The 230,686-nt window shown below is 28.9% G+C and carries 232 protein-coding genes, 2 other RNA genes, 1 pseudogene, 4 riboswitches and 1 other annotated feature (1 of these 240 running past the window's edge); of the genes and pseudogenes, 22 read left to right on the forward strand and 213 right to left on the reverse strand.

The annotated features are described in order from the left end of the window. The 3 genes in view from mutL to miaB are tightly spaced (at most 23 nt apart) and all read right to left on the reverse strand, a layout consistent with a single transcriptional unit that may run on beyond the window. Window positions 1-1,872 carry the 5' portion of a DNA mismatch repair endonuclease MutL gene (gene mutL, locus J2Z76_RS05820; RefSeq protein ID WP_209511081.1) on the reverse strand. It extends 150 nt beyond the left edge of the window, so only the first 1,872 of its 2,022 coding nucleotides appear in the window; it begins with the start codon at window positions 1,870-1,872; the stop codon falls past the left edge of the window. Window positions 1,873-1,887: 15 nt separating this feature from the next. Then, window positions 1,888-4,551, reverse strand: coding sequence for a DNA mismatch repair protein MutS (mutS, locus tag J2Z76_RS05825; protein WP_209511082.1), 2,664 nt, complete (start codon window positions 4,549-4,551; stop codon window positions 1,888-1,890). Window positions 4,552-4,574: 23 nt separating this feature from the next. Further along, the gene (miaB, locus tag J2Z76_RS05830; RefSeq protein ID WP_209511083.1) at window positions 4,575-6,011 is read right to left on the reverse strand and encodes a tRNA (N6-isopentenyl adenosine(37)-C2)-methylthiotransferase MiaB; all 1,437 of its coding nucleotides are present in this window, start codon (window positions 6,009-6,011) and stop codon (window positions 4,575-4,577) included. A gap of 212 nt (window positions 6,012-6,223) precedes the next feature. On the opposite strand from miaB, the gene J2Z76_RS05835 reads away from it, so the two are divergent. Continuing rightward, window positions 6,224-7,804 carry a peptide chain release factor 3 gene (locus tag J2Z76_RS05835; protein WP_209511084.1) on the forward strand — a complete coding sequence of 527 codons (1,581 nt, stop codon included), beginning with the start codon at window positions 6,224-6,226 and terminating at the stop codon, window positions 7,802-7,804. 169 nt (window positions 7,805-7,973) lie between these two features. Here the strand turns inward: J2Z76_RS05835 and J2Z76_RS05840 are convergent, their stop codons facing one another. Further along, window positions 7,974-9,017, reverse strand: a complete 1,044-nt coding sequence (locus J2Z76_RS05840) for a zinc-dependent alcohol dehydrogenase (protein WP_209511085.1) — start codon at window positions 9,015-9,017, stop codon at window positions 7,974-7,976. Window positions 9,018-9,294: 277 nt separating this feature from the next. Here J2Z76_RS05840 and J2Z76_RS05845 point away from each other — a divergent pair, with 277 nt between their 5' ends. Beyond that, window positions 9,295-9,744 (forward strand): staygreen family protein, encoded by a 450-nt coding sequence (locus tag J2Z76_RS05845; protein ID WP_209511086.1) that lies wholly within the window; start codon window positions 9,295-9,297, stop codon window positions 9,742-9,744. A 98-nt stretch (window positions 9,745-9,842) separates the two neighbouring features. Here the strand turns inward: J2Z76_RS05845 and J2Z76_RS05850 are convergent, their stop codons facing one another. The 4 genes and pseudogenes from J2Z76_RS05850 to J2Z76_RS05865 all read right to left on the reverse strand — a co-directional run bounded on the left by J2Z76_RS05850 (window position 9,843) and on the right by J2Z76_RS05865 (window position 12,299). Next, window positions 9,843-10,376 (reverse strand): GNAT family N-acetyltransferase, encoded by a 534-nt coding sequence (locus J2Z76_RS05850; RefSeq protein ID WP_209511087.1) that lies wholly within the window; start codon window positions 10,374-10,376, stop codon window positions 9,843-9,845. A gap of 56 nt (window positions 10,377-10,432) precedes the next feature. Then, window positions 10,433-10,600, reverse strand: a pseudogene (locus tag J2Z76_RS05855) (peptide transporter); the annotation flags it as partial. A 12-nt stretch (window positions 10,601-10,612) separates the two neighbouring features. Beyond that, window positions 10,613-11,131, reverse strand: a complete 519-nt coding sequence (locus J2Z76_RS05860; protein ID WP_209511089.1) for a P-loop NTPase family protein — start codon at window positions 11,129-11,131, stop codon at window positions 10,613-10,615. Between the two features lie 232 nt (window positions 11,132-11,363). Beyond that, on the reverse strand, window positions 11,364-12,299 hold the full coding sequence (locus tag J2Z76_RS05865) for a TDT family transporter (protein WP_209511090.1): 936 nt from the start codon (window positions 12,297-12,299) through the stop codon (window positions 11,364-11,366). A 181-nt stretch (window positions 12,300-12,480) separates the two neighbouring features. Here J2Z76_RS05865 and J2Z76_RS05870 point away from each other — a divergent pair, with 181 nt between their 5' ends. Continuing rightward, window positions 12,481-12,972 carry a C-GCAxxG-C-C family protein gene (locus tag J2Z76_RS05870; RefSeq protein WP_209511091.1) on the forward strand — a complete coding sequence of 164 codons (492 nt, stop codon included), beginning with the start codon at window positions 12,481-12,483 and terminating at the stop codon, window positions 12,970-12,972. 328 nt (window positions 12,973-13,300) lie between these two features. Beyond that, complete coding sequence (locus tag J2Z76_RS16810; RefSeq protein WP_280922373.1) at window positions 13,301-13,426, forward strand: LDCC motif putative metal-binding protein; 126 nt, start codon at window positions 13,301-13,303, stop codon at window positions 13,424-13,426. Between the two features lie 98 nt (window positions 13,427-13,524). On the opposite strand, the gene J2Z76_RS05875 is transcribed toward J2Z76_RS16810, so the two are convergent. The 10 genes from J2Z76_RS05875 to J2Z76_RS05920 all read right to left on the reverse strand — a co-directional run bounded on the left by J2Z76_RS05875 (window position 13,525) and on the right by J2Z76_RS05920 (window position 23,072). Further along, complete coding sequence (locus J2Z76_RS05875; protein WP_209511092.1) at window positions 13,525-14,907, reverse strand: sensor histidine kinase; 1,383 nt, start codon at window positions 14,905-14,907, stop codon at window positions 13,525-13,527. 26 nt (window positions 14,908-14,933) lie between these two features. Then, window positions 14,934-15,632: a response regulator transcription factor gene (locus J2Z76_RS05880; protein WP_209511379.1), complete on the reverse strand. Its 699-nt coding sequence runs from the start codon at window positions 15,630-15,632 to the stop codon at window positions 14,934-14,936. Window positions 15,633-15,872: 240 nt separating this feature from the next. Next, complete coding sequence (locus J2Z76_RS05885) at window positions 15,873-16,850, reverse strand: acyl-CoA dehydratase activase (RefSeq protein WP_209511093.1); 978 nt, start codon at window positions 16,848-16,850, stop codon at window positions 15,873-15,875. Beyond that, window positions 16,831-17,928, reverse strand: a complete 1,098-nt coding sequence (locus J2Z76_RS05890) for an acyl-CoA dehydratase activase-related protein (RefSeq protein WP_209511094.1) — start codon at window positions 17,926-17,928, stop codon at window positions 16,831-16,833. The genes J2Z76_RS05885 and J2Z76_RS05890 overlap by 20 nt, the downstream gene beginning before the upstream one ends. Further along, the gene (locus tag J2Z76_RS05895) at window positions 17,900-18,820 is read right to left on the reverse strand and encodes an acyl-CoA dehydratase activase-related protein (protein WP_209511095.1); all 921 of its coding nucleotides are present in this window, start codon (window positions 18,818-18,820) and stop codon (window positions 17,900-17,902) included. Before J2Z76_RS05895 ends, J2Z76_RS05890 begins: the two co-directional genes overlap by 29 nt. 175 nt (window positions 18,821-18,995) lie before the next feature. After that, complete coding sequence (locus J2Z76_RS05900; protein ID WP_245210356.1) at window positions 18,996-19,679, reverse strand: HesA/MoeB/ThiF family protein; 684 nt, start codon at window positions 19,677-19,679, stop codon at window positions 18,996-18,998. Window positions 19,680-19,718: 39 nt separating this feature from the next. After that, entirely contained in the window at window positions 19,719-20,735 is a 1,017-nt protein-coding gene (gene hutG / locus J2Z76_RS05905) for a formimidoylglutamase (protein ID WP_209511096.1), read from the reverse strand. Window positions 20,736-20,931: 196 nt separating this feature from the next. Further along, window positions 20,932-21,663, reverse strand: a complete 732-nt coding sequence (locus J2Z76_RS05910; protein WP_209511097.1) for a nitroreductase family protein — start codon at window positions 21,661-21,663, stop codon at window positions 20,932-20,934. A gap of 89 nt (window positions 21,664-21,752) precedes the next feature. Further along, window positions 21,753-22,652, reverse strand: coding sequence for a cyclic di-GMP-binding domain-containing protein, MshE-related (locus J2Z76_RS05915; RefSeq protein WP_209511098.1), 900 nt, complete (start codon window positions 22,650-22,652; stop codon window positions 21,753-21,755). Between the two features lie 33 nt (window positions 22,653-22,685). Beyond that, window positions 22,686-23,072 carry a response regulator gene (locus J2Z76_RS05920; RefSeq protein WP_209511099.1) on the reverse strand — a complete coding sequence of 129 codons (387 nt, stop codon included), beginning with the start codon at window positions 23,070-23,072 and terminating at the stop codon, window positions 22,686-22,688. A 366-nt stretch (window positions 23,073-23,438) separates the two neighbouring features. On the opposite strand from J2Z76_RS05920, the gene J2Z76_RS05925 reads away from it, so the two are divergent. The 3 genes from J2Z76_RS05925 to J2Z76_RS05935 are packed head-to-tail and all read left to right on the forward strand — an operon-like array spanning window position 23,439 to window position 27,191. Beyond that, complete coding sequence (locus tag J2Z76_RS05925) at window positions 23,439-24,881, forward strand: aminoacyl-histidine dipeptidase (protein WP_209511100.1); 1,443 nt, start codon at window positions 23,439-23,441, stop codon at window positions 24,879-24,881. 16 nt (window positions 24,882-24,897) lie between these two features. Next, complete coding sequence (locus tag J2Z76_RS05930; protein ID WP_209511101.1) at window positions 24,898-26,832, forward strand: OPT family oligopeptide transporter; 1,935 nt, start codon at window positions 24,898-24,900, stop codon at window positions 26,830-26,832. Beyond that, on the forward strand, window positions 26,829-27,191 hold the full coding sequence (locus J2Z76_RS05935) for a PqqD family protein (RefSeq protein ID WP_209511102.1): 363 nt from the start codon (window positions 26,829-26,831) through the stop codon (window positions 27,189-27,191). Before J2Z76_RS05930 ends, J2Z76_RS05935 begins: the two co-directional genes overlap by 4 nt. Window positions 27,192-27,241: 50 nt before the next feature. On the opposite strand, the gene J2Z76_RS05940 is transcribed toward J2Z76_RS05935, so the two are convergent. From J2Z76_RS05940 to J2Z76_RS05955, 4 genes are all read right to left on the reverse strand, one after another. Then, window positions 27,242-27,892 carry a DUF4397 domain-containing protein gene (locus tag J2Z76_RS05940; protein ID WP_245210357.1) on the reverse strand — a complete coding sequence of 217 codons (651 nt, stop codon included), beginning with the start codon at window positions 27,890-27,892 and terminating at the stop codon, window positions 27,242-27,244. A 126-nt stretch (window positions 27,893-28,018) separates the two neighbouring features. Then, window positions 28,019-28,333 (reverse strand): cupin domain-containing protein, encoded by a 315-nt coding sequence (locus J2Z76_RS05945; RefSeq protein ID WP_209511103.1) that lies wholly within the window; start codon window positions 28,331-28,333, stop codon window positions 28,019-28,021. 80 nt (window positions 28,334-28,413) lie between these two features. After that, window positions 28,414-29,139 carry a permease gene (locus tag J2Z76_RS05950; RefSeq protein WP_209511104.1) on the reverse strand — a complete coding sequence of 242 codons (726 nt, stop codon included), beginning with the start codon at window positions 29,137-29,139 and terminating at the stop codon, window positions 28,414-28,416. Beyond that, window positions 29,136-29,618, reverse strand: a complete 483-nt coding sequence (locus J2Z76_RS05955) for a permease (protein ID WP_209511105.1) — start codon at window positions 29,616-29,618, stop codon at window positions 29,136-29,138. Before J2Z76_RS05955 ends, J2Z76_RS05950 begins: the two co-directional genes overlap by 4 nt. Window positions 29,619-29,714: 96 nt before the next feature. On the opposite strand from J2Z76_RS05955, the gene J2Z76_RS05960 reads away from it, so the two are divergent. Beyond that, the gene (locus J2Z76_RS05960) at window positions 29,715-30,374 is read left to right on the forward strand and encodes a Crp/Fnr family transcriptional regulator (protein ID WP_209511106.1); all 660 of its coding nucleotides are present in this window, start codon (window positions 29,715-29,717) and stop codon (window positions 30,372-30,374) included. Window positions 30,375-30,486: 112 nt separating this feature from the next. On the opposite strand, the gene J2Z76_RS05965 is transcribed toward J2Z76_RS05960, so the two are convergent. The 3 genes from J2Z76_RS05965 to J2Z76_RS05975 all read right to left on the reverse strand — a co-directional run bounded on the left by J2Z76_RS05965 (window position 30,487) and on the right by J2Z76_RS05975 (window position 33,377). Further along, window positions 30,487-31,356 carry an SDR family oxidoreductase gene (locus tag J2Z76_RS05965; RefSeq protein WP_209511107.1) on the reverse strand — a complete coding sequence of 290 codons (870 nt, stop codon included), beginning with the start codon at window positions 31,354-31,356 and terminating at the stop codon, window positions 30,487-30,489. A 218-nt stretch (window positions 31,357-31,574) separates the two neighbouring features. Next, on the reverse strand, window positions 31,575-32,960 hold the full coding sequence (amrA, locus tag J2Z76_RS05970; RefSeq protein WP_209511108.1) for an AmmeMemoRadiSam system protein A: 1,386 nt from the start codon (window positions 32,958-32,960) through the stop codon (window positions 31,575-31,577). A gap of 225 nt (window positions 32,961-33,185) precedes the next feature. Continuing rightward, on the reverse strand, window positions 33,186-33,377 hold the full coding sequence (locus J2Z76_RS05975) for a YwbE family protein (protein WP_209511109.1): 192 nt from the start codon (window positions 33,375-33,377) through the stop codon (window positions 33,186-33,188). 545 nt (window positions 33,378-33,922) lie between these two features. Between J2Z76_RS05975 and J2Z76_RS05980 the strand changes: the two genes are divergently transcribed. The 3 genes from J2Z76_RS05980 (at window position 33,923) to J2Z76_RS05990 (ending at window position 35,020) form a co-directional block, all read left to right on the forward strand. Then, on the forward strand, window positions 33,923-34,285 hold the full coding sequence (locus tag J2Z76_RS05980) for a NifB/NifX family molybdenum-iron cluster-binding protein (protein WP_209511110.1): 363 nt from the start codon (window positions 33,923-33,925) through the stop codon (window positions 34,283-34,285). 215 nt (window positions 34,286-34,500) lie between these two features. Next, window positions 34,501-34,728 carry a hypothetical protein gene (locus J2Z76_RS05985; RefSeq protein WP_209511111.1) on the forward strand — a complete coding sequence of 76 codons (228 nt, stop codon included), beginning with the start codon at window positions 34,501-34,503 and terminating at the stop codon, window positions 34,726-34,728. Next, a complete protein-coding gene (locus J2Z76_RS05990; protein ID WP_209511112.1) occupies window positions 34,709-35,020 on the forward strand; it encodes a YbjQ family protein in 312 nt (103 codons plus the stop codon). Before J2Z76_RS05985 ends, J2Z76_RS05990 begins: the two co-directional genes overlap by 20 nt. A gap of 65 nt (window positions 35,021-35,085) precedes the next feature. Here J2Z76_RS05990 and J2Z76_RS05995 read toward each other — a convergent pair whose 3' ends face one another. The 8 genes from J2Z76_RS05995 to J2Z76_RS06030 all read right to left on the reverse strand — a co-directional run bounded on the left by J2Z76_RS05995 (window position 35,086) and on the right by J2Z76_RS06030 (window position 42,772). After that, on the reverse strand, window positions 35,086-36,300 hold the full coding sequence (locus J2Z76_RS05995; RefSeq protein WP_209511113.1) for an MFS transporter: 1,215 nt from the start codon (window positions 36,298-36,300) through the stop codon (window positions 35,086-35,088). A 522-nt stretch (window positions 36,301-36,822) separates the two neighbouring features. Next, on the reverse strand, window positions 36,823-37,686 hold the full coding sequence (locus J2Z76_RS06000) for a damage-control phosphatase ARMT1 family protein (RefSeq protein ID WP_209511114.1): 864 nt from the start codon (window positions 37,684-37,686) through the stop codon (window positions 36,823-36,825). A 79-nt stretch (window positions 37,687-37,765) separates the two neighbouring features. Next, window positions 37,766-37,987 carry a hypothetical protein gene (locus J2Z76_RS06005; protein ID WP_209511115.1) on the reverse strand — a complete coding sequence of 74 codons (222 nt, stop codon included), beginning with the start codon at window positions 37,985-37,987 and terminating at the stop codon, window positions 37,766-37,768. A gap of 58 nt (window positions 37,988-38,045) precedes the next feature. Next, window positions 38,046-38,546, reverse strand: coding sequence for a GNAT family N-acetyltransferase (locus J2Z76_RS06010; RefSeq protein ID WP_209511116.1), 501 nt, complete (start codon window positions 38,544-38,546; stop codon window positions 38,046-38,048). Between the two features lie 40 nt (window positions 38,547-38,586). Beyond that, the gene (locus tag J2Z76_RS06015) at window positions 38,587-39,723 is read right to left on the reverse strand and encodes a M20/M25/M40 family metallo-hydrolase (protein WP_209511117.1); all 1,137 of its coding nucleotides are present in this window, start codon (window positions 39,721-39,723) and stop codon (window positions 38,587-38,589) included. Between the two features lie 113 nt (window positions 39,724-39,836). After that, entirely contained in the window at window positions 39,837-40,010 is a 174-nt protein-coding gene (locus J2Z76_RS06020) for a hypothetical protein (RefSeq protein ID WP_209511118.1), read from the reverse strand. Between the two features lie 250 nt (window positions 40,011-40,260). Next, on the reverse strand, window positions 40,261-42,069 hold the full coding sequence (locus J2Z76_RS06025) for a sensor domain-containing diguanylate cyclase (RefSeq protein WP_209511119.1): 1,809 nt from the start codon (window positions 42,067-42,069) through the stop codon (window positions 40,261-40,263). A gap of 133 nt (window positions 42,070-42,202) precedes the next feature. Next, window positions 42,203-42,772 (reverse strand): histidine phosphatase family protein, encoded by a 570-nt coding sequence (locus J2Z76_RS06030; RefSeq protein WP_209511120.1) that lies wholly within the window; start codon window positions 42,770-42,772, stop codon window positions 42,203-42,205. A 225-nt stretch (window positions 42,773-42,997) separates the two neighbouring features. Between J2Z76_RS06030 and J2Z76_RS06035 the strand changes: the two genes are divergently transcribed. Next, the gene (locus tag J2Z76_RS06035) at window positions 42,998-43,180 is read left to right on the forward strand and encodes a hypothetical protein (protein ID WP_209511400.1); all 183 of its coding nucleotides are present in this window, start codon (window positions 42,998-43,000) and stop codon (window positions 43,178-43,180) included. 168 nt (window positions 43,181-43,348) lie between these two features. Continuing rightward, window positions 43,349-43,439, forward strand: a riboswitch (NiCo riboswitch). Window positions 43,440-43,496: 57 nt separating this feature from the next. Further along, entirely contained in the window at window positions 43,497-44,408 is a 912-nt protein-coding gene (locus tag J2Z76_RS06040; RefSeq protein ID WP_209511121.1) for a cation diffusion facilitator family transporter, read from the forward strand. Between the two features lie 116 nt (window positions 44,409-44,524). Here J2Z76_RS06040 and J2Z76_RS06045 read toward each other — a convergent pair whose 3' ends face one another. The 55 genes from J2Z76_RS06045 to spoIIIAA all read right to left on the reverse strand — a co-directional run bounded on the left by J2Z76_RS06045 (window position 44,525) and on the right by spoIIIAA (window position 93,412). After that, the gene (locus J2Z76_RS06045; protein WP_342455018.1) at window positions 44,525-45,238 is read right to left on the reverse strand and encodes a DNA-formamidopyrimidine glycosylase family protein; all 714 of its coding nucleotides are present in this window, start codon (window positions 45,236-45,238) and stop codon (window positions 44,525-44,527) included. A gap of 184 nt (window positions 45,239-45,422) precedes the next feature. Further along, the gene (locus J2Z76_RS06050; RefSeq protein WP_209511122.1) at window positions 45,423-45,890 is read right to left on the reverse strand and encodes a GNAT family N-acetyltransferase; all 468 of its coding nucleotides are present in this window, start codon (window positions 45,888-45,890) and stop codon (window positions 45,423-45,425) included. Between the two features lie 134 nt (window positions 45,891-46,024). Then, a complete protein-coding gene (locus J2Z76_RS06055; protein WP_209511123.1) occupies window positions 46,025-46,837 on the reverse strand; it encodes a phosphorylase family protein in 813 nt (270 codons plus the stop codon). A gap of 220 nt (window positions 46,838-47,057) precedes the next feature. Continuing rightward, a complete protein-coding gene (locus J2Z76_RS06060) occupies window positions 47,058-47,735 on the reverse strand; it encodes a class I SAM-dependent methyltransferase (protein ID WP_209511124.1) in 678 nt (225 codons plus the stop codon). Window positions 47,736-47,953: 218 nt separating this feature from the next. Then, the gene (gene helD / locus J2Z76_RS06065; RefSeq protein ID WP_209511125.1) at window positions 47,954-50,269 is read right to left on the reverse strand and encodes an RNA polymerase recycling motor HelD; all 2,316 of its coding nucleotides are present in this window, start codon (window positions 50,267-50,269) and stop codon (window positions 47,954-47,956) included. Between the two features lie 200 nt (window positions 50,270-50,469). Beyond that, the gene (locus tag J2Z76_RS06070) at window positions 50,470-51,699 is read right to left on the reverse strand and encodes a flavodoxin family protein (RefSeq protein ID WP_209511126.1); all 1,230 of its coding nucleotides are present in this window, start codon (window positions 51,697-51,699) and stop codon (window positions 50,470-50,472) included. Window positions 51,700-52,067: 368 nt separating this feature from the next. Continuing rightward, on the reverse strand, window positions 52,068-52,499 hold the full coding sequence (locus J2Z76_RS06075) for a GNAT family N-acetyltransferase (protein ID WP_209511127.1): 432 nt from the start codon (window positions 52,497-52,499) through the stop codon (window positions 52,068-52,070). 169 nt (window positions 52,500-52,668) lie between these two features. Next, the gene (locus tag J2Z76_RS06080; RefSeq protein ID WP_209511128.1) at window positions 52,669-53,421 is read right to left on the reverse strand and encodes a hypothetical protein; all 753 of its coding nucleotides are present in this window, start codon (window positions 53,419-53,421) and stop codon (window positions 52,669-52,671) included. A gap of 216 nt (window positions 53,422-53,637) precedes the next feature. Further along, a complete protein-coding gene (locus tag J2Z76_RS06085) occupies window positions 53,638-54,735 on the reverse strand; it encodes a DHHW family protein (protein ID WP_209511129.1) in 1,098 nt (365 codons plus the stop codon). 18 nt (window positions 54,736-54,753) lie between these two features. After that, window positions 54,754-56,013, reverse strand: coding sequence for an MBOAT family O-acyltransferase (locus tag J2Z76_RS06090; RefSeq protein ID WP_342455019.1), 1,260 nt, complete (start codon window positions 56,011-56,013; stop codon window positions 54,754-54,756). Between the two features lie 241 nt (window positions 56,014-56,254). Then, complete coding sequence (locus tag J2Z76_RS06095) at window positions 56,255-56,779, reverse strand: DUF4358 domain-containing protein (protein WP_209511131.1); 525 nt, start codon at window positions 56,777-56,779, stop codon at window positions 56,255-56,257. Between the two features lie 162 nt (window positions 56,780-56,941). Next, window positions 56,942-57,838: an anti-sigma-V factor RsiV gene (gene rsiV, locus J2Z76_RS06100; RefSeq protein ID WP_209511132.1), complete on the reverse strand. Its 897-nt coding sequence runs from the start codon at window positions 57,836-57,838 to the stop codon at window positions 56,942-56,944. A 17-nt stretch (window positions 57,839-57,855) separates the two neighbouring features. Further along, window positions 57,856-58,338, reverse strand: coding sequence for an RNA polymerase sigma factor SigV (locus J2Z76_RS06105; protein ID WP_209511382.1), 483 nt, complete (start codon window positions 58,336-58,338; stop codon window positions 57,856-57,858). A gap of 409 nt (window positions 58,339-58,747) precedes the next feature. After that, on the reverse strand, window positions 58,748-59,209 hold the full coding sequence (locus J2Z76_RS16815) for a stalk domain-containing protein (protein WP_209511133.1): 462 nt from the start codon (window positions 59,207-59,209) through the stop codon (window positions 58,748-58,750). Continuing rightward, entirely contained in the window at window positions 59,136-59,324 is a 189-nt protein-coding gene (locus J2Z76_RS06115) for an amidohydrolase family protein (RefSeq protein ID WP_209511383.1), read from the reverse strand. Before J2Z76_RS06115 ends, J2Z76_RS16815 begins: the two co-directional genes overlap by 74 nt. 150 nt (window positions 59,325-59,474) lie before the next feature. Beyond that, window positions 59,475-60,461, reverse strand: a complete 987-nt coding sequence (locus tag J2Z76_RS06120) for a M42 family metallopeptidase (protein ID WP_209511134.1) — start codon at window positions 60,459-60,461, stop codon at window positions 59,475-59,477. Between the two features lie 30 nt (window positions 60,462-60,491). Further along, on the reverse strand, window positions 60,492-61,505 hold the full coding sequence (locus J2Z76_RS06125; RefSeq protein ID WP_209511135.1) for a M42 family metallopeptidase: 1,014 nt from the start codon (window positions 61,503-61,505) through the stop codon (window positions 60,492-60,494). After that, window positions 61,496-62,536 carry a M42 family metallopeptidase gene (locus tag J2Z76_RS06130; protein ID WP_209511136.1) on the reverse strand — a complete coding sequence of 347 codons (1,041 nt, stop codon included), beginning with the start codon at window positions 62,534-62,536 and terminating at the stop codon, window positions 61,496-61,498. The genes J2Z76_RS06125 and J2Z76_RS06130 overlap by 10 nt, the downstream gene beginning before the upstream one ends. A 200-nt stretch (window positions 62,537-62,736) precedes the next feature. Further along, window positions 62,737-65,055: a 4-hydroxy-3-methylbut-2-enyl diphosphate reductase gene (gene ispH, locus J2Z76_RS06135; protein ID WP_209511137.1), complete on the reverse strand. Its 2,319-nt coding sequence runs from the start codon at window positions 65,053-65,055 to the stop codon at window positions 62,737-62,739. Window positions 65,056-65,061: 6 nt separating this feature from the next. Beyond that, window positions 65,062-65,649 (reverse strand): lysophospholipid acyltransferase family protein, encoded by a 588-nt coding sequence (locus J2Z76_RS06140; RefSeq protein ID WP_209511138.1) that lies wholly within the window; start codon window positions 65,647-65,649, stop codon window positions 65,062-65,064. After that, complete coding sequence (gene cmk, locus J2Z76_RS06145) at window positions 65,639-66,292, reverse strand: (d)CMP kinase (RefSeq protein ID WP_209511139.1); 654 nt, start codon at window positions 66,290-66,292, stop codon at window positions 65,639-65,641. Before cmk ends, J2Z76_RS06140 begins: the two co-directional genes overlap by 11 nt. Before the next feature lie 205 nt (window positions 66,293-66,497). Continuing rightward, entirely contained in the window at window positions 66,498-67,370 is an 873-nt protein-coding gene (locus tag J2Z76_RS06150) for a MurR/RpiR family transcriptional regulator (RefSeq protein ID WP_209511140.1), read from the reverse strand. 7 nt (window positions 67,371-67,377) lie between these two features. After that, window positions 67,378-67,917, reverse strand: coding sequence for a 2-oxoacid:acceptor oxidoreductase family protein (locus J2Z76_RS06155; RefSeq protein ID WP_209511141.1), 540 nt, complete (start codon window positions 67,915-67,917; stop codon window positions 67,378-67,380). A gap of 13 nt (window positions 67,918-67,930) precedes the next feature. Further along, window positions 67,931-68,746: a 2-oxoacid:ferredoxin oxidoreductase subunit beta gene (locus J2Z76_RS06160; protein WP_209511142.1), complete on the reverse strand. Its 816-nt coding sequence runs from the start codon at window positions 68,744-68,746 to the stop codon at window positions 67,931-67,933. Window positions 68,747-68,748: 2 nt separating this feature from the next. Continuing rightward, window positions 68,749-69,888, reverse strand: coding sequence for a 2-oxoacid:acceptor oxidoreductase subunit alpha (locus tag J2Z76_RS06165; protein WP_209511143.1), 1,140 nt, complete (start codon window positions 69,886-69,888; stop codon window positions 68,749-68,751). After that, window positions 69,881-70,090 (reverse strand): 4Fe-4S dicluster domain-containing protein, encoded by a 210-nt coding sequence (locus J2Z76_RS06170; RefSeq protein WP_209511144.1) that lies wholly within the window; start codon window positions 70,088-70,090, stop codon window positions 69,881-69,883. Before J2Z76_RS06170 ends, J2Z76_RS06165 begins: the two co-directional genes overlap by 8 nt. 231 nt (window positions 70,091-70,321) lie before the next feature. Then, window positions 70,322-70,903: a tRNA 5-(aminomethyl)-2-thiouridylate-methyltransferase MnmM gene (gene mnmM / locus J2Z76_RS06175; RefSeq protein ID WP_209511145.1), complete on the reverse strand. Its 582-nt coding sequence runs from the start codon at window positions 70,901-70,903 to the stop codon at window positions 70,322-70,324. Then, window positions 70,896-71,624: a pseudouridine synthase gene (locus J2Z76_RS06180; RefSeq protein WP_209511146.1), complete on the reverse strand. Its 729-nt coding sequence runs from the start codon at window positions 71,622-71,624 to the stop codon at window positions 70,896-70,898. Before J2Z76_RS06180 ends, mnmM begins: the two co-directional genes overlap by 8 nt. A 160-nt stretch (window positions 71,625-71,784) precedes the next feature. Next, entirely contained in the window at window positions 71,785-72,828 is a 1,044-nt protein-coding gene (locus J2Z76_RS06185) for a D-alanyl-D-alanine carboxypeptidase family protein (protein ID WP_342455020.1), read from the reverse strand. Then, on the reverse strand, window positions 72,809-73,195 hold the full coding sequence (locus J2Z76_RS06190; protein WP_209511147.1) for a Clp protease/crotonase-like domain-containing protein: 387 nt from the start codon (window positions 73,193-73,195) through the stop codon (window positions 72,809-72,811). The genes J2Z76_RS06185 and J2Z76_RS06190 overlap by 20 nt, the downstream gene beginning before the upstream one ends. Window positions 73,196-73,750: 555 nt before the next feature. Continuing rightward, window positions 73,751-74,290, reverse strand: a complete 540-nt coding sequence (gene scpB, locus J2Z76_RS06195) for an SMC-Scp complex subunit ScpB (protein ID WP_209511148.1) — start codon at window positions 74,288-74,290, stop codon at window positions 73,751-73,753. A 13-nt stretch (window positions 74,291-74,303) separates the two neighbouring features. Further along, a complete protein-coding gene (locus J2Z76_RS06200) occupies window positions 74,304-75,023 on the reverse strand; it encodes a segregation and condensation protein A (RefSeq protein ID WP_209511149.1) in 720 nt (239 codons plus the stop codon). 15 nt (window positions 75,024-75,038) lie between these two features. Further along, complete coding sequence (locus J2Z76_RS06205) at window positions 75,039-76,199, reverse strand: D-alanyl-D-alanine carboxypeptidase family protein (RefSeq protein WP_209511150.1); 1,161 nt, start codon at window positions 76,197-76,199, stop codon at window positions 75,039-75,041. 124 nt (window positions 76,200-76,323) lie between these two features. Then, window positions 76,324-77,496: a phosphopentomutase gene (locus tag J2Z76_RS06210; RefSeq protein ID WP_209511151.1), complete on the reverse strand. Its 1,173-nt coding sequence runs from the start codon at window positions 77,494-77,496 to the stop codon at window positions 76,324-76,326. A gap of 17 nt (window positions 77,497-77,513) precedes the next feature. Next, a complete protein-coding gene (locus tag J2Z76_RS06215; RefSeq protein WP_209511152.1) occupies window positions 77,514-78,392 on the reverse strand; it encodes a tyrosine-type recombinase/integrase in 879 nt (292 codons plus the stop codon). Then, on the reverse strand, window positions 78,392-78,973 hold the full coding sequence (locus J2Z76_RS06220; RefSeq protein ID WP_209511153.1) for a hypothetical protein: 582 nt from the start codon (window positions 78,971-78,973) through the stop codon (window positions 78,392-78,394). The genes J2Z76_RS06215 and J2Z76_RS06220 overlap by 1 nt, the downstream gene beginning before the upstream one ends. 91 nt (window positions 78,974-79,064) lie before the next feature. After that, window positions 79,065-79,592 carry an NUDIX hydrolase gene (locus J2Z76_RS06225; protein ID WP_209511385.1) on the reverse strand — a complete coding sequence of 176 codons (528 nt, stop codon included), beginning with the start codon at window positions 79,590-79,592 and terminating at the stop codon, window positions 79,065-79,067. A 261-nt stretch (window positions 79,593-79,853) separates the two neighbouring features. Then, on the reverse strand, window positions 79,854-80,648 hold the full coding sequence (spo0A, locus tag J2Z76_RS06230; RefSeq protein ID WP_209511154.1) for a sporulation transcription factor Spo0A: 795 nt from the start codon (window positions 80,646-80,648) through the stop codon (window positions 79,854-79,856). A gap of 122 nt (window positions 80,649-80,770) precedes the next feature. Further along, window positions 80,771-81,868, reverse strand: coding sequence for a SpoIVB peptidase (gene spoIVB, locus J2Z76_RS06235; protein ID WP_209511155.1), 1,098 nt, complete (start codon window positions 81,866-81,868; stop codon window positions 80,771-80,773). A 98-nt stretch (window positions 81,869-81,966) separates the two neighbouring features. After that, on the reverse strand, window positions 81,967-83,652 hold the full coding sequence (recN, locus tag J2Z76_RS06240) for a DNA repair protein RecN (protein WP_209511156.1): 1,686 nt from the start codon (window positions 83,650-83,652) through the stop codon (window positions 81,967-81,969). Window positions 83,653-83,665: 13 nt separating this feature from the next. Next, the gene (locus tag J2Z76_RS06245) at window positions 83,666-84,118 is read right to left on the reverse strand and encodes an arginine repressor (RefSeq protein ID WP_209511157.1); all 453 of its coding nucleotides are present in this window, start codon (window positions 84,116-84,118) and stop codon (window positions 83,666-83,668) included. A 19-nt stretch (window positions 84,119-84,137) separates the two neighbouring features. Beyond that, complete coding sequence (locus J2Z76_RS06250; RefSeq protein WP_209511158.1) at window positions 84,138-84,935, reverse strand: TlyA family RNA methyltransferase; 798 nt, start codon at window positions 84,933-84,935, stop codon at window positions 84,138-84,140. 245 nt (window positions 84,936-85,180) lie between these two features. Beyond that, on the reverse strand, window positions 85,181-85,390 hold the full coding sequence (xseB, locus tag J2Z76_RS06255) for an exodeoxyribonuclease VII small subunit (protein ID WP_209511159.1): 210 nt from the start codon (window positions 85,388-85,390) through the stop codon (window positions 85,181-85,183). After that, on the reverse strand, window positions 85,380-86,579 hold the full coding sequence (xseA, locus tag J2Z76_RS06260) for an exodeoxyribonuclease VII large subunit (RefSeq protein ID WP_209511160.1): 1,200 nt from the start codon (window positions 86,577-86,579) through the stop codon (window positions 85,380-85,382). The genes xseB and xseA overlap by 11 nt, the downstream gene beginning before the upstream one ends. Next, window positions 86,569-87,525 carry a Kae1-like domain-containing protein gene (locus J2Z76_RS06265; RefSeq protein ID WP_209511161.1) on the reverse strand — a complete coding sequence of 319 codons (957 nt, stop codon included), beginning with the start codon at window positions 87,523-87,525 and terminating at the stop codon, window positions 86,569-86,571. The genes xseA and J2Z76_RS06265 overlap by 11 nt, the downstream gene beginning before the upstream one ends. Beyond that, window positions 87,522-87,926 (reverse strand): transcription antitermination factor NusB, encoded by a 405-nt coding sequence (nusB, locus tag J2Z76_RS06270; protein WP_209511162.1) that lies wholly within the window; start codon window positions 87,924-87,926, stop codon window positions 87,522-87,524. The genes J2Z76_RS06265 and nusB overlap by 4 nt, the downstream gene beginning before the upstream one ends. A 119-nt stretch (window positions 87,927-88,045) precedes the next feature. Continuing rightward, on the reverse strand, window positions 88,046-88,435 hold the full coding sequence (locus tag J2Z76_RS06275) for an Asp23/Gls24 family envelope stress response protein (RefSeq protein ID WP_209511163.1): 390 nt from the start codon (window positions 88,433-88,435) through the stop codon (window positions 88,046-88,048). 44 nt (window positions 88,436-88,479) lie between these two features. After that, complete coding sequence (locus J2Z76_RS06280) at window positions 88,480-89,085, reverse strand: SpoIIIAH-like family protein (RefSeq protein WP_209511164.1); 606 nt, start codon at window positions 89,083-89,085, stop codon at window positions 88,480-88,482. A gap of 11 nt (window positions 89,086-89,096) precedes the next feature. Beyond that, window positions 89,097-89,669, reverse strand: coding sequence for a hypothetical protein (locus J2Z76_RS06285; protein WP_245210361.1), 573 nt, complete (start codon window positions 89,667-89,669; stop codon window positions 89,097-89,099). 33 nt (window positions 89,670-89,702) lie between these two features. After that, complete coding sequence (locus tag J2Z76_RS06290; RefSeq protein WP_209511165.1) at window positions 89,703-89,987, reverse strand: hypothetical protein; 285 nt, start codon at window positions 89,985-89,987, stop codon at window positions 89,703-89,705. Window positions 89,988-90,149: 162 nt separating this feature from the next. After that, the gene (locus tag J2Z76_RS06295) at window positions 90,150-91,319 is read right to left on the reverse strand and encodes a stage III sporulation protein AE (protein WP_245210362.1); all 1,170 of its coding nucleotides are present in this window, start codon (window positions 91,317-91,319) and stop codon (window positions 90,150-90,152) included. Window positions 91,320-91,323: 4 nt separating this feature from the next. Then, window positions 91,324-91,713, reverse strand: a complete 390-nt coding sequence (locus J2Z76_RS06300) for a SpoIIIAC/SpoIIIAD family protein (protein ID WP_209511166.1) — start codon at window positions 91,711-91,713, stop codon at window positions 91,324-91,326. Window positions 91,714-91,727: 14 nt separating this feature from the next. After that, entirely contained in the window at window positions 91,728-91,925 is a 198-nt protein-coding gene (gene spoIIIAC, locus J2Z76_RS06305) for a stage III sporulation protein AC (RefSeq protein WP_209511388.1), read from the reverse strand. Between the two features lie 22 nt (window positions 91,926-91,947). Beyond that, a complete protein-coding gene (locus J2Z76_RS06310) occupies window positions 91,948-92,463 on the reverse strand; it encodes a hypothetical protein (RefSeq protein ID WP_209511167.1) in 516 nt (171 codons plus the stop codon). Next, complete coding sequence (gene spoIIIAA, locus J2Z76_RS06315) at window positions 92,450-93,412, reverse strand: stage III sporulation protein AA (RefSeq protein ID WP_209511168.1); 963 nt, start codon at window positions 93,410-93,412, stop codon at window positions 92,450-92,452. Before spoIIIAA ends, J2Z76_RS06310 begins: the two co-directional genes overlap by 14 nt. A 202-nt stretch (window positions 93,413-93,614) precedes the next feature. After that, window positions 93,615-93,729: riboswitch (FMN riboswitch) on the forward strand. A 130-nt stretch (window positions 93,730-93,859) separates the two neighbouring features. Between spoIIIAA and J2Z76_RS06320 the strand changes: the two genes are divergently transcribed. Together J2Z76_RS06320 and rnpB are read left to right on the forward strand one after the other, a co-directional pair. Beyond that, window positions 93,860-94,471 (forward strand): ECF transporter S component, encoded by a 612-nt coding sequence (locus J2Z76_RS06320; RefSeq protein ID WP_209511169.1) that lies wholly within the window; start codon window positions 93,860-93,862, stop codon window positions 94,469-94,471. Between the two features lie 88 nt (window positions 94,472-94,559). Next, window positions 94,560-94,898, forward strand: an RNA gene (rnpB, locus tag J2Z76_RS06325) — RNase P RNA component class A. 58 nt (window positions 94,899-94,956) lie between these two features. On the opposite strand, the gene J2Z76_RS06330 is transcribed toward rnpB, so the two are convergent. From J2Z76_RS06330 to cobU, 51 genes are all read right to left on the reverse strand, one after another. Next, window positions 94,957-96,888 carry an NAD(+) synthase gene (locus tag J2Z76_RS06330; protein WP_209511170.1) on the reverse strand — a complete coding sequence of 644 codons (1,932 nt, stop codon included), beginning with the start codon at window positions 96,886-96,888 and terminating at the stop codon, window positions 94,957-94,959. Between the two features lie 40 nt (window positions 96,889-96,928). Further along, the gene (locus tag J2Z76_RS06335; RefSeq protein ID WP_209511171.1) at window positions 96,929-97,711 is read right to left on the reverse strand and encodes a Nif3-like dinuclear metal center hexameric protein; all 783 of its coding nucleotides are present in this window, start codon (window positions 97,709-97,711) and stop codon (window positions 96,929-96,931) included. After that, the gene (locus tag J2Z76_RS06340) at window positions 97,701-98,534 is read right to left on the reverse strand and encodes a tRNA (adenine(22)-N(1))-methyltransferase (RefSeq protein WP_209511172.1); all 834 of its coding nucleotides are present in this window, start codon (window positions 98,532-98,534) and stop codon (window positions 97,701-97,703) included. Before J2Z76_RS06340 ends, J2Z76_RS06335 begins: the two co-directional genes overlap by 11 nt. A gap of 8 nt (window positions 98,535-98,542) precedes the next feature. Then, window positions 98,543-99,712 (reverse strand): RNA polymerase sigma factor RpoD, encoded by a 1,170-nt coding sequence (gene rpoD, locus J2Z76_RS06345; RefSeq protein WP_209511173.1) that lies wholly within the window; start codon window positions 99,710-99,712, stop codon window positions 98,543-98,545. A 3-nt stretch (window positions 99,713-99,715) separates the two neighbouring features. Next, window positions 99,716-101,482, reverse strand: a complete 1,767-nt coding sequence (gene dnaG, locus J2Z76_RS06350; RefSeq protein WP_209511174.1) for a DNA primase — start codon at window positions 101,480-101,482, stop codon at window positions 99,716-99,718. Window positions 101,483-101,577: 95 nt separating this feature from the next. Continuing rightward, window positions 101,578-102,591 carry a deoxyguanosinetriphosphate triphosphohydrolase gene (locus J2Z76_RS06355; RefSeq protein WP_209511175.1) on the reverse strand — a complete coding sequence of 338 codons (1,014 nt, stop codon included), beginning with the start codon at window positions 102,589-102,591 and terminating at the stop codon, window positions 101,578-101,580. Window positions 102,592-102,636: 45 nt separating this feature from the next. After that, entirely contained in the window at window positions 102,637-103,464 is an 828-nt protein-coding gene (locus J2Z76_RS06360; RefSeq protein WP_209511176.1) for a pyruvate, water dikinase regulatory protein, read from the reverse strand. A gap of 12 nt (window positions 103,465-103,476) precedes the next feature. After that, entirely contained in the window at window positions 103,477-104,112 is a 636-nt protein-coding gene (gene ccpN / locus J2Z76_RS06365; protein WP_209511177.1) for a transcriptional regulator CcpN, read from the reverse strand. 155 nt (window positions 104,113-104,267) lie between these two features. After that, the gene (locus tag J2Z76_RS06370) at window positions 104,268-105,662 is read right to left on the reverse strand and encodes a glycine--tRNA ligase (RefSeq protein WP_209511178.1); all 1,395 of its coding nucleotides are present in this window, start codon (window positions 105,660-105,662) and stop codon (window positions 104,268-104,270) included. 86 nt (window positions 105,663-105,748) lie between these two features. Beyond that, window positions 105,749-105,923: a binding site (T-box leader), on the reverse strand. A gap of 56 nt (window positions 105,924-105,979) precedes the next feature. Next, window positions 105,980-106,555, reverse strand: coding sequence for a DUF4342 domain-containing protein (locus tag J2Z76_RS06375; RefSeq protein WP_245210363.1), 576 nt, complete (start codon window positions 106,553-106,555; stop codon window positions 105,980-105,982). A 41-nt stretch (window positions 106,556-106,596) separates the two neighbouring features. Beyond that, entirely contained in the window at window positions 106,597-107,316 is a 720-nt protein-coding gene (gene recO / locus J2Z76_RS06380; RefSeq protein ID WP_245210364.1) for a DNA repair protein RecO, read from the reverse strand. After that, complete coding sequence (gene era, locus J2Z76_RS06385; protein ID WP_209511179.1) at window positions 107,313-108,203, reverse strand: GTPase Era; 891 nt, start codon at window positions 108,201-108,203, stop codon at window positions 107,313-107,315. The genes recO and era overlap by 4 nt, the downstream gene beginning before the upstream one ends. A 70-nt stretch (window positions 108,204-108,273) precedes the next feature. Then, the gene (gene cdd, locus J2Z76_RS06390) at window positions 108,274-108,666 is read right to left on the reverse strand and encodes a cytidine deaminase (RefSeq protein WP_209511180.1); all 393 of its coding nucleotides are present in this window, start codon (window positions 108,664-108,666) and stop codon (window positions 108,274-108,276) included. Window positions 108,667-108,757: 91 nt separating this feature from the next. Further along, window positions 108,758-110,017, reverse strand: a complete 1,260-nt coding sequence (locus tag J2Z76_RS06395) for a BTAD domain-containing putative transcriptional regulator (protein ID WP_209511181.1) — start codon at window positions 110,015-110,017, stop codon at window positions 108,758-108,760. Continuing rightward, window positions 110,010-111,590 (reverse strand): amidohydrolase, encoded by a 1,581-nt coding sequence (locus J2Z76_RS06400; RefSeq protein ID WP_209511182.1) that lies wholly within the window; start codon window positions 111,588-111,590, stop codon window positions 110,010-110,012. The genes J2Z76_RS06395 and J2Z76_RS06400 overlap by 8 nt, the downstream gene beginning before the upstream one ends. 114 nt (window positions 111,591-111,704) lie before the next feature. Beyond that, on the reverse strand, window positions 111,705-112,799 hold the full coding sequence (locus tag J2Z76_RS06405; protein ID WP_209511183.1) for a DUF3048 domain-containing protein: 1,095 nt from the start codon (window positions 112,797-112,799) through the stop codon (window positions 111,705-111,707). Window positions 112,800-112,823: 24 nt separating this feature from the next. Beyond that, complete coding sequence (gene ybeY, locus J2Z76_RS06410) at window positions 112,824-113,276, reverse strand: rRNA maturation RNase YbeY (protein ID WP_209511184.1); 453 nt, start codon at window positions 113,274-113,276, stop codon at window positions 112,824-112,826. Beyond that, complete coding sequence (locus J2Z76_RS06415; protein WP_209511185.1) at window positions 113,276-114,238, reverse strand: PhoH family protein; 963 nt, start codon at window positions 114,236-114,238, stop codon at window positions 113,276-113,278. The genes ybeY and J2Z76_RS06415 overlap by 1 nt, the downstream gene beginning before the upstream one ends. After that, window positions 114,238-115,461, reverse strand: coding sequence for a sporulation protein YqfD (locus tag J2Z76_RS06420; protein ID WP_209511186.1), 1,224 nt, complete (start codon window positions 115,459-115,461; stop codon window positions 114,238-114,240). Before J2Z76_RS06420 ends, J2Z76_RS06415 begins: the two co-directional genes overlap by 1 nt. Before the next feature lie 2 nt (window positions 115,462-115,463). Further along, entirely contained in the window at window positions 115,464-115,742 is a 279-nt protein-coding gene (locus tag J2Z76_RS06425; RefSeq protein WP_245210365.1) for a YabP/YqfC family sporulation protein, read from the reverse strand. A 157-nt stretch (window positions 115,743-115,899) separates the two neighbouring features. Then, a complete protein-coding gene (locus J2Z76_RS06430; protein ID WP_209511187.1) occupies window positions 115,900-116,343 on the reverse strand; it encodes a GatB/YqeY domain-containing protein in 444 nt (147 codons plus the stop codon). 17 nt (window positions 116,344-116,360) lie between these two features. Beyond that, window positions 116,361-116,546, reverse strand: a complete 186-nt coding sequence (gene rpsU / locus J2Z76_RS06435) for a 30S ribosomal protein S21 (RefSeq protein ID WP_209511188.1) — start codon at window positions 116,544-116,546, stop codon at window positions 116,361-116,363. 103 nt (window positions 116,547-116,649) lie between these two features. Further along, window positions 116,650-116,991 carry a histidine triad nucleotide-binding protein gene (locus J2Z76_RS06440; RefSeq protein ID WP_209511189.1) on the reverse strand — a complete coding sequence of 114 codons (342 nt, stop codon included), beginning with the start codon at window positions 116,989-116,991 and terminating at the stop codon, window positions 116,650-116,652. 46 nt (window positions 116,992-117,037) lie between these two features. Then, window positions 117,038-118,351, reverse strand: coding sequence for a tRNA (N(6)-L-threonylcarbamoyladenosine(37)-C(2))-methylthiotransferase MtaB (gene mtaB, locus J2Z76_RS06445; RefSeq protein WP_209511392.1), 1,314 nt, complete (start codon window positions 118,349-118,351; stop codon window positions 117,038-117,040). 139 nt (window positions 118,352-118,490) lie between these two features. Continuing rightward, complete coding sequence (locus tag J2Z76_RS06450; RefSeq protein ID WP_209511190.1) at window positions 118,491-118,841, reverse strand: YraN family protein; 351 nt, start codon at window positions 118,839-118,841, stop codon at window positions 118,491-118,493. Between the two features lie 121 nt (window positions 118,842-118,962). Beyond that, the gene (locus J2Z76_RS06455; protein ID WP_209511191.1) at window positions 118,963-120,282 is read right to left on the reverse strand and encodes a M18 family aminopeptidase; all 1,320 of its coding nucleotides are present in this window, start codon (window positions 120,280-120,282) and stop codon (window positions 118,963-118,965) included. A 152-nt stretch (window positions 120,283-120,434) separates the two neighbouring features. Continuing rightward, window positions 120,435-121,019 (reverse strand): accessory gene regulator ArgB-like protein, encoded by a 585-nt coding sequence (locus J2Z76_RS06460; RefSeq protein WP_209511192.1) that lies wholly within the window; start codon window positions 121,017-121,019, stop codon window positions 120,435-120,437. After that, window positions 121,016-121,162 (reverse strand): AgrD family cyclic lactone autoinducer peptide, encoded by a 147-nt coding sequence (locus tag J2Z76_RS06465; RefSeq protein ID WP_209511193.1) that lies wholly within the window; start codon window positions 121,160-121,162, stop codon window positions 121,016-121,018. Before J2Z76_RS06465 ends, J2Z76_RS06460 begins: the two co-directional genes overlap by 4 nt. A 148-nt stretch (window positions 121,163-121,310) precedes the next feature. Then, window positions 121,311-122,600 carry a sensor histidine kinase gene (locus tag J2Z76_RS06470; RefSeq protein ID WP_209511194.1) on the reverse strand — a complete coding sequence of 430 codons (1,290 nt, stop codon included), beginning with the start codon at window positions 122,598-122,600 and terminating at the stop codon, window positions 121,311-121,313. Then, a complete protein-coding gene (locus J2Z76_RS06475; protein WP_209511195.1) occupies window positions 122,597-123,322 on the reverse strand; it encodes a LytR/AlgR family response regulator transcription factor in 726 nt (241 codons plus the stop codon). The genes J2Z76_RS06470 and J2Z76_RS06475 overlap by 4 nt, the downstream gene beginning before the upstream one ends. Window positions 123,323-123,774: 452 nt before the next feature. After that, on the reverse strand, window positions 123,775-124,401 hold the full coding sequence (locus J2Z76_RS06480) for a ribonuclease HII (RefSeq protein ID WP_209511196.1): 627 nt from the start codon (window positions 124,399-124,401) through the stop codon (window positions 123,775-123,777). A 23-nt stretch (window positions 124,402-124,424) separates the two neighbouring features. Continuing rightward, complete coding sequence (gene ylqF, locus J2Z76_RS06485; protein WP_209511197.1) at window positions 124,425-125,276, reverse strand: ribosome biogenesis GTPase YlqF; 852 nt, start codon at window positions 125,274-125,276, stop codon at window positions 124,425-124,427. Window positions 125,277-125,774: 498 nt separating this feature from the next. Then, complete coding sequence (rplS, locus tag J2Z76_RS06490; RefSeq protein WP_209511198.1) at window positions 125,775-126,122, reverse strand: 50S ribosomal protein L19; 348 nt, start codon at window positions 126,120-126,122, stop codon at window positions 125,775-125,777. 111 nt (window positions 126,123-126,233) lie between these two features. Then, a complete protein-coding gene (gene trmD / locus J2Z76_RS06495; RefSeq protein WP_209511199.1) occupies window positions 126,234-126,950 on the reverse strand; it encodes a tRNA (guanosine(37)-N1)-methyltransferase TrmD in 717 nt (238 codons plus the stop codon). Then, window positions 126,947-127,447 carry a ribosome maturation factor RimM gene (gene rimM, locus J2Z76_RS06500; RefSeq protein WP_209511200.1) on the reverse strand — a complete coding sequence of 167 codons (501 nt, stop codon included), beginning with the start codon at window positions 127,445-127,447 and terminating at the stop codon, window positions 126,947-126,949. Before rimM ends, trmD begins: the two co-directional genes overlap by 4 nt. A 67-nt stretch (window positions 127,448-127,514) precedes the next feature. After that, window positions 127,515-127,745: a KH domain-containing protein gene (locus J2Z76_RS06505; protein WP_209511201.1), complete on the reverse strand. Its 231-nt coding sequence runs from the start codon at window positions 127,743-127,745 to the stop codon at window positions 127,515-127,517. Window positions 127,746-127,757: 12 nt separating this feature from the next. Continuing rightward, the gene (rpsP, locus tag J2Z76_RS06510; protein WP_209511202.1) at window positions 127,758-128,021 is read right to left on the reverse strand and encodes a 30S ribosomal protein S16; all 264 of its coding nucleotides are present in this window, start codon (window positions 128,019-128,021) and stop codon (window positions 127,758-127,760) included. Window positions 128,022-128,091: 70 nt separating this feature from the next. After that, complete coding sequence (ffh, locus tag J2Z76_RS06515) at window positions 128,092-129,450, reverse strand: signal recognition particle protein (protein ID WP_209511393.1); 1,359 nt, start codon at window positions 129,448-129,450, stop codon at window positions 128,092-128,094. Between the two features lie 8 nt (window positions 129,451-129,458). Next, entirely contained in the window at window positions 129,459-129,806 is a 348-nt protein-coding gene (ylxM, locus tag J2Z76_RS06520) for a YlxM family DNA-binding protein (protein ID WP_209511203.1), read from the reverse strand. 160 nt (window positions 129,807-129,966) lie between these two features. Next, window positions 129,967-130,890 carry a signal recognition particle-docking protein FtsY gene (gene ftsY / locus J2Z76_RS06525; RefSeq protein ID WP_209511204.1) on the reverse strand — a complete coding sequence of 308 codons (924 nt, stop codon included), beginning with the start codon at window positions 130,888-130,890 and terminating at the stop codon, window positions 129,967-129,969. A 70-nt stretch (window positions 130,891-130,960) separates the two neighbouring features. Beyond that, a complete protein-coding gene (smc, locus tag J2Z76_RS06530) occupies window positions 130,961-134,527 on the reverse strand; it encodes a chromosome segregation protein SMC (protein WP_209511205.1) in 3,567 nt (1,188 codons plus the stop codon). Window position 134,528: 1 nt separating this feature from the next. Continuing rightward, complete coding sequence (locus J2Z76_RS06535; RefSeq protein WP_209511206.1) at window positions 134,529-135,617, reverse strand: elongator complex protein 3; 1,089 nt, start codon at window positions 135,615-135,617, stop codon at window positions 134,529-134,531. Further along, window positions 135,610-136,323: a ribonuclease III gene (gene rnc, locus J2Z76_RS06540; protein WP_342455021.1), complete on the reverse strand. Its 714-nt coding sequence runs from the start codon at window positions 136,321-136,323 to the stop codon at window positions 135,610-135,612. The genes J2Z76_RS06535 and rnc overlap by 8 nt, the downstream gene beginning before the upstream one ends. Window positions 136,324-136,483: 160 nt before the next feature. After that, on the reverse strand, window positions 136,484-136,711 hold the full coding sequence (acpP, locus tag J2Z76_RS06545) for an acyl carrier protein (protein WP_209511208.1): 228 nt from the start codon (window positions 136,709-136,711) through the stop codon (window positions 136,484-136,486). Between the two features lie 2 nt (window positions 136,712-136,713). After that, window positions 136,714-137,712: a phosphate acyltransferase PlsX gene (gene plsX / locus J2Z76_RS06550; RefSeq protein ID WP_209511209.1), complete on the reverse strand. Its 999-nt coding sequence runs from the start codon at window positions 137,710-137,712 to the stop codon at window positions 136,714-136,716. Window positions 137,713-137,859: 147 nt separating this feature from the next. Continuing rightward, entirely contained in the window at window positions 137,860-138,039 is a 180-nt protein-coding gene (rpmF, locus tag J2Z76_RS06555; protein ID WP_209511210.1) for a 50S ribosomal protein L32, read from the reverse strand. 12 nt (window positions 138,040-138,051) lie between these two features. After that, complete coding sequence (locus tag J2Z76_RS06560) at window positions 138,052-138,555, reverse strand: YceD family protein (protein ID WP_209511211.1); 504 nt, start codon at window positions 138,553-138,555, stop codon at window positions 138,052-138,054. 83 nt (window positions 138,556-138,638) lie between these two features. Continuing rightward, window positions 138,639-139,832 carry an acetate/propionate family kinase gene (locus tag J2Z76_RS06565; protein WP_209511212.1) on the reverse strand — a complete coding sequence of 398 codons (1,194 nt, stop codon included), beginning with the start codon at window positions 139,830-139,832 and terminating at the stop codon, window positions 138,639-138,641. 65 nt (window positions 139,833-139,897) lie between these two features. Continuing rightward, window positions 139,898-140,479, reverse strand: coding sequence for a histidine phosphatase family protein (locus tag J2Z76_RS06570; RefSeq protein WP_209511213.1), 582 nt, complete (start codon window positions 140,477-140,479; stop codon window positions 139,898-139,900). Further along, window positions 140,479-141,219, reverse strand: a complete 741-nt coding sequence (gene cobS, locus J2Z76_RS06575; protein WP_209511214.1) for an adenosylcobinamide-GDP ribazoletransferase — start codon at window positions 141,217-141,219, stop codon at window positions 140,479-140,481. The genes J2Z76_RS06570 and cobS overlap by 1 nt, the downstream gene beginning before the upstream one ends. Further along, window positions 141,201-141,794 carry a bifunctional adenosylcobinamide kinase/adenosylcobinamide-phosphate guanylyltransferase gene (cobU, locus tag J2Z76_RS06580; RefSeq protein ID WP_209511215.1) on the reverse strand — a complete coding sequence of 198 codons (594 nt, stop codon included), beginning with the start codon at window positions 141,792-141,794 and terminating at the stop codon, window positions 141,201-141,203. Before cobU ends, cobS begins: the two co-directional genes overlap by 19 nt. 283 nt (window positions 141,795-142,077) lie before the next feature. Here cobU and J2Z76_RS06585 point away from each other — a divergent pair, with 283 nt between their 5' ends. The 3 genes from J2Z76_RS06585 to J2Z76_RS06595 all read left to right on the forward strand — a co-directional run bounded on the left by J2Z76_RS06585 (window position 142,078) and on the right by J2Z76_RS06595 (window position 145,373). Then, window positions 142,078-143,316: a nucleotidyltransferase gene (locus J2Z76_RS06585; protein ID WP_209511216.1), complete on the forward strand. Its 1,239-nt coding sequence runs from the start codon at window positions 142,078-142,080 to the stop codon at window positions 143,314-143,316. Window positions 143,317-143,372: 56 nt separating this feature from the next. Next, complete coding sequence (locus tag J2Z76_RS06590; protein WP_209511217.1) at window positions 143,373-144,320, forward strand: hypothetical protein; 948 nt, start codon at window positions 143,373-143,375, stop codon at window positions 144,318-144,320. Between the two features lie 144 nt (window positions 144,321-144,464). Further along, window positions 144,465-145,373 (forward strand): ribonuclease Z, encoded by a 909-nt coding sequence (locus J2Z76_RS06595; RefSeq protein WP_209511218.1) that lies wholly within the window; start codon window positions 144,465-144,467, stop codon window positions 145,371-145,373. Between the two features lie 40 nt (window positions 145,374-145,413). Here J2Z76_RS06595 and J2Z76_RS06600 read toward each other — a convergent pair whose 3' ends face one another. From J2Z76_RS06600 to J2Z76_RS06640, 9 genes are all read right to left on the reverse strand, one after another. Continuing rightward, complete coding sequence (locus J2Z76_RS06600) at window positions 145,414-146,025, reverse strand: V-type ATP synthase subunit D (RefSeq protein WP_209511219.1); 612 nt, start codon at window positions 146,023-146,025, stop codon at window positions 145,414-145,416. 2 nt (window positions 146,026-146,027) lie between these two features. Beyond that, window positions 146,028-147,413, reverse strand: a complete 1,386-nt coding sequence (locus J2Z76_RS06605; RefSeq protein ID WP_209511220.1) for a V-type ATP synthase subunit B — start codon at window positions 147,411-147,413, stop codon at window positions 146,028-146,030. A 12-nt stretch (window positions 147,414-147,425) separates the two neighbouring features. After that, entirely contained in the window at window positions 147,426-149,195 is a 1,770-nt protein-coding gene (locus tag J2Z76_RS06610) for a V-type ATP synthase subunit A (protein ID WP_209511221.1), read from the reverse strand. Continuing rightward, window positions 149,185-149,829: a V-type ATP synthase subunit E family protein gene (locus J2Z76_RS06615; RefSeq protein ID WP_209511222.1), complete on the reverse strand. Its 645-nt coding sequence runs from the start codon at window positions 149,827-149,829 to the stop codon at window positions 149,185-149,187. Before J2Z76_RS06615 ends, J2Z76_RS06610 begins: the two co-directional genes overlap by 11 nt. 10 nt (window positions 149,830-149,839) lie before the next feature. After that, the gene (locus tag J2Z76_RS06620; RefSeq protein ID WP_209511223.1) at window positions 149,840-150,148 is read right to left on the reverse strand and encodes a V-type ATP synthase subunit F; all 309 of its coding nucleotides are present in this window, start codon (window positions 150,146-150,148) and stop codon (window positions 149,840-149,842) included. Window positions 150,149-150,197: 49 nt separating this feature from the next. Next, window positions 150,198-150,635 (reverse strand): ATP synthase subunit C, encoded by a 438-nt coding sequence (locus J2Z76_RS06625; protein WP_209511224.1) that lies wholly within the window; start codon window positions 150,633-150,635, stop codon window positions 150,198-150,200. A 63-nt stretch (window positions 150,636-150,698) separates the two neighbouring features. Next, complete coding sequence (locus tag J2Z76_RS06630) at window positions 150,699-152,687, reverse strand: V-type ATP synthase subunit I (RefSeq protein ID WP_209511225.1); 1,989 nt, start codon at window positions 152,685-152,687, stop codon at window positions 150,699-150,701. A 21-nt stretch (window positions 152,688-152,708) separates the two neighbouring features. Continuing rightward, on the reverse strand, window positions 152,709-153,740 hold the full coding sequence (locus tag J2Z76_RS06635; protein ID WP_209511226.1) for a V-type ATPase subunit: 1,032 nt from the start codon (window positions 153,738-153,740) through the stop codon (window positions 152,709-152,711). A gap of 4 nt (window positions 153,741-153,744) precedes the next feature. Beyond that, window positions 153,745-154,059, reverse strand: a complete 315-nt coding sequence (locus tag J2Z76_RS06640) for a hypothetical protein (protein ID WP_209511227.1) — start codon at window positions 154,057-154,059, stop codon at window positions 153,745-153,747. Between the two features lie 369 nt (window positions 154,060-154,428). On the opposite strand from J2Z76_RS06640, the gene J2Z76_RS06645 reads away from it, so the two are divergent. After that, a complete protein-coding gene (locus tag J2Z76_RS06645) occupies window positions 154,429-155,277 on the forward strand; it encodes a YitT family protein (protein ID WP_209511228.1) in 849 nt (282 codons plus the stop codon). Window positions 155,278-155,335: 58 nt separating this feature from the next. On the opposite strand, the gene J2Z76_RS06650 is transcribed toward J2Z76_RS06645, so the two are convergent. The 17 genes from J2Z76_RS06650 to J2Z76_RS06730 form a co-directional block, all read right to left on the reverse strand. Next, window positions 155,336-156,838, reverse strand: coding sequence for a DUF4153 domain-containing protein (locus J2Z76_RS06650; RefSeq protein ID WP_209511229.1), 1,503 nt, complete (start codon window positions 156,836-156,838; stop codon window positions 155,336-155,338). Beyond that, window positions 156,831-157,049 carry a helix-turn-helix domain-containing protein gene (locus J2Z76_RS06655; protein ID WP_209511230.1) on the reverse strand — a complete coding sequence of 73 codons (219 nt, stop codon included), beginning with the start codon at window positions 157,047-157,049 and terminating at the stop codon, window positions 156,831-156,833. The genes J2Z76_RS06650 and J2Z76_RS06655 overlap by 8 nt, the downstream gene beginning before the upstream one ends. Before the next feature lie 11 nt (window positions 157,050-157,060). Further along, window positions 157,061-157,513, reverse strand: coding sequence for a DUF2975 domain-containing protein (locus J2Z76_RS06660; RefSeq protein ID WP_209511231.1), 453 nt, complete (start codon window positions 157,511-157,513; stop codon window positions 157,061-157,063). 195 nt (window positions 157,514-157,708) lie between these two features. After that, window positions 157,709-159,064 carry a uracil-xanthine permease family protein gene (locus J2Z76_RS06665; RefSeq protein WP_209511232.1) on the reverse strand — a complete coding sequence of 452 codons (1,356 nt, stop codon included), beginning with the start codon at window positions 159,062-159,064 and terminating at the stop codon, window positions 157,709-157,711. Between the two features lie 344 nt (window positions 159,065-159,408). Next, window positions 159,409-160,833, reverse strand: a complete 1,425-nt coding sequence (locus tag J2Z76_RS06670; RefSeq protein ID WP_209511233.1) for a sodium-dependent transporter — start codon at window positions 160,831-160,833, stop codon at window positions 159,409-159,411. Window positions 160,834-161,052: 219 nt separating this feature from the next. Further along, window positions 161,053-164,187, reverse strand: a complete 3,135-nt coding sequence (locus tag J2Z76_RS06675; protein WP_209511234.1) for an AAA family ATPase — start codon at window positions 164,185-164,187, stop codon at window positions 161,053-161,055. Then, complete coding sequence (locus J2Z76_RS06680) at window positions 164,187-165,332, reverse strand: exonuclease SbcCD subunit D (protein WP_209511235.1); 1,146 nt, start codon at window positions 165,330-165,332, stop codon at window positions 164,187-164,189. Before J2Z76_RS06680 ends, J2Z76_RS06675 begins: the two co-directional genes overlap by 1 nt. A gap of 62 nt (window positions 165,333-165,394) precedes the next feature. Further along, window positions 165,395-165,859: a helix-turn-helix domain-containing protein gene (locus J2Z76_RS16620; protein WP_245210367.1), complete on the reverse strand. Its 465-nt coding sequence runs from the start codon at window positions 165,857-165,859 to the stop codon at window positions 165,395-165,397. A gap of 24 nt (window positions 165,860-165,883) precedes the next feature. Next, window positions 165,884-166,795: a DMT family transporter gene (locus tag J2Z76_RS06690; RefSeq protein ID WP_209511236.1), complete on the reverse strand. Its 912-nt coding sequence runs from the start codon at window positions 166,793-166,795 to the stop codon at window positions 165,884-165,886. 110 nt (window positions 166,796-166,905) lie between these two features. Next, window positions 166,906-167,205, reverse strand: coding sequence for a YciI family protein (locus tag J2Z76_RS06695; protein WP_209511237.1), 300 nt, complete (start codon window positions 167,203-167,205; stop codon window positions 166,906-166,908). A gap of 108 nt (window positions 167,206-167,313) precedes the next feature. Further along, on the reverse strand, window positions 167,314-168,564 hold the full coding sequence (locus J2Z76_RS06700) for an MFS transporter (protein WP_209511238.1): 1,251 nt from the start codon (window positions 168,562-168,564) through the stop codon (window positions 167,314-167,316). A 204-nt stretch (window positions 168,565-168,768) separates the two neighbouring features. Beyond that, window positions 168,769-169,782: a dipeptidase gene (locus tag J2Z76_RS06705; RefSeq protein WP_209511239.1), complete on the reverse strand. Its 1,014-nt coding sequence runs from the start codon at window positions 169,780-169,782 to the stop codon at window positions 168,769-168,771. Window positions 169,783-169,855: 73 nt separating this feature from the next. Continuing rightward, window positions 169,856-170,866, reverse strand: a complete 1,011-nt coding sequence (locus tag J2Z76_RS06710) for a proline racemase family protein (RefSeq protein WP_209511240.1) — start codon at window positions 170,864-170,866, stop codon at window positions 169,856-169,858. A 217-nt stretch (window positions 170,867-171,083) separates the two neighbouring features. Continuing rightward, window positions 171,084-172,511 (reverse strand): sigma 54-interacting transcriptional regulator, encoded by a 1,428-nt coding sequence (locus J2Z76_RS06715; protein ID WP_209511241.1) that lies wholly within the window; start codon window positions 172,509-172,511, stop codon window positions 171,084-171,086. 220 nt (window positions 172,512-172,731) lie between these two features. Further along, on the reverse strand, window positions 172,732-173,022 hold the full coding sequence (locus tag J2Z76_RS16820; protein WP_264175363.1) for a CC/Se motif family (seleno)protein: 291 nt from the start codon (window positions 173,020-173,022) through the stop codon (window positions 172,732-172,734). A gap of 82 nt (window positions 173,023-173,104) precedes the next feature. Beyond that, complete coding sequence (locus J2Z76_RS06725; protein WP_209511243.1) at window positions 173,105-174,103, reverse strand: type II TA system antitoxin MqsA family protein; 999 nt, start codon at window positions 174,101-174,103, stop codon at window positions 173,105-173,107. A gap of 26 nt (window positions 174,104-174,129) precedes the next feature. Next, the gene (locus J2Z76_RS06730; protein WP_209511244.1) at window positions 174,130-174,540 is read right to left on the reverse strand and encodes a hypothetical protein; all 411 of its coding nucleotides are present in this window, start codon (window positions 174,538-174,540) and stop codon (window positions 174,130-174,132) included. A gap of 555 nt (window positions 174,541-175,095) precedes the next feature. Between J2Z76_RS06730 and J2Z76_RS06735 the strand changes: the two genes are divergently transcribed. After that, window positions 175,096-175,524 (forward strand): DMT family transporter, encoded by a 429-nt coding sequence (locus J2Z76_RS06735; RefSeq protein WP_209511245.1) that lies wholly within the window; start codon window positions 175,096-175,098, stop codon window positions 175,522-175,524. Window positions 175,525-175,647: 123 nt separating this feature from the next. Here the strand turns inward: J2Z76_RS06735 and ssrA are convergent. The 21 genes from ssrA to rpoN all read right to left on the reverse strand — a co-directional run bounded on the left by ssrA (window position 175,648) and on the right by rpoN (window position 201,322). Continuing rightward, window positions 175,648-176,002: a transfer-messenger RNA gene (gene ssrA / locus J2Z76_RS06740) on the reverse strand. A gap of 24 nt (window positions 176,003-176,026) precedes the next feature. After that, window positions 176,027-176,476, reverse strand: a complete 450-nt coding sequence (gene smpB / locus J2Z76_RS06745; RefSeq protein ID WP_209511246.1) for an SsrA-binding protein SmpB — start codon at window positions 176,474-176,476, stop codon at window positions 176,027-176,029. Window positions 176,477-176,632: 156 nt separating this feature from the next. Continuing rightward, the gene (rnr, locus tag J2Z76_RS06750) at window positions 176,633-178,747 is read right to left on the reverse strand and encodes a ribonuclease R (protein ID WP_209511247.1); all 2,115 of its coding nucleotides are present in this window, start codon (window positions 178,745-178,747) and stop codon (window positions 176,633-176,635) included. Between the two features lie 40 nt (window positions 178,748-178,787). Continuing rightward, on the reverse strand, window positions 178,788-179,954 hold the full coding sequence (locus J2Z76_RS06755; RefSeq protein WP_209511248.1) for a D-alanine--D-alanine ligase family protein: 1,167 nt from the start codon (window positions 179,952-179,954) through the stop codon (window positions 178,788-178,790). 18 nt (window positions 179,955-179,972) lie between these two features. Continuing rightward, window positions 179,973-181,616 (reverse strand): UDP-N-acetylmuramoyl-tripeptide--D-alanyl-D-alanine ligase, encoded by a 1,644-nt coding sequence (locus J2Z76_RS06760; protein ID WP_209511249.1) that lies wholly within the window; start codon window positions 181,614-181,616, stop codon window positions 179,973-179,975. Window positions 181,617-181,631: 15 nt separating this feature from the next. Next, entirely contained in the window at window positions 181,632-182,405 is a 774-nt protein-coding gene (locus J2Z76_RS06765) for an alpha/beta fold hydrolase (RefSeq protein ID WP_209511250.1), read from the reverse strand. A 185-nt stretch (window positions 182,406-182,590) separates the two neighbouring features. Continuing rightward, the gene (locus J2Z76_RS06770) at window positions 182,591-184,618 is read right to left on the reverse strand and encodes a sodium-translocating pyrophosphatase (protein WP_209511251.1); all 2,028 of its coding nucleotides are present in this window, start codon (window positions 184,616-184,618) and stop codon (window positions 182,591-182,593) included. A gap of 109 nt (window positions 184,619-184,727) precedes the next feature. Next, window positions 184,728-184,961, reverse strand: a complete 234-nt coding sequence (secG, locus tag J2Z76_RS06775; protein WP_209511395.1) for a preprotein translocase subunit SecG — start codon at window positions 184,959-184,961, stop codon at window positions 184,728-184,730. 169 nt (window positions 184,962-185,130) lie between these two features. Next, window positions 185,131-186,423, reverse strand: coding sequence for a phosphopyruvate hydratase (gene eno, locus J2Z76_RS06780; protein ID WP_209511252.1), 1,293 nt, complete (start codon window positions 186,421-186,423; stop codon window positions 185,131-185,133). 22 nt (window positions 186,424-186,445) lie between these two features. Continuing rightward, the gene (gene gpmI, locus J2Z76_RS06785) at window positions 186,446-187,990 is read right to left on the reverse strand and encodes a 2,3-bisphosphoglycerate-independent phosphoglycerate mutase (RefSeq protein ID WP_342455028.1); all 1,545 of its coding nucleotides are present in this window, start codon (window positions 187,988-187,990) and stop codon (window positions 186,446-186,448) included. Next, window positions 187,984-188,772 carry a triose-phosphate isomerase gene (gene tpiA / locus J2Z76_RS06790; RefSeq protein WP_209511254.1) on the reverse strand — a complete coding sequence of 263 codons (789 nt, stop codon included), beginning with the start codon at window positions 188,770-188,772 and terminating at the stop codon, window positions 187,984-187,986. The genes gpmI and tpiA overlap by 7 nt, the downstream gene beginning before the upstream one ends. Before the next feature lie 10 nt (window positions 188,773-188,782). Next, window positions 188,783-189,976, reverse strand: coding sequence for a phosphoglycerate kinase (locus J2Z76_RS06795; RefSeq protein ID WP_209511255.1), 1,194 nt, complete (start codon window positions 189,974-189,976; stop codon window positions 188,783-188,785). 114 nt (window positions 189,977-190,090) lie between these two features. Then, window positions 190,091-191,098 carry a type I glyceraldehyde-3-phosphate dehydrogenase gene (gene gap / locus J2Z76_RS06800; RefSeq protein ID WP_209511256.1) on the reverse strand — a complete coding sequence of 336 codons (1,008 nt, stop codon included), beginning with the start codon at window positions 191,096-191,098 and terminating at the stop codon, window positions 190,091-190,093. A 298-nt stretch (window positions 191,099-191,396) separates the two neighbouring features. Next, a complete protein-coding gene (locus J2Z76_RS06805; protein WP_209511257.1) occupies window positions 191,397-192,422 on the reverse strand; it encodes a sugar-binding transcriptional regulator in 1,026 nt (341 codons plus the stop codon). 321 nt (window positions 192,423-192,743) lie between these two features. Continuing rightward, the gene (locus tag J2Z76_RS06810; RefSeq protein WP_209511258.1) at window positions 192,744-193,709 is read right to left on the reverse strand and encodes an ABC transporter ATP-binding protein; all 966 of its coding nucleotides are present in this window, start codon (window positions 193,707-193,709) and stop codon (window positions 192,744-192,746) included. Then, window positions 193,710-194,735 carry an ABC transporter ATP-binding protein gene (locus J2Z76_RS06815; RefSeq protein ID WP_209511259.1) on the reverse strand — a complete coding sequence of 342 codons (1,026 nt, stop codon included), beginning with the start codon at window positions 194,733-194,735 and terminating at the stop codon, window positions 193,710-193,712. Window positions 194,736-194,752: 17 nt separating this feature from the next. Next, entirely contained in the window at window positions 194,753-195,694 is a 942-nt protein-coding gene (locus J2Z76_RS06820; RefSeq protein ID WP_209511260.1) for an ABC transporter permease, read from the reverse strand. Window positions 195,695-195,701: 7 nt separating this feature from the next. Continuing rightward, on the reverse strand, window positions 195,702-196,622 hold the full coding sequence (locus tag J2Z76_RS06825) for an ABC transporter permease (RefSeq protein ID WP_209511261.1): 921 nt from the start codon (window positions 196,620-196,622) through the stop codon (window positions 195,702-195,704). A 26-nt stretch (window positions 196,623-196,648) separates the two neighbouring features. Continuing rightward, a complete protein-coding gene (locus tag J2Z76_RS06830) occupies window positions 196,649-197,713 on the reverse strand; it encodes a M24 family metallopeptidase (RefSeq protein WP_209511262.1) in 1,065 nt (354 codons plus the stop codon). A 107-nt stretch (window positions 197,714-197,820) separates the two neighbouring features. Beyond that, entirely contained in the window at window positions 197,821-199,500 is a 1,680-nt protein-coding gene (locus tag J2Z76_RS06835) for a peptide ABC transporter substrate-binding protein (protein ID WP_209511263.1), read from the reverse strand. Between the two features lie 412 nt (window positions 199,501-199,912). Then, window positions 199,913-201,322, reverse strand: a complete 1,410-nt coding sequence (gene rpoN / locus J2Z76_RS06840; protein ID WP_209511264.1) for an RNA polymerase factor sigma-54 — start codon at window positions 201,320-201,322, stop codon at window positions 199,913-199,915. Window positions 201,323-201,590: 268 nt separating this feature from the next. Then, window positions 201,591-201,680: riboswitch (glycine riboswitch) on the forward strand. 117 nt (window positions 201,681-201,797) lie between these two features. Between rpoN and J2Z76_RS06845 the strand changes: the two genes are divergently transcribed. Together J2Z76_RS06845 and J2Z76_RS06850 are read left to right on the forward strand one after the other, a co-directional pair. After that, entirely contained in the window at window positions 201,798-202,067 is a 270-nt protein-coding gene (locus tag J2Z76_RS06845; RefSeq protein ID WP_209511265.1) for an ACT domain-containing protein, read from the forward strand. Window positions 202,068-202,088: 21 nt separating this feature from the next. Next, window positions 202,089-203,447 (forward strand): PFL family protein, encoded by a 1,359-nt coding sequence (locus J2Z76_RS06850; RefSeq protein ID WP_209511266.1) that lies wholly within the window; start codon window positions 202,089-202,091, stop codon window positions 203,445-203,447. 103 nt (window positions 203,448-203,550) lie between these two features. On the opposite strand, the gene grdD is transcribed toward J2Z76_RS06850, so the two are convergent. The 27 genes from grdD to J2Z76_RS06985 form a co-directional block, all read right to left on the reverse strand. Then, window positions 203,551-204,723, reverse strand: coding sequence for a glycine/sarcosine/betaine reductase complex component C subunit alpha (gene grdD, locus J2Z76_RS06855; protein WP_209511267.1), 1,173 nt, complete (start codon window positions 204,721-204,723; stop codon window positions 203,551-203,553). Window positions 204,724-204,733: 10 nt separating this feature from the next. Continuing rightward, window positions 204,734-206,269 (reverse strand): glycine/sarcosine/betaine reductase complex component C subunit beta, encoded by a 1,536-nt coding sequence (gene grdC / locus J2Z76_RS06860; RefSeq protein WP_209511268.1) that lies wholly within the window; start codon window positions 206,267-206,269, stop codon window positions 204,734-204,736. A 109-nt stretch (window positions 206,270-206,378) separates the two neighbouring features. Next, the gene (gene grdA / locus J2Z76_RS06865; RefSeq protein WP_209511269.1) at window positions 206,379-206,852 is read right to left on the reverse strand and encodes a glycine/sarcosine/betaine reductase complex selenoprotein A; all 474 of its coding nucleotides are present in this window, start codon (window positions 206,850-206,852) and stop codon (window positions 206,379-206,381) included. 67 nt (window positions 206,853-206,919) lie between these two features. Next, window positions 206,920-207,237: a thioredoxin TrxA gene (gene trxA, locus J2Z76_RS06870; protein WP_209511270.1), complete on the reverse strand. Its 318-nt coding sequence runs from the start codon at window positions 207,235-207,237 to the stop codon at window positions 206,920-206,922. A 19-nt stretch (window positions 207,238-207,256) separates the two neighbouring features. Further along, window positions 207,257-208,189: a thioredoxin-disulfide reductase gene (gene trxB, locus J2Z76_RS06875; RefSeq protein ID WP_209511271.1), complete on the reverse strand. Its 933-nt coding sequence runs from the start codon at window positions 208,187-208,189 to the stop codon at window positions 207,257-207,259. A gap of 208 nt (window positions 208,190-208,397) precedes the next feature. Then, complete coding sequence (gene grdB, locus J2Z76_RS06880) at window positions 208,398-209,702, reverse strand: glycine reductase complex selenoprotein B (RefSeq protein WP_209511272.1); 1,305 nt, start codon at window positions 209,700-209,702, stop codon at window positions 208,398-208,400. Window positions 209,703-209,723: 21 nt separating this feature from the next. Continuing rightward, the gene (locus tag J2Z76_RS06885; protein ID WP_209511273.1) at window positions 209,724-211,004 is read right to left on the reverse strand and encodes a glycine/sarcosine/betaine reductase component B subunit; all 1,281 of its coding nucleotides are present in this window, start codon (window positions 211,002-211,004) and stop codon (window positions 209,724-209,726) included. 35 nt (window positions 211,005-211,039) lie between these two features. After that, window positions 211,040-211,402 carry a GrdX family protein gene (locus J2Z76_RS06890; RefSeq protein WP_209511274.1) on the reverse strand — a complete coding sequence of 121 codons (363 nt, stop codon included), beginning with the start codon at window positions 211,400-211,402 and terminating at the stop codon, window positions 211,040-211,042. A 139-nt stretch (window positions 211,403-211,541) separates the two neighbouring features. Beyond that, a riboswitch (glycine riboswitch) is annotated at window positions 211,542-211,650 on the reverse strand. Between the two features lie 57 nt (window positions 211,651-211,707). Further along, window positions 211,708-213,336, reverse strand: a complete 1,629-nt coding sequence (locus tag J2Z76_RS06895) for a Na/Pi cotransporter family protein (RefSeq protein WP_209511275.1) — start codon at window positions 213,334-213,336, stop codon at window positions 211,708-211,710. 27 nt (window positions 213,337-213,363) lie between these two features. Next, window positions 213,364-213,834, reverse strand: coding sequence for a tRNA (uridine(34)/cytosine(34)/5-carboxymethylaminomethyluridine(34)-2'-O)-methyltransferase TrmL (gene trmL, locus J2Z76_RS06900; RefSeq protein WP_209511276.1), 471 nt, complete (start codon window positions 213,832-213,834; stop codon window positions 213,364-213,366). Window positions 213,835-213,982: 148 nt separating this feature from the next. Continuing rightward, window positions 213,983-214,606 carry an endonuclease III gene (gene nth, locus J2Z76_RS06905; protein ID WP_209511277.1) on the reverse strand — a complete coding sequence of 208 codons (624 nt, stop codon included), beginning with the start codon at window positions 214,604-214,606 and terminating at the stop codon, window positions 213,983-213,985. A 2-nt stretch (window positions 214,607-214,608) separates the two neighbouring features. Beyond that, a complete protein-coding gene (locus tag J2Z76_RS06910) occupies window positions 214,609-214,890 on the reverse strand; it encodes a DUF503 domain-containing protein (protein ID WP_209511278.1) in 282 nt (93 codons plus the stop codon). Continuing rightward, a complete protein-coding gene (queG, locus tag J2Z76_RS06915) occupies window positions 214,887-215,975 on the reverse strand; it encodes a tRNA epoxyqueuosine(34) reductase QueG (RefSeq protein ID WP_209511279.1) in 1,089 nt (362 codons plus the stop codon). The genes J2Z76_RS06910 and queG overlap by 4 nt, the downstream gene beginning before the upstream one ends. Before the next feature lie 132 nt (window positions 215,976-216,107). Beyond that, window positions 216,108-216,650 carry a 2-oxoacid:ferredoxin oxidoreductase subunit gamma family protein gene (locus J2Z76_RS06920; RefSeq protein ID WP_209511280.1) on the reverse strand — a complete coding sequence of 181 codons (543 nt, stop codon included), beginning with the start codon at window positions 216,648-216,650 and terminating at the stop codon, window positions 216,108-216,110. Then, the gene (locus J2Z76_RS06925) at window positions 216,651-217,397 is read right to left on the reverse strand and encodes a thiamine pyrophosphate-dependent enzyme (RefSeq protein ID WP_209511281.1); all 747 of its coding nucleotides are present in this window, start codon (window positions 217,395-217,397) and stop codon (window positions 216,651-216,653) included. Further along, a complete protein-coding gene (locus J2Z76_RS06930; protein WP_209511282.1) occupies window positions 217,397-218,458 on the reverse strand; it encodes a 3-methyl-2-oxobutanoate dehydrogenase subunit VorB in 1,062 nt (353 codons plus the stop codon). Before J2Z76_RS06930 ends, J2Z76_RS06925 begins: the two co-directional genes overlap by 1 nt. A gap of 15 nt (window positions 218,459-218,473) precedes the next feature. Then, the gene (locus J2Z76_RS06935; RefSeq protein WP_209511283.1) at window positions 218,474-218,689 is read right to left on the reverse strand and encodes a 4Fe-4S dicluster domain-containing protein; all 216 of its coding nucleotides are present in this window, start codon (window positions 218,687-218,689) and stop codon (window positions 218,474-218,476) included. 16 nt (window positions 218,690-218,705) lie between these two features. Then, window positions 218,706-219,380: an ATP-binding protein gene (locus tag J2Z76_RS06940; protein ID WP_342455022.1), complete on the reverse strand. Its 675-nt coding sequence runs from the start codon at window positions 219,378-219,380 to the stop codon at window positions 218,706-218,708. Between the two features lie 42 nt (window positions 219,381-219,422). Further along, the gene (gene buk, locus J2Z76_RS06945) at window positions 219,423-220,493 is read right to left on the reverse strand and encodes a butyrate kinase (RefSeq protein WP_209511285.1); all 1,071 of its coding nucleotides are present in this window, start codon (window positions 220,491-220,493) and stop codon (window positions 219,423-219,425) included. A 15-nt stretch (window positions 220,494-220,508) separates the two neighbouring features. Continuing rightward, a complete protein-coding gene (locus tag J2Z76_RS06950) occupies window positions 220,509-221,408 on the reverse strand; it encodes a phosphate butyryltransferase (protein ID WP_209511286.1) in 900 nt (299 codons plus the stop codon). A gap of 192 nt (window positions 221,409-221,600) precedes the next feature. Continuing rightward, window positions 221,601-223,001 carry a sigma-54 interaction domain-containing protein gene (locus J2Z76_RS06955; protein ID WP_209511287.1) on the reverse strand — a complete coding sequence of 467 codons (1,401 nt, stop codon included), beginning with the start codon at window positions 222,999-223,001 and terminating at the stop codon, window positions 221,601-221,603. Window positions 223,002-223,105: 104 nt separating this feature from the next. Then, window positions 223,106-224,380: a CdaR family protein gene (locus J2Z76_RS06960; protein WP_209511288.1), complete on the reverse strand. Its 1,275-nt coding sequence runs from the start codon at window positions 224,378-224,380 to the stop codon at window positions 223,106-223,108. After that, window positions 224,364-225,191 carry a diadenylate cyclase CdaA gene (cdaA, locus tag J2Z76_RS06965; protein WP_209511289.1) on the reverse strand — a complete coding sequence of 276 codons (828 nt, stop codon included), beginning with the start codon at window positions 225,189-225,191 and terminating at the stop codon, window positions 224,364-224,366. Before cdaA ends, J2Z76_RS06960 begins: the two co-directional genes overlap by 17 nt. Window positions 225,192-225,215: 24 nt before the next feature. Beyond that, on the reverse strand, window positions 225,216-226,514 hold the full coding sequence (locus tag J2Z76_RS06970) for a CapA family protein (RefSeq protein WP_209511290.1): 1,299 nt from the start codon (window positions 226,512-226,514) through the stop codon (window positions 225,216-225,218). 127 nt (window positions 226,515-226,641) lie between these two features. After that, complete coding sequence (locus tag J2Z76_RS06975; RefSeq protein WP_209511291.1) at window positions 226,642-228,441, reverse strand: YgiQ family radical SAM protein; 1,800 nt, start codon at window positions 228,439-228,441, stop codon at window positions 226,642-226,644. A gap of 201 nt (window positions 228,442-228,642) precedes the next feature. After that, on the reverse strand, window positions 228,643-229,707 hold the full coding sequence (buk, locus tag J2Z76_RS06980; RefSeq protein ID WP_209511292.1) for a butyrate kinase: 1,065 nt from the start codon (window positions 229,705-229,707) through the stop codon (window positions 228,643-228,645). A 17-nt stretch (window positions 229,708-229,724) separates the two neighbouring features. Further along, window positions 229,725-230,645, reverse strand: coding sequence for a phosphate acyltransferase (locus tag J2Z76_RS06985; RefSeq protein WP_342455023.1), 921 nt, complete (start codon window positions 230,643-230,645; stop codon window positions 229,725-229,727). Window positions 230,646-230,686: the final 41 nt, after the last annotated feature.

Consider the following 230,686-nt stretch of genomic DNA (forward strand, 5'->3'; position numbering starts at 1 on the left):
TGCTTTTACAGATTTGACACATGCTTTTTTTATTATCTTATCTATTTCCAAATTTAATTTAGATTTATTTATATTCTTCAATGAATCTAAAACAGTATAAAATAAATCTTTTATATTTGCATTAGAGAAAATGATGGGAATATTATTTATAATTATAGAATTACTACCAAATACTTCTATTGTAAGTCCAATTTGTTCGAAAATTTCTTTGTTTTCTATAGATAAATAATAATCATCATATGAAAGATTTATAACTTCTGGAACTATTAGTTCTTGCTTTAGTATTTCCCTATTATTATATTGATATAAAAACTTTTCATAATTAATTCTTTCATGAGCAGCATGTTGGTCTATCATATACATTTCTAATGTATCTCTGCTTTCGCATATAATGTATGTATCCATCATAATACCTACTATTGATAACTCTGGAATACTATTTTTTGATAAATCATCTTTTTCATAATCATGAATTTCAATAAATGTTTGCTGTTCTTGTTCCTGTTTTGGTAAATATAGCTCATGGGCTATAGGTGTAGTGTATATCTTTTCTGTTGAAACATTATTTTCTTGAATTTCAAAATCTGTTTTTTCTTCCATTAATACAGATTCTTCTATTATATCATCAAAAATATGGTTTAAGTTAGCTTTATCACTCACATTAATTTCTGTATATTTAATATTATCATTATGATTTTCATATGATTTTTTATAATTATTTGTATAATCACTATAATTATTTTTGGAAAATTTATTTGATTGATTTTTTAAATTTGTATCAGAATCAATTACAATATAATCTTCGAAAATTGATTCTTCTTTGTTTTTCTTCTCAATATTATTATGAATTATGGTTTCTTTTTTTACTTCTTTAATTATATTATTTGTTCTTAACGATTTATATATTGCATTTTTAACTTCATTTAATATAAGTTCTTCATTTTGAAATCTTACTTCAGTCTTTGCTGGATGAACATTAACATCAACTAGTGTAGGATTAATTTCTAATTTTAAGAAACATGCAGGATACTTATTTTTAGGTAAAAGTGTGTAATATGCCGCTTCAATATAATAATTTATTCTTTTATGTTTAATATACCTTCCATTTACAAAAACCAACTGATTTTTTCTATTACCTCTGTAGTAGTTTAAATTACTGGTATATCCCTGTATTGAAATTAGATTACTTTGATAATTAACTGATAATAATGAATCATAAAGGTCCTTATCATATAAACTAGAAATAGTATTAATAAAATTATTGGTTTTAGGCGTTTTAAAAGCGATATTGTTATTATTAATATATTTAAATGAAATATTTTTCTTGCTCAAAGCAAGGGATGATACGATTTCATTAATATGACTGCTTTCCGAGGCATCACTTTTTAGAAACTTTTTTCTTGCAGGTACGTTATAAAAAAGCTCAGTTACAGATATTGTAGTACCCACAGGACAACCAATATCTTCCTTTAATGTAACTTCTCCACCTTTTATTACAAGTTTTACTCCGTATTGTTCATCAATAGTTCTGGATATAACCTCTATTTGTGAAACTGCTGCTATACTTGCTAAAGCTTCTCCTCTAAATCCTAATGTAAAAAGAGAATTCAAGTCATCAGAAGTTTGAATTTTACTGGTACAGTGCCTTTTAAAGGCATCTTCTATTTCACCTCTGTCAATTCCTTTTCCATTGTCAGTTATTCTTATTAAGTTTTTACCGCCGTTTTTTATTTCTATAATTATTTCATCCGATCCTGCATCTATTGAGTTTTCAACTAGTTCTTTAACAATTGATTTGGGATTCTCTATAACTTCTCCAGCAGCTATTTTATTAATTGTATCATTATCTAATAGGTGTATTATTTTCGCCATTAAATTACCTTCTTATTAATTATCTAATTTCTTTGCTTTTTCAATTATTTCATTTAATTTAGTCATTGCTTTCATTGGAGTTAAATTATTAATATCAATATTTTTCACCGAAGTTTCTATGAAATTTTTATATATTTTATCATTAGAATTTTCACTTATAAAATTTTGTCTAGATTTTTCTGAATCTTCTTTGCCAAAAAGGGATACCTGGAAATTGTCATTTATTCGGTCTTTTTTCCTTTTAGCAAATGGTTTATTAATATCACTTTCATCTAGTTGAATCAATATTTCATTTGCTCTTTTTACTACCTCATTAGGAAGGCCAGCTAGGTTGGCAACTTGTATACCATAGCTTCTATCAACGCTTCCTTCAGCTATTTTGCGTAAAAATATTATTTTATCATCAGCTTCTTTAATTAAAATTCTATAATTTTTTACACTTTTCAATTTGCTTTCTAACTCTGATAATTCGTGATAGTGCGTTGCAAATAATGTTTTTGCTTTTATTTTTTTAGTAATATACTCAACTACACTCCATGCGATGCTTAAGCCGTCGTATGTGCTTGTTCCTCTACCTATTTCATCAAGTATTAGCAAGCTGTTTTCAGTGGCGTTGTTTAAAATATTTGATACTTCAGACATTTCTACCATAAATGTACTTTGCCCTTGAGATAAATCATCAGAAGCACCAACTCTAGTAAATATTTTATCTAATACACATATTTCAGCAGATTTAGCAGGTACAAAACTTCCGATGTGAGTCATGAGTGCTATAAGTGCGACCTGTCTCATATACGTTGATTTTCCTGCCATATTTGGACCTGTAATAATGGACATCCTATGTTCCTTGTTATCTATATAGGTATCATTAGGTACAAATCTTTCGTTTTTAATAATACGTTCTATTACAGGATGTCTACCATCTACTATATTGATGAACCCCTTACTATTTAGTTTAGGTCTAACATAATCATTTTTAACTGCTGCTATAGATAGAGAATTTAAAGTATCTATAATCGCAATACTATGTGCTGTTTTTTGAATTCTTTTTACTTGTTCTTTTATATACTGTCTAATATTTAAAAATAAATCATATTCTAGTTTCATAACTTGTTCATCTGCATTTAATATTTTTGCTTCCATTTCTTTTAGTTCAGGAGTGACGTATCTTTCGCAGTTAGCAAGGGTTTGTTTTCGAATATAATGTTCAGGTACGCTTTTTAAATAGGATTGAGTAACTTCTATATAATATCCAAAAACTCTTGTATATCCTATTTTTAAGTTCTTAATACCTGTCTTTTCACGTTCTGTGTTTTGAAGTTCTGATATCCATGACTTACCGCTTATAGTTATTTCTTTTATTTCGTCTAAGTCACAATTATAACCAGATTTAATTAGTCCACCTTCCTTTATAGAAACAGGCGGTTCTTCAATAATAGAATTATTAATTAATTCATAAATATCATTTAGTATATCAAAGTCGGTATAAATACTTGATATTAATTTGGAATTCAATTGTGATATTTCCATTTTAAAATCAGGAAGACCAGAAACTGATTGTTTTAAGGCTATTAAATCTCTACCGTTACAGTTGCCATAAACAATTCTACTTATGAGGCGCTCTATATCATATACGTTTTTCAGATAACCTTTTATATTGTTTGATATCATAACATTATTGTATAGCTCATCTACAGAATCAAGCCTATCATTTATAGGATTAATATTTTTTAAAGGTTCTTCAATCCATTTTTTTAATTGTCTCCCACCCATTGCTGTTTGTGTATTATCCAATATATGATAAAGTGTTCCAGAACCTCTTTTTCCTTTTACTGTTTCTATTAATTCAAGATTTTTTCTTGTATTAGAATCAATACTAAGGTATTCGCCTACACTATAAAAAAATATTTTATTTATATGATCTAAAGATATTTTCTGTGTTTGATTTAAATAATTTATTAACATTCCAAGAGATATAATTGCATATTTATTTTCGGTTATTCCAAAAGAATCTAAAGAAACAACATTAAAATGATTAAGAATTATTTCTTTATACTCTACAGCACTTAGTATATTAGTAGTACATGTAATCTTGCTATTTAATAAATCATTGTTAGTATATGAATTAGAAATAATTTCTGACGGATTTACTTTATCTATTTCCTCTTTAAACAAACTATATGAAGGTTCATTTTGTAAATTGAAATTATCATTATCTATATTTTCAGTAACATATAAATCACCAGTTGAAACATCTACATATGACATGCCAAACCCATTTTCTAAATATGTGCAACACAAATAATTGTTTGCTTTTTCATCGAGCATACTTTGGTCTATTACTGTTCCAGGAGTAATAACCCTTACTACATCTCTTTTAACAATTCCTTTTGATGCGGATGGATCTTCTATTTGCTCGCAAATTGCAACTTTATATCCGTTTTCTATTAACTTAGAAATGTAATTATCTACCGCATGATGAGGAACTCCACACATAGGTGCTTTTTCTTCTTGACCGCAGTCTCTTCCTGTTAAAGCAATTTCTAAAACTTTAGAAGCAGTCAGTGCATCATCGAAAAACATTTCATAGAAATCACCTAGTCTATAAAGCAATATGCAGTCTTTATATTGCTCCTTAATGCTGAAATATTGCTGCATCATAGGTGTATATTTTGCCATCTATTAAACCTCCAATTGTTCTTCTATTGTTCTAAAACACCTTCCATGTGGAATGTTTTAACATTTGTTATTTTTACATTTACTATTTGACCTATTAAGTCTTCACTACCCTTAAAATGAACAAGTTTAAAATGCTCAGTCCTACCAGTCAAGAAATTTTCACTACTTTTGCTCACAGACTCAACTAAAATACTATATGTCTTGCCTATGCACAATCTATTTTTCTCATAGGTAATAGGGTACAATACATCTAGAAGTTCATTAAATCTTTTGTGTTTAGTTTCATCTGGTATTTGATCTTCCATTAAAGCGGCTTTTGTTCCTTCTCTAATAGAATACAAGTAAGTGAATGCTGAATCATATTCTACCTTTTTAACAATATCAACTGTTTCTTTAAAGTCTTCCTCTGTTTCACCAGGGAAACCAACTATTATATCAGTAGTTATTGAAGCATCAGGTATTTCTGATTTTATTTTTGACACGATATTAAGGTAATGTTCTTTAGTATATTTACGATTCATTTTATCTAAAATATTGTTACTACCTGATTGTATAGGTAAATGTATGTGATTACATATTTTATCACACTCTTTTATTACTCGAATCAAATCATCTGTTAAATCTTTTGGATGGGATGTCATAAAACGAATTCTTTCTATGCCATCAATTTTATTAAGTTCAAGTAGTAAATTAGCAAAAGTAAATTTGTTTTCTAATGAATTACCATATGAATTAACATTTTGACCTAATAGTGTTATTTCTTTGCAACCATCTTCAGCCAGTTTGGTTACCTCATTTATAATATCTTGTGGTTCTCTTGATTTTTCTCTACCTCTAACATATGGTACTACGCAATATGAACAAAAATTATTGCATCCATATGTTATATTAACTAATGCCTTGTAATTATATTTTCTCGTTTTAGGCATATTTTCATATATTAGTTCAGTGTTATCTATTATTCCAATGCTTCTATGGTTATTAAAATCTACATTATAAATTAAATCAGGCAGTTCATGTATGGTGTTAGTACCAAAAATAATATCAACAAAAGAAAAAGATTTCAATATTTTTTCTCTTATTTCTGGTTTTTGCATCATACATCCACAAATTGCAACAAGCATATCTGGTTTGCTTCTTTTTAATCCTTTTATTTCTCCGAGCTTACCAAAAACCTTAAGTTCTGCATTTTCTCTAATAAGGCATGTATTAAAAATAACCAAATCTGCATTTTTTTCATCTTCTGTTTCTTCATATCCTATAGAGTTTAATATGCCTGATATTTTTTCGGAATCATGTTCATTCATCTGGCATCCATAAGTTAATATATTAAAAGTTTTTCTTTTTCCATTAATCATAAAAAATTGTTCATTATTATTTTTTATTTCAATTATTTTTTTGTTAGTAAGGTTTATATCCTCAATTGAAGTACTTACTACATCTGTTTTTCTTTTGCTCATAAAAAAGCCTCCAAATTTCTATTAAAACATTGTAATATTAATGTATATCTTGACTATTATATCATTTAAATAATATTAGTTCAACTATAAAATTAAAGATGTGACTGTGACTGTACAGTGTAGAATTGAAAAAAATAAAATTAATTATTTCATTTTTTGAATATTTAATGTAAAATACTTAAGAAAGAAAAGAAAGGAAGATAAAATAAATTATGAATATAGATTTAATAAATAAAAGACGAATATTTGGAATCATATCTCACCCGGATGCTGGAAAAACTACTTTAACAGAAAAACTGCTGCTTCATGGGGGAGCAATTCGTGAAGCAGGAACTGTAAGGGCAAGAAAAAATTCAAAGTATGCTAAATCAGACTGGATGGAAATAGAAAAACAGCGTGGTATATCTGTTACATCTTCGGTAATGCAATTTGAATATGATAATAGGGTAATATCCATAATGGATACACCTGGACACAATGATTTTGGTGAAGACACCTACCGTATATTAACATCTGTTGATAGTGCTGTAATGGTTATAGATGCAGCTAAAGGTATAGAAGCTCAAACCAAAAAATTGTTTGAAGTATGTAGTATGAGAGGAATTCCTATTTTTACATTTATAAATAAATTAGACCGTCAATCCATGGACCCTCTTGAATCTATGCAGGAATTAGAAGAAGTTTTGGGAATGCCATCAGTTGCTGTTACATGGCCAATTGGTTGTGGTAAAGAATTTGAAGGAATATATGATAGATTAGAAAATGTAGTACATTTGTTCCGTAAAGATGATAATATTCAGTTAGATGAAGATGGTGTGCATGGAAGCAAGCTGGAAGGTGTACTAAATCCAGCAAACCTAAGTAATCTTAGATATGCAATGGAACTTCTTGATGGTGCAGGAAATGAATTCGATATTGAACTTATAAAATTGGGGAAATTATCACCAGTATTTTTTGGTTCTGCATTAGCTGATTTTGGTATTACACCATTTTTAAAACATTTCCTTGTCATGTCTCCTGCTCCTGGTATTAGAAAAACAACAACAGGTGAAGTTTCTCCATTAGATGAAACATTTAGCGGTTTTATATTTAAGATACAAGCAAATATGAATCCAGCTCATAGAGACCGTCTTGCATTTCTTAGGATATGTTCAGGAACTTTTGAAAGAGGTATGAATGTTACATTAACTAGAACAGGAAAGCAAATGAAATTAAGTCAATCAACACACTTGATGGCTAATGAAAGAGAAACTGTTGATGTTGCATATGCTGGTGACGTAATTGGTATATATGATTCAGGTACATTCCAAATTGGAGATTCTATAACAAATGGTAAAGAAAAAATCTTTTTCGAACCATTACCTACATTTCCACCGGAATTATTTATGCGTGTTAGTGCAAAAAATTCTCTTAAGGGAAAGAATTTTCAAAAAGGTGTAGAACAACTTGCTCAAGAAGGAGCAATACAAGTTTATAGAAATGAATATAATGAAGTTATACTAGGGGCAGTTGGAGTATTGCAGTTTGAAGTATTTGAGTATCGATTAGTTAATGAATATAACACTGATATTCGTATGGAAAATGTAGATTTTACTGTTGCACGCTGGGTTAAAACAGATAATCCTAATAGTTTGAAACAATATCAAAATTCAAGATGTATGGTAGTATATGACCGTTTTGATAGACCAGTACTTCTGTTTACAAATGAATATGCACTAAGAAGTTTCCAGGATCGTTATGAAGATGTTGAGCTTGTAGAGGCATTAGATATCAACCAAGAAATTATAGAATAACTAAGATGTTATTTATAGATGAAATCTATCCGTAATATTTATTAATGTATTTGATAGATTTCATCATAAAAAATATATGTAATATTAGCATGTACTTTAAATATTATTCATTAAAATTTTACTATTTGAATTTTATCTTCTATTAAAAGCTTAATGAAATCTAAGTTCACTAAGGTTTTAATAGAATTTTAATTACAGGTTCGTTTCTATCTGTGAATATATTCATAGCTTTTTCAGCATCATCCAGTGGCATTCTATGGGTAATCAATTTAGAAGTATCTATCTTGCCTAATTCTATCATTTTCATTAATTTATCCATATCTCCAAGATAACCTAAACCCATTCTAATTTGAATATTTTTCATGCAGAGTTCTTGCATTGGCAATTCAGCTGGTTTTGAATATAATGCTGGAAGAGATATTCTTCCACCAACACCTACACATCTAGTTGATTCAGATAGAGTACTACTACTACCAGCAGCATCTATAGCAACATCTGCACCTTTATTTCCAGTTAATTCAGATATTCTTGACAGAACATCTTCCTCAGAAGAGACAATTGTATAATCTGCTCCCATGGATTTCCCTATTTCCAATCTGAATTTATCACGGTTACCAACAAGTATAATTTGACCGGGATTGAACAATTTAGCTCCTACTATTGAGCATAAGCCAACTGGTCCTGCACCAAATACAACAACAGTATCTCCCATTTTAATATCAGCATTTTTTGCTGCACTATAACCAGTCGACAATATGTCTCCAACAAAAATTGCCTGCTCGTCTGTTACTGTATCAGGAATTTTTAATAGATTTACATGTGCATTTGGAACTCTTATGTACTCGCTTAATGCTCCATCAAGATTTCCAAATTCTTTTCCGCTACCATGAACTCCACCATTTAAGCAATGCTCAATGTTTCCATTTTTACAATATTCACATTGTCCGCAATATGGTGCAGCAGGTCCTGCTACACGATCGCCAGGTTTAAGATTATTAACATTTTTTCCTACCGATTCAATAATTCCAACATATTCATGTCCTAATACATAGCCTGGTTTTGTTGGGATATGGCCAGCAATAAGGTGCACATCGCTTCCACAAATTGATGTCAATGATACTTTAACTATTGCATCTGTATCATTTATTATCTCAGGTTTTTTAACTTCCATTAATGATACAATACCTTTTTCTTTAAAAATAAGTCCTTTCATTTTGTAAAATTCCTTTCTTTTAATGTTTGTAAATATCAAGATATGAAATATTTGTCGTCATATTCTGACATATCCAGTTTATAGTAAATTATATAATAAGTCAATGATAAATCACTTTCTGTTATGCTACTCTAGCAGACTTAAGATTCCTTTATTTTATGTTGTTAAAGGACTATTCAACATAAGTTCGTCTATCTCAATATATTATCAATTATTAACACAATTATTCCAAAACCATATAATGTGTATATGAATAATGATATTTAGGAGAGATGAAATGAGTAGATTAGATCCTGAAAAACTTACAGTAGAATATAGAGAAGGAGTTACACCTAAAGAACCAATTATACCTAGGCGTTACACACTTACGCATTCTGATATAACAGCAGAGCTTTTCCTTACAATTGGATTAAACTATGCATATGATAAAATAAATGAAATGAGAGATGAAGTTATTGGAGAATGGATTAAAATAGAAGAAGAATATTTTTTCAATGTGTTTTTATATATTGATGGTCAATTTGGAACAATTCAATCAGAAATACGAAACGCAATATTTAGACGAGAGTTACCACTTGCGTTAGAAGCAATTAGATACGGAGATAAATACTTTTTTAGCGCACATCCTGAGTTAGATAATGCTCCAATAATAGTTTACTTTAATTCAACTACCCCATATTTTAATAGAATAGAAAACTGGGGAAATTTTTCAGACTATAATTTATAATTGCACAAATATAATTATAAATAACAAAATAAGACCTTCTAAAATAAGAAGGCCCTTTTGTATATTCATGTGTAATCGATTTTTTTTTATTTAAATAATTAATCAATAATCAATCCCATAATTAAAGAATCAAAAAATTCACCGTTAATTGCGAAGTCTCTTTTTATTATTCCTTCATCTATAAAACCAAGTTTCTTATATAGTTTAATCCCTCGTACGTTATCAGTTCTAACTCTTAAATTTATTTTTCTAATTATTGATGTAGTCTTACTCCAGTCGATTAGATATTTTATCAGTTCTTCACCTATTCCATTTCCACAATATTCTTTTAAAACACTTACTCCAAATTCACCAATATGAGCAGTTCTTTGTCTTAGACCTCCTGAAAAGTTTAAATTACCAACTATCTTCCCGTCAACTATAGCTATTAGAGCCAAAGCATTTTTTTCTTTTAATACATTTTCTATATAAGCTTCTTCTTGTTCAACATTTTTTCCGAACTCACCTGCTCCAAATGTTAAATAATCAGATTCTCCTCCAATAATATTAAGATAATCGACTAATGCTTTAGCATCCGGCTTATTAGCTTTTCTAATTATGACTTTACCATAATCAATTTTTATATCTCTCATAATATACACTCCTTAATAGTATAATTCATACAACCCAGGTTTCTTTTATATGCAATTTAAATAATAGATTGTTGAACAGATATTAGTGATTCTTTAAATTCATATCCTACAAAGTACGGTGAGTCAATTACATCAGACGAAACTTCCTCTCCTCTGTAGAACGGAGGGCAAGAATTTAACAATGCATTTGGTTTAGCCTTAGACATTAAATTAACAGTAATCTGATAAGGACCGAATTAAAAATCATTGCTACAAATTGTTTTTATTAAGCTGTTGATTTCTCGTCTTCTTTTTATAATAATGAATGGCTTATCCTCATATTGTTTATGTAGATCTAATACTTTATGTTTGCTTCTTTTAGGAAAAGTCCATATCCATTTCAAAAAATCAAAAAACTCTTTATCAAACTTTTCTTTGCAATAATCAGGTAAATCTGTTCGTTTTTTTCCATGTCTTTTTATCGCACTGAGTATGCAGATAAAGCGATTGATATCAAGAAATATTATAACATCACAAGCTTCAAAACGAATATCTAAAGTAGAAGCATAATTGCCGTCTATAATCCATTTATCTGAAGCTATTATATTTTTTTGTTTTTCTATCCATTCATCTCGTGGTGTCTCAACCCACCCTGGTTTCCAAAATTCATTATCTAAATGAATTAATGGATGACCTGTAATTTCAGCAATTTTTTTTGATAAATAACTCTTACCGCTACCGGCACTGCCAATTATTATTATACGATTATATTTCATAACTACCTCTTTAAAAAAATATATTACTAATGAAAATGAAAATCTCTTTTTATTTTCATTAGTACATTCCTCAAAATATTTATATTCTTCATGATTTTCTTCATTTTGAGGTTGGCTATAATTAATATATTATACCATATTGTAGGATATGTCGATAAAATTATATTAAAAAAGGCAATTCAATTTTATCTTAAATTGAATTGCCTTCTAAATACATAGTTGTCAATATAATTTATGCTCGCGCATATGTATTATCCTTTGCAACTAGGAATTTGATATATTTAAATAACACATACAATGTTATAGCTACACCAATTATTTCTTGAAATTTAATTAAGTAAGTTAACATTGGTATAGCTTGATTTGTTTTTATAAAAAATCCATTGGTAAGTTTTACTGCAATACCACTAATTATAAGTGGAAAAGTAAATCCTGAATAACTTGGATAGAATTTTAATTTTAACAATTTAAATAGCAAAACTATTACTATTACATACATGAAAATTGATAAGGCCATTAAAAACCAAACCATTGCTATGTTTTTTGTTACAAATGAATTCATGTAACCTGCCAATAAAAGGCTTGCTGGTGCTGCAAATATTGCAAGGGTTGGAAGTGTTGGTTCTGGCATCTCTTTTATCTTTACTACTCTGTATACGACAATAGGTAAAAGAATCAAATAAGTTATAAATCCAAACCAAAAAGCATATTGACTTATATTTATTATGTTATATGCGGGACCTGTAACACTTGCAACAACTATACCTACATAAACTATAAACCATGATGGAAAAACTTGTTTAATTTTAAAATTGAATACATACTTTTTTGTAAACCATAAAATCAAAAGTATGTGCAATATTATGCCTACAAACCACAATCTAAATGCAAAAGAGATTGAATATGGTTTAATGTAAGTTGACAAAATCATAATTCCCATAGAAAATGTAGGAAAAACACTTGCTATTACAGGATTATCTAAGTTTTCTTTTAGACTATCAGGATATTTTAGTATTTTTATAACCGTTAAAATAAGTAATATTGCAGATATTGCACCAAGAATGTAGCGGCAAATTTCTCCATAAGATTGCATAAGATTACCTGCAGCAGCTAATCCCAACATAAGTCCCACTATAGGAACTGGGTATTTTTTTAAAAATAAGTCCATTAAATTATTCTCCTCATATTAAAATTTAAATTTAAGATTAATTATAACATATATTCAAGATTTTAAATATGCAATAATATTATAATTTGAGTTTTAGGTATAACTTTTATTCATTAGTAATTAATAAAAATATTAATTATAATTACATAGATATATTTTAAAATATTAGGAGGACGAATTAATGTTATTAATAAATACAAAGGAATTTACAAAAGAGGAAATTTTAGATAAAGTTCAAGAAAATGCAGAAGTACTTTTTAAAAGTGGAACATATTTTTGCAGTGAAGCTGTATTGCAAACTATCAACGAATTATTAGGTAAGCCTTATGATGAAAATGTAGTTAAATTGGCGAGCGGATTTCCAATAGGACTAGGCAAAGCAGGATGCTTATGTGGTGCGGTATCAGGTGGTCAAATGGCTCTTGGTATAGTTTATGGTAGAGTTGAAGGTGAACCTATGCAGGACAAGATGTTTGAAGTTGCTCATAAACTTCATGATTTTATTAAAGATGAATATAAATCTACTTGTTGCAGAGTAATTACAAAACAATGGCAGGGTGATGACTTTAAAAGTCAAGGAAGAAAAGAACATTGTTTTACTATTACTGGTAGAGTTGCTAGATGGGTTGCGAACGAACTTATTGATGATGGAAAAATTGAGATATGTAAGTAATTTTATATAATAATATAAATAGATGCGTTGGTTTTATACTCATATATTAGCTCCTAAAATGTATTTGTAAGAAAATTAAAACAAAACTTATACTTTAAGAACTATACATAATAAATATGTAGTTCTTATGAAAAAATTTTTATTAAAAATATTTTAATCACAGTAATTATGGGTATAATGTAGACATGATACAAAAAAATTACAAATTAATTGCATTTTTCTTTAATATATTATAATTTCTACATAAAATCTACATATTAATAATATAGTATCATATTAAGATCATTTTAAAGATGTTAACTTAGAAATATAGGAAGAGGTGTATAAAATGAAAAATTGGTTTAAAAAATTCATTGACAAATTAGCTAAGGCTAATGAAGAAAGTTTTGGAGATAAACCTCTGGATTGTTGCTCTTTAAATAAAGAAAATAATTCTAATAATCAAAAAAAATAATAATATCACTTAATATATTACTTAAATGTCGTATAAATAATTAGTTTCCCTATTGAAAAATAACGCCCCAGTTGTTGATGGAGCGCTATTTTTTTAATTTAATTTGGCAATACAACTGTAAATTTACAACCTATTTCACTTTCTACTGTGATTTTACCTTGATGTGCTTCTACAATTGCCTTAACAACGGCTAAGCCCATACCGCTTCCACCTGTAGCGCTAGCCCTAGACTTATCAGTTCGATAAAGGTGTTCGAAAATGTTAGGCAAATCTTCTTTATTAATACCTATGCCATTATCAAGTACAGAAAATTCAATTGCGTTTTCATGGCACCTAATTGATACTGATATAATACCATTAACTTGTGTATATTTTATAGCATTAGATAATAAATTTATTAAAACCTGTCCAATTTTATCTTTATCCGCATATAAATTACATGAATCCCCTTCAACGTTTATGGTTATATTTTTTTCTTTATAATACGATTCAAAATTTAACACTATTCTATCAGTAAGTTCAAGTAGATTAAAAGTACTTTTGTTTAATTCAATATTGCTGTCTTCAATTTCTGCTATTTTATCTATTCCGGTTAACATCCTTGTAAGTCTTAATATTTCTTCATTACAACTTTCTAAACGTTCCTTATTAGGTTCCCAGATGCCATCGATCATTGCTTCTAAATTGCTTTGCAACGAAGCAAGTGGTGTTCGTAGTTCATGTGCGTAATTTTGCGCTAACCTTTTTCTAATTACATGCTGATGGTTAAGTGTAGAAGCAAGACTGTTTATACTATGAATGAGTTTATCAACTTCCTTTGTATTTGATTTAAGTTTAATTAAACTGTTGTAGTCTCCACCTTCTATTTTTACCGCTTGCTTTATAACTTCTTTAATAGGCCTGCCTATTCTACTTGCCATAAAGATTCCTAGTATAATTGCAAGTAGAAAAGCTAAAATAGCACCAAATGAGAAAATTTGGTTAAACATATTCAGAAAAACTACATCATCACTGTTAAAATAAAATGGCCCATAATATCCTAAAGTTATTGTTCCATAAAAAACTCCGCTTTTATTTATATCATAAGATTTTTCCATGTATTCTCCATTAAAATCAAGATATATGTTGTTCATATTTTGTTCAATATCAATTAACATTCTACTACACAATTGTTGTTCTACCCAGTTCATGCACCAAATCATTTCACCATTTTTATTGTTAATACTCAAAATAAACCCTTTAGCTAATGCTGCTTCACCAATGTTTTTAAGCATTAAATCATTAGGAGGATTGCCTTTATTATCGTAAGCTGAAATAACTTGATTTACAATTTGTATACTGCTTTTGTCTAAGTTGGTTTTAACATAATTTTCAAACTGTGTATTAAACATGTATTTGGTAGTAAAAAAAAGTGAACCTACTAAAATTAATGATATTAAGACGTAGGAAAAAATAAGCTTTATTTTTAAACCAAATTTCATAGTTACCTCCATATCATTATAAATATTTAAATTTCACCACTACCGAACTTGTATCCTGTTCCTCTAACAGTAAGTATATATGTTGGATTAGAACTGTCATCTTCAATTTTACTCCTAAGGTTTTTAATATGAGAATCAATAGTTCGATCAAATCCATCATAATCTATACCGAGGGCAATTTCAATGAGTTCTTCTCTCGTGAATTTTTTTTTGGGATATTTAATCATAGAAGATAGGATTTTAAATTCTGTTGGAGTTAGATTTATTTGAATACCCGATTTCCATACAGTCATCTCATCAATATCAATCTCTAAATTTCCGTTATTCCAGCTCATTTTAGAATAAAGAGGAGATATTCCATCTGAACATCTCCTTAATAGACTTCTTACTCTTACCACAAGTTCACGAGGGCTAAATGGTTTTGTTATATAATCATCAGCACCAATATTAAAGCCGCTAATTTTTTCATCTAGTAGAACTTTAGCCGTTAACATGATAATTGGAATTCTTGATTGTTTTCTTATTCTTTGACAAATTTCCTCACCTGATATCTTAGGAAGCATTAAATCCAATATTACCAAATCTGGATTAACTTTTTCAAATTGATTCAATGCTTCTACTCCATCAAAAGCAGTAAAAACTATATATCCACTGTTTTCTAAATATGCTTTGACGGCATCAACTATTTTGGGTTCATCATCAACAACTAATATTTTATTGCATATTTCTTTCATAAGTTCCTCCTGACACAATACATTTTTACCATAGTATATATTATAACATTAATATAAAAAAACAACTAATACATTTTTAAAATTACTGTCAATAAATTTTACTTCTAGCTTACATTATTATTGTGTAGATTTTATGAATATTTAGTAACTATATTTTAATATAAAATAACAAGTGCTAAGGAATCTGTTTTACCTCAACACTTGCAATTTTAATTATTAATAGGATTTAAATTATGCTAATAATTTTTTTGAAGGGATAATTAATTTATTGCACCATTTTCCACATCTATCTCCAAAATAGCCAATTGTACTATTGTTTTCAGTAATTTTAACAACTTCACATTGGTTTGTACATCCTTCGCAATCAAAACTTTTAGTTATAAATTTACTTTCTGCCAAATTTAATCCCTTAAAATTTGTATTGCCTTTTTTTTCTACAATTTCTTTAGCTATTATAGCAACGCCTATTGCTCCCATCATATTATAGTGCTCTGGAATGAACATTTCAAAACCTAAAGCTTGTTCAAAAGCGTTTTTCATTCCTATATTAGCAGCGACTCCTCCTTGAAAAAAGACTTTTGGTACAATTTCTTTGCCTTTTCCAATATTGTTTATATAATTTCTAACTAAAGCATCACAAAGACCTCTTATAATTTCTGAGTCATTATATCCCAGAGATTGTTTATGTATCATGTCAGATTCTGCAAAAACAGCACATCTTCCAGCTATCCTTACTGAAGTTGAGGCTTTTAAAGCATATTCTCCAAATTCTTCAATTGGTATATCTAGTCTTTCTGCTTGTCTGTCAAGAAATGAACCCGTGCCAGCTGCACATACAGTATTCATTGCGAAATCACATACGATACCATTTCTAATAATAATTATTTTTGAATCCTGTCCACCAATTTCAATAATAGTACGTACATCTTTATTGACTTCCAAAGAAGCTATTGCATGAGCAGTGATTTCGTTTTTTACAGCATCAGCGCCTATTAGTGTTGATGCAATTTGTCTACCACTTCCAGTGGCTCCAACAGCATTTATTTCTATCCCATCATACTTAGATTTTAGAAGTCTAAAACCATCTTGAATTGCATTGATTGGTTTTCCCCTAGTCCTTAAATAAATTTTCTCTATAACATTCATTTTTTTATCCAAAAGGACTAAATCTGTACTAACTGAACCTACATCAACTCCTAAATAATACATTGTTTCGTCTCCTTTCAAGTAAATCTATAAAAGCTTCAATTCTAGTAACATATCCAGCATCGCCTGTCATTTCATCAACTACTAATGACATAATAGGAAAATCTTTGTCTTTTGATATTTTTGGTAAAATTGATTTTGAAACTATTTCAGGCATGCAGCCCATGGGAAAAATTTGTATGGCTCCGTCAAAGTCATCGCTTTCTACTAAAACAGCTTCTCCAATACATTCTCTAGCATGGCCGCCTATATTCAATGATAAGTATTTTTTACTACTTTTCTTAATATTAAGTGAATTTAGCTTTGTAGGAAGAAGAGCAGTATTTTTAACCCACCAACTCGGAGTAAGCATTCTTTTTGTTGATACTCCAAAATCCATTAATTTATCTTCAATATATAAATTAGCAAATGGCTCTATTACAGTATATATTTCGCCTATTATAGCTATTTTTAATGGGTTTCTATTTATGTTTAAAGATATATGATTCGTTTTTTCCTTATAATTCATAAGCAAATCAATCATTTCTTTGGGGCTATTGCAATTTAAAGCATCTTTTTTGCAATTGTTTAAAATACTTTTACATTCGCCACTTATTTTTTCATGACCTGCAAAATTATGTACAGATGCCTCAATTTCATCAATTAAATTCATCACCTTTATTGCATCGAATATAGATTTCATTTTTGTATTTATAGATTTATTGCTTTTTGAAGATATCTTGTTTAATCTTCTGTATAATTCCCTAATACCTATGTCTGTGGGAGCATCAATTACTATAAAATCTAGGTTATATCCTAGTCTTTTTAATAGCATAATTTGCATTTCACAGTACTCTCCAAATCTGCATGGACCGCAGCTGCCAGGTAATATTATAGTATCAGCGCCTTTTTCAATGGCTTGAATATAATTTCCTATCATTATTTTGAAAGGTAAACATATTTCTTCTGGTGAATAAAGTGACCCGATTTCAAGAGCCTTCTTGCTATTTTGAGGTGGAATTATATATTCTACACCAAGTCCATCAAATAGTGCCTTAGCTGCTAAATATATATTACCCATGTGAGGAAATGTTATTTTCAACTAATGACCTCCTTTCAAGCATATCAACAAACGCTTCAATTCGAGTATCAAGACCTGCTTCGCCAGTATGCTCATCCACTTTTAATATTAAAAATGGATAATCTTTCGTTTTATCTTTAATTAATTCTATTGTTACAGAATCTATGCCGCAGTTAAATGAAGATATATATATAATTCCATTTATGTTTAATCTTTTCATTGCATTTACTGTGAATCCATAATTATTTCGTGTAAATGTCCAAAAAGGTTTTTTATAAAGACTCTTGACTTCATTCTCAATCATTTTGTCTTCAACATATTCTTCGGTTACAACTCCTACACCTAATTTGTTTAGTTTCCTGATTACATTCATATTTACATAATTATCGTAAATATTATAAGGGTGACCAGATAAAGCAACATTTAATTCATAGCTTTCGTCTTTAATTCCTGTTTTGTGATTGTGTTGTGCATTCATAGCGTTATTAAAAGCTTTTTTTATTTTGAATTTGTCTTTTGAAATAGTTTTTCCAGCTACTGTAGCCCAATTAAAAAGTTTTATCTTATTTGTTGCATAAATAGGTTCTATAATAGCGTCCGGCATATTTGGAATATTATTTAGAACCATTTCAGGAAGTCCACAAAATTTCGGACATATATATTCCCTTTTTCTAAGTTGTATTATCCTTGGAATTACTACAATATCACATTTATCCTTTATAGAAGAAACATGGCCGTGAAAAATTTTAATTGGTAGGCATGCTTCATCTACACAGTATTTAACACCTTCATCTAGTATTTTTTTATTGGTGTCATCCGAAGTAATTATTTCTGCATCCAATTCACTAAAAAAGGTTTGTAAAAAAGGATAATATTTGCAATACAAAAGTCCCTTTGGAATTCCTATTTTCATTTTTCCCTCCTATAAAAATATCACAAATTATAGTATTACCTATAATTTGTGATATTATTCCAAATAACCCTATTTCTATATTAATGTAATCCCCACATTAATCCATCTTGTGCATTTACATCAGCACAAACTTTCAAGAGTGAGTTTCATTATAAATTCATATAATTGTAATTTTCTAACTCAATTCAATAATTGTATAATCTTGATTTAGCAAATCCACATACAGCATCTTTTTACGGAGCAAATTTCCCTTGTTTAATATATATTTAAGAGACTCAGCAACTTCAATTGAAGCTATAGTAGCCGGAATAAATGCTGGATTCCCTAATTTTTTTTCTATTCCATGAGTTGCTTCTCTCTGATAAATTAGATTTAGCGTATCATCACCTGGGGCAATAAAACTAACTTGACCATACCATCCACCTATAGAACCGTGTACTAATGGAATATTCAATTTTTTGCATACCTTTTGTAATAAAAATCTTGTTGGTATATTATCAACTGCATCTAAAACAATATCAGCACCAGAGATAATTTCAACAGCATTTGTATCGTCTAATAATAGAGAATGACAAATATATTTAGCACTTGAATTTACTAACATTAAGCGTTCCTTTGCCGCTTCTGCTTTATAATGACCTATGTTTTTTTCAGTGGCAAAAAGCTGTCGATTTAGATTGCTTTCATCAATTTTGTCACCATCTATTAATATCAAGCTACCTATACCAAGTCTTGCAAGCTGTTCTGATATATGACCACCAAGACCACCTAAACCAACAACTGCGACAGTACAACTATTAAGCTTTTCTTGCTCAAAATCATTTATAAGTTCTTTATTTCTATCGAATCTATTTGACATAATTCCCCTCCTACTTGGATATAAAGATAGATTTCTTTGTTAATCTATGGACAAATTATATATTTGACATAAAGTATTGACCACTGAAAAAATTAATACCTTTGCTAAGTTAACAGTTGTATTATCTTGATCAAATCTTGGGGTCACCTCCGCTATATCAAAACTCACTATCTTTTTTGTTTTAATTATATATTTTAGAAATTTCAATACCGTTTCAGGGTCTAATCCTAATGGTTGTGGAGCACTAACACCAGGTGCAAATGCTGATGAGAATACATCTGAACAAATAGTCATGTAAATATGATCCTGATTATTTAAAAACGTATCAAATTTTTCAATTAAACTCCAATCATCACTTATTGAAATATCTTTTTCTAAAATATAAGAAACACCAAGATTATTTGCAGTTTTAAACAAATCAACAGTATTACTATACTTTTGTACACCAACACACATATATGAGTATTCTAATTCTTTATCAGAACATACATCAGCTATTTGTCTAAACATTGTCCCTGAACTGCCACCATTAGGATATGGTCTAATATCAAGATGGGCATCAAAGTTTACAATTCCAATTTTAGGCTTTGACTTATTTTGAGACAAATAATTTAATATACCATTATAATGTCCAAATGCAACTTCATGTCCTCCACCCAAAACTATTGGAAAAAGATTTAAATTTAATATTTTTTGTACTGCTAGTGCTAATGCATCTTGACTTTGCTCTAGTGTACAATCCTCTGAAAGTATATCACCTGCATCGAAGAGTTTTACTTCTTCTTTAAACCAGCATGGCAAGTTTGAGAGCTCTTTTCTAATGCTTTGCGGTGCTTTGGCTGCACCAAATCTACCTTTGTTAATTTGTACTCCTACATCACAGCAGAATCCAATAATGCAAAATCCTAATGTACCATTGAACACAGGTATATTATCATTTGATAAATCAATAAACTGTATCCACTGATGCCATCTAAAAGCATCATAATTATCTTCGCTATCTATACGACCTTTCCATACATTTTTATCTGCAATTTTATAATTATTATTAAACATTTTATATCACCTACCTATTAGTTACTTTTATTCTATCAACACAACATCGATTAATTGTCGACGAAACAACTACCTGATTGATTATACTATAGGAATATAAGTGTTTCAATAGAGAAAGTAAGTATAATACATAAGAAGTGCTACGATAGTTTAAGAACTAGAGTAGCACTTCTTATGTATTAATATATAAAAAAAATTATTTTTTTGTCCAATCATTTAAGTATAGTTTAATTGATCTAAGCATTTCTTTGAAAAAAAGTGAATCCTTTTTTCTAACATAAAATTTTTCAGCAAAGTCAGGGTTTCCTTTTTCGCTTGATGTGAACATTTTATTGATAAAATCAGTATTAATTTCTGGATATATATCATCAAAAACAACGAATTGTTTATGGAATCTATCTCGTATTTGAGGACGCGTATCATAATTTCCCATTACTACTAATGTTGCTGGCATAGTATACTTTGGTAAATTAAAGAGTTCTTTATGAAATTCATAATTTTCCATTATATCTCCTATGTAACAAGTACCAATACCTAAACTTTCAGCAGCAATAACAGAATTTTGAGCAGCAATCATTGCATCTTGTATTCCAAGCATGAAATCATTAATTACAGGACCTTTATAATTGGAAAATGTTTCACTTATATGACGTTGCTCAAAATATTTATGCCATTTATAATTGTCAACAACAAATAATAATGCTAAACTTGAATCTTTTATAAATGGTTGATTATCACAGCTTTTTGCTAACTTTGATAATAATTCCTTTGATTGAATTTTAATAATGCTATAATACATCATATTTCCTGCTGTAGCACCACGCATAGCTGATTCAATAATAGAATCAATTTGTTCCTCGGTTATTTTTGTTTCATTAAACTTCCTAATTGAAGTATGTGATTTTATTAACTTTATAACTTCGTTCATTGGATGTCTCCTCGTATAATTAAACTTAATAATTTAGCTAATTCAGTATGACGTCATCTTTCCTCTTGTCCTAAAATTATAATAATTTATTAATTAATCAATGGATTTTTAGAGCTAATAATAAAATCTATTTTTCCAAATGTAAAGCTAACTGGAATAAGGTAAGCATTATTTAGATTATTAAGTTCTATTTTATTATGTATGTGTTGAGGCTCGAGGTCAAGTTCTATACCTTTCTCATTAGATATATTAACACTGAATAAGCCATCTTGCAAATTTAAGAATTCTCCAACTGAAGCATTTACATATTCGTTTAATTTAGTAAAATTTTCATTTGCAAATCTCGAAGCCAAGCTAATAAATGATTTTTCAGTGCAGCTTATTGCAATAAAAGCATTAAAATCTCCTGTTATCTCTTGTGTAACTAACAAATCTGAAAAATAATTTTGAATTATAGAAGCTTTTAATGGAATAAAATCATCTCCAATAAATCTTACAATATTTCTAAAAAGCAAAGATATATATTCACTATAAAATTTAGTATTAGGTGAAGGATTAAAGTTAAAGAAACGATTAAAAATTTCATCTATCTTTTCATTTTGTTCAACATTTTTTGTTATATATTCTATTTTATTTTCATTTTTATAATCATTGATAGATTTCTCAAATTGCGCATTATTCATATAACCTTTATCAACAAGTGCTTGCCCCAATGATAAATACCCTGTTTTTTGTGATGATAATAACTCATTTACTTGTGAAGAAGTAATATACCCCATATCTACTGCAATATCACCTATTTTTTTATCAACAGTAGCTTGAATATCATGTACTTCGTCTATTTGTTCAGCAGTCATATATCCTGCATTAATAGCTAAAACACCTAATTTCACACGAGTTTGTTTGCTTATTTCCAATGCTTCTATCAGTTGTTCGTCAGACACTATTTTATTATTTAATAGATAACTTCCAAAAAATTGTGTAAACATTTTCCCTCCTGCTGCCTACTCTGGCCAAATTTATTATATTTGATTTTCTTTATCGATATAATTCATAATAATTTTTTTTAGCTGTCCTTCATCAATTGGCTTTTGAAAGAAGTCATAAGCTCCTATTTTTATAGCTTCTTTTAACTTGTTATTTGTTCCAATAGATGAAACAATGATAACCTTAGCATTTAAATCGTATGATATTATCTCTGAAAGTGCTTCAATCCCAGTTTTTACTGGCATAACTATATCCATAAAGACCAAAGTTGGTTTTTGTTCTTTATAAATATCAATTGCTTGTTGACCGTCAACGGCTTCAATTATATTGTCACAGCCAAGAGCTACAATAATATCTTTGAATTTTTTTCTAACTAAAATAGAATCATCACAAATTAAAATTTTTAGTTCATTTAATTGCATTGTTAACCTCCCCAAATTAAATAAGATTTCATCAATAAATGCTAGTGATTATTAATTTTCAATCACATAGTAAAACGATTATATATTTATTATTTTACACCAAAAAATGTTAATTTACAATACACTTTGATAAAATTTTGCTAAATTTTTAGATGCTAATCCAACTTTATTATATTTATGAAAATAGATTATTCCTTTATATTAGAGTATCATTTGAAAAAACATAGGAGTATATGTTAAATAAGTTTAGAAGTTTGAAGTATTTTTTATTGTATAATTCCATTAATTATAGAGATATTAAGATTAATATTAAAATTTTTAGTTATTTTTAAAATAAATTACAAATATTGAAGGCAGGTAATATAAATGAATGTTTTAGAAAATTTAGAACCAAAGAAAGTATTTAGTTTTTTTGAAGAAATGACTAAGATACCACATGGTTCAGGTAATGAAAAAGAAATAAGTAATTATTTAGTTAACTTTGCAAAAAAAAGAAATTTAGAGGTAATACAAGATAGTTCATTAAATGTAATTATTAAGAAAAATGCTACATCAGATTATGAAAGTGTCCCACCTGTTATTATTCAAGGTCATATGGATATGGTTTGTGAAAAAAACAAAGATGTAAGTCATGATTTTGAAAATGATGCATTAAAACTTCAAGTTCAAGAGGATTATATATATGCAAGCGGGACAACTTTAGGTGCAGATAATGGGATAGCTGTAGCATTTGGCTTAGCTTTATTAGATTCAAATGATATCCCACATCCAGCTTTAGAGATACTAGTTACTACAGGGGAAGAAACGGGTATGTATGGTGCTATTGGGCTAGACCCAAAACATTTAAATGGAAAAGTACTTTTAAATATTGACTCTGAAGAAGAAGGTGTATTTTTAGTAAGTTGTGCAGGTGGTGCCACTAATTATGTTAATATAAAAAATCAATGGGAAGAAAATGAAAATACAGCTCTTAAATTAGAAATTAAAGGATTAAAGGGCGGACATTCTGGTATGGAAATAATTAAACAAAGAGGAAATGCAAATAAAATCATAGGAAGATTACTTCTTGCAATAAGCAAAGAAATAAACGTAAATATTGCACACATTAGTGGTGGTGCAAAGAATAATGCAATACCAAGAGAATCAGAGGTTGTATTAACTACCAAAAGCACAAATATAGAAAAAATTAAAACTATTGCTAATAATATGTTAGAAATATTTAAAATGGAATTAAAAGTAGAAGATCCAGATATTCAGTTAGAAATCACAGAAACAAAATCACAAAAACATTTAACTTGCGAAGTAACAAACAAAATTATAAGTTTCTTAAACTTAATGCCAAATGGTGTTCAAACAATGAGCAAAGATATTGAAGGATTGGTAGAAAGCAGTTTAAATCTTGGAGTTATAGATTTCAATGAGGAAGAAGTTACATTTATATCAGCAGTTAGAAGTTCAGTTAAATCTTTAAAGTTAGAAATATTGGAAAAAATTGAAGTACTTGCGAAATTGATTAATGCTGAAGTAATAACTGATTCAAGTTATCCCGAATGGCAATTTGAACAAAATTCCAAGATAAGAGAACTTTGCGTAAAAACATATAAAGAAATTAACGGAAAAGAACCTAAAATTGACGCTATTCATGCAGGATTAGAATGTGGGCTTTTAAAAGAAAAAATGCATGACGTTGATATGATTAGCTTTGGACCAAACTTATACGATGTCCATACTCCACAAGAACATATGAGCATTAGTTCAGTGAAAAGAGTTTGGGAATTTATTAAGAAGTTATTAGAAAATACAAAGTAATAGGAGAATCAAAAATATGAGTGAAGATAGAAAAAAATTATCTAATACTGCTTATGGCGATATTAGAGGTGAAGATTACATACCTTTTGTGCCTACTTCGGTTGCGATGCCAGAAACAACAGGATATTCAATTATATTAGGAATTATATTAGCTTGCCTTTTTGCAGCAGCTAATACTTATCTTGGATTGAAAGTAGGTATGACAATATCCGCCGGAATACCAGGGGCTATAATAGCTACTGGGATATTAAAAGGAATGTTTAAGAGAAACAATATTTTAGAAGCAAATGTAGTAGCTTCTTTAGCTGCTATGGGAGAATCATTAGCTGGTGGTGTTATATTTATTTTACCAGCACTAATACTTTGGGGACTAAAACTAAGCGTTTTTACAGTAATAGTTGTTACTATAATAGGTGGTCTTATGGGTGTATTCTTCATTACACCACTTAGAAGATATTTGATAGTTGAAGAACATGGAGAGCTAATTTATCCAGAAGCAATGGCAGCTGCTGAGGTACTTGTAACAGGTAGTTCAGGAGGAGAAGGCTTCAAAACAGTAATGACTGGACTTGGTGTAGGTGGAGGATATAAACTTTTATCAGGAGGATTTGCACTTTGGTCAGAACAAGCAACTTATATTATTAAGAACTATCAAAGTACAATGATAGGAGCTGATACATTAGCTTCGCTTCTTGGTGTTGGATTTATAGTTGGTACCAAGGCATCACTACTTATGTTTGGTGGTTCAGTAATAGCTTGGTTTGCACTTATCCCTTTGATTAAATTTTTAGGCGTGGGATTAACCGTACCACTATTTCCTGCAACTAAAATTATTGCTGAAATGAGTGCAAGCGAAATATGGTCTAACTATATTAAATATATAGGAGCTGGTGCAGTTGCTATGGGTGGATTTGTATCACTTGCTAAATCTATACCAACAATTATAACAAGCTTTAAACAAGCTATGAGCGGAATAGGAGCTGGAGGGAACAAAGAAATTAGCAGGATTGATTTAGAAGCACCACTAACTTGGGTTATATTAGCAGCAGCGTTTGGCTTTGCACTTACATGGCTTCTACCAATTATAAATGGAGGAATTATAGGTGGAATACTGGCAGTAATTTTTAGCTTCTTTTTCGCTGTTGTTTCAGGTCGAATGGTTGGAATAATTGGGGCATCCAATAATCCTGTTTCAGGTATGACAATTGCGACAATGCTATTTGTAACTACTATAATTAAATTAACTGGTGGAGAATCTCAAGAATATATGAATAAATGTATTTTAATTGGCGGAGTTGTATGTGTTGCTATTGCAGTAGCTGGTGGTACTGCACAAAGTCTTAAAACCACATTTATAATAGGTGGTACACCAAGAGATGTTCAGTTAGGAATGTTTATAGCCCTTGCAATAGCTGGCGCCTTTGCTGCATTTGTCATAAATATGCTAGATTCTGCTTATGGAATAGGAAGTGCAGAGGTAGCTGCACCTCAGGCCACATTAATGAAGATGATTGTTGAAGGTATTATGACTGCTAAACTTCCTTGGACTTTGATAATTATTGGTGCAGCTATAGCTCTATTTTGCGAATTGGCAAGTATTTCAATCCTTCCGGTTGCACTTGGAATATACCTTCCAATTACCTTAAATACAGCTATATTGGTTGGAGGTATAATTAGAGAAACTGTTGAAAGAAAAAATAAAAATAATAGACCTAGAAGGGATGAAGTTGTTGAAAGAGGAACGTTACTTGCTTCTGGTTTAGTTGCTGGAGATGCTTTAATGGGTATAGTAGTTGCTGGTTTAGTTGCAGCTAATATAGATATCGCTTTTGGAAGAGGTTTTTTAACAAATATAACTCAAAGTAATGTATTTTCATTTGCAATGTTTATTTTATTAGGCATATGGATTTATATGTTCTCTAATATGAGAAATAGGAGCAGCAAAAGATGACGACTATAAACAAGGATTTTGATACGAAACATAACTTTGTTTTGTTCGTACCAGAAATTAAATATAGAAACTGGACAGAAAAAAACGGAAAAGTTACTTTATGTTTAGATACTAATGACCCAGTAAAAAAGTTCCTAGCATGGATGGTACACAAAAATCATAAGACTAATTTAGACTTGGATGATCGATGCTCAGCAGTATGGAAACATATAGATGGAGAGAAAACTATATACGATATTGCTAAAATAATGTCTGCTATATATAAAGAAGATTTAAATAAAGAACTATATAGATTAGTGACATATTTAAAATACCTATCTAAACGTGGATGGATTAAATTTAAAGAATATGAAACATAAAATATTTAATAACAGACTCTTAAGCTGGTATTAGCTTAAGAGTCCTTGGGTTATATTTTTTTTTCTTCAACTAATAAAACTTTTAATTCAGGCTTACCTTCAGCTAAACCAACAGCATAAATTGTATAGGTATAATTTGGGTCTAATTTAACATTAGGAACCGTTAATACTACATCGTTAGAACCAGTAAGAGTAACTTTAAAATTATATGTTCCTGCTGGAACACAAAAATAATTAGTAACTTCTTTATACGAAACATCTTGGAAAACTATTGAATCATCTGCTAATTTTATATCAACAGCTGGTGCATTTGGTGAAAGATGTACAAATCTTACACAAGGCTCACCGTAGTTAGCAGGAATTATTGATTCTGAAATTTGGAATAAACTTATATCTGGCAAATTCCCTACAGCGGCTAGATTAGTAACTGTACCTTCGGAAATATATATATCTGTATTAATTACTGGATTTGTCGTTTTTCCAGTAGGATATACTTTAATATTGTAGTTCCCAGGTGGTACAGGAAGATATTGTGTAAATTCTGAAAAAGCAAGATTTGATACAATAATATCTCCGTTCGCATATATATCAACCGCTGGTGCATTTGGCGATGCATGCAATACTCTAACAGAAGAATTCATTCGGTTAGGCATCATGCAGCTCGCTATAAAACATGGATACGGGTATGGGTAAAAAAACATTTTAATATTCTCCTTTATATTTAAATTTATATATATACTTACTATATGAATTAAATATATAAAGGTGATATACTAATAAAGTCAATTTTAAATTTCTTTTAATTGTTAACAATTATTTTATAGTTATTATTTAACTGGAGCAGGAGCTTTAACAACTATAAGCTCTAGTGTTTCTTCATGAGTATTAGAAACATTCATTTTAGTTTTGAATGGAATTTTTAATATACTCCCTTTATTGTATTTATGAGTTTCTTGTTTATCTAATCCAATTGACAATGTGCCATTTATTACAGTCATGTATACATTTGAGTTAGAAAAATGTTCAGGCAGTCCTTCCCCTTTATTAAATATCATGTGTATATAATGTACATTTTCATCAGATATAAGCATTTCTACTGTTTTACTATCACTGTAAGTCATGTTATAAACTTTTTCTACCATTGTATGTTCCTCCTGTTTTTATAATTTTTTATAGTATATATTAAACTGACATAATTTACTGTAATATATGTTACGAATATTTACATATATTTAATTGCTTTTGCAGGACATTTTTCTATAGCTGTTTTAATTTTATCATTTTCCTCTGATATTAGTATTATTTTAGCAGTATTTGCTTTTTTACCTTTCATAACAAAATTTTCTGGTGATACACTTACACATAATCCACATCCAACACAAAAATTCTTATCTACATTAAGTACTGCATCATCTCTAGTAATTATATCATCCATGGGTATTTCGACTTTTTTTACTATTTTTGAAGTAATAATTGCCATTGTTGCAATAGATAATGATGTTAAAAACCACCTTACTAACATAAATTGAGGTCCTAAAAATTTAGCTTCATTTGCAAGCATTGGAATTTTAATTACAGCCCAGGCACTTAATATGATTACTATATTGGCTACACTTGCTCCTTTTTTTATAAGCATTTTGCAAATAGGAAATGCTGCATAAATAGGGCCCGCTGAAAAGCTGCCAAATAAAAATGAGAACAAAATCCCCTTAATACCAGAACCTTCACCTAAGGAATTTTGAATTGTTTTTCTTGGAACCCATGCTTCTATTAGAGATGTTAATAAAAGAATTACAGGCATGATTATAAGCATCTCTTTAATATAATATAAACTATTATTTAAAGACTGAATTCCCTTATCAGGCAAGAAAATAAATAAGATAATATAGGTTAATATAACTAATGATAAAAATATATTGCTTTTTATTTTTTTTAATATTAAACTCATATGATTACCCCCATTATCAGCGCTATAATTATTGCAAATCCAAAGCTTAATGAATTTCTAACCAAAGCGAATTTCATACCAAATTCACGTTTTTCAAGAGGAAATGTAACAAATCCTACCATGGTTAAAGTAGTCAAGAAAGCCACTATTGGTACTATACTAGCACCAGCTTTAACTAATGAACCAACTAGTGGGAAAGCAACAAAAGCAGGTATTAATGTTATGCTACCTACAAAAGCTGAAACAATTGTTGACAATACTACATTTGATTGACCGAGATACTGCTTAATTGTTTCTGGTGGGATAAATGTAATTATTAATCCTATAAGAAAAAGAATTCCTACTATTTCACCAATCATATTTCTCATCATACCACTTGACATTTTAATTGAACCAAAAGTTTTCTTCTTATCTTTAATAATTGAACCTATAAACCATATTAGAGTTATAATCCAAAGACATATTGTAAAGATATCCATATATTCTCCTTTCAAAATAGCTTTTCTTGTATTATAATTATTTAAATAATATAAATCAGTTACATAGGTTACTAATTTAAAATAAGGAGGAATTTTATGCTAGAATTTTTAAAAATACTTGAACATACAGATTTATTTAAAGGTATGTCTGCCAATGATATGGAGGATATTTTTTTAGCAGATTATTATTTGATCGATAAATATAATAAGAATTCTGTAATATATTTTCAAAATGAAAAATGTACAACTCTAGATATAGTTTTAAATGGAATTGTCTCTATCCAAGGAATTGATGAAAAAGGAAATTATATTTCAATAAGTGATTTTACTATTGGAGATGTATTAGGGGGCAATTTACTATTCTCCCATAAAAATTTTTATCCTATGACCGTATTATCTAAAACAGATGTTACTGTTCTTCGTTTAAAAAAGGATTTAATTCTAAATCTTTGCCAAAATAACACTTGTTTTTTAACGAATTTCCTTCAATCTCTAGCGGATAAGACACTAATATTAACAGACAAAATAAAAACACTGTCGTTTAAATCTATAAGACAGTGTATAATTGATTTTTTAATATATGAAAGTTATATACAAAAAAGCAAAACAATAAAATTGGAAATGACAAAAAAAGATTTAGCCGAAAAATTTGGAGTTCAACGATCTTCTCTATCACGTGAACTAAATAAAATGAGAAAAGAGGGTTTAATAGAATATGACGCACATTCTATTACATTAATAAATACTCCGATTTAATAACTATTATGTTCATAATTTTATTTATTACAGTTTCATAGTAGTTAAAAATCCTCTTTGATATTTCAAAGAGGATTTGGTTGTTTTATATATGACACTGTTAATAAATATTTTATCCGTTTATTATTTCTCCACCATTTACATGTATTGTTTGACCAGTAATATATGTTGAACCATCTGATGCCAAAAATACATATGTTTCAGCTAATTCAACTGGCTGCCCAGGCCTTTTAAGTGGTGTGTCTTGACCAAACACATCAACCTTCTCTTTATCAAAGGTTGAAGGTATAAGTGGTGTCCAAATAGGGCCTGGGGCAACTTGATTAACTCTTATTTTCTTGTCAGCTAAATTAGCGGATAATGACCTTGTAAAAGAAGTTACAGCTCCTTTCGTAGATGAGTAATCTATCAGATCTTTACTACCTCTAAATGCCGTTACAGAACTCGTGTTTATTACGACACTCCCCTCTTTTAGGTATGGAACAGCAGCTCTTGTCAAATAGAACATTGAGAAAATATTTGTTTTAAATGTATTTTCAAGTTGTTCATCTGTTATATCTTCTAAATTAGTTTGAGGATGTTGCTCAGCAGCATTATTAACTAAAATATCTAATCCTCCAAAATGATTTATAGTGTTCTCGATTATTTGTTTACAAACAGTACCATCTTTTATATTTGCTTTTAACAATAAAACATTACCTTTATACGATTCTATAACTTTCTTTGTTTCATTTGCATCGTCGTCAGCAATGTTATAAACAATAACAACGTTACATCCTTCTTTTGCAAAAGCAACAGATACTGCCCTGCCAATACCACTATCGCCACCAGTTATAATTGCGGTTTTCCCTTTTAATCTTTCAAAACCCTTGAAATCATTATTGTCATATATAGGTTGAGGCTTCATTTTACTCTCTTTACCAGGAATTTTTTGAGTTTGTCCCTTGATTTCATCGGGTGTATACATATCTTTATCTTTCATTTTTTCCTCCTGAAAAAATATTATTATACATAGTATTATCTAAACTTGTGATAGTATTATATATAATTAAAAAATGCATTGGAAATAATCACCAGTGCATCTCTTGAGAATTTTTTAATTGAAAATCCTGTACCAAAATCGTTTTCTGGCACGACATAAACCTATATTACTTTCTTCTAGTTTACAATAGTGAGGACAAATATTACATATTATTCTACTCATTTGTGCCTAACCACCTCAAATCTTTCTAACTGATAACTTTCATTTGAAGAAATACCTGCTTTTTTAAGAGAAATACTAACTTGTTCTTCTACAGAGTTAACACCTTCTAAATTTGGTAAAAGAAGTCCTTTCTTTTTGCCTTTTGTAACAATTACTCCATATTTTTTTACATCTAATTCATTTATTGACTCTATTGCTTCTGCTACACCAAGAACATCTACTGAATATTCTAATTTTCTTAGTTCATTTTTGTTAACAGGATTGAATCGTGGGTCCTCTAAACCTGAACTGATAGCATTTTGAATGATTTCATCTGCAACCGAATTTGTTGTTGGCGAAATTGTACCGATACATCCTCTTAATTGACCGTTTAATTTCAACGATACAAATACACCTGATTTATTAGTTAACATTTCATTTGGTAATTTATCAGTTTTTTCTATTATTTTTTTATCATTTATATAGCTTTCGAGGGAATTTCTTGCAAGTCTAACATATTCATCTTCTTTTTCTATGATTAAATTTAATCGTTCTTCTTCAATCTTATTATAAATTTTATCAAAATGCCTATTATCATCTATTCCAATTACATCAAATGATGCAACAGAATATCCTACTCCATATGGCCCTTCATAAGAAAGCAGTTTAGATTTAACCGATTTTCCATCTAAAGCTCCAGCCATTATTATGAAGGAACGCAATCCACATTCTGCAGCAATTTCGCAAAAATCCTCATCAAATGTTAAGAGACGCATAAAATCACCTCTAGATAAAGCTTCTGTCGTTTCCCTATCAAATATTGGTCCTTCCTCTGTAAATCCATATGGACCCTCTTCTCTTAACATATGAGACAAGTCTCCACTTGCAATTACTATAACTTTTTTATTTAGTTCATCTGCAATTTTTGAGATGCATTTTCCAAAATTATAATGTTCTATAAATGATAATCTTGAAATAGAAATTCTTACAATATTATAATCTTTATAATATTTATCTACAAAAAATAGAGGAACCATCGTTCCGTGGTCTAATGATTTGTTTTTTTCTCCTAAAGTTCCGGCATGTATTTCTTCTTCCTCTGATAATTGAGCTAACTTGTTTGCAAACTCTTCATCATAATTAACTTCTAACTTTATTTCAGTTTCACCAAATTCTCTAAAATTCCCACTTGCTTTTTTTCCAGGCGAAATATGTATGTAGTCTGAATACATTACGGAATGAGGTGAAATTATAACTATTGTTTCAGGTTGAATTTCTGCAATTTTTTTAGCTATATTATCGTAAGATTTAATTGTTTTTTCAATTTTCATCTCTTGTCCCCTACCTATTTTAGGAATAATTAAAGGTGGATGTGGAACGATAAACGTACTTATTATTGACATTTAATAATCTCCTAGTATATAAAATATTTATGTTCTATTTAATTAAACGAGTTACTATTAGTTTGTTCAATTACATTTTTATAGTACATATATATTACTATTGTTATAGTTTTTCCTAAATATGTAAAGTTATTATAAAACAGCATATACACTTGAAGCCAATATAATTTTGATTGGTTCAATCTTATCAAACTTAATGAAAGTGAAAACTTAATAATCCCAAGTTTAAATAAATTCCTGTACTCTACCAACTTGTCCATCAATTAACATTACCTTGATACCATGAGGGTGGAAGCTACTTTTTGTCAGTAGTTTTTCAACAGTTCCCTCTGTAAGCTTTCCAGTTCTTTGGTTAGCTTTCAATACAACTTTCACTTTTGCTCCAATTTTAACATCGGATTTATTCTTTCCGTTCACTTTTTCTCCTCCTCTTAATTTCAATTTACTTAAAACAAATCTTATTACTTTTCAATTCGATTTTCCTTTTACTAGTTATCTATATACTAGTTCAACTACGTTATTCACGACATTAATAAATTTAGTGTTTTTTTAACTGTTTATTATTGTTATAATTAATTAATGCACAAATTAATATGAATAAGATAATTATAAACTCAGTTACTTCAGACTTCAAGAAGAAAGCTAAATAACTCAATTTAAATTAATATTAATTTTACAAAGAAAATTATATCCTCAACAATCTAATATTACTATAATATAATCGACTTTAACTTATTTTTTATTTACATTATATAGCAACAGATAGTAGACTTCAATATTCAAATAGTTAAAGTTATATAATGAAATTTTTTCAACACAAATTAGAAATATTGATTTTCTGAATTATTTTTTAATATCTGAATGTTTAATTATTGATATAAGTTATTAAAATGTTATAATAGCTTATATCAATTACATAAATATTTAAAAAAATTATACTATATTATTGGAGGAATAATTATATGAAAATTGCATTACCATCTCGTCAGAATAACATTGATGATCATTTTGGCCACTGTGAATATTTTACTGTTTTCACAATCAATGATGATAACAAAGAAATAACTTCTCAGGAAACTATAGCTTCACCTGCGGGATGTGGCTGTAAATCAAATATTGCACAAATACTTTCAAAAATGGGTGTAAAAGTTATGATTGCTGGAAATATGGGGGAAGGTGCAGTTAATGTATTAAATAACGCAGGTATAGAAGTATTGCGTGGATGTTCAGGAGATGTAAAAAATGTAGCCCTTAAATGGCTCGATGGAACTTTAGTCGATTCTGGTGACTCTTGCCATGAACATGAGCATGGATGTCATAATTAATTTTTAATATGTTATATAAAAAAATTAACATTTTAATTTCATTAAATATGCAAAAACCTCAAGTTGAACTAATAATACTTGAGATTTTTAATAATTATATAAATATCTATACTAATTTGTAATTCTAATGAATATTATTCATTTTTTCTACATATATTTATCTTGAATTTTATTATATACATGATATAATTTTATTCAAGAAAGGGGATTTTCTTATGAAATATTCCAACAAAAAGCTTATTGCTCCAATTGTTATAACAATTCTACTTGTTATCTATTTGGGTACATTTTTATTTGCATGTTTTTATATATCAGTTCCAATAGTATGGAAAATTATTGGTTCCCTTATTCCCCTAGCACTTATAAGTGTTAGCATCTATGTATTAATTGAAAGAATAAAAGAAATAAGGAGTGGTGAAGAAGATGATCTTAGTAAATACTGATTATATTTCAGGAAAAGAATTGGAAATGTTAGGTTTAGTAAAAGGTAGTACTATTCAAAGTAAAAACATTGGCAGAGATATTACTCAAGGGTTTAAAACATTAGTAGGTGGAGAACTAAAGGCATACAATGAAATGATGAATGATGCACGTGCCCTTGCTACAAAACGAATGGTTGAGGAAGCACAAGCTTTGGGAGCTGATGCTGTGGTGAATATTCGTTATGCTTCATCAGCAGTTATGACTGGAGCTGCTGAAGTTATGTCTTATGGAACAGCTGTAAAATTTAAATAAATAATTCGATTTTAAATAAAAAGATATCAATTTTTTTAAAAAATTTGATATCTTTTTATTTGCTTTTATTTATTTATTTCTAAATTTTTGTGTTTTCTAAGCTTTAACATCAAGAATAGCATTGCAGGGATGTAGAATATTGCTATCACTCCAAATGTTATTGAAAAGCCGATATGTTCTGCAAGTAACCCAAACAATGGAAATATGCATATCATAAATATGCTGAAACAGAGACTGTCGAATGATAAGATTGTTGCCCTATGCTCTGATGGTATCCTTGAATTTATATAATCACTGAATATTGTAAATGCTAGGCCTCCTGTAACTGAGGTTAATAGAAAAAACAATATAGATAATTCCTTAATAAATGCTAATCCTGCTAAAGCAATAATATTTATTATTGAGGTTCCTAATAATATTCCTTTTATTTTCAATCCGTTTTCAATTTTATAAGCATATTTAGAACTTACTGCTTCAATGAGACTACCTAGAGCACAAATAATTGCAATTTTTGTTTTAGTATAATTTAAATCTGAAAAATACTGCTGACTGTAGAAAAATACAGTAGTTTGAAGACTTCCTACTAAAGCCGAAAACATAATTAAGTATAATACTATTTTTCTATCTTTAAGCACATTAATGCTTGTTATCAATTGATTAATAACTATTTTTTCTTTTTTGTTCTGATTTTCTCTTTTGCTTTTAACTTTTTTATTATCAATATGTGGTTCGTTAAAACTAAATGAAATAATCAACGCTACTATTTGTATTACAGTACCAAATACATAGGCATAAAGGAACTGAATATCAGCTAAGATTCCGCCTAAAAGAACTGCTATACCTTGAGCAATTGACATGACAAAGGCTAACTCGCCCCATATTTTTTTATATTTTTCTTCTTCTCCTAATTCTTTTAAGCTATCATAAATTAATGCTTCTGCAGCTCCTGAATTTAAATTCATCGCCGCACAGCTTAATACAAAAGAAATTGCAAATCCCAAGAAGCTACTTGAAGTAATCATAAGAATACATGAAATTACATTAACAATTCTTCCAAGCACAACACAAAACTTTCTACCGTACAAATCTGCAAGTGCACCTGTAGGTAATTCAAAAATCAATCCTGTAATGTGATAAATTGATTCTAGTAACCCTATTTCAACCAGTGACATTCCCTTAAATGCCAGATACAGCACCCATATAGCTGAAGTTATATTTAGTTGCAAAAAAAAGTTATATACATAACTAATCGATATATTTTGTTTTAATTTTTTAATCATATTTTGTTCCTCCAAAAGTTAATTTTATTTTTTAACAAATAAAATAAGCCTCCTATCTAATCCTTCAATCTAAATAATTAGAAGAATTAAATATTAAAAGGCTTATGGAAGAAAAAGTATCCAATTAAAATAAAATATAAAAAAACTCAAGATATAAACCTTGAGTCAAAAATCTTTAATATTAGTAATTATGCAACAAATTTACATGCATTGAAATCATCTTACTAAAAGAAATAGAATCATGGATTTATACTATTGTCAGTACTTATTCTAAAAATGGATACACTTCTCCCGTCAAAAACTAAAATACCATTTTTTGAAACACAACTACTGAATTTACATTGTTTATTCAAGGTAAACTTAGAGGTACTAACTATATGAATCATGACTATCTCCTTTCTTTTATTAATTTATTTTATTATATATTAGATTATAACAATTTTCAACTACTTTATTTTATTGCTTTTTTGTAAATATATATTGCTATTAATTTATGGAAAATGTGCCACTAACATTTTGATTTCAATTAAAACTAGTCAGTACATAATCCATTCTATTGCATCCAATCGCAGAAGCAACTGAACTGCATTTTGCACGCAGCAGATAGAATATTTTCTTATCTTTAATATCACTTAATGTTTCAAAATTTGCTTGTCCTTTACTTATAATAACATCTGCTTTATTAAACTCATCATTGAATGCACTCGAACAATCCCTTAACACTGTTCCTTGTGCATTATACCCATTATCAATGACTCTTACTAAATCAACAACCCCTGTACTTATGGCATCATCCATAGTAGCATCGTTGACTATAGGACCTCCCTTAACTACATAAGTCACCTTGTTTACCGGAAGATTCTCTAATAGAAATTTATCAAATATGATTTCACCAGAATTATCAGCAATATACATAATATTTTTTGATTTTTCTACTGCTTCTCGTAAAGCAATTGTACCTGTACCGAAAATTTCATGTTTGATACTATCTTCAACAGACTTAACTATATCTGAATATTGTAGCTTTAGTCCAACTGAAAAATCAATAATATTTCCAGCAATAGCTAGTCTACAAGCCATATCAAAGCGATCTTCTGCATTATCTAACCATTTTTCCTCATTAATTCTCTCGTAAATTTCTTTAGCAATTTCATTGTACTGCTCCTTCAATCTTTTATATGGATCATTAATGCCAGTTATATTCTTAGCATGTTGATGCATCTTAAAAGCTATTTGAGGTGCTGTTTCATTGAAATTCATTTCACCTAATTCTTTTAAAGACTTTTTTATTATTTCTTCTTGCATTGTTATATTTTTTGTCGCTTCTTCAGCTATTTCAACTGCTTGTCTAGCAAGACAATATATACATTCACGTGATATCTTCATACCATTTTCTCCTTAAAATTGATGTGATTTAAATCTAAGTATACCGAAATCATTTATATACATTTAAACTTCAGCAGTATTACTTAACAAATTCATCATCAAATAATGAAGCTGTTATATCCTGAATAGGAGAAGTCTTTAATAATATATTGTTATTATTATCATAAAAAAATAGTCTTTGTCCTTTATTCACAGATCCAATATGGTCGTAATATAAATTTCTATTTGCGAGTACTCCGCCAGTTACAATTTTCTTTTTTACATCAATAATATAAACACTATTTTTTGTAATAACCTTCATAAATAACTCCCTTTATTTGAATAATATTTATTGATATAACTATACTTCTATATACAATCTACATCTCTACTATTTTGCTTCGCCTTTCCATAAGAACTGTATCTTGCCAGATTCCATCGCTGTCACGCCCAATTTTTTCTCTTATCCCAACGACTCTAAAACCACATTTTTTATGTAATGAAATACTTGCTTCATTTGTAGCGAATATTCCAGACTGCAAAGTCCATATATCATTCTTTTCTGCTTCTTCGATAACTTTATTTATAAGTTTGCACCCAATATTATTATTTCTGCTGGACTCACAAATATATATACTTACTTCAACAACACCCCTATATACATATCTACTACTTGTAGGACTTAATGCTATCCATCCTATAACTCTATCTTGTTCGTTTACAGCAACATATCTCCCGACTTTAAGATGTCCTTTGTCCCAATCTTCATATTCAGGTACTTCTGTCTGAAATGAAGCATTTTTAGTTTGTATGCCTTGCATATAAATATCAGCAACACTATCCCAATCTTCTTTTTTCATTTCACGTATTTTAAATTCCATAGTTATACCCTTCTCTTTTAATTAAAGAAATATTTTTATACTAAAAGTATGACAATACCATTGTCAATGCAATTTTCAAACCTATATTAAGACTTTCAATATCTATCCACTCGCCTCTTGTATGCGCACCGCCACCTTTTACTGTTCCAATAGTATTAGCAGGTATACCAATAGATAGTGGTATATTGGAATCAGTGGAAGATGCACTTAAATTTATTTCTCCATCATAATAATATTTTATAATTTCTTTATTCTTTTCTGTCAAATTATAAAGTTTAATTTTATCTATGTCTCCATCACATGGTCGAATTCCAATAACTTTAACATCTACACCAATATTCATTTTTCTATAACTATCAATAATAGACCAGAAAAAATTTTCCAACTGCTTTAAGCAATCTTTGTCCAATGAACGAAATTCATACAGCATAGAAGCACTTTCGGCAATTGTATTTACTGATGTTCCTCCACTAATGTTTCCTACATTATATGTTGTCTTTTCTTTTTTAGGTGGATTTATTGTATACAATGTTTGTATCATTGAAGATAAAAAATAAATTGCGTTTTGGTTCCCAAAGTTCCAATAGGAATGTCCACCTTCGGTAGTTATTGTTACTTTATATCGCTGTGAACCTACAGCTTTATTTGTACATGTGCCAACATATCCATCAAAAGAAATAAATTCCTTAATTCGTGTCCCAAAAGTTTCTACTATTTTTTTGCTACCCTTTAAATTTCCTAGTCCTTCTTCACATGAATTCATAATAAATACAAATCCTTTTTGTGGACTTAACTTCTTTTGAGTTACATATTTTGCACACATAAGAAGGTTAACTACATTAGCTGTATCATCTCCAACACCGGGTGCATAAAGACGTCCGTCTTTATTTTTTACTAGTATTTCATCTTCATCTCCAAAAACAATGTCCGTGTGTGCCATAAAAACAATAATTTCGTCAGTAGATTCACAGTTAATTGGATATACTACGTTTTTTGCATCATCAATATATACATTTTCTGCACCATTCTTTTCTAACCACTGTTTACAAAACTCAGCTCTTTTATCTTCTTTATGAGAAGGTGCTGGTATTTTAGCAAGACTAATTAGAAGCTCTAATTGCTCTTCTTTACTTTCGCTTATAAAATTAATAGCTTCTTCATTTAAACTATATTTCATTGTTTTTCTCCGTTTCAATATTAATAAATCAACAATTTTATAATCTTAATCATTTTAAATTATTTTCTTTTTCATTAAATTTTATTATCATTCTAAAAAATAATGGTATATATTTATAAAACAATCTTTTCTACAAAAGGAGATGTCATTGATGAAAGTAAAGCAGAATAATTTAAATCAAAGGAAATAACATCTCCAACATTTACGTTGGTTTCATTAGTAGAGTTAATTAATATATGGTCGCTTGTAGCGCCTAATATTTCTAAAGTAGATTTTCGAGGTCTCAATCCCTCTATATTCGTGTCTTGACGTCCAATATTTACATTATATTACAATTTGCTATTCTTTACAACGTCAAAATAATAAAGGTAAAATAATATAAATTAACTATATGGCTAAAGTATACATTAAATTAATATGAAATTACTATAAATAAAAGAGACTATATCTTAAATGAACAAAAATAATTCAAGAATATTAGTCCCTACATATAATAATTTTGATCTTTTTAGTAATTAACGAATTTTTTATTTTATATTAAAACTTTAATACTACACTATTTCGTCCATTATTCTTAGCTTCATACAAAGCTTCGTCTGCGCGTACCAATAATTTATCTTGGTTGTCTCCCAATGTATAGCTAGCAACGCCAAAGCTACATGTCTGATTATTTAACGTCGGAAATTCCCACAAACTAACAGAAGACCTTATTCTCTCAGCAACAGTGCTAGCTTCTTTAATGTTCGTATGAGGAAGTATAATTAAAAATTCATCGCCTCCCCATCTACCTACATAATCGGTTTCTCTAACATTTTCCCTTATGATATTAACTATTTGAAATAGCACATCATCTCCTACATAATGTCCATTAAAGTCATTGATTTGCTTAAATCTATCTACGTCCATCATAATTATAGAAAAATCCACATTATATCGTCCACACTTTTTGAACTCATATTCAAAAATATCTTCTATTTTTAATCTATTATAAATTTGTGTGACTTTATCAATTTCAGCAAGTTTTGTAAGTTCATCATTAGCCTGTTCCAACTCTGATGTGACAACACTAATAAAATGTACCAAACGAGAAATAATACGATTATGCCTAATAGCATATGGATCTACAATAACTGATTTGTCTGCATTATCAATCTTTGGCTCATCAGATAGTCTCGAATTTATGCGTTTTTCTCCTTCTCTCATTCCTACCACAATCATTGTTGAATTTAGTGATTGAATTTTATTATTATCTCCACTAAACTCACTATATGTATAGAATCCAACTGTAGGAGAAATGTCATTAAAGCGCTGTATTTCAAGTTCTACATCGTTTTGCATTAAAAAGCGATGACAGACACAATTAAATAAAAATATAACATCTGGTTCGAAATCATTCATAGCTTTTTCCATGAATTCAGCATTTTGTACTATTATCTCTGGGTCACCATAACCTATTCGAAATTTTTCACCAACATTCAAATCTGCTATGAATTCTATATTACCATCTTGATCTACAAAATGCGGAACACGAGCAATGATTTTACCATTTCTCTCCAATAGAAATGGAAATTCCAACACATTAAGAAAAAAACTATTATCATTTTTAATTTTTAAGTAACGTTTGTAAATTTCAAATGCCCTTACACCATCAATTTTTTTCACTAACCTACCATCTGTTTCAGTAATGGTCATTTCTTTACTCAATGGTTGCCATCCTAAACAAGAGTTTAAACTAATATGTAAATCATTCCCCAAGAAAACTACTGCAATAACTCCATGCTCATAAAAGTTATTTCCGCAAAAAATCATAGAACTATTTATTATTGAGTTGTCTAAAGAATAGACTCCCGCGCCCCCTCCAAATATTGGATAGTCATTTCCATTTTGAGGCATACCATTGAATAAGTTTGCCACATCAATACTTAGTGGGGTTGCAAGTATTAGAACTCCAGCAATATCTGATCCAGACTCATTTATAGCTTTGCCAAGTTGTTTACCACTTGTTAATTCATTACCTTTTAAACAGGAAATAGCAATAGGTTTTACTAATGCAGTTTCAAAAAATGATATAGATAAAACGGTTGTACCAATTAGAAGACGACCTTCTGCAATCTCTCCCGCGGTTGTTGAACCTACAAATACTGCTGTGGGAAACGCTTCTTTAATTGATTTATTAATACTCTCTATCCACGCTTGTTCGGCATGTGAACAAAAGACTTGTACAAAAATAGATTTAGCCTCTTTAGCATATGATTGTATTTCAAGAGACCATAAAAAATCTTTTAATATATTAATATCCTTTACAACATGATGAAAATTTATCATAACTACTGTAGCACCTCTCATTCATGGCATATATATAATATCTATAATCATGAATTTTTTATATTAATTCTACTACGTATCAAAATAAATTACAATTAGCAATTTATGTTATCTACTTATATTTCATCAAAGTCATATCATAAAAGAATCATCTTTATAATGTGAATACATTTATTTTTTCAATTTCTACACAATGTTCTGAATTAAATGTAAACTTTACAATCCAGGGCATTAACGTTCTGATTTCATTAAAGTTGTCATAACAAAACGATTTATCATAATAGTTAATGATTGTGCTTAAAGCGGTACCATGGCTTCCAATAACAATATTCTGATTCTCATACTCAATAAGAATTTTTTTTAATGCATTTATATTTCTTTGTTGAACTTCTCTAAGACATTCTCCGTTACTTAATTTATAATCAAAATCATTCCATTGTTTCATTGAGAATTTATTAAAATCCTCTATCCAACAATTATCAATCTTACGTTCTCTAAAATCATCTATTACAATAATATTCGTATTTGTTTTCTCTGAAAATTTATTTACTGTTTCTATTGCTCTTAAAAACGGACTGGATAATACTACATCTATATGTTTATCTTCTAAAAAATTATTTACTAATTCTACATCCTTTTTTCCTTTTGAAGTTAAAGGTCTCGTTAAATCATCATGGATATTATAATCTGGTTCTGCATGTCTTACAAAATATATAATTGTCATTAAAAACCTCCAAATTATTCAATTTACATAAAAAATATTACTTAAATTATATCATAATATTTTTTCAGTGGGAAATGATATAATTGTAAAAATTCAACCTGTAATATCAACTTTATTTCTTTATAAAGTTATCTTTTGTTTTCCATTTTTGTCAATGAATTTTCATAGTAAAAATGTATATGCTAATATTATTATGAAAAACTACAATATAAAGAGGTGAAAAATATGAAAATGAAAATGAATAAATCATTAACTACTGGAAGTTTGTTAATTGGCTTAGGTTTAAGTGCTGCAGCTGTTTATGCTGTTGCACCTACAATAAAAAATTTAGCAAATAATAAGTCAAACAAAGAAGAAATATCGAATAATAATAACATGGATGATTCTTCCAAAAACTCAATACATTAACACTAAAACCCTGATTTACAGGGTTTTTTTATATTATTTCTCAAGTTTGCATTAACTTAATTTATTCTAGTTTAAAAATAAAATAGTTATGTCATATTATTTTTTTTTCCATATAATATATCTATAAGAATTAAACTAAGAAATAAATCTATTGGATAAGACAATATAATATTCAAAATCATGATCAGGCGATGTAACGTAAGTATGCATGAGGCCGGGCCTCTTTATAAGGCAGTGGATTAGAATCCATGGGACATTTCGGAAACGAGATTCTCATGGATTTTTTACATAAAATAATAATGAAAGGTGTGTTTTAATGAAAAAAGATAATTACAAAATAGTACGACAAGTTCTTTTAATTATATTGATAGCCAATTTACTTGTGGCTATATTAAAAATTATTATAGGTTCAATGATTAAAAGTGCAAGTATGACTGCAGATGGATTTCATTCGCTTTCAGATGGATCATCTAACATAGTTGGTTTAATTGGCATTCAGCTAGCATCAAAGCCAGAAGATAAAGAGCATCCTTATGGTCATAACAAATTTGAAACACTCTCTGGTTTATTTATATCTGTTATGCTTTTTATGGTGGGCGGAAAGGTTATTATTAGTGCGATTAATAGATTTAATAATCCTGTTATACCAAATATAACTACTTTAAGCCTTATCGTGTTGCTTTTTACATTAGGTATCAATTTATTTGTATCTGTAACAGAATATAAAAAAGGGAAGGAAATGAACAGTCAGATTCTTATTTCTGATTCCATGCATACCAGAAGCGATATTTATGTATCACTTGGTGTGTTAGCTACTCTTATGGGGGTTAAATTAGGATTACCACCTATTATTGATCAAATTGCATCTTTGATTGTAGCATGTTTCATTCTGCATGCCGCATATGAAATTTTTAAAGAAAACAGTGATGTTTTAGTTGACAAATCAACTGTTGATATTGAAGTAATAAGAGACTTAGTAATGAGTTTTGAACAGGTTAGGGACGCTCATAATATTAGAAGCAGAGGAAGCCAAAATGATATGTATATTGATTTACACATTATGGTTGATCCTCATTTGAGTGTTGAAAAATCACACGAGTTGGTTCATTATATAGAAGAAGTAATTAAGGCAAATATAAATAAAAATGCACAAGTAATTGCTCATATTGAACCTTTTATAGCTGTCAATTCTAAAGCGACTTCTTTTGAATTAGTTAAAAATAGCTGAAACACCTAACGATTCAGCTATTTTTTGTCAAATACTCCCTCCCATGTAAGCTTCTTTTGTTATTTGACTGCCACATACTATGCACGATTTATCAACAGTATTTTTACTAAGTTTAGTTATATACCCCCTCCAAAGTTTCCAAATAAATCTTTTTCAGTATCCCTGCCACCATTAAATATCATCGCTTCAAGTGTAGTTTTTATAGATTTATAAAGCAAATCTTTGTTATCCTCGGTAAATGAACCTACTTTTTTCTTTGGGTGGATTTTTGCATTAAATAAAATATCTTGCAATGTTCCATTACCAAGTCCAGGAATTCTTTGTTCTGTAGCAAGTAAAGCTTTTGCGCTTAATCTTTCCGCACCTGTTGAAGAATAAATGACATTAAAATATTCAATGTCAAATTTATCAGAAATAGGAGATATTCTCTTTTTTGCATTTAAATAATATGAATGATCGACCTTGTTTTTATAAAAACACCATAATCCACCATACATTTGAACAGATGCGCTCATCGCCGATAAATCTTCAAAGTCTATCATTAGTTGATGTTTTTGAGGTCTTTTTTCTTTTTCTCCATGATATCTTAAATTAACTCCATCATGAAATAACAAAACAACATCTTCAATTGTAATTTCAACAAAACCTCCTACAGCTTCAGCATTATTAATTAACTTCCCTTCGAGTAGATTATTATACTCTAGTGGGTCTCCATTAAACCATGCAAATTTATGAGGAGACTGGGCTGCTAAGACATTTTTAATCCTTTTTCCTACAATAGTTTCATTAATTTGTTTTGCTAGTACTACTGCTTCAGGTATTTCAATCATTTTATTCACCTCAAATGTAAAACTTCCATTGTTTTTTTGGAAAACCGTATATAATTATTAATTACCAAAATGCATAATCAAATTTCAGTAACTAAGCTGTATAAAAAATTCAGATAATTATATACTTAACTTGTATTATTGCTTTTGGAGTTCATATTTATAAACTATTCACATATCATCCAAATTACTTTTTATATAAAAGTAATGTAAGTTTTTCATTTATTATTATTTTTTTCCCTGTATACTGATATCCTAATTTTTCGTAAATGTGTATATTTTTGTTTTCACCTTCAGGTACTTCTAGCCACCATGTCTTTATGCCAATGCACATTTCTTCTAAATGCTTTATTGATTCCTGAGCAAGACCACATCCTTGCATATTATTTGAAATATATATAGTAGACAAATACATTTCATTTCTACCATTATTTAATGTATAGGCATATATTCCGCCTACGTCTAAACTATCTAATATTATTTTTAAATAAATTCCTTGAGAATTTTCAATTCTTTTTTTCATTTCTGCTTCTGTAATATTTGCTGGACTAAAATTACCGTCTTGATATTTTGCTAACAAAGGCAAAAAAGCTCTTCTTTGTAAAACAAGGTGTTCTTTTAAATCATTAATAGTCATTTTTTCGAATTTAACCATATAAAGTCCCCCTACTATTTTATAATTCCATTATTTGCATTATATTACAAATTGTTATCGTTTGCAATATTAAAGTAATATAGGTGAAATTTTGAAATGATATAAAAAGACTTGTTCAAATACGCATCTATTTATCATTTTAGTGTTTTTAAAATTATTTTTGGAAAAATATTTTTTCTTACATCTTTTCTATAATTATGATCTTTTTCGTTAATTTCACATATTAATGACTTGTTCTGCATTGTATTATCAGAAACGCTAAACAGTGCCGCAAGTTTAATATTCACAATTGAAGCTGCTCTAAATGCAGCTGCTGTTTCCATTTCAATCACATTGCAACCCATTTGTAGTATTTCATCAATATAAGCAAATTGTGCAACAATTGTATCAATACTAAAGGTCGTTCCAATATGCCATTTTATATTATTTTCTTCACAAATTATTTTTGTATTGCCTTTTAACACTTCAAACATCTCTGTATCTGGATAACTCACCTCACCAAAAGCGTCATTATTTTTTAAAGGACTACCTTTTAGATATCTACTCATTCCATCACCACATACTGATAACTTAGGAATTACGATGTCACCAATATAAATGTTGTCTGATAAAGCACCAACCGATCCTACAAATATTGCTTTTTTACATTTGGTACCTCCTAACGCTAACAACGCATCCGAAAGAACAGGTGCGCCAATTCCTGTTTGTATGTATGTAATATTATAGTCATTTGTTTTTATATTCCATACATTTATATCTGCGTCATCAGAATTATTTAAAAAAGTTTTTTCATACCATAGATTATCAAACACATCTGGTTTCCACCAAGGTGCTATTATTACTTTTTCATTTATTTTATCAGCAGAAACTCCAAGTACTTGTTGACAAACATCCTCAGGAGTTGAACCAAAACGTTTCCACGAATTAACTAAATCTTTGTATTCCATATGAAATCTCCTTCCTAATATTTAGTTGTGTCAAATTGAAAAATTGATAATAACGTAAAATACATTATATGTAAATATTATACCATAAAATTTCCAAAATTGTATATTAATTTACGATCGTTATTTATTTCAACCATTAGCATTGAACCAAGTAAAAAGAAATAATAAGAATCAAGCAAAATAAAATGAACCATATCATCAGATACAGTTCATCTTATTTTTAATTTGGTTTTTCAATTATTAGAAAAATGCTAGCTTCATCTACTTCCTCAATATAGTATTGACATCCTGAAAGCTCACCTAATTTAATTAGCTCATCTTTTGAGAAAGAAGTTGAAACAAACCCATCTTTACACGCAATCATACCATTTTTAGTTTTTTCAAAATCAATTTCTCCAAGCAAGCCATTATCAGCTTGCTCTTGGAACCATGCCAACCTATGCTCCCAAAATTTATCACTGTAGGTACTAAAATAAGCCTTTCCACCAGGCTTGAGCACCTTTAAGCATTCATTAATCAAATGAGTTGATTCTCCTTTAATTGCAGATAAACCGTTTTGCAAGCAAAGTACCACATCGAAATCTTCTTCACTAAATTCAAGATTATAGGCGTCCATTACTTTAATTTCGCAGTTAGTACATTCTTTAATGTAGTCCTTTCCAAGGTCCACTGATGCTTGTGAAATATCAATTCCAACAACACTTGCAGAGAATGGTCCCAGTTCCTTGATGATACGTCCATATCCTGCTCCAATCTCTAATACTTTATCGTTCTTGCTTAAATTCTTTTGTATGAAAACGATTTCTTCATTAAAATAACGCTTAATCCTTTGATACTTAGTTTGGTAAACCTGAAATAATTTTACAGAGTTTAAATTCTCTTCATAATAATTAGACATAATTCTCCTCCAAAATATTTTTTGAAATAAAAACTATATTGCCCTACTTATAAGTTACTTTTATTATACCAATCCAACATCGAATAATTGTCGATAAAATAATAAAACGCTTTACTGGTTGATATGATCCTATACGGTAAACAATTTTATTATTTATACTGTCTACTATAATGATCATACCCGTTTCAAAAGCGTTTTGTTGTTTTAAGGTAATATCATTAGTTTTGAAAACTACCAAGGCTTATCCTCTCTAATAAATTATTTTTTCCTTCTTTGTAATAAACGAATAATTTGTGCTGTGCTCTTGTCATTGAAACATAAAGTAATTTCAAATCAAGTTCATCTTCACTATAAATATCATTTATATTTATAATAATGACTGCATCAAATTCAAGTCCTTTTGACAAATAAGATGGAACTATTACAATGGTGTTATCATATTGTTCTTCTTTACCTTCAAGTAGTTTAATGTTTAATTGTTTATTTTTCTTAAGTTCATTGTGAACTGATTTACATTCTTTTGGAGTTTTGCAAATTACAGCTATTGATTTATACCCTTCTGAAATCAAATCTATAATTTTTTTCTGTGCTTCATTTATTATATCTTTTTTAAATTTAAATTTGGCGATTGATGGTATTTCTCCATGTCTAACTACTGGTTTTGCTATTATCAAATCTTCTTTGGGAATAAGTTTAATTACTTCATTTGCTAAATCCATAATTTCAATAGTTGTACGGTAACTTTGTTCTAATTTCAGATATTGACTGTTATCAGTATCAAATATTTTATTTAAAACTATGTTCCAGTTTTTGATACTTCTATATGAATGTATTCCCTGTGATAAATCTCCAAGTATTGTAAAAAAGTCGGTATTAAACATTTTTTTAAGTGCATAAAATTGAAACGGACTGAAATCCTGTGCTTCGTCTATGACAACATATTTAATGTTGATCTCGTCTTCGAATCCCATAATTCTATGTTTTATAAATAGTAAAGGAGCCAAATCCTCAAGTTCAACCATTTTACCTTTTAAAATGTCATTTGAATATTGACATATAAAAGATGCAAATTTATCATCTAGTTTTCCAAGACTAAAATAATTCAAATTTTCTTCATTTGTAATTATGTCCTTATAATAATCAAACAAATCTCTTTTTATAAATTTGCTCATATAGGTTTTTACAGCTATCTTTATATTTTTTTTAACTTTTTGTAAAGCAGCATCTCTTATATTTAATATATCTACTATTGTAAGTCGTCGCTCTTCACTTTCAGGTTCATTTCTTCTTATAATTTCAATTTTTTTATCATAAGATAACTTCGTTTGTTCATATATTCTATCTTTCTCTTTATCTAAACGAAATTTAAGATGCTTTTCAACCTGTTCAAATCTTTTATACAAAGGAAGATGATTATAATCTCTTAAAATTATATTTTTTATTTCTTTTACACTCATGAGCAAGTGCCCTTCTAGTTCAAAATCTTCCTTTGGTATGTAGTTAATTTCAATGTTTTTTATATACCTTAACAAAATATTTATAAATGTAAGGGAACCTTTAAAAGCAGATGATTTTATTACAAGTGACTTTTTATTGCTATTTAATTGGGTATAATCATCATTAATGATATGTACTAATTTTTCTTCTGAATCAGTAAGATTGTATTTATCGCCTATTAATTTAAATGCATAATCAGCATATGTGGTTTGTATAACATTATTTGCACCTAATTCGGGTAATACTCCAGATATATAATTAAGAAATAAGCGGTTAGGAGCTATTATCATAAATTGTTCAGGATAAAAAGATTTTTCGTATGTATAAATTAGATAAGCTATGCGGTGAAGAGCTATAGTTGTTTTACCGCTTCCCGCAACCCCTTGTACAATCAAAGGCCTTTTTATATCAGCTCGAATTATTGCATTTTGCTCTGATTGAATAGTTGATACAATATCTTTTAAACGATTATCTTTATTTTCTCCCAACGAAGCTTGTAAAAAGGTATCAGTAGCTGTAATATCAACATCCATTATATCTAGTAGCTGCTTATTTTCAATTGTATACTGCCTTTTAAGTGAAAGTTCCCCTGACAAAGATTCGCCTAAAGAATTTTGATATACCACATTACCTAGTCTACCGTCATAATAAACACTAGCAAGAGGAGAACGCCAATCCAATATCATTGGAACATCCCAGTCTTCTCTTTGCAATGACATCTTTCCAATATAAAATTTTTCTATGTTGGATTTGTCTTCTTCACGAAAATCAATTCTAGCGAAATATGGATTATCTATAGCCTTTAAAAGCCTTGCATAATTATTTTCTAGCTCATCTAAAAGTCTAGTGTGAAGCATAATTGAAACATAGCTTTGGCTACTTTCAGTAGGGTCTAAGCTTGAATATGCGTCTTTTATTTCTTTTTGATGCATAGTTTTGTTTTTTTTATATGATTCAATAGATTTTTCAATATAATTGACAGTTTCTTTGAGTCTTTTTTCTTCTGTTTTATAATCAATATGGTCTAGTAGTGACATGTATACTCCTTAAACTTTTTCAACACACATTTATCTATTTTCTTAGTACTAAATGCTCTTGTAAATTTTCTTTCTTTTATAATCGCTGTAACTGGTTTGTGAAATTCTATATTTACTCATTTTGTGGTTAATTGATATATTTAGTTCATGTACATCCTGTTTATCATAATTTATGTTATAGCAATATAGAATATTTTTTATTAAAGAATTTCGGACTTAGTGCTTCCTTTGTTTAAGCATAAATAAGGACAATCAAACCTTTTTTCATATGCATTATTTTCCTTAAGCTGTTGGTTCCAAAAAAAGTTTACTAGCCCTAACTTGGAAAATACTTTAAAGAGAATTTCCATGCCTTTTCCTAGCTTAATTGGTTTAGCCAATTGGGAAATATCATTTTGATTAAAACTTCCTTCACTCATTAAGTTAACAATGGAATTTACCATTGGTTCTATAGTCTTTTCTTGAGACTTAGCAGGTCTTATCTGCAAACCTTCTACTCCACCTTTAATAGCTGTACCAACATAAGTTCTTCCTAATCTCAGAGATAATTGTTGAAAATATGCTTCTAGATAATAAGATTGGCTACTTTCTGGAAAACCAGATTGCACAAAAAAGCTTATACTTCCTCTAGAAGGTTCAAGTTTCTCCATAAATTTCATGAGATGTGAAGGCATTGCATGGACATATAATGGCATAAAGAACATAACATGATCCTCATTTTTAAATGTCATCGCCCACTCTTCCCACTTATCTCTTCTCTTCAAATCACGAATCTCAACTTTATTACCAAGAACTTCATGAACTTTTTCCAAAATAAGGGTCGAATTGCTGCCACTCCTTCTAGGAGAACCATTATAAATCACTAATTTTTCCATAGGTTCAACTGAATTAAACTCCACAGCCTGTCTTTTAGCCTTCCTTGATTCCAATAGACGTAATTGAAGACTAACATCTTTTATAATGCGGTATGCTTTAGATTTAAACTGGTAGGCAGTACGATATAAATAATCCTCTATAACATTTTCTTCTTGAATAGTTAAGCCTTTTGTATCATAGTAAAATACCATATCAGGGTATGATTTATATCTAGAAAGATGATGGCATTCGCCATCTTCTATTATAATATATGGATGATAATGTGGAATCGACCTATCGAAAAAAGCTTTAGCTTTATGGTTGATAAATCCTTGAGCAGCGTCCATAAGTAAAATTACAGTATCACTGTTTATATAATCAGGATAAATTTCAGCCATTGGATCCTTCATTACACATTTACCTGGAGTTTTTAACCAACAGTCCCAACAGCCAATACATTCATTAATTGATTTTTCAGCTAAGCTAACCACTTTAAGAGGTTCATCATAAAGACTTTGTATAGCCTCATAAATTTCAGCCTCTTGTTCTTTTCTTAAATCAAATATAGTTTTCAATATTATCTCCCCTTCAATAACTTAATATATTTTATGAAAATATGATTCTATAGTTAGATAAAATAGCAACTTTTGAAAGCAAATATTCATATAAATCACCTTTGAAGGGTTAGTAATACCCCCTGTCCAAAATATTTCCCAAACTTTATCAACTTTATTTCTTAATTCTCCTGTAATCAATTTATGTTCTCCTTTAGTCTTGAAGCAATTAATAGTATTGGTATAAATTAACTGTATTTTATTATAATACATATGCAAAAATAATTCTACAATAATATCAATAATATTTAATATTAGACCATACAAAATAAAACGAACCATATCATCAGATACAGTTCATCTTAATTTTAATTTGGTTTTTCATATAATTATATATTTTGGCTATTTAAGCTTATATTGTAATAATTTAAATCATTTCTTTCTTCTAAACCTGAAGATTTCCAGAACGTATTACCAATATCATTAGTTTTAAAAACTACCAAGGCTACTTTGTTGATACCTTCTTCTTTCATTGATTTATAAACAGCTTCAAGTAATTTTGTACCAACACCTTGATTTCGATAATTTACATTCACAGACGCATGATAAATATAGCCTCTACGTCCATCATGGCCACTTAAAATCACACCAATAATTTCGTTGTTAATTTTTGCAACGAAATTAGTTGAAGGATTTCTCGTTAAGAATTTAGCAATACCGTCTTTTGAGTCGTCAAGGCTTCGCATACCCATTCCTTTAGTATTTGTCCATAGTTTGTACGCATTTTCATAGTCTTCAATTACAAAATTTTCAATATGCATAAATCTTTACCTCATCAATTATTTAATATTTTTTTCATTTCAATATAATCTATAGTTTTGTAAGTCTTTTTTTCTGTTTTATAAATAATATGGTTTAGTAGTGACATGTATATTCCTTAATTTAGCTTGCTTTTAGAAATAAATTGTTGTAAATATGTCTATGCAAAAGCTATGTACGATCATATGTTTTGATACAATCTGATTCTTTAATTAAATTACTCAAAACTGGCTTTTTTATTTTACACATTTTATCATTGCAATGTATACACTTTAGTGACTCATTAGAACCTTCCCAAAACCTTTCAGGATATTTGAGATACACTATTTCCCACCGAATTAGAATTAATATAGACATGAAAAATAAGCTCCATGAAAAAAAGCTTCGTATAAAAAGCATAGGAGTATACATCATGAAATGGCCCCAATTAAATATTCTGCAATTAACACAGCAACGATTTTTCATAATAAGACTTTGAAACGGACACCAAATGATTACGCAAATCAAATCACAAACATAATAAAACATAGATATAAGCAATAGTTCTTGAACATCTAATATCTCCATTAAATAAAGTATACCAATTATTGCATTAAAAAATAACCAAGATAGAAGAACTTTTATAGCTGTAATATTCATTTTTTGAATATTTTTATAAAGCTCTAAATCCTCATACTCATTTTTTGGTGAAGTATATTTATTTCTAAATTGTTTTAAACAGCCCATGCTTATTTTACTATGAGGGGATATTTGTATTATCATTTCAATCATAAGAATTAACCACACCACATGCAAAGGCGTTATCCCATTTACATGTGATGATAATACATTTCTTAATAGTTCATTGTTGAATAAATACATGTAAAGTACAAAAGAAAAAATGCTTACACGAAAAATAAGTTTGAAAATATACTTTTTAAACATTTAATTACCTCTTAAAATATTGAAAATATAACATGCTATAAATTTCATGTAAATATTATACCATAAAATCACCAAATTTGTATATTGATTTGCAATTGTTATTTTTTCAAATAAAACATTATAAGGATTAAAATGACAAGCCACAAGTAAGACAAATGTAACATTTATTTGCATATTAACGAATATTAATATATATATGGTTGTTCACATTTGTTGCTATTTTATCATTTCGCTATTATTAATAATTAATGTATTATATAAAAATAATATATCTTGATCTTTAAAATTTATAAAGTCACCCACTAAATCAGAACTAATATACCTTAAATCTACTAATGTAATTTTACTGTATTGACTAAGCAAAAGTGGCGAAAGACTACTAGCAAAGGAATCTCTAAATATAATTAATTCTTTATTATATTTACTTATATTATTATTAATTTCAACTATTGGCTTAGCACCAGATAGAAATATATCATAAGAATCTACCCCTAATAAATCATCTTGGTTATATATTGTTGTTTTAATGGGCGAAGATTTATAATCGGTATAATAATATACTGTTGCATTATCTATTACATTATTTGAAAGATATGTTATAGTATCAGGATTAAGAGGTAATGCTGATTGTCCGTAATATGAACCATAATAAGGATAATATAATTTTTTATCATATTCATTATCTATGGAAACAAAATCTTTATTCATTGCTGAAAGTAACTTTTCTGCAACTTCATTAATATTCTCTTGTTTCCAATGCAAATCTGTTTTATAATAATCATCTAAAGAAAGGCAATCAAATAAAGATATATATTTCAAATTTTTTAATTTTTTCTTCAATATTACTTCAATATTATCGTAATCTATAAAAAGATATTTTTCATCTTTTGAATAATAATTTTTATCAGGTATTAAAGAAAAATATACATTCATACCATTAAAATATTTTTCATATACATAATTAATTTTATCAGCCATCTTTTCTACACTTAGCTGATGATAAGGATATTCCATCTTAAATACATGATTATCTTTTAAATAAATACCATGTTGGTCATAAAAATGAAATATATAAAAATTAGATAATGTTTTTATTGTTCTATACGTATCTCTTAATGCAACTTGGTCAAGTAAATACTTTTCATATTTTTTCGTAAATTCACCATTTAAAACTGTATTAATAGATAATTCAGGAAATTGAGATAATTTTCGCCTTTCACTTTTAGAAATAGCTTTAGCAGGCAAAATAGAGTTTAAAAGAAATACTGTAATCAATATTCCTATAAATGAAATTGAAATTATTTTATTTTTCATAATATTTTTTAATGCCTCCTAAAACCTAAAATATAAAAATGGTTGAAATGATGAATCTACCATATACCCTACAGATAATAGTAAAATAATAACCAACATTATTGGTTCAGTAAAATTAAATATTTTGTTCCATAAGGGTTTAATGTTTAATTTTAAAAATATATATTTTGGTATTTCTGTAGAAAAAATTATTGCAATAATCAAAACGTACAAATAGCTTCCTAAATAATAATTGCTTTCAACTGTAAAAAATGGAATATCAGTCATGAAAAGCATTGATTTTATAAATTCTATAGCATCTATTATTTCATTATTAAATAATACAAAACTAAAAACAACTATCAACATAGTGTATATATGAGTAAATAATGATGGGATTTTATTTAGTAGTCGTAATAAAAATATTTTTTCTAAAACTAATACGACTCCAAACATAAGCCCCCACAAAATGAAATTCCAATCAGCTCCATGCCAAAAACCAGTTAAACACCAAACTATAAATATATTTATTCCCCATCTTAGTACGCCTGTTCTATTACCACCTAAAGGTATATAAAGATAATCTCTAAACCAGCTACCAAGTGAAATGTGCCACCTACGCCAAAATTCAGTTATACTCTTTGAACAAAAAGGGTGATTGAAATTTTCTAAAAAATGAAAACCAAACATACGACCCATTCCAATTGCCATATCACTATATGCTGAAAAATCAAAATATATTTGTAAAGAAAATGCTATTGCACCCAACCAATAATATATTACCGAAGGTTGGTTAGTTTCTATGGAAAGTGTCCATAATGTGGCAAGCTGATCTGCAATTATTAATTTTTTAGATAGTCCAAATATAAACCTTTTAACACCATATGAAAAATCTTCAAAACTATGTTTTCTCATTGAAAGTTCTTCGTTTATTGTTTTATATCGAACAATAGGTCCTGCTATTAGCTGTGGAAAAAGTGATATATATAAAGCTAATTTAATAAAATTTGTTTGTGCCGATACTTCTTTTCTGTATACATCAATTATATAGCTAATTGCTTGAAAAGTATAAAAACTAATACCTATTGGTAATGCATATTTAAACAAAGATATCTCTGAAGAAAATAAAGAATTAATATTTTCAATTATAAAATTGGAATACTTAAGTAATCCAATTAGAGTGAGGTTTATAGCTATTGCTGTAATAATAGCTACTTTTCTATAAAATAACGTATTGAATTTATCTATTAATAAACCAAATATATAGTTCAATATTATTGAAAAAATAAATGTAAACATAAATTTAGGTTCACCAAGAAAATAAAAAATCAAACTCGATATAAGAAGAACAATGTTTTTTGCTTTATATGGTACCAGGAAATACAATATTAGAACTATTGGAAAAAAACAAAATAAAAAAGTCATGCTTGAAAAAACCATATATATAATTCCTTTCTGAAATTACTTCTATTATTTAAATAACACTTCATTTGTAATTTTTCAAATGAAGTGTTATTTATTTTAGTTATAAACTTATAACTTATTTAACAAGCTCTAAGAATGCTTTATGAAATTCTGTGGAGTTCTCATCCATAATAAGAATTACCATATTTCCAACATTGTCAACTATGACATTTTCAGGTTCAACACCAACACAAATCCATTTTCGTGGGTCTACATTTGTCTTAATATCTTCTTTTATTTTCTCTATGTCACTTCCCTCTTTAACGCGAAGTAATACTATTGAATGTGCTGATGAAGTCATCAAAGGCTCAGATGCCATAGCTTCAGTAAATTCTATATCTTTTGTACCAAGGAAATATTCTAGATTTTCAGTAGTAATTTCTGTTTGTCCAAGTTTCGCAGTTTCAATCCCTGCCTCTACATAAAGTTTATCAAGTATTGAAGAAAGTGACTCCGCTGCAAGAGGATTTTCATTTGCAGTAGTATCCTTTCCGGTATCTCCATTTGATGATTCACTTGGTGAACAAGCCACAAATGTTAATAATAGTACACAGCCTAATAAAATAAGTCTAAATTTTTTAATGATATTATTTTTTTTCATGTTACGCTCCTAGTTGTTTTATTTAATTTTGTCGACATATAATTAGACGATTTTATCTATAATAAGTTCCATAAGATTTTTTTCATCTTGTTATAAAGTTATTCCATTAAAAAAGATGAACCATATCATCGGATACAGTTCATCTTAACTTTAAAAAATATTTTATTTGATATATTCATTGCTTACTAAAACATCTGATAGTACTTCTGTTGGAACTACAAATTCAACAACTCCCATAGCACCAGGACCAACTACATACTTATCAAATGAAATTACTAAGTTACCTTCAGCAGTTATATAGAAACCCTGATCCTTAGATATTTTTTCAAATGTTTCTTTTATTTCAGGTTGTAACTCTTTAATCCAATACATATTATTTTCATCAGCTTTATTTTGCTCTATCATCTGTTTTATTATATTTTCGCTGATAATTTCAATATAACTGTCATCCTTGAAAAGACTAGGAAGAGTTATTAATATTTCATTTTCTTTGTCTATTGTATCATACTTAAATGTTGTTGATGAAGATCCAACAATATTTACAACATAACGACCAACTGACAATATTTTGTCTGTATCAGTTTTTATAACATATCCGCTATCTACTCCCATATGACCTCCGCCATTTTGCTTTAAGCTCTCCATATCGGTCGTAAATTGTTCATATAGTTCTTTATTTTCAGCTAAATATTTTTCATTTAGGCTGTTTTGTAAATCTTTATTATCTAATCCATCTATTGCTGGTGTTTTTATATTAGCATCATAAGTTTCTTCATTAATTTTATATTCTTTAAATGTCAATACTTTTACAATTCCACCTAAAACTGGTACATCTGACAATGTTTCTGCCAATGCTTCATTTGTATTTACCCCTATTGTTAAGACTGTTGAAACAATAGCTATTGAAGCTGCAGTAGCACACATTCTTTTAAGGTATATTTTTTTATTCATAATTTTTTTACCTTCCTTTAGTGATTTTTTTACTGTAAATTCTAGTTCCATAGGAATAGGTATATTAATGTATTCTTTTTTTAGCTGATCTATTTTATTTTCATCCATCACTAATCCTCCTAAATTTATTCATTAATTTTAATACGTAACTTCTCTAGTGATTTGTATAACCTGGTTTTAACTGTATTTACATTTTCATCAAGAATTTCAGCCACTTCTTCTATTTTCAAGTCTTCAAAAAATCTTAATATAATAATGCTGCGGTAGTTGTCAGGTAATTCATCTAATGCTCTATATAAATCTACATCTTTATATTTATCAACTGTTCCACAGTCAAAAGACGATATAAATTCATCATCTACCACCACTATTTTCTTTTGCTTCCTAATAAAATCTATTGCTGAATTAATTAATATCCTATAAAACCAAGTTCTAATATACTCAGGATTTTTTAAATTATCTAGCGATACGATAGCTTTAAATATAGCTTCTTGAACAATATCCAAAGCATCATCAACATTTTTTACATAACTATATGCTATCCTATAGTGTTTTTCTTTATTTTCAACAACATAATTTTCTAACTTTTTTTCTAAACTTGAATTAATTCGCACGAATTTCACCTTTCCTTACATATATGCACATATAAATTGACTTACATCTTTTAGACGTCAATTTATATCAAAAAGTTTTAATTTATATTTTAAATTTTAGTCCTATAAATATTTAATTTTACAATAAAGGTAAGCATGATTCTATGACAAGAAATTATGCTCACCTTCATTGTAAAGTAAAATATTCCTTAAATCCTTTTTCTTCAGCATCTTTTATTCTTTAATGTATTAATCTGGACTAGATTTCGACATTAATTATAATAATTTTCTATGATAAATTTATGAGTTAATTAATAATTATATAAACAGTAATCGCATATAATTACAATACATCTATAAAAATAATACTATAATAATATTTAACATTAAGAAATTTATTATTTTAATAAATATTCTTCAACGCTTACAGACCTAGTGATATAGACATGCTTTCAGGATACCAATCAACTTGATATCCAAAATACTCAGGAACTTCTCTAAGCGGTACGTATAGCTGATTATTTACTTGTTTAATAGATACTTCTTTTGTAGTTAATTCATTTTTAGCTGTTATTTTGCCACTATTTGAATCGTAAATGTATTCTATACCCATATTATCAAACAACACTTTTGCAGAAACATAAGTTACACCATTTTCAAGTATCGGTTTAACATCAAATTTCAATGGCATACCTTTCCACATTACAGTTACTTCTTCATTATTTTTAATATATACAACTTCTCCACCTACAATAGTCGCTAGAGGTAAAATGTCTTTTATATCTCTTTCTGGACATGTCATATAGTCTCTATCAAGGATAACAAAGTCTGCAAGTTTTCCAGCCTCTAAAGAACTGAAGTGCCATGCTATTTGCCCATGTAGCATGACCACATGTACGGATTAATGCTACCGGGTTATTAGGAGCTACTTTATCTAAATCTTCTTTTGTAGGAAACTGTGGGTCGTCCCATACTTCTTGATTCCAACCTCTTCCTATAATCCAAGTATTCTATCATGATATTAGTTTTATCATGTAGAATATATTTAATTCTATTTGGTACAAGTTATTTAATGACAAGAAAAAGATAGCAAAAAAAGGAAATGCAATGGAATTGTCACCATTGCATTTTGATGTAAGACAACAAACGTCCTACGATTTTGTAATTGATATTGTTAATTTGATGCATTCTAGTACATCATTTTTGTTAAATATTTCTCCAGATGAATGTATATTCCTTGTTGGAATAGATATTACACCACTTGGTACACCTGTTCTAGTCATATGGATAGCTCCCGAATCTGTACCTCCAAATTCTAACACTTCATATTGATACTTAATATTGTTTTCAATAGATAAGTTTGTTAAGAGTTCTTTAACTTGTGGGTGTGTTATAAGGGATTTATCCATTAACTTTATTGCTGCACCACCACCTAATTTTACATCCATCTTTATTCCATCAGGTGAATCGCCAGTTGCTGTAACATCAAGAGCTATTGCAATATCAGGATTAATTCCATAGCCTGCAGTTTTAGCTCCTCTACATCCAACTTCCTCTTGGACTGAGAAAACATAATATATGTCATTATCTGTTGCAGGATGATTTTTTAAAGCCTCTATTAAAATATAACAACCAATTCGATCATCTGCTGCCTTACAAATTACGCAGTCCTCTGTTTCATAATATTCTGATTTAAATACACACATATCACCTATCTGAAAATTATTTTTTACAAAATCAACTGATGTAGAGGCAACATCTAAATATAATTTGCTCATTGTTAGTTTTTCTTTATCCTTTAGTTCTTCCGAACAAATTACACCTTCTAAATTATTATCAAATATCATTCTAAGACCAAGCAGTTCCTTAGGATGAAGTCCTCCGACATTTGAAAATCTAAGAAACCCTTTTTCATCAACATGTGTAATTATTAAACCTATTTGGTCCATATGTGCTGAAAATAATATTTTTTTGCCATTTCCCTTTTTTCTTGCAATTAGATTTCCCAGAGGGTCTGTAGTGAGTTCATCTACATAATCTTTAATTTCTTCTTTAATTAAATTTCTTATATTATTTTCTCTACCTGATGGAGAGAAACAATTTGAAAATTTCTTCATTAATTCACTATTAAATTCCATGTTATTTCTCCTTTCACTTGTTAATTTTTATTATTGTTCTTTATTTTCTTCTAATAAAATCATTTTTACAAGTGTTACTAAATTATTGTAATCATTTTTACTTGCTACATTGACAGATGAATGGATATATCTGCATGGAACTGCTAATGCTACTACCTTAGAACCATTTTTGGTTTTATGTATAGCTCCAGCATCATTTCCTCCAGATGATGATTTTCTAAACTGATATGGAATATTATTATTTTCTGCTACTTTAGCTACACGTCTAACTTCATCTATATCATATACAGTTGATTTATCCATAATAGATATTGCTGGTCCATTATTTATAGATGTAGAATTTGAATGGTCTTCAATTTCAGGCATATCAGCACAAACAGTACCCTCAATAACAATTCCTAAATCAGGTTCTAATGCATAAGCAGCTGTATAAGCACCCCTTAATCCTACTTCTTCCATTACAGTAAAAACAGCATAAAAATCTACATCAAGTTTCATAGAAAGTAGCTCTATAATAGCGCTACAACCTGCTCTATCATCTAATGCCTTTGCTTTTATCATATTATCGCCAAATTCTACATAATCGCTTTTAAATGTAACATAATCACCAATGCTTACAAGTTTCTCAGTTTCTGCTTTTGAATTTGAACCAATATCAATATATAATTTGTCAATTGGTAAAGCCTTGCCTTTTTCGTCTGCACTCATGAGATGTATAGCTTTAGAACCTATAACTCCTGGTATTTTACATTCACCAACTTCAACTACTTTTGAATTCAATACTCTTTGGTCTATTCCACCAACAGCTTGAAATTTAATAAATCCATTTGAATCTATATGAGATACAATTAGCCCAACTTCATCCATATGAGCTGCTACCATTATTGTTTTATTTTTTTTACCTTTATTGTGGGCTATTATATTTCCAAGCTTATCTACATAATTTTCACAACCAATTTCATTTAATTTTAACTTTATATAGTTTCTTACTTCGTATTCACAACCTGATACGCCGGAAAGTTCAGTTAATTCTTTTAAAAACATAATATTTCCTCCAAATCAGAATTATCTATTTCATTTATAAACCTTGCAATTGCCTTACCAGTTGTTTCTATATCCTTTAAATCAATAGTTTCAACTGATGTATGCATGTATCTAAGAGGTATAGACAATAGTATACAAGGGATACCCTCTCTATTTATTTGTAATGATTCTGTATCAGTTCCTGATGATGATGGAGAAGCTTCGTATTGAAACTCGTAATTATATTGTTTGCATACTTCAATAAATTTTTTAGTAAGCTTTGGATTAAATCGACCACCTATTGCAACTGCAGGGCCCTTTCCTAAAGATGCTGTTTCTGGTGGCATATCTGGTGTAAGTCCAAATCCTACATCCAGTACTATTCCAATATCGGGGTTAATTTTATAGCTTGCAGTTGCAGAACCTCTACAACCTGTTTCTTCTTGTGCAGTGGCTGCATAATATATATTGCTATTGTGAGAAATTTTCTTTAATTCATGAGCAACAACTAGCATAACTGCTATTCCAGCTTTATCATCAAGTTGTCTTGACGAAATTATACTATTTTGTAAAGCTAAGGGCTGTCTTTTTATAACTGCTATATCTCCTATTGATACCTTCTTTTCAAGTTCTTTTTTTGATAGTCCTGTATCTATAAATAAATCTTTTGTTTTTAACGGTTTTTCTCTTTCTTCTTCGGGGGTCAAATGCGGTGGTTTGATTCCTATTACACCAAATATAGATTCTTTGCCATAAATAATTATGTCCTGGGCTACTAGTGATGCTGCATTTATTCCTCCTACAGATGTAAATCTAAGAAATCCATTATCTAGAATTGATGTTATCATTAATCCAATTTCATCGCTATGAGCTGCTAACATTATTTTTGTGGAGTTTGTACCTGTTGATTTGAATATGTAGCTTCCTATGTTATCTTCTTCGAACGAGTCAGTATATGGTTGAAAATATTTTTTTAATATATTACCATTGGTATGTTCATATCCTGAAACGTAATGATTTGAACATACTTCAAATAAAAAGTTTTTTATCATATTAATTCTCCTTTCTGGGTTAGTATGATTAAAAAAGCAAATTGCATACTTAATTGTATAGTTATTTTGTTGTTTGAGGTGATATATGAAATACTTATATATTATTGTTTCATTATATGAGTTTTATGTGGTTATTTGTCCAAAAAATGTAAATATAGTTGGAAAAAAATTGTTAGATCATTAGATCTAACAATTGTATTTTACTTCAATAAGTCCCCTAGTGCATCACCTATAGATTCACCAATTGTAAAGTCAGAATCTTCTGATTTATATGAAACTGGAATATCACTGTTTGAATATTCATTTTCATCTTTACTTTCTAATACAAAAGTTAAGTTAATATTTTTACCTTTTGTATCAATGTATAATATCTTTGCATCTTTGGTTTCTCCAACTTTAACTACTTTAGCTGGTGTTCTTAATTTTTCTGTAGAAACTCTTGCTATTGGTATAAAGCAATCTATATTTCCATTAACCAACACATGTACTCCATCTAAAAGTATACGAGTTATTTCAACTGGAATTATGTCATCTTTCTTTAAATCTTTAGTATATTTGTCAAATGGATGTTCAATAAGTTGTTTCATTCCTAAACTAACTTTTCTATCTTTTCTAGAAATGTTTAATATTTTTGCAGTAACTTCTTGACCTTCACTTAAAACATCAGTAACTTTTTCTGTTCTAGCCCAATCAATATCTTTTATGTGTAACAAGCATTCTATATCATCAATTACTACAAAAGCACCAAATTCTAATATTCTAGATATTTTGCCAGTAACAACATCTCCCTTATTATGTTTATCAAGGAACAATGCCCATGGACTTTTTATAGTTGCTTTATAGCTAAGTGATAATTTTTTATTTTCTTTGTCAACGCTTTTAACTTTAACGCTAATCTTATCGCCAACTTTTAAAACTTCTGAAGGATGCTTAATTCTAGTCCATGCTATTTCATTTATATGAAGTAATCCATCTATTCCATCGATTTCTACAAATGCGCCATAATCTTGAAGGTTTTTTACAATTCCTTCATATATTTCGCCTTCTTTAATATTCTCCCAAGTTTCATTATCTTTTATTTCTTTTTCAGCCTTTTCTACTAATCTTGATGATAATATTAATTGTCTTCTGCCTTTTTTATTTTTTGTATCTAAAATTTTAGCTTTTAAGCTTTGACCTACATACTCAGAAGGATCAACTTCTCTTTGTATAGAAATTTGATTTCTTGGAATGTAGCCTTTAACACCATTAACTTTTCCATAAATTCCAAATTGAGATGCTTCGTTAATTGATATATCAATTATAGCATTTTCTTTTTTTAATTTTTCTAAATCTTCCCAAACTTTTTTTTCTTCTAATGGTTTTCTTGTTAATATAACATTACCATCTTGATCAGAAAGCTTAACTACTTGAGCTTCGATAGATTCTCCTTCTTTTACTAATTCTGTTAAATCAGGTATTTGAGCAAAGGAATATTCATCTCTAGTGATTATTCCATCGGATTTATAATTGATGTTCACAGAAATGGCTTCGGGATTTACAGATATTACAGTTCCTTTAACTATATCACCTGTTCTTATTTTTGAAACTCCACCATAGCTCTCGAACAATTCATGCATTGTTCCGTTTTGATTTTCTTGATTTTCATTCATGTCATTTGTTTGGTTTAGGTTTTCTGACATTTGTATAACCTCCTCTATTATCCAGTCAGGAGTTGAAGCTCCTGCTGAAACTCCCACCTTGGTATTTTTATCTATATATTTATAAGGAATTTCCTTATAATTTTCAATGTAAAATGTATTCGGACAAACTTTTTTACTCAACTCATATAACTTCTTAGTATTTGAACTATTTTTCCCACCCACAATAAGCATTACATCGCTTCTTAAGGCTAATTCAACACACGCATCCTGTCTTTTTTTTGTTGCATCACAAATTGTGTTATTAATTACAATATTAGTATAATTATTTTTTGTTATAGTATTAACTATCTTTGAAAAAACATTTGTGTTGAAAGTAGTTTGTGATACTAAGCAATATTTTTCAACAGGATCTATTTTTAATTCTTCAATATCTTCTTGACTTTCAATTATTATAACATCAGATTCTTTATTATTGCACCACCCAATTATTCCAAGAACTTCTGGATGTTTTTTATCACCTACTATTATAATGTTGAATCCTTTATTACTATACTCTTCAACTATTTTATGTATTTTTCTAACTTTTACACAAGTTGCATCTATAATATTTATTCCTTTTTCAACTAGTTCTAAGTGCTCTTTTTTGCCTACACCATGGGACCTAATCAAAAGTTTTGTATTATTATCACTATAATCAAGAATATCATTTATAACAATTAAGCCTTTTTTTTCCAAACTATTTACAACATCTTTATTATGAATGATTTCTCCATAACTGTAAAGCTTTTTTTCTTCGTTTAATGTAGATAAAGCCTTTTCTACTGCAATTTTCACTCCAGAGCAAAACCCTATATACTTTGATTTTTCAATAAACATAAGCGATTACCTGTCTTTTCCTAAATCATATATATCTCTTAATATTTCTTTTCCAATTTCCGTATATTTTTCAGTGTTAATTTTTCCTGTATAGTTTTCAAAGTAATTTTTTTCTTGTCCAAAATAAATATCAATTTTACCTCTAAATTTATAATTTCCTTTTATATAAACAGGAATGATATTGGAATTTGCTTTATTTGCTATCATTGCAATTCCAGGTTTTGCATTTTTTTCATCGTATTTTTCAACTCGTGTACCCTCTGGAAAAATACCAAGAATCTCATTTCTATTTAAGACAGCTAATGAACTTTTTATTGCTGATAACGAAACCCCAGACCTATCTACAGGAAAAGCACCTAGTTTACCAAATATGTATCCTAAAAATTTATTTTTAAATAATTCTTTCTTACCCATAAAACAAATTTTTCTTTTAGAAGAAATTGCTAACATAACAGGGTCTATCATGGATATATGGTTTGCACAAATAATGTATCTGCCATCAGAATTATTATACTTTTCTGAATTGTGTGTTTTTACGTTAAAAATTAAGAATGCTAAAATTTTCAATATAAATACAGCTATTCTATAAAGCATTAAGTCCCTCCGATACTATTGATATTATTTTATTTTGGATATCTTGTATGCTCATATTTGTATTATCAATTATAATAGCATCATCTGCTATCTTTAAAGGTGCAATTTGTCTAGATGAATCATTGTAATCACGCAATTTAATATCTTGCAAAACTGTATCATATGAAACACAAATACCTTTATCAACGAGTTCGTTATATCTTCTCTTTGCTCTTTCCTCTACAGATGCAGTTATAAAAAATTTATAATCTGCATTTGGAAAAACATTAGTTCCAATATCTCTTCCGTCTAAGATTACATTTTTATTATTAGAGATACTCCTTTGTAAATCAACCATTTTTAAACGAACATTCCCTAATGACGAAATCATAGATGCTATTTTAGAAATATTTTCACTTCGTATATAATCATCAACAACCTCATCATCTAAGTAAATACTATTGTTTAAATAGTCTATTTTAGTTGTTTTAAGCATTTTGTCAATTTTCTCATCAATAATCGGAATATTATTCTTAAATGCTTTATATGCTAAAGCACGGTACATAGCACCAGTATCAATATATTCAAAATTAAGATTTTTACTGACAAGTTTCGCAATAGTACTTTTGCCAGCACCTGATGGTCCATCTATTGCTATAATCATTTTTTCATAATTCCTTTCAAACTACATTTTCTCATAAGTCACCATATTATTATATTACAAAAATACAAATATAACAATAAAAATATTATTATTATGTTATATTTTATAATATTAGTAATATATTACTTGAAAAACAAATTATAATTTCATATAAAAAAGGATAGATAAAAATATCTGTCCTTTTTTAACAATTATATATTGTTTATTACAAATTATCACTTTGGTAGATACTATGACTATCCCACAATTCTTCTAACCTATCGTAATACTGAAGAATATCATCCTTTTCCTGCATACCTATATTTACAATTAAGCTGTTTAACATACACATAGGTACAACTAGAGAATCAATGAATGATACAATATTACTTTTTGCTAAAAGTGAAACATCTGATAACGAGTGGAAAGGTGATGCTTCAGTATCTGTAATTGCTATAACCTTAGCCTTATGTTCTTTTACAAATTTAGTGGCTTCTATTGTGTTGTTTGAATACCTTGGGAAACTAATAACAATCAAAACGTCAGTTTCCTTAACTCTAATAATTTCTTCATACAAAGAGTTTACTCCGCTGTTATTCAAAACTTTAACATTATCTAGTATTACATCCAAGTAAAAACCAAGATAATTAGCTAGAGTTGAAGAAGTTCTAAGTCCAAGTATATAAACTTTATTTGCATTTAAAATTGCTTCTGTAGCTTTATCAAGAGCATCAGTATCAATATTTTCTAAAAGATAACGCATACTGTTAATTTCATTACGTATAATTCTTTTATGCAACATATCAGTATCTTCTGATGCATCTTCATCTAAACCGATACGCTGAACTGTAGTTAATTTATTTTTTATCAATACTTGCAGTGACTTTTGCAGTTCAGGAAATCCAGAAAACCCTATAGAACTTGCAAATCTAACAACTGTAGATTCACTAACATCAACAGTTTCCCCAATTTTAGCTGCAGTCATAAAAGCCGCCTTATCATAATGTTCTATTATGAACTGAGCTATCTGTTTTTGACCTTTACTAAATTTGTAATAGTTACTTTTTATAAGATTAATAAGATCAGCATTATTTTTCATTAAATTATCATCCTCGAATAAGTTTTATACCCTCTTCGAAAGCTCTGATGTTTTTTTCAACAGTTACTGGTGGAACTCTATTAGAAATTGAGCTTTTTAATGTTTCAATATTTATTACACCTTCACCCATAATTGCATATAAAACTCCTACTGAAACAATATTGGCAACCATATGAGTACCAATTTTATCTATTGCTGTACTTAATATAGGAAGTTTATAAACTTTGTAAGGAACGTCTTCTTTAACATCAACACTTTCATCTACAACTAGTATACCATCTTTATCTAAAGATGCAATATATTTATCATAAGATTTTTGTGTTAACGACAATAAAATATCATTTTTTACAACTTTTGGATACTTAATTTCATCTTTGCTAATGATAACTTCTGCTTTACTAGCTCCGCCTCTTGCTTCTGGACCATAAGATTGTGTTTGAATTGCATTTAAACCATCTTCCAATGCAGCATCAGCAAATATTATTGCAGCAAGGATTACACCTTGACCACCTGAACCGCTTAATCTCATTTCTATTCTTTGAAACATAATAAATTCTCCTCTACTTTTGAAATTTATCAATAACTACTTTATAGTTCTCAGTGTACTCAGGTTTAGGATTATTGTACATCTCACCTATTATTATTTTATTTTCGCCCATTTCAGGTTTCTTATCTACAACTTTTTTATCGATGCAATTATCTTTTAAGAATTCGTGCATTTTAACAGCATCGCCCTTTTTATTTTTTCTTCCATAGTAAGTTGGACATAAGCTTAATCCTTCAACAAATGAGAACCCTTTGTTACTAATAGCATTAACTACAAGTTTTTCCATTGCTTGAGCATGATATGCAGTACCTCTTGCTACATATGTTGCACCTGCACCTTGAACAAGATTACATAGATCAAAAGTTGAATCGGTATTTCCATAAGGAGCTGTTGTACCAAAATCTCCTGTTGGAGTTGTTGGGGAATATTGTCCACCTGTCATACCATATATGTTGTTATTAAAACAAATTGTTGTTATATCTATATTTCTTCTAGCAGCGTGAATTAAATGGTTACCTCCAATTGCTGAAGCATCTCCATCACCTGTTATAACTATTACATGTAAATTGGGATTTGCATGTTTAATTCCTGTTGCAAAAGCAAGAGCTCTACCATGAGTTGTATGAAGAGTGTTAAAATCTAAATATCCTGGTGCTCTTGATGAACAACCTATACCAGATACAATACATACTTCATCTTTATTAAGTCCAAGCTTATCAATTGCTCTAACTACTGTATTTAACAAGGTACCATGACCACATCCAGGACACCATATATGAGGCAACTTGTCTGTTCTATAATACTTTTCTGTCATTTCGCTAAAATTCATAATTATTTACCTCCATTTACTGCTTCAATAATTTCATTAGGAGTTATAAGCTCTCCAGTAACCTTGTTAATCTTTTTAACAGGACACTTTTTACCAGCTATTCTATCTACCTCATAGAAATATTGACCGAGATTCATTTCTGCAACATAAATTTCTTTTGCTTGTTCTGCAACCTTATCAATTTGTTTTTCAAGCATTGGCCATATAGTTATTGGTCTAAATAAACCAACTTTTTTACCTGATTTACGTAATTCATCTATTGCAGTTTTAGCAGATCTTGAAACTCCACCAAAAGCAATAATAACAACTTCAGCGTCTTCCATTTCATATTCTTCGAAATATGCCATGTCATCTACATTTTTTTCAACTTTATTTACTAAACGAGTTATAAGCTCTCCAGAAATTTTATTATTATTTGTTGGAAAACCAGTTTCATCATGAGTTAATCCTGTAACATGATATCTGTATCCTTCACCAAATGACGCCATAGGTGGTATCATATCTTCATCTGCCTTATATGCTAAATATTCATCTGGTTTGCATGTTGGTTTTTTTCTATCTATTATTTCAATTTCAGAAGGATCTTTATAAGTTAATTTTTCTCTCATATGTCCAACTGTTTCATCCATTAACATTATAACAGGTGTACGATATTTTTCAGCTAAGTTAAATGCTTTTATTGTATATTCGTATGTCTCTTGCACTGAATTAGGTGTCAAAGCTATGATTGGATGATCTCCATGTGTTCCCCACTTTGCTTGCATAACTTCTCCTTGTGCTGGAGATGTAGGGAGCCCTGTGCTTGGACCACCTCTTTGTACATTAACTATAACACATGGTATTTCTGCTATAGATGCATATCCAAGATTCTCTTGCATTAAAGAAAATCCAGGTCCACTTGTAGCTGTCATTGATTTTAATCCAGCTAATGAACCACCAATTATAGCAGCCATACTAGCTATTTCATCTTCCATTTGAATAAATTTACCACCAACTTGAGGAAGTTTTTGTGCAGATATTTCTGCAACCTCAGTTGAAGGTGTTATAGGATATCCAGCAAAGAATTTCATGCCTGCTGCCAAAGCACCTTCAACACAAGCTTCATTACCTTGGATTAATTTATAATTCTTCTCATTACTCATCTTTGTTACCTCCTACTAAGTAAATTGCGTTATCTGGACATCTAAGTTCACACATTCCGCAATTTATACAATCATCTGGACGTGCAATTACGCACTTATCATTTTTTAATTCAAGGACTTTTTTAGGACAAAATGCAATACATATGTTACATCCCTTGCAACTTTCCACGTTCAGAACAAGACTTTTTTTATTTTTAGCCATTTAAAACCCTCCAAAAATTTTTGATTCTTTTTACATAACCATCATAACACATTTTATTATTTTTGCAAGAATAATTTCAAAAAAAATAAAATTGCAAGAATAATTTCATTGCATGCAAATTGCGACAAACTTCAACGACGAAAATCGTTTATCATAACAATTAAGTATAAAAAATGCATGACTGAAATCTTGTCAATCATGCATTTTTTATACTTAATTTACCATTGAAATTTACTGTTTTTCTGTCTTTTCTATAATAAATAATTCTGGTGGTGCATTATCCTTATTTATTATTTTCATATGAATAACGTTGTATTCTTTTTTACTTAAATCTTTTAAGAATTGCTTAATTTCTTTGATTTCCTTGCCCGTATCATGAGAAATGTATGTTGTTATATATACCCTACCATTTTCTTTTAATAAGAAAAGTAAATTTTTTAAAGCATTAACAGTAACATCTGGTTGTGTTGTTACTTCTTTATCTGAAAACGGAAGATAACCTAGATTAAATAATGCAGCATCTATTTTTTCAGACATATATTTATTAATCAACTCATGAGAATCTTTTATAATTTCATAATTTTTAAAGTTTGAATTTGTTTCTAAGAGTGTTGTGGTTCGTTCAATAGCTTGATCTTGAATATCAAATGCAAACACCTTACCCGATTCACCTGCAACTTTACTGAGAAATAATGCATCAAATCCATTTCCACAAGTAGCATCTACAAAACGAAGTTCACTTTTATCTTCATAGCTCTGTCTTATAAGCATATGTACAAAGTCAACAACTTTACCATATTTTATATTATTCATACCTTACCTCCGAATTTTTTAAAAAATTAATTTCTTTATCACTTAAAAAAGACCATTCACCAAGATTTAAAGAGTCTAGTGTTATCATACCAAAAGAAATTCTTTTTAATTTTATAACTGGGTATCCCACTGATTCAAACATTTTTCTTACTTGTCTATTTTTACCTTCATGTATACTAATTTGAACTATGGATGATGTTTTTGCTTTGCTCATTAAAGTTACTTTAGCTAGGGCTGTTTTATAATCGTCAATAATTACTCCCGTCTTTAAGTTTTCAATTGAATTTAAATTTATTAAACCTTCAACTTCTGCTATGTATGTTTTGTAAATATGATATTTAGGATGCAAAAGCTTATTTGCTAAATCACCATCATTAGTAAGTAATAATAAACCTGATGTATCATAATCTAGCCTTCCTATTGGATAGATTCTTTCTTTAATATCAACTAAGTCAATCACACACTTTCTACCAAATTGATCCTTTACAGTAGTAACATATCCTTCAGGCTTATAAAGTTTTATATATATATTCCTTTTTTCTTTGTGAATTATTTTGTTGTTTACTTTTATAACATCATTTTCTGTATCTACCTTTATTCCTAACTCAGTTACTACAGCATTATTTACCATTACATTTCCATTAATAATAAGCTCTTCAGCTTTTCTCCTAGACGTTACGCCACAGCTCGCTATATATTTTTGTAGTCGTTCTGTTTTCATAGATTTTACCTTTCTTTTTACTTTACATCTATATTATAATATAGATTTTATATTTTGCAAACAATTCATTTCTAATAAGCAACTTCTCCTAGGGAGACTATTAAATAAAAAAGAAAGAATTTATTTGCATTTGCAACAAATCCTTTCTCTAAACTACATTTTATTTATTTCCTATAAGATTACCTGTAAATATAATATTATCACCAAAATAGATATTGTATACACCATATGAAATAGTATCCATTCCATTTAGTATATGGGGAACTGTTATATTAGTTTCAAATCTAATTTTATCTTTTTCCTCATTAGTCAACAAATAACTAAAGCTATTTTCTGCAAAAATATGATCACCATTATCTGAATCACAAATGTATTGTCCTTTTTCAATTATATTGTAGCTGTTATAATTTTCAAAAGCCCAATCGAACAGCTTATAGCTATCATCAAACCAGTTGTTATCATTAAGTACAACAACAATTATTTCCACTTCATCCTTTTTAGCAGAAGCAACCAAACATCTGCCAGCTGCCTTAGTATAACCTATTTTTATTCCACTTCCATATTCATACTGAAATACAACTTTATTTTTATTATATAATACGTTATTTAAACTATCAGCTTTATAATTTTTCGCAGAAACAATTTCTCTAAATAGATTATTTTTCATTGCATATTTGCTTATTAAAGCTAAGTCATATGCTGTAGTATAATGATTATTGTCATGTAATCCATTAGGATTAACAAAGTTTGTGTTAAAAGCACCGAGATCCTTTGCTTTATCATTCATCATAGTGATAAATTTATCCGAATCATTTTTTCCTGCAATATTAGCAAGCGCAAGTGCTGCATCATTACCTGAACGAAGCATTGTACCATATAACAAGTCTAAAATCTTAACTCTTTGTTTAGGTTTAAGATATAAGCTTGATCCTTCAATGTTTGTGCATGATTCAGGGATCTCAACCTCATTATCTAAATCTTTAATTTTATCTATCGCAAGAATAGATGTCATTATCTTTGTTGTACTTGCCATAGGTAACTTTTGATTTGAATTTTTTGAACCTATTATTCTTCCTGAATTTGCATCAATTGCTATATAAGACTCGGCCCATATCTGAGGAATTGCTTGAGCGAATGTAAATTCTATGTTTATAATGTTTAATAACAATGTAATAATAAGTATTTTAAAAATCTTTTGTTTCACTATCTTTTTTCTCCCTTACATCTTTAATAAATGTCATTATGTTTAATATAGATGAAGTTAAATCACCACCTGTCTGACCAGTATTTAAATTAATCGTTTTAATATCATCTTGGCTTTCATAAATCAGCAGTTGTGGGTTTAAAGATAAATTAACATATGCAGCACCAGCAAATGGTTTTAAATCTATAGATCTAAACTTTTTATCTATGTCACTGCCCCCTATTACAAAGTTCATATTTAGTTTAGAGATTGCTAAAAAATTTGAATTATCATAGGATATTTTACTGCTAATTAGTTTTTCATTTTCTGTTAAGCTGTTTATATTGTCTAAGGTTGCTTTAATTATATTTTCAATATCTTTTCCCATTTATAAAACCCCATTTCATTTTCATTGTATAACTACAATTTTTGATATTATATAAACATTATGCCCCAAAAAATGATAATTATAACAATAAAAAATGAAAGCATACAAATATATGATTCCATTTTTTTATAATTATTTAATACTCACCCATTTAGGAAAGATTTTTTTAACAAAATGTTTACTATATAAAACTCTAAAGCAATAGAAAAATCATTTTCAAAATTCTCTGGAAAAAAAGAAATGTTTTTTATTATAAAAATTTTTAAATACCTACGATATTTATACAAATGTTTAAATTTTATCATATTTTTTTCTTTTGTTTTATCTTCTTTTATATCTAGCAATATTTTCGCAACATTAATATAGTATATTTTTTTGTTTATTTTAAATTTATGTTTAAATAATTTTACTATTATATAGATGTTAATAAATCCTTTGGTAAAATTAATTTTACAAAAAAACCATATATTTAAATATATAAAAAATATAATAGATGTTATAATTATTATAATAGTATAAATTTTCATATTTATTAAAATAAAAGCAACATATAAACTATGTTACTTTTTTCTCCTCATCTGTTTCTAAAATTAATACCGGCAAATCATCAAGGCAAATTAATCCAAAATGTTTAAGGAATTCATCAGTTGTTGCATAGAGTGTAGGTTTTCCAGGCTTATCTAATTTCCCAACCTCTTTTATTAAATTTTTATCTACAAGGCCTTTAATTACATTAGAACACTTTACCCCTCTTATTAACTCAATTTCAACCTTTGTTACAGGCTGTTTATATGCTATTATTGATAGTGTTTCCATAGCTGCATTCGATAAGCTTTTATTTACAGAGGTTTGAAGTAAATTCTGTATGAATTCAAAATTATCTTTTTTTGTAGTTATTTGATAAGAATTTCCAAATTTCTGTATTATAAGTCCCCTGTTAGGATTGTCAGTATATTCTATTATCATATCATCTAGTGTTTGATTTAAAACAAAAGTTTTAATATTCAAAATTTTAGATATTTCATTAATATTTAAAGGTTCCCCCCATGCAAACAGCAAGCTCTCAATTATACTTTTCAAGTTATTATTGTTCAATTTACATACCTTCCTAAACTGAGATAATCAAAATATCACTAAAGGTGTTATCTTGACAAATTTTAATTCCTTGTTTATTTGAAATTTCCAACACTGCCAAAAAAGATGTTATTACATACTCTTTAGTAATTTTACCTTGTTCTCTTAATGTACTAAATAATGATATGCGACCATTACTTTTTATTTTTTTCATAAAATTATCTACAAAATCTTTGACACTATAATTTTCTCTATAAACCTTATATGTATTTTCATATTCTATTTTAATGTTTTGATTTTTCATAAGTGATACAAAAATATTATACAACTCATAAACATTAATTTCATTTAATGAAAGCTGCTCTATTTTAGAGTCGCTCGTTAGGCAAATTTCTTCCTTTGGCTTATAAAAATAGTAGCTGCTTTCATTTTCATATTCTTTAAATTTTAATGATATGTCTTTAAATATTTTATATTCCAGCAATTTATTAACTAATTCCAATCTAGGGTCCTCACCTTTTTCTTTTAAAGGTAATAACATTTGAGACTTGATTTCCAATAGAGTTGCAGCCATTAATATAAACTCACTTGTTATATTCATATTATATTGTCTCATCTCTTCTAAATAGTGAAGGTATTGTTCAGTTATCTCTGAGATAGGTATATCATATATATCTATTTCTTTCTTTTCAATTAAGTGAAACAACAAATCAAATGGACCTTGAAACATGTTTAAATTAACAGAATACTCCATATCAACCTCTTAATATTATTTTAATATTTTATCTGCAATATTATCAAAGTAAAATTTTATAAAAGAAAGTTTTTCAATATTCTTTTCTGGATAAAGGTTATACTCACCAAGAATTTGATTATCTTTTGAAAGTATTAATTTACCTACTGGAGAATCTGCAGATAATGGCGCTTTTAAATTTTCTTCTATTAAGTATTCTAATTTAAAATCATCAACTTTACAATTACTATTTGTAAAAAAATTAATATTTTCTTTACTTACAACATTAAATTCTTCTTCCTTACCACAATAAACAGTTGAACTTGATATACTTTCGCCCTTTTTATGGAATATTAAATTTTTATAATTTGCAAACCCTTCATTAAGTATTTTTTGTATCTCTGCAAACCTTATTTTTGAATCATCACAACCTAACACAACTGCAATTAAAGTAGTGTCATTCCTCTTAGCTGCAGCAGATAGACAATATCTTGCCTCATTTGTATAACCAGTTTTACCAATAATTAGACCATCGTAGTAGTTTATTAGCTTGTTTGTATTTACTAATACTTGTTCGCTATCCTTATTCTTTCCTACATAAATGCTATCCATCCACGTTGTTGAATATTGGTTTACATAATTATACTTTAGTAACTCACTAGTCATAGCTGCTATATCTTTTGCTGTTGTATAATGATTTGGATCAGGTAAACCTGTTACATTAGCAAAAGAAGTATCATTCATATTAAGCTCTTTTGCTTTATCATTCATTGCCTTAATACAGCCTTCTTCTGAACCATACATAAACTCAGCCATAGCTACAGAAGCATCATTTGCAGAACGCATACATATGGCTTTTAGCATACTCTCGACGGTTTGAACTTCATTTTCTTCAATAAATACTTGGCTACCTCCCATACCGGCTGCATTTTTAGATATAGTCATCTCTTGATTTAATGCAATTTCGTTTTTATCCATTTTTTCTGATATAAGAACTAAAAGCATTATTTTAGTAATGCTTGCTGGTGCCATTTTGTCATTTATATTTTTTTCAAAAAGAATCTGTCTATCGTCTGCATTAATTAAAATTGCAGATTTAGATTGCAATTGTTCTGCTTCTACGGCATATGTATTTATACCTATAGAATTTAAAATCAATATCATCAAAAAAAACAATATGGCTATTTTTTTCCTCATAAAATATTACCTCCTTTTATGAATTATAATAACCATATTTTATTTATATATACAACATTTAGTTTGTTTTTATATCGAATTATATTTGTCGAATTTATTGATATTTAGTCTATTTCCTAGAAAATTAAATTATCTTTTCTTTTATGCTATATCCTTCTATATTGTTGTCAATATTCAAAATATCAAGAATAGTTTTACCTATACACGAAAATGTATCTAAAACACCAATATTATTGTTAGATTTAATTTCTTTTCCATACATAATTAAAGGAATATATTCTCTTGAATGATCTGTGCTTTCCGTAGTAGGATCACACCCGTGATCTGCTGTTATAATAAGCATATCATCATCTTTAAGGCTTTTTATTATTTCAGGTAATTTGTTATCAAAATATTTTAATGCATCACTATAGCCTTTTATATCATTTCTATGTCCATATATCATATCAAAATCAACAAGGTTTGTGAATATTAAACCCTCAAAATCTTCCTTGATAGCACTTATTGTAGCTTCAATACCATCATTATTATTTGTTGTATGTATTGATTTTGTAATTCCTTTATTCACAAATATATCTTCTATTTTACCAATTGCTAATACTTCTTTATTATCATTTTTTATATAGTCAAGCATAGTATCTGAAGTTGGTACTAAAGAAAAATCTCTCCTATTTTTTGTCCTTGTATAATTTCCATCACTACCTATAAATGGTCTAGCAATTACTCTTCCTACTGCAAGGTCTCCTTTTAGCATTTCTCTTGCTTTTTTACAAATATCATATAATTCATCCAGTGGAACAACTTCTTCATGTGCAGCTATTTGAAAAACACTATCAGCTGATGTATACACTATAAGATTTCCTGTTTCTACATGTTCCTTTCCTAATACTTTTATTATTTCCGTACCTGATGCAGCATAATTACCTATAGTTTTTCTTCCAACTATTTTTTCAAACTCAGAAATAAAATCATCAGGAAATCCATTGCGAAACACGGGAAATGGATTTTCTGTAATAATTCCACTAATTTCCCAATGTCCAGTTGTTGTATCTTTGCCTTTTGATCTTTCGTTACATTTGCAAACTGAACCTATGTATTCTGAATTTGATTTTATTAAATCTTGAAACCCATCTATGTTTAATAGTCCAAGTTTCTCTAAGTTTGGTAAAGAGTAACCATCAACTTTTTTATAAATATTTTTAATTGTATTGCTACCTACATCACCATATTCTGATGCATCTGGAAGTTCTCCTGCTCCTACGCTATCTAATATTATTAATACAGCTCTTTTTATCATTCGTTTTTTCTCCTTTTCTATGCTCTTGGAAATGTTTTTTTAAATACTTCTAACGATTTAAAATCTAAATTATGCAAATAGTTTTGTGTTGCAGAAAGTGATACTAATCCCATTAACTCCTGAATAGTTCCTAAGTCTGCACCATGAGATAATAAATGTACTGCAAAAGAATTCCTCAATATTTGAGGTGATAATTCTTTACTACCACTCATCTTATTTTCGTAATATTTTAATATTTTCCAAATTCCTTGACGAGAAATAGATTCGCCTAAAGAATTTATGAACAAATAATCATTATTCTTATCTTTACATTTTATATTTCTAAAATTCATTAAATAATTTAAAATTGATATTTTTGCATTATAACCTAATGGTACTATTCTTTCTTTAGAACCTTCTATTTTAATAATGCATGTATTAAGATTTACATCATGTATTTTAATATTAATTAATTCTGTGACTTTTATACCTGATGAATATAATAACTCTAACAATGCACTATCTCTGCTTCCTTTAAACGTATTTATATCGGGAAGTGACATTAATTCATTAATTTCATCTTCTGATATTATAGATGGAATTTTTTTTATTTGTTTTGGACTATGTATATTCATAGCTGGGTTATCCGTTATTACTCTTTCAATTCTTAAATATTCAAAGAGATTTTTTAGTGCAGAAATTGTTCTTGAAATAGTTGATGAACTTTTACCTTGTTTTTGAAGACTTACAAGATATGTTAGTATTTGAGCTTTTTTTGTTTTTGATAATTCAGAATTATATTCATTTCTAATATATACCTCAAAACTATTTAAATCATAAATATAAGAACTTATAGTGTTTGGCCTTAAGTTTTTGGTGTAAAGAAATTTTTTGTAACTCTCAATATAATTATTCATTATTTCACCAACAATCTGCTTAATATTGATATATAATAACTATAGCCTAAACTGTATGCGGACACCATAATTAAAAACAATAAGGCTAACTTTATATAACTAGACATAATTATATCAAATTTACATGAAATAGTCTCTACTTTTTTTGATTTTTTGGAATATTTTGATACAACACTTGAAATATAAGTAAAATAAAATAGAATCGGAAAGAAAACAAAATAATCTGTAAATGTTAAAATAAAATATATTTTATCAAAATTTATTGTTTTAACTAAATAAATTACAGAAAGACCATAATAGACAGAAATAAGTCCAAAAAGTCCATTAATTATTTTGCTTTGACCAATAAAGGTTAAGCAAATGATAGATATAAAATAAACAATATTTCGTTTGAAGTTTTTAAGAAAGATTGTCATAAGAGGCAGTTGGCTTATATTTTCGTAGTTAATAGAATTCATACTTCCTTGACCTGTTAATACAAATATTAATGCAGATATAAATAATGAAACAACAAAAATTATTATTAAATATATTAATCTTTTGTATTCTGTTAATATAATCTTTTTCATGATTCTGTTCATAATTAAAAACCTCCTGACTAGCTATATTAAATAATATGCTTGTACAGAAGGTTTAATTACTAATTACTATTTAAATTACGTTTATTTCGACTTACATATTAAGCCAAAACAATATTCCTACTATGGTTTTACTATCAGTTATTTGTCCGGTTTCAAGCATCTTTTTAGCCTCACTTTTACTTATGGTAATAACTTCAATATTTTCATCTTCATCAAAATTAGTAGCAGTATATGTTAAATCTTCCGCTTTAAATAAATAAATTTTTTCATTGGAAAAACCAGGAGTTGAATATATCTCATAAATTTTAGCTATATCTTTTGCTTCATACCCTGTTTCTTCTTTTAATTCTCTAAGTGCACATTCCCTTGGTTCTTCTGCTACATTAATTTTTCCAGCTGGAATTTCATACAGAAATTCTTCTACAGCTTTTCTATACTGCTTAACAAGAATTAACTCATCATTCTCATTTAGAGCAATTATCGCAGATGCACCTTTATGTTCTACAATTTCTCTTTTTGCATATTTTTGATTTTGAAGTTCAACTGTATCTACTCTTAAGTTTATTATTTTACCTTCGAAAATTTTTTCGCTTTTTACTGTTATTTCTTTATTCAAAATTGCCTCCTATGTTTCCTGTTAAGTTAACATAAATTCTATGTATTTATTCATATAATAAAATTTGTAAAATCATATATATTCTAAGATTTTTCATTCGCTTATTGGCTTAATTGTAATAATAATAATACTTTTTGTCAAGCTTATTTATCTAGAATGTAGTATGTATTACTTAGACTGTAATCATTTTACGACAATTTTTTTAAAAAAACTCCTTAATTAAGATTATGCAAATCTTTAATGTAAGGAGTTATGTAAATAATATTATGATACTTTTTGTTCAAGCCTTAACTTATCTGCTATCATTGCAATAAACTCTGAATTAGTTGGCTTGCCTTTATTATTATGAATTGTATAACCAAATATGTTATTAATAGTTTCAATCTTTTCTCTTGTCCACGCTACTTCTATAGCATGACGAATTGCTCTTTCAACTCGACTGGGGGTAGTTGCATATTTAATTGCAATATTTGGATATAATTCTTTTGTAATGGCTCCAAGTAATTCTATATTATTTACAACATCAATTATTGATGTTCTTAAGTATTGATATCCTTTAATATGCGCTGGAACTCCAACTTCATGTAATATTTCTGTTATTTTTACTTCTAAACTTAATTCCATTTTAACTTTTTCATTAAAAATGACTTCTTTATTTTTGTTTTGAACCCTAGATATATCAAATTCAGCTACTTGCATCATTCTTTCTGCAAATGATTCAAAATTAAAAGGTTTAACAATATAATAATCTACGCCCATATTTATAGCCCTTTGAGTTACTTTGTCGTGACCAACTGCTGATAATACTATTACTTTTGGGAATTTTGATAAATTCTTTTTATGTAATTTCTCAAGAACACCTAGTCCATCAAGATGTGGCATAATGATATCTAGTATTAAGATATCTGGCTCATGTTCTTCAACTGCTTCAACTGCTTTTAATCCATCATCAACCATGTCCACAACATCAAACAAATTTTTCGAAATTAAAAAATCATTTAAGACTAATCTAAACTCCTTATTATCATCTGCGATTACTACTGAAACTTTCTTTTGCATATTTATATCCCCCAATATAATTTTTGTAATATACATCTATATAGTATATATATTAGTATATATTTAATATATACGCAGAAAATATAAAAAACCCTTTTTTTTTCTAAAAAAAATTTAAATATTTACAATTCAGACTTATTATTATAAATTTCATCAAAAATCCAATCTATATATATTCCATAGCCTTTGCTGGGATCATTCATAAAAACATGAGTTACTGCTCCGACCATTTTATTATTTTGTATTACTGGGCAACCACTCATACCTTGAATTATACCATTCGTTAATCCCAAAAGTTCTTCATCAACAATTTTAATTACGAAGCTTTTTTCTGCAGGTTTATTTTGATAGAACATTTTTATTATTTCTACATTATATTTTTTAATTTCATTATTTACACAAGAATAAATAACTGCTGGACCCAATCTAATTTCATCTTTAGTACCTACTTCTATTAAATCATTACTAAAAAAATTCAATCCATTTTTATTTATATTACCATATATTCCAAAACTAGTGTTCTTTTCTACTGTTCCTAGACTAGCTTCATCTTTTAATATATATCCTATTATCTCACCAGGTTCTCCCTTTTTACCTAATTTAATATTTGTTATATTAGCTTTTGATATAGAACCATATTCTATATCTATCAATTTACCTGTATCTGTATCTGCTATACCGTGTCCTATTGCCCCAAAACGATATGTTTCTGGATCTATGAATGTAACAGTACCTATTCCTGCTATATCATCTCTTGCCCAGAAACCAAACTTTATTTCATTACTTTTATAAATTTGAACGGGTGTAATTGTACAGTTTGAAATTTTCCCATCTCTTTCTATTCTAATAGAATACTCTTTAACACCTGATGCATTAGTGTATTCCACAATATCATCTGTATTTTCTACTTGTATAGAATCAATTCCTAAAATTTTATCACCAATTTGTATTCCTGATAACTTAGCTGGTGAAGTTGATATTTTATCGGAATTTTCAATATCAGCCAAACCTACTACCAATACACCTTCTGTCTTTAATTCTACACCTATAGCTTGGCCTCCAGGTATAACATATTTTTTAGAAATATCTACATTATAATCAGTCAATTTAGTCAAATATTTATATGGATTGGTTTTTAAATCTAAACCAAAAAAAACAGAAATAATAAGAACTGCAATAAAAAAAATAAAGAATAAAACTCTTTTAGTGTAATTTTTCATTATACTCTCCTCGATGTTTTACTCTTAACTTTTCCATATTATTTTTTTTTATTCTTTTACTATTTGACTTTTTAGTTAACTGTTAGTTATTAATGAATCTATAAAATCACATCACTGCTACTTTCAATTAATTCCTTTGCATTTTCCAAAGATTTTTCCGTTATTTTGAAGCCACTCAACAATCGTGCAACTTCAGATAGTTTTTTATTATCATCCAATTTAACAACAGTGCTAAATGTATTATTATCAACAACATTCTTTTCTATTAAAAAATGATTTTTTGAAATCGAAGCAATTTGCGGCGAATGAGTAACACATATTATTTGATGATTGTTAGATATGTAGTTCATTTTCATACCAGCCATTTGAGATGTTTTACCACTTATACCAGCATCAATTTCATCAAAAACCATTGTTTCAATACTATCCATATCACTACTAATTTTTTTTAATGCCAACATAATACGAGATGCTTCTCCTCCTGAAACAACTTTTTGTACTGAATTCAAATCGCTTCCCACATTAGTAGATATTAAAAACTCTACTGAATCTTTACCTTCAATTGAAAATTCAAGCTTATCTTTAATACTGACTTTAAATTTTATATTTTTCATATTAAGGTCATATAATTCATTTAATATTTCTTTTTCTAGTAAAGAACTTGCTTTTTTTCTAATAGAAGAAATTTTTTCAGCATAGATAGATAACGAATCATATAATTCTTTTTTTTCAATTTCTAACAATTTTAAATTCGATTCAGCCACTTTAAGTAATTCTAGTTCAGTACTTGCCGAATTTTTATATTCTAAAATTTTATCTATAGTATATCCATATTTACGCTTTAATCTATTTATTAAGGATACCCTATTTTCTATAACAGCAAGTCTTTCCTCGTCAATATCAAGATTGTCGGAATAATCGTTGATTTCATATGTGAAATTTTGAATATCTTCTAATATTAAGTCGATCCTTGATAGAAAATTATTTAAATTTTCATCGTAGTTTATAATTTTGTTGAGAATACTATAAACTCCATTTACGTTATTTATAATAGAATTATCATCTTGACTTAGAATATTATGAATATCGTATAGAGATTTCTTCATTTCTTGAATATTTGAAAGTTTCTTTATTTCTTTCAATAAATTATCTTCTTCAAATTCTTCTAGACCTGCTTCTTCTATTTCATTTAATTCATAATCTAACTGCTCCATTCTGAGATCTTTGTTAGCTAATTTTTGTTCAAGGTAAATAATTTCTTCACATTTATTATTATAAGATTTATACAAACTTGCATAATGTTCAAGCAATGGTTTTATTTCATTTTGAATCAACCCATCTAAAATTGTAATATGATTTTCTTTTTTGAATAAGCTTGCATGTCCAAATTGACCATAAATATCTATTAAGTAATTTCCAATTTCTTTTATTATATTAAGAGGAACAATTCTATTATTTACCTTATTTATAGTTTTACCACTTTCTAATATTTCTCTTGATATAATTAAAAAATCATTCTCATCTAATACTATATTATTTTCATCTAAAAAAATATTAAGCTTTTTATTATTAGAAATATCAAAAACAGCTTCTACAAAAGCACTTTTTTTACCTTTTCTAATAAAATCCTTTGATGCACGCTCACCTAAAATAAGAAATAAGGCTTCAATCAAAACTGATTTACCCGTTCCGGTTTCTCCAGTAAAAACATTAAAACCACTATCAAAACTAATAGATTCTTTTTCAAATACAGCAAAATTACTTATGTTCAAATTTAGCAACATAAAACATCACCTATTATCTAATATTTTTCTTAAACTCCTGCAATACATACTCAACACTTTCCACACTTTTTATTGCAACGAAAACTGTGTCGTCACCAGCTAATGAACCAGCTATATCATCAATACCCATATAATCAATTGCCGATGCGCATATTTGTGCTGCACCTGGAATTGTTTTTATAATAATTAAATTAACAGCAGAATCAATAGAAACAACTGAATTCTCAAATATTTTATTTAGTCTATCAGTAATGCCTTCTTGACTTTGACCAATTGTTGCATATTTGTATTTTCCGCTTTTAGCCATTACCTTAACCAATCTAAGCTCTTTTATATCTCTTGATATAGTAGCCTGAGTAACGTCAATGCCCATAGCTTTTAAGCCATCTGCTAAATCTTCTTGTGTTTCTACTTCCTTTTTTGAGATCAATTCTAGAATTTTAGATTGCCTTGTATACTTTTTCATTTGCCACCTCATAGATTTTTTATAAAAAATCAAAAGCTTCTTTTATTAAACTTTTGAATGTTTCGCTATCGTATTTTGCTATTTTTCCTTTTTTTATATGTGCAAGGTACTCAATGTTACCATTTCCACCTTTAATTGGTGAGAATGTGATATTTTTAACATATAAGTTATTTGATAAACAATAATCATTAAAATTGTTTAAAACAACTAAGTGAATTTTTTTATCTTTTATTATTCCGCTTTTTCCAATATTACTTTTTCCTGCCTCAAATTGAGGTTTTATTAAAACGACAATATCAGATTTATCACTACTAATTTCGACAATTTTAGGTAAAATAAGTTTTAATGAAATAAAAGAAACATCTACTACTATTATATCGACACTTTCTATGAAAATTTCAGTATCAATATATCTAAAATTAGTATTTTCAATATTTATTACTCGTTTGTCCTCTATAAGCTTGTTATGAAGCTGGTCATGTCCAACATCTACAGCATATACTTTTTTAGCTCCATGTTGCAAGAGGTAGTCTGTAAATCCACCTGTTGAAGCCCCTACATCTATAGCAACAATCTGTGATGTTTGTATTTTGAAATAGTTTAGTGCTTTTTCAAGCTTAGAAGCTCCACGTCCAACATATTTGTTATCATCAACAATACAAATAGAACTTTTACTTGAAACCTTAGTAGAAGGTTTATTACACATAATATTGTCTACATAGGTATGATTATTAATAATTAATTGTTTTGCTTTTTCTCTACTCTCGGTATATCCTTGTGAATAAAGAAATACATCTAATCTTTCTTTATTTTCCATTAAACAATAAACAACCCTTCAGTTTATTAGTAATAATAATTTTGCTAAAACAAAATAGCAATACATATTGTAGCATAATATTTTATAAATATCAATTACTAATTTAATATTTATTAGTAAAAATTAGATTTATTCAAATAGTGAAGTTCTAAAATATTGTATACTATTTCATTTGTAATCATAACTGTTTAATGCTATTCATTTCTATAATGTGCGTTATTTAATATCTTACAAAAGAGTAATTATTATTCAAAGTTAGAATCAATTATTTTAATCTTTTTTTGGGTATCTTCAAGTTTTTCCATACAAAATGAGTAGGCTGACATGCCCATTTCATAACTTTTTAACATTTCATCAATTGATACATCATCAATATCTTCAAGATTTTGTACAATTTGTTTTAATTCTTCAAAAGCAGCTTCAAAGCTGTCATAATTCTGATTATTATTTTTCATCATGTTTTACCTCTTTTACACTTATAGTTCGTGCAGTAATAATAAAATCTTTAAAATTTATATTCAACAAAGTTTTTTCATTAACTTGTGATATATCTTTAATTATATTTCCTATATCATTAGAAACAATAGGTAGTCCTTTTTCTAATTGCTTGTTATAGTTATTATTAATAATCTTTTCACGCATAATATTTAACTGATAGTCTAATTTATTTAATTTAGTTTCCAATTGATTTTTTATAAAATGTTTATAATTTTCAAGTTGATTTTTTTTAGTATATACTTCTTCTAAAGGTAAGTAACTTCTTAGTATATATTTAGAAGATTTAAGTTCTGACGATTTAATATTTATATAATTCTTTGTGCTAGACTTTAAATTATAAATGAGGCTTTCAAGTTTAGTTTGTATATCTTTATATCCCCTGATTATTCTTTCTGCGGCAGCAGTAGGGGTGTGACAATATACATCAGCTACATAATCTATAAGTGTTCGGTCTGATTCATGGCCTATTCCTGTAACTATAGGAATATTTGATTTAAATGCCTCTTCAGCTATATTTATATCATTAAATATATTTAAATCTTCAAAACTTCCCCCACCTCTAGAAATAAGTATAACATCAACAACATTGTCTTCATTAAATTTTTTAATTCCATCTATTATATATTGTTTTGAATTATCTCCCTGTACTAATGCATTATAAATTGTTATTTCTATATTTGCTTTTACGCTTTCAAAAGTTTTAAGTATATCTTTTATTGCAGCACCAGTTTTTGAAGTAATAATTCCTATATTCTCAGGATATAAAGGTAATGGTTTATTTTTCTCAAACATTCCTTTTGCTTTTAATTTACCTTTTAGTAATTCTAAGTCTTGAAGTATTTTACCCATTCCAATTCTTTCAATGCTTTTTACAATTATCTGATACGAACCTCTAGCTTCATAAACAGACAATTCACCATCAATTACTACCTTGTCCCCATTTTTTGATATACTATCAGTATAAAAGCAAACACAATTAATACACGAACTATCATCACAAAGTGTGAAGTACGTGTATCCAGTTTTACTCGTTCTTAAATTTGATATTTCACCTTCAACTCTTAAATTGTTTAGTATGCTATTACTACTCAAATACTTTTTTATAAATTGATTGAGTTGAGATACTTTTATTGGTTTAAGCTTCATCATACCACCTGTCAATTATAGGCAAAAATGCGGTACCAATAGCATTATCAGAAGAGTTTTTAATTGAAGGAAAAATAATTTTAAATTGATTTTCTAATTGTTCTAAAATAATTTTTCTAATTGTACTGTTTGATGCTACCCCACCCGTAACTATAATTGTTTTAAATTCATGTTTGTTTTTTAAATTGTTAATTATATATATAATACATTCTGAAATATATTTAAAAAGAGAATATATTATTGTTTGTTTTTCATATTTATTATTATATAAATTAATGTAATAATTCTCCATACCAGATAAATTAATATATTCGTCTCCGCTAATTCGTGGAGTTTTTATCATTTCAACATTTGTATTATCATCTATAAATTTATCCATATGTTTGCCACATGGAAAAGGAAAATGCATAGTATTTCCAATTCTATCTATTAATTGTCCAAATGTTATGTCTTTACTTCCACCAATTATATCAGCTTTATAACCCGCAGATGATTTACAAACAGATAAAAATTCTGAAGTTCCACCTGAAATGTGAATTGCAAGAATACTATTATTTATCGTTTTATATTGTTCTATCAAAGATGCCCCTATATGGTTCTCTTGATGGGAATATTCAACATAGTTGCAACTTAATGTTTTTGCAATAACTTTACCAAAATTTTGTCCAACTGTAAAAACCGGCATGTAGGAATTTTCTACATTTCTAGGGCGTGAACTAACTGATACTGTATCAACTCTATTTAAGTCTATGTCTATTTCACCAAATATCTCAGGTAGGTTTTTTAAATGTTGAAAAACTGCATCCTGCTGTCTTAAGCCCTTTTGTCCATATGGAACTTGAAGAATTTTTCTCATATCAAAAACAACTTGATCCATTTGTTTATCAATTATTGCTATCGAAGTTGTATAAGCACTTGTATCTATCCCAAGTATATAATTTTTCATTTCTCTATATCTCTTACAACTGTTCCTAAAATTCCATTTATAAATTTATGTGCGTCCTCACTTGAGTACTTTTTGCTTATTTCAACAGCTTCATTTATTGACACACTTGATGGTATAGAATCATCGTAAAGTATTTCAGAAAGAGCAATTCTTAATATAGCAAGATCAACCTTTGCAATTCTAGCAATTTTCCAATCTTTAGAATTCTCTGTCACATGTTCATCTATTGTTTCTAGATTATCAATCATGTCACAAATAGTTTTATTTAAATATTCTAAATCCATTTCTTGTAATTCAAAATGTTCTATATATTGATTAGGTAAAGATTTATTAAAATCCTTATTAACATCCATACAATATGCAATTTTTACAGCTTCTTCTCGTGTTTCTTTTCGTTTCATTTTTCCTCCGTTTATAAATACAGCCAAAAATTATTCACATAGACTAGCATAGATTGACTAAATCGTCAATCTATGCTTAATCTAATATTTGAATTTTATTTAAATCTAATCAATTGATGTTAATTTTCTGTTTCTATTATATCCCTATCCTTATCTTTTTCTTTTTCTGTAACAATATTAAGCACATGTACATTTACACTAGACACAATTAAATCGGTCATAGTCTCTATTTCTTTTTTAACTGTAAATTGCACTTCTTTTGCAACTTCATTTATTTTACAGCCATACTCAACATTGATGAAAATATCTAAGACAACAGTGCTTTCGTTTATTTCGACTTTAATTCCTTTTGAATAATTGTTCTTATTAAATAAATTAGCAATTCCATCTGTCATACCAGTTTTAGCACTGTAAACACCTTTAACTCCATTTGTTGCTATGCCAGCAATTATCATAACAACATCATCTGATATTTTCACTTGACCATTTTCAAAATTTTCATTTTCCATATCTAGCACCTCCTTTTAATAATTATATCAGAGAGTGTAAAATTTTACAAATCAATATTATCAAATTTTACAATTTTAATTTGTGAAGGTTCATAATTAGTTTCAGATACAATTACATCTAATATCTTAATTGCATCAGCTTGTTCAATTGTATCATTTGTAATGACCTTTATGAAATCTGCATCAACAACAGCAATAGACTCATTATAACCCTTTGATTGAAGCATCAATTCTATATCTTTTTCTTTTTCAATGTAATTATTTTTGTTCAATAAGAAGTTCTCAAATTTCTCCTTTGTTGATTCAGATATAAGACTGTTGCTCAAATTTTCTTCTAGTTGATCTACTATATCCAAATTACTTTTTTCTTTTGTTAGTTTAAAGTTTGCAAAACTAATATTTATTTCATTTGTTTGAATTACAGGAACTTCACTATCCTCGATGTTTTCGTTGTTTGCTAAATCAGTTAAATCTGTTATGTCTGTTATATCCCCAAAGATTTCATTATCAGCAACACTTTCATCTTGCACTATTTCGTTTTCATCTGGATTAAATACATCTTTAGGTGCCATACTCATATTGACATAGCCTATAATAAAAATAATTGCTAAAGATGCTACAAATACTAATGTTTCTTTTTTCATAATCATTACATTACCCCCTAATTTGCTTTAATTATTTCAATATCATTAACTTGGATATTGAATAAAGTTTTAACTGAATTCATTAAAATTGTATTTATATTTTTCCCTCCAGAGTAATCAACAACTATGAGTACTCCGGTTATTTCAGGGTATTGATAATATTTTTCAACAACCTGATTATTACTTCCCATTACAACTTGATTTTGCTTAGTATCCCTTTTTACCTCTCTTTTTATTCCATCACTTCCTATTTCAATATTTGTTTCACTAGTTGTATTTTCATCATATACTGGTTCTAGTTTTGGTGTATTTTTTGTATATAGCATTACCTTAACACTATTGATACCATTGATCTGTTTAATCATTTCTTCCATTTTTCTTTCTAATGAATATACGTAATTATCTGTAGATTCAGTGTTTTGTATTGTATTTATTGATGGTGTCGCCTCATCAATTTTACTTGAAAACTTAGAAGTATCTAATTTCAAAATCAAAGATATTACTACCAATAGAATAAAGACGTTTATAGCATAAAACAATTTCTTGTTGCTTTTAAGTATGTTTAAAAAGTTATTTATGCTTTTAAACATAAAGCCCTCCTGTCTTAAGTTATTTCTAATACATCATATGTTTATTTCTACATTACCTGTATCAATTTCAAAAATTTTAGCAATATCACTTTTCAAGTTGTTAATCTCATCATTATCTAAAAATTTATCTACAGTGATAATAGCTTTTATATTTAATTCATCTGTAAAATTAATTACAATATTTTTAATCACATCCTCTCCTTTAAAAATATCATCATTAATTGAATTAATTAGTTTATCATCAATATTTTTTATATTGATTTCTCTTTCGTATGTATATGTATTTTCAGGCATATTATTAATAAATTCATCAAACATAATGCTGCCTTTAAAGAAAATATTGTTTATAATATAAATAATAATAAATATTTTTATAGTTAATTTACAATATTTCTGCGTTTTCCCTTCAGGGAAGATTATCATTATTAAGTTGAACATTAATATAAATATTAAGATGTTTATAATTGTATTTTTCATAGGCTACCCAAAAATGTTATTTAAATAATTTAAAAGAATCGAATAATATACAGTTACAATTACAATTGGAGTTATCATGCATACTAAGTAAATATAAAATATATCAGACATTTCATATATTAATTTAGAAACATTCTCATTTATTGGTTCTATTAAAACTGATGTAACTTTGTACATAATAAAAACTGCAAAAATTTTTATCAGGGATCCCCCAAATGCAGAAAATATAAATACAATTAGTATAATTCCTAAAACATCTTTAATCATGAGCAAGCTTTTAAAAAAGACGCCAAAGAAACTAGTTACAGCACTACCTATAAATGGAATTGACGATGGAGACAAAGCCTTTACAGAACTAATAAAAATATTATCTGTTTTATATAATATATATCCTTGCACGGAAAAATTTATGACAACAATAATTATATATCCACTTAAAATTATTAGAGTCCCCTTTTTTAATAATTTAAAAAGTAGTTTAGCATTTATTAATTTACTCACATTATTTATTAAAACTACTGATATAATTATTACAGTCATGATATCGGTGAAATTATATATAAGCTGTGTTGTAATTCCAATTATATAATTCATATACGTCTGAAAGAATTGCAAAATGCTTAATTTTCCAAATGTAAGCATTGCTGCTAAAAATAATCCATTTATATTCTCTGTAACTGTTCTAAATTTAACAAAATCACTTTTTAACATGTATTTTAAATTATTGACGTCATTTAAAATAATAGTAAAAATAATTATTACAGAAAAAAATGTTACTATATCTGAAACGCTCTGATTATTTATTTCATCTGAGAAGTAATTAATAATGGTTAAAAGCAAGCATATAACCAGAACATTTATACAGGTTTTAAAAATACCTTTAAAAAAATCTTTTTCCATTTGTATTTCATACAGCACATAATCTTTTAAACTAATATCAAGCCTCCCTTTAAAAGCATTTTGAATCAAACTTTTTATATCAATATTTTTGTCACTAAAATATGAATTGTTGTACTTTAAATAATTTTCTAAATCATCTGTTGGGATTTCATCTACAGCTTTATTTATGTAGTCTGTTTCATCTCCAAATACATAATTTAAGTTAAAAAACATGAAAATAATAAATAATACAACAATCTTAGTTTTTACTTCTGTTTTCTTTTTTATTTTCATTTCATCACCCGTTCACGAGCAGCAGAATTTGATCTATGAATATTTTTATTACGTCAAAAGAATAAATTAGAATTATTACTTTTCCTGCCATCTCAATTTTTTTCCCTATTGACTCGTAATTTAAATCTTTGCACAGTAGTGAAATAAAATCACAAATGTAAGCTATGCCTACAATTTTTATAATTATATTGAAATTCTCAATTTTTATATCATATTTATTAAAAATAGTAGTAAACCCTACTAAATTATCTTTTATCTCACCAAATAATATAAATATGACTAAAAGCCCAAATATAACTGTGATGTAAACCTTGAATTCAGGATTAATCTTTGAAATTGTAATGCTTAAAATTATAGTAATTACAGCAATAAATATTATTTTAGTAAGTATCATAGCTATCCCCTTTATCAATATAAGTTGAAAATTGTTTTTACCTCTATAAATAAGTCATTCATCATATTTATGATTAGAGCCATAACAACAATAACTCCTGCTAATGTAATAAACATAGCTTGTTCATCTCTGCCTGTCCTAGATAAAATCTGATTAAACACTGCAACCAATATACCAATTGCACCTACTTTAAAAATAATATCAATATCCATATTCATTCCCTCATGCTCCTCTCTAAATTAAAATTATAGCCATCAGACATCCCAACAAAACAGAAACTTTATTGTATAGTTCTTTTTTCTCTTTGTGACTTTCTTCGTATTCTTCCATTTTTGTTGACATATTACCTATTGTAAAGTTCAACTTTCTGTTTAAAACCTCAGAGTATGTGCTCCCATAATAATCAATTATTTCTACAAAACTTGAGTTAAAATCCATTGGTGTTAGTATGGTTTTTTCTATAAAATTCAATAAGTCTTTTTTATCAGTTTTAACTATACTTTCATTTTTTATTTCATCTGAAAATTTTTGGCATATCATTTTAAGAGATTCGCTTTTATAATTATACTTAAGAACTATCTCATCTAGAGACATTTTCATATCACATGAATAAATCTTTAAATAATCAGCAAAATCAATTAGTTCTTTCATTTTATTTATTTTTTTATCTCCTACATCAACTATATATATAAATATATATCTTACAGAAATAACAGTAAGTAAAAATATAGCAATTTTAAGCCCTATCATCAAAAATCATCCTATTCTTATTAGTATCATAAATTTGTTTAATTTTAGAGGGATATTTACTACTATTTAATATTACAATCCTTTCAAAGAAATTATTTTCTATAATGTCCTTTAAATAAATGTTCCTTTTTATATCTTCAATATCATACCCATGTGCAGTAGTAATAATATTAACCCCACTTTTAAGAGCATATTGTATTATTTCAAAATCGTCTTTAGTACCAAGTTCATCTGAAATTATAACCCTAGGAGATAGTGCTCTAATGCTCATTTCAAAACCTTCCCTCTTCATACAATATGCTAAAATATCAGTTCGTTTACCTACATTCATTTGTGGAATTCCATTATATACTGATGAAATTTCTCCCCTTTCATCCACTATTGTAATATCACAACCATTAAAATTTAATTCTTTAATTCCATCGCTTAAATAACATGCAATATCTCGTATTAAAGTTGTTTTTCCAGATAGCGGAGGGCCAACGATTAGAGTATTATAAACTCTGTCATGATTGCTAATAAAGTATTTTATATATTTTTCTGAACAACCATTAAACTCTCTGGCAATTCTTATGTTTAAAGAAGTAATGTTTTTAAATCCTATGAACTTATCCTTATTATATATACAATCACCACCTAACCCTACTCTATGTCCACCTTCAATTGTTATGTAACCGCTTTGCATTTCTTTTTCAAAAGCATGAATCGAATTTAATGTTAATTTTGCAATTGTTTCATCAATATCACTTTTCTTAATTAAATAATAATCATCTAGTATATCCCTGGATTTTTTATTCACATCAAGAAAATAATTGCCGCAATTATTTTTGACTTCAACAGGGCAGTTTATTCTTAACCTTATTTCAAATGCATTGTCTCTAAAAAAGCTCATGTGGCTTGATACAATACTTTTAGTATTGTTGCACAAAAGCTTTAGTATATTGTTCATTATTATTTCATCTCCCCTTGTTTAAATATCTTGTCCTCTTAATCTATAATATTATGAATATAGAAAAATATGATAAGATTTTTAATCTAATTAATCAGTAAAATAACAATTACTAAAAATAAAATTGATAATTTTATATCAAAGTGAATTATTTTTAGAAAAATGTCTTTACAAATTAAATTCTTATGTTATAATTAAAGAGTAAATTCTTCAGGGCAGGGTGAAATTCCCTACCGGCGGTAATAGTCCGCGAGCCGAAAGGTTGAATTGGTGAAATTCCAATACCGACAGTAAAGTCTGGATGGTAGAAGAGCTTTTACTTAATAAAGCAATTTATTACTCTATCGATATTATGCCTCTGAAGATTTCAGAGGCTATTATTATGTAAATAAAGCTGTACAATGCCTCTCGTAATCTTTAAATAGTGCTAAAGCACAAGGAGGAAAAATGAAAAATGAATTAGTTTTAAAAGAAAGAAGCTATGTTAAAACTTTAACAAAAATTGCTGCTCTATCTGCAGTAGCTGGGGTGCTAATGCTAGTTGAAATGCCATTGTGGTTTGCACCAAATTTTTACAAACTTGATTTAAGTGAAATCCCTGTTTTAATTGGAGCGTTTGCTATGGGTCCTATTGCAGGAATAGTAATTGAATTCATTAAAATACTATTGAATTTTGTATTAAATGGTACTGTTACAGGCGGTGTAGGTGAATTGGCAAACTTTTTAATTGGTTGTTCCTTTATTATTCCAGCAGGATTGATTTACAAGCATCATAAAAGTAGTAAGACTGCTGTTATTGGAATGGCAGTTGGAACACTTACTCTTACTGTAATTGGTGCCATATTAAACTACTATTTGCTGTTACCTGTATATGCCAAAGTATTTGGTATGCCAATTCAAGCATTTATAGATATGGGAAGTGCTTTAAATCCATTAATTATAGATTTAAAAAGTTTTATCTTATATGCTGTAGTGCCTTTTAATATTTTAAAAGGTGTTGTTGTTTCAGCAATTACATTGTTAGTTTACAAAAGAATATCCCCTATTCTTCACAGATAAACCAAGATTTTTATTATAATGACTAAAAAATATATAATTTGGTAAATTTTTAAATTGACATTACTTAAATTTTATTGTATTATGTCTAAGAGTAAATTATACAATCGCATGTAGAAATACATGAGGAAAGTCCGAGCTCCATAGAGCAAAGGTGCTGGATAACACCCAGTGAGGGCAACCTCAAGGATAGTGCAACAGAGAGATACCGCCACTTATAGTGGTAAGGATGGAAAGGTGAGGTAAGAGCTCACCAGCAATTAGGTGACTAATTGGCTATGTAAACCCCACCTGGAGCAAGACCAAGAACGGACCTTGGAGTGGCTGCTCGTCACAGTCCAAATGGTAGGTCGCTAAAGTTTACTGGCAACAGTAAATGTAGATAGATGATTGTTTGATACAGAACTCGGCTTATATGTTTACTTACCAAATAAATACTAAAAAAGCACTCGTCTCGAGTGCTTTTTTAGTATTATTAGTTCAATATTTTAAGATAAATTATCTAATTTTTCTAGCCATAAATTATACGAGGCATCGCTTGGCATTCTCCAATCCCCTCTTGGTGATAGGGATACTGAACCTACTTTTACACCATCTGGCATACAGGAACGTTTGAATTGTTGAGTGAAAAACCTTTTATAAAAATTCTTCAATGTTTTTAAAATCAACTCTTTTGCATATATATCTTTAAATGCTATTTGAGCTAGATAATATATTTTTTCAGGTTCATAACCATTTCTAAGCATATTAAATAAAAAGAAGTCATTTAAGTCATAAGAACCTACCGTTTTTTCTGTAAACTGTTGAATATTTCCGTCCTTATCTGGTGGAAGAAGTTCAGGACTAACTGGTGTATCGCATACATCAAGTAGTGCTTCTTTTATATTACCTGTTGTTACTTCGTCTGCATACCATTTTACTAGATATCTAACTAATGTTTTAGGTATACTTGAATTTACTCCATACATAGACATTTGATCGCCATTATATGTACACCAGCCTAGTGCTAACTCTGATAAATCACCAGTTCCAACTACTATTCCACCCTCTTTATTTGATAAATCCATAAGAATTTGAGTTCTTTCTCTTGCTTGAACATTTTCATATGTTATATCATGGACATTTATATCGTGTCCTATATCTTTGTAGTGTAAAATGCATGCTTCTTTAATTGATATTTCCTTTGTAGTAACACCTAACTCCTTCATTAGTGTTTGAGCATTATTATATGTTCTATCTGTTGTTCCAAAACCAGGCATAGTTACAGCAACTATGTTGCTGAGAGGTTGTTTGAGTTTTTTAAATGCTTCAACAGTTACAATAAGTGCTAATGTGCTGTCTAGCCCTCCTGAAATACCGATTACAGCTTTTTTTGCTCCTATTTTTGATAACCTTTGATATAGCCCAGTTGCTTGTATATTAATAATTTCCTTGCATCTTTTGAATCTTTCTTCTTTATCAGATGGAACAAAAGGTTTTGCATCTATATATCTTTTAAGTTCTATATTTTCATTATATCCTAAATTAATCTCTACATATTGATAATCTCTTTCTTCATTTCTACTCATAAATGAATTGAATTTTATTCTTTCATTTGTAAGCTTTGCTATATCTATATCTGCATATACCATTTCATTTTCTTCAGGAGATCTTTCTTCTTTTAAAATTGATCCATTTTCAGTTATTAATGCATGACCTGAAAAAACAACATCTGTAGTACTTTCTGTTTCCCCTGCTGAAGTATATGCATATGATGTAATACATTTTGCAGATTGTATTCTAACAATATCTCTTCTATAATCAGGCTTACCAATTGTTTCATTACTAGCTGATGGGTTTAGGATTAAATTAGCTCCATATAATGTATGATATGAACTTGGTGGAATGTTTACCCACAAGTCCTCGCACACATCTACTCCAATACATAATTCTGAACGTGTATCTTTAAATAGTAAATTTTCACTAAAAGGGATTTCTTGACCGCATAGATTTATTTTGACACTAACTCTTGAAGTTGATGAAGCAAACCATCTCTTCTCATAAAATTCATTATAGTTTGGAACATATGTCTTTGGAACAATCCCTAAAATATCTCCATTTTGAATTAATACCGCACAATTAAATAATTGATTATCTGCTTTTACAGGCATACCAACTGCAATCAATATATTTAATTCTTTAGTTTCATTTAATAAATAATTCAATGCATCTTCTGAACTTTCTATTAAGGTTTTTTGATTAAATAAGTCTGCACATGTATAGCCTGTAATACATAGTTCTGGAAAAACAATAACTTTAACGTTTTCTAAATAAGCATTTTTTACAATTGATAAGATTTCTTTTACATTATTATTTGTATCGGCAATTTTTATTTTTGGTACAGCAACTGCAACCCTTACATATTCATAAGATTTTTTCATATTGTACTCCTGTTATTTAAGCTTTGACTATATTTTATACTTATATTACAATTTCGTCTACAGTATTTTTATTTAATGTAATAATTTTTAAATCAGCTACATTCACTAACGCTTTTTCTATACTATATATAATGTGATATTCAGTATAGTAGTGCCCTGCGTCTATTATGGATAAACCGTATTTCATTGCCTCTTGTGCTTGATGATATTTGATATCACCTGTTATGTATATATCTGCTTTATTATTAATAGCATCTTCAATAAACTCACTACCGCTTCCACCACAAAATGCTACTCTAGATATTTTTTTACTCGTATCTGTACAAAATAATTTAACACTATTACACCCAAGGGCAAACTTTACTGAATTTGTATATTCTAGTATATTTATTTCATTAATATCAGCTATTCCACCGTAGCCATACTCTTTATCGTCATTAATATTATGAAGTATGTCATAGCTTTTTATACTAAGTTTTTCTGCCAAAGCATAGTTTACTCCATATTCTGCCATATCTAGACTAGTATGCATACTGTACAAATTAATATTATTCTCAATTAAATATTTTATAACTTCTCCATCATAAGTACCAAAATCAATTGATTTTATTTCGTTGAAAAAAAATGGATGGTGTGTAATTATTAAGTCAATTTTATTCTTAATTGCTGTATCTATTATCTCTTTGTCTAAATCTAACAAAATCATAACATTTTTTATGTCAGCATTTAAATTTCCAATTTGCAAACCACTGTTATCCCAATTTTCTTGTTGCTTTAACTTAAGTTCGCTATTTAACAAATTAATTATTTTATTAAATTTCATAATATTTTTTCAACTCCATAATTTTATTGTTTTTATTTTTTAAATTTTCTATTTTTTCTTTATACATATTATTATTTTGTTTTTCTAGATTATGTATTATCAAATTATTAGTAGATATTATTTTATTTATATACTCCCCCATGATGATATCTTTTTTTTCTAGAAGTGGTTTACTAATTTCATAAAATATTTCATCTTTTTCACTAGTTTCTGATTTATTATTAATATCACTGCTAATTGGATTAGCTTTTATTATAAAATAAAAATGATGTAATTCTTTTACAATTATTTCATCACTTATGATATAATTGTTTTCAATTAAATATTTTCTAAGCTTATCTATAGCTGTCATAGGTTGTAATACAAGTTGTTTGGCTTCTAAAGAAACTTTTTTTGATGTTTTTAAAATATCTCTTATTAACTCCCCGCCCATCCCAGCAATAATAATGCAATCTGCTTCTTTTTCATTTAAGATTTCTAATCCACTTCCAAGTCTAAAATCACATTTCTCATCTAAATTCTTAGTTGTCAAATACTCTATTGCTCTATTCAATGGTCCCTTATTTAAATCTGTTGCTATTACCTTTTTCACTGTATTATCTTTTAACAACATTTCAGCTACATATCCATGGTCTGTCCCAATGTCTGCAACAACATTACATTTTGAAACCATTGATTTAATTGCTTCTAATCTATTCATATTATTATCCTTTTCTAAAAAAAAGGGACGGTTATGAACCGTCCCACAAAATTTACAATTGTTCTTTCCAGTTGTACAATTGTCAACTAACAGTTCTCCAATTGTTGTACTATTTTTCACCATAGCTATTTTTATTCTAAATAATCTTTCAATTTTTTACTTCTGCTAGGATGTCTTAACTTTCTTAGAGCTTTAGCTTCTATTTGTCTAATTCTTTCTCTTGTTACTTCGAATTCCTTGCCAACTTCTTCTAATGTTCTGGCTCTGCCATCATCTAAGCCAAATCTTAATCTTAATACTTTTTGCTCTCTATCTGTCAATGTATGTAAAACAACTGAAAGTTGCTCTCTAAGAAGAGTAAATGTCGCAACATCTGATGGTGCTTGAACCTCATCATCTGGAATAAAATCACCTAAGTGACTATCTTCTTCTTCTCCTATTGGTGTTTCCAAAGAAACTGGCTCTTGAGCAATTTTAAGTATTTCTCTAACTTTTTCAGGTTCCATTTCCATTTCAAGAGCTATTTCTTCCGGTGTAGCATCTCGTCCTAATTCTTGTAAAAGCTGTCTTTTAATTCTAATTAATTTATTTATCGTTTCAACCATATGAACAGGAATTCTAATTGTTCTCGCTTGATCAGCAATGGCTCTTGTTATTGCCTGCCTAATCCACCAAGTAGCATAGGTACTAAATTTAAATCCCTTTGTATAATCAAACTTCTCAACTGCCTTAATCAATCCAAGGTTACCTTCTTGTATTAAATCCAAAAACAACATACCTCGACCAACGTATCTCTTTGCAATACTTACAACAAGTCTAAGATTTGCTTCTGCAAGCTTCTTCCTAGCATCTATGTCGCCTTCCTGCATTAACTTTGCAAGTTCTATTTCCTCAGCTGCAGAAAGCAATGGTACTTTTCCAATTTCTTTTAGGTACATTCTAACCGGGTCATCTATATTAATGCCTTTTAATATATCATCATCGCTTTGAGTAACTATAAAGTCGGGATCATCTTTTACATCGACTTCTACATCATCTTCAACTTTTTCTAATATCATATCATCTTGAAATCCAAGGATTTCAAGGTCATTATCTTCTATAGTTTTATAAAAATCATCTATAAATTCAGGATTTATATCTAATTTTTCAAAGGACCTTATTACTTCTTTATAAGTTATAAATCCATTTTTCTTGCCTTTTTCTATTAGTTTATTCTTTATTGATTCAATTTTTTGTAATACTTCAGCATTTTTATCAGAATCATTTTCTGGGCCTATAGAAACATTTTTAGTTTCGTTCATGGGTTAGCAAACCTCCTCTTTAGTTGACTTAATTTTTTTAGCAAGGCTATATATTTCATTCATAATTTTATTATTTTCATTAACATTATCAGATTGCTTAATGCTTTTACTTAAAAATAATTTTTTCTTTTCATAATATTTAATTTTAAGCCTTTTAAAACAATCTTTAAATAAAGCCTCTAAATTATTATAATCAACTTCATCATCTAGCACAAAAACACTTACATCCATTTTATCATCTAAAATATCTATTAAATTGTCTTTGTTTATAATTCGACTTTCACATTTATATTCATATATTTTTTTAAAAACAATATAGTAATCTAAGTCCTTAAAGGTATCTTCATTAACTATCTCTCTTAAATATAAAGCAAAATCGTTATTATAAATTATTAATTTAATTAGTTCTAATTCATGCGATGTAGTAATTTTTTCAACCTGAAATCCGTATTCAGGTAACTGCGCACTTTTAACAAAAGTTTTTTGTTTGAAATTTTTCTTAGTATACTCTTTTATTATAGATTCTTTTGATACCCCCATTTTTTTAGATAACTTTTCCAAAATAAGTTCTTTTTCAATTTCACTATTTACGTTTACTATGTTATCAAAAAATTTATTTATATATTCAACTTTACTAGAATTTTCAAAAAAACTTTTATAATAAAATTCTAAAAAGCTATAATAATCCAAGGAATTTTGTACTAATTTGTCAAATTTTGTTTTTCCGTATTTGTTTAAAAACTCATCTGGGTCTTTTGCATCTGGTATTATTACAACTTTCGCATCAAGGTTGTGTTTCTTAAACATATTCATGGATTTAAGTGCTGCCTTTTGACCTGCTTCGTCAGAATCAAAAGCAATATAAAATTCCTTAGAATATCTTTTCATTAACTTGATTTGATTTTCAGTCAATGAAGTTCCCAATGATGCTACAGCAGTATCATATCCATATATATGCATTTTTATAACGTCCATATAACCTTCAACTAAAAAGAACCTTTTATCTTTTACAGTTTCTTTAGCTATATTAATTCCATATAGATTATATCCCTTATTAAAAATGATACTTTCAGGAGAATTAAGATATTTAGGTAATGAATTATCGAGAACTCTTCCACCAAATCCTATAATTCTTTTTTTAATATCAAATATTGGAAAAATAACCCTGTTTCTAAACCTATCATAATATTTATTTTTATCTTTCACTTTAATAATAAGACCTGTTTTTTGGATTTCTTCTTCTTTATAACCTTTTTCCAATAGATATTTTAACAAATTATCCCATTCAGCGTTAGCATATCCAATACCAAACATTTTTATTACATTAAAGTCTATTTTTCTTGAATACAAATACTTTAACACATGTTGTTGTTTTTTTAAATTTTTATAAAAATAAGCTGCTGCTTCTCGATTTATTATATAGAGCTTATCTGATAAGAATTTATTTTCATTTTGAGTATTTGTTCCTTTTATCTCTTCTAAAATAATACCAGCTCTTTTCGCAAGATATTCTGCCGCCTCAACAAAGGTATAATTTTTATATTTCATAAGAAAGCTTATACTATCCCCAGTTTCACCACAACCAAAGCAGTGATAAATTTGCTTTTCCTGAGACACAACAAAGGAAGGGGTCTTTTCCTTGTGAAAAGGACAATTGGTGTTGTAGTTAGCCCCTGCCTTCTTTAACGGTAAAAATTCTTCAATTAAGTTAACAATATCATTTGCATTTGTAATTCTTTGAATTACATCGGAATCCAACCTATAGTGCATAACTTCACCATTATCCTAACATTGAAAATGTATTGTATCATTTTTGTATATGATTGTCAATAATTTTTTTCTATAAATAGTTTATTAAAAATAGTTTATCTTTTCCAAGGTTTTGGCATATATAAATCTTCAAAAATTTTCATAGCATATCTATCTGTCATACCTGCAATATAATCTTTAATTATTTCATTCCTAGAATAGTTATTCTCTTCATAAATTTTTAAATAAAACTCTGGTAATAAATCAAAATGTTTTATATAGTAATCAAAGATCCTTTCAATTATAAAGGTAGTCTTTTCGTCTTCGCTTTTTGCTATTTTATCAAAATATACATTCTCAAATAAAAAGTCCCTAAGTTCTGCAGTACACTCAGATATTTCTTTACTCATTTTTATTTTATCTAAATTTTTGCTATTTTCTATAACATCGACAATCATTGTATTAATTCTATTACCGTGAGTATACCCTATTAGTTTTAGATACTTATCTGGTATCTGACTCTTCTTAATAATATTAGCTCTTTCTGCATCATCTATGTCATGATTTATATAAGCTATCCTATCTGAAATGCTTACTATCTGACCTTCCAGTGTTGCGGGACTATATTTTAGCGGATGGTTTAATATACCATCTCTTACTTCAAATGTAAGATTCAACCCTTGTTTGCCATTTCTAATTTCTAAAAAATCTACTACTCTCAAACTTTGTTCATTATGCTTAAAACCTGACTCAACTAGTTGATTTAAAATTCTTTCCCCAGTATGCCCAAAAGGGGTATGACCTAAATCATGTCCAAGTGCAATAGCTTCTGTTAAATCTTCATTTAGCATTAAACTTCTAGCTATTGTTCGTGAAATTTGAGAAACTTCTAATGTATGTGTTAATCGTGTTCTGTAATGATCTCCTTCAGGAGATAAAAATACTTGAGTTTTATGTTTAAGTCTTCTAAATGCCTTTGAATGAATTATTCTATCTCTATCACGTTGATAGTCAGTCCTTATTTCACACTGATTTTCTTCATATCTTCTACCTTTTGAATATTTGCTTTTTGCCGCATATGGAGACAAATAATCTAGTTCAAACAATTCATAATTTTCTCTTATATTCATTACATCACCCTTCTCTTTTAAAATTGTAACTATTGATTTTAATATCTATTTATTATAGTCATCAATATAATCTAATATTATATTAGCTGTTTCTTCAACAGCTTTATTTGTGGTATCTATAATTTTACAATTTAATTTTTTCATAACTTTTTGTGAGTACTCTAATTCAGAAAAAATTCTTTCCATGTTAGCATAACTTGCAGTATCTTTAAGTCCCATTGTTTTTAATCTTTCTTTTCTAATTTTATTTAAATGTTCATTATCTATTATAAGTCCTATAATTTTTTTAGAAGATATAAGATTTAATTCTTCAGGTGGACTCACTTCTGGTACCAATGGTATATTAGCAACTTTTAAATTTTTATGTGCTAAATACATTGATAAAGGTGTTTTTGATGTTCTCGAAACTCCTATTAGTACTATATCTGCTAACAGTATACCCCTTGTGTCTTTACCGTCATCATATTTTACAGCAAATTCTATTGCTTCAACTTTTTTAAAATATTTTTCATCTAATTTTCTAAGAAGCCCTGGTTCTCTCTTTGGGGCAAGTCCAAGTTGTTTAATCAACGGAACTAGTACTGGAGTCATTACATCTACCGCACTTACATTATTTTCATATGCTTTTTCTACAATATAATTTCTAAGTTCTTCTACAACCATTGTAAATACAATGAAAGAATTTTCTATAGATGCTTTCTTTATTAGTTTATCTATTGTTTCCGTATCATTTACATATGGAATTCTTTTAATTTCAAAGTTGGCAATATCAAATTGCCTTATAACTGCTTTAGCTACTTGCTCTGAAGTTTCACCCATAGAATCTGATACAGCATATATATTTATCTTTTCTAGTTTATCAAATTTATCCATGATGATACTCCTCTATCTTGATATATCTAATATAACTTTTGTTATATTAGTTTTAGATACTCTTCCTATAGCTTTCATTTTACCATTAGATAAAATTTCTACTATTGGAAGGCAATCTACTTCGTTTTCTATGATTTTTTCTGCAGCATTTATTACAGTTTCATCTTCTGTACAGCACACTATTTTAGGAAACCTTGTCATTATAACTCCAATTGGTATTGTACTTAAATCTCCACCGCTCATTGTAGCTTTTAATAAATCTTTTCTAGATACAACACCTTTTAAAGTATCATTTTCTACAACAAATAAGGTTCCAACGTTTTCAAGAAAAATGGTTACAATTGAATCATAAACAGAAGTAGATTCAGTGACCGCTACTGGTAATGATTTTATATCAGAAAGCTTAATCGAAGATAATTTTTCTAAAATATCTTTGTTTCCCTTTTTATTTGATAGAAAATAGCCTACTTTTGGTTTTGCATCAATCATACCACACATTGATAAAACAGCTAAATCAGGTCTTAAAGTAGCTCTCGTAAGACCAATTTTATCGGCAATTGATTCACCTGTGATTGGTTGTTCTTTTTCTATTATTTGAATAATTTTATTTTGTCTATCCGAAAGTTTTATATTAATCCCCTCTTTCATCTAACGACTATAATTTAACGAAGACAGCTGACACATAAAGTACGCTCCCTACAATAATACTCTTTATTCATTATTATAGGGTCTGCGTTCATACCTTATTAATTTCAAAACAAACAACAGTTGTTACAGCAGTTGTATTCTAACTTTCTATCGCTCTAAAATTGTATTTTTTCATTAATAAAATTAACTAGGTCGTCAATTTTTATTCTTTCTTGTTTCATTGTATCTCTATCTCTTACTGTAACCGAATTATCTTCTAACGAATCAAAATCAAATGTTATACAATATGGTGTTCCAATTTCATCATGTCTTCTATATCTTTTGCCTATGCTTCCTGCATCATCGTAATCAACATTAAAATGTTTTTGCAAATTAGAATAAAGTTCTTGTGCTTGCTCATTTAATTTTTTAGTTAAAGGGAATATAGCTGCTTTAAATGGTGCTAACGCAGGGTGTAGTTTAAATACAATTCTATCCGTACCATCTTCTAACTTTTCTTCATTGTAAGCATCTAACATAAGTGCTAACATTACTCTATCTGCCCCTAATGATGGTTCTATACAATACGGAACATATTTTTCATTTGTAACAGGGTCTTGATATGATAAATCTTCTCCTGATGTTGTCATATGAGCTTTTAAATCAAAATCAGTTCTATCCGCTATACCCCAAAGTTCTCCCCAACCAAATGGGAATAAATACTCTATATCTGATGTTGCGTTGCTGTAGTGGGATAATTCTGCTTGTTCGTGATCTCTAAATCTAACATTTTCTTTTGTCATTCCTAGATTTAAAAGCCAATTCATAGCAAATTCTTTCCAATAATTAAACCACTGTAAGTCTTCCCCTGGTTTACAGAAAAATTCAAGCTCCATTTGTTCAAATTCTCTAGTTCTAAAAGTAAAATTTCCTGGAGTTATTTCATTTCTAAATGATTTACCTATTTGGCCTATACCAAATGGTATTTTCTTTCTTGTAGAACGAGCTATATTTTTAAAGTTTACAAATATTCCTTGCGCTGTTTCTGGTCTTAAAAATATTTCGGATTTTGAATCATCAGTAACTCCTTGGAAGGTTTTAAACATTAGATTAAATTGTCTAATACTTGTAAAATTTGACTTCCCACAATCTGGACAAACTAATTTATGTTCTAATATATATGTTTCCATTTCCTGATTTGACCAACCATCTACAACTTGTTCTTGATTATTCTCTGACATGTAGTCTTCAATTAACTTGTCCGCTCTAAAACGAGATTTACACTCTTTACAGTCCATAAGTGGGTCGCTAAATCCTCCAACATGTCCTGAAGCAATCCATGTAGTTGGATTCATTAATATTGCTGAATCAAGTCCTACGTTGTATGGACTCTCTTGAACAAATTTTTTCCACCAAGCTTTTTTAACATTGTTTTTTATTTCTACACCTAATGGTCCGTAGTCCCAAGTATTTGCTAATCCTCCATATATTTCTGACCCTGCGAATATTATACCTCTTGATTTTGATAATGCAACAAATTTTTCTAATTTACTTTTTTCTGTTTTAGCCATAACTTCCTCCTGTTATAATATAAATATTTTATGGACTATTAATTTTTATGTATATTTTTAGATAAACAAAAAAATCCTTCATCCCATATAGGGACGAAAGATTAATTCCGCGGTTCCACCCTATTTGATAAGGCATGCCTTATCCTCTTAATCGAAATCGACTCAAAAGCTCCATTCATCTACATAATTAATATCAGTTTTCACCTTATCTGACTCTCTTTAAATAATATGTAGAATACTCTTCTTTATCACAGTCTTAATATAAATATAATTTACCAAATTATATTTAATGTGTCAAGGCATTTTTCATTTCTAATTTAAAATTGGTTAAATGAATCTTTTACGTCTTCAGCGCCTTCAGAAATTGTATCTTTCATATCATTTGTACTTTCAGAAAATTTGTCCTTCATTTCATTTGTACTTTCAGAAAATGTGCCTTTCATTTCTTCAGCTTTTCTTTTTACATCTTCCATACCTTTTTCAACCTTTTCATTAACATCTATTACATTACCATCTTCTTGAACTATCTCTACTGAGCATTGTGTTAAAAGTGCAGCCGTTACTCCAGCTGTAGCAAGGAATGGAGCTAACATTACACCAACTACACCAGCTGTTACAGGTATGTTAACTATTGTTTCATTATTTTTCTTTATTGTAACTTTAGTAGCATTTCCTTTTTTCAACACTTTTTTTATTTCATCTAAAATTTGTTCACCTTTCATTTTAGCATCGCTTGAATTAAAAGATTTATTTTTATTTTCAATTAAAATAACTGCTTCTAAAATATCACCATCTGAATCTTCTAATGCTTGTTTCGCAGTTTCATAACTAACATAGGTCCTGTTTACTATTTCATCAATTTTTTTCAATTTTTCATCATTATTCATATCCATATCAATTTTCCTTCCTTTTTTCTGTTTTTATACTTTTAATTCTACAACAGCTTTAAAGTAACAAAATTATCTTTACCTATATGGTAAAATAAATAATTTCTTATTAAACTTAGTACTTTAATAGTAATAATTTCTATTGAGCTGATATCTTCGAATTTAGACTTTAAAATTCTTTGTAATACTATTATTTCATTATAATCCATATTTATACCACTACCATTTTTTTCACATTCAAAACAATAAAATCCGCCTTCTACTATGGAAAATTTTGCACTAGATTTTATTTTAGCACCACATGATATACAATGATAAAAATCCGGTTTATAACCTAAAATTGAAACTAACTTTAATTCATACGCGGCTGTTAACTTTTCGAAATTTTCATTAAATTGAGATAGACATCTAAGTATTTCTGTTGTCATATAAAATATTTTATATTCCAAATCATTTTCTTGTGCTACATAACTCACCAACTCTAATATATAATTTGCATACAAAAATGCATCAATATTATTTCTAATATTGTAAAAGTTATCTACTAATTCTGCTGAGTCGATTATGTACATATCTTTGCTTTTATATAATATACACTTAGAATATGCAAATAATTGTGATACATTTATAAGTTTAGAGTTGTTTTTTTTACATCCACGAGATAATAATTGTATTTTACCTTTTGATTTTGACAAAGCATGAAGTATCTTATCATTTTCTTTATAATTAACTTCTTTTAAAATAAGAACCTCTTCTTCGAATATCATTTTTTATCATATCCAAGTGAATGAAGTAGATAATTGTTATCTCGCCAATCTTGTGATATTTTTACCCAAAGCTGTAAATTTACTTGGCTACCTAAAAGTTTTTCAATGTCTTCTCTGGCGCTTTTACCTATTCCCTTGATCTTCCTGCCATTTTGACCTATTACTATACTTTTGTGAGATTTTTTTTCACATATTATCGTAGCCCTTATATCAACTAAATTCTTGTCTCTTCTTTCTTTCATTTCCTCTATTTCGATGGCAATACCATGAGGAACTTCATCTTGAAGATACATTAATGCTTTTTCTCTAATTATTTCTGAAACAACAAAACGTTCTGGCCTATCTGTTATATAATCTTCTGGAAAATACAGAGGACCTTGTTTCATGTATTTTTTTATAACTTTAATTAACCTATCTACTCCAATATTTTTTAATGCAGATATTGGCATTATGTCATCGAAAACATTATATTCATCAAATTTCTGAGTAATTTTTAACGTATCTTCAAGTTCAAATTTATCTATTTTATTGATTATTAAAATTTTCTTTGATCTAATATTCTTAATTTTATCTAATATATATTCATCTCCAGGGCCAACTTTATTAAATTCGTCTGTAATCATTATGAGAACATCCATTTCTTCTAGTGCAGCATCAACCTCTGTATTCATGAATTCACCAAGTTGATTTTTTGCTTTATGGATTCCTGGAGTATCCATAAATATAATTTGACATTCATCATCTGTATAAACTGTCCTTATTTTATTTCTCGTTGTTTGAGGTTTATCAGACATTATTGATATTTTTTCACCAATCATACTATTCATGAGCGTTGATTTTCCTACGTTTGGTCTTCCTATTATTGTTACGAACCCTGACTTGAACATTTTTAATTCCTCTCTAATCTTCTGTAATTTATTTTAAGGACATCCCACAAGGACTCCCACAATATTGTATTTATTCTAAATCTTCTGGTCCAAATCCATTTGGCATAAGCTCTGAAATTGTATAAGTTTTATAAGAATCAATGTTTTTTGCACATAATATTTTTATATCCTTTCCAAATTCAAGTATAAACTGCCTACATACTCCACATGGAAATGATATGCTTTTATCGCTTCCTACAACCGCAATTTTCTCTATGTCTTTATATCCTTCTGAAATGCATTTAGATATTGCTACACGTTCAGCACAAATAGTTGGGGAATATGATGCTGATTCTATATTACATCCAGTAAAAATTTTCCCACTTCTAGTGTATACAGCCGCACCTACTTTAAAATTCGAATATGGACTATATGATTTTTCTCGCGCTTCCATTGCAATTTTAATTAATAATTTATCTTCCATTTCTAATACACCTACCTTGAAATTACTTGTATTTATTATATCATATAATGATATATATATATATCATTATTTCCCAAAATCAGTAAATTGTTTAAGGTTTAATTAACGTAAAATATTTTTCTATTTCAATTATTTCTGAACATTCAGAACTATTTACAATATATATCTGACCGCTAAATTTATCATAAAATAGCATATATTTAAGAAATTCAAAGGATATTTTATCTATAAAATTAAATTTGTTTATTACAATTTTCAATGTCGAAACTTCATTTAAAATTCTTAATATTTCAGAAAATGAATTAAATAGCCTTATCTTAAATATGTCTTCATTTAAGAAATTCATATGTTTATTTTTATATAATAACGGATTGATTTGAGATATATCTTGCCAAAGGTTAGTATTTATTAAGTCTATATTTTGTTTAGAATATTGTGCTAATAATTTATTTGATAATTCAACTAAAAAACTATATTGTAATCTATCAGGACAACAATTTATTAATATTTCATTGAAATTCTGTTTTTCATCTTTGCTAATTTCATATTCCTCTAGTAAATATAACTTAGCTTTTTGCCTTGGAATATTTTTATATATATTAGCACTTTTTATTATATTTTCCCATTTTAATAAATCATCAGTAGGTGTAATATTTAGTTCTTCTCTAAATACATTTACACATTTATTATAATATAATAATGCGTTTATTTTATCATTAATATTTAGATATTGTTTAATTAACTGTATATATAGCTCTTCGTTATATGGATTTAACAATAATAGTTGCTTAATAATTTTAATACAATTATTATATTTTTTATCACCTTTATAATATTGTATAAGGGTTCTTAAAACATCTGAATACATTTTTTGGAATTCTTCTCTATTATTGTATATCCAATCATTAAATTCTAGACAGTCTTTTATATAAAATCCATCTAAAAAACTTTCTGAATGATTGTTGCGTATTGTTAACAAATCATCTATATCAAATGATTTGTTTTTTATATTTTCATTTATATTAATTAGTAATTCTATATCAGTAGTTTGTTCAATGCAACTATTTATATATATTTCATTGTTTTCTGATATAATAAACTTATCAACATTGTAGTTTTTAAATATTTTGTTTATGGACCATAAATTGTATCTCAAATTATACTTTGCTGAACTATCTTCGCTATTTGACCATAACAAGTTTACTATTTTAGTTCTATTTTGTTTCATACCTTTGTTTGATGTTAGAAAACATATTAATCCTATGGATTTACTGCTAAATAAATTTGTTATTTCTTCTCCATTAAAAGTAATATTAATTTTTCCCAGCATTTTAACTTTAAGATTATTCAACGTCCATCACCTCTGAACTACAATATTCATCACAGCTATATATTATATTACCCTCCTTTATAGTCATCCATACATTAACATCTTTTATATCTTCTTTATTTATTTCAAATATATCCTTATCAAGTACTACTAAATCTGCTATTTTCCCATTTTTTATAGTTCCTTTGACATTTTCTTCATTTGATGCATAAGCAGCATTTGAGGTATACATTTGAACAGCTTCAAATGTTGATATTGAACTTTTTTGTTTTGGATGGTTTACAGCACTATAAATACCTAAAATTGGATTTATTTCACATACATCGCTGTCTGAGCCTCCTATTATCATAACTCCTTCATCTATTATTTTTCTAAATCTATTAGAATTTGAATAATAAGACTTACTGAGACTTTTCTCATACAAACCTCCTTTTCCACCCCATACATATTCAAAAACAGGCTGCATTGAAGGTATAATATTTAAATTTTTACATCTTGTTATATGTTCATCAGATGCAAGTTCAAAATGCTCAATTCTATTTCTAAGATTAATTCCTCCAACAGTTTCAGCAGCATATTCATAAGCTGTTAGAACTTGATCTATTGCTCGGTCTCCTATAGCATGTAAAGTTATTTGTATGTTGTTTTTTTGAGCTTCTGCAGCAAAATTATTTAATTCATTTTGACTATAATATAAATTTCCATAATTATTATTATCTTTTTTATATGGCTTTTTTATTGCAGCTGTTTTAGATGCAAAAGAACCATCAATAAAAACATCACCACCTAAGCGTTTTAAATTATTTTCTATTGCATTGTTTATATCAATTGATTGATAATATAAAATTATATCTTGTTCAAACTTATTTTTATTATTCTTTACATATTCTGCATCAAGTTTGCTAAATTTATATCCACCTTCCATGGCATGTAATGTAGTTACACCTTTTGATTTTGCAACATCTAAGGCTCTTTTTACAGCTTTACCTCTTAGTTTATCATCAAATTTATTTGAAATTCTATTTTTTACAAATGCACTTGCTTTTCCAGTTAATATACCTAAAGGTATATTATTTTCATCTCTTGGAACACCTTCAATATCATATGGCATATTCATCTGTAACAATGCTACTGAATTCAAAGCACTAGTATGAAATTCTATGCTATTTATCCATACTGGATTTTCTGGTGCTATTTTATCTAGTTCTTTTCTTGTAGGAAATCTGTTTTCTTTTATATTGCTTATATTGTAATGAATCCCCTGAATTAGCTGTCCTTCTTCTGTATTATCAGCCTTGTTTTTTATTTTTTCAAGAACATCACTTATATTTGTTTCATTACTTAAATCGACACCTAAAATCATACTTATTCCTGTTTGAACCAAATGAACATGACAATCATAAAATCCTGGAATAATTATTTTGTTATGTAAGTCAATACTCATTTTAGAACGTTTTAATAACGAAACGTATTCATTTTCGTAGCCAGTTTTATATATTTTTCCATCTTTTATAGCTATCCAATTAAAAATTTCATTTTCCATTGTATATATTTTTGAGTTATAAAAAATTATTGAAATATCTTTTTTTTCCATATAATTCACCGCCTGATATGATATGTTTGAATTTATTTAAGTGTATCATAATTGTCAATAAAATAAAACAATAAATGGAACATAATTTTAATTTATGTCCCATTTATTGCTTTGTCATTCTATATTCACTAAATTTATATTACTTAATACTTGTATCCAAGTATTTCCTGGATTCAATACTAATTCATCCTGACCTATGTAAAAATTCGTCCTGCTTTTTTCCGATTTCTTATTCCATGTAATTTCAACTGCTTCGCCGTTTGTTATGTAAATTCCTTCTCCACTTCCTACTGTTTCTATAAATAAGCGACCCTCATTATCAAGAACCTCTTTTGTTGTTTCTAAAAGCATTATATTTTTTGCTGATAATTGTTTACCATCAAGCTCATCAATATGTTTTTCTCCATCTTTATATCTTTGATATAAACTATTTTCAGTATCATACATATAATCAGTAGTATTGAATTTATTATAACTAATACAAATTTTTGCAGCTTTACTTACATTTTTATATTTTTCAGAAATATTAAATGATTTGTCATTAAATTTATATCCTTCAAATTGAGAATTAATTCTATAACCACGCATTTCTGCTTCATCTCTAATAGATTTTAACACAGTATACATATTGTGTGGAGCAAATTTACCTGTATCGTAGTATCTCCACATAGCACCACTGTAAAGGCCATCAACATCTGCTACTGATAGTCTGTAAATTTCATTAAATGCATCTTGGCTTCCACCAACATGTACAAATATTCCATCATTTTCAAGAGCATAATTAACTAAATACGGTCTGGCACTTCTAACAGGTCCAACTCGTTCTGGCTCGCATGCAAGGAAAACACAAAGATATCTAGTATACGGAAATTCAACTTCACACTCATATATTATTTCTGCTTGGTTCAATCCTGCTTGCCATCTAGCATCTGGATGATTATCAATAGAAATTACTACTGGTCTTCGTTGTAACTGTTCCTCGTAATATTTTAATCCATCTAATGGTGAAATTACTTTATTAACATCATCTTCTAAATTTGTTTCTTCACTTTTGTTTTCTTGAGTTTCTGTTTTTTCTAAATCTAATTTATTTTGTTGTTCAATAATTATATTTTCTTCTTTTGAAACTTCACTATCATTTTTTTTACAGGATACTGTAATTGCAATAACAAACAATAACAATATAGTAATTAGTATTTTATTTTTCATGTTGTACTCCTTCATTATTTTATTTTATTTAAATAACTGAAGGGATTTCATAACTTCTTTTTCCCTATCCCTCATTTCTTCTTTTTCATCTTCCATCATATGGTCGTAACCAAGCAAATGTAGCATGCTATGAACTGTAAGATAAATCATTTCTCGTTCAAGACTATGTCCAAAATTTTTAGCTTGTTCTATTATTTTTTGTGTAGATAGTATTACATCTCCTAACATTATAACACCCTCTTGATCCTCTTCATCATCCATGGGAAATGATAATACATCTGTGTCACTATCTACATTTCTATAAATTCTATTGAGTTCTTTAATTTCTTCATTAGTTACAAAAGATACACTTACTTCAAAGTTTCCTTCAGCTTGTTCAAACTCAATAGTAGCATTTATGGCTTTTTCTACAGCTTTCATGTTCTCTTCTTTTATTTCCATAAAGTCTTGTCTATTATCAAACAATACTTCTATCATTATTTTTTCACCTCATATTTTTCATATGCTTTTATTATATCTTGGACTAATTTATGTCTTACTACGTCAGATGTGTCGAAAAACATAAATCCAATTCCTTCAACGTTTTTCAATATATTTATAACAGATTTAAGACCTGACTTTTTGCCATCAGGTAAGTCTATTTGTGTTATATCTCCTGTTATAACAGCCCTAGAACCATAACCAAGTCTAGTCAAAAACATTTTCATCTGTTCATTAGTTGTATTTTGTGCCTCATCAAGTATTATAAAAGACGAATCAATAGTCCTTCCTCTCATATAAGCTAATGGCGCTACCTCTATCACTTGCTTTTCAACATTTTTAAGGAAATTATCCATACCCATAATATCAAACAAGGCATCATATAAAGGCCTGAGATACGGGTCAACTTTATCTTGTAAATCTCCTGGTAAAAATCCTAATTTCTCTCCCGCTTCTACAGCTGGCCTAGTTAGTATAATTCTTTCTACTTCTTTTTTCCTTAATGCATTTACTGCAGCTGCAACCGCTAAATATGTTTTCCCTGTTCCGGCGGGTCCTATACCAAAGGAAATATCTTTTGTCGCTATTATATCCATATATCTTTTCTGTCCCATAGTTTTAGGCTTAATCACTCTACCTGAAAAAGTTGTAACTACAATATCCTTTAATATATCATTAAAATTTATATTATTTTTTTCTCTGTTAGCTTCAATTAAATAAACAATTTTCTGTTCACTTATTTCACCTTCAGAATCTAAAATATCCATAATATCTTTTAAGATTTTACCAACTACCTGAGATGATGTTTTATCACCTGTAATTTTAATTTCATCGTTCCTAATAAGTATATTTACATCAAAGTAACTTTTTATTGTCTTTAAGTTCTTATCATGTGTTCCAAGAATTTTACTAACATTTTCTTGGCTTTTTATTAGCACCCTTTCTTCAAAGTTATCCATTAATCCTCCTTGATTTCTGCATTATTGTCCATTTCTTCATTTTCTTCAATAGGGTATATTTTTATACTTTCCCCTATATCTTCTATGACTTCAATTTGCGCATTTAAATAGTAATATTTTTCATCTTTTTGATAATTGAAAGATGTACTTAATGTTTTTGCATCTTTTCCACACATTTTTATTAAATTATCATATAAATTTATTTTCATTTTGTTTTTAGCTGAATTTTCATCTATTTCAATTTGACTTATTTTCTCTTCAAAAAACTTACCTTTTACAAACGAAATACCAGTTATATTTGACAATATTGGAATTTTAATTGCCCTCTCACTATAATTATAGTTTTTAAATGGCTTTATGTCACCTATTATTTTATGTTTTTTATCACTTAGTTTAATATAATATATATTTTTAGTATTATCAGTGGATTTTGTAATGTTTCTAATTTTTTCTTCTTTTATTTCAAAATTATAATAAGTTTTTCCATAAATAGTACCCTCTGACGGAACCATCATAAAATCATCAGAGTTTTTATTTTTTACTATACCCATAACTAGAGTTTGCCCTTTATAAACTACATCTCCAACACGTACTACAAGCTGACCATTTTTCACAATTGCTTTATTTATTATAGCATTTTTTGTAGATATAATACTTGATGGTGTATTTTCTTTTATAACAGATGATTCTAGTTCTTTTTCTTTTACAAAAATAATTAGTTTTGAACCCTCTACATATGCTTCCACGAACTTAAAACTTGCAAATTCTTTGTGAAGTAGTGTTTCTATATGTTTTTCATTTAAATTACTTATAGTTGAAGGCATTTTTATTCCATTTTTACTTAATGTATCTTTGATATTTCTAGAAACTATCTGATTTGTTCCAACAACTTCGATATTCCAAACTAAGTTAGAAAACATAAAAAAAGATATTATAAGTACAATTATACCAATTATAAAACCTTTACGCAATTCTAGTTTTTTTAGTTTAAATGATAATCCAGTTTTTTTTGTAGGTTCTAATTTAATATCCCTTATAATTTTATAGTATTTTTTATAATCATCATTAGAAATTTTAAAACTAACACCATTATCATTTTTTTCTATATCCCAAAGATTTATTTTGTTTCTCTGAAGTACATTTATAGTTTTTTCGTAATTAGTGTCTGTAATATTAATTATTACATATCCTCTAATTAAATTCCATAACTTAAATGTTATCATACCTACTCCTTTGAATTTATTTTTATTTCTTCTACTAACCCTTTAATAATTACTTTAAAATCATTTATTTCTTCTATTTTAAACTTAGAACCTTTAATCATAATAATTTGTTCTTTTGTTTTAACTCCTACCATGTCTTTTTCATAAACTGTTAGTCCTAAATGATTTTCAATTATTACTTTTTTATTTCCTTGTATTCTCATATCAAAGTTATCAGAAACAACATTATTTGGAATTTCTAAATCATCAGCTAGCTTGCTTCTTAAATTATTAAATTTCAATGAAGCACCCCCTCAATTGAGATTTTTTGCACACTAAATATATTTCCTTATAATATAAAAATATGCATATACTATTAATACTATGATATGCATATTTTTATATTGTAATGTTTATGAACTTAATCAAAAAAAACCCTGAGTTATCAGGGCTTTTAAGCTAATGCAAATATTTTGCTACGATTTGATTTACTTGCTTACCGTCTGCTTTGCCTTTTACTTTTGGCATAATGAGAGCCATAAGCTTACCCAGATCTTTTTTAGTCTGAGCGCCACTTTGTTCAATTGCATCTTTCACAATTGATTCAAGATCTGCATCTGACAGTTGTGGCGGTAAATAATCTAAAAGTATTTTAATTTCTTCATTAGTAAGATCAATTAGATCTTGTCTATTGCCTTTTTCAAAGTCTTGTATTGAGTCCTTTTTTTGTTTGATTTGCTTAGCTATTATATCAATTATATCCGTATCATCCAGTTCAATTCTTTCATCTACTTCTCTTTGTTTAATAGCTGCTCTAACCATGGTCACAACATTTTTTTTGACCTTGTTTTTAGATTTCATAGAATCTTTTAAATCATCCATGAGCTTCTGTTGTAAAGGCATACTTTCACCTCTTATTCTTATCTCGCTTTTTTAGTTTTCTTTCTACGAGCTGCTTCAGCTTTCTTTTTACGCTTCACACTTGGTTTTTCATAATGCTCTCTTTTTCTTACTTCAGACATAACACCTGTAAGTGCACATTGTCTTTTAAATCTTCTAAGAGCGTTATCTATCGACTCGTTTTCTCTAACTTTTACCTCTGTCATTTGCTACCCTCCCCTCGTATCTACTACTGTATGTCCAAGACACCAGCGAGTTTAAAATAGCACTTATTTATTATATAACATAGAATAATTAAATGCAACTGTTTTATGATAAAGTTTCTGACAATTTTTTTCCACCAAGAATATGGAAATGTAAATGTTGAACTGATTGACAGCCATCCTCTCCACAATTGCTAATTACTCTATATCCTGACTCTTTAATATTTTCCTGTTCAACAATTTGATTAATTGCTTGGAAAATTTCTGCAACAATAGAACTATTTTTACTATTAATTTCATTTATTGATGGAATATGATTTTTAGGTATTACCAGTATATGTACTGGTGCTTGCGGATTTAAATCTTTAAAAGCTAGTATGTTTTTATTTTCAAACACGACTTGTGATGGTATCTCTTTATTAGCTATTTTACAAAATATACAATCCATTTAATCACCCCCTATTTATCTTTAGTTTTTTTAAAAAATTACTTTCCTAAACCTCATTGTATTCACTTTCTAAATAATCGTTACTTACTTTATCAATTATTACATTAACTATTTTATTCTTAATATTATTATCACTTTTTATCAAAACTTTCAAGTAATTTGTTGTATATCCTTCAAAAAAATTGTCATTTTGATTTTCTACTAAAACTGACAAATTTCTACCTACGAATTTTTGCATAAATTTATTTGCAGTTATATCACCTAACTCTATTAATTGCTTACTTCTAGAAGATTTAATTTTATCATCTATTTGTTCCTTCATATCAGCGGCTTTTGTGCCTTCTCTAATTGAATATTTAAAAACATGAATTCTAGAAAACTCAATTTTTTTAACAAATTCATAAGTTTGTTTAAACTCTTCATCTGTTTCACCAGGAAAACCAACTATTATATCAGTTGTAATGCCACTGTCTGGCATATACTTTCTAATAATTTCAACATTATTTAAATATTGAGTTGAAGTATATTTTCTATTCATTCTACTTAATACATCATCACTACCGCTTTGCAATGACAAGTGAAAATGATGACAAACTTTATCTAATTTAGAAATTTTACAAGCAAAATCATCTGTTATTATATTTGGCTCTAATGATCCTAACCTAATTCTTTCTATTCCGCTTATGTCATTTATTTCTTCTATTAATTTTAACAAAGAATCTTTTTCCTTATTTTCAGCACCATAAGATGAAATATGAATTCCATTTAACACTATTTCCTTATATCCATTACTTACAATATTTTTTACTTCATCAATTATATCTTCAAAATTTCTACTCCTTATTGGTCCTCTTACATAAGGTATAATACAATATGAGCAAAATTGACTGCAACCATCTTGTATTTTTATATTTGCTCTCGTTTTATCATGAACTGTGCTAATTTTTAATTCTTCAAAATCTTCTTTACCCTCAAATTTATCAATACAAGATATATTATTAATGTTACTATTTCTATTAATTAGTTTTTGCTTAATAAGCTTAGCTATATCACCCTTATGCTTAGTACCAATAACTATATCCACATTAGTTTCTTTATTTATTTTATCACTATTTAACTGAACACTACAACCTACTGCAACAACTAGTGCATCCTTGTTAAATCTTTTGGCCTTATTTATAAACTGCCTTGATTTTCTTTCACTTTCTTTTGTTACAGCACATGTGTTAATTATATATATATCGCTTTTTTCTTGTTGTGCAACTACCTTAAATCCTTCTTTTTCCAAAAGTTCTGTCATAGCTTCAGTTTCAAATTGATTAACCTTACATCCAAGTGTAGTAAATGACACAGTGTGCATTGTTTCTTTTTTTTTATCATTTATATTACATTTATTATCTATATTATATTTATCCAAATTAATTTCTCCTCTAAAAATCAAATAAAATTACAATTAGATAAATAATAACATATATCTTATAGTTTATCAAAGAAAATTTTCATGTGCAAAATGCATCTTCGATGTGTTCTATTACTTTATCATCTAAAATAATTTCTATTACATCAAATTGACACTGTATATCAGAATATTTTCTCTGTAACAGAAAAAACTTAGCACAGGATATGATTTTTTTTTGTTTACTTATGGTTACTGCTTCTCTAGGTAAACCGTACTTAATATTTTTTCTTCCTTTAACTTCAATAAAAGAAATTATTCCATCTTTTAATGCAATAATATCAATTTCTCCAAATTTGCTAGTAAAGTTTTGCTCTAAAATCTTGTAGTTATTTTTAAGTAAATATCGTTTTGCAATTTCTTCATATTGATAACCTTTATTATCTTTATACATGGCTAATACTCCTGTATTTGTTATTATACCTGCCATTTAAATATGTCAATTTGCATTTTACTATTAATTTTTATTAATTCTGAGATATCAATTCTTCAAACTTACTCTACTAAATTTATATTTATTTAGTTATATTTAGAATTTCATATTCACCTTTTTCTATATGCGAATTATAAAATTCTTTCATAACCTTAATCATATTATATGTATCTTTAATTCCAGCAGTTTCATAAGAAGAATGCATTGATAATTGTGCTAAACCTATATCAACCATACATATACTAACTTTAGTCGAAGCTATATTTCCTAACGTACTACCTCCAGGCATATCAGAACGATTTGTGTATGACTGATATGGAACATCTGCTTTTTTACAATATGATTTAATTAGCGCAGCACTTAAAGCATCTGTAGTATATTTTTGATTAGAATTATATTTTATAACTATTCCTTCATTCATATAAACACGATTAGTTGGGTCGCTTAATTCTTGATGATTAGGGTGAACCGCATGTGCATTATCAGCAGATAAAAGCAAAGATGAAGATAATGCACAAAGATATTCTTCTTTTGTTTTTCCTAATTTTTCACTTATTCTGCTCAATGTATCTTCTAAAAACGTAGATGCAGCACCTTGCTTTGTTGAACTGCCAACTTCTTCATTGTCAAAGCAACAATAAACATCAATTGATTTAGAATTAAAGCCATCTATAAATGCTTTTAATGAAGAAAATGCACATTGTAAATCATCTAATTTAGGTGAAGATATAAATTCATTTTTACTTCCCCAAATAGATGGTTTCATACGATTATACAAAAATAAATCTGATGCTATAATATTTTCTTTTTCTACACAAGCTGATTCTGCAATTATATCTGTAAATTTATCCTTTTCATCATCACACAACCCAAACAATGGTAACAAGTCAACTTGTTCATTGTATTTCTTTCCAGTATTTACTTCCTTATTCATGTGAATTGCAACATTTGGTATTAGCACTAAATCCCTATCTACTTTGACTAATTTTGTACTTAACTCATCACCTTTTCCAATAATTACTCTACCTGCTACTGAAAGTGGACGGTCAAACCAAGTTGAATAAATCATCCCTCCATATTTCTCAGTATTTAATTGTATGTATTTGTTTTTTGATTGAATTTCATAATTTTCTTTAATTTTAAAAGTAGGAGAATCACTGTGAGACGCTATAATATTGTAACTGTAATTATCTAAGTTTTCACCTACTTTAAACGCAATTATTGAAGATAAATTACGGGTTACATAATACTTTTTTCCTTTTTCAAGATGCCATTTTTTACTTTCAAATAGTTCTATAAAACCATTTTCATCTAATTGTTCTTTTATTGTGTTAATAGCATGAAAGCAACTAGGGCTTTTCTCTATGAAATTTAATAATTCTTTTGATATTTCCTTATACATTTTAACCTCCATGAAGTGAAATTGAATACAATTATTATAAACTTTATTTATATCTTTGTAAATATAATAAAATTCTAATAAATTGATATGAAAATTCTAGAATAACACAAATAAGTAGAGATGATGTATCATCTCTACTTATTTGTGTTGCACTAAAATTCATTTATTCTATTTTTTATATACCCAATTAAACTTAACCCAAGTGTTATAACAAAGCTAGAACAAAATATAAATAAAATCCTATGTAAGCCAACAATATTCATAATTATTGCTAAAATAAATTCTATTATTAAAATAATTTTTATTTTTGCCCTAAAATGAACATATTCATTTTTTGTTAAAGGCTTATTTTTGTCTTCAATTGGTCCTAATATATATATAGATACTCCAGCCATTATCATAGTTAAAAGTAGAATAAACTGGTTTATTTGCATTGAAGTATACTTAGTTGCAAATAATACTGCTGTCACAGTTAAACAAGAAATCACAAAGCATATTATGTAGTTTGGAGCATGATACCCCCCCGTATAACCTTTTAACGGAACAAATATTATAAGAAAAACAATACATTCTATTAACATATTCATAAAAAAACTGATTGTAATCATTGTGAGAAAGTTTAATAAATAAGAAATAGCAATTTCTATACCATATTCATAGATATTTCTATCTTCTTCACTTATAATTCTTTGTTCTATAAAACCATTTAATATGCTTTGACTTAACGAGCTTATCATTTTATCTTGCTAAGTTTTTTTAAATCAGTAGGCACTATTGGTTGATGTGCAATAATACATGAAGTTGTATTTGCATTTTTAACTGCAACATTATACATTGTTCTTGCTAACGTTTTCTTTAAATTTGTTTTAATTAAATTCATTTTTGTTCCTCCTAATAAATTTATTTTAGTTCATTATAATATGTTATATTTTTATGTCAATAATATTTGTAATTTTTGACTTAAATTTTGTAAAAACGACCCTTTATGGTAAATTATTACAATAATATATAAATTAAGTTTTAATAATCTAAACAGGTATAGATATATTAGTAATAAACTTAAGTTCTTCATTATTATAAAAATAAAATACTTGACCTTTATATTTTTTAACAGTTTTTACTATACTTTTCATCCCAAAACCATGATCACTTAAATTGAATTTACTTGTAATAAGTTCACCATCTTGAATCACAGGATCTATATAACAGCTATTTGCAAGTTCTATTGTTATGAATTTACCATTAACCATGTAAATTTCTAATATAATTTCTTTGTTTTCACTTTTTTCACAGCTTTCTAAAGCATTATCTAATATATTAGAAAATATCGTGCATATATCAATGTCATTAATAAACTCCAAATTTACATTTTGTATATGAAATGTAAATTTAATATCTTTGTTTTGTGCTATTTGCATCTTTTCATTTAAAACTATATCTAATGCTTTGTTTTTACTAATTGGTTTTAGTGAAAAATACTGCATGTCTTCATTGAAATTTTCAATATATTTAATAATTTCAAGGTTGTTACCAATTTTAGCAAACTCATCTATTAACCTAATATGCTTTTTTATATCATGCTCAATTATTTTAACATTGTCATAGTTCTCTTTCAATATTTTATAATGCTTCATATCTAGCTCTGATTTTTGCTTTAATAATGCAAATTCTTTTAAATTTGTTTGCTCTTTTATACTTTGTTCAAATATGTAAAAAATAAGCATGCTTGAAAACATAAGCCCTATTGCACTTATTAATGCTGCTATAGATTTATTTGTATCAATTTTAATATTTGAAGTTATAGATATAAACATATATAATACAGTTACAATAGTTGCTGATATTAACAATAGCGCCAAAAACTTATCTTCAGGTATTTTATTTGTATTTTTATTTAAGTTATTACAAAAAGATTTAACTAATAAAAACATCATTGTTTTAGATATAATAGCCAATATGATTATTTCTTGCATAGAAAGAGTTAAATTCTTAAATAATATTTTCAAGATAAACAGTGCAATTACTTCTGTTACAGTCATAATTAAAATTAAAAACATTGTATAATATACTTTTTTACTAAACTTACCTTCATACAATATTAAAGAGATAAAAAATGTAAAAATAATAAAAGCACTTAAATTAAGTAATGTACTGTTAAAAGTATGAATTATTGTAATTGTACCATAACTGGAAAACAAAATAGTATAATGCTTAATATTGCCATATTTTTTTATAAAAACTACCGCAAACAACAAATTTACAATTAAGGCTTCAAAAATATAAGTACAAAGCATTGAAAATTCATAAGCAATTTTCATCTAAATTTCCTCCCGTATAACATCCACTCTTTTCTTACATTCCCAATAAGTTTTGTGTTAATATATTCTTCAATTTCCTGATTACCCTTTTTTAATAATAACTTGTCATCTTCAAATCCTGAAACGTATAAAAGATTTGCAAGTCTTTTTCTGTATGTATGTACAAAATCAAAATTTTCTAAGATTTTTTCCATTTCAGAAAAACTTTTATTTGTTTCATAAATATTATCTGATGTTTCTAACGATACTTTTCTGCCATCAATAAATACACGAATAATATCAATGATTTTAATTTCACACAACTGTCCTCTGTAATCTCTAACACTAATATATTGTTTTTCTTTGTTTATATCCATAATTACAATATCCAATGCCCTAAATAACCTATCTTTGTCAACAGGCTTGTTCAAATATCTCATTACCTTTAAATCAAATGCAAAATCTATATAATTATCAAAGCCAGTTACAAACATAATTATAGCATCAGGACACTCTCTTATTATAAACTTTGCTGTGTCAATTCCATTTATACAATCCATTTCTATATCTAAAAAAAACATATCAAAATCAGATAGTTTTTCTGATACAAGTTTATTTCCATCCTCATAGCATTTGATTTCAAATATTAAGTTGTTATATCTTTCATATTCATTCAAAATATCGCATAATTCATTGCAACATACAACTTCATCATCACAGATAGCAATCTTATAATTATCCATCAATTATCCCCAATCTACTTTTGATTACCATCATTATACAATATTCTACAATATTTCTCAAGTTTACTTTTTATAATACTAATTCAGTGCTAATAGACTTCATGAATAAAGCATGTATAATTTTAATTACACATGCTTTAATAAGATTTATCAAATTTAGTATTACTTTAAATCTTTATTTTCCCCCAATTAAATAAAGATGCTTTTCTTATATTTGATATAATCTTCTATAATTTCCCTTTATGTATATTAATGCTCACTATATGTCATCTGAATGAATAAACAAAACTAAATTATCTTTTTGCTAGTATAATTATTATATTGATATATTAATACAATAACAAACTAAGTCAATAGATTTTGTAAATTTTACTATTATTTTTGCAAAAACGTATGATTATGGTAATTTTTTCTATTTGAATAGCAAAAAAAACAACATAAAACAAATTATTTTATGTTGTTTTTATATTTTTATTGAGGATCTTTGTGAGAAATGTATTCCTATGTATTTCAATAGGTCCATATTCTAACAATGCAGTCCTATGATCTTTTGTACCATAGCCTTTATTTTTTGCAAATTTGTACTGTGGATATTGATTATCTAGTTTTTCCATTTGCCTATCTCTTGTTACTTTTGCGATAATTGATGCTGCAGCTATTCCATGACATTTTTCATCACCCTTGATTATATTCAATTGAGGAATATCTAAATCGAGTTTTTCTGCATCTATCAAAAGGTGATCTGGCATTATTTTTTTTCCATCTTTATCTCTTAAATTTTCTATTGCTAATTTCATTGCTAGTTTTGTTGCATTTTTTATATTAACTTCATCTATAGTTTTACAATCAATTTTACCTATTCCTACAGCTACACAAGATTCCATTATTATATCATATAGTTTGTCTCTTTTTTTTGGTGAAAGTTTTTTAGAATCATTTACACCTTCTATTAATAAACCCTTGGGCATTACTATTGCACATGCAACTACATCCCCTGCTAGGCAACCTCTGCCAACTTCATCAATACAAGCTATGTTTTCATAACCCTTGTCCCACAATTCTTGTTCAATTTCTAACATAATGTCCCCCTTCTAATTCATATCTATAGCATTTTTGGTCTTTCCAATGACATTCTACCTAGATTTCCATCTCTAAAATCCTTTAATATCATCCTGCTAACTTTTAAATAATCTATTTCTGTTTTATTATATACGCACGCTCTCTTAATAGCAATATTATCAATGGTATCAATTACTCTTTCACCAGGTTCTACCCCATATCTTACAAGCAATGAATTTTCTAATCCCATATTTCTCATTCTTTCAACAAAATTAAAAGCTATTTCTTCAAGAACAAGAACCTCATCCCTTATTGCTCCAGAAAAAGCAAGATTCAATGCACCATCTTCGTTTATAAATTTAGGCCATAAAATACCTGGAGTATCTAATAGCTCAATATTACCAGTCAATCGTATCCATTGTTTTGCTTTTGTAATACCAGGGATATTACCAGTTTTAGTGCTTTTCTTTTTTGCCAGTGAATTTATAAGCGTAGATTTCCCCACATTTGGAATGCCTGCAATCATAGCTTTAATTGTTTTATGCAACAAACCTCTTTTTTTATATCTCTCAACGATTTCTTTAGAAGCATCCTCTATAGCCATCTCTAATTTTCTAAGTTCTTTATTATTGGTTGAATTGTATAAAACAACAGACCACCCTTGTTTTTTATAGTATTCTTCCCATTCTTTATTAATATTTGGATCTGCTAAATCATATTTATTTAATACAATTAGCCTTTTCTTATCTTTGAACAATTCATCTAAATCTGGATTTTTGCTACTTATAGGAATCCTAGCATCTATAACTTCTATAACTATATTTACAAGTTTAAGATTTTCCTTAAGTAAATCCTTAGTTTTTTTCATATGTCCCGGATACCAATTTATATTCATAATTTACCTCTTCTTACTTTCCTTAATTTTCTATTCAATAACTATAAATATCTAATATTTTATACCTACTAGCTAATACTTCATGAAATTCAACCTCGAAGTACTCACAGGTAAGAAAATGTGAAATTTTATTCTGACTAGCGCATATTTTGAGAAATTGTACGAAATTTTAAAAACAGTTTTGGCACATTTAGCGAAGCGTATGTGTGCCATTGTTTTTAAAATTGAAGTTACAATTTCCAAAATTTTAGCAGGAATAATTAAATTTTGCATTTTCCTACTCACATTTTCTATTCAATAACTGTAAATATCTAATATTTTATTCTGACTAGCGCACATTTTGTGAAATTGTACGAAAATTTAAAAAACAGTTTTGGCACATTTAGCGAAGCGTATGTGTGCCATTGTTTTTTGAATTGAAGTTACAATTTCCAAAATTTTAGCAGGAAGGATAAAATGTTAGATATTTACAAAAAAATTGAGGACGTTCGCCCTCAATTAATATGTTCTCAATTCTTTAACTTTAGTTGCTTTACCAGTTCTTTCTCTTAAGTAGAACAATCTCGCACGTCTAACTTTACCTCTTCTTACTACATCAATTTGTTCAATCTTTGGAGAGTGAATTGGGAATGTTCTTTCAACTCCTATTCCATAAGAAATCTTTCTAACAGTAAAAGTTGCTCTATTGCTTCCACCTTGTTTTTTTATAACTGTACCTTCGAATATCTGAATTCTTTCTCTGTTTCCTTCTTTTATTCTAACGTGTACCTTTATAGTATCACCAACATTAAAAGGTGTAAGTTCACTTTTAACTTGTTCTAATTCTATTGATTTTATTAAGTCCATTTGTATACCTCCTTTCACAAAGCGTTCTTGCATCACAAAATGCAGAGGACCACCGTATACTCTATTGCATTATAGCATAAATGTTATTATGCTGACAACCATTATTTGTACTTATTTATATTTTTTTTCAAGCTTTTTAAACTCTTCGATTACTTCATTATCTTTAATCATATCAGGACGTCTTTCTATTGTTATTTCAATTGATTTATACCGACGCCACTCATCAATATTCTTATGATGACCAGACAACAAAATTTCTGGAACATCTAAATCTAAATAACTTTCTGGTCTAGTGTATTGGGGATACTCCAACAAACTATTGCTATGAGATTCATCTATTGATGACTCATCTGACCCAAGTACACCTGGTAAAAGTCTACTCACTGCATCTACAAGCATTAAAACTGGTAGCTCTCCACTTGTTAAAACATAATCCCCCATAGATATTTCTTCATCAACATATTTGTCAATAATTCTTTGATCTATACCTTCATAATGTCCTGCAATAAGGATAATATGATCTTTTTTAGAAAGTTCTCTAGCTTTATTTTGTGTAAATAAATTGCCTTTCGGTGATAAATATATTATATATGAATTGTCCATTTTTACAGCATCCAAAGCTTTAAACATAGGTTCAGGCTTAATTAACATGCCTGGACCACCGCCATATGGATAATCATCAACCTTATTATGCTTGTTTTCAGAAAAATCTCTAAGGTTTGTATAATCTAATTGAAAATAATTATTCTTAATTGCTCTTCCTATTATTCCATTATTAGCATAAACCTCAATTAGCTCTGGAAACAAAGTTATAATGTCAAATTTCATTCCAACAGCCCCTCAATAACATTTATAATAATTTTTCTATCTTTCATATTTACTTCTTTTACTACTTCCTTAACAGCAGGTATTAAATAGGTTTTATCATTGTTTTTAATTTCATATACATCATTAGCTCCAGGTTGATATATCTCGCTTATTTCGCCTATATATTCACCCTCATCAGAATATACCTTCATACCTTCTAGTTCAAATAAGTAATAGGTATCTTCAGGCAAATCTCTTAACTGATCTTCAAATATAGATATATAAGAATTTTTAAAGGATTCCGCAGTACTCATATCCTCTATATTTTCAAGAGTCAAGTACACAGTTCCTTTTCTATACCAAACCTCTTTGATTTTTCTTTTTATATTATCCTTTTCTGTATAAACATACTCAAGATCATCAAATCTTTCCAAATCATCAGTAAATGGTACGCATTTTATACAACCTTTAACACCATGTGTGTTTACTATTTTTCCAACCTTAATATAATCTTTCATAATTACCTCTGTTAATTTTAGTGCAAATATATAGGGATTAGTATACTAATCCCCCAAATAGGTATTATTATTGAATAATTTCTACAATTACTCTTTTATTATCTTTGGTAGCAGCGGCTTTAACAACTGTTCTAATAGCTTTTGCTATTCTGCCTTGCTTTCCTATTACTTTACCCATATCGTCAGGAGCTACTTTTAATTCTATTATAAGTGATTGACTGCCTTCAACTTCATTTACGGTTACAAGTTCTGGATAATCGACTAGTGATTTTGCTATATATTCTACTAATTCACCCATTATAATCACCTCTTATTTATTTTCATCTCTTTTTTCATAAATACCGTTAGTTTTAAATAACATACCAACTGTTTCTGTAGGTTTAGCTCCGTTGTTTAACCATTTAATAGCACTTTCATCATTGATTTTAACTATTTTTGGCTCAACTACAGGATTGTAATATCCGATTTCTTCTATAAAACGTCCATCTCTTGGAGAACGAGAATCAGCTACAACTATTCTGTAAAAAGGTTTCTTTTTAGAACCCATTCTTTTTAATCTTATCTTAACTGACATTAATATCACCTCCTTATATTTATATTAGTAAACTATATATGATAAAGGAAAATTCCTAAATCTGCATTTGTTAAAATGGCAACCCTAATTTACCAAGTCCACCCATTCCGCCTTTTTTCTTACCCATTTTTTCCATTGAACTAAATTTTTTCATCATTTTTTTCATTTCATCATATTGTTTTAAAAGCTGATTTACTTTTTGTACTGAAGTACCACTTCCTGCGGCTATCCTTTTTCTTCTGCTACCATTTATTATGGTCGGATTTAATCTTTCTCGTTTTGTCATTGATTGTATTATAGCTTCAGTACGTTTCATTTCGTTTTCGTCAACTTTTAAACCTTTAAGTTTCTTATTGCCACCTAAACCTGGTATCATTTCTAAGATATCATCTAAAGGACCCATATTTTTCATTTGTTGTAATTGTGATAAGAAGTCTTCTAAATTAAATTCTTGAGTTTTTAATTTTTTTTGTAATTCTAGAGCTTGTTTTTCATCAAATGCACCTTGTGCTTTTTCTATAATTGATAAAACATCACCCATTCCTAATATTCTAGATGCCATTCTGTCTGGATAAAAAGGTTCTATTTGATCCATTTTTTCTCCAACGGAAACAAACTTTATAGGTTTATCAACTACATTTCTAATTGAAAGTGCCGCTCCACCTCTGGCATCACCATCTATTTTAGTAAGTATTACTCCTGTTATCTCTAAATATTTATTAAATGTTTCAGCAACCTTTACCGCATCTTGACCTGTCATAGCATCTAAAAGTAAAAGAATTTCATCTGGTTTTACTTCTTCTTTAATTTGAACAAGTTCATTCATCAAATCATCATCTATATGAAGACGTCCAGCAGTATCTATTATTACAACATCATTACCATGTTTTAAAGCATGTTTCATTGCTTCTTTTGCTATAGTAACCGGACTTACTTTATCTCCCATTGCAAATACTGGAACATCAACACTTGCACCAACAACTTCCAATTGTTTGATAGCTGCTGGTCTATATATATCACAAGCAACTAACAATGGTCTTTTACCATCTTTTTTTAGTTTTTTTGCGAGCTTACCTGTAGCAGTAGTTTTACCAGCACCTTGGAGTCCACACATCATAAAGTATGTTATATCATTTGGATTGAATTTTAACTTGCTTTCTGCTTCACCCATTATCTTCATGAGCTCATCATGAACAATTTTTACAACTTGCTGTCCCGGGGTTAAGCTTTCCATAACTTCATGTCCAAGAGAGCGCTCTTTAACATTATTAATAAATGTTTTTACAACTTTATAATTAACATCAGCTTCTAAAAGGGACATCTTAACTTCTTTCATTGCTACATCGATGTCTTTTTCTGTAAGTTTTCCTTTACCTCTAAGTTTTTTTAATGTATTTTGAAGTTTATCAGACAAATTTTCAAACATAATTGAATAGCCTACCCTTCATTTATTATTTTACTTGCCTCTTTTTGAATGTTTTCTACTGAATATTTATATTTTTCATCTGTTATTCCAGAAGCCAACTTTATAATCTTTTCTGCTGACTTATAATATCTATCGTATTTATAATGTAATTTCATTTTATCTTCATATTCTATCAAGCTTTTTTCAGCTCGCTTAAGTGCGTCGTGCACTCCTTGTCTACTAATGTTCATTTCTTCAGCAATTTCTGAAAGGCTGTAGTCTTGATTATAATATAAATCAATTATATTAGCCTGACTGTCCTTTAATAACTCGCTATAGTAATCGAACAGTATGCTAAAAATAAAATTTTTCTCTGACATATAATCACCCACTGTAAAGTATATCGCTTGACAGTGAATTTTACCGCATTTATTATAACTTGTCAATAGTTTTTTCAAATTTTTTTATTATAATTTTATTTATTATAATAAATGGTACGCATGGAATGCGTACCCAACGGTTAATAACATTGATTCTTATTTATTCAAATATTGCATTTACAAATTCTTTTGCATCAAATGTTTGTAAATCATCTATTTGTTCACCTACTCCAATATATTTAATTGGAATATTTAATTCTTTTACAATAGGAAATGCAATTCCTCCTTTTGCTGTTCCGTCCAATTTTGTTAATATCAAACCATTTATTTTACAAGCCTCTCCAAAAAGTTTAGCTTGAATTATACCATTTTGACCTGTTGTTGCATCAATTACAAGATAAACATCTATTGTGGCCTGTGAATATTCTCTATCTAATATTTTAAACATTTTGCTTAATTCATTCATTAGATTAACTTTATTATGAAGCCTACCAGCTGTATCACATATTAAAATATCGCTTTTTCTAGCTTTGGCTGATTGTATTGCATCATAAATAACTGAAGCTGGATCAGAACCATTTTCAGATGAGATAATTTCAACATCTGCTCTAGTACACCATTCTTTTAATTGTTCAACTGCCGCTGCTCTAAATGTATCAGCAGCTGCAACTATTACACTTTTACCTGATGATTTAAGTCTATATGCCATTTTACCTATAGAAGTTGTTTTTCCTACACCATTTACACCAACTACCAATATTACTTTTTGCGCATTTGATTCTTCTTCATTTACTTCATGCTCTTCAAGCATGTTTGCAAGATAAGTTTTAATTAAATTTTTTATTTCTCCCGTATCTTCTATTTTATTTTTCTTTACTTGCTCCTTTATATATTCGATAATGTCAAGAGTTGTTTCCACTCCCATATCAGATGTTATCAAGATTTCTTCTAACTCTTCTAAAAATTCATCATCTATTTTTCTATGTGAATATATAATGTTTTCTATTTGTTCGGTTAAATTTTTCTTTGTCTTTGATAATCCTTCTTTTAATTTAGAGAAGAATCCCTTTTTTTCTGTACCCATGATACCTCCAAGTGTTAATTTTAATTAAAAAACGAAACATATACAATGCGTTCCTTACAATCACCTATTGTTAATAATCTACATCCGATAACTTTAATGACACTAATTTAGTTACACCCTTTTCTTCCATAGTTGCACCGTAAAGGGTATCTGCATATTCCATAGTACCCTTTCTATGTGTTATAACAAGGAATTGTGTTTCTTTAGAAAACTCTCTGAGATATTGAGTAAACCTGAAGATATTTACATCATCTAAGGCAGCTTCTATTTCATCTAGTATACAAAAAGGTGTTGGTTTTGTCTTTAATATTGCAAATAATAAAGCTATTGCAGTAAGTGATTTTTCTCCACCTGATAAAAGTGATATTTTACTCAATTTTTTCCCTGGTGGTTGAACTGCTATTTCAATGTTGCTGTTTAGTGCATCTGATTCATCTTCTATATAAACATCTCCATTTCCGCCATTGAAGAGTTTTTTAAAAACTTCATTAAACTTAATCCTAATACTTGCAAATTCATCTAAGAATTTGTCTCTCATTTTTATTTCAAGTTCTTTTATTACATCATTTAATTGAATTTTAGCTTCTATTAAATCTTTTTTTTGAACAGATAAAAAATCATATCTGTCTTTAACTTCTTTATACTCTTCAATTGAATCAATATTAATGTTTCCAAGACCTTTTATTTCTTTTTTATAAGTATTTAAATCATTATATAACTTTGAATAGCTTATGCTTTCATCTTTGTAGCCGAGAGCCATAGCATAGTTCATCTCATATTCTTCCCAAAACTTAGTTGAAATATCTTCAACCTTGGATTTTTCTCTTTCAATTTTAACATTCATATTATTTTCATCATCTAATAACAACGTGATATTTTTGTTTGTTTCATTCATTATATTTTGATATTCATATATTTGGTTTTGAAAATTTAATAAATTAGCTTTTTCGTCTTGGTACTTTGAATTAATTTGAGATAGTTCTTTGCTTAATAATTCTGATTTTTTTGCGTATTCTTCAATTAAACTAGTGGCTTTACTAATTTCAGTTTCTATATTTTTTAGATTTTCTTCTTTTTGTGATTTTGTATTTATATTTCTATTAATTTCAAAATCTATATTAATAATTTTTTCTTCTTTAAGTTTTATATTCTGTCTTAAATCTGAAACCTGTTCTCTTTTTTCTAATATTATTGAATTATACTCTTCAAAATTCTTTCTATTGCTTTCATTTTGAGAAATAATATTCTCTATAATTTTCTCTCGTTCATCTATAACTTTTTTGTTTTCTTCTATTTGTTTATCAATTTGAAATATTTCTTCTCCATATTTATTCTTTTCATTTACAATATATTGTTTTTCATCTGAATATTTTTTTATTGTAATTTCTGTTCTATTTAATTGTTCTTGCAGCATAATTATTTTTGATTCAGATAAATTGTATAAATTATTTTTTTCATTTATAACATTTTTTATATTTTCAATTAATTCATTATAATTTTTAATATCACTTAAAATACTATTTAATTCATCATTTTTTATTTGTAAATCATTTGAATAATTTTTACTTAATTCTTTGCATTCTTCTATTTCTCTCTTTCTACCCAAAAGATTTTGATTATTTGAGATATGACCGCCAGTAACAGAACCACCAGAATTAATTACATCACCTTGTAAACTTACAATTTTAACTGAATTTCCAAGGCGTTTTGATATTTTAAAACCGTTTTTTAAATTATCAACTATTAAGATTCTTCCCAAAAGATGTTTTATGACCTTTTTAAATTTAGGGTCTGTATCTATAAGCATGTCCGCAGTATCAATAACACAAGGTTCATTTAGTACTGATCTCTCACTATTGTTTAATGATCTCTCCTGAATCATCTCTATTGGTAAAAATGTTACCCTTCCAATTTTACTAGTTTTCAAGTATTCAATAATATCCGAAGCATCTGACTCAGAGTTTACTATAACGTTTTGTATAGCAGCTCCAAGTGAAATTTCAATTGCAGTTTCATATTCTTTTTTTGTTTTAACAATATCCGCTACTGTACCGAGTATCGACTTATTTAACATTTCATTTTTATCTTTGTTATTCATAAGCGTTTTAACACTTTTGTAATAACCATCATAATAAGCTTCCATGTTATTAAGTATGCTAAGCTTTGAATTTATACTGCTTAACTTATTACTTATATTTTTTATTTCATTTTCTTTGTTTAATTTTTGATTTTCTGACTTTTTTAATTTATCTAATACTTCATTTCCTTCTTGTTTTTTAATGGATAGGTGTTCTTTAGCATCATCTTTTTCTTGTTTTAGAAGTTTAATGATATTTTCCTTATTTTCTTTTTCAGATTCTTCTGATAAAATTTCTTTTGATAATTGTTCAATTCTTTCTTCGCTATTTTTTACAAATGATTCCAAAGTGTTTTTAGAACTATTCATTTTGTTAATTTCTTTATGAAGTTCAAACAACATATTTTTTTCATTATCAATAAGTTTGATTATATCATCAATTTCGGCTTTGTATCCTTCTACCTCAAGGTTTAACTCATTAAATTTTTCTAATTCTACTTTTAAATTTTCAGAAAGTATATCCTTCTCTAAATTTATAGCATGAATATTTTCCTGTAATTCCTTATTTCTATTTTCTAGTGCTTGTATTTCCTCTATTACATTTTGTATGTTATTTTGATATAAAAGACTTTTTTCATTTTGCACATTAGATAAACTTAAATAATTTTCATATTCTTTATTTTTAATAGATTGAGTGTTTTCTAGCTCTGTAATGGCTGTTTGAAGAATGATGACTTTTTCTTTTTCCGTTGTGATTGTACGTTCAATGGAATCTCTTTTTTTCTGTAAACTTTCTTTTTGTATCACCGACCGTTTTTTTTGCTCTTCTAATGCTAATAACTGTTCACTATGTTTTTCATACTCATGAACAAAATAATTTAGTTCATATTTTTTTAATTCAGATTTCAATTCTATATATTTATTTGCTTTTTCACTTTGCTCTCTAAGCGGTTCAATTCTTTGTTCTAGTTCGTGAACTATATCTTCTACCCTATCTAAGTTGTCGTTAGTTTTATCAAGCTTTCTTATTGCCTCTTCTTTTCTAGTTTTATATTTAACTATTCCTGCTGCTTCTTCAAAAACTTCTCTTCTTGTTTCAGAATTTGGGCTTAAAATATCTTCGACACGACCTTGTCCTATAAAAGAATATCCATCTCTTCCTATTCCAGTATCCATAAAAAGTTCTTTAATATCCTTTAGCCTGCACTGTTGTTTATTTATGTAATATTCACTTTCTCCAGTTTTATACAATTTCCTTTTTATACTAACTTCGTTATATTCTATTGGAATAATTCCAGTTTGATTATCAAATACTAAATTAACCTCAGCATAACCAAGGGGCATACGCTTTTCTGTTCCAGCAAAAATTATATCATCCATCTTCCCTCCACGAAGGGATTTAGCACTTTGTTCTCCAAGAACCCACTTGATAGCATCTGATATATTGCTTTTACCACTTCCATTTGGACCAACAATTGCAGTTATGCCTTTTTCTATAACTATCTCAGTTTTTTCAGCAAATGATTTAAATCCATTTACATAAATCTTTTTTAAAAACATATTACACCCCTGTACTAATGCCATTTAAGTAGTTTTTATAAATGTCTGACATTAAAAAACTACCTATTTTTATATCACCATCATATATTTCTATTGAATTTTCATTGTTTGGATTGCCAAAAAATACATTTTTTATATTGAACATATTTTGCAATTTTATTATATTAGTTTTGCTTTGTCCAACAACATCACTTATAATTTTATTATCGGCTAATATTTTTATGGACTTATTTTTTAGCTTTTTATCTTTAATTATTTCCTTAATTGAATTTAAATATAAATTTTGTTCTACCAGTTGTCTAAAGGCAGAATGAAACGGACCACCAACTACATCTGCTCCCTCTTTTATAGAATCAGTGTTCTGCAGGCCTATCCTAATAACATTAATACCATTAACCATATATTCCGAATACATATATGCTGTGATATCAACAGCTTCTTGCAGCGTTAAAGGCTTATATAAGCCAGTTTTAAACATATTTAATAGTTCAGTATCTCTTATTACTAAAGTTGGATAAATCCTTACTATATCAGGTTTCATTGAAATTGAATCTAAACATGTTCTTTTTTCTTTTTCAATAGTACTCCCTGGAAGACCTGGCATAATCTGATGACCTAATGTAAATCCATATTCTTTTATTAACTTACTAGCATCTTCTGAATCTTTTCTAGTATGGCCTCTATTAGATTTTCTCAATACTTCATCATCTAAACTTTGTATGCCTAGTTCAATTATATCTACGTCATATTTTTTTTGTAAATTTAAAATTTCATTGGTTATTGCATCCGGCCTAGTTGACATTCTAATATGCTTAACAACACCTAAATCTTTATAATACTTACCTACCTTCAACAAGTCTTCTTGAAGATTCTTATCTATTGCTGTAAAACTACCACCAAAAAATGCTATTTCTGCATTAGTATTTTCATCAATCGTTTTTCTAAACTCTTCAACAATATCTATTGCATATTTACTATTTACTCTAACCGTACCCTTTCCAGTAATTGTTTTTTGATTGCAGAAAACACAATCATTTTTACAACCTACGTGCGGAACAAAAATAGGAATTATTTTTATTTTATTACTCATTTATCTGTCCTTCAAAAATTAATGCTTTTCTTGCTGCATCTTGTTCTGCTATTTTTTTACTTTTTCCTGTTCCAGTACCCACCACCACTTTATTTACTAAAACATTAACATGAAACATTTTTTCGTGATCAGGTCCTTCTTCTTTAGTTACAACATAACGTATTTTACATACTTGATTTTTACTTTGATAATATTCCTGTAAAAATGATTTATAGTCTGAAATAATTTTTCCTTTAACTGCAATCTGAATATATTGTGTTATGTTTTCTAAAACAAATTCTTGTGCTTCTTTATATCCACCATCTATATATATAGCTGCTATTATTGCTTCAACTGCATCTGCTAGAATTGATTTTCGTTCTCTCCCTCCAGAAGATTCTTCTCCCTTTCCTAATAGCAAAAATTCACCAACATTTAAATTCGTAGCCACTATACTAAGTGTATCTTCACATACTACTTGAGAACGAAGCTTTGTTAATTCACCCTCTGGATATTCTGGGAATTGATCAAATATGAACCTACTCACAACAATACTTAAAACGGCATCTCCCAAAAACTCCAATCTTTCATTATTTACTTTAGTATAAAATTTATCCTCATTTGAATACGAACTATGAGTTAATGATTTTTCTAATATTTCTATATTTTTAAATTTGTAATTTACTATTTTTTCAAATTTTTTTAATTCATCAATATTAATTATCACAATTTCCTCCTGTTTTGTACTATTATAACTTTTTATTACTACCACGAACCTCTTCATAGAAATAAGAAAAAATTATAAATAAATTATTGTAGATAGCAGAACAATACAAACAATAATTTATAACTGTTCTAATATTGATCTGCTATTTATCTATATATTCCTAATCCAATATTTCTTCTAAATAATTCACTATATCGCCTACTGTAGAAATATTTTCAATGCTTTCATCTTCAACTTCAACATCAAATTCTTCTTCTATTGCCATAATTAATTCAAATAAAGCAATAGAATCTGCTTCTAAGTCATCTGAAAATGATGTTTCCATTGTTATGTCATCACTATCAACACCAAGCTTTTCTGAAATAAGATCCCTTAATCTCTCAAACATTTTTACCTCCTCATTATACTTTCTTCTATCAGGTTATTAACTCTACTGTCGCAAAATACCTTAGCTTGTCGTATTGCATTTTTAATTGCAATTTCATCCGAACTTCCATGAGCTTTAATTACTGGAGCCTTAACCCCTAACAAAGGTGCTCCACCATGTTCACTATAATCAAATTTATTTTTGAAGTTTCTTAGTGATGGCTTAATTAGTGCTCCACCCACTTTTGATACAAAACTTGAAGTCAGTTCTTCTTTTAAACCTGACATAATTTCTTTTACAGTCCCTTCAAGGGTTTTTAAAATCATATTTCCCACAAAACCGTCACATACTATTATGTCCGCTTCGCCTCTAAGTATTTCCCTAGCCTCTATATTTCCACAAAAATTAATTGGTAATACAGATTTCTCTAGAAGTTCATATGTTTCAATAGTCAACTTATTTCCTTTGCCCTTTTCTGCACCTATATTAGCTAAGGCTATACGTGGAGAAGAAATATTCATTACTTTCTTCATGTATATATCTGCCATAATAGCAAAATCATACAAAAAATTTGACTTGCAGTCTACATTAGCACCTGAGTCAATTAGCATTGAAAAACCACCTTTCATTGATGGAATCAATGGAGCAAGAGCTGGCCTCTCTATACCTTCAATTCTTCCAATAACTAGAAGTCCACCACTTAGCAAAGCACCAGTACTTCCAGCTGAAACAATCGCATCAGCATCATTATTTTTCACAGCATTTAAAGCTTTAACTAATGATGAATTTTTTTTGCGTCTTAGTGCCAATACTGGTTTATCTTCATTTGTTATTATTTCATCGGCATTTAGTATATCAATGTTTTTATAATTTGTTGTATTACTTTCTAGAATTTTTTTAATTTCTTGTTCTTTTCCAGAAAGAATTACACCTACATTATATTCATCTCTAGCCAAAATACAACCCTTGACTATTAAATCCGGAGCATTGTCTCCGCCCATTGCGTCTACTACAATCTTCATACTTGCACCTCTAATCTACTATCTTTAACCTAGTAATTAGTATATATTAGAAATAATTCAAATGCAATAAAAAAATAGTGCTAATTAGCACTATTTTTTTGCATTGAGAATAACAGTTTTTAAAAAAACATAGACTTAAAAATTTTTTTATTCTACGCTCATAACTTCCTTACCGTTATAATATCCACATGCTCCACATACTCTGTGAGGCAACTTTGGTTCATGACATTGAGGACAATCCATTACATTAGGAATAGTTAATCTTTCTTTAGCTGTTCTTCTTCTATCTCTTCTCGCTTTGGAAGTTTTTCTCTTAGGTACTGCCATTGTAACACCTCCTTAATCTTTTAACAGGTTCTTTAATTTATCAAATCTTGGATCTGTTATATTGTTTTCACATTTACATTTTTCAATGTTTAAATTAACTCCACAGTTGGGGCATATGCCTTTACAATCTTTACTGCAAATAGCTTTCATTGGCATAGATAAATAAATCATCTGCTTAATTGTTTCGTCTAAATTAACACATCCATCTACTATGGCTAATTTTATTTCGTCAGATTCATCATCTTTTTCTAGATTTTTTCCAACTACAGCTTCAAATTTAACCTCAGAAGTATTTTCAAATTCTGTTAAGCATCTAGCACAAGTTTCTTCATAAGAATACTTAACTATACCTGTTAACAATATGCTATCTTCAACTTTGAAAAATTCTCCATTGAATAATATCGCCTTATTAAGATGTGTCTTTTCTAAAAATTCTTCATCATCAATGATGAATTTGCCTTCAAATATAAACAACATATCATCTGATGACAAATATTTACTTAAATTTATTAACATCATACCACCCTTTTTACTAGCAGAGTTAATTATATGAGAAAAAAAAACTTTTGTCAAGTAGTTTATTTTACACTTCTTTATTTTTATTTAGATAAAAGTTGTGTATCTCTTGCTATCATTAACTCTTCATTTGTAGGAATAACAAATACTTTAACTGAACCATTATCTTTTGATATTAATGCTTCCTTACCTCTAGTGTTATTTTTTTCATCATCTATTGTAATTCCAAGGAATTCCAATCCTGAACATATTTCTTTTCTGTTATCTTTTGAATTTTCTCCTAAACCAGCAGTAAATACTACTACATCAACTCCACCCATTGCAGCTGCATATGAACCAATATATTTTTTTACTGTATAATCAAATTTATCAAGTGCTAATTGAGCTCTCTTGTTTCCTTTTTCTGCTTCTTCTTCAATATCTCTAAAGTCGCTACTTACACCTGAAATACCAAGAACTCCTGATTTTTTATTCATTAAATTATCTAAATCTGCTGCTGACATATTTTTTTTATTCATTAAAAATGTTGTTATTGCTGGGTCTATATCACCACATCTTGTTCCCATTACAAGACCTTCAAGTGGAGTTAATCCCATACTTGTATCTACAGATTTTCCACCTTTTATAGCAGTAACACTTGCCCCATTGCCTAAATGGCAAGTAATAATTTTTAAATCTTTTAAATCTTTACCCGTTAAAGCTGCTGCTCTTTCTGCTACATATCTATGTGATGTTCCGTGAAAGCCATATCTTCTAATTCCAAGCTCTTTGTATAATTCATATGGCAATGGATATATATAAGAAACCTCAGGCATTGTTTGATGATAAGCAGTATCAAAAGTCCCAACCATTGGAACATTTGGCAACAATTCTTTACAAGCTTCAATACCAATAATATTTGGTGGATTGTGAAGTGGTGCTAAGTCAGTACATTCTTTCATAGCATTTACTACTTCATCAGTGATTTTTACTGAACCAGCAAATTTTTCTCCACCATGAACAACTCTATGTCCTACAGCATCTATTTCTTCTAGTGATTTAACAGCTCCATAAACTGGGTCAACTAAAGATTTTAATACAATATTAATTGCTTCTTTATGACTTTTCATAGGCTCTTCAATTACAACCTTTTCTTTACCTTCTGCTTGATGCTTAACTACACTACCTTCAATTCCAATTCTTTCAGCTAAACCTTTAGCTAACACACTTTCATCGTTCATATTGATTAATTGATATTTTAACGATGAGCTCCCACAGTTAATAACTAATACATTCATGTTTATTTATCCTCCAATGTTATGTAAATTAAATATATAATAAAATCATTTATGATTTTATGAACTTAAAAATTTTTATAATTACATTTAATAATTTTTTCTATTTTTTTATTATTCAATACAACAATATCACAATTTGAAATTTGATAATCCCATAAATTATCATAATTTACTGATTTATAATATAGTAAAATACTTTGAATTACACCAAAATGAGATACAATAACAGAATTATCCAAATCATTTATTTTATTCATGAAATCAGATATGCGCTCTATAATATCTATATATGATTCACCTTTTGGAAATTTATATTCAAAACCCTGATTAATCCAATTATCAGTTTCACTTTTATAATCCTTAAGCATTTCTTCCCATGTCATATTTTCAAAAATTCCAAAATTTATCTCTTTTAAACATTCAATTGCACTTAACTCTACACTAATTTCTTCAGAAATTATTTCAGCTGTTTTATATGCTCTTTTAAGAGGACTTGTATATATTTGGGAAATATTTAATTTTTTCAAATTAGTACCAGCTATTTTTGCTTGTACCATACCCTCAAGAGAAAGTTCAACATCTGTAATGCCACAATATCTTTTATTTAAATTACCTATAGATTCACCATGTCTAACCAAGTACAACATTAAATCAACTCCTGCAGTAAAATCACTGAGAACATAAAAATAATCTGACAAATTTCTGTGATAAAGCCACAAGTATCTCCTGTCATACCACCTATTTTCTTCTCTATCCAATTAGAAATCAAGTATGCTGAAATAAGTGTTACAACTGATGCAATAATCATAAGAATCTTATTGGGTATAATTATACAACATATAGTCAATATCAAAATATTTATAATAAGCACTTCTGTATTAATTGATTCAATAAATACCGTACCCATTCCTTTTGATTTTTTTGCATATTTTTTATTCCATGAACTAACTATAACAGAAGTTCTACCAACTATTGGCATAATGAAACAGGCAAATATTCCTATATTTGAAAATAATACAAATTGTGACAACACTACAAATATTAAGCATAATACACCAAATGCCCCAACATGAGAATCACTCATTATCTCAAATATTCTATCACCTGTTCTCCCTGAAAACAATCCATCACAAGTGTCAGCTGCTCCATCAAAATGCAACCCACCAGTTACTATAGTGTAACACATAGTCAAAAGCAATCCCATGACATAATCAAAACGAAATAAGCTACCTATTATTGCTACAATGAATAAGATTATTCCTATAATTACTCCCATAAGCGAATATAAACTTAAAGCTTTTTTGAAACTTTCTTCATTATATTCAATTTTATTGCCTATAGGGATACGTGTAAAAAATGAAATAAGAACTAAAAATCCTGAGGCCATTTAACCATTTCTCCCTTATGTTTGAGCTTTATAGGAATTCCAGAAAAAATGAAATACATATAATCTGATTCTTGACCAATTCTATTATTAGTTCGTCCACTTATATCTCTAAAATAATTCCCCATATAATATGACGGAACAACACCTAAACCAGTTTCATTAGAAACAATAATAAGTTTTTTATTATTATCATTGCAAATATCAATTAATGAAATAACATTGTTAATTATTCTCTTTTCAAGATTGTTAACTTCATCTACTGAACAATTATCAAAATCAAGTTTGCTATCAAACATGAAGTTTCCAATTAAAGTAGTCATACAATCGATTAAAACAACATCTGACTCATTAAATTCATTGAAGTTTGTGAGTGTATGAAAATCAGAATACAGCTCTAATGTTTTCCATGATTTTGGTCTTTGTTCTTTATGTTTTTTTACCCTATCCGCCATTGCCTGGTCTGTTATTACAGCAGTTGCTATGTATAATACTTTCTCTCCATATTCATTTGCTTTTAATTCAGCAAATGTACTTTTTCCACTTCTAGAACCACCGATTACAAATGTCACACTCATAAGATTACCTACATTTCATAATACTTTGACAATTAATTGCCATTAACCTATATATTATAACACTAATACAAAATAAATCAATAAAAAATGCAAAATTCATTGTTTTTTTGTATTAACAAATTATTTTAATTATTTTTATACTAAAATGTTATTGTTTTCATATAAAATATTGATAATAATGTATAAACAAGTTATAATAAAAAAAAGAAATTTTACCTCACTTGATATCAAGTGAGGTTTGTGTTGATATATGGTTATTCAAGTAAAAAGGAGTATGTTAAAAATGAATATTGTTGGTATAGTTGCAGAGTACAACCCATTTCACAAGGGTCATGAATATCATTTAAAAAAAGCAAAAGAAAACTCAAACTGCGATTATGTTGCTGTTGTTATGAGTGGAAATTTCGTACAACGAGGCGAGCCAGCCTTGATAGATAAATTCAAGCGTGCAGAATCCGCTATATATGGTGGAGCAGATTTAGTTATTGAACTTCCTATGCCTTTTTCTTGTCAAAATGCCGAACTTTTTGCAAAAGCAGCATTAACAGAATTAAAAAAACTAAATATTACACACTTAAGCTTTGGTTGTGAAAATAATAATTTAGAATTATTAAAAGAGGCCGCTTTAATTCAAATAAACAATAAAAATTTAAAACATATAATTAAAGAGGAATTGGCAAAAGGCATTTCATATCCTAAAGCCTTAACAAACGCTATAAATAGTATTTCTGATAACGAAATAGGTCATATTATTAATTCACCAAACAACGTGTTAGGAATTGAATATATCAAAAGTTCAATTAATTTAAAAGGTAATTGGGATTTTACACCAGTTAAAAGAATAGGCAAAAATCATAATGATATTGATTTATCAGGAAAATATGACAGTGCAACGGCAATTAGAAAAAGTATTATTGATGGTAGTAACAAATTGTATTCTAGCTCCATAACAGAAAAAAGCAGCGAAATGATTAAAAAATTTTACTGTGAATATAATGGATTTAACTCAATAAACCGTTACTTAAACTATATATATTATAAAATATTAGATTTGGGCACAAATGGATTAAATGATATATACGAGGTATCTGAAGGTTTAAATAATAAAATTTATTCTAATATTTTCAAATATAACACTACTGATGATTTTATTATGTCTCTTAAATCAAAAAGGTATACCTATTCAAAATTAAGACGAATACTACTAAATATATTGCTAAACATAAGAAAATCTGACATAAAAGATTTTATGTCAACTGATTTAGAATCCTCTCTCTCTACCAATAATAGTCATAATAATTTTATCAAGGTTCTAGCGTTTAACGATAAAGGAAGATCAATATTAAAACAATCAAAGGATTCAGGTACATATACAATAAATAAATTTTCAGATTACAAAAAATATAATTTAAGTTTAGATATTTTTAACTTAACTAACAAATCAACTAATATATATTATCTTCCATTTACTAACAAAACCACGAATGATGAATATATTCAAAACGCTATATATGTAAAATAAAAAAGAGCATATTACACTTCAATTGACAATAATATATGTTATATGGAGGTTGTATTATGTTAAAGAGAAACTTTATTCCAATATCTATTTTATTAATAATATTTGCTTTTATTCTAAATCCAAGTATTGTATCAGAAGGGGCCTTCAGAGGTTTAGCTATTTGGATTAACAACATTGTACCTTATTTATTCCCAATGTTTATTTTATCTAACATTTTACTCCAATATAATTTTATGTATAGTCTCTTAGAAAGATTATCTTTTTTTTCTAAAAGAATACTAAAGAGCAAATTTGCCTTAATTCCATATTTTATTAGCTTTATATCTGGTTATCCATCTGGCGCTATGATTGTTAATATTATGGCTAATAATAAAAAAATAAGTGTTCCTGAGGCAAATTATATTCTTACATTTACTAATAATTGTAGTTTTCAATTTATTGCAGCAGTGGTTTCTTACTCTATGCTAGGAAACTTTAATTTATGGGTATATATTGCCATACCACACTATTTAGGAGCAATCATTTTAAGTTTTTTATTTAAACATAAAGAAAATAATTTATCAAAAAATATTAGATTTCAAAATAAAAGTGCTCATTTTAATGAAGTGTTTAGTTCATCAGTTTATAAAGCAATCATAAGTATCCTTACTGTCGGTGGTGTTATAGTAATCTTTTCTGTATTTTCACAATATGTAACTACAATACTTTTAGAAAATAGAATTTTTACATCTTTAAATACAAATATAAAAAATATAATTTTTTCTTTAATAGTAGGTTCTTTAGAAATAACTAATGGTTGCAGCATAATTGCTTCTTCATTACTCCCACTAGAAATAAAACTTATTATAATAAATTTTCTAATAAGCTTTTCTGGAATGTCAATTATTTTTCAAACCATTGCAGTAACAGACGACTTAAATTTCAACATTCTAGATTATATAAAATCAAAGTTTCTTCTAGGTATTGTGTCTGCTCTAATCTGCGTACTACTTTTTATTATTTGATGCAGTGGGGACTGTCCCTGTTGCATTAGTGGGGACTGTCCCTGTTGCACCTGTTGCATCTTAATTTTTATTGATATTACTGTAAGAATTAGTTATAATAAATAATATAAGGAAAAATTAACTAATTAGATAAGGTGAATTCAAATGATAAATGTAACTTTGATAGGAACGGGTGGTATGATACCTCTTCCCAACAGATTTTTAGCTTCATGTTTAATTGAATACAATGGTAAATCTATACTAATTGATTGTGGTGAAGGTTGTCAGATTTCTTTGCACAAAGGTAAATTAAGCATAAATAAAATAGAAGTTATTTTAATAACTCATTGCCATGCAGACCATATAACAGGACTTCCTGGTTTATTACTAACTATTGGAAACCAAAGTCGAACAGAACCCTTGTATATAATGGGACCTAAAGGTTCCTACGAAATAATAAATAGCTTATTAATGGTATGTGGATATTTACCATTTGAAGTAAGAATTATAGAAATTTCAGATGACAAACCTGTTCAGTTTGAGCATATTGGTCTTAATATTACGTCAATACCGCTATCACACCATATTAGTTGTTTAGGTTACAGTTTAGAATTAAAATTAAAACCGCATTTTCTTCCTGAAAAAGCTAAGAAATTAAATATACCTGTTGGTTTTTGGAGACTTCTTCACAATGGTGAAAATATTCAGATTGACGATAATACAATTACACCAAACATGGTTTTAGGAGAAGAAAGAAATCCAATTAAAATTTCATATGTTACTGATACTAGACCAACTAAATATATAAATGAAGTTGTAAAAGATTCTGACTTATTTATATGTGAGGGAATGTATGGTGATGATGAACAATATGAAAATGCTTTAGACAAAAAGCATATGCTTTTTTCAGAAGCAGCAAATATAGCTAAAGCAGCTAATGTAAAAGAATTATGGCTTACACATTACAGCCCGTCCTTAAAAAATCCAGAGGATTATATAGAAAACACTACCAAGATTTTTTCAAATACTTTTACAGGTTTTGATTTAATGACTAAAAAAATAACATCAAAATAAAACCCAAATGCAGTGGGGACTGTCCCCATTGCATTTGGGTTTATATTTTTTTCTTTAATTTTTTCAATCTAAAGAAATCTTCTCTTTCTTTTTCTTCTAAAACTTCTTGAATATATTTTACTTGTTCTTTATATCTAGGAATTTGTTTATGTTGTAAAGCATTAGTTCTTTTTTGCGTTTTTTCTATTTCCTTTGCAAGCTTAAATATTGAATTTTCAATTTCAGCTAATTCATAAACTTTAAATCTAACATCTTTAAATTTTTCCCTAGCTTCATCAAGTGCTGAATTTGTATTGTAAAATCCATATGTAGGTATAATTTTTTTATCTATATATTTTACAGTTGGAATATCAACTCCCATAACACTCTTTAAAAGAACATCAAAATGCTCATCTGCTGGTATACTGTATGACATATCTTCTACATTCTTTACTCCCAAAGTAATATTAGCCTTTTGCAATGCTTCATAGGCTTCTGTAATAACATCATAAATTTCATCATGCATGTTCCTAGCCTTATCAACAAATTCCATCATCTCTTTTATTAGAACATTTCTTTTTTTATCTAATAGTTCATATCCTTTTTTAGATAAAGCTAGTGAAGATTTTGCTTTTATTAAATTTGATTTAGTAGGAGCAACAATAATAGCCATAACTATCTCTCCCTATTTTTAATATAGTATTTTTCAATCATTTCTGACTTCATACGGTCAAGCTCACTAACTGGGAGAAGTGATAAAACATACCATCCTAAATCTAAAGTTTCTATAATACTTCGGTTTTCATCTGTAGCTTGTGATATAAAATTACTTTCAAATTCACGACCAAACTTAAGATATATTTTATCTATATCACTTAAATCATCTTCACCTATTATTTGTGCTAAACTTCTAACATCTTGAACTTTTGAATATGCTGCAAATATCTGGCTAGATAAATCTGCATGGTCTTCTCTTGTATAATCTGCACCAATACCGTCCTTCATTAAACGAGATAATGATGGTAGTATGTCAATTGGAGGATAAATACTTTTTTGATTTAACTCCCTATTTAAAACCATTTGTCCTTCTGTTATAAATCCAGTCAAATCAGGTATCGGATGAGTTATATCATCGTTAGGCATTGTGAGTATAGGAATAAGAGTTATAGAACCTTCGCAACTTTTTAACATTCCTGCTCTTTCATAAATAGTTGATAAATCACTATACAAATATCCTGGATAACCCTTACGTGATGGAACTTCCTCTTTTGCAGTAGATATTTCTCTAAGTGCTTCTGCATAGCTAGTCATATCAGTTAATATTACAAGTACATGCATATTATGCTTAAATGCTAAATATTCTGCAGCTGTCAAAGCGCATCTTGGTGTTGAAATTCTTTCAACTATAGGATTGTCAGCAGTGTTTATATACATAACTACGTGATCTAAAACTCCTGCCTGTTCAAAACTCCTCTTAAAGTAATCGGCATCATCATGTCTTACGCCCATTGCTCCAAAAACAACTGCAAAATTTTCACTAGTTGCTCCTTCTATTTTAGCTTGCTTTACAATTTGTGCTGCAAGTTCGTTGTGTGCTATACCATTTCCAGAAAATATAGGTAGTTTTTGACCCCTTATTAACGTCATTAAAGCATCAATAGACGATATTCCAGTTTGTATAAAGTTTCTCGGATATTTACGTGCTACAGGGTTAATTGGTCTACCATTTATATTCTGTCTGTAGCTAGAAACTACTTGATATGAACTATCTATTGGTTCACCAACTCCATTAAATGTTCTACCCAGTATATCCATAGATAGGGGGATCATTAATGGTTCTCCAATGAATTTTACTGAGGAATTAACAGTAGATATACCTGAAGTTCCTTCAAAAACTTGGACAACAACTTTATCGCCCTCTATTTTAATAATTTTCCCTTTTCTAATTTCATCATTATCAACTTTTATATTAACTGTTTCTCCATAAGAAACATTTTCTATGCCACCAAGAACTATGAGAGGACCTTCAACTCTTTCTAATTTCAAATATTCCTTTTTCATAAACACCACTCCCTACTCATATTTTTGCCTTAGGTTACTATATGTCTCTACTACTTTTATTTTTAATTCATCTAATAACTCTAATTTATCATTTGGAATTTCATATTTCATTTTAAAAATGTCTTGTAATACATCTTCACTACGTATTGTAGAAATAGGAATTCCCATTTTTACGCATTTTATGGCGTTTTCATAAAACAAATCTATAACCTGTAGCATTTTATACTGTTTATCTAAAACGACATATGTATCTTCTGGGTGAAGGGCATTTTGCTGTAAAAATCCTTTTTTAATCATTCTAGCAGTTTCTAAAACAAGTGCTTGATCATTTGGTAAAACATCTTCTCCTACAAGTTGTACTATTTCATTAAGTTTTTCTTCTTCTTGTAAAAGTCTAATCATTTTATTTCTAAGTTCTATCATGTCTTCAGCAACATTTTTCTTATACCAATCTTCTAGCATAGTTACATATCCACTGTAGCTAGTTAAATAATTTATAGCAGGATAATGTCTGGCATATGCTAACTTTTTATCTAAAGCTAAAAACGCTGTAACAAATCTTTTAGTATTTTCAGTAACTGGTTCGGAAAAATCTCCACCTGCTGGAGAAACTGCGCCAATTATTGTTACAGAAGCTTCTTCACCACTTAAAGTTTTAACACAACCAGCTCTTTCGTAAAATTCAGCTAACCTTGAAGGTAAATATGCTGGATAACCTTCCTCTGCTGGCATTTCTTCAAGTCTACCTGAAATTTCTCTTAGTGCCTCTGCCCACCTAGATGTAGAGTCAGCCATTATTGCAACATCATATCCCATATCTCTATAGTACTCTGCCATTGTAATTCCAGTATATATGCTTGCTTCACGAGCTGCAACTGGCATATTTGATGTGTTAGCTATAAGTATTGTCCTCTCCATTAGTGGTCTATCTGTACGAGGGTCAATTAAAGCTGGAAATTCCTCTAAAACATCAGTCATTTCATTTCCACGTTCTCCACAGCCAATATATACTATAATATCTGCATCACTCCATTTTGCAAACTGATGCTGTGTAACAGTTTTTCCAGTACCAAATCCTCCTGGCAATCCTACTGTTCCACCTTTTGCAACGGGATAAAAGCTATCTATTACCCTTTGTCCTGTAATCAATGGCTTATAAATAGGAATTCTATCGGCTATAGGTCTTGGTTTTCTTACAGGCCACTTACAGTATAAAGTTAAATTTAATTGTTCACCTTTATTATTTTCTAATACAACAATTGTTTCTTCAATAGTATATTTCCCATCTGTTTTAACTTCTTTTACCGCTCCACCTATATTATAAGGAACCATAAGTTTATGAAGTATACTTGTAGTCTCTTGGACAGTAGCATAAACATCACCTGATTTAAGTACATCTCCTACTTTGACCAAAATTGTTACCTGCCACTCTTTGCTTCTATCTAAAGATAAAAGTCCAATTCCCTCAGGTATAAAATCACTGGACATTTGTTGAATTCTTTGCAGTGGTCTTTGTATACCATCAAAAATATTTCCTAACATACCTGGTCCTAATGTTACTGAAAGTGGACTTCCTGTTGGATATATTTTTTCTCCAGCCTTTAACCCTTCTGTTTCTTCATATACTTGAACAGTTGCTACATCCTCTTCAATTGAAACTACTTCTCCAATTAACTTTTGTTCTCCTACAGTAACCATTTCATTAACTTTAAAAGAACTCATATTTGTTCCTTTAACAACAGGGCCATTTATTATATTAACAATTCCTTCACTATATTCCAATATGTTCACCTGCCTCTAACGCTTCAAACAATGTTTGCATAATATAAGCTTTATTTTCTTCCAAAACAGATTTCATAGTCATATTAATTCTTAAATTAGTTTGAGGAAAATCTATGATTATTCCTCCAATGATGCTATCATCTATTACTTTAAATGTAATATTTTTAAAGCTATGTTTTGACTCAATTTCATGCCTAATTAATGAGCCGAATTTGTCATTATCTTTTTTTGTCAAATATATTAACAATTCGTCTCCTTTAATTGAATCAATTTCTTGATTAAATTGAGAAATATTTTTTAACAGATAATGTTTATATGTTTCTGAAACAACAAATTCACTCAAATTATCTCTTAAATGACCCATCAATATATTAAAATATTTTTCTTTAACTTCCATTCTTTCTTTTTTTAAGCTTATTTTCGTTTTACTTTGAATTTCTATTCTGCTTGCTTCTACTTTTTTTCTTGCAGTTTCAATGATATTTTTAGCTTCATTATCTACTTCATCTTTACTTTTCTGAAGTTTAATATTATATTGCTCTTCAAGTTCTGTTAGTTGTTCTTGAAATTTTTTATCCATTGATTGATTTAAAAGTTTCGAAAATAGCAATAATTTTTGTTCAATTGTAACCATATTAATCACCTCATATCCGAATGCCTACAGAATCTCTTATGTAATTTGTTATAGCATCATATCCTCTAGTAGTTCCATGTCTATCTGGAATTTCTATAATAAGAGGAGTTTTGGATTTTAATTTATACTCCATAACCTCTTCCGTTGCCATATCAACTACCTTTTCTGTTAGTATTATTATTCCTATATCATCATTTTTCATTGCATTTTTTATAGCAATAAGAGCATTCTCTCTGTCATGTACAATTAATCCATTAATGCCTGCTAATTTCATGCCGACCCAAGTATCTCTATTATCACTTATTAAAAATGATTTCATATATATTCTCTTTTCTTTATTATTATCTATATTTATTTCGTTCTAATTTCTAAACAAATAAAATTAATATTGAAATAATCATGCCATATATTGCAATACCTTCCGCCATACCAACAAATATTAGTGTTTTACCTAAAATAGTTGAATCTTCAGAAACTGCTCCTACGGCAGAAGAACCAACAGAACCAACTGCAACTCCAGTTCCGATTGTCGCTAAGCCTGTACTTAACGCTGCTGCAATGTATTTAAATCCTTCCCCTAAAGAAACACCCGTTGCAGCTTGAACTCCATTTACAGTATCCGCAAATACATTACCCCCAAATAAAGTTGATACAATTGCACCAACCATTACAATTGCAAATGCTGATAAAGTTGTCAATAATGATTTCTTTATACTTCCACTTCTTTTACTTTTCATAGCCTTATAACCATATATAATAGTTCCTATTGAAATTGATGTAGCTAATAACATTGATATGATTTGCATATTTATTACTTCCCTTCATTTTAATTTAAATTTTGATTTTGATTTATTATTTAATAATTTTAATTATTTACTTAATTTTATAGGATTATACTCTATTCCATCACCATTAAAATACTTGCTAAACATCTCATAATATTGAAGACGAAGACCTTGAATGAAAACAACTAAACCTTCTAGTGTTAAAATCAATACATTTCCTAAAAATAATATTATTATTTTTAATAGAACATTAGTTGTCATCTCTGACATTACTAGAAATGCTAAAAACAAACCTGCATGATTCAATGCAAATGCTCCAATACGAATAAATGAAATTGCATTACTTAAAGCATTTAAAATTGTTTCAACACCTTCAAAAATACTTTCTGTAAAATATGAGCCAACACCACCATGAATTAGCGGCCTCTTATTTAGAACCATATTAGTTATAGGCTCTTTTAAAATCATAAATAATAGGCTTAATAATAACCCTATTATAGGTATGCTTATTGGTAAATTAGTTACTTTAGTTATTGAAACACAAGTTAAAACTAAACTTATAAAAAACAAATAACCAGAAACTCCATTTTTCCCAAATAGACCTTCTTCAATATCACCTTTTCTTAAGTTGTTAGTGATACCAAACGCAAAGGATATTGTAAGGAAAACAACACCAATTACAACACCTGCTAATAATATCATAGGGATATTTCTAGGGTCTAATGGTTTTCCTATTAAACTAGGTAACCATGGTAATTCTTCTTGCTCAAGTCCAAACAAACTACCATAAACAAATCCAAATAAAATTGAACTTCCTCCTAAGCGCATAAGCAAAGACCCTGCCATTTTCATTTTGATAAATTTATTGTAAATGATAAATCCTGCAACAAAATATACTAATCCCTGCCCAATATCTCCAAACATTATACCAAACATTAAACAAAATGTTATGGCTAAGAATGGAGTTGGGTCAATTTCATGGTAAGACGGCATGCCATACATCTTTACAATTAATTCAAATGGTCTTGTAAACCAATTATTTTTAAGCTTTGTTGGTGGTTTAACTTTTTTGCTCATTTCTTTAGCTTTTTTTTCAGTTATTACAAACTTATTAGTTACTGTCCCTATTGATTCTTCTACACTGATTTTATCAGTTTCTTTTACCCAAACATTTAAAACAAATAAATTATGTCCATAATCAACCTTCTTTTCTAACTCAGTAACTTTTTTTTCAAGTATTAGAGTATTAAAAATCTTATTTAATATATATTGGTTCTCTTCTTTGTCGATTTCTAGAATGTTTGATAGTTCCAATATTTCGTTTTGAAGCATCTGTATTTTTTTATCAATTTGTTCAACCATTTGCAATGAATTTCCGCTTAAACCTTCTGGTATTTTAAGCTGATTCCAGTTTAATGATTTAAGGATATTTTTAGTTTCATCTCTAAATTGTTTAGGATATATAATTATGTACATATCTTCAACTGATGCTTTTATATTACCTAGTTTCAGTACAATAGCAGTGAGGTTTTCGTAGTTTCTCTTTAAACGAAACTTATTTTCACTAGAGAGTGCTCCAATTTCATATTCAAAAAAATTTAAATCTTCAATCTTGTCAAAATCTATACTTTTATCATAAATGCAATCAATATTATCTCTAAATTTCACAAGTTCTTCTATTTGTATTTTTTTATTTTTTATTTGTTTAACTTTGTTTCCAATTTCTGATTGAATAATATTTAAATCCCATTTAGCATCTTCTATACAATATTTATTGCCAAACAAAATTTTTTTATCTACTTTTAATTCCAATCCCAATCCATTGCACAAGTCTTCAACAATTTGTTCATACTTTATGCATTCACTCTGTAAATTATCATAGTTAATTGGACTATACATTGATGAACTAATTATATCAGATTCAAATTGGTGAATAAAATAATTGTTATTGTACGCATTGTTAATATCTGTATTCAGATGAACATTTTCACACAATATCAGTTGTTTTAAAATAGGATGCATCTCTTCTAAAGATCCAACTATTTTTAGTAATACCATCTTTTCGATAGCCATCCGTTGCCTCTCCTCCGTTCATCAAAACTTATGTACCAAATAACCTTTTAGTTTTTCTTTTGGCACCTTATATTTTATTCCTTCTACAATACAAGTTAGGTCATCTATTATTATACCTAACTTATATATATACGATATAACAGATCCTATATTATAATACTTATTGTTTTTAAGAAAATAATTCATATTATAGTCTACTCCAATATCAGTAGTAGAATCACTTACCCCTTTAAACAAATCAAAATTCATATAATTTTTAACTAAATTTTTAAATTCTTCTTTTGTTTTTACATAGCATAAACTTTTTAATCTGCTATATGTTATTTTTTTGCCTCCATCCAAACTATAAATTAACATTTCTTCTGGAGAAATATTATAAAAACTAATAGCTCTATAGATCCATTGTATATTTTCAAGGTCTATTTTAAAACCAACAATTTCCTTTACAGTTTCAATATCTTTATCATTGAGTTTTTCTGCTTTTTTCATGAGATTTTTATATAAAACAACCTGTAATTTCATTTCAATATGAAATTCCCTTTTTATTGCATCTTCGTTAGTTAATGTTTTTAACCCATGATAATAAGGAGAACCTTTTAAATTTTCAGTAAATTCGACTACACTCCTAGATGATAAAAGCTTAGTGTAATCCAATTTAGTATAATTTTCAGAGTGTACAAACCTTTGTTCAATCCACTTTAAATCTTCTCCTCTTGATATTTTCCTTAGTATTAAACTTATATCTGCTATTTCACTCTCCATTAACAAAGTTATTAAAAATTCTTTATATGGTCCAGAACAATAACGTAAAATTTGTTCTATCTCAATTGTTTTGTATATCCCTAAAATAGTTTCTAAGCTATCTCTATGGATATCATTATATTCAACATCTTGAAATGCCTTTTTTATTTCTGACTTATTTTTTAGAAATTCTGTAAATTGTTCAACTTTTGTAAAACCTAATATTTGTTCCCAATCTTCTTTTGTTAAAATATGTCCTTTTTTTGATTTAATTTTAGTATTTATAGCTTCATATGAAATATACGGATTCATATTATCACTCCAGTACAAATAACTTGTTAAAAATTTGTTGTATTACATCATTTTCAACTTGAGTAAACCTTTTTTCCATTTCAATAGATATTCTTTTTAACTTTTCTTCTTGTAACTTCTTTTCTCTTTCTAAATTAGTTTCTACATTTTCATAAATTATTTCTGCGTCTTTTTTAGCTAAAGCTATTTTTTCATTTCTATAATTAATTATATTATTTTCATACTCTTGCTTTTTCATAAATAAAGCTTCCTCATTCTTTTTATTATTTTCAAAAGCGACAGAGTCAACTTGTATAATTTGATTAATTATATCTTCCAAGCGAATCACCCCTATTGGTTAATTTTAGTATCATAAATAAATATTATATCACTTTCAAATTTTTTCAGCAAATTCATATCAAAGAGATTAACTTACATAAAGTGGTAACGTATGTCAATAATTAACATTAAATTTAAAAATCTATGTTATACTGCTTATATCTTTAAAATCCTACGTTATTCACAGTATTACAACTTTCCTACTACTTTTTATAGCATTATAACTCATAACGCAGGGTGAGAATTATATGATTACTGATTCTCTTTATAATTTAATAAATTAATATAATTATTAATATTATTTCATTGATTATTATTATTAATTAGGTTAAAATATTACAAACATATTAAAAAATAGTGAGGGTTAAAATTGATAAATAAACAAAACATTAAAGAATATTTTTTAGTGGCTATTGGAACTTTTATTGTTGCATTAGGTGTATATTATTTTTTAGTTCCTGAAAACCTAGCTGCAGGTGGAGTATCTGGTTTAGCAATTGTTATAAACAACTATCTTCCTTTATCTATTTCTGTAATCAACTCTGTTTTAAATATTTTACTACTAATTGTAGGTTTTATATTTATTGGTTCTGAATTTGGAGGAAAAACAATTTTTTCTGTTGTGTTCTTTTCACTTTCCATGTTCTTAATGGAAAGCAAATATCCAGCAACAATGCCAGTAACTGATGAAATATTATTAAATTTAATCTGTGGCATTGTAATATCTGCTATTGGACTTTCATTAGTATTTAATCAAAATGCATCTACAGGTGGTACTGATATTATAGCCAAAATTTTTAATAAATATTTTAATTTAGATATGGGAACTGGATTAATGGCAGCTGATGTTGTAGTGGTAGTTTCTGCTTTGTTTACATATGGTCTAAAAACAGGGATAGTTGGTGCTTTTGGCTGGTTTTTAAATGGAATTGTTGTAAACTATTTTATTGATGGTTTCAATGTAAAACGCGAAGTTGTAATAATAACTACAAAACCCAAAGAAATTAAAGATTTTATATTTTCAAGTATTGAAAGAGGGGTAACTGTTTATAAGGCAGAGGGTGGCTATACAAAAGAAAAAAAAGATGTTATAGTTACTACTGTATCTAAAGGTGAATACTTCTTGTTAAAAAAAGAACTCAAAAATTTAGATCCAAATGTTTTTGTTATTGTAAGAACTGTTCAAGAAGTTATTGGTTCGGGTTTCCAAAAATTATAGTAAAAAAAAGATTGCATATTTTAAACTGCAATCTTTTCTACATTTATATTTCTTTAATTTATTTTTTTATTAATTTTTTTGCTCTATTTATTGATAAATTATTACTTCTCCATGATAAATCCATATTATTATATATTAAACTAATATTATCAAGATATGTATCAGCCTTATATTTTGTTAAAATATCAACACTATCACTATTTGAAAGCCTTATTATTTCAGGTACTGCATCAATTGATAAAGTCATTAGATAGTTTACATCTATAGTTTCTGTCTGTCCATTAAAATACATATCAATATTTCTCCTCGCTATAATTCTATCAATTTGAATCACATTAAGAGATAAATAGTAAATGAGTCCTATCACTAAATATCCTATAAAAATATTAAAATTTGGTTTTAAAATGAACTTAAATGTCATTAAAAGCCCTGCCGATTCAAATATCAAAAATAAATAAACCAAAACCCTCAATCTTGTATATCCATATTCATTATCATAAAGCATCATCCGATAAAATGATGATATTAGCATTACCAACGTTAAAAAACCTAAATACATCATAAATACTTTTGTAATTTGCGCCCATTTATATTTATTCACATAAATTTTATCTTGTAAAAAATATTCAGTAACTAATATCAATCCAATATTTAAAATACTTAAAAGTAGCAATTCAAAGAATCCTCGTCTTGCATAATCTGAATAATTTAATCCATATGGTAACTTTGCACCAGAGAATAAATATTTAAATTGTATCACTATAAAAAGAGAATATACAATCAATATTGAAAATAATAGAATATTAAAGATTATTAAATCTCCATTAACTCTTTTTTCAATACCAAAGTCGTCAGCTAAATTTGTTTTATCAACTTTTTTTAGCAAAGAATTTTCATTAAACAAAGAATACAAAAGACCAAATAAATATAAACCAGCAAAAGCTCCATATAACAATTTAATTATGTATTCAAAATTTAAATCATCAAATATCCAATTAAAAATTAAATTCATCTTATTAGAAAAAATCATATCTGCTGAAGAAAGCATAACGAGCAAAAACAAAACACATGGGATAGAAACAACAATTCCAATCAAAACACGTTTTATTATAATACGCTTATTTTCTTTTCCTTCTTTTAGCGAATACCATTTAATAGGAATTGAAAAATTCGTAAATGGTTCAAAAATTTTAAAAATTATTTTTATTACAAATATAAGGTTATCTTTTTTAAAATTTAACTTATCTCCTATAACTAAAATCATAACACTATACAGAAATAAAATAACAAAAAAATTTGAAGTTCTCCACAATTCACTTCCGCTTATATATCTATTCAATGACAAAATAAAAATTGGTACCATTACTAAAATGCCATATTTATTTTTCACTTCACTTCTATCCTTAATTACAAAATATATTGAAATAAATTGCAAAATAATAAATATAGGAACACTTATTCCTGGCATTACTGGTAATAATAAATATATATAAGTAATTGCAGAAAACAATCCATATAATGAAAGCTTTATTTTTACTGATTTGTCTACTATATTATTCATTCTTTTCCTCCTTTACATATTCTATTATATCACCTGGTTGACAATCTAAAACTGAGCATATTTCTTCAAGGGTTGAAAATCTAATTGCTCTAGCCTTGTTATTTTTTAAAATAGAAAGATTAGCAGGTGTTATATTTACCTTTTCAGCTAATTCCATAAGCCCTATTTTTCTCTTTGCCATCATTACATCAAGCTGTATTACTATAGCCATTTCAACACCTCCTATATAGTTAAATCATTTTCATCTTTATAGTTAATTGCCTGCTTAAATAAATCCTTGATAGTTAGACAAAACAAACTTGCAATAACAAACATAATAATTATTACTACCGTTGCTATGGTAAATGAAAAAAGGCATTTAATTAAATATATTATTGAAATAAAAGCACTTGCTAATGCAATTTTTCTAAGACTTTCAACATTTTTCAAGATAAATGGATTTCCTACTAAAAGAGTTTTAAATATAACTTTTAATTCCCATAAAATATATACAGATGCACCTCCAGATAAAAGAAGAACAACAATCATAAAAGTAATATTTTCTTCTGCAAAATAAAAATATTTTATCAGCCAAGATGAAGAAAATGGGACTAATACACAACATAATATACCTATATAAAAAAGTACATCTACACAAATTTTAGTAATATAATGAACAATACTTTTTTTATACATCTTTACACCTCCAAAGTTTTTATATTTATTATTATAACAGTTATTTTGTTCTTGTCAATAATTATTTATTGATAATCGATAAATAATTATTGACTATCATTCTCGTTGAAATAGAAAATAATAGCATTATAAAACTAGACAACTAAAAAAAGGACTTGTGCATTATCACAAATCCTTCTTTAAAATTAAATATTATTAATTATTTCCTACAGATAACATAAGGTTTAAAAGTATTCCTATTATTGCAGCAGTTGCTATTGCTGGCAGTTGTATACCAAACATCGGAATCATTCCACCTTCATAACCGAAGCTTCCACCAAGTCCAACTATTAATATAACTGCTATAACTGCAAGATTTTTAGAGCTAAACATATCAACTTTTCTGTCCATCATTATTGTAATTCCTTGAGCAGCAATTACACCAAACAAATAAATTGAAAGACCACCTATAACTGCAGTTGGTATAGAATAAATAATGTTAATCAAAGGAGTAAAGCATGATATAATCATAGTTATAACAGCTGCAAGCATAAGAACATATATTGAAAAGTTCTTAGAAATTGCCATGGCACTAATGTTTTCACCATAATTTGTTCCTGCAGGTCCACCAATTAATCCTGATATAATATCACCCATACCATCTCCAATTAGATTTATACCTAATTTGCTTTCAATATCATACTTCTTATTTGAACCTTTCTTTTTAGCCAAATCATTTACATAAATATCTAATTGATATATATGAGCTGTAGATTCAGGAATGGTTGCTATAGCAATTGGCATTATTGCGGCTATTGCAGTCCATGAAGGTTTAGGAAATGTAAAGGTTGGAAGATTTAATATACTTGCTGATTGTATTGTATTAAAATCTACAAACGGAATATTTGTTATAGACCCGATAATTAAAGCAGAAATATATCCTGTTAAGAGTCCAAATAAAATTGGTAATTGGCTTAATTTACCTTTAAGATATACCGAATACAAAATCGTTGAAATAAGAGTTATAACAGAAATTATCCATGCTAAACTTCCCGCAAATGAAGCATTTGCTTCGCTAACTGAAGCTGGGAAAGAAGACGCATTACCCATTGCATTTGCTGCAAGAGATAAACCAATTATTATTGCAATACTTCCAGTTACTGTAGGTGGAAGAACCTTATCAATAGTATCCTTGCCGCTACGTTTAATAATAAATCCAGCTACAATTGAGACAAATCCTGACATTACAATACCAAATTGAGCAATTGAAATTTTGTCGTTAAGTGAATAACCAGTAAATGCTTCTGCACCCATTATAGAAGCAATTGCTGCTATGTAAGAAAAACTAGAACCGTAATAAAGCGGAATTTTTCTACCTGTGATTAATATAAATCCAAGTGTTGCTAGTCCACTAGCAAATATTGTGGTAGAAACATGAAAACCTGTAATCAATGCAACTAAAACTGTTGCTGGAAACATTACTACAATTTGTTGTAATGCAAAGAAAAACAATTCAATAACTGGTGGACGTTCATCTGGCAAATATCCAAAAACCTCATTTTTTGATGACATAAAACCCTCCTAAGATAATAAATAAAATAATTTCAAGCAAGTATAAAATATTAAAGTTACTTACTAACATAAAAAAATAATCCTACCACCGACAGAATTATTATATACACATGTACAAATTAAATACACCAATATTATAAATCTTGTCAGCATCACGGTACCGAACTTAAAGATTAATTTTTGATATTATACCACCTTATTTTTTAGTTGTCAATGAAAAAAAATTCTAAATTTCTTCATTTAATTTTCATTTGCTATATTTTTACATGCAAAAGACGAAGGCAATACCTCCGTCTCTAATAATTAACTTATTATATGAAATGAATTAATATCGAGCTAATATGTTAAAGTTTTTTAGAGAATATCGCTAAAACAACAATTATTCCAATTCCAAATAACATCAAACTAGTTTGTTCAATTGACCTAATTCCCATGATTGCAACTATTGCAATTGCAACAGGAATAACATATTTAATTAAATTATACCATATTTCGAACAATCCAAATTTTATAGTTCCGCCATTTGTAAGCTCATCCTTAAGATCTTCCTTCTTCATGAACCATCCAACAAATATAGCTAATAACATACCACCAATAGCTAAGAATATTTTGTCTGTAAGAATATCAAAGAAATCAAAGAAACCTACTCCAAATAATTTCACTCCTGACATAAGTCCCATAGATAATGAAGATAATATACTAGTAAAAGTCATTATAGCTCCAGTAACTATTACTGCTTTTTTTCTTTCCATATTTTTTTGATCAATTAAATATGCAACTACAACCTCTAACAATGATACCGATGAAGTTAAAGCTGCAACCATTAAAGCAATAAAGAATAATACAGAAAAAACAGCTCCTATACCTCCCATTTCAGCAAATATAGATGGTACTACAACAAAAACCAGACCAGGACCAACTGCTGGCTCCATACCAAAAGCAAATAATGCAGGGAATATTGCAACACCAGCTAATATTGCTACACCAGTATCCATCATAGTTACCAATAATGCACTTTTTGTAAGATCTTCTTTTTTATCAAGGTAGCTTCCATAAGTTATCATACAACCCATACCTAAGCTAAGCGAAAAGAACGCTTGCCCTAACGCAGCCAAAACAGTTTGACCATTTACAACATCAAATTTAGGTTTAAATAAAAACTCTAATCCTGCTCCTGCTCCTGGCAATGTAATACTTCTAATTGATATTAATATTAATAATACAAATAGAGTTGGCATAAGAATTTTACCAGCTTTTTCAATTCCTCCACTAATACCTTTTGCAACAATGATTACATTTACTGCTAAAAATATAATCATCCAAAATATCGGTTGTATAGGATTAGAAATAAATGCTCCAAATACATCTCCAATTGGTACAGCGCTACTAAGTAATCCCGAAAACGATTTTACAATATATGCAAATGCCCAACCACCAACTACAGGATAAAAACCCATAATAAAAAACGCACTTATAACTCCTAAAACACCCGCAAAAGTCCATCTGTTATCAATTGTCTTATATGCTCCAACAGCAGCAAGACTTGTTCTTCTACCTACAGCAAACTCTGCAATCATAACACTAAGACATATTACTAAAACACATACTAAATAAAGTACAATAAATGCGCCACCACCATTTTCTCCAGTCATATATGGGAATCTCCATATATTACCTAGGCCTACTGCTGAACCCGCTGCTGCCATGATAAAACCAAATCGAGAACCCCAATTCTCTCTTTTTCCATTTCCTGATTTATCCACAGGCATACCCTCCTTAAAATATTATTGTTTAAAAAAACAATTACATTTATAATAATATAAAAACGTTATCTTGTCTATAGCTAATTTGATATTATGTATATTTTTTTTAAAAAATATATTAGCTATCTTTAATTATATTCACAAAATATATGTTTATGAATATATGACAAGGTATACTTGCCTTAAAAAAACTACGATTAGCATTTTTTTATAATTTAAACCGTATTATACTACTAAACTTATACTACTTCCACTTACATCCTTTTTAACCACAAGTTTTTTATCTATTCTTTCTTTTAACTCTCCAACGTGTGAAATAATTCCAACAAGTCTATCTCCATTAGTTAATGCATTTAGAACATCTATAGCCTGGTCTAAAGATTCAGAATCTAAGGATCCAAAACCTTCATCAACAAACATAGTATCAATTTGTATTCCACCTGCAAAACGCTGTATCATATCCGATAGACCCAAAGCCATGGATAGTGATGCTTTAAATGACTCTCCACCAGACAATGTTTTTACGCTTCTACTTTTACCAGTGTAATTGTCAATTACATCTAATTCTAATCCCGTTTGACTTCTTAAATTGTTTGGTTCTTCTTTTCTAGTAAGTTCAAAACGACCATTAGTCATATATGAAAAATGTCTGTTTGCTTCTGTAATAATCTGGTTAAAATATGTTGCCTGCACATAATATTCAAATGCAATTTTCTGTTTTCCACTTAAATCTCCATTGGCTGTATTAGATAAATTTCTGTAGCAAAGATACTCTACTTCAATTTCGTTCATTTCTTTTTGTTTTGATTTTATATCATTACTTACTTTTTTATTACTTCTTAATCTACTAAATATATTATTATATTTTTTATCTGAGTTTTCCCTTTGTTCTTCCAATTCTTTTTTTTGTTTTAAATAATCTACAATGTTCACATACACGGTATCCTTAGTTTCTGATTTTAAATTTGAAATATCCATTTTAATTTTATTAACTTCATTAATATAATTTTCAATATCATTTTTAAGAGAAATAATTTTATCTTCAGCTATTAGCATACTTTTATAATGCTCTATATCATTAAATCCTCTAGACTTTAAAGCAATAATTAACTTATCATTAACTAGATCCATTTCAGCTTTTGAAGTAATTAATCTGTTATAAAGATCCATAATAACTGCTTTCGATTTTTCTATTTCTCCATTACATTCATTATATGACTTTTCTGAATTTTCTAGAGAAGCTTTTAACCTATTTAGCTCTATCGTTTTGTTTTTAACATATCTTTCGGCTTCTTCTCTTTTTTCAAACTTAATTTTACCTTTTATTGTCTCAAGTTTTGACATAATACTGCTTTGCTTAACTTTTAAATCTCCCACTTCATTTTCAAGTGTCTCAATTACATTTACACCATCATTTAATAATTTTTCAATTTCTGTTTTTTTCTTTTCACATTTATTTTTATATATTACTTTCTTTTCAATTTCAACAAATTTCTCCGTTGCCTTAGATAACATTACATTTGTTTTTAGAGTTTCATTGTATAAAAGCACTGGAATTTCATCAATTCCTACTGTTCCAAACAAGCTTTGTGAGGATTTTATTATCGCTTCAATTATAGTATCCACTTTTACTTTAGCATTGCTTGAATCTTCGCTTAACTTATATGCTTTTTCTTTAGCAATTGATAATCCTTGTTTAGCTTTTTTCAATTCTTCTTCTGTAGGTGCTGCCAAGGTCACTTTAGCAGGTAATGGGTGTTCAATAGAACCACAAACAGGACAAGGGGCATTGTCTTTAAGTTTCATAGCTATAATTCCTGCTTGTTCATTTAAAAATGATTGTTCTAATTTTTCATATTCATCTGATTTTGCAATACTTATTTCTTGAGCCTTTAAAAATAGACCTTGTGCATTCTTTAATACATTTTTACTTTTTTCAAGTTCAGAAAATAAATCTTTAAGTTGATTTAATTTTTCAAATAAATTAAATGCATCTTCTTTTTGTTTTTTAGTTTGTTCTGCTAAAATCTCTATATCCTTTAAATTATTCAACTCTTCTTGTAATTTATTTTGACTTACTACTAGATTTTTCTTTCTTTCCTTTTTTTCTATAAGTATACCAGATTTTTTAATTAATTCATCATTAGAAATATCAACTTGATTTTCTAAAAGTTCTAACTCTTTATAAACCCCTAATTCACTTTTTACAAAATTAATTTTATTACTAAGAGATAAATGTTCTGGTTCTTTTAGTTTTTCATTTTCATATAATTTGAATAGTTTTTCTAATTCAATAGTTTTCTGTTTTATAAATTCTTCATTTTTTGATATGCTAATACTTAAATCATTTACTTGTTTAGTTGCCTTTTCTAGTTCATCTGCTACAGGCTTTACATGATAAAGTGCATTTTCAGATGATGACAAATTTGCTTTTTTACTTTTATACACATCTTTCAATTTTTCAAGTTCTTCTAGCTTTTTATTTGAATTTGTTAATCTATCGATCCTTGAATTGTTTGCAGTTGCTATTGTAATTGCGGTACTTAATTTTGTTAGTTTTTCTTGAATTTGTTTGATAACTATTTTTTCATTTTCTGCTAATTTTTCATCTTCAGTTATTAAGCTATCCAATAGTTCTTTAACTTTATTTATAGAATTAATATTATTTTCAGTTATTAATTCTTTTATTTCTAAATACAAAGGAGAATCATTTGGACAACTTATATCATTTATATATTGTAAAATACTTTTGCGCAAATCTTCATATTGAAATTTTAGCTTATTTGCTTTTGATTTTAATTCATGTTGAAACATAAGATAAATATCCGTATTAAAAACTTTACGAAATATTTTACCTCTTTCATCAGTGCTTGATAAAAGTAATTTTAAAAAATCACCTTGAGCAATCATTGCTATTTGTGAAAACTGGTTTTTATCAATTCCAATGAGATTTTTAACTGCTTCATTAACATTATTATTACCCGTTATGACATTAGAATCAGGCAGTGTCAAAGTTGCATTTGCATTAACTAAAGTTTTTCCTTCACCTCTAGTTTTTAGTTTCATATATTTAGGTGTACGCTCTATTTTATATGTTTGGCCTTTATATAAAAATTCTAATTGAACATATGTTTTTATTTCAGCAAGAGCAAAATCACTTCTCAACATAATGCTTTCTCTGTTAGTCCCACTAGCTTCTCCATACAAAGCAAAAGAAATTGCATCAAATATAGTAGTTTTACCAGCACCAGTATCTCCAGTTACGAGAAATAACCCACTACCACCAAATAAGGACATATCAATTTCAATTTTATCAGCATAGGGACCAAATGCACACATAATAAGTTTTTCAGGTTTCATTACATGACACCCCCTAGTTCTTCAAATAATTCAGATATAATTTTAATTTTAAAATCATCTAAATCATCGTTATTTTGTAATGTATAGAATTCCTTAAAAAGTTCACAGTGAGATTTCAAATTAATATTTTCAGGAACTTGATTAATTCCTAATGCTCTTGATTGTTTGTTATCAAAATCAAGTCGCATAACATTAGGATATACCATACGCAATTTTCCAATAGCATCCATAATATCATCTTCATCTGTTAAAGTAATATGAATATAGTCATCTAAGTTAGTTCCTTTATAATTTTCAGGATTCACTAATTCATTAATAGGTCCTTTTATTTCTCTCATATCCCTTAATGGAATAAGAGGAATTTTTTCTGTTTTTATATTTTCCTTTTTATCAAAATCAATAACGGTTATTGATTTATTTTGTCTAGACTCAGAAAATGAATATTTAAGCGGTGATCCTGCGTAACGTATGGTATCTCTACCAATTTTTTGTGGACCATGAAGATGTCCCAAAGCAACATAATCAAAACAGTCAAATACAGAAGCATCCACCATATCAAGACCCCCTACAGAAATATTTTCCGAATCACATCTGTCAGGCTCTATTCCAGAATTAGTTACAAATTGATGTGCCACTAATATATTTCTTTTTGTTATATCTATATGACTATTTTCTATTACAGTTTTAATGGCATCCTCATAGCTTTCTATTTCAGAATCAGGATAAAATCTTCGTACATTAGCGGGCTTAATAAATGGAAGCATATAAAGATTTATTTCTCCTATACTATCTTTCAATACAATAGGATCAATCCTACCACCAAAAACTTTTGACATATATATACCTTGTCCCTCCATAATGCGTGAGCCAAATGCTATCCTTTCAGCCGAATCATGATTCCCACTTATCACAAAGCATTTTAAATTTCGTTTAGCAATCTCTGTTAAAAATTCATCAAATAATTCAACAGCCTCAGCTGACGGCATTGATTTGTCATATATATCACCAGCAATTAATATAACATTAGGCTCAATGTTGTCAGCTATTTTTATTATTTCATTTAATATATATTTTTGGTCCTCTAGCATATTAAATTCATTAACCCTTTTCCCAATATGCAAATCAGACAAATGCATAAATTTCATCGAAACCTCCCGTATTTTTCATCAAAATCCCTTACTATTTTTTATATAAAATAGTAATACACTTAACGAATAAATAGTTCATCCAAAGTTACTTGTAGTGCATCTGCTAACTTAATTGCTGTTTGAACTAGTGCTTTTTTAAAATCTCGTTCACCACTTTCATATTTTTGTATCATACGAATATTTACACCACTTAGTTCAGAAAGTTTAGATTGAGAATATCCTTTTTGATTTCTAATTTTAGCAAGATTATTACGCTTTTCTAGTTCCTCAAGTTCCATTTCCTTAAATATTATTCTTGGAAATAAATACTTGGCAGAAGAATTTATTTCATTTCCTGTTAAGTTGCCTTTTAATACTTTATAATTAGGATTTAACTCGATAAATCCATCTATAATCTCTTGTATTTCAGCAATGAGGATGTCTTTATAACCAAGTTCAATTGCTGTTTCATAAAGTTCAAATTCTTTTGAATGTTTTGCTTTTTCTGTTAATTTATTTATAATGTTAGTTTTCCAAGTTTGCATTTATGTCTCCTAAAATTTATGATATTACATCTTTCGAACTAAATATTTTGGTTTTTTAAATTTTATTTTATTAAAGTCAATTTCCATTATGAAAATACTTGTTATCATTATTATTGCACCAACATATGATTGTGCCGTCAAAATCTCATGAGCAAATACAAATGCAACAACTCCAGCAAATACAGTTTCCAAAGAAAAAATAACACCTACATGAGAAGCAGTTGTATATTGTTGTGCAACAGCCTGAACAATAAAGGCCATACCTGTACAAAAAACTGCCAAAAATAACACTGAACCCACTATCTTTGGTTCAGTTGGAACACGTGGTGCTTCAAATATAAAGGATAAAATCAAATTAAGGATACCTGTCACACCTAATTGAAATACTCCAACCTGAAATGGATTTACTTCTTCGTGTGACACTGCTTTTTCAGTTAAAAGTAAATCTACTGCATAAGCAATAGCACCCATTATAGATAGGATATCTCCTTTTAAATTTTTATAATTAATCGAAAAATTATCTTTCAATGTCAAAAGACTTATTCCAATAAAACTCATTGTAATAACTAAAATTAATTTTTTATTAGGTGCTTTTTTATATACTATGCACGATATAATAGGCGTAAATACCACTGTTAATCCACATAGAAATCCAGCATTTGATAAAGTTGTATATTTTACTCCAAAAGTAGCACCTACAAAAACAAAAACTAATAAAGTTCCCAACAAAGCGCTATATTTTAATGTCATTTTTGATACATTTTTAAGTTTAGGATAAGCAAGAATTACTGCAACAACAAATGCTATTAAGAATCTATACGTATTTAAAGTAAATGGTCCCATAGATTCTAAACTTATTGCAATCATATAATAGGATCCACCCCAACCCAATGTTACCAATATTAACATAAAATCAGCCTTTAATTGTTTTGTCATTTTACACCTCTATAATTACTAATATTTTATACCATTGAATTATAAATTAAATATCAACTACTATAAAAAATAAATATATTTTTTATAGTTCAAGTAAGTTGCCATTTCTACTAAGGTTTCATAAACATTGGAGCCACACGACAAGGTTTTATATCTATCTTATGCCATACCTTGCCAACCACATAAGGTTCAACCTTTAGCCAATTATCAAGTTCTTTTCTTGATGGATATTCCACTATCATTACTGAGCCTATCATTTTACCATCCTCGTCTAACATAGCTGCTCCATAAAGATGTTCCCCTGATTTAAATCTTCTTTCTACAGAATTCAAATGCTCTTCTCTTGCCATTAACCTTCTATCCATTGCCTGTTCATCATTATTGTCATATGCTGAAATTATATATTGCATTTTTTACATCTCCTTTTATATTATATATTTTAAATATTTATGATTATTATAATATTTTCAGCGAAATAAATTCACATCAAAAAATTTTCCACCTCAAGTCAGTTAGTGTTAACATGCAAGCTCATGTAGCCTTTTTTCAACTTCCTCTTTCTCCTTTTCTGGCTGCACACGATAAGCAACATAAACATTTCCCAAAGATAACGCAGCTGCTATAAAGAACACCCACTGACTTCCTAATTTTGCCCATACAAAGCCTCCAGCAACTCCTGCTATAATAGAGAATACATGATCTAGACTAATTCCTGTAGATAAAATTGATGTAACCTCGTTTTTATCCAATGTTATCGAACGGACATAAATTGAATTAACCATTCCTATTTGCATAGAAAGTCTATCTAATACAAATAGCAAGTAGATCATCCACACTGTAAAACCCTCTTTTGGAAGTTTCCCAGATGTTATTCCCCAAACAAAAAAACCATATATAACATAGACAACAACAAATGAAATAGCATCAGCATACATCATGTTTTTGATACCGAATTTATCCATCATTTTTCCAAGCTTATTTAGGAAGAACATAGAAATGAATCCTACTATAATATAAAGCAATGCCAAGGTATCAGCCTTTTTACCCAATAATTCTACAATAACCCAAGTGCCATATACAAAGGCAATTTGTTTCTGAACTCCTTTAAGAATTGTAACTGTATAATAATATCTATATTGCTTTCTGAAAATAAATTTTACTTTGCCACGCCTTTCTTTTAGTGGCTTTACCCTTTTCAGCATCATAGATGCCATAATAATAGCACAAAGAAAACATCCCGAACCAAATAAAAATACTACTTTAATAGAAGTATTGAATGTAAAAAAACCCGTCTTGAATCCAAAAAATACTATAAGTGCTGCAATCATACTAAATGCTGAACCCACACTAAAAATTTGCCCCATTCGGAGTCCTACTTTGTTTGGATCAGCAAGCGACATGCCAATGGAATCACGAAGTGGCATAAAAAGATGCATCCCCATTGAATTAATGAATAGAAATACAAGCATCACACTAAAAGAAGGCGTAAAAAATCCCAGTATAGTAAGTCCTACAAATGATAGAATCTGTGCTATCAAGGCAACTCTTATATTTCCCAAAAAACCCAACAAACTAACTACTACCATACATAGCATACCAGGCAATTCCCTTGGAAATTCTATAAATCCACGTTGAACTGCAGTAATATGATAAACTTCTTTAAAATAATTTGAATATAACGAATCACTAAAGCCATTTCCCAAAGAAACTACTGCAATTAAAATAAAAAACATCAGCATTTCTGTCTTCATTTTTAATATTTTTCTCAAAATTGTTTTTCTCCCTTTGTATTATGTCTAGTAAATAAGTAAAATTGTATCATGATAAAGGTATTTATACAATATTATTTCATTTAATTTTTTATCCTTCAAGTTCAATTCTTCTACTTATGGAATGAATTCATAATTAAAATGATACATAATAAAAAACTCCTCAAATTTAAGGAGTTTAAATGTTTTTGTTCATTCACACTATTAATCTTTCCAAACTTGTGAGAATATACGTAACCAATTATCACCTAATATATCACGAACATTTTCGTCAGAATAACCTAGTTTTAAGAGAGCCTCTGTAATTTGCGGAATTTGATATACTTCAACCTGATTTAAGTGACTACCAAAATATCCTCCATCTTCAGGATATTTTTCACGGTTTGTATCTGCTAATTTTACAAATGCATCCATATCATATACATAGTCAAGTCCTATCCCAGCATGTTTAGGTCCTACAAGCTGTACTATATGATCAATATTTTTAACATATTGTTCAACTAAATTTTTTTCATTTCCTAAAAATAGTCCAAAGCCAGTTACACCAAATACTCCTCCATTTTGAGCGACAGCTTTTATTTGATCATCCTTATAGCATCTTTGATGATTAGTTACTGCAGCCACATTACCGTGGCTTACAACTACCGGTGCTTCAGAAGCTTCAATTGTTTCCATGGCAGTACGATATCCCGTATGAGCTACATCTACTATCATACCTACCTTATTCATCTCTTTTATTAAATTGCGGCCAAATTCGCTCAGTCCTTTGTCATCTTCTTCATGGCAACCATAGCCTACTAGATTTTTTGCATTATAAGCCATAAGCATATGTCTTATACCTCGATCATAGAAAAACTTAACCATGGATAAATTAGTTCCAATTGGAACCGTTCCTTGAAAATGAAACCCCACCGCTAACTTGTTTTCTTTTTTAGCACGTTTAATATCATCCACTTTTTTTACAAAAATTATATCCTTTGATCTGCTTAATAATAGTGCTCTTATCATAGTGACATTTTTTATAGTTTCCATAGTTTTATGAAGATCTGATGCCACAGTAATCGAAACATAATTGAACCCATTTCCTTTCATACTATCAAGTGCAGAAAACAAATTAGAAAATTTACTACCTGGCATTATTGGCAGTGTAGTATCTACAACAAAAGCCTGTTCATGTAATAATTCAGCCTGTTTTGAAATGTTCCAACTTTCATACATATAAAACTCCTCCTATTTTAAATTACACTTACAATATTAAATCTTTAGTATGATTTCCCACATCACTAAAGCTTTAATTCAAAGTAATTCCTCTACATAAAGGGTCGTTATTGTTTATAATAAAATGATGATTGCCCGTTATATAAGATTTCCCTTGTATTTCAGGTATAATAGCATCAAAGTTTCCAACTTTAACTTCTTCCACGACTTTACCTGTAAATTTAGTACCAATAATACTTTCATTGATAAATGGCTCATTTATTTTAATTTGATTATTAAAATATTTAAGTGCCAGCATAGCACTTGTTCCAGAACCGCATGGAGATCTATCCACCTGATTGTTCCCAAATACAACACAATTTTTGTGAATTAACTTTTCACTACTATATGAATCATATATTTCAACAAGCTCAACCTTACTTAAACATCTATTATCCGGATGATAAATATATGCCGTATCATTAATAATCTCTAATAATTTCATACCAAAAAAAATCAATTTTTGGATGCTTTCTCTTTTTACTTCAATAGATAACTCTCTAGCTGATACTAAACAAAAAAAATTACCTCCATAAGCTATATCAACACTTACATCTTTAAGCCCAGGAAAAGGTACTTTGAAATTGCTATATAAAACAAAGGATGGTACGTTTCTAAAAGCTACATTCTTAACAAGCCCATCTTCAACATTAGCATAGGCATAAATCAGACCGGCGGGCGTTTCCAATATTACCTCAGTAACCTTATCTATTTTCTTTTTTATAAGTCCTAACTCTATAATAGAAGTTACAGCTCCAATTATTCCATGACCGCACATATTCAGATATCCATCTGAATGCATAAAAAATATACCTATATCAGCCAATTTATTAACAGGTTCGCAGAAAATGGCTCCAAACATATTATCATGTCCTCTTGGCTCTAATATAAGAGCACTTCTAAAGTGATCAAAGTTTTCAGCAAAGAATGTTTTCTTTTCTGTTATACTATTACCTTTTAAAAACGGGATGCCACCTGTAACAATTCTTAATGGCTCCCCCATAACATGAGAATCTACAGTAAAAATATGGTTTGTTAAATTCATACATGCCTCCACTATTCATAGTTATATATAATAGAAGCAATAACCGTGCCAAAATACTAGATCAACGACGCAATCATTGAAAACAGTAAATTATATACATGTATTTTATATAATTAAAAACACCATATATAATAACCGTCTAATAATAGACAGCTGTTGTATAAAACGATCTGAATTTGCGTTTAATATTAGACATATGATTATTATTAGACATTTTCTAATCACTAATTACTTTATTCTCCATTGAAATATTATATTTTCTAAGTTTATAATAAAGCGAAGTTCTTGGTATATTCAGTATTTTAGTAGCCTTAGTTATATTTCCTTTAGAACGCTTAAGAGCCATTAAAATAGCCTTTTTCTCTGCATTAGTTACAGCAGTATTTAAATCCGATATTCCTATATCATCAGTTATTTCCGGTTCAAAAACAGCATATTCATCATATATATATTCAGGTAGAAATTCCAGTATAATCTTACCTGTCTTATAGCTTTTAAGCATAATAACTATGCGCTCAATAACATTCTTTAATTCTCTAATATTACCATCCCACCTGTAATTAACAAGAATATTCATAATGTTTCCAGGTATTTCAGGAATATTTACTCCATATTGCATGCAAAAACTTTTTAAAAAATGATAAACAAATAATTCTATATCGTCTTTCCTTTCTTTTAATGAAGGGAGTTCTACAACAACAGAGCTAAGCCTATAATACAAATCTTGTCTGAACTTACCTTCTGAAACTAACTCTTTTAGATTCTTATTAGTTGCACCGATAATCCTGATATCTAATTTTATATCTGAATACCCACCTAATCTGTTAATAATGCCATCTTCTAACACCCTCAAAAACTTTGGTTGCATATCTAATGGCATATCACCTATTTCATCTAAAAACACCGTACCTTTATTAGCTGCTTCAATCTTTCCAATCTTGCCCTTTTTATCAGCACCTGTGAAAGCACCACCTTCATAACCAAACAATTCACTTTCGAATAAACTATATGGAATGGCACTGCAGTTAAAAGGAATAAAAGGCCCTTTTCTGTTGCTCTGGGTATGTACTGATCTGGCAATAACTTCTTTGCCTGTTCCACTATCTCCCAAAATTAAAATATTAATGTTTGAGTTTGATATATTTTTACAAAGTTCAACAGTTTTCTTAAACTTCTCATTATTTCCGATAATTTTTGAAAAAGAATATTTATTATGATTAATTGAATGAATTTCTTGCTTTAATAACGTAAGATTATCAGTAGTCTTCTCTAAAAGCTTAGTAATTTTCATATAATCTGTAATATCTCTCTCTAAGCTTATACCGCCAATTAGGTTATTATTACTGTCATACAAAGGAGCAGCACTGATAACTATATAATAATCTTTTTTGGGACTGTTGTAAACATCCTCAAAGGGATGCTGTTCTTTAATAACCTTTGGTAAAAGTGCATCAGGGAAAAACAACCTAACATCTTTACCAGTGATTTCTTCTTTATTTATACTGTAAAATGTTTCTGCAGCTGTATTCCAATACTTTACTACACAATTATTATCTACTATGCATAATGATTGCTTAATACTATCCAGTACAGTATTAAATAAATAAATATTCAAACCATTCAAACCATTCAATCCATCATCCATTTCAAACCTCACAATTTAGATATAATTACTATAAATAGCTCAAGTACACCATTAAGCTCTTAAATTTCCTTTATTGAAATAACGATTTTCCACTTCATATATACATTAACAATTTTCATTGTATCAATTATACCATAATTTTCTAATGAATGCCATAAAATCACTTACAGTATTTTTTATACTCCTTTCAATATTGATCATTTATACACATTTACACTCACTATAAAAGTTCAAATCCAGATACCTCAAGATTTTTAAAAATTCCTAAAAAATTGGTTAATTCAATTTTTATATAGTCTCTTTTCAATTTTAATCCATTAATCACATATATCTTAATTGTATTTATTTCATATAAATTATAACTACTAAATATTTCCGGTTCACCTAACCGAACAATTGCCATAGGCACAGAAGCTCAACTACTTCCAGCCATTTCTCTATTAATAGTTATTATTCCACCCTTTTTCAATATGTAATCCGTAGTCTTTTCATTTATTATTATTTTCGGCATAAAAAACATCCTCCTCTTTTATAAATATAGGAAACCTTCGCAGTCATAGCTTTACGAAGGTTTCACTTATCGTCTGTATTAATCAATTAATTTGTTCGAACATTTTTGTTGAGTAGTTTTCTATATCTGTTGGGTTAATCATATTAAAACGTTCCTTTACAACTTTAAAATACTTACCTAATTCCTTCTTATGAATTATTCTATTAGATGAAGCAGAAACGGGAAGATCTCCTCTGGTTATTAGCCATGGCATTTCTGAATGAGTAAATCTTTCTAAAATTTTTCCACTATAGCAACAAAGATTTTTAATAATGCTGTCAATAATGGTCTTTTCATATATTGTTAGGACTGGTTCATCACACGTTACGCTACCCTCAATAGGATCAAATCTATATGAACTGTATCTGTGATAAATATTAGGAAAAACAGGGCCATGAGCCCAAGCTTCACAATCTTCTTCGAAGATGAATTCATCCATAAAAGCATAATAAAATCCCTGAATATAATACAAAACTTTTTGTAACGCAAGTGGAGTAATGTCCTCACATATGCATAATAAATATTCTATTACAACATCAATTTTTGCAAGTGGGATATTATTTGCACCCAACAATTTTTCCGTAACACGTTTACTTTTTTCATATGCTGAAAGTGATTTTAATTTATTTTTGTTAGTTTCTAATATAGAGTCATAAAAAGCTGGCTCATTGTAAATTTGTTGTAAAATATCAGAATATTGTTTTGAAGGCATATCACCATCGCAATATCTGCTAAAAGTCATTTCCCCCCAACCTAATAGTAAGGATAGGGGTCTTTTACCAATTCCATATTTTTCTGGAATCGCTAATATATTTTCTAATGATATAATTGAGTTTTTCGTCCTATAGGCATCATAAAGCGCCTTAAGATTATAATCCTCAATTTCAGCAACATATACTTCTGAACCACACTCATTACAAACAGCTTTCTTTCCTTTGTATTCAAATGCTTCCCCTTTTAATTCATTTTGAAAAATCTCCTCAGTTTCAATGTAAGCTACATCTTTTCTGCATTCCTCGCAAAATATAATATTCTCAATCATTTCAATTCCTCCTTTTAACCTCATTGCTATCTAAATAGATATTTCAATGGCTTGTTCCTTTTATGAAATGATATTGCAATAACTCTTTTTCCTAAATCATACTCAATAATATTAAACTTTGTATATATATCTGTCAATTCTTCCACACCATCAAAATTAAATAATATTATCTGTGGGCAAAATACATACAGTGTTTCATGTTCAAAACCTAATTTCTTATTCTGTAACGAGTGACAAAAATCTTTTGCCACAATTTTAAGTATAATATCTTTCTGTTTACCCGACGTTAAATTATATTCTTTAATAAGATCATTATTTTCTTTACGATTTTCATTTTTAGATATCATATAATGATTGCGTTTGACACAATCTTGAATTATATCTAAAATAGATTCAACTTGTTCTAAAGTATAATTTTGATTGTAATGTGGATTCATTGCATCACTCCTTTATAATACAATGATACAATATTATATGCTTTTTGTCAAATATTATGCATCAATTGATTCTTTTTATAAGAAATATTTTTTACCTACAATAATTTTTCTAGAAAAATTTATTATTTACTACTTTTCTACTTTTTTTAGGGCATCAGCCTTAACTCATTTGGAGGACAATCTTTAAGCCATAAACAAAACCTTAATAAAGCATTCATTTTAATGTTAGTATTGACTGTAATTGCTTTAATAATGTCATTCTTTTTGGGCTGCTAATTCTAGAGATTTTTCAGATAATATACTTTGTACATTTGAAATATTGAGAAGAAAAGTTCTACGCCTTGAATTACAACGTTAAATCAACCAACTTTGGAAAAAACCATTATTAGAATAACATACACATTAAGTTTCTACATAATTTATACTATTGGTAATTAGAAAAGCTATTATCGACTATGAACTTTCTTTATTGAGACTGAAGTTATTTTGTTTAATTTAAGTTTTTGAGGAATACTAAACTATAATATCATTTTTTAATAAGAGGAGTTAATTTATATGGTTGGTATTTTATTTTCGTTGTTGGCTGGATTGTTAATGAGTGTTCAAGGTGTTTTTAATACACGTGTCATGGATTCATCGAATATGTGGGCTACAAATAGCTGGGTACATATAACTGCCTTTGTTACAAGTATAAGTATTTGGTTTTTCACAGGTCGTGAGGATTTACTTTCGGTTTTTAGTGTCAGTAATAAATTATATTTGTTAGGTGGTGTCATCGGTGCATTTATTACGTTCACAGTTATTAAGAGCATATCAGATTTAAAACCTACATATGCGACAATGTTGATTTTATTGGCGCAACTTGTGATTTCTTGCATGATTGAAGGTTTTGGAATGTTCGGAACTGAGAAGATGTGTTTTGAATGGCGCAAACTAATTGGTGTAGCTCTGATGATTGCAGGAATTGTTGTTTTTAAAAAGTAGTATAACATTCCTTCAATTCGTTTTTAGTTAGTATAATCAAATATCTAAAAATTCTATTTGAAATACATCCATAATCAAAAAACTCCTCAAATTTGAGGAGTTTAGGTTATTTTTTAATTTTCATGGTGGAGGCGGTGGGAGTCGAACCCACGTCCGAAAATATTTCCACAAGACTTTCTCCGAGTGTAGACGATAATTTAAGTTTCGCCGCTCCAACCGCCTATCGTCAAGCTGAAGGTTTGGCTATCTTCGATTGTTCAACATCAGGTCGAAGAACCCCTGATGCAGTTCCCTGCTTTAAATGATGCTCCCGTTTAACCTGCAGGTCGGTTAAGGGGAACAAGCTAGCAGCTTACGCTGCGAATGCTAAATTATTATTTTCTTTTGCGTTTATAATTTTTGCCACTTTTAACGTTGTTCGGCGACAACGACTCGCTTATCTTCCTTCTATACCCCCGTCGAAACCATTTACGCCCCCGTAATAGGTTTTTGACGACTATAGTTAATCGTCACGTCTAAGAATTCTTCTTTCTGCATCTTTTTTAGCTAGAACTTGACGTTTATCGTAATTTTTCTTACCTTTTGCAACTGAAATTTCCATTTTTAACAGACCATTTTTTAGATACAAACTTAAAGGTATAATTGAATAACCTTTTAAAGTTATTAGCCCAACTAATTTTCTTATTTCCCTTTTATTCAAGAGAAGTTTTCTAACTCTTAAAGGATCAACATTATATATGTTGCCCTTTTCATATGGGCTGATATGCATATTGTAAACATAAGCTTCACCATCTTTTATATTTACATAACTATCTTTTAAGTTAACTTTTCCTTGTCTTACTGATTTTACTTCTGTTCCTACAAGTACTATCCCAGCCTCATATTTTTCTTCTATAAAATATTCATGATATGCTTTTTTGTTACTTGCAACATTTTTTGTGTTTTGAACCATAATTATCACCTACCATTAAGTGTAAACAGATTATAACACTATTTTTTTAGGTTGTCAAATGACAGATTAATTACATTTTTTAAACTTATCACATTTTTTGATAATTATGTAAACTATTCAAATTTTATTCAAAGCATATCATGATACTATATATTATTATATAAAAACAAAATCTATTTCTGCTTTTGCAATGCTTACAGTTTTTAATTTTACATTAACTACATCACCAATTTTATATACTTTTCTACTGTTTTGACCTATAAGTTCTTTTTTCTCATTATCGTAGATATAGTAATCATCAATAATGTTTGATATGTGGACTAAACCTTCTACTGTATTGTCTAATTCTACAAAAACACCAAAACTAGTTACACCTGAAATAACGCCCTCGTATTCTTCACCAATTTTATCTGACATAAATTCAGCAATTTTAATTTTGTTTGTATTTCGTTCTATTTCATCTGCAATTCTTTCCAATTTAGAAGACTGCTCGGCAACAAGCGCTGTACGTTCAAATAATTTATCCATTTCCTTCTCTGTTATTCGACCATTAAGTTGACCTTTAATTATTCGATGTATCTGCAAATCTGGGTATCTTCTAATAGGAGATGTGAAATGACAATAGTATGTTGCAGCTAATCCAAAATGATTTGAGCATTCAGCAGAATAAACTGCTTTTCTTAAAGACCTAAGCATTAAAGTATTAACTAAGGTTTCTTCTTTTTTGCCCTTTACCTTTTCTAACAATTGTTGCAATTCTCTAGGATGAACGTCTTGACTTCCTTTTATAGTATAACCTAAATTGTGAACGAACTTGCTAAATTCATACATTTTTTCGTCTTCTGGATCTTCGTGTATTCTATATACAAAAGGCATATTAAGCCAGTAATAATTTTCAGCTACTGTTTCATTACAAGCTAACATAAATTCTTCTATTATTCTATTTGAAATTCTTCTTTCATATTTAGTTACATCTATTGCTTTTCCTGATTCATCTGTAATAATTTTGGTTTCATCAAAATCAAAATCTATACAACCTCTCGCTTCTCTTTTTTTACGTAAAATAAGACTTAATTCTTCCATTTCTTTAAGCATTGGAAGTATTTTTTCATACTTATTTATTAACTCTTCATCGTTGTTTTCTAGAATATTTGAAACATCTTTATATGTCATTCGATAACTACTCTTTATTATGCTTTCAAAAATTTCAAAATCAACTACCTTACCATCTAAATCAATTATCATCTCTACTGATAATGTCAATTTATCTTCATTAGGATTTAAGCTACATACTCCATTTGATAATTCTTTTGGTAACATAGGAATAACTCTATCGCTTAGATAAATGCTCGTTGCACGCTTTAGAGCTTCTTTATCAACTTTTCTATCTTCTTTGACATAATGGGTAACATCTGCTATATGAACACCTAACTTATATTTATCATCACTAATTTTTTCTACATATACAGCATCATCTAAATCTTTTGCATCAATTCCATCTATAGTAATTATTGTTAGATTTCTCAAATCTCTACGCCTTTTGATTTCTTCTTCTCGTATTTCTTCCGATGATACCTTTATAGCCTCTTTGATTACATCTTCTGTAAAAAATTGTCTAACTTTTTTCTCTTTCAAAATAGCTTCTATATGCGTTTTGGTATCTTCTATGTTTCCAATCACCTCTACTATTTTGCCTTCTGGATTTTTTCTCATTTCTGGCCATTCTGTAATTTTAACAGAAACTTTAGTATCATTCTTAGCATTATTAGAATCTTCTCTTGGAATAAAAATATCATAGGAAATTCTTTTATCGTCTGGTACAACAAAACCAAAGTTCCTGCTTTTTTGATATGTTCCAATAATGAATGTATTAGCCCTTTCAATTATTCTAATGACTTTTCCCTCAGGACTTTTCATATCTTCTGATAATTTTGTATTTTTTACAATTACTCTATCTCCATGCATAGCACCGTTCATTTCTCCCGGTGGTATAAACATATCTTTTATTTCCTTATTATCTGGTCTAAAAAATGCATATCCCTTTTGATGACCTTCTAGTGTACCTATTATTAGATTCATCTTTTCTGGAAGTCCATACCTTTCAGACCTTGTAAATATTATTTTACCCTCTCCTTCAAGTTCATTTAATGTTTTAATTAATTCCTTCCTTAAATTTCCTTCTGGATTTAAAACATTCATTAATTCTTTAAACGTTAAGGGCTTATATGCTTCTTCTCTCATAAATTCAATTATCTTATCTTTAATGTTCATTATTTACCTTCTTTCATAGATTCTTACCAATTCATATATATTATACTATTTTGCTTCGCCCACTCTTTCCATTTGTAGACATTTTGTTCAGTAAATCTATGTCATATGAATATATATTTATACTATTTTGTTTTTGCTGAAGTTCTGCTAAATCAAGTATTTTAGTTATAAGATTAGTAAATGTAACTCCACAGCTTTCCCATAAATAAAAAGCAATAGAACCAGGTATTGTATTAATTTCATTTACATATATATCATTTCCATCATAGAGAAAATCTATTCTTGCATTTCCGCAACAATCTATTGCAGTAAATGATGTTTTAGCATAATCTTGAATTAGTTTTGTAGTTTCATCACTAACATCTGCTGGAATTTTTCTCTTTGCTGTACTATCTTTAACCTTATTGACATATTTGTCCTCATACGTTAAAAACTCTTTCCATCCAATAGGCTCTTCGCAAGATGATACAAATAATTTATTTTCATATCCCATTACAGCACAATTTATTTCTCTAACATTTTGAACACATTTCTCAACTATTATTTTTCGATCATATGACATGGCAATCTTTATACAATTTAATAATTCTTCTTCGTCTTCAGCCTTACTAATTCCAACACTTGATCCTAAATTTGCTGGTTTAACAATTAATGGATAACCAATTCTATTAATGTCTTCCATAATTTCTACCTTATTACTATCCCAATCACTTCTTAAAAACCAAGTATAGTCAACTACTGGCAAATTATAGCTTTCAAATACCTTTTTCATTATTACTTTATCCATTCCAAGAGAAGAACTTAGTACTGAACCAAAAGCACATGGTACACCATTCATTTGAAACATGCCATGCAAAGCTCCATCTTCTACATTTGTTCCATGTACAGCAGGGAATATAATGTCTATTTCACACGAATCATATTTTTTACCAAAAAATCCTTGCTTTAAATCGGGATGTGGATATAGTATCAACTTCCCTTCTTTAAATCCTGGCAAAACTTCATATGCATCATCAAATTTTTTCATTTTATAGTTTTTTATATTATGTAAGCTATTTCCAAAATACCACTTTCCATCTTTTTGTATATATATTATTTTAGGATCATATAGATTTTTATCAATATTATCCAAAACTTGAAGTCCTGTTATAATTGAAACTTCATGTTCAACTGTTTTGCCACCTATTATTATACCTACAATCTTCATTATATACCTCCACTAATATTATTTTTCACTGTATGTATCAGGAAGATCATTTTCAAAAAGAACTACATCATTAACTTTTGTAAGCGACTTAAGAATCTCACTTGCTTCATCTAATGAATTAACAATAAATAAATTTTCACTACTATATTTTAATTTTTGAAACCCTTTTACTATTGGTGCTGTTCTTTTTTCGCCTACCAATATTACAACATCGCAAACTTTTGAAATATATTCACCAAATTTTTCGTTTTCTTCTTCTTCAATTTCTCCAAGCTCAACCATGCCTGGTGTAACTATTATTTTTCTTCTATCTTTAAATTCATCTAGTACATCAAGTGCTGCTTTAGCTCCATCTGGATTAGAATTAAATGCATCATCAATAACTATTACTCCAGTTCCAGGATCAATAAGCTCTAGTCTATGTTTAACACTTTCTATTTTTGATATTCCTGCAGCCATTTGCTCTAATGTCAATCCTAAAACTTTAGCTACAGCACAACCAGCAAGTATATTTAAAATATTATGCTTCCCTAGCAACTTAGTTTTACATTCAATTGTACCTAATTCATTAATGCACAATGTAAATGTAGAGCCTGTTTCGCTAACCCTTATATCCGTTGCAAAAATATCTGTAATTTCTATATTTTCAATTCCATATAGTATTTTTTCTTTAAATGTTTTATCTGCCAGTTTTTTTACATATTCATTGTCATAATTAAATATAGAAGTTCCATCATTAGGAAGTCTTTCTATTAGTTCATATTTCGTTCTCATTATGTTGTCAATAGATTTAAATGTTTCTAAATGACATGGTCCGATTGATGTAATCAAACCTATAGTAGGATTTGTAAGCACTGCAACTTCGTCTATATCACCTATATGAGTAGCACCTAATTCCGCTATAAATATATCATATTCATCTGACATATCATTGTTAATTACTTTACTTATACCCATAGGAGTATTGTAACTATCAGGAGTTTTCAAAACTTTATATTTTTCCTCTAAAATTGTTGCTGTTATAAATTTTGTGCTTGTTTTACCATAACTTCCAGTAATACCAACTGAAATAATATTATTTAACTCTTTAATCTTTTTAGAAGCGTCAAAGTAAAACTTTTTATTAATCTTATTTTCTATTGGTTTAACTAAATAATTAGCAAACAAAACATAATATCCTAAGAAATAATATAAAATTGATTGTATGCCTGCCCATAAAGGAAAATATAGTATTAAATTTCTTGATACCAAAAGAACAATAAAAACTGTTATAGCAAAATCAATAACAACTAAAAATAATGTCATAGCATATAGTCGTTTAGCCCTTTGTGTATAAACAATAGGTTTTTTAGATTCATACTTTGTTCTATAGCTAATAACAAAAAAAACAATTGTCACAAAACTAATTATAAAAGCAAATACAATTGTTTTATCTTTTATAGCACTAGAAGATAATAAGAATACTACTAACAATACTATAGATAAAATTACATATATTTTATCATTTCTTCTATGTAGTCTATCTTTTTGATTTTGCAACCATTCTATATATTTATTACTTTTATAGCTCTCTAATTGCATCATATGTATAAAATACTTTATTTTTACTGCACATAATAAAAACCAAAATACAACAAAAGATATTATTATAAAAAGTATCATATCTTCACTCCCAACTTATTTATTAAAATCTTCTTTTAAAAATACAAATATTACTGCTTTAAATTGTTCAAAACAATCAATATAAGAAAAATGTCCTGCATCTTTCAACACTATTAATCCACTATCTTTAATTTTTTCCTCCATTAATTTACCCATATATAATGGTGTATCTTCATCATTTTCTCCCCAAATTAATAATGTTGATGCCTTTATATTTGTTAATAAATCTGACAAGTTATCATTTATTACTTTTACCATTGTTTGTCTCATTATCCCTTGAGAGGCTTTATAATCATCTGAACCAAACTTTTTATAAAAACTTTCAAGTTTACTTTCTTTTGAATCGCCTTTAACAAATATTGTATAAAAAATCTTTAAAAACTTGAAGCTATAAACCTTAAAATAATATTTAATTTTTCTTTTAGGAATCAATCCTGCACTATCAATGAGAATAAGTTTTTTAACTATATTATCATATTTAGCTGATAATATAATAGACACTCTACCACCGTGGGAATGTCCAAATAAAATTAAATCTTTAACATTAATTTTATCAATAAACTTTTTTACAAATTCTGCATAATTATATGAGTCCCAAGGTTCTTTAGGAATATCACTTTCTCCAAACCCAGGTAAATCCAAAGCAATTACTCTACATTTATCCTTTAAAATATTAAATATTGGCATCATAGTTTGTATATTTGCACCCCAACCATGGAGCAATAACACGGTAGTTCCTGCACCTTCATCTATATAGTTAATACTTAACCCATCAACATTAATAAACATATACTCCCTCTCTCACAATATATTCCAATAGTTTTACATTGTTCTTACCATTGTTTTTATATCGTTCTCCAATTGTTACACTACTATTATATGATTTTCAAGCAAAATGATTATACCATATCAAAGAATAATTCGGCAAGAAAAAAAGACTCCCTTTTGGGAAGTCTTTCATATTTATATATTTTTTAGAATAATTTTAACAATATTCCACCATGAGCTGCTATAGTAGGTCCAAATACAAGAGCTACTATTGTCATAAGTTTAATTAATATATTGATTGAAGGTCCTGAAGTATCTTTGAATGGATCTCCAACTGTATCTCCAACTACTGCTGCTTTATGAGCTTCGCTACCTTTTCCACCATGATTACCTGATTCAATGTATTTTTTAGCATTGTCCCAAGCACCACCAGCATTTGACATCATGATAGCCAAAAGAACTCCAGTTACTAAACCTCCAGCTAATAATCCACCAAGAGCTTCTGTACCAAGCAAGAAACCTACTATTAATGGAACTATAACTGCTAAAAGACCTGGAACAATCATTTCTCTTAAAGCTGCTGTAGTACTGATATCAACACATGTTTTATAGTCTGGCTTTTCAGTTCCCTTCATTATACCAGGCATTTCTTTAAATTGTCTTCTAACTTCTTCAATCATAGCGAATGCTGCTTTACCAACTGCACTCATAGTGATCGCTGAGAATAAGAATGGTAACATACCACCTATGAATAAACCTGCAATAACAGTAGGTTCTGTTAAATTTATTGAAGTAATTCCAACAACTTGAGTGTAAGATGCAAACAATGCAAGAGCTGTTAAAGCTGCTGAACCTATTGCAAATCCTTTACCAATTGCTGCAGTTGTATTTCCAACTGAGTCAAGTTTATCTGTAATTTCTCTAACTTCATGAGGTAATTCACACATTTCTGCAATACCACCAGCATTATCTGCTATAGGACCATAAGCATCAACTGCTACAGTCATACCAGTAGTTGATAACATACCAACTGCTGCAAGTGCTATTCCGTATAATCCTTGAACAGAATCCATAGAACCGCCTGAATATCCGGCTACATAATATGCACCAATAATACCAATAGCTAATACTACTATAGGATAAGCTGTCGACTGCATACCAACTGATAATCCACTGATAATAGTTGTAGCTGGTCCTGTTTCAGCTTGATCAGCTATATTTTGAACAGGCTTATACTCTGTTGCTGTATAGTATTCTGTTATTTTAGCTATTATTAAACCTACAGCTAATCCAATTACAATTGAACCAAATGGTCTTGCATCGCCAAGTATAGATTTGCTAAGGAAAAATGCTGCTATTACAACTATTAATGAACTAACATATGTACCAGCATCCAATGCTTTTTGTGGGTTTCCACCTTCTTTTCCTCTAACAAATAGAGTTCCGATGATAGAAGCAAGAATACCAATTGCTGCTAATAAAAGTGCAAATAAAACACCTCTTCCACTTTCAGGGAATGCAATTAATCCAAGTGTTATTGCTGAAACTATTGAACCAACATATGATTCAAATAAGTCAGCTCCCATACCTGCAACGTCACCAACATTATCTCCAACATTATCTGCTATAACAGCTGGGTTTCTTGGGTCATCTTCTGGAATACCTGCTTCAACTTTACCAACCAAGTCTGCTCCAACATCGGCTGCTTTTGTATATATACCACCACCAACACGAGCAAATAATGCTATTGATGAAGCTCCTAAACTAAAACCAGTTAAGTAACTAGCATTACCAAATACCAACCATAATGATCCAACTCCTAATAAACCCAAACCAACAACAACCATTCCCATAACTGCTCCACCTGAGAATGCTATTTCTAAAGCTTTATTCATGCCTGAAGTTCTTGCTGCGTTTGCAGTTCTAACATTTGCCTTTGTAGCAACTGTCATACCAAAAAATCCAGCTAAAGTAGAAAAAATAGCTCCAACTGCAAATGAAATTGCTGTTTGCCAATTGATTCCAAAACCTAATACAAAAAATAATACCGCTGCAAATATTGCTACTGACTTATATTCTCTAGTAAGAAAAGCCATTGCACCTTCATGAATAAATGAAGATATTTCCTTCATTCTATCCGTTCCAGCATCAACCTTATTTATGCTCATAGCTTTGTAATAAGCATACAATAACGCCACAACCCCTACTATCGGGGCTATTATTAGTGTTCCCATTTAATTATTCCTCCATTGTTAATTTAATTAATTTTTACACAACAATAAATTCCAAAATTCAACTGAATTATCAGCATCTTTAGAATTTATTGCATAATATACAACATTATTATTGAATAACTATCAATGCTAATGAAGCAACCACAAATATAATTGCTGAGATAGTTGTTAACTTTTCAAGCTTACCTTCATAACTTCTACCTTTATTCTTGCCCCATATTGACTCAGCACCACCTGCTATTTCACCAGACATACCTGCTGACTTTCCTGATTGAAGTAGTATACTTGCAATAAGAATTAAACTTGCAATTATTAAAAATATTCTAACTATTAATTCCACTATTCACACACCTCCCATGAGCTATTTTCTCTGCATAACGTTAAGATTATAACACTAAAGAATTACAAAATCAATAAAAATTTAATAAACAATTACCTATTTATTAATTTAATAATATATAAGGCATAAATAAATTGATAGCGATAGCATAACTATCGCTTTATTTTTTAAATTAATGCTTAATATTATAAAAAACTTCCATTCCTTTATATTGTGCTGCATCTCCCAAGATATCTTCCAATCTCAATAACTGATTGTATTTAGCAACTCTATCTATTCTTGATGGAGCACCTGTTTTTATTTGTCCTGAATTAGTAGCAATTACTAAATCAGCTATTGTCGAATCATCTGTTTCACCAGACCTATGTGATACAACCGCGGTATATCCTGCTCTTTTTGCCATTTCAATAGCATCTAATGTTTCTGTTATAGTTCCTATTTGATTTAATTTTATTAAAATTGAGTTTGCTGCTTTTTGCTCAATTCCTTTAACTAATCTTTCTGTATTAGTAACAAATAAATCATCACCAACTATTTGCACTTTATCACCAAGTTTTTCATTCAACATAATCCAGCCTTCCCAATCTTCTTCGTCCATTCCATCTTCTATGGATATTATTGGGTATTTATTTACTAAATATACATAAAAATCAACAATTTCTGATTGAGTAAATTCTTTTCCTTCGCCAGCAAGTTTATATGTTTTAGTTTCAAAATTATACAATTCAGAAGCAGCAACATCTAGAGCTAACATTACATCTTTACCTGGTTCATAACCAGCTTTTTTTATTGCCTCTACTATTGTGATTAAAGCTTCTTCATTAGAAGTTAAATTTGGTGCAAATCCACCTTCATCTCCAACTGCTGTATTTAATCCTTTAGCCTTTAAAACATTTTTTAAGCTATGGAATATTTCTGCTCCCATTCTTAATGCTTCTTTAAAACAACATGCTCCAACGGGCATAACCATAAATTCTTGAATATCTACATTGTTATCTGCATGTTGACCACCATTTAATATGTTCATCATTGGAACAGGAAGTGTTTTTGCATTTACTCCACCAAGATATTGATACAAAGGTACTCCTAAAGTGTGTGCTGCAGCTCTAGCGCATGCCATAGATACTCCTAAAATAGCATTTGCCCCTAATTTAGCTTTATTTGGAGTTCCATCAAGCTCTATTAGCATTTTGTCAATAGATACTTGTTCTAAAGAATCTCTTCCTATTAACTCAGGTGCTATTATATTATTTACATTATCTACTGCAGTTAAAACACCTTTTCCTAGATATCTTGATTTATCACCATCCCTTAATTCTACAGCTTCAAATGCTCCTGTTGATGCTCCTGATGGTATTCCTGCTCTTCCATATCCTCCACTTTCAGTCCATACTTCTACCTCAATTGTAGGGTTTCCTCTCGAGTCCAAAATTTCTCTTGCATATACATCTGATATTATAGTCAATTTTAATACCTCCAATTAGTATTTATTTTTTATTTTTTCTTACAATTAAGCTTTCACCTGTCATTTCCACTGGTTTTTCAAGCTCTAAAAGCTCAAGCATTGTTGGTGCGATATCTCCTAAAATTCCTTCCCTAAGTTCTATTTTATTAGTATTTTGAACCACTATAAAAGGTACCTTATTTGTAGAATGAGCTGTCATTTTATTAAGTTTAGTATGATCTAACATTTCTTCAGCATTACCATGATCTGCTGTTATTAATGCTGTTCCTCCAATTCTAATTATGTAATTCACTACTTCACCAAGACATTTATCTACTGTTTCTACAGCTTTTATTGCTGCATCCATATCTCCTGTATGCCCAACCATATCAGCATTTGCAAAGTTAATAATCATAACATTGTATATATCCTTTTCCATTTCTTCTAAAATCATGGATTTAAGCTCATACGCGCTCATTTCTGGTTTTAAATCATAAGTTGCAACAGATGGTGATGGTATAAGAATTCTAACTTCATTTTTCAATGGTTCTTCTAACTCTCCGTTAAAAAAGTAAGTTACATGTGCATATTTTTCTGTTTCAGCAGCTCTTAGTTGTTTGAACCCATTTTCACTCAAATATTCACCTAAAGTGTTCTTAACCAAATGAGTTTTAAATGCTATCTCAACATTTTCTATAGTTTTGTCATATTGAGTCATACATACAAATTTTAAATTTATTTTTTTTCTATCAAAATTATTAAAATCATCATCTACAAAAGCTCTTGTTAACTGCCTTGCCCTATCGGGCCTAAAATTATAAAATATAATTGAATCATTTTCATTTACTGTTCCTAATTTACCATTTTCATCTTTTATTATCAATGGCTTAATAAATTCATCAGTAACATTCTCTAAATAAGAATCTCGTATAGATTCAACTGCATTATCAAAAATTTCACCTTTTCCATTTACCATAGCATCATATGCATGTTTAGTTCTATCCCAATGCTGATTTCTATCCATTGCATAATATCTTCCGATGATTGTAGAAATACGACCTATACCTATTTCATTAATTTTTTTCTCGAGTTCTTTTATATAACTTATACTACTAGCAGGTCCAACGTCACGTCCATCAGTAAAACAATGTATTTGTAATTTTCTTATTCCTTTATCTTTTGCAAGTTTAATTAAACTATACAAATGAGAATTATGGCTATGCACTCCACCATCTGATAATAGTCCCATAAGATGCAATGTGGAATCATTTTGTTTTACATTATTAATCGCATTGTTAAATTCTTCTATATTTTGAAATTCATTATCTTCAATTGATTTTGTTATCCTCGTGAAATCCTGATAAACTATTCTACCTGCACCAATATTTAAATGTCCAACCTCTGAATTTCCCATTTGGCCTTTTGGCAGACCAACCTCATATCCACTAGCAGTTAATGTTGTATTAGGATATTTTTTCATAAGCAAATCAAAGTTAGGTGTTTTAGCTTTAGTTATTGCGTTTCCAGGATAATCAGGACCTACACCCCAACCATCAAGAATTATCAATGCTGTTAATTTTCTCATAATATCTCCTTGTTGACTTTTTCATATTGTTGATTAAAATTAATTATTCTAATAAATTCTTCAGCACTTAGACTTGCTCCCCCTACTAAAGCACCATCAATATCAGTTTGGTTCATTAATTCTGATGCATTTTCACCCTTTACACTACCTCCATATAACACTATAACTTGCTTAGCAAGTTCTTCATTATATAATTCCTTAAATACATTTCTTATGAAACTTGACATTTCATTAGCTTCTTCACTTGTTGCAGTTTTACCTGTACCAATTGCCCAAATTGGTTCATAAGCAATTACAACTTTAACTGCATCTTCAGCCTTTATATCTTTAAATGCATTAATAATCTGATTTTCAACGGTTATTTTTTCTATTTTTCTTTCTCTTTGCTCTAACGTTTCACCTATGCACAATATTGGTTTAATTGCAAAATTTATTGATGATTTCAACTTTTTATTTACCGATTCATCAGTTTCATTAAAATATTGTCTTCTTTCAGAATGTCCAACTATAACATATTCAACACCAATTTCTTTTAACATAAGTGGAGAAATTTCACCAGTGTATGCTCCTTTTTCATCATAATGCATATTTTGTGCTCCAAGTTTTATATTAGAACTATTTAACAACTTTCTAATTGAATATAGTGCTGTAAATGGTACACATACTAAAACTTCAACATTGTTATTAAAATCATTAGATAATTGTATCAAGTTATTTACAAGTGATATACTCTCATGAATATTATTATTCATTTTCCAGTTTCCAGCTATCAATGGTATTCTCATTTTGTCTCCTTTACTTATTATCTACTGCATCTATTCCTGGCAATACCTTTCCTTCTAAAAATTCAAGTGATGCTCCGCCACCAGTTGATATATGCGTTATTTTATCTGCTAAACCCACTTTTTCTACAGCAGCAGCACTATCACCTCCACCAACTATTGAAATAGCTTCCTTATTATTAGCAATAAATTCAGCAATAGAATTTGTTCCTTTTGCAAAGTTATCCATTTCAAAAACTCCTAAAGGCCCATTCCATATAATCGTTTTAGATATACTAATTACTTCACAGAATTTTTCTATTGTTTTTTCTCCTATATCAAGTCCCATAAAGTCGTCTGGAATACTATCACTATCAACAGTATAAAATTCTGTATCATTTTTAAATTCTTTAGCAACTACTACATCTATTGGCAAATATAAATTAATGTTTTTATCTTTTGATTTTTGAATTATACCTTTTGCAAGGTCAATTTTATCTTCTTCTAAAAGTGATTTTCCCACATTGTAGCCTTGTGCTTTAAGGAATGTATACATCATACCTCCACCAATAATAATATTATCTGCAATATTTAAAAAATTCTCAATTACAGCAATTTTATCAGCAACCTTTGCACCACCTAATATAGCTGTAAGTGGTCTTTTAGGATTTTCTAAAGCATTTCCCATAACAGCTATTTCTTTTTCAACTAAAAATCCAACAGCAGATGGCAAGTATTTACATACACCTGCATTAGAAGAATGAGCCCTATGAGCTGTTCCAAATGCATCATTTACATATATATCAGCAAGTCCAGCCAAATCTTTAGATAGAGCATCGCCATTTTTTGTTTCTTCTTTTCTATATCTTGTATTTTGAAGTATCATTACTTCACCAGATTGTAATTTTAATGCATCAGCTTTTACCTTGTCATCAACCACTATATCACAATCTTCAAATATTATTTTTTTGTCTAATAATTTTTCTAACCTTTTAGCAACTGGCAAAAGAGAATATTCTTTTTTTGGTTCTCCATCAGGTCTACCTAGATGGGACATAAGAATTAAGGATGCTCCATTATTTAATAAATATTTAATTGTTGGTAAAGAACTAGTTATTCTTATATCATCAGTTATATTTCCTGATTTGTCAAGTGGTACGTTAAAATCACACCTAACAAGTACTTTTTTATTTTTTACGTCTATATCTTTTAAAGTTTTCTTATTCATATAAACCTCCATAAATACTACTAAAGTAATAGAAGAGCAATAGACTTACTGTAAAATAGCAATTGCAAAATCAATTATTATTCTAAAGCCAATCAATTGCTCAACAATTTTTCATTATTTCATTGTAGACCAGTATTTTGCTAATCTTACTAATTGAGCTGTGAACGACATTTCATTATCATACCAAGCAATTAGCTTAACCATTTGTTTACCATCAACATCTAGAATATTAGTAGACAATGCATCAAATGTACAACCATATGTTGTGCCAATAACATCCGATGACACAATTGGGTCTTCAGTGTATCTCAATGTTTCATTTGAAGCTTCTTTTATTGCTTTATTTATTTCTTCTACAGTAACATTATTCCCAAGTTCAACAACTAAATCAACTACAGACCCAGTAATTGTAGGAACACGAAGTGCCATACCATCTAATTTACCTTTTAACTTTGGAAGTACTATACCAACTGCTGCTGCTGCACCTGTTGAAGCTGGTACAATATTTGCTGCTGCTGAGCGGCCCCTTCTAGAATTTATACCTTTTTTATGGGAATTATCTAAAATATTTTGATCATTTGTATATGCATGTACTGTTGTCATCAAACCTTTAACTATTCCAAATTTATCATCTATAGCTTTAGCTAATGGTGCTAGACAATTTGTAGTACATGATGCTGCTGAAACAACTGTTTCACTGCCATCAAGAATATCATGATTAACATTGTAAACTACTGTTTTTAAGTCACCTTTTCCAGGTGCTGATAATAATACCTTTTTAGCTCCCGCCTGAATGTGTTTTTCTGCTTTTTCTCTATCATTAAATTTTCCAGTACAATCGATAACTAAATCAATGTTCAATTCTTTCCAATTGCAATTTTCTGGTTCTTTAACTCTTGATGTAAGTATTTTTTTACCATCTACATACAATACATCACCTTCATGTGAAATCTTATCTATCATAAAATTACCTTGTGAAGTATCATATTTTAGTAAATATGCCAATGTCTCAGCATCAGAATTTGTGTTAATAGCAACAACATCAAAATCTTTATCCTGAATCATTAACCTCAATGCTAATCTTCCAATTCTTCCAAAACCATTAATAGCTACTCTAACCATTGTTAGCCTCCTAAAATATTTATATTTTATTATATCATCAAGCAAGCCAGATAGCGGCTTGCATCACAACGATTCAATAAATACATCAAAGCAAAGACGTATGTCTTTGTTTCATTAATTGTATTTATTATATCATCAAGCAAGCCAGATAACGGCTTGCATCACTACGATTCAATAAATTCATCAAGACAAAGACGAATGTCTTTGTTTCATTGATTGTATTTATTATATCATAATATTTATAATATATTACTAGCATACTCTTAGTTACTGTGAACATGAAATGTTCACCAAGCATTTATAAACTTAAAATTTTATTTGCTGCACCTTCATCTGTTACAAGTATGAAATTATTATTAAATTTCGATATGGCATAGATAGCTTCCGCTTTTGAACTACCTGCTGCAACTGCAACAATATCTTTTATTTGATTATAGTTTTCAAGTGATATTCCAACTGAATTTGTCTGCATTTTCATAATTCCATCTTGACTAAAATAATACCCAAAAGCTTCAGCTGTAAGATTATCCTCTTCTATTCTTTTAAATATTGTACTATCAGCTTTTCGCCTAAAAGCCATATCCTTTGCATTTCCTAATCCAAAAACTAGAAGATTTATCTTCCTTATATCATTTAAAACATCTCTAATTATTTTATTATTTTTTAGCGCCTTTAATTCATCAATATCTAAACTATCAGGTATATGTAACAATTTATACTCTGAATTTAATTTTTCAGCTAAATTTGCTGCAATAGTGTTAGCCTCTATACCTAATTCTTCACTTAATGCTCCTCTTGCAGGTAGAACTAAAAGATTTTTTATATTCTTCTTCTTTTTCATTTGATTTACAACGCATGCCATAGTTGTTCCACCAGTTATCCCTAAAATTGTATCTGGCTTAATAAGATCAAGAATAACTTCTCCAGCTTTTTTTCCAAGTTCATTAAAAGTATATCTATCTTTATTAACATCTCCTGCTACAACGACAACTCTTCTAAGTTTTAACTTTTCTTTTAGTTTTAATTCCGTTTCTGATAAATTTTTTATGTAATAAAATGTTTTTTGAACCTCCGAAAGCATTTCTTTACCTATATCCGATAACCAAACGCCAGATGATTCAATATGAATTAGTTTAATTTCACTTAATTTTTCAATTTCAGTTCTCATTGTTCGTTCTGTTATTCCTAATTTTTTAGATAAAGATCTTCTACCAATTGGCTGAAAATCACTAATAATTCTAAGTATTTCGTATCTTCTCATAAACAATTCAACTGTTTCAGGCACTATCTGATTTTGTATTTCGAGAATTTTATTTACTTCCATATGAGCCCCCGGGATATACATCGTCCCTATCGTATATTTTTGTCCCTTTATTTTTATTTTATCACATATTATTATTTTTGCAATACCTTTTTTGTCATAATTTTGAAATTTATAAGTAAAATTTATACTTAATTATTATTATAAGTTCGCCGCAGTATTTATGTCACACTATATACGATTAGTATGTATTTTTTCATGAATAATACTTATTGTAACATACTAATACTTGATTGTATAGTATTTTTACAAGTATATTCACTAAAAAATTGAGAAAGCACAACAAAAAAATATGATGAAATCATCATATTTTTTTGCTTAAAATTAAAACAAATGGCATGCAACTTTATGATTATCATCATATGTTTTTAACTTAGGTATAGCTTCATGGCATATAGGTTTAGCATATGTACACCTTTCTACAAATCTACAGCATTCTTTTGGATTTATAGGACTTGGAATTTCTCCTTTTAACATTATCCTTTGCTTACTTTTTGCTATTTTAGGATCAGCTTCTGGAATTGCTGATAACAAAGCCTTTGTATAAGGATGCATTGGATTTTTATATAAATCAACTGCATTTGCTTGTTCAACAATCGTTCCAAGGTACATAACTATTACTTTATCTGATATATATTTAACTACACTTAAATCATGAGCAATAAATAAATATGTTAGTCCTCTTTCTTTCTGTAATTTCTTTAACATATTCAATACTTGAGCTTGTATAGATACATCAAGAGCTGATATTGGTTCATCACACACTATAAATTCAGGATTAACAGACAATGCCCTTGCAATTCCTATACGTTGTCTTTGCCCACCTGAAAATTCGTGAGAAAATCTTGACATATGGTCTCTATTTAGTCCAACAGTTTTCAATAAATCTTCTATTTTTTCATCTAAGTTTTTTTCTGATATTTTTTCATGAAGTCTAATTCCTTCACCAACTACATCTTTTACAGTCATTCTAGGATTTAAAGATGAATATGGATTTTGAAATATCATTTGTGTATTTTTACAATATTCAAGTTTTTCTGAATTCTTTTTAGAATCAAATATATCTTTACCCTTATAAAGTACATTGCCTTTAGTAGGTTCATATAATTTTACGAGGCATCTTCCTGTAGTTGATTTACCACATCCCGATTCACCTACTAATCCAACGGTTTCTCCCTTATATATATCGAAAGACACATCTTCAACTGCTTTTAAAGTTTCTTTTTTACTTATTTGAAAATATTTACTTAACTTTTTTACTTGTACCAAGGGTTCTTTTTCTGTATTCATCTAAAACACCTCCCCTTTAATTACTTTTTTGCAAGGAAGCTTTATATCTAAAGAGTTTTCATGTTGCAACCAACACATTGTTTGATGTTCTTCAGTTATTTCATATTCAGGAGGCATTATTTTATAACACACTTCCATTGCATATTCACATCTAGCTGCAAAAGGACAACCAGGTGGTGGAGAGAATAAATCTGGAGGTGTTCCTTCAATAGGTTGAAGCTCTTCATCTTTTTCAGTTTCTAGACTTGCTATAGAACACAATAAACCTGAAGTATATGGATGTTTAGTATTATAAAATATATCATCTACCATACCTCTTTCTACTATCTTACCACCATACATTACAAGAACTCGATCACACATTTTAGCAATAACTCCCAAATCATGTGTAATTAAAACTATTGAGGTTTTCAATTTTTTCTGCAAATCTTTCAACAAATCAAGTATTTGTGCTTCTATAGTAACATCTAGAGATGTAGTAGGTTCATCAGCTATAATAATGCCTGGATTCCCAACAAGAGCTATAGCAATCATAACCCTTTGTTTCATCCCTCCACTTAGCTCATGGGGATATTGATTATACCTTCTTTCACCGTCAGAGATTCCAACCATCTTCAATATTTCTAATGCTTTATCTTTTAATTCCTTTTTATTATATAATTTTCTTTGTATGAATATTTCTTCTATTTGTTTTCCAACTTTCATAGTTGGATTTAATGAAGTCATAGGGTCTTGAAATATAAACCCTATTTCAACCCCTCTAATTTTTCTCATTTCCTTATCAGACATCTTAGAAATTTCTTTGCCTTTATATTTTATTGAACCCTCGTCAAAAAAACCAGGTGGTTCTGGATTAAGTCTAATTAAGCACTGAGCCGTAACACTTTTCCCACATCCAGATTCTCCAACTATTCCAATGACTTCACCTTCATTAACATCAAAAGTTACACCTCTTACTGCTTTAACTATTCCTCCATATGTATGAAAGGAAAAATTCAAATTTTTAACCTCTAGCATCTTTTCCATTTTCTCACTTCCCTTCTTTATTCTGTACCTCTTAATTTAGGATCCAATGCATCTCTCAAGCCATCTCCTAAGAGGTTTAATGCAAGCATTGTTGTACATATAAAGAATGATGGTATAAATAATTGATACGGATATATCCTAAGCATTTTAACGCCAGATTTAGCTAATATTCCCCAACTACATTCAGGGGGTGCAATACCAAGTCCAATATAACTTAAAAACGCTTCATTAAATATAGCCTTTGGTACCGCCATAGTTAAGTTTGTAATAATTAAACCCATAACATTAGGCAATATATGTTTAATTATTATTGTAAAATCTGATACTCCAAGTATTTTAGCTGCCGCAACAAAATCCTGTTCTTTAAGTTTTAGTACTTCGCCTCTAACGAATCTTGCTGTTCCTATCCAGCCGACTATTACCATTGCAACAATCAAGGATGTAATTCCAGGTCCTAATACAACCATTACTAGAATAGATACTATTAGATAAGGGATTCCATAAAGGATATCAATTATTCTCATTAGTATAGAATCTAGCACACCTCCATAATAACCAGATAATCCACCAACTAATCCACCTATCACTGTATTTAAAATTGTTGCAATAAATCCTATAGCAAGCGAAACTCTCGCACCTCTCCAAACCCTTGTCCAAAGGTCTCTTCCCAATTCGTCTGTTCCAAACCAATGTTCAGAAGAAATAAATTGATTCATCCTAGATGAATCGATTGCAGTATATTCATACTGGCTTATAATTGGTCCAAATATGGCTAATACTATATATACAACCAATATTACCAAGCCTGAAAAAGCAACTTTATTTTGCTTAATTCTCCTCCACGCATCTCTCCAGTAGGTTAAATTAGGTCTTGATATTGCTTCCATTTTTTCTATATTTTTACCTATTGTTTTAAATTGAGATATATCAATGTTTTTGATATCTATATTTTTTTCCATATTGCACCTACTTTCCTGCTACTCTTATTCTTGGATCAATTACCCCATATAATATATCAACAATCATGTTAGCTAAAACTAAAAAAGCTCCGTAAAAAATGGTCATTCCAAGTATTAAAGAATAATCTAAATTTTGCACACTTTGAACATAATATTTTCCCATCCCAGGTATTGCAAAAATTGACTCTATTACAAATGTACCAGTTAATACACTTGCAACCGTAGGACCTAGAACCGTAACTACTGGCATAATAGCATTTCTAATTTGATGCTTATACGTTATTCTAAATTTAGATATACCTTTCGATTTTGCAGTTTTTATATAATCTTGCTGTACAACTTCAAGCATACTTGCCCTCATAAGCCTTGAAACCATCGCTAATGTATAAAATCCAAGAGCTATAGATGGCAATACTGTATATTTAATTCCATGGTATTGTGCAACTGGAAATAGTCCCCACTTTATACCAAAGAAAAATTGCAACAACCCTCCAATTATAAAATCTGGTACTGATGTACCAATTATTGCTATAACTACACATACATAATCTAATTTTCTACCCCTATTTAATGCTGCAATTATACCAAGAACAATTCCAAATGATATTGATAGAGATAAGGCTCTCATACCTAAATCAAAAGAATACGGAAATGAATCACCAATTATTTTATTTACTGATTGGTTAACATATTTCATGGAATATCCAAAATCACCATGTAAAATATTATTTAAATACGTAAAATATTGTACAATAATAGGCTTGTCAAATCCGTAATATCTTTCAATATTTGCTTTTATTTCAGGTGTCATCTTGTCACTTGAAAATGGATCACCAGGCATTAATCTTACAAGAATAAAAACAATGGTTGTCAACACCCATACAGTGGCAAGTGAAATAACTAATCTTTTTAAAATATATTTTCGCACATAATCACCTCTATTTTTTAATAATCCTACAATTCTATAAGCTCCCTTGTGGAACTAGTTAATATTTCATTTCCTTCCTTGGTTATTAAAACTTGATCTTCTATCCTTACGCCTCCCCAATTTGGTATATATATACCTGGCTCAATTGTTATTACGTTATTTTCTTTTAATATATCGTTAGACCTTGGTCCCATAAATGGAATTTCATGAACAAATAGACCAATACCATGTCCAATTCCACTATAATGATATTGAAAATATTTCGTGTTTTTTATAGGTTCAATTGAAGCTTCATAAACATCGGTAGCAGGCGTTCCTGCTGTCATTAAAGATGTTGCTCTTTCATGCATTTCTTTTTCCAAAGCATAAACCTCTTTTTGTTCAGCAGTAGCTTTTCCCACCACAACAGTCCTTGTCATATCTGACAAATATCCATTATAACCACAACCATAATCCATAAGCACAAAATCTCCATAATCAATTACTTTATTAGAAGGTATTCCATGCAACAGAGATGTTCTTTTTCCTGAAATTAATATATTTCCATAAGGTTTTGTATCTGAACCCTCCATAACCATATAATGCGATAATTTAGATGCTAGTTCCTTTTCTGTAACTCCTACTCTAATATCTTTAATTATTCTGCTAAATGCCCTGTCTGCAATTTGACATGCAACTTTAAGATTGCGTATTTCTTCATCCGTTTTTATTGACCTGAAATTTTCAATTACACCTGTCCATGGAATAGCTTGTGCGTCTATTTTATTAGAAAGTTCTTCATATATATTATAAGTAACAAAGTCTGCTTCAAAAGCAAAATTTTTAATTTTTAAATTTTTTATTATTAATTTAACTGCTTCCGCTAATGTTTTTCCTTGTTCTCTCCAATTTACTATAATAAAATCAGGACACTCCTGACCAGCTTGTTCTGTATATCTTGGGTCAGTAATAAAATACTTTTTATCTTGAGTAATGAATAAATATGAATCATCACCTGTATATTTGCTCACATATCTAACGTTTTGAGGTCTCGAAATAAAAAAGCCTTCTACTTTATTTTCACTTAAATAATTAAAAAGTTTTTCTAACATTTTTATCTCCTATTTCTTTTAAGTTTTTATTATATTTCTACTTAATCTAAAGATAAAGATGATTCTATAGTAGAATCACCTTTATAATTAATTATTTAATTATCTAATTATTCTATAATGTCTGCATAAATGTAATCATAGTTAATACCAACAAAATATGTTTCGAAGCCTTGCACTTTAGGGCTTAGTAGCATAGCATTTCTTCTTAATTGAAGAGGAACTATACCACCATCTTCTAATAATGTTTTTTCAGCATTAAACAATGCATCCATTCTTTGTTGTGGGTCTGTATTAGATAAAGCTTCATTTATGTAGCCATCATATACTGAACTGCTGTATGAACCATGATTATATGGTGAATTTGTAGGCCATAATTCCAAATATGACATTGGATCAGGATAATCCGGAACCCATCCTGTTACAACCATTTCAAACTCATGATCTGATTCCATTTTTAGTCTTTGCTTGTAAGGAACTTGTCTAATTGTAACAGTTATTCCTAAAGCAGTTTGAATTTGACTTTGTAATATTTCTGCTTCAATTCTTGTACGTTCTTGATCTGCAGTTAATAATTCAACATCAATTTTTGAAGGATCAGTAACTCCAAGAGCAGTCATAGCATTAGCTAAATGTTCTTTTGCTTTTTCTGTATCGCCTTTTAATGGAAATGCTTCATATGGATATTCATTGCCATACTCACCTTCTACTCCATTTACTTGTGGTAATACATACCTAGGATTCGGCTGATATAAATTTTGAGTGCTTAAAAGAACAAAATCCTCACGATTAATTGCATAATTTATGGCAAGTCTTAAATCCTTATTGTCTAATTCACAACTTCCATCCATGTTTAATTTCATAAAGTCATTAGCACCATCATTGTAATATGTTACGTCATCTTTATAGTTTGATAATATTTCTGCTGGCACATTTACTTGGTCTAATTCACCTTGTTCATACATAGCTACAGCAGTCATAGGGTCTGCAACTGTTAATATATGAACTTCATCAAGTTTTACTGCATCAGCATCCCAATAATTTGGATTCTTTTCTAAAATTATTCTGTCTTCATGTTTCCACTCTTTTACTATAAATGGTCCACTATATACATTTTTATCTGCATCTGCAGAAAAATCCTTACCATATTCTTCAACTAAATCCTGTCTAACTGGACACAATTGAGACATAGAAAGCATGCTTAAAAAATATCCAGTTGGGTTGTTAAGCTCAATAGTTAATGTTTTTTCATCAACCGCTTTAACTCCTAATTCTTCTACAGGCATTTTGCTAGCATTTATTTCTCCTGCATTCTTTATTAAAGATGTAACCAAGAATGAGTAATCACTTGCTGTTGCTGGGTCAACTAATCTTCTCATGCCATATTCATAATCCTGCGCCTTAATTTCAACTCCATCACTCCATTTTGCATCTCTCAAATGGAATGTATACGTTTTTCCATCATCTGATACTTCATAGCTTTCAGCCATACCTGGCAATATTTCTCCAACATGATTTCTCATCAAACCTTCATAAATATGAAACCCTACAGTAGCACTAGGTATAGAATTCATTAATTGTGGGTCTAATGTTGGTGCATCTGCTAATAACGAATATCTTAATACCTTTTTCTCAGGCGTAGTTGTTTCTGGTGTTGTAGTTTCAGGTGCTGTAGTTGGCTCTGTTGTTCCAGCTGGTTCTTCTTTCTGCCCAGGTGTAGAACATGCTGCTAGCGAAAAGCACATAGCTAACACCATACAAATTGATATTATTTTTTTAAATTTTAACATTTTTACCCTCCATTTTAATTTCGACAGATTTCAATAAAATTTCTATTGAGTTTTTATAATTAATTGATACTATTTATTCTTATTTTATCCTATCACCTCCTACACTTGTCTACCATATCTAAGCATTTTATTGCAAAAATAATGCCACTTTAAAAAAAGTGGCATTATTTTTACAATTATTATGAATTAATGTAAATATTTTATATTTGTTTTTTTAAATAAATACATCTAAATTGCATTAATATAGTATGAAATTAGGATTATTTTTATTATTTAATTTTTTTAAATAAAACTATTAACAAGAATAACATTTATATATACCATTACCTTATCAATAGTTAGATGTAATGTTTTTCGTCATATGTTGTATGTTTTTTCGTCATATGTGCATTTTTTTACACAATTGATGTCTCTAAAATCTTCTTCTCATAGAAGAAGAAGGAATTCTCATTTCATCTCTATACTTTGCAACTGTTCTCCTTGATATATTGATACCGCTTTCTCCTAATATATCAGCAATTTTTTGATCGCTAAGAGGTTTTTGTGTGCTCTCGTTTTTTATCAAATCTTGAATTTGAGTTTTTACACTTGTAGAAGAAACAGCTTCAATGCCATTATCATTTTCTAATCCACTTGCAAAGAAATACTTTAATTCAAATATTCCTCTAGGTGTTTGTACATATTTTCCATTTGTAGCTCTACTTACTGTTGATTCATGTACGCCAATATCTTCTGCAACATCTTTAAGCACTAAAGGCTTAATAGCAGTATTACCTTCATCAAAAAATTTCCTTTGAAATTTAAGAATCGATTCTACTACTTTATATAAAGTCATCCTTCTTTGCTCAATACTTTTTATTAGCCACATAGAAGAATTAAGCTTATCTGTAAGAAATTTATTTGCTTCCTTATCATCTAAATTACTAATCATACTTTTATAATATCCGCTTATAGTGAGCATTGGTAAGTTGCTATCATTTACAATTATTATATATTCCCCATCAATTTTTTCTATAGTAGCATCAGGAACAATATATCTAATGTTATCACTATCAACTATAAATCCTCTAGCTGGTTTCGGCTCGAGCATTTTTATAATATCAAAAATACTTTGTACTCTTTTTACAGTTATATGCAATTCTTTAGCTATTTTTTGTATCTTATTTGTAGCAACATCTTCAAGATATTTTTCTACAATAATATAAGCATTCTTATCTTGAATACCTTTTTCTTTAAGTTGAATCATCAAGCATTCGCTTAAGTTTCTAGCTCCAACTCCTAGTGGATCAAAAGATTGCACTAACCTAAGAATTTTTTCTATTTCGACTACATCCTCATTCAACAAAAGGCTTATATCTTGCATAGTACACCCAAGATAACCTTTATTATCTAAAGATTCTATTATGAATTCCCCAATTCTCTTTTCTTTCTGTGTTTTTACAGAAACACCAAGTTGAAGCATCAAATGGTCTTTTAAGGACATTTTTTTAGATGTATACGTTTCAAAAGTCTGTTTTTCTTCTGAATTAACAGCATTTCCATATGCTTTATAGCTAATATCATCATATTTCTCGATAACATCTTTCCAATCAATTTCATCTTTTTTATCATTTTTACTAGTCTCTACATGGTTATCCTCTTTGGAGATTGCTTCATTATTTTTATCAATAGATTCTAGAAATGGATTGACTTCAAGCTGCTTTTCTATATATTCAGTCAATTCAACATTATTAAATTGTAAGATTTGTATTGCCTGTCTTAATTCAGGCGTCATTATTAGCTTTTGAGTTTGGGTTAGATTTAATTCAAATCCCATCTTCATAATATCACTCCTCACGTAGCTATATACATTATATCAAATTTTATCTACTTTTCAATCTTTATTATTTTACAATTCTAAGTATATATTAAATATGCAAATAATACATTTATCTCAATATCATAATTACATTATATCAAAAAAATTATATAAATGCTAATAATTTTATTTTTTAAATATAAATGCTTGATTTTTTTAATAATATAATATATACTATGCCTTAATTTAATAATATGGATGAAGTTGGAGGAAGATTTTATCGACCGTCAGCTGACATAACTCTGGAGAGACTCTTTATGAGCACCGAAGGGGAAAGTTATTTGATAACGAAACTCTCAGGTAAAAGGACAGAGATATAAAATACATAATAGTATTATATATTTTTGTGCTAAAAAGAGACTTCAATTAAGTCTCTTTTTGTTTATAACTAATTAGTAAGTAAATATTATTAAAAATCAAAAAAATCATGGAGGATGAAATGAAAGCAATTTTAACAATAATAGGCAAGGACAAGGTAGGGATTATTTCAACTATATCTACTCTTTTAGCAAATAGAAATGTTAATATTTTAGATATAAACCAAACGGTCATGAAAGAATACTTCACTATGATAATGCTTGTTGATTTAGATAAATTAGATACTGAGTTTTCTAACTTGCAAGATGAATTGGTAAAAAAGGGACAAGAAATACTTATGGATATTAAAATTCAAAGAGAAGATATATTTGATAAAATGTATGAAATATAATTAAATTTAAGGATGGTAAAAATGATAAATACTAAAAATATACTAGAAACAATTAAAATGGTTGATAAATACAACTTTGACATTAGAACAATAACTATGGGTATCTCTCTACTAGATTGTGCAGATACAAATGGAGAAAAATCTAGAATTAAAATTTATGATAAAATAACAAAGTTATCAGAACATTTTGTAGAAATAGCTGAAAAAACAGAAAAAGAATTTGGAATACCAATAATCAATAAAAGAATTTCAGTTACACCTATTTCTATAATAGCTGGTTCTAGCAGTGATACCGATTATGTTAAGTATGCTGAAGTTTTGGACAAAGCCGGAGATACAGCAGGAGTGAATTTTATTGGTGGTTTTTCCGCATTAGTGCAAAAAGGATTTACTAAAGGAGATAGAATACTTATCAACTCAATACCACAAGCCTTAGCTTCAACTAACAAGGTATGTTCTTCTGTAAATCTTGCTACAACTAAATCTGGAATTAATATGGATGCCGTAAAATTAATGGGTAAGATAATAAAAGAAACTGCTTATCTTACTAGAGAAAATGATAGTATAGGATGTGCTAAATTAGTTGTTTTTGCTAACGCAGTGGAAGATAATCCTTTTATGGCTGGTGCATTTCATGGAGCTGGCGAATCCGAAACTTGCTTAAGTGTAGGGGTTAGCGGCCCTGGTGTTGTTAAGAATGCTTTAGAAAAAATTAAAGGTGAAGATTTTGAAACTGTTTGTGAAACTATTAAAAGAACTGCATTTAAAATCACTAGAGCTGGAGAAGTAATTGCAAAAGAAATATCTAAAAGAATGAATGTCCCTTTTGGCATAATGGATTTATCGTTAGCACCTACTCCAGAAATAGGTGACAGCGTAGCGAGAATTTTAGAAGAAATTGGACTAGAAAGCTGTGGTGCTCATGGTACTACTGCTGCACTTGCATTGTTAAATGATGCTGTAAAAAAGGGTGGTATCATGGCATCTTCAAATGTAGGAGGTCTAAGCGGTGCATTTATACCTGTTAGCGAAGATGAGGGTATGATATCTGCAGTAAATAATGGTTCTATAAATATAGAGAAACTAGAAGCTATGACATGTGTTTGTTCTGTAGGATTAGATATGATTGCTATACCAGGAGATACTCCTGACTCAACTATCTCAGCAATCATAGCTGATGAATGTGCAATCGGTGTTATAAATCAGAAATCAACTGCTGTAAGACTTATTCCCGTTTATGGAAAATCAGTGGGGGAAACAGCAGAATTTGGAGGACTTTTAGGTAGAGCTCCGCTAATGGCTGTAAGCAAATTTTCAAGTGAAGATTTTATTAATAGAGGCGGAAGAATACCTGCCCCAATCCATAGTTTTAAAAACTAAAAAAATGGTTACATATGAATAACCATTTCATTATCTGTAAAATTTTGGTACGCATATAATGCGTACCAAATATAAACAATTTATTATTTACACAAACTGTTTTTTAGCAATCAACTTTTTCTTTTGAAATAAATTCTGCATCTGCTAAAGCTTTAATAGCTTCATTTGTTTTAGCTTCATTTACTAAAATTATTGGTCCTGTACAGCCCATTCCACTTTCTGCATATATTCCTTTTTTCCACAGAGCTTTCACTGCATCTTCTAGGTCCATAATTTCTATTCCTGAAATTTGTGATGTTACTACTTCTTTTTTTGGTGCTTGTATTTCTTCTGTAACTGCTTCTTTTTTTGTTGTTTTTAAGCTATTTAATATTTCTTTTAATCCAGCTTTATTTGCTTTTGCAAACTCTTCTTTTGATATTTCTAAACAGTTCCCTTTTACAAGCTCTGCTGCATATTTGATTGCTCCTTCTACTAGTGGTGCTCCTGATGCTCTTGATATTATCATTATTAGTTTGTCGAAGTTTTCTCCTATGCCTGGTCCATATCCGTATCCTATTGACTCATAGCTTCCACCCGTTGTATATGATGAGAATATTTTTATCATTAGATTTCCTGTTAATGAATCCATTACCATTACATCGCATGATCCCATTAATAGGTCATTTCCCCTCATTATACATCCTCCATCTGCTCTTTGTGATTCTGCAAATGCGATGTCATATCCTTGGTCTTTTAATTTTTTTAGTGCTATTTCTGTTTGTCTTGCTCCATCTATATTGAGTATTCCTATTGTTGGATTTTTAATTCCACAGGCTTTTGCTGTTATTATTCCATAGATTGCATTTTTTACCATGCCTTCTACTTTGTCTGTTGATGATGTTCCTGTTGTTGTTGCTATGAACATCTCTTTACCTTTTCCTGGTGTTATTATTCTTCCTACTGTTGATACTCCTATTGGGAATGGATAATGCATTGTTACTGCACCGTCTATTTCTTTTGAATTTAATAATTGTTCCATTCTTTTATGGGTTTCTTCTTCTGTTTCTACTTTTGATAGTTTTACCCCTTCTTTTGTTTGTGAACCTATTAGGGTTACTTCTATCCCACTTTTTTGTGCTTTTAATGCTGCTTCTATTATATTTTCTTCTCCATGTTCGCTACCCATGGATGTGATTCCAATTCTTGGCTTATTACCATATTCGCCAGTTGCAAGTGTATCAGCTAACTGATCAAATATTTTTCCTATTATTTGATTTACTTGTTTTTCTGACATATACCTACTCCTATTCTGATAACAGATTTGTTGCGAAATTTTTCAAAGCTTCTGCTATTAATCCTTTTATTTGTTCTTCTGATACTGTTCCTTTTTCTTCTGTCTTTCCTTTGTTCTTCTCTATTACAAATGATACTCCATCGAATAGGTTTGTCATTCTTCCTAAGAATAAACTTCCTTTTCCTATTATCATAGCATTTTTTATTTTTTCATCTAATATATCTTGTCTTCCAAATCCTATATATGGTACTCCTGATGGTATGTGTCCTTGGGTTGGAGCCCAACCTACCATACCATGTTTATCTGCGAATGTTGCTAATTCTGTTCTTTCTATGTCCCCTCTTTTTACTGCTAGGGCTCCTATCATTTTGTAGTTTGCTGCTGGTACATCTCCTGCTCCTGCTGGCTTTGTTATGTCTGGGTTTTGCATTTCTACTGAATATTTGTCTATATCTGTTATTTTCATCCCTACTTTGTCTAGTGATTGTGTTACTAGTGATGTTATTACTGCTTGTGGTGATGACCCTGTTCCTACCATGTGCTTTCCTACTAGGTCTACTCTTATTTCTGGGTTAACGCCATCATTTTCGCTTATTAATACTGCAAATCCTCCTAGTACGTCTTCTAGTATTGGCAGTCCTTTTTTTACGTGATCTTTTCCATTCATTCCTAGTTTTGCTGTACATCCACCTGCTGATACTATTACATTTTTGTATGTTCCTGCTTTTACTAGTGATGCTGCCACTATTAGTGCGTGTGTTGGTGCTGCACAGAATCCTCTTACGTCTGAGCCTGTTGAATTTACTAAACCTGCTACTTCTGCACATGCTTTGGCGAAGTTTCCTCCTCCTCTTTGGTTCATATCTCCACATGCTTCTTCTGAACAATCTATTACATAGTCTATTTCTTCTTTTTTTATATCATTTTTTGCTATTAGGTTCATTATTGCTAGTACGTTTGTTGCTTTTGATGTTAGGTTTTCGTGTATTACATGCGCGCTTAGGTTTACATCTAAATCGTGTGCTCTTTTTACGCATCCTACTAACACTTTGTTGTGATATAATGGCTCTGAATGCTCTTCTTCTACTAATTTTTTTATTAACTCTACTTCTTCGCCTTCTTTTAATCTATCCATTAGGTCTTTGCCTACTAATGGGTGTTTTTCTAGGTTTTGTTTTGTTTCTGCTACGAAGTTCTTTTCTAATTTTACTAAATCGAATACATCACACATTTGCATTAAGCATATGAACTCGTCTTGTGGCATTATTTCCCCATATTTTCCGTATCTTGTTGCACCTTCGATTTCTTTGTCATGCCATGGTTGCTCAATTTTTGCTAATTCTTCTGGTGTTACGTTTCCTATATATGCTTGGTTTGGTGGATATTTTACTACTTGTTCATATGTTCTTAAATGTTCTTCTAGTTTTTTTAAATATTCTGATTCAGGATTTACTTGTCTTTCTGTTGTTTGTGTTGTTCCATTGTGCATTACCATATCTGGTGTGAATGCAAGTATATAACTTGCTCCTTTTATTACACTATTCATTGTTTTCCTCCGCTTATTATATTAATGATTTTCTTTATTTAAAAAAATTGCCCCACAATTTTTTAACTGTGAAGCAATTTTATCTATAGTTTAATGTAAGCTGTTGCGACTAGAGATATTTACAGAATTCTTCTCTTATTGGAGCCATTTCTGAAATTATATCATCAACATCCAACACCATTTCCATCATACCTACTTGTTCATCGTATATAGCTTCATCTACTTCATTTTTTATTTCTGGTTCACATACGTGGAATACACTGAGTCCTAACTGAACTCCTGTCAATGGACCTGCAAATGTTGGGTCTCCGTTAGTTACTGTTTCAGCAGCTAATCCTGATGCTTCGCCTTCTGATGCTCCTAATACTACTACTAGGTTTTCTGCACCAAATTTCTCTGCGAATTCTTTTACCCTCTTTTGATTTTCTAAATCCATTGCTCCTGCGGCAGTTCAGACAAAGCATTCTGTTGATGAAAATATTACTTCTGCTCCAGCACTTTTTACACATTCTTCTATTGCTGGGCCTGGTATTCCATCTCTGTCGCCTATTATTATTACTTTTTTTCCTTGTAATAAGCTCATTTTCTTCCTCCTATTTTATTTTGTTTTTTTAAAATTATTTTCATTTTTTTGTCATATATATTTAATTTTATATATATTTCTTAATTAATGCTTCTACATTTTCTGGTGTCGCATCTTCTTTTACTAATTCTTCTACTTTTTCTCCACCTTTGTAGATTGCTATTACTGGTAATCCTAATATTTTTTGTCCTATTGCTACTCTTCTTGCTTTTGTTGTGTTTAGTTTTGTGAATTTTAATTGTTCTCCGTATTTTTCTGATAATGACACTACGTGTGGCATCAATGCTTCACATGGTGCGCATCCATCTCCAAAAAAGTCTACTAATACGTATCCTTCTGCTTGTAATACTTCTGCTTCAAAATTTGTTTTATCTAATACTAACATTTATATTGTACCTCCTATTTTATTCTGATATGAATTTTTCTGCCTGTACTGCTGCTATTGCTCCGTCTGCTGCTGCTGTAACTACTTGTCTCAGGCTTTTTACTCTAACATCTCCTGTTGCATATACACCTTCTATATTTGTTTTCATATCTGCATCTGTTACGATGTATCCATTTTCCATATTTATTATACCTTCGAATATTTTTGTCTTTGGTGTGTATCCTATGAATACAAATATACCGAATATTCCATCGTCTTCGTCTGCTTCTACTTCTGTTAATTCTCCTGTTTTTAGATTCTCTAATACCATTGAATTAACTAATCCATCGCCTTTGATTTCTTTTACTGCACTATCCCATATAAAATTAACTTTTGGATTTGCAAATGCCTTTTCTTGGATTGATTTCGCAGCTCTTAGCTCATCTCTTCTATGGATTATTGATACTTTTCTTGCGAATTTTGTTAAGTACATAGCTTCTTCTACTGCTGTGTCTCCACCGCCTACTACATATACTTCTAAATCTTCAAAGAATGCTGCGTCGCATGTAGCACAATATGATACGCCTTTTCCTGTGAATGTTTTTTCTCCAGGGCATCCTATTGGTCTTGATGATGCTCCGGTGGCTATTATTACTGTTTTTCCTACATATTCGCCTTTTTTGCCTACTAAAACTTTTTCTTTTCCTTCAAGTTTAGCTTCAAGTATTTCATCGTATACTTTTTCCGCTCCAAAGTGCTTTGCTTGTTCAGACATTCTGTCTATAAGTGTAGGACCTGATTCTCCTTCAAGACAGCCAGGATAATTTTCAACCTCTGATGTAAGTACTATTTGTCCACCATCTTTTTCTCTTTCAATAACTAATGTGCTTAATCTAGCTCTACCAGCATATAGCGCTGCTGATAATCCTGCTGGACCAGCTCCAATAATTATTACATCATAAACTTTGCTCATTTCACACCTCTTTCACATAAGTTATTACCATTATTATACCATGCAATTTACGTTCCAAAACATTAATTTTTCTGTTTTTTATTAATCTTTAAATTTCAATGCTTTGTTTGGCAAGAAAATAGATTTTTTACTAAAATCTATTTTCTTAGAATTAAACAGAGCAATATAATTCTCAGAGAGAATTATATTGCATTACATACACAGTAAATTATTTTTCAAATACTGTTTGACCTGTAACTTCAGTTTCCAATGCTCTTAATGCTCTACCTACTAAGTTCCTTCTTATATCTCTTTCTTCTTCAAGAGTTAAAGTAGGATTTCCTAGAGGATGAGGTATAGCTATAGTAGGAACTATTCTATTAGCTCCAACAGTTAAAGATATAGGAACTACAGTACACATGTGCACAACTGGAATTCCTGCTCTTTCAATTTCTTTTACCATCGTTGCACCGCAACGAGTACAAGTACCTCAGGTTGATGTAAGAATAACTGCATCTACTCCATCAGCTTTTAATTTTTTGCTAAATTCTTCAGCAAAACCCTTTGAACTCTTAACAGCAGTACCATTTCCAACTGTAGTATAGAAATATTTGTGTAAAGAACCAATTTTACCTTGCTTTTCAAATTCTCTTAATATATCAACAGGTAATACTCTGTCAGCATCTAAATTTGCATACACAGGGTCATATCCACCATGAGCTGTTTCATAAGTTGCTTCCGTTAAGTCCATAACGCCATCAATATCATATTCTCCATATTTTGAAGCGCTTGATGATTCAATATGGTCTGGATTTCCTTTTGGTACGATTCCTCCAGAAGTTACCAATGCTATTTTTGCTTTTGTAATATCTTTTACTGCAGGATTTGGATCTACTCTATCAAAATCTGGCATTGGAAATTCTGTTACATATTCTTTACCAGATAGTTTTTTAATAAGCATATCTACTGCTCTTTTTGATCCTCTTTCTTTTTCAAAAAAGTTAACTCTAATACCATTAGGCATGTAACCTTCTTCTATAGAAGCACCAATTTTTTCACCTTTAGCAAGTTTTAATGCAAGTGGTGCCATTTTTTTAACTGCATCTCTCATACCTGCTGCTGAATTTTTTGTTGAAACCATATATATTTTATTTTTAAACATATCAGCACCAGGATTTTCTTTATACATTCCTGTTAATGAAGGAATTCCAAGCTCTTCCTTTACTGCTGTAGCTATAGTTCCACAAGCAACTCCATATCTACCTGCGTTAAATGCTGGACCAGCTATAAATAAATCCGGATTGTATTTTTTAACCATATCTAGTACTACTTTTTTTGCTTCTTCAAGATTTTCATTAAAATATGAATCTCCACATACAATTGTAGCAACAATTTCTGCTTCATCTCCAAATGCTTGTTTAAAAGCTAAACCGGGGCCTACAACTCCCTCTCTAACCTCAGCAGGGATATGTGCCATTTCTTCTCCGCCTACATTAGCAAAGAATTGATTAATATATTGAACTACTTTTATCATTATTTTCTCCTCCCTTCTCTACTAACGTGCACTTAATTTATTAAAGCCCATTTCATTAGTGGCTCCTGTAATTACCTGTAGCTCTGCTGTTATACTTCCATCGGCATGTAAACTACCATCAAAGCCTCCAGCAATTATATCTGCAACTTTAGAATAACCAATAACTTTATCCAAAGCTGGTAACTCTATAACTTGATTAGCATTTCCACCTGTTACAACTGCATCTGCACTAGCATCTGCATCTGCAAGTGATTGAGATGACCCATCTCTTCCAGCATATTCATCTGTTATTATAACTGTTTTTATTCCTTTTGTTTCTATTTTTTTACAGTTCATAATTAAATCTGTATCCGGATTTCCAAAACCTTCTTGAGATATCAAAACTCCATCCAATCCCAAAAATTCCGCTAGTTTTGCGCTCCAATTAGAAGATCTCTCCTTATCTGCCAAATAAACATTTTCGTTTGTAATTATTACGCCAACAAAGTTTAAAGTTTTTCCGTGTTCTGCAAACAAATCGTGAACAACAGGATTATTTAAATGATGATATGTTGTATTTTTATCACATGCAGATACGCAGTTACCACTTACTATAGCTCCATCCATTATTTCTGTAGGATAAAGCATTGTAGTTAAGCTTTGTTTAGCATCTACTCCATATACATATGTATCATGCATTAAGCCCTGGCTTTGTAACATTAATACATAAGCTACTCTAGGTAATTCAGGATATGCTTTTATTCCTTCAGTAACTGATAAAGTTTCAAATGTTTCAGTTTCATCAGGAGTTAAGCTTCTAGCAAGTTCACCAAGATATAAAGCAACTTTATAGCCTGCAAATCTAAGAGCTTTTTCATGTTCATGTTGTTTTAAACCCTCTTTAGGTTCACAAACTAAAACTAAATTGTTCAATTTCGAAAACGGTGTGTATTCAGATCCAGTTCCAGTCATATCTATAATACCTTCTTGGAATCCTACAATTTTACCTGTAGTAACAACTGCTGCACCTTTTAAAACATTAGTTTTTCCTGATCCAACTGTTTCAACCTTATTTACCATGCCTGGGAATATACCTCCAGGCCCATCAACCTTAACTCTTGGCTCTATAACATCTTTGACAGGCATTATACGAATACTTTCACCTGGTTTAGCCAGCTCAACCTCAGCTGATATAAAATTTTGATCTTCTAGAATTATTTTTCTTACTTCTTCCTTACTAACATAAAGTGTTCCATTTTCTACCTTTGATACTTCAGCAAACTGAATGTCTTTAATAAAAACGTATCCTAATTCTAATTTCAAAAAAATCACCTCCGAAATATTTTATTTATTATCATTTATGTATTTAATGCACTCTCAAGTACAGTTAAATCAATTAGTTTAAAATCTTCTATTATCTTTTCAGAATAATTATTATACACTTTCATATTATTGAATTTATCATATGCAATTATTGAATTCTCAATAATTATTAGTGAGTTATAATTAATATTCCCCTTATTATCAGAAATTATTATAGACTTATATGGAGTTTCATTTGGTTTTATACTGCTCGACAAAGGATGTGTTAACAATTCGTACCCTTCATGTATTTTATCTCTTGTTGTAATCAAAACATCTTTAAATCCACCATTAATAAAATTAATGTTATAATCATTTTTATACTTCTCATAAACGGTATTATTATTTGTTATTATCATAGTTAATCTCCATTTTTATTAATAAATAAAATTTTAGATAAAAAAAGAACAGAAAGCAATGCCTTCTGCTCTGTTATTGACCTGAGAGATTCCTCCAATATTACGAGTTGCTCCTTCGGTGCTACGCTTTTCAGAGTTTTGTCTGATTACGGTCCTTTTGCCTGAGATCATCATTAACAACATGGCATATTGTTAACTTAATCCTTCGGCGCTGTTAATATAATAACAGTCTCTCCCGTAAACTTCATCCAATATATTCAACTAAATTCATTATATATAACCTTTTATAATAAATCAAGCTTTATTTATAAAATAATTTTATTTTTTTTATTTATTACTTCAAGTATTGTAATTGCAATGTTTGATGAATGATCCCCTATTCTCTCTAAATTGCTTATAGTATCTAAAAATATTACACCCGAATTTGGTTCACATATGCGATTATTCAATCTATCAATATGATTTTTTCTTAACAATTTAAACATATTATCTATTTCTTTATCTCTATTTAAAACCATGTGACAGTCATCACAATCAATAGTTGATAACGCATCTAAAGAAAGTTCAAATACTTCATTAGTTAAATCATACATCTCCATAAATTCTTGATTAGCTGATTCCGAGAAAGAAACATTATTTTCTATTTTATATAAAGCAAGCTCTGCTATATTATCTGCATGATCCCCAACACGTTCTAGATCGTTTAAAGTGTTCATCATAGTTACAAGTTTATCTTTTTCATCGTCGGTTAATGACTCTTTGTCTAACTTAACTAAATACTCAAGAATTAGCTTTGTTAATGCATTTACTCTTTTTTCTATTTCAAAAACTTCATAAACAGAAGTTTCATTTTTATTTACAAATGCATCTGATGATATTTCAAATTGATTTTGCACCATACGTCCTAATCTTAATAGTTCCTTAGATGCTTGTGTTAATGCTATCGGTGGTGTTGCAAGAAGTCTTTGGTCTATATATTTTACTACATTTTCCTTATCGTCTTCATTTCCTCCCTTAACAATGATTTCAGATGCCCTTACCAAATATTTCGAGAATGGGAATAATATAATTACATTTATTATGTTAAACAATATATGTGCAACTGCAATTTGTTTAGGCACATAACTAGGAACAATTTCAAGTACTAACGCTTGAATAGGTCTGCTCAAAAAAATTATAAAAATAAGTGTTCCAATTATATTAAACAATAAATGTATAACCGCTGCCCTTTTAGCAGTTTTATTTGCACCTATACTTGATAGCATAGCAGTAACACATGTACCTATATTTTGTCCAAAAATTACTGGATACGCCATTCCTAAGGTTACTCCACCACTTGCAGATAATGCTATTAACAGACCCGTAGTAGCACTGCTGGATTGCAATATTGCAGTCATAGAAAAGCCTACCAATATTCCCAAGAGTGGATTAGTAAATTTAGTCATTGCATCAATAAATAATGAAGAATTTTTCATAGGCTCCATTGCGCTTTTCATTAAATCCATACCTACAAATAGAATCCCAAATCCTATTATTACTTCAGCTATATTTTTTATTTTTTTCTTTTTTGAAGACAAATATACAAAAACACCAATTCCTACAAACAATGTAGCTAATTTAGTTATATCTAAAGATACTAATAATGCAGTAGTTGTAGTTCCAATATTTGCTCCCATTATAATTCCTATAGCTTGATTTAAGTTCATTAAACCCGCATTTACAAAACCAATTGTCATAACAGTAGTGGCACTACTAGATTGAATTACAGCAGTAACTAATGTTCCAACTAAAAGACCAGTAAAATTATTTTTAGTCAAGGCTGCCAATAGGTTTTTCATTTTATTTCCAGCGGCTTTTTGTAGACCATCACCCATATAGTTCATTCCAAACAAGAATAAGCCCAAGCCACCTATTAAACTAATTGCAATATCCATTTTTCCTCCAATTGTAAAAACTAAACTTTATTTTAAGCTAGGAAAATCCAATTGTCTAAGTGCTTCATACATTACTATATTTACTGAATTGGCAAGGTTTAATGACCTTGCATGCACATTATCAATCATTGGAATTTTTATTCTATTATTATTGTATTTCACATGTATATAATCAGGCAAGCCTGCAGTTTCCTTCCCAAACACTATAAAACAATTATCTTTGTATTTTACATCAGTATAAAACTTACTTTCCTTAGTTGTTGCAAAAAATATTTCTTCTTCTTTTGCTATTTCAAGTAATTCTTCAATATTTTCATAATACTTAATATTTACTAAATCCCAATAATCCAAACCTGCTCTCTTAAGATACTTATCGCTTACGGAAAACCCTAATGGTTTTATCAAGTGTAGATTAGAACCTGTAGCGGCACAAGTCCTAGCTATATTGCCTGTATTTTGTGGGATTTCTGGTTCAAACAAAACTATATTTAATGGCATTTATTTCTCCTATATATTATTAATTTTATCAATAAAAGAAATTATATCATTTAATGATAATATAATAAAGACTTATTTTATTTATTGCGACAATATTTTGCTTTTTATTTACAAATAGTAAAATTTATAAAATATTTTAAACAATTAATTACTTGGCTTTAAAATATGTGCATATATTCTTTAAACAGCATATTTCACATTTAGGATTTTGTGCTATACAAACTTCTCTACCATGAGTTATAAGTAAATGGTGCATGAGATGCCATTTTTTTTTAGATAACTTTTTCATCATTTCATCAGAAACTTTGTCAGCAGTAGAACCTTTTGCAAGACCTAATCGCCTTGAAACCCTAAATACATGAGTATCTACTGGAAATGCAGGAATTTTAAAAGCTTCAACTAAAACAACACTAGCTGTTTTTCTTCCAACACCAGAAAGTGACATAAGCTCTACCATTGTCTTTGGTACTTCTTTATTGAATTTATCTCTTAATTCTCTACACATATTATATATATTTTTTGACTTGTTTTTATACAATCCAATTTTTTTGATTTTATTTTCAATTTCTTCTTGAGTTAAAGTTAAAAAGCTGTCTACATCAGGATATAGCTTGTATAATTTTTCAGTGACATTATTCACACTTTTATCAGTTGCCTGTGCACTTAATATTGTTGATACTAAAAGCTGAAATGGCGTTCCATAATCAAGGCTGCACTTAGCATTTGGATATTCAATCTCTAATAATTGGTATGCCTTATCTGCTTTTGTCATTTCTAGAGCACCTCCATAAAATGATTTATAATTTCAACTCTTTCATCATTATCAATAAAGTCAATTATCTTACTGATAGTTGAATCACATAAAATTTTACTATTAGATACAACCGAAACACCTATAAGTGATCTATTCCACAAATCAAGATAATCTACCTCGGCTACAGATACATTGAATCTAGCCTTAATTCTTTCTATAATACTTTTTATGACATGTCTTTTTTCTTTAAGTGAATTTGACTCGAATATTATTAGTTCAATTTGGCATGTTCCAACTATCATATCTTTTCCTCCAATAACTTCTTATATTCATCTATTATTATATCATTTTCATATTTTAAATTACTATGCAATATATCTAGAGTTTTTTCCCTATTAAGATTTATTAGAGCCCAAGCTGAATAGATTTTAATCATATCAGATGGATTTTTTAATTCTTCTTTTAGCAAATCAAACATATATTTCAAATCCAAATTAGCAATTGAAATTATAGCATTTCTTTTCCAAATATTTTTACCCCTCCAACCACCAGAGGTACTTCCGTATTTACTTAAAAACTGCGAATTGGTTATAGATAATAATTCTTTTAAGTCAACTAATAACGAATTATAATCATTAGTTGTTTTTTCTAATAATATTTCCCCGTTTTTTGGACATACAAGTTGACAAACATCACAGCCATAAATATGATTACCCATCTTTTCTCTATATTCTATTGGTATATAATTTTTAGTTTGAGTTAAATATGAAATGCATTTTTTAGTATTTATTTTGCCATTTTTTAATATAGCGTTATTAGGACATGATTTAATACAAATATCACAATCTTTACATATGTCTACAAATTTATTACTATTTTCTTCGATTTCTAAATCCGTTAAAACATAACCTAAATAAATAAAAGACCCTAAAGTTTCATTTATCAACAAACTATTTTTACCGTAATTTCCAATTCCAGATTTTCTACAAATTTCTTTATCTACTAACGGTAATGTATCAACGCATATTTTATATTTGAAATCTACATACTTTCCTAATTTATTTACAAATTCTTTTAGCGACTTATTTACTATATGATGATAATCTTCACCATATGATATCAAGCTAATTAATCCTTTATCACTTTTATTAATATTCTTGTATCCTCTTGCATAAGAAAAACCAACTGCTATTATACTTTTACAATCAGGAAACACATTTTTTGCATTCAACCTTTTTTCTATATCTTGCTCTTGTAATTCATTATAATAATTTTTATCAATTCGATCATTAAAAATTGGTCTTAAATAATCATAATTTAAAACCGATGTTATTCCCACTGTTTCATATCCCATATCATGTGCAACTTCATATATTTTTTGTTTCATGAAATTTTCCTCTTTATATTAATAAATATAATATACCATACAAAACATCCATAAATCAAACCTAAATTTAATTTAAAAAAAGATAAGCCCCGTTTAATTATGTAAATAAACAGGGCTTGTAATTTTATGAAATTATTTTTTAACGGCTTCAGCACCTTTTAGCAACGCTTCTTTGTTAAGTGGAACAAGGTGTGATTTATTTTCTCCAAAAACTTTAACAAATGCTTTAAGAACAGATTCAATTTGCACTATTTTAGTTAATTCTACATATGCACCAAGCATTACCATATTAGCTACCTTAGGATTGCCAAGTTCTGATGCCAATTCATTTACAGGTACATAATAAGCATCAATATCTTTTCTAGAAGTTTCTACGTCTATTAATGACTTATTAATTATTATTTTACCTCCTGGCAAAACATCCATTTCAAATTTTAATAAAGAAGGTAAATTCATAATTAAAGCAGCTGTTGCATCATGAGATATAACAGGTGAGCCTATCATACTATCCGAAACCATTACATCACAGTTTGCAGTTCCACCTCTCATTTCAGGTCCATATGACGGGAGCCAAGAAACCTCTTTATTCTCAAGCATTCCTGCATATGCTAAAAGTTTTCCCATTGCCATAATACCTTGACCACCAAAACCTGCCATTATTACTTTTTCATCCATTTATTTTACCTCCTCAAAATTTCTAAAATTTTGCAAAGGATAATATGGTATCATATTTTCTTCAAGCCATTTTAATGCATTAACAGGAGTTTTGCCCCAGTTAGTTGGACATGTAGATAATACCTCAACAATTGCAAATCCCTCACCTTTAATTTGACATTCAAATGCCTTTTTAATTGCTTTTTTAGCTTTTCTAATGTTTGCAGGTGTATTAACTGCTACTCTTTCTACAAACCTTGCACCATCAATAGTAGCAAGCATCTCTGATATTTTAATTGGTTTGCCACAAAGTGCTTCATCTCTTCCTAAAGGCGCTGTTGTAGCTTTTTGACCTACCAAAGTAGTAGGTGCCATTTGTCCACCAGTCATACCATATATACCATTATTAACAAATATAGTAGTAATTTTTTCAGCTCTATGTGCAGCATGAACTATTTCTGCTGTTCCTATAGATGCTAAGTCTCCATCTCCTTGATAAGTAAATACTATGTTTTCAGGTAACACTCTTTTAATTCCTGTTGCTACAGCAGGTGCTCTACCATGTGAAGCTTCTTGCATATCGCAACTAAAGTAATCATATGCTAAAACTGAACAACCAACAGGTGCAACCCCGATTGCATCATCTAATATATTTAACTCAACTAAAACTTCAGCTACTAATTTATGTATTACTCCATGAGTACAACCTGGACAATAATGCAATTGTGCATCTGTTAATCCTTTTGATTTTTCATATACAATAGTCATTATTTTATACCTCCTGCAATTTTCTCAATATCTGTCAAAATGCTTGCTGGAGTAGGAATCATACCACCCGTTCTACCGTTAAAATATACAGGGAATTTACCTTCAACAGCTATTTTTACATCATCAATCATTTGTCCTGTACTCATTTCAACAGTCAGTACACCTTTTGCATTTGGATTAATCTTTTTAAATATCTCATATGGATATGGCCATAAAGTTATAGGTCTAATTAATCCTACTTTTATTCCTTTTTCTTCACTTAATTTTATTGCATTTTTAACTATTCTTGAAGTTGTTCCATAAGCAACACAAACAACATCAGCATCCTCTAAACCGAATGATTCATATATAACTTCTTTTTCTTCTATTAATTTGTATTTTTCTTCAAGCTTAAGATTATGTTTTTCAAGCAACTCTGAATCTAAATACAATGAATTAACTATGTTATGAGTTCTTTTTCCTTTAGTACCTGTAGTTGACCAATCTTTTTCAGGAAGATCTATTTTTTTAGGTTCCTTGAATTCTACAGCTTCCATCATTTGCCCAATCATTCCATCTGCTAATATTAAAACAGGAGTTCTGTATAAATCTGCTTTATCAAACGCTTCCATGACGTAGTCAACAGTTTCTTGAATGCTTGATGGAGCATACACAATAGTTCGGTAATCTCCATTCCCACCGCCTCTTGTAGCTTGGAAATAATCAGATTGACTTGGCTGAATGCTACCAAGGCCTGGACCACCTCTCATCATATTTACTATTACACATGGTAATTCCGCACCTGCACAATATGTAATTCCTTCTTGCTTCAATGAAATTCCAGGACTTGAAGAACCAGTCATAACCCTTGCGCCAGTTCCTGCAGCACCATACACCATATTTATAGCAGCTAATTCACTTTCTGCTTGTAAAAAAACTCCTCCAACTTTAGGAAGTTCTAAAGACATATATTCTGGCAGTTCACTTTGTGGTGTAATAGGATACCCAAAAAAGTATTTACAACCAGCTTTTATAGCTGCTGCTCCAACTGCTTCATTTCCTTTCATTAATACCTTAGCCATAATTTACCTCCGTTTTTATAATCTCTCTACTTTAATTACTGAATCAGGACACATAATTGCACAATTACCACAAGCAATACACTCATCTTGGTCTGTTACATATGCCGGATTATAACCTTTCTTATTTATTACATTTTTATTCAAACTAATTATTTTTTTAGGACATACAGAAACGCACAATTCGCATCCCTTACATATGTCTTCATTAAATGTAACTTTTCCTTTTGCCATAATAACCTCCATTTTTTTAGCTCATCCATTCTTCCCTCATGTATAAATTTAAAGGGAATAACTTAGCCTTTATTTCTTCACTTACAATTTTATCTGCTATATTCATCATTGCAGATTCATATCTTATGGGAACATCAATTTCCCAAGATACCTCCTTAGAAAGCTCATGACCTAATTCAACATCCGATACACTAGTATCTTTTAACAAATGTGTGTTATTAATTAGTCCTGTAACTTTTAAACCTGATGTACTTTCTATGTCTTTTAAATATCTTATGACATTTTCTTTAGTTTGAGTTTCTGGTCTGTTACCATTTATTACATAAAACAAATCATAATCCATCATTTTAATTTGATCTGAAAATCTAGCAAGAACTCTTGCTCCTACAGGATCTCCACCTATATCAAGTATAGCCTTCATATTCAAATTTGTTATGCTCCCCATAATTCCAGCAGGTAGAGCAGGCAAATCTAAAGTCTGATTGTTTATACTACTATCTAGCACCTGTATCCCCATGTCTTCCAACAAAATCTTTTTCTCCCTAGAACGAAAATAAGGATTTACTATATCTAAGTCTGCTAAACTTACATTACTATAACTATTTTTCATTTTAACTGCATAGTTTACTGCAAACTCTGTCTTTCCGCTTCCATAATGACCTGTAATAATTACTAATCTTTTATCTAGCACCAATTCCCCTCCTCACTAACAATCAGATTAATCAGTTGCTAATTAATACACTTTCGCATCTTCTACACCATTCAATACCCTAAGTCCACCTTGTGCCAAGGCTAACAATTCATCTTCCCCAGGATATGCTATAACTTCAGCAATGAAGCTAACTTTTTTACTAATCATGTCAACAAATTTTTTGTCGTATGCAATTCCACCAGTTATGATTATTGCATCAACATCTCCATCTAAAACAACAGCATATTCTCCTATAGCTTTTGCTACTTGATATGACATAGCTGTATAAATTAATTCTGCCTTTTTATTTCCACCATCAGCTAATTTACTGACTTCTTGTGCACTGTTTGTTCCTAAATAAGCAGTCAATCCACCTTTACCAACAACCATCTTGTTTATTTCTTCTTGTGTAAATTCTTTATTGAAACATGCTTTTATAATTTGACCTACTGGAAGAGAGCCTGATCTTTCTGGAGAAAACGGTCCTTCACCATTAAGTGCATTATTTACATCAATTGCTTTTCCTTTTCTATGTGCCCCAACTGAAATCCCTCCGCCTAGATGTGCAACTACAAAATTCATGTCTTCATATTTTTTTCCAAATTTTTCTACCGCTGCTCTTCTTGCTACCGCCTTCTGATTTAATGCATGCCAAATAGAAATTCTCTCAAAATCAGGGTGTCCACTAATTCTTGATACCTCCTGCATTTCATCTACAACAACAGGATCTACTATAAATGCTGGTACATTTACCTCATCTGCAATTGAACGAGAGATCAACCCACCAAGGTTTGATGCATGTTCACCAGTTACACCAGCTCTTAAATCTGAAACCATTTCATCGTTAACTTTGTACGTTCCACCTTCTATAGGTTTTAGTAATCCACCTCTACCAACAACCGAAGACAAAGAATTAAGTTCTATCTTATTAATTTTCAATTCTTCAAGTATTAAACTCTTTCTATATTCAAATTGTTCTGAAATCTTTTTATATTTACTTATTTCATCGGTTGAATGTCTAATTGTTTTTTCAAATATTTGATTTTCATCTTCATAAACCGCAATTTTGGTTGATGTTGAACCTGGATTTATAATCAATTGTCTTTTCGTCATAATATTTCTCCTTTATTACTTAGATGCACACAATACTGCTAATGCTATTGAATTTAATTTTGCTTTATCAGAATCTGCTCTAGAAGTAAGAACTATTGGCGCTTTAGCTCCTAACAATATCCCTGCATTTTCAGAATCCGAAAAGTATGTAAGTGATTTATATAAAACATTTCCTGCTTCAATATTCGGCATTAATAAGATGTCAGCATCACCTGCAACTGGGTCACTAACACCTTTAAGTTCAGCAGCTTCCTTTGATATTGCATTATCAAGTGCAAAAGGTCCTCCAACTATACAATCTAACAATTTACCACTCTTGTTTAATTCTACTAGCTCCTTTGCATCTACAGTAGCCTGCATTTTAGGATTTACCTTCTCCTTTGCACAAATTACTGCAACTTTTGGTTCTTCAATATCTAATGAACTTGTAAGTTTAATAGCATTTTCTAATATTTGTCTTTTTTCATCGGCATTTGGTGCAATATTCATTGCTGCATCTGTTACTAATAAAATTTTGTGATAATTTTTTATTTCAAACACTGCGGCATGACTCAAAATATTTCCTGTCCTTAATCCTATTTCCTTATCTAATATCGCTTTTAAAATTACTGAAGTATCCACTAAACCCTTCATAACAATATCAGCATTACCACTGCTAACCATAGATACTGCTTTAATACATGCACATTTATTATCTTTTTCGTCTATTACTTCAACTTTGCTTAAATCTAAACCAATTTTTTTTGATAATTCCTGTATTATTTCTTTGTCACCTACAAGAATAGGTATACAAATGTTTTCATCTAATGCTATCTTTATGGCTTTTAAAACATCCTCATCATTAGATGCAGCTACTGCTATTCTTTTAGGACCTTTTTTTTGTGCTGATTTAATTATTTCTTTAAATCCTTTCATATTTTCACCTCGTTTTATATACCTAGCAATTATCATACCATAAAATTCTTTAAATAAAAGAAAAAACAGACATTGAAATTTCAATATCTGTTAACACAACTTATAATTTTTTCCTTTTTTTTCTTGTTTTACGCAATTATTTGCACGCATTTTTTTGCAAATCATGTAATTGTGCAAATAATTGCATGATTCTTACTCCTGTATCCCATATCTGTCCATTTTGTAATACAAGGTTCTTATAGAAATACCTAATTTTTTAGCAGTTTCCGTTTTATTTTTATTTAATTTACAGTAAACATTTCGAATATAATCTTTTTCAGCGTTCTCAGTAATAAAACTAAGTTTTTGAATTTCATCTATATTTTTTAATTCCACAAAACTACTTGTTGCATTTATTGGTGGATGCAAATGAGGAAGATGTTCCTTCCTAATTATCTGCTCGTTAAAATTCATATTAATTATTGACCTTCCTATTACATTTTCTAACTCTCTTACATTTCCAGGCCAATTATAATCCATTAACAATTTAACTGCTTCCGATGATATACTTCCTATATTTCTTCCATATTCATCATTTATTTTAACTATAAATTCATTTATTAAAAGAGGTATATCTTCTTTTCTTTCTCTAAGAGGTGGTATATATATAGGCAAAATATTTATTCTATAAAACAAATCTTCTCTAAATTTACCATCTTTAACTGCCTGATTCAAATTTAAATTAGTAGCTGCAATTATTCTTACATCTATTGATATTGGGACAGTACTCCCCACTCTCATAATCTCTTTTTCTTGCAGTACCCTTAAAAGTTTGGCTTGTGTATTCAAACTTATTTCAGATATTTCATCAAGAAAAATCGTACCTTTATTAGCTTCTTCAAAAAGACCTTTCTTCCCACCTTTTTTCGCTCCGGTAAAAGCTCCTTCTTCATAACCAAACAATTCACTTTCAAGTAATGTATCAGATAAAGCAGCACAATTTACCCTTATAAATTTATTATCACATCTTTGGCTTTGGGCATGAATTGAATTTGCAAAAAGCTCCTTACCAGTTCCACTTTCACCTCTTAAAAGAACTGTAGCTGGAACTTTAGATGCTTTTAACACTTGCATTTTAACTTCTTTTAACTTTTGAGAGTCTCCAATTATATCTTCTGGTAAATATTTGTATGTGAGCTGCCTAATTTTTTTTTCTGCTTCCTCCAGTTTTTCAGTTAAGTCTTTTATTCCTGTTACATCATGTAAAACAGCTACACTGCCTTTCAATATATTATCTACGATTATAGGTGCAGCTTGCGCAACAACAGTTTTGCCACTTGGTTTAATTTTTAATTTTGTGTTCGATACTGGGTGTTTTGAATTAAGAACTTTGAGGTGAAGGCTTTCACCTTCTTCTATATCAAAAAGTGCATTTTTACCTATTACATCTTTAGGCTCTATTCCTGTTATATTTGTATACGCAGGATTTACCATGATATGCTCCCCTTTTTCATTTACAACGCTTATTGCATCCTGTGTAGCCAAAAAAACAGCTTGTAACATCCCCTGATATTCTTTCAAATTATTCATTTGTAAATCTAATCTTTTTTTCATAACAGTCCCCTTTAAAAATAATTTTCATTATTATTAAAATATATCAAAATTACAGAAAAAATCCTCATCAAAATAAAATAATTATGACAAGAATTTTTTATAGTTTATTCCATCTCCGTTTGATTATCAAGATTTATTGTATTTGTTTCAGTACTAGATTGATTTTCTGGCTCAATAATATTCACTTCAATTGTATCTATATTTAACAGAACATTTACTTGTTTATTATCTGTTAAACTTTTAATTGTAATATTATTGCTACCCAATGACGCTTGCGAAAGATCAACTGTTAATTTCAACTCTTCTTTATTAAAATTATTTACTGCACTTGATGCTCCCTCTATATTTGCTATAACACTTATATCTGTATTACTTAAGTCCACTTCATATCCATCAATAATATTTGTAAATTCTATTTCATCTATTTTATATGTCAATTCTTTTTGTATGATTTTTTCTACTACAACATTTACTACTGGATCCTTGTCTAACCCTAATATCATAAATCCGCTGTCATTTAATATTTTTCTCGAAGATAGAATATTATGGTATGCATCTGTAATATCAAGCTCTTCAATTTCCAGTTCGTTAATAGAATCAAGAATATCTCGTCTAGCAGCTATTTTAACCCTGGTAGGAGATACCGACGTATTAACAAGTTCATAACCATCTAGTGGTACACCCGATATATTAGGCTTTATATTAACATATTTTGTAGGATAAATAGGTACTGATACCTCTACATTATCAGTAGGTACTGACATAAATATTTCAGTATCTGTTCCATTATATATTCTTACAGGCACAGTTTTTATAACGGTGTCTTTAGCCCCATCAACATTAATCGTTGCTATTGCAGCTTTAGCAGAGTCAACAATACTTCTTGGACCGGTTATCTTAACAGAAGATGGATTAGACGTACCGCTTGCCCTAAAATAATCTTGTAATTGACTTCCTTCATACTGTATATCTACATCCATAACCCTAGAAATTACACTTTCTACGACACATGCTATCTGGGAAGGATAATGGTCTCCAATTTCTATTTCATTCGGTCCAGATACTTCTACCTTAACATTTCTATTGCCCTCTCCAAGTCCTAAAACATCTATGTATGCTGTAAAATCAGTTTTATTGATTTTACTCAACTGTTCTCCCGTTCCTTTTACCTTTATATTTACTAATAAATTATCCTTGTCTTTATTCATCAAAACCATATTTGAACTTTCTAGAGCAGATAAATTTTTAATAGTTACTGGAACATTTTTAATTGTCTCATCTAATATTGGATTAGTTTGGACCATTACTATCACCCATAAAACAACCGCACAGGTCAAACACGCAATTTGAATAAATAATTTTTCATTTTTTATCTTCATTTCTATATCTCCATTTATCAAATATATTTGACTTTTCACTTTCCATATATATGCTAGACAATAGATGTTCAAGTTCCTCTATCTGAATATTTCTATACAGCCTTCCATCTATTGCATATGATATATACCCTGTCTCTTCTGAAACTATTAGTGCTATGGAGTCAGATTTTTCAGTCATTCCTATTGCAGCTCTATGCCTTGTCCCTATATCTTTACTAAGTAAATTATTATCTGTCAAGGGTAAAAAACAACCAGCAGCTAAAATAGAATAATCTTTTATTATTACGGCCCCATCATGAAGCGGTGTATTTGGAATAAAAATATTAATCAAAAGTCCACTTGATATTTCAGCATTTAGTTTAGTACCGCTATCTACTATGTCATTAAGTCCTATTTTTTGTTCAAATATCATTAGTGCACCAATCTTTTGTCTAGCTAAAGAAGAAGTAGCTGAAACTATTTCTTTTATTACATATTCTGAAGTTGCTGAATTCTTATCTAAATTTGAAAAAGAAAACATCGATGTTCTACCAATATATTCAAGCGCCCTTCTAATTTCAGGCTGAAATACCACAACCAATGCTATTATACCAACTTGAAATGTGCGGTCTAGTATCCACTTTACCATATGTAATTCAAATATTTCTGCAATTGGAATTAGAATTATTAATAAAAAAATACCTTTTAATAGTTGTTTCGCTCGCATATCTCTTATAAGCATAAAACCTTTATAAAAAACATAATAAACTATAGCTATATCTATAATACTGTTTATTCCCAAATTGCTTAAAATTAACTTAATTTGCCCCATAACAACCACTTCCCAAAATTAAATTTATTCAACATCCATTTGAATCATAGTATCATCATAAGATCTTCTCATGCGCGCTTTAGAATTGTCATTTAACTCATCACTTTCAATATAGTTCATTGCTGGATATATTACATGTTCTGTTCTACCCTTTTCATCTATTCCCTTGTAAACCCATAAAGGTGTATAGTCTATCTTATTTATAGACACCTCACCAGTTTCACCTTTTTTCTCTATTTCAATATTTACAATAACTCCATCTTCTGTATATTTTGCTACAGATTCACCTATCCCATAAGGTCCTAGGGTTTCAATTCTTTGATTTGATATGAAATTACCCATAGAAAATGTTATAAATTTCTTTTTTCCATTGTAATCTAAAATTTTAGAAGGCTGTATGACATGTGGATGACTTCCTAATATTATATCAACACCTTCACTAAATAGCATATCAGCTACATTGTTTTGATTTTGACTTTCTACCCTTGAATATTCATTTCCCCAATGCATGAATGCTATTATTACATCTACTTTTTGTTCTTTTGCATACTTAATATCTTCTTTCATTTTTGTTTCATCTGTAATATTGACCATTGAATCAAGCTCTTCCCCAGTTAGCAAACTTTCAAGTCCATTAACCATTTCAGTATATGCCATAAATGCAACTTTAATACCTTTAATATCTTTTACTAATACTCTACTCTCTGGCTTTTCAATATAAGTTCCTACAGTATCCATACCTCTTATTTGAATTTGTTCTATCGTTCTTATTATTCCAGCCTTTCTAGTATCTAGACAATGATTATTAACTGTAGATAAAACATCAAATCCAGCACCTTTAATCGCATCTAGAACTTCATCAGGTGCATTAAACAAAGGATATCCTTGATATGCATAAACTTTATTACCAGCAGTAGTTCCTTCAAAATTAGCTATAGCTAAATCTGCATCTTGTAAAATACTTTTTACCTCTCTAAAACTGTTTGTGAAATCATATGTACCAGTTGCAGGATCATATGCACCGTCTAACTGAGAAGGATGAAACATAATATCACCTGTAGCCTTTATACTAATTGTAATATCAGGATTTGGTTCGGGTTCTGGTTCAGGTTGTACAATGTTATTTTCATTATTGTTTTCATGTTTATCATTTATATCATTATTATTATTATTTGAAATATCATTTTCATTTAATTTTTGTCTTTCTCCATCTATTCCATTCGCAACCATTGCCGCTGCTACTATACCAACTATCAAAATAAACGTCATCATTAAGATACGTAAATTTCTTTTTCTTCTTCTTCTTCTATTTCTTTTTCTCATAAAAAATTACCTCATATTTTAAATAAACTATATAGTTTCAAGTATCATCATATATAATATTAACTTACAATTATATATTTTGCAATAACTTAATTATTAAGAATCCATTAATTTTATCCATTATTTTTTAATTTTTATTTCTTTGTCTAATTAAAGCTTTTGAATTATTCCCTATTAAATCATATCTTTTTTCTTTTTTCAAAGCATTTAATACTAGTTCATAATTTTCTTTTTTATTATACTGCATTAATGCCCTTTGCATTTTACGTTCTTCTATACTTTTAGGAATATATACCTCTTCTCCACTTAAAGGATTTATACCTGTATAATACATACAAGTAGATAGAGTTCCCGGTGTCGGATAAAAATCCTGAACTTGTTCAGGTGTATGACCCATATCTCTTATATATTCCGCCAATTCTATAGCATCTTTTAACCTTGAACCAGGATGTGAAGATATAAAATACGGAACTATATATTGTTCTTTATTTTGTTTTTTGCTCTCACTATAAAACTTATCCACAAATATATTATAAGTTTTAATTGATGGCTTACCCATGAGCTTAAGAACTCTCTCCGAAACATGTTCTGGTGCTGTTCTAAGTTGACCACTTACATGGTGCTTGCATAATTCTTTTATAAAATCATCTTTACTATCATATATAGCATAGTCATATCTTATGCCTGACCTTATAAAAACTTTTTTAACACCTTCTACTTTCCTTATTTTTTTTAGTAAATTCAAATAATCACTATGATCTACCACAAGATTTTTACATCTTTCTGGTGATAAACAACTTTTATCTTTACATACGCCATACTTTTCTTGCTTTTCACAAGCTTTTATTCTAAAGTTTGCTGTTGGTCCACCAACATCATGTATATATCCTTTGAAATTTTTATCTACTGTCATTTTTTCAACTTCCTTCACAATTGATTCATGACTTCTAGATTGTATTATTCTTCCTTGATGATAATTTAAGGCACAAAAACTACATCCACCGAAACATCCTCTGACACTGGTTATACTAAATTTTATTTCATCTAAAGCAGGTACTCCACCCAAATTATTATATATGGGGTGAAAATCCATCATATATTCAAGATCATATATGTCATCTAATTCTTGTTCTGTCAATATTTCCATTGGAGGATTTTGTACAACATAAATGCTATCATACTGTTCTACAAGTGTTTTTGCTGTGATTGAATCCGTATTTTCATATTGTATTTTAAAGCTTTGCGAATATTGTTTCTTTGAAGATGTAACTTCATTATAACTTGGCAAAATTACAGGTTCAAACGGTCTTTCTATATCACGTGTTTTATATACAGTACCATTTATATATGTTATTTCAGATATAGGAATTCCTGATTCTAAAGATTCCGCTATTTGAACTATGGATTTTTCTCCCATTCCGTATACAAGTAAATCTGCTCCCGAATCCATTAAAATTGACCTTTTTATACTGTCACTCCAATAATCATAATGACTCAACCTTCGAAGACTTGCTTCTATGCCACCTATTATAATAGGAACATTTTTATATGCTTCTCTAATTCTATTAGAATAAACTGTAATAGCCCTATCTGGTCTCATATTTGGTTTATTACCAGGAGAATATACATCATTACGTCTTTTCTTTTTAAAAGATGTATAATGATTTACCATAGAATCTATATTACCAGAATTCACAAGAAAACCAAGCTTAGGCTCTCCAAGAATTTTAAAAGATTCTAGATCTTTCCAATTAGGTTGTGCTATAATACCAACTTTATATCCATACCTTTCTAGTAATCTTGAAATTATTGCTGTACCAAAAGATGAATGGTCTACATATGCATCTCCAGTTACAAAAACGAAATCACACTGATCCCAACCTCTTTTATTCATATCATCTATATTTATAGGTAAAAAATCCATCATAAGCTCCTTATCAAATAACAATTAAATAATTAAAAATAATTATACATTACATTATAACATCTATTTATAAAAAATGACAGTTAAAATATTAGTATTAAAAATTAAAAAAAATAAGCCCCCTCATGTTAACAGCCTCATTCTTTTAACTGTTAACATAAAAGTAGCATATCATTATCAACCGCCTTTATTATTATCAAATTATTATTCAGAATATTCTAAAACACCTTCTTCTCCCCTTAAAACTCTTAAAATCCCCATTGTTAATGATTCCATTTCGTTTTCACCTGGCAATATTTCTACAGGAGCTATAAATTTAATATATTCACATATTTGATCCGTAAATCTACAAGAATGCGATAATCCACCTGTAAGTATAACTCTGTCTAAATTGCCCTTAGCAGCAGCAAAAAGACAACCAATACCTTTAGCAATCTGATAAGCCATAGCTTCATATACAAGTTTTGCATATTCATTTCCATTATCTATCATTGCTTCAACTTCCCTCAAATCCATAGTTCCAAGAAGCGCCTTAAGTCCTGCATTACTTCTAATTTTTTTCTTTAATTCTTGTTTATCTCCAGTCCAAGTCATGATAAACTTTGCTAATTGGCGAACTTGTATACCACCTGGACGCTCTGGTGAAAATGCGCCTTCCTCATCTCCTACAATATCAGTCATTTGACCATTTAGATGTAAAGATGTAGTAAATCCACCTCCTAAGTGAGCTACAATAAATCTACAATCAGTATATTTTTTACCTAATTTCTTTGAAATTTTAATTGCAGCTGCCCTCATGTTTAAAGCATGCCCGTGACTCATTCTTTCTATTTCAGGTATACCTGTTACTTTTGCATAAGCAATTAGTTCATCAACTGCAACAGAATCATATATGTATGCACCGATATTAATTTCTCTTGCTATATCATATGCAATTAGTGCTCCTAGATTTGATGCATGTTCACTAATAGGATTGTTTTTCAACCTATTAATCATGCATTCATTAACTTTATATGCACCTGATTTTACAGGCAGCAAAAGCCCACCTCTGCCTACAACAGCATTCAAACTTTTAATATCAATATTTTTATTAAACAAGAGATTTACAACTAAGCTTTTTCTAAAACTATATTGATCTTGAATTCTATTATATTTTGATAATTCTTCATCACTGTGACTAATAACTTCAACAAATAATTCTTTTTCATCTTCATAAACTGAAACCTTTGTTGATGTAGAACCTGGATTAATAGCTAATATTCTATACACTAAAGCCACCTCATTTATTATTTTCTATTATACTGTGAAACAATTGCTCCAAGTAATATTGAATAATATTTTGATTCATAGGAATCTGACCTTGACACAAGTACAATTGGAGAGGTTGCTCCCATAATTACACCCGCATTTAATCCATTCCCAAATAATGAAATTGATTTTCCTATTCCATTACCCATTTCTATATTTGGAACTAATAATACATCTGCATCTCCTGCAACAGGACTATTATATTTTTTAATATCAGCTGATTCTTTTGAGATTGCAAGGTCTAAAGATATTGGTCCTTCAACTATTACTCCATTTTCAAATTGTTTATTTAAATACATTTCTTTTAGTTGACCAGCATCAACTGTAGCAGGCATTTTAGGATTAATTTTTTCCTTTGCAGCTAGACAAGCAACTTTTATTTCTTCATATCCAATCGCTCTTGCTACTTCTACAGCATTTAAAATCAAGTCTTTCTTTTGACTAAGGCTTGGATAAGTTACCATGCCTCCATCTGTCAAAAATAAAAGTTTATTATAATTTGGCATTTCATATATCATGACATGGCTAAGTTGCTTACCACTAATAAGTCCGTAATCTTTATTTAATACTTGTTTCAATAAAATTGAAGTATCAAGCAAACCTTTAATTAAAAAATCTGCCCTACCTTCATTCACCATAGTGACTGCAATTTTTGCAGATTCTTCAAAACTGTTTGCGGATATTATTTGATATTTAGAAATATCTATCAATAATTTACTCGCATATAAACTTATTTTTTCTATATCTCCAATTAATATTGGAATTATTAAACCATTGTTAAATGCGTCATCAACTGCTATTAATACGTTTTCTTCTTCGGCAGAAACTACCGCTAATTTCATTTTTTCTTTGGTAACTAATAATTTCTTTAACTCTTCTAATTTCCTCAACAAAACCACCTCCAATACTATTATATCAATTTGCTGTTAATATGTCAAAA

This window comes from Sedimentibacter acidaminivorans (genome assembly GCF_017873955.1).
Lineage (GTDB): Bacteria > Bacillota > Clostridia > Tissierellales > Sedimentibacteraceae > Sedimentibacter > Sedimentibacter acidaminivorans.

Coding starts and splice junctions, on each gene's coding strand:
- J2Z76_RS05965 (WP_209511107.1), bottom strand. CDS start 31,356: ATGAAAGATAAAGATATGTATACACCCGATGAAATCAAGGGACAAACT.
- J2Z76_RS05995 (WP_209511113.1), bottom strand. CDS start 36,300: ATGATTAAAAAATTAAAACAAAATATATCGATTAGTTATGTATATAAC.
- J2Z76_RS06730 (WP_209511244.1), bottom strand. CDS start 174,540: ATGAATCCACATTACAATCAAAATTATACTTTAGAACAAGTTGAATCT.
- J2Z76_RS06620 (WP_209511223.1), bottom strand. CDS start 150,148: ATGAAATCATTTTTAATAAGTGATAATAGAGATACTTGGGTCGGCATG.
- J2Z76_RS06035 (WP_209511400.1), top strand. CDS start 42,998: ATGAAAATGAAAATGAATAAATCATTAACTACTGGAAGTTTGTTAATT.
- J2Z76_RS06330 (WP_209511170.1), bottom strand. CDS start 96,888: ATGAAAAAATCTTATGAATATGTAAGGGTTGCAGTTGCTGTACCAAAA.
- J2Z76_RS06340 (WP_209511172.1), bottom strand. CDS start 98,534: ATGGTGAAAAATAGTACAACAATTGGAGAACTGTTAGTTGACAATTGT.
- J2Z76_RS06820 (WP_209511260.1), bottom strand. CDS start 195,694: ATGGAAAAAAATATAGATATCAAAAACATTGATATATCTCAATTTAAA.
- grdC (WP_209511268.1), bottom strand. CDS start 206,269: ATGAATAGTGTAATAAAAGGAGCAAGTTATATACTTGCATTCACACCA.
- J2Z76_RS06090 (WP_342455019.1), bottom strand. CDS start 56,013: ATGTTTACATTTATTTTTTCAATAATATTGAACTATATATTTGGTTTA.
- rpsU (WP_209511188.1), bottom strand. CDS start 116,546: ATGACAGAGGTAAAAGTTAGAGAAAACGAGTCGATAGATAACGCTCTT.
- J2Z76_RS06695 (WP_209511237.1), bottom strand. CDS start 167,205: ATGCAATATATAATTTCAGCATATGACAATAATGATGAACAGGCAATG.
- helD (WP_209511125.1), bottom strand. CDS start 50,269: ATGTCACTACTAGACCATATTGATTATAAAACAGAAGAAAAAAGACTC.
- recO (WP_245210364.1), bottom strand. CDS start 107,316: ATGATATTCGAAGAAGAGGTTCTTATTTTAAAAGAAGTTAATTATAAA.
- J2Z76_RS06210 (WP_209511151.1), bottom strand. CDS start 77,496: ATGATAAAAAGAGCTGTATTAATAATATTAGATAGCGTAGGAGCAGGA.
- J2Z76_RS06805 (WP_209511257.1), bottom strand. CDS start 192,422: ATGGAAGTAAATAAAATTCTCGAAATACAAAATCAGATAGTGCCTGAA.
- xseB (WP_209511159.1), bottom strand. CDS start 85,390: ATGAAAAATAATAATCAGAATTATGACAGCTTTGAAGCTGCTTTTGAA.
- J2Z76_RS06335 (WP_209511171.1), bottom strand. CDS start 97,711: ATGAAATTTAATAAAATAATTAATTTGTTAAATAGCGAACTTAAGTTA.
- ylxM (WP_209511203.1), bottom strand. CDS start 129,806: ATGTCAGAGAAAAATTTTATTTTTAGCATACTGTTCGATTACTATAGC.
- J2Z76_RS05865 (WP_209511090.1), bottom strand. CDS start 12,299: ATGGACTTATTTTTAAAAAAATACCCAGTTCCTATAGTGGGACTTATG.
- J2Z76_RS06215 (WP_209511152.1), bottom strand. CDS start 78,392: ATGAATAATTATATTGAGAGTTACAAAAAATTTCTTTACACCAAAAAC.
- J2Z76_RS06200 (WP_209511149.1), bottom strand. CDS start 75,023: ATGGAGTATTCTGTTAATTTAAACATGTTTCAAGGTCCATTTGATTTG.
- J2Z76_RS06310 (WP_209511167.1), bottom strand. CDS start 92,463: ATGATAGGGCTTAAAATTGCTATATTTTTACTTACTGTTATTTCTGTA.
- rnr (WP_209511247.1), bottom strand. CDS start 178,747: ATGAACATTAAAGATAAGATAATTGAATTTATGAGAGAAGAAGCATAT.
- J2Z76_RS06150 (WP_209511140.1), bottom strand. CDS start 67,370: ATGAAAAATAATGCTGATCTTATTAATCTTATAAAAAGTAACTATTAC.
- cdaA (WP_209511289.1), bottom strand. CDS start 225,191: ATGGGGCAAATTAAGTTAATTTTAAGCAATTTGGGAATAAACAGTATT.
- J2Z76_RS05950 (WP_209511104.1), bottom strand. CDS start 29,139: ATGAGTTTAATATTAAAAAAAATAAAAAGCAATATATTTTTATCATTA.
- J2Z76_RS06910 (WP_209511278.1), bottom strand. CDS start 214,890: ATGATAGTTGGAACATGCCAAATTGAACTAATAATATTCGAGTCAAAT.
- J2Z76_RS06630 (WP_209511225.1), bottom strand. CDS start 152,687: ATGGCTATCGAAAAGATGGTATTACTAAAAATAGTTGGATCTTTAGAA.
- J2Z76_RS06650 (WP_209511229.1), bottom strand. CDS start 156,838: ATGAATAATATAGTAGACAAATCAGTAAAAATAAAGCTTTCATTATAT.
- tpiA (WP_209511254.1), bottom strand. CDS start 188,772: ATGAGAATACCATTGATAGCTGGAAACTGGAAAATGAATAATAATATT.
- J2Z76_RS06475 (WP_209511195.1), bottom strand. CDS start 123,322: ATGGATAATTATAAGATTGCTATCTGTGATGATGAAGTTGTATGTTGC.
- J2Z76_RS06925 (WP_209511281.1), bottom strand. CDS start 217,397: ATGACTATTGTATATGAAAAATCAAAAGGATTAACAGATGCACAATTG.
- J2Z76_RS06375 (WP_245210363.1), bottom strand. CDS start 106,555: ATGGATATGAATAATGATGAAAAATTGAAAAAAATTGATGAAATAGTA.
- J2Z76_RS06960 (WP_209511288.1), bottom strand. CDS start 224,380: ATGAAGATAAAAAATGAAAAATTATTTATTCAAATTGCGTGTTTGACC.
- J2Z76_RS05840 (WP_209511085.1), bottom strand. CDS start 9,017: ATGAAAGGACTTATTTTTAAAGAAAAAGGTATTGTATCATTAATGGAA.
- J2Z76_RS06130 (WP_209511136.1), bottom strand. CDS start 62,536: ATGATAAAAAACTTTTTATTTGAAGTATGTTCAAATCATTACGTTTCA.
- J2Z76_RS06735 (WP_209511245.1), top strand. CDS start 175,096: ATGGTTGGTATTTTATTTTCGTTGTTGGCTGGATTGTTAATGAGTGTT.
- J2Z76_RS06970 (WP_209511290.1), bottom strand. CDS start 226,514: ATGAGAAAAAGAAATAGAAGAAGAAGAAGAAAAAGAAATTTACGTATC.
- J2Z76_RS05835 (WP_209511084.1), top strand. CDS start 6,224: ATGAATATAGATTTAATAAATAAAAGACGAATATTTGGAATCATATCT.
- cmk (WP_209511139.1), bottom strand. CDS start 66,292: ATGATTATAGCAATAGATGGACCATCAGGTGCTGGCAAAAGTACTATT.
- ybeY (WP_209511184.1), bottom strand. CDS start 113,276: ATGATAGAAGTATTGTTTGATAATAGACAAGACTTTATGGAAATAAAA.
- era (WP_209511179.1), bottom strand. CDS start 108,203: ATGTTCAAGTCAGGGTTCGTAACAATAATAGGAAGACCAAACGTAGGA.
- J2Z76_RS06040 (WP_209511121.1), top strand. CDS start 43,497: ATGAAAAAAGATAATTACAAAATAGTACGACAAGTTCTTTTAATTATA.
- J2Z76_RS06975 (WP_209511291.1), bottom strand. CDS start 228,441: ATGATGGATTTTTTACCTATAAATATAGATGATATGAATAAAAGAGGT.
- J2Z76_RS06420 (WP_209511186.1), bottom strand. CDS start 115,461: ATGATAACATTTAAGTTATGGAATTTAATTAGAGGATATGTAATAATT.
- ispH (WP_209511137.1), bottom strand. CDS start 65,055: ATGTTTATTGAAAAATCAAAGTATATAGGGTTTTGCTCTGGAGTGAAA.
- J2Z76_RS05945 (WP_209511103.1), bottom strand. CDS start 28,333: ATGGTAGAAAAAGTTTATAACATGACTTACAGTGATAGTAAAACAGTA.
- J2Z76_RS16815 (WP_209511133.1), bottom strand. CDS start 59,209: ATGCTACATGGGCAAATAGCATGGCACTTCAGTTCTTTAGAGGCTGGA.
- rpmF (WP_209511210.1), bottom strand. CDS start 138,039: ATGGCAGTACCTAAGAGAAAAACTTCCAAAGCGAGAAGAGATAGAAGA.
- J2Z76_RS06220 (WP_209511153.1), bottom strand. CDS start 78,973: ATGAACAGAATCATGAAAAAGATTATATTAACAGAATACAAAAGATTA.
- J2Z76_RS06835 (WP_209511263.1), bottom strand. CDS start 199,500: ATGTTAAAATTTAAAAAAATAATATCAATTTGTATGGTGTTAGCTATG.
- rpsP (WP_209511202.1), bottom strand. CDS start 128,021: ATGTCAGTTAAGATAAGATTAAAAAGAATGGGTTCTAAAAAGAAACCT.
- rplS (WP_209511198.1), bottom strand. CDS start 126,122: ATGGACTTAATAAAATCAATAGAATTAGAACAAGTTAAAAGTGAACTT.
- J2Z76_RS05850 (WP_209511087.1), bottom strand. CDS start 10,376: ATGAGAGATATAAAAATTGATTATGGTAAAGTCATAATTAGAAAAGCT.
- J2Z76_RS05860 (WP_209511089.1), bottom strand. CDS start 11,131: ATGAAATATAATCGTATAATAATAATTGGCAGTGCCGGTAGCGGTAAG.
- J2Z76_RS06920 (WP_209511280.1), bottom strand. CDS start 216,650: ATGGATGAAAAAGTAATAATGGCAGGTTTTGGTGGTCAAGGTATTATG.
- J2Z76_RS06290 (WP_209511165.1), bottom strand. CDS start 89,987: ATGTTTGATGAATTTATTAATAATATGCCTGAAAATACATATACATAC.
- J2Z76_RS06415 (WP_209511185.1), bottom strand. CDS start 114,238: ATGGATAACTTTGAAGAAAGGGTGCTAATAAAAAGCCAAGAAAATGTT.
- J2Z76_RS06155 (WP_209511141.1), bottom strand. CDS start 67,917: ATGTTTCAAAGAATAGAAATGAGATTAAGCGGTTCAGGTGGTCAAGGT.
- J2Z76_RS06095 (WP_209511131.1), bottom strand. CDS start 56,779: ATGAAAAAAAATAATATCATTAAAAAATTTAGACTTATTTTATTAGGC.
- J2Z76_RS06770 (WP_209511251.1), bottom strand. CDS start 184,618: ATGGGAACACTAATAATAGCCCCGATAGTAGGGGTTGTGGCGTTATTG.
- J2Z76_RS06830 (WP_209511262.1), bottom strand. CDS start 197,713: ATGTTAGAAAAACTTTTTAATTATTTAAGTGAAAATAAAGTAGAAGGC.
- J2Z76_RS06120 (WP_209511134.1), bottom strand. CDS start 60,461: ATGGAATTTAATAGTGAATTAATGAAGAAATTTTCAAATTGTTTCTCT.
- buk (WP_209511285.1), bottom strand. CDS start 220,493: ATGACGAAAAGACAATTGATTATAAATCCAGGTTCAACATCAACCAAA.
- J2Z76_RS06060 (WP_209511124.1), bottom strand. CDS start 47,735: ATGTCTAATTATTATGAAGAGAATTTAAACTCTGTAAAATTATTTCAG.
- J2Z76_RS06025 (WP_209511119.1), bottom strand. CDS start 42,069: ATGAGAGGTGCTACAGTAGTTATGATAAATTTTCATCATGTTGTAAAG.
- J2Z76_RS06455 (WP_209511191.1), bottom strand. CDS start 120,282: ATGTATAAGGAAATATCAAAAGAATTATTAAATTTCATAGAGAAAAGC.
- cdd (WP_209511180.1), bottom strand. CDS start 108,666: ATGGAAGATAAATTATTAATTAAAATTGCAATGGAAGCGCGAGAAAAA.
- J2Z76_RS06045 (WP_342455018.1), bottom strand. CDS start 45,238: ATGATTGAAATACCTGAAGCAGTAGTACTAGCAAAACAAATTAATGAA.
- rpoD (WP_209511173.1), bottom strand. CDS start 99,712: ATGAACGAAACTAAAAATGTTTCTATAGGCCCAGAAAATGATTCTGAT.
- J2Z76_RS06400 (WP_209511182.1), bottom strand. CDS start 111,590: ATGGAAAAAAAAGATATTTCAATAATTTTTTATAACTCAAAAATATAT.
- J2Z76_RS06170 (WP_209511144.1), bottom strand. CDS start 70,090: ATGGCTAAAAATAAAAAAAGTCTTGTTCTGAACGTGGAAAGTTGCAAG.
- mnmM (WP_209511145.1), bottom strand. CDS start 70,903: ATGAATAATATAAAATATGGTAAAGTTGTTGACTTTGTACATATGCTT.
- J2Z76_RS06165 (WP_209511143.1), bottom strand. CDS start 69,888: ATGAGTAATGAGAAGAATTATAAATTAATCCAAGGTAATGAAGCTTGT.
- J2Z76_RS06660 (WP_209511231.1), bottom strand. CDS start 157,513: ATGTATAAAAAAAGTATTGTTCATTATATTACTAAAATTTGTGTAGAT.
- J2Z76_RS06675 (WP_209511234.1), bottom strand. CDS start 164,187: ATGAAACCTGAAAAACTTATTATGTGTGCATTTGGTCCCTATGCTGAT.
- J2Z76_RS06440 (WP_209511189.1), bottom strand. CDS start 116,991: ATGGATTGTATATTTTGTAAAATAGCTAATAAAGAGATACCATCACAA.
- J2Z76_RS06595 (WP_209511218.1), top strand. CDS start 144,465: ATGATAAATGTAACTTTGATAGGAACGGGTGGTATGATACCTCTTCCC.
- J2Z76_RS05940 (WP_245210357.1), bottom strand. CDS start 27,892: ATGTTTTTTTACCCATACCCGTATCCATGTTTTATAGCGAGCTGCATG.
- J2Z76_RS06535 (WP_209511206.1), bottom strand. CDS start 135,617: ATGAGTAATAAAATAAAAATAATTCCTATTTTTGTTCCGCACGTAGGT.
- spoIIIAC (WP_209511388.1), bottom strand. CDS start 91,925: ATGGATATTGATATTATTTTTAAAGTAGGTGCAATTGGTATATTGGTT.
- recN (WP_209511156.1), bottom strand. CDS start 83,652: ATGTTGCTAAATTTGAACATAAGTAATTTTGCTGTATTTGAAAAAGAA.
- J2Z76_RS05925 (WP_209511100.1), top strand. CDS start 23,439: ATGAATGTTTTAGAAAATTTAGAACCAAAGAAAGTATTTAGTTTTTTT.
- J2Z76_RS06570 (WP_209511213.1), bottom strand. CDS start 140,479: ATGTTGTACTTGGTTAGACATGGTGAATCTATAGGTAATTTAAATAAA.
- J2Z76_RS06370 (WP_209511178.1), bottom strand. CDS start 105,662: ATGGCTAAAACAGAAAAAAGTAAATTAGAAAAATTTGTTGCATTATCA.
- trmD (WP_209511199.1), bottom strand. CDS start 126,950: ATGAAATTTGACATTATAACTTTGTTTCCAGAGCTAATTGAGGTTTAT.
- J2Z76_RS06635 (WP_209511226.1), bottom strand. CDS start 153,740: ATGAATCCGTATATTTCATATGAAGCTATAAATACTAAAATTAAATCA.
- rpoN (WP_209511264.1), bottom strand. CDS start 201,322: ATGAAGATGGGATTTGAATTAAATCTAACCCAAACTCAAAAGCTAATA.
- nth (WP_209511277.1), bottom strand. CDS start 214,606: ATGACAAAAGCAGATAAGGCATACCAATTATTAGAGATTGAATATCCA.
- J2Z76_RS06355 (WP_209511175.1), bottom strand. CDS start 102,591: ATGAATATAAGAGAAAATTATGAATTGTTTGAACTAGATTATTTGTCT.
- J2Z76_RS06795 (WP_209511255.1), bottom strand. CDS start 189,976: ATGAATAAGAAAACTTTAAAAGATATAGACGTAAAAAATAAAAAAGTA.
- miaB (WP_209511083.1), bottom strand. CDS start 6,011: ATGAGCAAAAGAAAAACAGATGTAGTAAGTACTTCAATTGAGGATATA.
- J2Z76_RS06055 (WP_209511123.1), bottom strand. CDS start 46,837: ATGGAATACAAAGATTTAGTTAATTCGTGGAAACGTTTTGGTTCAACT.
- J2Z76_RS06725 (WP_209511243.1), bottom strand. CDS start 174,103: ATGATTGAGAATATTATATTTTGCGAGGAATGCAGAAAAGATGTAGCT.
- J2Z76_RS06585 (WP_209511216.1), top strand. CDS start 142,078: ATGAATATTGTTGGTATAGTTGCAGAGTACAACCCATTTCACAAGGGT.
- ftsY (WP_209511204.1), bottom strand. CDS start 130,890: ATGGGTACAGAAAAAAAGGGATTCTTCTCTAAATTAAAAGAAGGATTA.
- J2Z76_RS06600 (WP_209511219.1), bottom strand. CDS start 146,025: ATGGCTATTATTGTTGCTCCTACTAAATCAAATTTAATAAAAGCAAAA.
- J2Z76_RS06710 (WP_209511240.1), bottom strand. CDS start 170,866: ATGAATTTAACAAACCATATTTTTACTGTAGATTCTCATGTTATGGGG.
- smpB (WP_209511246.1), bottom strand. CDS start 176,476: ATGGTTCAAAACACAAAAAATGTTGCAAGTAACAAAAAAGCATATCAT.
- J2Z76_RS06715 (WP_209511241.1), bottom strand. CDS start 172,511: ATGGATGATGGATTGAATGGTTTGAATGGTTTGAATATTTATTTATTT.
- rsiV (WP_209511132.1), bottom strand. CDS start 57,838: ATGGATGAAAATAAAATAGATCAGCTAAAAAAAGAATACATTAATATA.
- J2Z76_RS06465 (WP_209511193.1), bottom strand. CDS start 121,162: ATGAATTTAATTAAAACAAATTTAAAGAAAACGTTAGCAAGAACAATG.
- mtaB (WP_209511392.1), bottom strand. CDS start 118,351: ATGCACACTGTGTCATTTACTACACTTGGATGTAAGGTTAATCAATTT.
- J2Z76_RS06760 (WP_209511249.1), bottom strand. CDS start 181,616: ATGATACTTTTTATAATAATATCTTTTGTTGTATTTTGGTTTTTATTA.
- J2Z76_RS06010 (WP_209511116.1), bottom strand. CDS start 38,546: ATGGAATTTAAAATACGTGAAATGAAAAAAGAAGATTGGGATAGTGTT.
- J2Z76_RS05920 (WP_209511099.1), bottom strand. CDS start 23,072: ATGCAATTAAATGAACTAAAAATTTTAATTTGTGATGATTCTATTTTA.
- J2Z76_RS05935 (WP_209511102.1), top strand. CDS start 26,829: ATGACGACTATAAACAAGGATTTTGATACGAAACATAACTTTGTTTTG.
- J2Z76_RS06405 (WP_209511183.1), bottom strand. CDS start 112,799: ATGAAAAATAAAATACTAATTACTATATTGTTATTGTTTGTTATTGCA.
- J2Z76_RS06015 (WP_209511117.1), bottom strand. CDS start 39,723: ATGAAATATAGTTTAAATGAAGAAGCTATTAATTTTATAAGCGAAAGT.
- J2Z76_RS06180 (WP_209511146.1), bottom strand. CDS start 71,624: ATGAAAACAGAACGACTACAAAAATATATAGCGAGCTGTGGCGTAACG.
- J2Z76_RS06080 (WP_209511128.1), bottom strand. CDS start 53,421: ATGTTTAAAAAGTATATTTTCAAACTTATTTTTCGTGTAAGCATTTTT.
- J2Z76_RS06280 (WP_209511164.1), bottom strand. CDS start 89,085: ATGATTATGAAAAAAGAAACATTAGTATTTGTAGCATCTTTAGCAATT.
- J2Z76_RS06320 (WP_209511169.1), top strand. CDS start 93,860: ATGAAAAATGAATTAGTTTTAAAAGAAAGAAGCTATGTTAAAACTTTA.
- J2Z76_RS06470 (WP_209511194.1), bottom strand. CDS start 122,600: ATGAAAATTGCTTATGAATTTTCAATGCTTTGTACTTATATTTTTGAA.
- xseA (WP_209511160.1), bottom strand. CDS start 86,579: ATGAAGCTTAAACCAATAAAAGTATCTCAACTCAATCAATTTATAAAA.
- amrA (WP_209511108.1), bottom strand. CDS start 32,960: ATGTCAATAATAAGTACGTTTATCGTTCCACATCCACCTTTAATTATT.
- gap (WP_209511256.1), bottom strand. CDS start 191,098: ATGGTTAGAGTAGCTATTAATGGTTTTGGAAGAATTGGAAGATTAGCA.
- J2Z76_RS06050 (WP_209511122.1), bottom strand. CDS start 45,890: ATGGTTAAATTCGAAAAAATGACTATTAATGATTTAAAAGAACACCTT.
- J2Z76_RS06590 (WP_209511217.1), top strand. CDS start 143,373: ATGTTAAAGAGAAACTTTATTCCAATATCTATTTTATTAATAATATTT.
- J2Z76_RS06670 (WP_209511233.1), bottom strand. CDS start 160,833: ATGCCTGTGGATAAATCAGGAAATGGAAAAAGAGAGAATTGGGGTTCT.
- spo0A (WP_209511154.1), bottom strand. CDS start 80,648: ATGCAAAAGAAAGTTTCAGTAGTAATCGCAGATGATAATAAGGAGTTT.
- J2Z76_RS06935 (WP_209511283.1), bottom strand. CDS start 218,689: ATGGCAAAAGGAAAAGTTACATTTAATGAAGACATATGTAAGGGATGC.
- J2Z76_RS05845 (WP_209511086.1), top strand. CDS start 9,295: ATGAGTAGATTAGATCCTGAAAAACTTACAGTAGAATATAGAGAAGGA.
- spoIIIAA (WP_209511168.1), bottom strand. CDS start 93,412: ATGAACAATATACTAAAGCTTTTGTGCAACAATACTAAAAGTATTGTA.
- J2Z76_RS06245 (WP_209511157.1), bottom strand. CDS start 84,118: ATGAAAAAGTATACAAGGCAATCTAAAATTCTAGAATTGATCTCAAAA.
- trxA (WP_209511270.1), bottom strand. CDS start 207,237: ATGTTAGTATTAGATAAAACAAATTTTGAAGCAGAAGTATTACAAGCA.
- J2Z76_RS05930 (WP_209511101.1), top strand. CDS start 24,898: ATGAGTGAAGATAGAAAAAAATTATCTAATACTGCTTATGGCGATATT.
- J2Z76_RS06815 (WP_209511259.1), bottom strand. CDS start 194,735: ATGGAAAAGATGCTAGAGGTTAAAAATTTGAATTTTTCCTTTCATACA.
- J2Z76_RS06125 (WP_209511135.1), bottom strand. CDS start 61,505: ATGTTTTTAAAAGAATTAACTGAACTTTCCGGCGTATCAGGTTGTGAA.
- J2Z76_RS05885 (WP_209511093.1), bottom strand. CDS start 16,850: ATGTATTATTTAGGAGTTGATGTAGGTTCAGTTAGTACAGATTTAGTC.
- cobS (WP_209511214.1), bottom strand. CDS start 141,219: ATGGCCTCAGGATTTTTAGTTCTTATTTCATTTTTTACACGTATCCCT.
- J2Z76_RS05900 (WP_245210356.1), bottom strand. CDS start 19,679: ATGTCAAATAGATTCGATAGAAATAAAGAACTTATAAATGATTTTGAG.
- J2Z76_RS06690 (WP_209511236.1), bottom strand. CDS start 166,795: ATGACAAAACAATTAAAGGCTGATTTTATGTTAATATTGGTAACATTG.
- J2Z76_RS06140 (WP_209511138.1), bottom strand. CDS start 65,649: ATGCTTTATAGAATAGCTGTATTTATATTGAAAATTTTAGCATTCTTA.
- hutG (WP_209511096.1), bottom strand. CDS start 20,735: ATGTTTAATAATAATTATAAAATTGCAGATAAAAATGTATGGAAAGGT.
- J2Z76_RS06565 (WP_209511212.1), bottom strand. CDS start 139,832: ATGAATGTATTAGTTATTAACTGTGGGAGCTCATCGTTAAAATATCAA.
- J2Z76_RS06560 (WP_209511211.1), bottom strand. CDS start 138,555: ATGTTAATAAATTTAAGTAAATATTTGTCATCAGATGATATGTTGTTT.
- smc (WP_209511205.1), bottom strand. CDS start 134,527: ATGTTTTTAAAAAAGATTTATGTAAATGGATTTAAATCATTTGCTGAA.
- J2Z76_RS06705 (WP_209511239.1), bottom strand. CDS start 169,782: ATGTATGAAAGTTGGAACATTTCAAAACAGGCTGAATTATTACATGAA.
- J2Z76_RS06615 (WP_209511222.1), bottom strand. CDS start 149,829: ATGGTTACAATTGAACAAAAATTATTGCTATTTTCGAAACTTTTAAAT.
- J2Z76_RS06005 (WP_209511115.1), bottom strand. CDS start 37,987: ATGAAGGTTATTACAAAAAATAGTGTTTATATTATTGATGTAAAAAAG.
- J2Z76_RS06810 (WP_209511258.1), bottom strand. CDS start 193,709: ATGAATACAGAAAAAGAACCCTTGGTACAAGTAAAAAAGTTAAGTAAA.
- J2Z76_RS05915 (WP_209511098.1), bottom strand. CDS start 22,652: ATGTTTACACAATTTTTTGGAAGTTATCTATTAAATAATAAAATAGTG.
- J2Z76_RS06160 (WP_209511142.1), bottom strand. CDS start 68,746: ATGAATTTTAGCGAAATGACAGAAAAGTATTATAGAACAGACAAGTTG.
- J2Z76_RS06265 (WP_209511161.1), bottom strand. CDS start 87,525: ATGAAAAATTATATACTTGGGATAGATACAAGTGCTTATACAACTTCG.
- rimM (WP_209511200.1), bottom strand. CDS start 127,447: ATGAAAGATTATATTAAGGTTGGAAAAATAGTAAACACACATGGTGTT.
- J2Z76_RS06205 (WP_209511150.1), bottom strand. CDS start 76,199: ATGAGGAAAAAAATAGCCATATTGTTTTTTTTGATGATATTGATTTTA.
- nusB (WP_209511162.1), bottom strand. CDS start 87,926: ATGAAACGAAAAGAAACACGAGAAGAAGCTGTAAAAATTGCATATTGT.
- J2Z76_RS06665 (WP_209511232.1), bottom strand. CDS start 159,064: ATGTCATCAAAAAATGAGGTTTTTGGATATTTGCCAGATGAACGTCCA.
- J2Z76_RS05910 (WP_209511097.1), bottom strand. CDS start 21,663: ATGAACGAAGTTATAAAGTTAATAAAATCACATACTTCAATTAGGAAG.
- J2Z76_RS06190 (WP_209511147.1), bottom strand. CDS start 73,195: ATGGGAAAAGATATTGAAAATATAATTAAAGCAACCTTAGACAATATA.
- J2Z76_RS06930 (WP_209511282.1), bottom strand. CDS start 218,458: ATGGCTAAGGTATTAATGAAAGGAAATGAAGCAGTTGGAGCAGCAGCT.
- J2Z76_RS06895 (WP_209511275.1), bottom strand. CDS start 213,336: ATGGATATTGCAATTAGTTTAATAGGTGGCTTGGGCTTATTCTTGTTT.
- J2Z76_RS06285 (WP_245210361.1), bottom strand. CDS start 89,669: ATGTTTAAAAGCATAAATAACTTTTTAAACATACTTAAAAGCAACAAG.
- J2Z76_RS06505 (WP_209511201.1), bottom strand. CDS start 127,745: ATGGGTGAATTAGTAGAATATATAGCAAAATCACTAGTCGATTATCCA.
- J2Z76_RS06000 (WP_209511114.1), bottom strand. CDS start 37,686: ATGAAGATATCACGTGAATGTATATATTGTCTTGCTAGACAAGCAGTT.
- J2Z76_RS06765 (WP_209511250.1), bottom strand. CDS start 182,405: ATGTTTATTAATGTTGATGGGTTAAGTATTAACTATATAGATGAAGGT.
- J2Z76_RS05895 (WP_209511095.1), bottom strand. CDS start 18,820: ATGAAAATAGGAATTCCAAAGGGACTTTTGTATTGCAAATATTATCCT.
- trmL (WP_209511276.1), bottom strand. CDS start 213,834: ATGCCATTAAATATAGTTTTGTTTGAACCAGAAATCCCACAAAATACA.
- J2Z76_RS06480 (WP_209511196.1), bottom strand. CDS start 124,401: ATGTTAGAAATTGAACAAGAATTGTGGGACAAGGGTTATGAAAACATA.
- J2Z76_RS06300 (WP_209511166.1), bottom strand. CDS start 91,713: ATGATACTTACTAAAATAATATTTATTGCTGTAATTACTATAATTTTA.
- spoIVB (WP_209511155.1), bottom strand. CDS start 81,868: ATGAAAAATTACACTAAAAGAGTTTTATTCTTTATTTTTTTTATTGCA.
- J2Z76_RS06755 (WP_209511248.1), bottom strand. CDS start 179,954: ATGAAGATTGTAGGTATAATAATAGGTGGCAAAACAGTTGAACATGAA.
- acpP (WP_209511208.1), bottom strand. CDS start 136,711: ATGTTTGAGAGATTAAGGGATCTTATTTCAGAAAAGCTTGGTGTTGAT.
- J2Z76_RS06850 (WP_209511266.1), top strand. CDS start 202,089: ATGATAAATACTAAAAATATACTAGAAACAATTAAAATGGTTGATAAA.
- J2Z76_RS06845 (WP_209511265.1), top strand. CDS start 201,798: ATGAAAGCAATTTTAACAATAATAGGCAAGGACAAGGTAGGGATTATT.
- cobU (WP_209511215.1), bottom strand. CDS start 141,794: ATGAGTGTGACATTTGTAATCGGTGGTTCTAGAAGTGGAAAAAGTACA.
- trxB (WP_209511271.1), bottom strand. CDS start 208,189: ATGAGCAAAGTTTATGATGTAATAATTATTGGAGCTGGTCCAGCAGGA.
- J2Z76_RS06275 (WP_209511163.1), bottom strand. CDS start 88,435: ATGGAAAATGAAAATTTTGAAAATGGTCAAGTGAAAATATCAGATGAT.
- mutS (WP_209511082.1), bottom strand. CDS start 4,551: ATGGCAAAATATACACCTATGATGCAGCAATATTTCAGCATTAAGGAG.
- J2Z76_RS06360 (WP_209511176.1), bottom strand. CDS start 103,464: ATGGATAAATTTGATAAACTAGAAAAGATAAATATATATGCTGTATCA.
- J2Z76_RS05980 (WP_209511110.1), top strand. CDS start 33,923: ATGAAAATTGCATTACCATCTCGTCAGAATAACATTGATGATCATTTT.
- dnaG (WP_209511174.1), bottom strand. CDS start 101,482: ATGCACTATAGGTTGGATTCCGATGTAATTCAAAGAATTACAAATGCA.
- J2Z76_RS06655 (WP_209511230.1), bottom strand. CDS start 157,049: ATGGCTATAGTAATACAGCTTGATGTAATGATGGCAAAGAGAAAAATA.
- J2Z76_RS05985 (WP_209511111.1), top strand. CDS start 34,501: ATGAAATATTCCAACAAAAAGCTTATTGCTCCAATTGTTATAACAATT.
- grdD (WP_209511267.1), bottom strand. CDS start 204,723: ATGTCAGAAAAACAAGTAAATCAAATAATAGGAAAAATATTTGATCAG.
- J2Z76_RS06680 (WP_209511235.1), bottom strand. CDS start 165,332: ATGAAATTTATGCATTTGTCTGATTTGCATATTGGGAAAAGGGTTAAT.
- J2Z76_RS05955 (WP_209511105.1), bottom strand. CDS start 29,618: ATGGATATCTTTACAATATGTCTTTGGATTATAACTCTAATATGGTTT.
- J2Z76_RS06460 (WP_209511192.1), bottom strand. CDS start 121,019: ATGATAAGCTCGTTAAGTCAAAGCATATTAAATGGTTTTATAGAACAA.
- J2Z76_RS05960 (WP_209511106.1), top strand. CDS start 29,715: ATGCTAGAATTTTTAAAAATACTTGAACATACAGATTTATTTAAAGGT.
- J2Z76_RS06085 (WP_209511129.1), bottom strand. CDS start 54,735: ATGAAAAATAAAATAATTTCAATTTCATTTATAGGAATATTGATTACA.
- queG (WP_209511279.1), bottom strand. CDS start 215,975: ATGAAACAAAAAATATATGAAGTTGCACATGATATGGGATATGAAACA.
- J2Z76_RS06250 (WP_209511158.1), bottom strand. CDS start 84,935: ATGGAAAATAAAGAAAGATTAGATGTATTTCTTTATTCACAAGGATAT.
- plsX (WP_209511209.1), bottom strand. CDS start 137,712: ATGAAGATTGTAGTAGACGCAATGGGCGGAGACAATGCTCCGGATTTA.
- J2Z76_RS06295 (WP_245210362.1), bottom strand. CDS start 91,319: ATGAAAATAAAAAAGAAAACAGAAGTAAAAACTAAGATTGTTGTATTA.
- J2Z76_RS16620 (WP_245210367.1), bottom strand. CDS start 165,859: ATGCAAACTTGGAAAACTAACATTATAAATAAATTAACAGAAAAAGCA.
- J2Z76_RS06605 (WP_209511220.1), bottom strand. CDS start 147,413: ATGAAAAAGGAATATTTGAAATTAGAAAGAGTTGAAGGTCCTCTCATA.
- J2Z76_RS16810 (WP_280922373.1), top strand. CDS start 13,301: ATGAAAAATTGGTTTAAAAAATTCATTGACAAATTAGCTAAGGCTAAT.
- J2Z76_RS06030 (WP_209511120.1), bottom strand. CDS start 42,772: ATGACAATTATATATTTTGTAAGACATGCAGAACCAGATTATAATATC.
- ccpN (WP_209511177.1), bottom strand. CDS start 104,112: ATGAAAGAGGGGATTAATATAAAACTTTCGGATAGACAAAATAAAATT.
- J2Z76_RS06955 (WP_209511287.1), bottom strand. CDS start 223,001: ATGAAAAAAAGATTAGATTTACAAATGAATAATTTGAAAGAATATCAG.
- J2Z76_RS06625 (WP_209511224.1), bottom strand. CDS start 150,635: ATGCAAATCATATCAATGTTATTAGCTACATCAATTTCAATAGGAACT.
- J2Z76_RS05870 (WP_209511091.1), top strand. CDS start 12,481: ATGTTATTAATAAATACAAAGGAATTTACAAAAGAGGAAATTTTAGAT.
- J2Z76_RS06450 (WP_209511190.1), bottom strand. CDS start 118,841: ATGTATAAAGATAATAAAGGTTATCAATATGAAGAAATTGCAAAACGA.
- J2Z76_RS06950 (WP_209511286.1), bottom strand. CDS start 221,408: ATGAAAGGATTTAAAGAAATAATTAAATCAGCACAAAAAAAAGGTCCT.
- J2Z76_RS06430 (WP_209511187.1), bottom strand. CDS start 116,343: ATGCCTTTACAACAGAAGCTCATGGATGATTTAAAAGATTCTATGAAA.
- J2Z76_RS06075 (WP_209511127.1), bottom strand. CDS start 52,499: ATGCATATTGAAAATTTTGTAATTGAAGACTATGAAAATGCGTACAAA.
- J2Z76_RS05990 (WP_209511112.1), top strand. CDS start 34,709: ATGATCTTAGTAAATACTGATTATATTTCAGGAAAAGAATTGGAAATG.
- J2Z76_RS06890 (WP_209511274.1), bottom strand. CDS start 211,402: ATGATAATAACAAATAATAATACCGTTTATGAGAAGTATAAAAATGAT.
- J2Z76_RS05875 (WP_209511092.1), bottom strand. CDS start 14,907: ATGAAATTTGGTTTAAAAATAAAGCTTATTTTTTCCTACGTCTTAATA.
- ylqF (WP_209511197.1), bottom strand. CDS start 125,276: ATGAATATAAATTGGTATCCGGGACATATGAAAAAAACTAAGGATTTA.